Below are 230119 nucleotides of genomic sequence, written 5' to 3'. Positions count from 1 at the left end.
CCTCGTGTACGCGGTGATCATCGGCTTCCTCGTCGCCGGCGCCCTCGCCCTGCGCGCCGTCGCCAAGCAGGCCCGCCTCGCCGAGGTCGACTTCAAGGCCGACATGCCCGGCGAGCACAGCGAGGAAGAGCACGCGCTGCTCGCCGAGCACATCGTCGCGTACCGGATCGACGGGCCGCTGTTCTTCGCCGCGGCCCACCGCTTCCTCCTCGAACTCGCCGAGGTCGCCGACGTCCGCGTGGTCATCCTGCGCATGTCGCGCGTCACCACGATCGACGCCACCGGCGCCCTCGTCCTCAAGGACGCCGTCGAGAAGCTCAACCGGCGCGGCATCGTCGTCATGACCTCCGGCATACGGCCCGCCCAGCGCAACGCCCTCGACTCCGTCGGGGCGCTCGACCTGCTGCGGCTCGACGGGCGCGAGTTCGCCACCACCCCCGAGGCCATCGCCGGCGCCCGCAGCCACCTCCAGGGACAGGGCATCCTGCCCGTCCTGCCGTCCGCGTCCGTGCCCCCGGACCGGGCCCCGCAGGAGGCCGCCCGATGACCCGGCCGACCACCCGCCGCATGGCCGAGGTCTCCGGCGCCGAGGCCCTCTGGCTGCTGGAGGGCTCCGCGCACGGGCGGCTGGCCTTCGTCCAGCGCGAACAGGCCGTCGTACGCCCCGCCGTGCACGTCCTCGCCTACGGGCGGCTCGTCGTCCGCGCCCCCGTGCAGGCCGAGCTGCTGAACGCGCGTCCCGTGCTGACCTACCAGGCCGACGAGATCCGGCTGCCCGCCGGCAGCGGCTGGAGCGTCACCGTCACCGGCCCCGCCGAGCCGGTCGACCCCGTCGAGGCCGCGCACCATCTGCGCACCCTGCCCGGCTGGGCGTACGGGCCCCACGACACGCTGCTGCGGATCACCCCGCAGACCGTGACCGGCCACCGGCTCGGCTCCGCGACGGCGGCCCCGTGACCGGCTCCGCGAGCGGCCGCGGGCCGGCGGCGGGTCCCGCCGCCGCCCCGATGACCCGGCGGCATGTGCTGACCGTGCCGACGCAGCCCGCGGCGGTACGGGTGGTGCGCGAGACGGCGGAGATGACCTTCGCCGAGTGGGGCATCGACGCCGGGCATCCGGCCGTCGGGCCCGCGCTGCTGATCCTCAGCGAGCTCGTCACCAACAGCGTCCGGCACGCCGCCGCCTCCTCGCCCAGCCTCACCGTCACCTTCGCCGCCGACGCGGACGCGCTCGCCTTCGCCGTGCACGACCGGCACCCCCACCACCCCGGGGTGCTCGCCGCGGCGGCCGGCGGCAGCGGCGGGCTCGCCGTCATCGCCGAGGTCATGACCGCGTCCGGCGGCACCTGCGTGGTCCGCCGGGACGCCGACGGCGGCGGCAAGAGCGTGTGGATCACCCTCCCCCTGCGGCCCGCCACGGCCGCCAGGGCAACAAGCGCGACAGACACGGCAAAAGCAACGAAGGCAACACGATGACCATCGAATGGCGCTACACCGTCCAGCCCCACCTGGGCATCCTGTCCCTCGCCGGCTACCTCGGGGCCGACGCGGTCGGCCGCTTCTCCGGTGCCGTCGGCTGGGCCCTGGCCCGCGGCACGGGTCCGGTCGTCCTCGACCTCACCGCGCTGCGCGGCTGGTCCGCCGGCGGACAGCTCGCCGTGGCCGAGGCCGCCCGGCGGCTCGCGGCCGAGGGCCGCAGCCTCGAACTCGCCGCGATCCCGGCCGACGGCTCCCTCGTCCCCGGTGCCGAGGGCCCCGAGATCACCGTCCACAGCGACCTCGACGCCGCCCTCGCCGCCCACCAGGGCGACGGCGCCGACCTGCGCGAGTGGCGCAGCGACGAGTGGCCCGGCGGCCCCGCGGGCCGCTGACCGGCACGGGCCGGACCAGGCAAAACCAGGCATGACCACCGGGCCGGCGCGAAGGCGCGAGGATGGCCCCATGACGAAGAGTTCTGGATGCACACGACACACACGATGGACACGGCACAGGCGCCTCGCCGTGGACGGGTGGTGGGCCGCGTGAGCGCGCCGCTCTACCAACTGAAGGCGGAATTCTTCAAGACGCTCGGCCACCCCGTGCGCATCCGGCTCCTGGAGCTCCTGAGCCGGCGGGAGCACGCGGTCTCGGAGATGCTCGCCGAGGTCGGCGTCGAGCCCGCCCACCTCTCCCAGCAGCTCGCCGTCCTGCGCCGCTCGAACCTGGTCGTGGCGCGGCGCGAGGGCTCGGCGGTGTACTACACGCTCACCGACCCGCAGGTCGCCGAGCTCCTCACGGTCGCCCGCTCGATCCTCTCGGGCGTCCTCGCCGGCCAGGCGGAACTCCTCGCCGACCTCCGCGCGACCGGACCGGTCACCCCGCCGCCGCCCGCCTGAGGACGGCCCTGAGGACGGCCCCAGACCGGTGGTCGCCCCCGTCGCGGATGGACAGCCGCGTGTGACGGGGGCGGCCACCTCCCGTTGTCAGTGGCCGGGTTGTCAGTGGCGGGTGCGATGCTGGCCGGCGTGACGACACCCTGGAACCTCCTCGACCTCGACGGCGCCCTGCGATCCGCGTGGGCCGCCGACACCTCCTCGCCCGACTACCGGACCGAGTGGCGGCCGGACAACCCCGCCTGGGGCCACTGCGACATCACGGCCCTGATCGTGAACGACCTCTTCGGTGGCGACCTCGTGGTCGGCGAGGTGTATCTGGACGGCGAGCAGCACGGCTACCACTGGTGGAACCGCCTCCCCAACGGCACCGAACTCGACCTGACCCGCGAACAGTTCCTCCTGGGCGAACAGGTCGTCTCCCCTCGCGTCATAGAACGCCCGCCGGGCCCGCTGAAGCGCCGCTGGGAGGAGTACCTGCTGCTGCGCGAGCGGGTCGCGGCACGCCTCGGGGAGCTGCCCGAGCCGGTGTGAGGGGCGGCCCCGGCCGCGGTCGGCGCCCCGCGCGCCACACCCTCCCCGTACCCCCCTCCGCGCCGTCCACGACCCCTCCGACGCACCCGGCGCACCTGAAACGGGCACCTTCCGTACCCCCTCCGATCAACCTCGGGTGGAATAAAGCCACTTGGGGTTGTAGTTCGGCCAAGGTGGGCAGGTTTGGGGCGCAGGGCCAGGGGAATGGTCCGGCGTCAGTGGTTGTGGCGGCGGAGGCCGGGGCCGGGGAGGGGAAGTGGGGCGCATGGCGTTACGCGCTGCCCTCGGCATGCCCGGCGGCCGCCGGGAGTACGTCGCGAGGGCGGTCCGCACAGCGAAACGGGCCGAAGAACGAAGGAGGTTGGTCCCCATGACAGTGCGTGCCGTCGAGGTCCCCGAACTGTGGATGCCCCACCCGCTGCGGGTCAATCCGTATCTGGCGGGTCTGCGCGCGGAGACCGAGACCTGGGCGCGCGAGATGGGCATGCTGCACGGTGAGGGGGGACGTGCGGCGCGGCACGGGGACGGAATATGGACCCGGTCGCAGTTCCACGCCATGACCGTGGACCAACTGACCGCCTGGTGCCTGCCCGACGCCTCACCGGCCGATCTGCGCCTGAACCACCGCTTCAACATCTGGGCGCTGGCCTGGGACGACTACTTCGCCCACGAGTTCAAACGCACGAGCGACCTGCCGGGCGCGCTCGCCTTCACGGCCCGCCTCCACGACTTCCTGCGCCCGGAGCCCGGCGCCCGCCTCCCGTATCCCGAGAACGCCGTCGAACGCGGGATAGCCGACCTGCAGCAGCAGTTCTTCCCGCCCCGGCTCGCGCACTGGCGGCGGGAGTTCAACCGGGCCCTCGCGAAGTACATCGACGCGGGCGTGACGGAACTCGCCAACAGCCTCGCCGGCCGGGTTCCCAGCCTCATCGAGTACGCCCCGTTCCGCCGCGAGAGCTTCGCCGCCCACACCGCGCCCTATTCCGTGGAACTGTCCACCCGCGCCCGCATACCCGAGGAGATACGCGACAGCGCCGCCGTCCGCGGCCTCCTCGACGCGTTCATGGACTACATGGGCCTGGCCAACGACCTCGCCTCCTACGAGCGGGAGGTCCACGAGGAGCACGACGTCAACAACCTCGTCGTCGTCATCGGCGAGTCCCTGGGACTGCCCCTCCATGACGCCGTGCCCGCCTCCGTGCACCTGGTGAACTCCCGGCTGCGCGACTTCGAGTACCTGCGCACGCACGAGATCCCGCTGCTCGTACGGCAGTCGGGGCTCACGCCCGACGCGCGCGCCGAGCTCGACGCCTGGCTGCGCGGCGCCTGCGGCTTCCTCTCCGGACTGCACGCCTGGTACACCGGAGCACCCCGCTACGTACCCGCCGACCACACGGTCCCGGAGCAGCGCCCGGGCGCCTGACACCGCGCGCCCGACACCGGGCGCCGGGAGACGCCGGAGGGGCGCCGGCGCACACCTCGTGCGCCGACACCCCTCCGTACACCTCGTGCCCGACGTGGCCTACGACCGCCGCAGCCGCCGGAGCAGCCGCGCCCACCACGACACCGGGGCCGCGGCCGGCCGCGCCCCGGACGGGGGCGCGGGCACCGGCGCGGTCTCCGGCCACAGGCCGGGCTCCGGCATCCCGCTGCTCTGCGAGGGCGGCGCCGGCAGCGGCGCCGGCATGTCCTGCCTCCGCGGCTGCCGCGGCGCGAACCGCACCGGAAGCGCCGTCAGATGCCGCGCCCAGGTCGAGGAGCGCCAGGACAGCTCCTCCTCCGGCACGGACAGCGCGATGTCCGGCAGCCGGGTCAGCAGGATGTCGATGCCCGTGTCGGCGATGATGCGGCCGATGTCCTGACCGGGGCACTCGTGGCTGCCCGCGCTGAACGCCAGATGCGCGCGGTTGTGGTGCACGGGCGTCGCCGGATCCGGCCGGATCGACTCGTCGACGTTCCCCGCGGCCAGGCCGAGCAGCAGCATGTCGCCCGCCCTGATCCGCTGCCCGCCGAGCGTGGTGTCGCCGTTGGCCCAGCGGCCCGGGCACACCATCAGCGGCGGCTCGTCCCACAGGACCTGCTCGACGGCCTCGGGCAGGGTCATCTGACCGCCGGCCAGCGAGCCGCGGAAGCGATGGTCGGTGACCACCATCCGCAGCACGTTCGACATCAGGTTGGCCGTCGTCTCGTACCCGGCGAGCAGGACCAGGCGCAGGTGGTGCTGCACCTCCTCGTCGGTGAGGCGGGCCGGATGGGCCATCAGCGCGGACGCGATGTCCTGCCCCGGCCGCGACCGCTTGGTGACGACCAGGTCCTCCAGGGCCTTGAGGACATAGGCGTTGCTGGCGAGGGAGGTCTCGGTCGCCTTGAACAGGTCACGCGCGGCGTGCACCAGCTCCGGGCTCGACTCCTCCGACATCCCGAGGAGGTGGATCAGGGTGAGCATCGGCAGATGCTCGGTGAACTGGTTGACCAGCTCCGCCTCGCCGCTCTCGCAGAACCCGTCGATCAGCTGGTGCGCGAAGCGGGTGATGTGGCGGCGCAGCCCGCGGTGGTCGAACTGGTCGAGGCCGGCCGTGAGCGCCCCGCGCAGCCGCTGGTGCTCCTCGCCGTCCGCGCACACGCAGTCCGGCCGCCAGCCGATCATGGGGACGAGCGGCGAGGTCGCGGGGTCGATCTCCCCGCTGCGCCAGCCGTGCCAGACCCGCGGGTCGCGCGAGTACTGGGTGGAGCGGGTGGCGACGTCGCGGTTCTCGGTGTAGCCGAGGACGAGCCAGGCGCGGACGTCGCCGTCGAGCAGCACGGGCGCCACCGGTCCGTGCGCGGCGCGCAGCTTCTCGTACAGACCCATGGGATCGGTGGCGGCGGTGGTGCCGTACAGCCGGGTCGTGCCGTCGGGGCCGGTCGCCGCCGTGTGGGCCGGGCAGCCCGGCGGCGGCAGGAGGTCGGTCTCCCGGCCGGCGTGTTCGGAGGGTGGGACGGTCATACGGGGGTCTCCTGGGCGGCGAGGGTGCACAGGTAGACCATCAGCGAGAGCAGCGCGTCACGGCAGGACGCCCGGTCGCGGGCGTCGCACGTGACGATGGGGACGGTGTCGCTGAGGGCCAGCGCAGTGCGCAGTTCGGGCAGGGGGTACTGCGGTGCCTCCGGGAAGGCGTTGACGGCCACGACGAAGGGGACGCGGCGGTCCTCGAGGCGGGTGATCACCTCGAAGCACACTTCGATCCGGCGGGTGTCGACGAGGACCACGGCACCGAGCGCGCCTTCGAAGATCCCGTTCCACAGGAACCAGAAGCGCTCCTGCCCCGGGGTCCCGAAGAGATAGAGGACCAGCTCCTCGTTGATGCTGATCCGGCCGAAGTCCAGGGCGACGGTCGTGGTGTTCTTCCCCGCGACGCCGGGATTGTGGTCGATCCCGACCCCCGCCTGGGTCATGTTCTCCTCGGTGGTCAGCGGCGGGATCTCGCTCACCGCCCCGACCATGGTGGTCTTGCCGACGCCGAAACCGCCGACGACCACCACCTTCACTCCGCGGGCGCCGTGCGGCAGCAGCACGTCCGTGCCGCGGGGGCCCGCCAGGGGGGCCTCAGAGCTTGCGTAGTCCATGGATCACCGCCTCCAGCAGGCCGCGTTCGGGATATGCCGCGACGGGCACGGGTGCGATGGCCTCCACCCGTTCGTCCTCGACGAGTTGGGACAGCAGTACCGTGACGACGCTGAACGGGAGGCTGAGATACGCCGACACCTCGGCCACCGACAGCGGGTACTGGCACATGGTGAGGATGGCGGCCGTCTCGGGCTGCATCGAGGGCTCGGGACTGGACCTCGACGCGATCAGGGTCACGAGGTTGAAGGCCTTCGCCGCGGACGCCTGGCCTCCGGTGATGACATAAAGGGGAACGGGTGTGCCTTCGTCCCACGAGGGATGGTTCTCTGATGTCACATCGCCTGCCGCACGTCATCACGGGGCGGACTCGTCATGTGCTGACCGATCCGCACCACCAGGGTCCGCATCCGGTCGCCGAGCAGCCCCGCGTCCACCTCCTCGTCGGCGAGCACCGCGAGATACGCCCCGGGGCCGGCCGCCATGAGGGAGAAGTAGCCGCCGTCGGCCTCGATCCCGACCATCCGCGTCGAGCCGTCACCGTGCGGGAACATCTGCGCGATGGCCTTGGCCAGGCTCTGGATGCCGGAACAGGCGGCCGCGATCGCGTCGGCGGTGTCGGGAGTGGTGTTCGCCTGGCCGATGCACAGGCCGTCCGAGGACAGGACGACCACGTGGCGCACGTACGGAACGCTGCCCACGAGCTCCGTGAGCATCCAGTCAATGTTGGGCAGTGGCTGCATGTTTACTCGACCTCATCTGACGGATCGCTGTGGGAACGGGAGGGGTCGGCGGACGGACGCTTCTCGCCGTTGAACGCCTCCCACATCAGGCCCGGCTGACGGGGCGTGCCGTTGCGCCGGGGGGCGGCAGGGGTCTCCGGGGGGGTGGGGCCCGTACGGACGACCGGGGTCGGGACGGGTGACACCCGGCGCCGCTGCGGGAGGCCGTTGACGGTCTTCCCGAGCTCGCCGGAGCCGTTCCCGTTGGCGCTCGCGTTCGCGTTCGCGGAGCCGTTCATGGCGCCGCCTGCGGAGTCCGCGGAGGCGGGGGCCGGGACGCGGGCCGGCGGGCCGGCGGGCGCGGCGGTGGGGGTGGGCAGGGTGACGGGGGCCGGAGCGGGTGCCGGTACGGGCGCGGGCGCGGGTACCGGGGCCGGTGCGGGCGGGATGACCGTGGGCGGCGGCGGGGGCGGCGGGTAGCTCGGCCCGCCGGAGCGCTTCCGGTGGGGCTCGGGGGTTCTCATGACAGGCTGCTGCACCGTGGTGATCAGGCGTCGGGGTACGAGGATGACGGCCCGCACGCCGCCGTACGCGGAGGTACGCAGGTCCACCTCGCAGCCGTGCTCGCGGGCCAGCCGGCTCACGACGGGCAGGCCGAGCTGGGTGACCTCGCCGAGGCCCGCCAGGAAGATGCCGGTCGCCGACTGCGTCATGACGCGGTCGATGCGCTGCCGGACCTCCTCGGTCAGGCCGACTCCGCGGTCCTCGATCTCGATCGCGATGCCGGAGGGCACCTCGCTCGCGGTGACCTCCACCGGGGTGTGCGGCGGGGAGAACGTGGTGGCGTTGTCGAGGAGTTCGGCGAGCAGGTGGATCAGCGGCTCGGCGCCGGGGCCGATCACGGCGACCTCGGTGACCGCCTGGAGCCGTACGCGCGGGTAGTCGACGATACGGGACATGGCGCCGCGCAGGACGTCGTAGAGCGGGATCGGCTTCGACCACTGACGGCCGGGCCGGGCGTCGCCGAGGACGGCGATGCTGGCCGCGAGGCGGCCGATCAGCGCGTTGCGGTGGTCGATGTCCTGCAGACCGCGGGAGACGACGATGTCCGTGCCGTGCAGGATCTGCATCGCGTGCAGGTCCTTGGCGAGCTGGTGGACGATCGCCTGGACGCGGCGGGCGACCGCGACGAGCGCGCGCTGCGAGGAGTCACGGGTGCTCTCCTCGGCCTCGACGGCCTCCAGGAGCGTCCGCAGGGCTCCTTTCAGCGCGTCGGTGAAGTCGTCGTCGAGATGGTCGCCGAGCGAGACGGACATCATGATGTCCGAGGCGCTCTCGCCCTTCTGCAGCCGGGCCACGGCCGCGGGCAGCAGCTCCTCGGCCATCCACCGGGTGGTGGAGCGCTGGTCGGCGAGCCGGCCGAGCAGCGCGGCCTCGCGCCGGGCGTAGTACTCCCGGGCCTCCGTGGCCGCCTGGTTGCGGCGGGCGGAGTCGGCCGTCCGCAGTCTGCGCATGGTCACGGCCGAGGTGACGACCGTCAGGGCCACCGCGGCGAGCCCGTACCAGGCGAGCGACGACCGTATCTGCGCGGGGGCGAAGACCAACCCCAAGGCGAGGACGCCGGCCAGGGCCCCGGGAGGAATGAGCCACACCGGTGCCGCCGTGCGCGGCCGGGCTCTGGAAGTCGAAGCTGCACGAACCATCAAAGGGTCCCTCAACAGACGGAAATGAGCGGACTGAGGTGCGGCGGCGGACCATGGGCATTTCGTTTCGCGACCGGGTTCCGACCACGTTTCGACCGTGCCCATTCCGCATGCGTGACGCTGCGTGAGCGCGCCGCAACACATGTAGGGAGCATAGTCAGTTCGCGATTGGCATGTGCCCCGGATGGAGGGGAAGCCTCCATCGATCGAATTGAGTCGGCAAAGTGAAAGATTCCGAAACGGAAAGCGTCACCAAATGATCAAAATCTGTCACGAGGGTGGCAGGGGTGTCCGCGGGCGGAGGGCGGGGTGTCGGCCGGCCGACTGCCCGGCGGCCGCCCCGGGCGCGGGAACGGCGCCGCCGCCGCTCCGGCGCGCGCAAGGGGGCGCACGGGAGCGACGGCGGGGCGTGCAGGAGTGAACGGGGACGGACCCCTGCCCGGAACCGATCCGGAACCGATCCGGGACAGGAGGGCCCAGCGCATCCGACTTCGCCCACAGAGGGAGGAATCGGCCGTCAACATCACCTGCCCGGTGTTCGACTGTGCGAGCCCCGAACCGTTCTCGAAGGAGACCGACATGCCAGATGTGCGACCCGATCCGCTGGACAGCATCATCAAGCGCTCACGCCCGCAACAGGGCGAACCACCGGAGGAGTTGAGCAACCCGCGCAACTATCTCGTCTTCGACCGTATCGGCGAGCCGCTCGACGACCCCGCCGGCGCGTTCACCGAGGGCCCCGACGGGCACATGGGCGTCAGCGATCCCCAGACCGTCCTCGGGATCACCGTCGGGGCCGTGGAGCCGGTGACTCCGGAGGCCGTCGAATCCGAGCTCGCCACCATGCGAGCGGCCGACGCCAAGGCGGGGCGCGACAGTTCGGCGTACATCCCGGACTGGACCGCCCTGTCCGGGACCCCTTCGCTGGGACCGCGGATCGAGCCGACGCGGATGGTGCGGCGCAACGGGAAGCGGGTGCGCCCGGAGTGCGTGATCGCTCCCGACAACCGGTCGCCGTACTACCCCAACGCGTATCCGTGGTCCCTGGTCGGCCGGATCTTCGTCTGGACCGACGCGAACAGCCCGGACTGGGCCTGGCGTGCCACGGCCTCGCTCCTCGGCACCCGCACCATCATGACCGCCAGCCACGTCGTGCCGTGGGGCTCGTCCAACTGGAAGGCCCTCTTCGTGCCGGCCTACTACGACGGAAGTTCGGTCTACGGCTCGTGGGCGGCGTCCTGGGTGACCAACGCCCAGGGCTACAGCAACCACGCACAGGGCGACGACATGGCCGTGATGCGCCTGGACGTTCCCCTCGGCAACAACTTCGGCTACTTCGGCTTCCGGACGTACAACAGCGCCTGGGAGGACCAGAGCGTCTGGACGCTGCCGGGCTATCCGGGGGACAAGGACTACGGCCAACGGCCCTGGCTGCACCTGAACTTCCCCATCATCGACGACGACAACGACGGAGCCGGCGTCGAGCTGGAGTACCGGGCCGACACCTACGACGGCCAGAGCGGGGCGCCGGTGTTCGCGTGGTTCAACGGATCACCCGACGTCGTCGGCACCCACTCCGGATGCGAGGACGAGTTCGGCGAGCCGGATCAGAACGTCGCCGCCGGCGGCAACGCGCTGACCAACCTGCTGCACTGGGCGCGCGGCACCTGGCCGTGACCCCGTCATGAGGGTGGCGCGGCGCGGGGGAGGCGGAGGCGTTTGAGGGCGAGGGCGTTGACGGCGACGATGATGCTGGAGCCGGACATCGAGAGCGCCGCGATCTCCGGGCGCAGGACCAGGCCCGTGGCGGGTTCGAAGACGCCTGCGGCGATGGGGAGGGCGATGGCGTTGTAGCCGATGGCCCAGCCGAGGTTCTGCCGCATCTTGTGCAGGGTGCCGCGGCCGATGCGCAGGGCGGTGGGGACGTCGAGGGGGTCGGAGCGCATCAGGACGAGGTCGGCGGTCTCGATGGCGACATCGGTTCCCGCGCCGATGGCGATACCGAGGTCGGCCTGGGCGAGGGCGGGGGCGTCGTTGACGCCGTCGCCGACCATGGCCACCTTCCGCCCGCCCGCCTGGAGCGCGGCGACCTGGGCGGCCTTGTCCCCGGGCAGGACCTCGGCGATGACGGTGTCGATGCCGAGCTGCCCGGCGATCCGCCGGGCGGTGGCCTCGTTGTCGCCGGTCAGCATGACGACCTCGACGCCGAGCTCGCGCAGTTCGGCCACCGCCGCCGTCGAGGTCTCCCGGGGCGCGTCGGCGATGCCGATCAGTGCCGCCGCCCGCCCGTCCACCGCGGCGACCACGACCGTGCGGCCCGTGGCGGCCAGTTCCTCGCGGCGGGCGGCGAGCGCGCCGAGGTCCACCCCCTCCCGCTTCGCCAGACGCACGTTGCCGACCGCCACCCGGTGGCCCTCGACCACGGCGGTCGCGCCCTCGCCCGGCACGTTCTCGAAGTGCCGGGCGTCCGAGGGTGCGACACCCCGCTCCCGCGCGTACCGGACGACCGCCTCGGCGAGCGGGTGCTCGGACTCGCTCTCGACCGCGGCGACCAGCCGCAGCGTCTCGCGCCGGTTGCGGTCCGGTGCGGCGATCACATCGGTGACCTCGGGCTCGCCCTTGGTGAGGGTCCCGGTCTTGTCCATCACCACCACCTGGATCCGCGCGGCGGTCTCCAGGGCGTCGGCGTTCTTGAACAGCACACCGCGGCGCGCGCCCAGACCCGTACCGACCATGATCGCGGTGGGGGTGGCGAGGCCCAGGGCGTCGGGGCAGGTGATGACGACGACGGTGATGGCGAAGAGCATCGCGGTGCTGAACGGCTCGTCGGTCGCGATCAGCCAGACGGCCAGGGTCAGCGCGCCGCCCAGAAGGGCGACGAGGACCAGCCAGAACGCGGCCCGGTCCGCGAGCCGCTGCCCGGGGGCCTTGGAGTTCTGCGCCTCCTGGACCAGCTTGACGATCTGGGCGAGCGCCGTGTCGGACCCGACCTTGGTGGCACGGACACGCAGGGTGCCGTTGGCGTTGAGGGTGGCACCGACGACGGCGGAGCCGGGGGACTTGTGGACCGGCAGGCTCTCCCCGGTGACGGTGGACTCGTCGACCTCGCTCTCGCCGTACTCGACCACCCCGTCCGCGGCGATCTTCGTCCCGGGGCGTACGAGCATCAGGTCCCCGACGGCGACCTCGGCGGTGGGCACCTCGACCGGTTCGCCCTCCCGCAGCACGACCGCCTTGGGCGGGGCCAGGTCGAGCAGCGTACGGATCGCGTCGTTGGCGCCGCCCCGGGCCCGCATCTCGAACCAGTGCCCGAGCAGGACGAAGGCGGCGAGGACGGTCGCCGCCTCGTAGAACACGTCCCCGCCGCCGGTGAGGGTGACGACCAGGGAGTACAGCCAGCCCGCGCCGACGGCGACGGCCACCAGGACCATCATGTCCAGGGTGCGGGCGCGCAGGGCCCGGACGGCCCCGATGAAGAAGATCGTGCAGGAGTAGAAGATCACGGGCAGGCTCAGGAGCAGGGCCCAGACGTCCTGCCGCAGGCCGAAGGGCACGGGCACGTCCAGACCGAACACGTCCTCGCCGATCGGGGACCAGATCACGATCGGGATCGAGAAGACCAGCGCCACGAGGAAGCGGTGGCGCATGTCGGCGACCATGGCCGCCATGGACATCTCGCCGTGGCCGCCGTGGCCGCCGTGTCCGCCGTGTCCGCCGTGTCCGCCGTGGCCCATCGCCTCGTGCGGGGCGCCCTTCGCCTCCGGGGCGGGCGCCGCCGGTGTCGCCGGCGCCGCGGCGTGGGTGCGGGCCTCCGGGGTGCGGGCCTCCGGGGTGTGGGCGTGGGCGTGCGCCGTGGCGGGGCGCGCCTGCGGGGCGCGGGCGGGCGGGTCCGGTTCGGCCATCGGATCGCACACATGGGACGGCACCGACTGCCCGGCGCAGTGGTAACCGCACTCGGTCACCCACCGGCGCAGCTCGGCCAGCGACGTGCGCCGCGGGTCGAAGACCACGGTCGCCGACTGGGCGACGGGATTCGCCTCGACCGTGAGGACCCCGGGGCGCCGGCCGAGGACCGCCTCGATCGTGGACTTCTGCGAGGCCCAGTTCAGCCCGCGCACATCGAGCACGGCGGTGCTGCGCTCCTTGGGAGCGGGCGGCGGTCGGCGAGCGGGATGGCCGTCCGGCGGATGCGTCACGGCGGTCCCTCCTCACGAGGACGGCGGACCCATGGGAGCCTCGCACCCGGGGCGGGCGCGACCCACAGCACCAGTGTCCCGCGCGTCGTACGCCCGCGCCGCCCGCCCACCGCCCGGCCCGCGCCGGTTCAGTCGGCGGCCTCGGCGTTCAGCTCCGCCCAGACCGTCTTGCCGTCCTCGCGGTAGCGCACGCCCCAGCTCTCCGCGAGCGACGCGCAGATGTACAGGCCACGGCCGCCCTCGTCCACCGACCTGGCGTGCCGCAGATGGGGAGCGGTGGGCGAGGCGTCGTCGACCTCGCAGATCAGGGACGTCTCCCCGCGGATCAGACGGAGGGTGATCGGGGAGGCGCCGTAGCGGACGGCGTTGGTGAGCAGTTCGCCGACGACGAGCTCGGCGGTGTACGGGTCGACGGCGAGGTCCCACTCCCGCAGCCGGGCCCGCATCTGCCGCCGGGCCGCGCCCACCGACAGGAGTTCGGCCGGCACCGGCCACTCGGCGAGCTCGTCGGCGGGCAGACGCCGGGTGCGGGCGACGAGGACCACCCGGTCCGGGGCGAGGAGCTGCCGCACCGCGTCGGCCATCCGCTGCGGCCCGTGATCCGGGTGCGCCAGGGCGGCCGCCAGGGCCGGCCGCGTCGGGCCGTCCTCGCCGCCGGACGCGGGGGAGGCGAGGCAGACCGTGCTGCCCTCCGGCAGGACGAGACCGGCGCTGGCGAACGGCGGCCCCTCCGCCCCCAGGAGCGGCCCCTCCGCCACCGGGGCGGTGTCCAGCGTGCCGTCCGGGCGGACGATCGCGAACAGCGACCGGCCGGCCCGGGCGACGTCGAAGCGTCCGCTGACGGGATCGTGGACGGCGAACGTGCAGTGCGCGGTGGGTCCTTCGGCGTGCCGCGCGCCCTGCGCGCCCTCCTGCTCACGGGCCAGCCGCAGGACCGTGGCATGCAGCCGGGCGAGCAGTTCGTGCGGGTCCAGGTCCAGGGTGGTCAGGCTGTGGACGGCGGTACGCAGCCGGCTCATGGCGGCGACCGCGCTCAGCCCCGGGTCCTCGACCTGTCCCACCACCAACGCCACCCGGGCGCCGGGCAGCGGCAGCGCGTCGAACCACGCTCCGGCGCCGCAGCCGCCCGCCTGGTACCGCTGGGCGATCTCGGCGGCCCGCTGGGTCCGCCGCTCCTGCCGCGTGGGCCAGCTCCGCAGCGCGATCATGACGGTGTGCTCGCGGGTGAAGCGCAGCGCGTTGTCGAGACTGATCGCGGCGCGCGTGGTGACGCTCTTGACCAGATCCAGGTCGCCGGGCGTGAACGGCTCGCCGTCGGGCCCGCGCTCGAAGACGACGAGCCCGAGCAGCCGGCCCCGTACGGACAGCGGCGCCGAGAGCCGCGCACCCGCGCCCGTACCGCCGTCGTCACCGCGGCCATGGCCCGTACGTACGGCTCCTGGACGGTCCGGTCCGGGAGGGGCGAGGACGACGGGGAAGGCGGGCAGCTCCGGGCCGAAGAGGCCGGGCAGCAGAACCGAGCCCGTCGGCGGCGACAGGGCATCGCCACGGACGCTGCCGGCCGCCGCGCAGCGCAGCAGCACCTCGCCGGCATGGGGCGACAGTTCGTCCTCCGTGCCCTTCAGGACGGCGTCCGTCAGCGCGACCACGGCCGTCTCCGCGAAGTCCGGCACCATGACGTCGACCAGCTCACGGGCCGTGCGCTCCACGTCCAGGGTGTGCCCGATCAGCTCCCGGGCCCGGTGCAGCAGGCGCAGACGGGTCTGGGCGCGCTCCCTCACGGTGACGTCCATCGTGGTGGCGACCAGGCCCAGAGTGTGACCCGTCCTGCTCCGCAGGCGGTAGACCGACACCGAGAAGACATGCTCGCGTTCCGGATCGGCGGACGGCCGGGTGCGCACCAGGATGTCGTGGACCGGCACCCCCGTGGCCAGGACCTCGCGGAGCATCTCCTCGTCGAGGTGTACGCCCAGGGACGCGTACGCCTCGACGGCCGGGAGCCCGACGATGCTCTTCTCGGCGGTGCCCCGCATGCCGTGGGCCACCGCGTTGACCCGAAGCACCCGCAGCTCCGGGTCCACGACGTGCAGCCCGATGTCCGACTGGGTGAACACGGCGTCGAGCACCGCCTCGTCCAGCCCCCGCAGGTCGGCGCCCTCGTCCTCCCCCTCCACCCGGGGATCGTCGTGCGTCGGCATCGCCACCTGCCTGTCTCGGCGTCCGGGTCCATGAGTGGTCAGCGGAGTGCCGGACCGGATGCGGCATGTCCCCTGGTCGGCGGACGTGTCCCACCGCCCCCGTACACCGTGGGAAACGCCGGGGCGGCTGCCAGCAGTCTGCGCGGGATCCCGGGCGGCCGCCCGGGCTGGCGTACGAACGGGTGACCCTTGCCCGGTACGGGGCAGGCACCAGACCGCACGGCCCGTCCGCCCCCGGTCCGCCGGGCGGGTCCCTAGGGCGTGCGGCGGGTGCCTCGGCCGGAGGTGCGGGCGCCGGTGCTGCCGGAGGCCGTCCGTCGGCCGGATCCGCGGCCGGCGCCGCCGGAGGCGGCACGGGGCGTCGTGCCGTCCCCGGCCCGGCGGTCCGACCGGCGCTCGGCGCTGCGGCCGCCCGAGCCCGCGGTACCGGCCTTGGGCCTGCCGACCCCGGCGCGGCGGGCCGAGTCGCGCTCGCCGTTCGACGAGGACCGGCCGGTGCCCTCCGCCCCGGAGCCGGTCCGGCGGTTCGCGTCGCCCCGGTTCCTCGTGCCGGGGGCGGTGCCCGTCGCCGCTCCGCCACCGCCGCCCCGGCGGCGCCGGCCGGAGCGCGCACCGCCGGCCGCCGCCGGCGGCGTCGGCTGGGCGACCTCGATGATGACGGGAACGCCGGAAGGCTCGCGCGCGCCGGTGAGGGTCGCCAGCTCCGCGTCGGTGGACCTGACGCGGGCCGTCCTGGGGCGGATGCCCGCGTGGGACATGAGCCGGGTGACGTCCCGCTTCTGGTCGGGCAGGACCAGCGTGACCACGCTGCCGGTGCCGCCGGCGCGGGCCGTCCGGCCGCCGCGGTGCAGGTAGTCCTTGTGGTCCATGGGCGGATCGACGTTCACGACCAGGTCGAGGTCGTCGATGTGGATGCCGCGGGCCGCGACGTTCGTCGCCACGAGCGCGGTGATGTGACCGCTCTTGAACTGGTCCAGGGTGCGGGTCCGCTGCGGCTGGCTGCGGCCGCCGTGCAGGGCCGCGGCACGGACACCGACGGAGAGCAGCCGCTTGGCGAGCCGGTCGGCGGACCTCTTGGTGTCGAGGAACAGGATGACCCGGCCGTCACGGGCCGCGATGCGCGTGGTGACGGCCTTCTTGTCGGTCTCGTCCAGGACGTGGAGCACGTGGTGCTCCATGGTGGCCACCGCTCCCGCGGACGGGTCCACGGAGTGCACAACGGGGTCGCTCAGGAACCGCTTCACCAGGCGGTCGATGTTGGCGTCCAGGGTGGCCGAGAAGAGCATGCGCTGCCCGTCCGGCCGCACCTGCTGGATCAGCTTGGTGACCTGCGGGAGGAAGCCCATGTCGGTCATCTGGTCGGCTTCGTCGAGCACCGTGACGCGTACGTCGTCGAGCACGCAGTCCCCGCGCTCCACGAGGTCGTTGAGCCGTCCGGGACTCGCCACGAGCACCTCGGCGCCGCGCCGCAGCGCGGCGGCCTGCCGGGTGAGGGACAGCCCGCCGACCACGGTGGTCAGCCGGAGGTTCACCGCCGTGGCGTAGGGCGTCAGCGCCTCCGTCACCTGCTGGGCGAGTTCACGCGTGGGGACGAGCACGAGGGCGAGCGGCGCCTTGGGCTCGGCCCGCAGGCCCGCGGTACGGGCGAGCAGCGCGAGACCGAACGCGAGGGTCTTGCCGGAGCCGGTGCGTCCGCGGCCCAGCACGTCACGGCCGGCCAGCGAGTTGGGCAGCGTGGCGGCCTGGATGGGGAAGGGGGTGGTGACACCCTGCGCGACGAGGGTCTTCAGGAGACCTGCGGGCATGTCCATACCGGCGAAGTCCTCGACGGCGGGAAGCGCGGGCGTCGTGGATTCCGGCAGCCGGAACTCCCTCGGTGACGCGGGGGCCGGGGACGGCGACGAGGCGCGCCGGTTCGACTTCTGGGGCCTACGGGACATGCGGTGGTCTGCCTTCCTGGCTACTGCACAGCACAAACCGGGGTCCGCACCCTGACGGTGCCGACCCCGGTGAGCGGATTCGCGTGTGGCGATCAGGCGGGAACGATGTTCTCCGCCTGCGGGCCCTTCTGGCCCTGCGTCACGTCGAAGGAGACCCGCTGGCCCTCCTGGAGCTCACGGAAGCCCTGGGTGGCGATGTTCGAGTAGTGGGCGAAGACGTCCGGGCCGCCACCGTCCTGCTCGATGAAGCCGAAGCCCTTCTCCGAGTTGAACCACTTCACGGTTCCCTGCGCCATGATCTTCTCCTTCTGTAGGCAGAGGCCCCATCCGGAGATGCCGGAAAACAAAATATGCGCCTGAAGGAGAAGTAGTCCCGTCAGACGCACACAGGTTCATGGGTACCGCAACTGCAACTAATTCACTGTAGCACGGGCCGGGCACCGGCGGGCGAAGGCCGAGCGAAGGCCGAGCGAAGGGCGAGGGAAGGGCGAGGGAAAGCCGACCGGGGCGGGCTCGGCGACGGGACGCACACGACACCGCCCGATGGGGCCGTTCGGCCCCTACTCCCCGTGCGGCGGAGCGGGTTGACTGCCTGTCAGGGGCTTCGGCCACCGAGGCTCCGTCATCCCGGGCCGAAGGCCCTCACCCCGCACGGGCGGCCGGTACGGTCGCGCCTGGCCGGCCAGACACCCAGCCGGGCGCCCGGCCGCCCGGGCGGGGAGACAAGGGCCGAACGGGGCGGTCCGGATCCCGGTCGGCCCTGGTGCGGGAGGCCGGGGAGTGCTTCCCTGGAAGGTGAGGAAGGGCCCGCCTGGACGCGGAGAAGCGGCCGGGAGCCGTGCACCGCGCGATCAGGATCCGCGAGAAGTGGATGGGCCCTCCCTCCCGTCGTGTCCCCGGCGCCGCGCCGCCCCGCTCCACCCCTCCCGTACCGGCCTCGCCGTGCCGGCCTCCCCGCACCACCTCGTCGTCCGCTCGGCCGCGCAGGGGCCGGGCAGACCCCGATCGGGACCGAACGGCCCCTCCTGGCCCGCCCCGCTCCCGTGCGAGCGTGAAAGCGTCCCCCCGGGGCACACGGCTGAGGAGGAGCCATGAAGAGCGACATCCCCGTCCGGCCGGAGCTCGGCAACATCGTCGTGGGCGTCGACGGATCGCCTTCGGCACGTACGGCCGCGCTCTGGGCCGCCGCCGAGGCGGACCGCCGGGGCCGCCCGCTGCACCTCGTCCACGCCGCCGACACCGACCGGCGCATCGTCTTCAGCGACGCGGAGACGATCCAGTCCGTACGGGAAGCGGGCCGCGAGCTGCTCGCCGACACCGCGCACGCCATCCGGGAACGCTTCCCCGACCTCACCGTCACCACCGAACTCGGCCGCCAGGAGCCGGTCGCCGGCCTGAAGTCCGCCGCCGGGCACCGCGGCACGATCGTCGTCGGCAACCGGGGCCTCGGCGGATTCTCCGCCCTCATGCTCGGCTCGGTCGGCCTGGGCGTGGCGGCCCGCGCCGACGTGCCCGTGATCGTCGTACGCGGGGAGAGCGAGCGCCCCGACACCGGTACCGTCACCGCGGCCGTGCACGGCCCCGCCGACCTCGGCTGGCTGCTGCTCGCCGCCGCGGAGGCCGACGCCCGCAAGGCGTCCCTGCGGCTGGTGAGCGTATGGAACCTCTTCAAGCACGTCGGCAGCGTCGCGACCATGCTGGACGACCTCGACGGGATCGCCCGGCAGCGCGTGCGCGAGACCAAGGAACTCGCCGACCGGATCCGGCAGGTCTACCCCGACCTGATCGTCGGCCACCACGTGGAGACCGGCACCAGCGTCCCCGGCATCCTGATCGAGGAGAGCACCCGCTCCGACCTGCTCGTGATGGGCCGCAGCCGGGGCCCGCTCGGCCGGAGCACGTCCCTGGGACGCGTCGCCCACGCCGTCATCCACCACGCCCACTGCCCCGTCGAGATCGTCCCGCCCGCCTTCGTGAGCCCCGACGAGCCCGAGAAGCCCGCCACGCCCGGCCGGCCCGAGGCGCCCGCCACCCCGTGAGCGCCGTCCCTTGAACGACGTGAGGGGGGTCCACCGGGGGAGACTGGGCGTATGGGCGAGCGGCACGCCATCGAGCTGAGCGGCCTGTCGAAGCGCTACGGACCGGTCGTCGGGATCGAGTCGCTGTCCCTGGCGGTCGACGCCGGAGAGGTCTTCGGCTTCCTCGGGCCCAACGGCGCCGGGAAGACGACGACACTGCGCTGCCTGGCCGGGCTGCTCAGGCCCACCGCGGGCAGCGCGCGGGTGCTCGGGCTCGACCCGGTCGCCGACCACGCCCGCCTGGCGCCGGAGCTCGGCTATCTCCCCGGTGAGCTGCGGCTCTATCCGGAGCTCACGGGCGCGCAGACCCTCGACCTGCTCGCCGCCCTCCAGCAGGCCCCTTCACCCCGCCGCGGCGAACTGTGCGCGCGGCTCGACCTCTCCGAGCGGGACCTGCGGCGGCCCGTCCTCGGCTACTCACGGGGCATGAAGCAGAAACTGGGGCTCGTCCAGGCCCTCCAGCACGATCCGCGGCTCGTGGTGCTCGACGAACCGACCGAGGGACTCGACCCGCTCGTCCAGGAGACCTTCTACGAGCTGATGGCCGAGGCACCGGCCGCCGGGCGCACGGTGCTGCTGTCCAGCCACGTCCTGCCCGAGGTGCAGCGGGCCTGCGGGCGGGTCGCCATCGTCCGCGAGGGCCGGCTCGTCACCGTCGAGCGGGTCTCCGCGCTGCGCGAGGCCCGGGCCCGCCGGATCCGGGTCACGCTCGCGCCCACGGCACCCGGCGGCGGCCCCCGGAGCCTCGGGGCCGCGGACCGCTGGCGGCCGCGCTGGCAGGGCGACCGGGCCGAACTCCTCGTACCGCCCGGCGACCTCACGGACACCCTGCGCGAACTGCTGCACTCGCTCCCCGTCACCGACATCACCGTGGAGGAGGCCGGGCTCGACGAGGCGTTCCTCGACCTCTACCGGGGCGGCGACCCGCCCCGTACGCACGGGGAAGAGGGGGAAGAGGGAGGAGACGGGGAGGGGGAGGAGCCGTGAACGCGCGGCTGCCACTGCTGTGGCTGGCCCTGCACCGCAGACGCCGGATGCTCACCGCCCTGCTCCTCGGCATGGTGGCCTTCGAGACGCTCATCATCGTGGTCACGAACACGATCCCGCCCGGGCAGCTGTTCTCGGCCGGAACCGGGGGACAGCCACCGTCGGCGTACCGGGCGTTCAGCGGCTCCAGCGGCGACGTGTCGATCGCCAGCTACCCCGGGCTGCTCGGCGCCGGACTCTCCCATCCCTTCTGGATCGCCCTCCAGCTGACCGTGATCGGCTCGCTCGCCGCGGCGGCCGTCGCCGCCGACGTCGAGGCCGGCACGATCGAACTCGTCATGGTCCGGCCGGTCACCCGCACCCGGCTGCTCACGGAGCGCGCCGCCGCCCTCCTCCTCGCCTCGGCCGCGCTCACCGCCGCCGCCACCCTGACGATCGCGGCCGGAGTGGCGCTGTCGCCGGAGATCCACGCGGACGTGGGCCTCGGCGGTGTCTTCGCCGCCGGGCTCATGGGCTACGGCTTCACCCTCAGCGTGACCGGACCGGCGCTCGCGGTGTCCGCCGCCGGACGCCGACGGGCCCAGGTCCTCGGCGCGGTCGTCGCGATCGGCGCGGTCGGGTTCGCCGTCAACTTCATCGCCCTCGCCTGGGAGCCCGCCGCGCCGCTGCGCTTCCTCAGCCCGTTCCACTACTACACGCCGGGCGACGCCCTCGCGCAGGGCGCCGTCCTCTGGGCGCGCCTGGCCGTCCTGGTGGGCGTGGGCGCGGCCGGTTTCCTCCTGGCCCATCTGCTGCTCCGCCGCCGCGACCTCGCGCCCTGACCCGAGGCCTCGCGCCCGGACCGGAGAGCGGCCGTCACCACAGCGGATCGTCGACGCCGCGCGCGGGGAGTGTCGTGAGGCGGGCGCCGTCCTCGTCGGGGACCGACAGACGGTCCACGACGGTCACGACGCCGTCCGTCCGTTCCGCGAGGTCCACGAGCAGCCGGGCGCGGCTGCGGCTCCGGATGCGCCCGTCGAGCGTCACCACCCCGTCCAGGACGTGCACGTCCACCGCGTCCTCGGGCATGGCCAGGGCATGCGTCACGATCTCGTCCTGGATGCGGCGCCGGATCTCCGGGTCGGGGCGGAGGAAGACCCGCAGCAGATCGCGACGGGTCACGATCCCCACGAGGCGCTCCTCCTCGTCGACGACGGGCAGGCGTTCCACGCCCCGGCGGACCATGAGCCGTGCCGCGTCGGCCGCCGGCTCCTCCGCGTGGACGGTGATGACCGGTGTGGTCATCAGATCGACGGCGGTCAGCTCGCGGCGGGCGAGCAGATCGCTCTCGGAGACGACTCCGACCACGTGGTCGTCCTCGTCGACGACGGGAAGCCCGGTGATGTCGTGCTCGGCGAGCTGCTTCGCCACCTCCCGGAACGACGTCGCGGGGACCGCGGAGACGACGTGGGCGGTCATCAGATCGGCGACCTTCAGATGCTTCATCGCCACGCCTCCTCGTTCGCGCGTCCGGACGGTGGAGGTCCGCCCGTACCCCCACCGTCCGCCGCGCGCCACCGGCCCGCGAGGGCCGAACGGTCCCCACCACCCGGACCGACAGGGCCCGCCCGGGCGGCGATCGGGACCGTGGTCAGGCCCCCTCGTCGCCCATCGGCAGCCAGAGCGTGAAGCAGGTCCGTCCGGGGCGGCTGGTGACCGTCGCCCGGCCGTGGTGGGCGCGGGTCACGGCGTCCACGATGGCGAGACCGAGGCCGGTCGAACCAGTCGCGCGGGAGCGGGAGGTGTCGCCCCGGGTGAAGCGGTGGAAGACACCGGGCAGCAGGTCGGCGGGGATGCCGGGGCCGTCGTCGGTGACGGTGAGGGTGATGCCCTCAGAGTCGTCAGAGGCGGCGCCGCCGGCCGTGAGCGCGACCGTGACACGGGTCCCGGCCGGGGTGTGGCGGCCGGCGTTCGCCAGCAGGTTGGTGAGGACCTGGTGGAGACGGTCGGCGTCGCCGGTGACCTCGACGGGCTCCTCCGGAAGGTCCAGCTCCCAGTGGTGGTCCGGGTGCCGGGCGGTGGCGTCGGCGACCGTGTCGAGGACGACACGGGTCAGGTCCACCGGGTCCCGGCGCAGGCTCCGGCCCGCGTCGAGGCGGGCGAGCAGCAGCAGTTCGTCCACCAGGAGGCTCATCCGGCGGGACTCGGCGTCGATGCGTTCGAGGGCGTGCCGTACGTCGCCGGGCAGGGTGTCGCCGTGGCTGCGCAGGGCGAGTTCGGCCCGGGCCCGTACGGTGGCCACGGGGGTGCGCAGTTCGTGCCCGGCGTCGGCGGCGAAGGTGCGCAGGCGTTCCTCGACGACATGGCGCCGGTCGAGCGCGTCGCCGACGTGCCCGAGCATCCGGTTGAACGCACCGGTCAGCCGCCCCACCTCGGACTCCGGCACGGCACTGGGCAGCGGGGCCGGCATGGCGACCTGGTCGGTGGCCAGCGGCAGCCGGGTGACCTCGTCGGCGGTGGCGGCCAGCCGTTCCAGGGGGCGCAGGGAGAGGCGGATCCAGACGGCGGCCGTCACCCCGGCCGCGGTGAGGACGAGCGCGAACACGACCGTCTCCACGGCCGCGAGCCGTTCCACCGTCTCCTCGACGGGATGCAGCGGCAGCCCCGTCACCAGCAGGTCGCCGTCGTCACCGGTCCAGGCGGCCACCCGGTACGTGCCGAGGGAGGCCAGGCGTACGGTGCGGGGCCGGGCGTCCGGGGACAGGGCGGCGAGCGCCCGCGCGTCGTCGGCCGTCAGCGGCACCGTGACGTCGCTGGTGCCGCGCACCACGGCGGCCTGCTCGACCCGGCCGTCGAGGAGCCGGGCGCCGAAGGTTCCGTCGGCCTGGCCCCGGGTGTCGCCCAGGTTGTCGGCGTCCGGCCGTTCCTCGTGCTCCAGGCTGACCGCGAACCGCCCGCCGCCCGCCGCGATCTGCTGGTCGAGCCGGCTGACGAGGAAGCTGCGCAGTGCGAACACGGTGACCAGGCCGACGGTGACGCAGGCGAGGGCGAGGAGGACGACAAGCCCGGCGGTGAGCCTGCCGCGCAGCGAGCGCGGCAGCCGGGGGCGTACGCGGGAGGGCCGGGGCCGGGGTGCCTCGGGGGTCATCGGCGCTCGGGGCGCAGCACGTAACCGGCCCCGCGCACCGTGTGGATGAGCGGGGAGCGGCCGGCGTCGATCTTCTTGCGTAGGTAGCTGATGTACAGCTCGACGACATGGGCGCGGCCGCCGAAGTCGTAACGCCAGACATGGTCGAGGATCTGCCGCTTGGACAGGACACGGCGGGGATTGTGCAGGAGGTAGCGCAGCAGCTCGAACTCGGTGGGGGAGAGGTCGACCGGCACGCCGCCCCGGGTGACCTCGCGGCCCTCCTCGTCCATCACGAGGTCGCCGAGGACCAGACGCGGACCGGCGCCCTGCCCGCCGTCGGCGAGCCCGGCACGGCGCAGCAGCCCCCGCAGCCGGACCAGGACCTCTTCGAGGCTGAAGGGCTTGGTGACGTAGTCGTCGGCGCCCGCGCTGATGCCGGCGATGCGGTCCTCGACGGCGTCGCGCGCGGTGAGGAACAGCACGCACACCTCGGGGCGGGCCGCGCGCAGCCGGGCCAGCACCTGCGGGCCGTCACGGTCCGGCAGCATCCAGTCGAGGACCACCGCGTCGGGCCCGAACTCCTCGGCGACGGCGCCCGCCTCGGCGGCCGTGGCCGCCGTGCGGACCTCCCAGCCCTCGGCGTGGAGGGCGGCGGCGAGCACCTCGGTGAGGTCGGTCTCGTCGTCGACGACGAGCACCCGGGGCCGGGTGCCGTCGGGGCGGCGCTGTACCGCCGTACGCATCGATGGGCTCGTGGTGCTCGGGTTCATGGTCCTTCCAGGATGCCGGACGACCCGGGCCGCCGATCGCCGGGCGTCCCTCTGAGTTTCCTCTGAACCGGTGCGCGGCGCCGACCCGCGCGCCGGGCGGCACGCCGCCGGGTCCGGGCCGGTCCGGCGGCGGTCCGGCGGCAGTCCGGCGGCCCCGCGCGGACCCCGTTCAGAGGATCTTCACAGGATCGCGGACCACAGTGAGTGAGGGCCTGTCCGGCCATGATCCGCCGGACACGCCCCAGGCCCGGCGACCGCCGGGCGCCACCGGACCCGGGACGAGGGAGCGCACGTGATCACGGAAGTCGCGCGGACCGAGCGGCGGGGCGCCCGCCGTCGCCGATCCGGCCGCACCGCCGGATCGGCCACCGCCGTGGCGGTCGCGCTCCAGGCGCTGATCGGGGCCGGGGCGGCGGCGGTGCTCGCCCTGTGGTGGGCCGACACCACCTCGGTCGTCGGTCCGGCCGGCTGGTTCACCGGCGCGGGCCGGATCACCGGCCTGCTCGCGGGGTACGCCTGCGCGGTTCTGGTCATCCTGATGGCGCGGGTGCCGTTCCTCGACCGCACGGTGGGCACCGACCGGCTGGCCCGCTGGCACGCCGCGGCCGGGCGCTACACCATCGCCCTGACCCTCGCCCACGCGGTCCTGATCATCGAGGGCTACGCCCTGACCGTCCGGACGGACCCGGTCAGCGAGGGCGTCCAGGTGATCATGCACTACCCGGACATGCTCAAGGCGACCGCCGCGCTGCTCCTCCTGCTCCTGACGGCGGTGGTGTCGGCGCGTGCGGCCCGGCGCCGGCTCAGCCACGAGACCTGGTACCACCTGCATCTGCTCACGTACGCCGCGGTCTTCCTCGGCTTCGGCCACCAGCTCGCGGCCGGCGCGAACCTCGACCGCCCGGCCGTCCAGGCCGCCTGGTACGCGCTGTACGTGGGTGCCGCCGCGCTGATCGTGTGGTTCCGGCTGCTCGTGCCGCTCCGCCTGTACCGGCGGCACCGGCTGACGGTCGCCGGAGTCCGGCCGGAGGGCCCGGGCGTCGTGTCGGTCCTGGTCACGGGCGAGCACCTGGACGAGCTCACCGTACGGCCCGGGCAGTTCCTCCGCTGGCGGTTCCTGGTCCCCGGGCTGTGGTGGACGGCGGCCCCGTACTCGGTGTCCGCCGTCGCCGACGGGACGAGTCTGCGCATCACGGTGAAGGCGGTCGGCGGCCACAGCGCGGCCGTCGCCGCGCTCCGCCCCGGCACCCGGGTGTGGGCCGAGGGGCCGTACGGCGCGCTCACCGCGGACCGGGCGGCGGGACGGCCCGCGCTGCTGCTCGCGGCCGGGGTGGGCATCACACCGATGCGGGTGCTGTTCGAGACGCTCCCGGAGGACCCCGTGCTGATCCATTGGGCCCGGCGGCCCGAGGATCTGGTGCTGCGGCACGAGCTCGACGCGATCGCGGCCCGGCGCGGCGCACGCGTGTACTACTCCGTGAGCGATCCGGCGGGCTACCGGCTCCCGCTCGACGCCCGGACCCTGCACGGCCTGGTTCCGGACCTCGCGCGCCGCGCCTGCTATCTGTGCGGGCCGCCCGGCTGGACGGCGGCGGCCGAGAAGGCGCTGCGCGAGGCGGGGGTGCCGGCCCGGCGCATCCACCACGAGTTCTTCACCTTCTGACGCCGCCGCGCCCGATGCCCGTACTCACTCCCCGTTCTCACTCACAGACGACCGACACCCCGAGGGGGCCCGTGATGCGCCGCATGCTGCTCTCCGTCGCCGCGACGGCGGCCGGAATCTGCGCGCTGCTCGCGCTCAAGCCGCACCAGCCCGCCGTCCCGTCCCTCTCCGCCGCCCCGACCGGACCCAGCTCGTCCGGCACCGGCAGCGGCAGCGGCACCGGCTCCGGCACCACGCCCCGGACGCCGGCCTCGGGGACGTACACCGGAGACACCATCGACACGCGGTACGGGCCCGTGCAGGTCCAGGTCACGCTCAGCGGCGGCCGGCTCACCGGCGTCACCGTGCTCCAGGTGCCGTCGGAGAACGGACGCGACCGCGAGATCGCCGGATACGCCGTACCCGTGCTCACCAGCGAGGCGCTCACCGCGCAGAGCGCCCGGATCGACACCGTGTCGGGGGCCACGTACACCAGCGAGGGCTATATGCGGTCCCTGCAGAGCGCTCTGGACCGGGCCGCCAGTGCCTGAGCCGTGGCGGCACGCCGAGCCGGTGATGGGCACCGTGGTGTCGTTCACCCTGCGGCACCCGCCGACACCCGCCCTGCGCGGAGCGCTGGCCGGGGCCGTGGCGCTGCTGCACGAGGCCGACCGGGTGTACTCGCCCTTCCTGCCCGACAGCGCGGTCAGCCGGATGCGGCGCGGCGAGCTGGGCCGCGCGGACGCCCCGCCGGAGGTGCGGCACGTCCTCGACCTGTGCGAGCGCGCGCACAGCCGTACCCGCGGCGCCTTCGACATCTGGGCGGACGGAAGGCCCGACCCGAGCGGGCTGGTGAAGGGCTGGGCCGCCGAGCGCGCCTGGCGCGTCCTGCGGGAGGCGGGCGCCGGAGACGTGTGCGTCAACGCCGGCGGAGACGTACGCGTCGGCGGCGCGCCCGGACCGGCGGGCCTCTGGCGCACCGGCATCGCCGACCCCCGGCGCCCGGGGCGGCTCCTCGCCGTCGTGGCGGGGCGCGACCACGCCATCGCCACCTCGGGTACGACGGAGCGCGGCGCCCACATCACCGACCCGCGCAGCAAGGCCCCCGCCACCGCCCTCCTGGCCGCGACCGTCACCGGCCCCGAACTGCTCTGGGCCGACGTGTACGCGACGGCGGCGATGGTCCTGGGCGCCACGGAGGCCCACCGCTGGATCACCGCCCACCCGGGCTACGCACTGCTCACCGTGACCCCCGACGGCGAGGCACGCGCCTCGCGGGACTTCCCCTTCGCGCCGCCGCCGTAGGCCCGTTCGTCTCGTATGTCCCGTTCGTCGGATCGGTGGGCGGCCGGTAGCGTGGTCGGACGGCGGGGCGAGACGCCCTGTCGGCGCAACCGAAGGACGGACGGACCCTCTCTGGTGCCTTCCCGCGATCCCGACGACGCCGAGCCGCCCGTGGTACGCGACCACGGCGGCGCGGACGCTGTGTCGCGGCGCCGGTGGCGCGGGCCGATCGGCACCTGGCCGGCCGTGGTCCTCGTGGTCGCCGTACTCGTCGCGGCCAATCTGCTGCTGCATCAGTGGACCGGCGCGCTGCGCCTGGTGGCGGCCGCCGCGGTCAGTGCCCTGCTGCTCGGCGTGCTCCGCTGGGCGGGCGGCACCCTGGCGGACGCCGGCCTGGGCCGCGGGACCCTGGCGCGCGGTGGCCGGTGGGCGCTGGCCCTCATGGGTCTGGTGGGGGTCGTCTATCTCGCCGGAGCGCTGCTTCCGGCCACCCGCTCGCTGTTCGAGGACCGGCGGTACGAGGGGATGGGCGGGTGGGACCTGGCGGCGCGGGTGCTCGTGGTGGTCCCGGTCGGCACCGTCCTGGTGGAGGAGATCGCCTTCCGCGGAGTGCTCTACGGGCTGGTGCGCCGGGAACGTGGGGAGGTCTGGGCGACGACGGTGTCGAGTCTGCTGTTCGGCCTGTGGCACGTACTGCCGTCGCTGCACCTGGCCACCGCGAAACCCGCGCTGACCTCGGTCTTCGGCGAGTCCACGGTCGGCTCCGTGCTGGCGATCGTGTCGGCCGTGCTCTTCACGGGGGCCGGGGGCGTGCTGTTCTGCGAACTGCGGCGCCGCAGCGGCAGTCTCCTCGCGCCCATGGGCCTGCACTGGGCGGTCAACGCGTTCGGATACGTCGCCGGGTTCCTGCTGCGGTGAGTCCGGGGCCCGGGGCAGTCAGTGCTCCGGCGGTTCGATGACCACGCGCAGCCGCTCCAGGTCCTGCGGAGTGAAGCCGGACGGCCGCATGACCGTGTTCCAGCCGTCGACGTACGCGGCCTTGTAGGTGTGACCGTGGCCGTCCGGGACGCCCGTGGAGAACGGCAGGTCGGCGGTGACCTGCCAGAAGGTCACGAAGGGGATCCAGACCATCGCGTCGAGCACGTCCCCGCCGGGCGCCTCGCCGATCCAGTCGGGCTCGGTGAGCGCCAGCTGCGGGCTCCACCAGACGATCGGGTCGGACGGGTGCATGAGGTAGAGCACCCGCGGGCCGTTCCACGGCGCGTCCTGGGGCGGGATCCCGGCGGTCGGCTCGTCGGTGAAGCGGACGGTGCGCCCGTCCTTGTAGACGGGCTCGATCTCCGGACTGCCCGGATCGCGGTCGTCACTGAACTCGCGGAACAGCGTGTTGAAGTTCGGCGGACCGGCGAACAGGGTGCCGGCGGTGCGGTTGCGCAGGTCGGCCTCGCCGCTGAAGGCCGTCTCGCCGCCGAACGACCCCAGGCTCTCGCCCGCCACGAACAGCCGCGGACGCTTGTCCTGGGGGAGCTTGGACCAGACGTCGTAGACCGCGTCGAAGAGATCGCGGCCGGCCGCGCGGGCCTTGGACTGGTCCACGAGGTACGACAGCCACGACGGCAGGTACGAGTACTGCATCGCCACGGTGGCGGAGTCGCCGTCGCCCAGGTACTCGAACGAGTCGACGGCGGCGGGATCGACCCAGCCGCTTCCCGTGGTCGTCATCACGAGCAGGTTCGCCCGCTCGAAGCCACCGGCCCGCTGGAGGTCCGCGACGGCCCGCTCCGCGCGCGACTCCGTGTCCTCGGCGGTCTCCAGACCGGCGTAGGCCCGGACCGGCTCCTGGGCCGGCCGGTGGGTGAACGCGCCGATCTGCTCGGCCGACGGACCGCTGCCGGTGAAGGCCCTGCCCTGGCGGCCCAGCGTGTCCCAGGGCACCAGCGAGCCCGGTCCGCCGGAGCGCAGCGCGGACGTGGGCTGGTGCACGCCTTCCGGCGTCTCCGTGTCGCGCACCGAGAACGCCGCGTTGGCCGCGCTCACGAAGCCGGAGAGCAGCACCCCGCTGACGACGGACCAGGCCAGGCCCGCCACCACGACCCAGCCGACCACGCGCGCCGCGCGCGGGCCGATCCAGCGGCGCAGGAGCCGGGCGGCCCCGTGGTACAGACGCCGCAGCCCCCTTCCCGTCAGCAGCAGCAGAAGGAAGACGAGCGCGGCCACGAACGGGCAGGCCACCGCCGCCAGGACGTTGTAGTCGGTGACCCCCATGAGCCGGCGGATCTCGTACTGCCAGTACTGGCCGAGCCCGAACGACACGCCGAACAGCACGATCGCGCCGACGACCAGGACCTGCCACGACCTGCGTGACGCGGTCCGTGCCTCCCGGTCGGCGAACGCGCGCCCCACGTAGGCCGCGGTGACGCCGAGCCCGTACCCGATGGCCGCGCTGATGCCGGCGATGAGCCCCTGGAGGACCCCGCCGCGTGGCAGCAGCGACGGGGTGAAGGAGAGACAGGCGAGCAGGAGCGCGCCCCAGCAGCCGGGGAGCGTGAGCCGGAGCGACCGACGGCGCCTCCCGGAATCCGGGGCCGGTGTGGCAGGGGCCGGCGTGTCCGGGGCCGGCTCGGCGCCGTCGGGCCCCGTGTCGGCCGGGACCGGCGGTTTCTCGCCGTCCGGCGGTGCGTTGTCCGGCGAGTCGTGCGCGTCAGGAGCCATGGCGTTCCTCCCGGGCCATGGTCCCAGGGGCCCGCCCGGGGTGCCACCCGGGCGGCCCGCACCGGAGGCGTCAGTGACGCGACGGGCCGGTGATCCCGGGGGCGTCGGCGAGGGCGGCGCGGGCCGCCTCCTCGGCCACGGCGCGGTCCTCCGGCACCAGGCCGATGCGGGTGCGCCGGTCGAGGAGGTCGGCGGTGTCGAGGGCGCCTTCGTGGCGCACGGCCCACAGCAGTTCGGCGCCGGTGACCGGATGGCCGGGCACGACGGGCTCGGCCAGCGCGGGGTCCGCGAGCCCGAGCGCGTGTACGGCGGCGGCCTCGGTGCCGTAACGGCGCAGGAGACGGGACGGGACGTCGAGCCCGGCGAGGACCTGCGGCCGGGCCGCGCCGACGAGCGGGACGGACGCGGTGCGGCACGGGCCGGCGGTCAGACCGCGGCCGGCCACGGCGGCGTCGACGGCGTCCTGGGCCATGCGGCGATAGGTGGTGAGCTTGCCGCCGACGACTGTGACGACGCCGTCGGGCGAGGTGAGCACGGCGTGCTTGCGCGAGATGTCGGCGGTGCGGCCGCCCGCGTCCCGGGTGTCGAGCAGGGGACGCAGTCCGGCGAAGGCCCCGACCACGTCGGAGCGCCGCAGGCCGGCGTCGAGCGCGGAACCGAGGACGTCGAGGAGGAAGCCGATGTCCGTCTCGGGGACGTCCGGGACGTCGGGGATGTCGCCGTCGACGGGCTCGTCGGTGAGGCCGACGTACACCCGCCCGTCGCCCTGGGGCAGGACCAGGACGAAGCGGTTGGTCTCGCCGGGGATCGGGATGTGCAGCCCGGCGGAGAGGCTGCCGAGGGCCTCGGAGCGCAGGACCAGATGGGTGCCGCGCGAGGGCCGGAGGCGTACGTCGTCGACCAGGCCGCCCGCCCACACCCCGGCCGCGTTGATCACGGCGCGGGCGCGGACGCGCAGCTCCTGGCCGGTGGTCTCGTCGCGCAGGAGCGCGCCGTCGCCGTGGAGTTCGAGGGCGCGGGTACGGGTGAGGACGCGGGCGCCGTGGGCCGCCGCGGTACGGGCGATCGCGGTCACCAGGCGCGCGTCGTCGGACAGCTGCCCGTCCCAGGACAGCAGCCCGCCGCGCAGCCCCGTGGCGCGCAGGGCCGGTGCGAGATGCCGGGTCTCGACGGCGGACAGGGTGCGCGGCCCGGGCAGCGTGCGGCGCGAGGTGCGGGCCGACACGCGCAGCAGGTCACCGGCGAGGAAGCCGGAGCGGGCCAGGGCGGCCTGGCCGCGGCTGACGAGGGGGGTCAGGGGGAGTACGAAGGGCTGGGCGCGCACCAGGTGGGGGGCGGTGCGCTCCATGAGGATGCCGCGTTCGACGGCGCTCTCGTGGGCGACGTCGAGCTGTCCGGACGCGAGGTAGCGCAGGCCGCCGTGGATGAGCTTGGAGCTCCAGCGGGAGGTGCCGAAGGCGAGGTCGTGGGCGTCGACCGCGACGACGTCGAGCCCGCGGGTGGCCGCGTCGAGCGCGACTCCGGCGCCGGTGGCGCCGAGTCCGACGACGAGGACGTCCACGACGCCGTCGGTGCCGTCGGCACCCTCGGCGAGCCGGTCCAGTTCGCGCCGGCGGCGCGCGGCGTCGAGCGAGGAGCCGGGCAGGGCGGTGCTGCTCGTCGGGTTCATGGGACTCATGGCGTGAGGGTCCTCTCAAGGAGGGTGCGCAGCTCTTCGAGGAAGGCGGCTTCGCTCAGTTGGGGATCGTTCTCGTCGGCCATGGTGCGCATCGAGAGCGTGAAGGACTGGACGACGAGCAGCAGGGACCGGGCCTGCAGGTCGGGGTGGACGCGGCGTACGGAACCGTCCTCGTGGCCTTCGTCCAGCGCTGTGACGAGCAGTCCGAGCAGGGCGTCCTGGCTGGCGCCCCGCCGGTCGAGGACGTACGGCAGCAGCAGTTCGGGGTCGACGTCGAGGATCTTCTGGAACAGCGGATGGGACCGGAACGCGGCGACTCCCGCCACCAGGCCCTCGACGATCCGGGCCCGTTCCGGCAGGTCGTCGTCGGAGGGCGGCATGGCACCGGCGGCGACGGCGATCCATTCACGGGTCATCAGGTCGCCGACGAGGGTCCGCACGTCGGGCCAGCGCCGGTACAGCGTCATCCGGGACACGCCGGCCCGCCGTGCGACGTCGGTGAGGGTGGTTCGCCGTACGCCGACGGCGAGCACGCAGTCCCGTGCCGCGTCGAGCACGGGATCTGCGTCCGCATGGTTGTGACGAATGGGCGTCATCTGTCACAGTGTAATGCCAGTACGGGCCGAGCGGCAGCGCACGTCCCCGAACAGACCGTGAACAGCAGCCTGAACAGCCGCTGGAACAGCACCGTGAGGACCTTCGAAGTGGACATGTTGTGGAGCGGCTGGGGCGACCCGGCCAAGGCGGCCCCGCTGCCCGAGTCGGTGACCGGCCTGCTGCGGGACCTGCTCGGCGTGACCCCGCGCGAGAGCGGCCCGGCGGACCTGGACGCGATCGAGGTCCCCGCCCCGGCGCTGACCGACGAGGCCCGTGCCGCCCTGCGCGCCGCCGTCGCCGCCGAGGACGCCCTGCGCGACGACGCCGAGAGCCGCATCCGGCACACCCGCGGCAAGTCCACTCCCGACCTGCTGCGCATCCGTGCCGGCGAGGTCGACGACATCCCCGCCGCCGTCCTGCTCCCCGCCGGGCACGACGAGGTCCTCGCCGTCCTGCGCGCCTGTGCCGCGCACGGCCTGTCCGCCGTCCCCTTCGGCGGAGGCACCTCCGTCGTCGGCGGCCTCAAGCCCGAGACCAAGCGCCCCTTCGTCGCGCTCGACCTGCGCCGGCTCGACCAGCTCCTCGCGGTCGACGAGGTCTCCCGCACGGCCACGCTCCAGCCCGGACTGCGCGGACCGCAGTGCGAGGCACTGCTCAACGCGCGGGGCTGGACGCTCGGACACTTCCCGCAGTCGTTCGAGTGGGCCTCCGTCGGCGGCTTCGCCGCCGCCCGCTCCAGCGGCCAGGCCTCCTCCGGATACGGCCGCTTCGACGAGATGGTCCTCGCCCTCACCGTCGCCACCCCCGAGGGCACCCTGGAGACCGGCCGCGCCCCGCGCTCGGCCGCGGGACCCGACCTGCGCCAGCTGATCCTCGGCTCCGAGGGCGCCCTCGGCGTGATCACCGCCGTGACCGTGCGCATCCGCCCCCTGCCGAGCAAGCGCGTCTACGAGGGCTGGCGCTTCGCCTCCTTCGAGGCCGGCGCCGCGGCCCTGCGCCGCCTCGCCCAGGACGGCCCCCGGCCCACCGTGCTCCGTCTGTCCGACGAGAGCGAGACCTTCGTCGGCCTCGCCCAGCCCGACGCCATCGGCAGCAGCGAACTCCCGCAGAACCCGGGCTGCATGGCCGTCGTCGGTTTCGAGGGCACCGAGGAGGAGACCGCGGTCCGCCGCGCCCTCGCCCGCGAGGTCCTCCTCGCCTGCGACGGCGAGTACCTCGGCGAGGAGCCCGGCGACCGCTGGGAGCACGGCCGCTACAACGCCCCCTACCTGCGCGACGCGCTGCTCGACGCCGGCGCCTTCGCCGAGACCCTGGAGACGGCGGCCTTCTGGTCCGCGATCCCCGGGCTGTACGCGGCGGTGCGCGACGCGCTGACCGCCGCCCTCACCGAGGCCGGCACGCCGCCGCTCGTCATGTGCCACATCTCGCACACGTACGAGAACGGCGCCTCGCTCTACTTCACCGTCGTCTCGGCGCAGGGCGAGGACCCGGTGGCGCACTGGGAGCCGGTGAAGCGGGCCGCCAACGACGCGATCCTGGCGGCCGGCGGCACCATCAGCCACCATCACGGTGTCGGCACCGACCACCGCGACTGGTACGCCCGCGAGATCGGCCCGCTCGGCATCCGTATGCTCCAGGCGGTCAAGGCCGAGGTCGACCCGTCCGGCGTCCTCAGCCCCGGTGTCCTCATCCCCGTCCGCTGACCCCCCGTCCGCTGGACCCGCCCGTGATCCCCGCTTCTGCCGACCCCTACTCCTGCCGTCCGGAGGCATGCTCCATGCGACAGTTCACCGCCGTCGTCAACCCCACCGCAGGGGGTTCCAGCGGCACGGCGGGCCTGCTCCCGCTCGCCCGGCTGCTGCGGGAGGCCGGCGCCGGGCTCGACACCGTCTACAGCCGCAGCCTGGCGCACGCCCAGGAGCTCGCCCTGGACGCCGGGGCGCGCGGGCACGTCGTGCTCGCCGTCGGCGGTGACGGCATGGCGGGCTGTGTCGGCGGCGCGCTCAGCGGCACGGACATCGTGTTCGGCCTGGTGCCGGCCGGGCGGGGCAACGACTTCGCCCGCGCCCTGGAGCTGCCCACCGATGCCCCGGCGCTCGCCCGGGTGCTTCTGGAAGGCACGCCCCGGGCCGTCGACACCATCGAGGTGGAGTCGGCCGTGCACGCGAAGACCTGCGTCCTGGGCAGCGTGTACGCGGGTGTCGACGCGGTCGCCAACCGCCACGCCAACGCCTCACGGCTGCTGCGCGGCGCGGCCTCGTACTACGCCGGCGGCTTCCGGGCGGTCGCCGCCTGGCGGCCCGCCGCGTACCGGCTCACGATCGACGGGGTACGGCACGAGCGCCGCGGCTACACGGTGGTCGCGGCGAACTCGGGCTTCTACGGCTTCGGGCGGAAGGTCGCGCCGGGCGCCCGGGTGGACGACGGGCTCCTGGACGTCGTGGTGATCAACGAAGCCCCGAAACGTCTCTTCTTCGCCATGATGAACGAGCTGAAGACGGGCGCACACCTGGCCCGCCCCCAGGTCGAGATCCTGCGCGGCAAGGAGATCCGCATCGAGGCCGACCGCCCGCTGCCGTACGGCGCGGACGGCGAGGTCGACGCGACCCTGCCGGTGACGCTCAGGGTGCGGCCCGCGGCCCTGAACGTCCTGGCATGAGGCGGCGTCCGGTCAGCCGAGGAGCCGGCGCTTCTGCTCCTCGAACTCGGCGTCCGTGAGCACCCCCTGGGCCTTGAGCTCACCCAGCTGCTTCAGTTGGTCGAGCTTGACGTCCATGCTGTCGGGCGGCGGGGCGGAGGCGTACTGCGGAGGGGGCGCCTGCTGAGGGGGCGGGGCGGCCTGGGGGGCCTGCGCCGCCCAGCGTCCCGCCTGCCGGCGGGACACCCGGTTGGACACGGCGGTCGCCGTACCGGCGACGACCGCGGTGCGGGCCACTCCACGAAGAAGACCTGGCATCACGAGGTCCTTTCTGTCATCAGGTGGTCAGGACTCCGACTCGGCGGCTTCGAGCGAGGCGAGGACGGCCTGTACGGGCAGCCTGCCGGAGGCCACCAGCTGGGCCCCGCCCCGCCGCAGCGCGGCGGCGAACGGCCCGGCCCACACGTTCTCGTAGATCAGCAGACCGGCGGCGTTGCCCGGCTCGATGGCGGCGGCGGCCTCCTCCAGGTCGTCCTGCCCCAGCAGGCCGGACCGGGCGCCTTCGAAGACGGCGAGGTCCAGGGTGCCGTCACCGTCCAGGTCGGCGATCTCCAGAGCGGTCACCGTGCCGTCCTCGTCCTTCCTGATGAACGACAGGTCGAGGATCCGGATGATGCCTCGGTCCACCAGGTCGACAAGGAGCGGGAAGCCCTCGCCCGTCATGCGGTTGCCGGGGAACTCCACCACCACGTAGTCGATCGGGCCCATCTCGAAGAATTCGTCGTCGCTCACGGCATCCCTCCGGGGTCGGGTACCCCCACGTCGCCCATTCCAGCACCGGACGCCGCGGGCTGCACCCGCTGAGGGCGTCACAGGCCGGCGAGGGCGTCACAGGCCGGCGAGGAGCCGCCCGGTGTATCCCAGCATCACGGTCCAGAACAGGCCCGTGTAGCCCCGCTCGCCGATCCGGGTGTTGAAGCGTCTGCCGAAGAACGTGCCGACGATCATCAGCGGCAGGCAGGCCAGGGCGACGAGATAGTCCTCGCCGGTCAGCAGCGCGGCATCCGTCCAGACGGCGGTCTTCGTGAGGTCGCCGACGAGCGAGGCCAGGGACAAGGCACCCACGAGGTGGAGGCGGTCGAGGTCGAGGCCGCGGACCGCGAGCCCCTTGAGCGGGCCGGACGTGCCGCTGAATCCGGACGTCGCACCCGCGGCGAAGGCGAGCACCGGGGAGCCGGCCCGCCGCCAGCGGGTGAGATCGAGCGTCTCCAGCGTGAACGCGACGGCGAACCCGACGATGACCGCGATGGTCACGGCCTCCTCGGGAGCGGAGACCAGCAGCTTGGCGCCCAGGAAGGCTCCCGCGGCGCCGAGCACGATCACGACGGCGGCCTTGCGGAAGGGGAGCGTCGCCCGGTACGCGTAGACCTTGACCAGGTTGTTGGCGCCCAGGAGGAGCGCCGCGAGGGCCACCCCGGACTTGGTGCCGAGCACGAGCGCCAGCGTCGGTACGAGGATCAGACTGCCCCCGAACCCCGCCGAGGCGGACAGCACGAAGGCGGCGGACACGGCCACCAGCACGACCGGAATGAGGAGCGGATCCATCGGAGCCCGCCTTACGGGAGCGTCTTGTCGCTGACGGGATCACGGGACGTTCGACAGATCGATGTGGAACATCCCGCGCCCGTGGGTCACGCACACGAGCGTCTCGTCCATCCAGAACAGGTCGTCGACCGAGCAGTTGGTCGGCCCCTCGTTGGTCGGCGACCAGTGCGCCCCGGCGTCATCGCTGGCGAACAGACCGACCTCGGTGCCGGCGTAGAGCAGGTCCGTCCGCCGCGGATGCACGGCCAGGGCCCGGACCGGGGCGGGCGGCAGAGCACCGCCGGCCAGGTCGGCCCAGGTCGTGCCGCCGTCCGTGGTCACCCACAGGTTGTCGGGCTCGTAACCGCCGAAGGTGACGTACACGGTGTCGGGGTCGGCCGGATGGACGGTGATGCCGGTGCAGTAGCGCCGGGGCGCCAGCGGGCTCGGTCCCGTCGCTCCGACCCGCTTCCAGGTCGGCGTCGGCGCGGTGCCGTTGGCCGTACGGAAGACCATGCCGTTCTCGTGGCCCACCCACACCGCGTCCGAGTCGCCGCGCGTCACCGCGATCGCGCTGATCATCGCGCCGGCGCCGGGCTTGATCGCCGCCCACTTCGGTCCGTCGACGGCGGTGTTCGGCTGCTTGGCGTTGTTCGTCCGCCACAGCGACACCCCGCCCGCCAGAATCCGGTTCTCGTCGTTGGGATCGAGCACGAACGGTGCGATGAACAGGGCGTCCTCGTTCTTCGCGTCCGTGATGCGGAACGGCACCGGCTTCCAGTCCCACTCGCGGCTCACGAAGTTGAAGAACTGGCCGCTGATGTAGCGGTCGCCCTGGGTGTCGTCGGTGGTGGCGCCGTCGGTGTTGCGGTGGATGTTCAGGAACACGTACTCGCCGTAGAACACGTCGGGGTCGGTCGGGTCGGAGGCGCACCAGCCGCCGTCACCGCCGAAGAACGGCCGCCAGTCCTGGGTGCCGAGGGCGGGGTCGAAGGCGATCGAGCCGTTGTCCTGCGCGCCGCCGATGATCTTCCCGCTGCCGCTGTGGCCCGCCCCGCTGTAGAACTGCGTCACACCGTAGTTGTTCACCAGCTCCGTCCAGCCGGCCACGAACGGCGGCTCCGGCTCGCTGCCGACGACCGACAGGTCGTCCGCCTTGAACACGCCACCGTCGTTGCCGAAGAACACCGTCCGGTTGGTGACCCCGTCGTAGCCGGGGTGCGAGACGATGGCGTGCTGGTCGGCGTGGGCCGAGGCGGGGTCCCACCAGGTGCTGATCTCGGCCAGGTGGTCGCCGCCGTCCGTGCTGCGGAACAGGTTGACGCCGCCGACGAGCACCAGGTCCGAGTCGGTCGGGTCCCCGGCCCAGACGGCGTTGTCGTACCAGCCCTGCCCGCCCAGATAGTCCGAGGGCAGGCCGTCCGGGGTCAGTGTCCCGCGCTTCTTGTAGGTCTTGCCGCCGTCCAGCGAGCGCCAGATCTGGCCGGAGGTCATCTGGACCGACGCGTAGACGATGTCCGGGTCCTTCTCCGCGTACGTCAGCTCGACCCGGCCGTTCCACGGACCGCCGGCCGCCAGGGCCCAGGTGACACCGCCGTCACGGCTGAACCAGGCCGCGCCGTCCCGCAGCGCCCCGGCGACCGCCTTCTTGCCGTCCTGAGGGTCGAACGCGACATGGCCGAGCGGGACGTCCAGGACCTGGGTCCACTGGGCCCGGGCGGCATCGGCGCTGCGGAACAGGCCGGTGGAGGTGGCCGCGAGGACGACCGCGCCGGACGGCGACACCGCGATCCGGCTGACGAACCGGAAGTCCGGCGTCCGGGTGGCCGGGAGCGGGGACCAGGTGGCCGCGTCGGTCGTACGGAAGATGCCGTTGCCCCGGATGGCGTCGAGGTTCTGGAACGCCTCACCGGTGCCGACGTACATCGTGGACGCGTCGGAGGGGTCCCTCGCGATGCAGCCGCACGCGAGGTTCGCCAGGAAGTCGTCGACGGGCTCCCACTGGGCGCCTCCGTCCTTGGTGTGCCACACCCCGCCGCCGGCGCTCACGGCCCAGATCCGGTCCGGGTCCGCCGGGTCGATCACGATGCCACGGGTCCGCCCGCCGACGTTCCCGGGGCCGAGCCACACCCAGTCGGCCAGATGCATACCGGCCGTCGGGGCCGGCCCGCCCCGTTCACGCCGCCCGTTCGGACCGGTCGGCACGCCGGCGGTCATCGCCGGGGCCGCGCGGCTCAGCATGGCCCCCGCCTGCTCGTAGGCCCGGCCCAGGCCGTGCGGCCGGACACTGCCGTCGTCGCTGCACTCCTGCTTGAGGCGGAAGAGCCCGCGGGCGGTGGGCAGGTCGGGGAAGTCGAGCCGGAGCAGGGCCCGCCGCACCACGGCTTCGGGCAGGGCCGCGAGCGACTCGTTCGTCGTCCCGCGGGCCCGGCAGAGCAACTGGACCTGCTCGACACTGATGTTCTTCGCCTGGGCGACTTCTTCGTCCGAGATGGCCATGACGGCACCTCTGTTCGGGAGGAGAGGGGGGCGGGGGAGCTACGGCGGGAGGCGGGGCGCCCGCTGCGGGGTCGTGCGGTCCAGTTCCACCTCCCACGCGCGCGTGCCGGTACGCGGATCCACGGCCCTCAGGACGACGGCCCCGGAGTCGGCGCGGCGGGCCAGCTCCAGGCGGAGGTCACCGACCACGCTCTGGTCGACCACGTCCGGAGGCTGCTGATACGGGGGATACGAGGGATGCGGGGGATGCGGGGGAGCCTCCGGTGGTACGGGGGGTGGTACATCTGCCTCGGCCGGTACCGGAAGCACCTCCACGCGGCCGGCGCGCGCCGGATCGACCCGGAGTGCCCCGTGCGCCTCGCGCCGGGACTCCTCCAGGACCCGCGCGCTCGGCGCGGCGCCCCCGCCGTACCACGACCGGGCGACCCAGCGGAGCACCACGGCATCGCCGACCGGCTCGGCGCTCAGGGCGAACTCCCGGGTGTCGTCGAGGGTGCAGCGCGCCCAGGACGGCAGAGCGACCGGCTCCGCCTCCCAGCGGTCCGCACCGCTCCCGGCATCGAGCACCACGACCACCAGCTCCGGCGCCGCACCGATCCGCAGCGCCACGACCGAACCGGCGTGCAGCGCACACGGCCGCATGCCGGGCCCGTGGCGCCACAGCAGCGCGCCGCTCTCCAGGTCCAGTGCCATCAGTGCGCCTTCGTGATCGTGTACGACGGCCTGCCGGCCGCGCTCGTCGACCACACCGCGCGGAATGCTCGCCATCCTGCCCCCAGACGGGACGTCGCGGAAACGGGGGGGCGCTTTCATCGTGCCTCCGGCCGGACGGGGCGGCAACCGGAACCGCCCTGCCCGTAAGGAAGTTGACGTATCCACCATCCGGCGGTGGCGTGGGCGTCGGCCGGACCGTCAGGGGAAGCTGACGACGGTCGAGGGGACGGTCGCGGTGCCCTCGGTGGGGGCGCCGACGTCGTTGATGACATGGTTGAACTGTCCGTTGCCGCCGAGCGAGACGGTCAGCAGGCCGTGGAACCGCACGCCGGGCTTCACCGGGGCCTTGAAGCCGTGGTCCTGACGGATCGTCGGGTCGACGTTGTAGTAGCAGTAGCTGCCGAGACCCCAGCCCTCGTGGGTGGTCACCGAGTCGTCGACGCGGTAGGCGGCGTAGCCCTGGGTGGTGCCGTTCTGGATGGCGGCCTGGTCGGGGGCGTCGTACGCCTTCTCGTTCTGGAAGAAGACGGTCCGGCCGCGGTCGCCGAACCACTCGACGTCGTACTTGTTGAAGTGCTCCACGAACAGACCGGTGGCCAGCACGTCGTCGCCGTTGACGCGGACGCCGTAGTCGGCGCGGTTGGTCTCCCAGCCGACGCCCTCGCCGTGGTCGGCGCGCCAGACCCAGGTGTGGTCCACGATCGTGTCGTCGTTGTTGACGATGATGCCGGCGGTGGCCTTGCCCGCGCCCGCGCCGCCGACCCGGACGTAGACGTCCTGGACGGTGGTGGGGTTGGCAGCGTGGTCGGCGGAGGCGTTCTGCGGGCCGACCTCCAGGAGGGACGGCGAGTTGACCGTGCCGGCGTCGAGCAGGAAGCCGGCCAGCCGGACGCCGTCGACGTCGGCGACGCGCATCGCGGTGACACCGTTGTCCGGGACGATCGTCGCCAGACCGAGGCCGAGGACGATCGTGCCCGCCCGGTTCACGTCGATCGTCCGGTCGACGTGGTAGACGCCGGGCGTGAACAGCAGGTGCAGGCCCTGGGCGAGCGCCTGGTTGATGGTGGCGGCCGTGGTGCCGGGCCTGACCACGTAGAACCGGCTCAGCGGGATCTTCTCGCCCTGCGGGGTGCCGTTCGCCCAGGTGGTGCCGCGGGCGTCGGTCCGCTTCGCGGGGGAGAAGACCTTGTACTGGTTGTCCTCCCAGATGAGGTACGGCTTCTCGCGGGAGACCGGCGTGGTGTCGAGGGTCGTGTACTTCGGCTCGGGGAAGGCCTGCGCGGGCGCGCCCTCGGTGCCGGAGAAGACCTGGTTCCAGACGGAGTTGGACCAGCCGCCGATCGAGCTGTCCCGGGTGTACCACTGCTGCTGCGAGTAGTTGCCGACCTGGCCGTCGATCTTCGAGTCGGCGATGTAGCCGCCGCTGGCCCAGCCGTAGCCGCTGGGCGCGAGGTTGAGCCCGCCCTTGACGTGCATGCGCCGGAAAGAGGAGGCCTGGGCGACGGCCCAGCGGTCGGTGCCGCTCACCGGGTTGAGGGCCAGGCCCTCGGCGCCGCGCCAGAAGTTCTGGGTGGCGTTGCCGTCGAACCAGCCGGCGTCGACCGTCACGTCGCCGTTGATGGTGGTGTCGTCGGGGCGGACACCGAGGCCGGCGATCTGGGTGTAGAAGCCGATCTGGGCGTTGAGGCCGTTGTACGTGCCCGGCTTGAACAGGAAGGCGTGCCGGCCGGTGCCGAACTGGGCCGACTCCTGCTGCCGGAAGACGTTGTCCAGCTGCGCCTGGATGTTCGGGGTGGACGGGTCGATGACATGGACGTTGGGCCCGAGGTCGCCGCCGCCCGGCAGGGGCGTGCCGCTGTCGCCGGCGGTCGTGCCGTACACCTGGAACTCCCAGAGCGAGTAGCCCCAGACGGTGCCCCGGGTCAGGCCGTTCATCCGGACGTAGCGGCCGGTGCCGGAGAGGGCCACGTCGTCGGTGCCGCCGTCGCCGCCGGTCACGGTGGTGACGGTCCGCCAGTCGGTGCCGTTCTCGGAGGCCTGGATCTGGTAGCTCTTGCCGTAGGCGGCCTCCCAGGTCAGGACGGCGCTGCTGAGCGTGGCGCTCTGGCCGAGGTCGACCTGGAACCACTGCGCATCGGTCCAGTCGCTCGCCCAGCGGGTGCCGGTGAGGTTCCCGTCGACGGCGGCGTTCGGTGCGAAGGGGCCTTCCGTGGACGAGGCGGTGGCCGTCTTCCCCTGGGAGAGCAGGGCGGGGGCGGCGGAGGCCGTCGTGGCGGGGACGACGGCGAGGAGGCCGCCGGCGAGCGCGGCAAGGAGGGCGCCGACGGTGGTCCGTCGGACTGCGGAGACGGGGCGTCGGAAGGCCGGCGGGGACCCGGGGGAAGACATGGCGGCTCCTGGGGATAGGTGGGGGAAACGTGGGAGGTCGGCAGGTCAGGCCTGCTGCGTCCGGTGGGCGCGGATGAGGTCCGCGTACCGCCGGCCGCTCGACTTCACCGTCCGGCGCTGGGTCGCGTAGTCGACGTGCACCAGGCCGAAGCGCTTGTCGTAGCCGTAGGCCCACTCGAAGTTGTCGAGCAGGGACCAGGCGTAGTAGCCGGCCAGTGGCGCGCCCTTGCGCAGGGCGCGGGCGCAGGCCGCGAGATGCTGTTCCAGGTAGCGGGTGCGGTCCGGGTCGTGCACCCGGCCGTCCGGGCCGACGGTGTCGGGGAAGGCGCAGCCGTTCTCCGTGACGTACAGCGTGCGCACGCCGTAGTCCTCGGTGAGGCGGAGCAGGAAGGCCTCCAGACCGCCGGCGTCGATCTGCCAGTCCATGCCGGTGCGCGGCACGTCGGGGAGCCGTACCGCGCGGGCGTACGGGACGGGGCCCGCCGGGTCGTCGGCGACGGTCTCCGGGAAGTAGTAGTTGAGGCCGTGCCAGTCGAGCGGGGCCGAGATCAGCTCCAGGTCGCCGGGCCGCTCGGGGAGCTCGACGCCGTACAGCTCGCGCATGTCGGTGGGGAAGCCGCGGCCGTACACCGGGTCCAGCCACCAGCGGTTGGTGTGCCCGTCGGCGCGGCGGGCGGCGGCGACGTCCTCGGGGCGGGTGGAGGCGGGGGCGATGGTGGAGTGGTTGGTGACCAGGCCGATCCGCGCGCCGGGGGCGGCGGCGCGGACGGCGGCGGTGGCGAGGCCGTGGCCGAGGAGCAGGTGGTAGGAGGCGCGGACGGCGGCCGTGAGGTCGGTCATGCCGGGGGCCATCCGGCCCTCCAGGTGTCCGATCCAGGCCGAGCAGAGCGGCTCGTTGAGGGTGGCCCACCGGGTGACCCGGTCGCCGAGGCGGGTGGCGACGACGGAGGCGTACTCGGCGAAGTGCTCGGCGGTGGCGCGCTCGGTCCAGCCGCCCCGGCTATCCGCGGTGCGGTCCTGGAGGGCCTGCGGCAGGTCCCAGTGGTAGAGCGTGACGTTGGGGGTGATGCCGGCGGAGAGGAGGGCGTCGACCAGCCGGTCGTAGAAGTCGAGTCCGGCGGTGTTGACCGGGCCGTCGCCGCCGGGCACGACGCGGGGCCAGGCGACGGACATCCGGTAGGCGTCGGTGCCGAGCTCCCTCATCAGGGCGATGTCCTCGGGCCAGCGGTGGTAGTGGTCGCAGGCCGTGTCGCCGTGGTCGTCGTTGTCGACGGCGCCCGGGGTGTGGCTGAAGGTGTCCCAGATGGAGGGGGTCCGGCCGTCCTCGGCGACGGCGCCCTCGATCTGGTAGGCGGAGGTGGCCGTGCCCCAGGTGAAGTCCGGAGGGAAGGCCCCCAGGTCGAGCGTGCGGTGGGCGGTGGATTCGGACACGGAGAACCTTTTCGTGACGGGCCGGAGTGCGGCGGAGGAGGCGACTCGTGCGGCGGGTGCGACTCGTGCGGCGGGTGCGGCGGGCCGGGTCGGGCGGGTCACTTGACCGCGCCCGCCGTCAGGCCGGCGACGAGATAGCGCTGCAGGAGGAGGAACCCGGCTACGACGGGCACGCTCACCACGAGGGAGGCGGCCATGACCTGGTTCCAGTAGACGTCGTTCTGGGTGGCGTAGCCCTGGAGGCCGACGGCCAGGGTGCGGGTGGTGTCGTTGGTCATGACGGAGGCGAAGAGGACCTCGCCCCAGGCGGTCATGAAGGCGTAGACGGCGACCGCGACGATGCCGGGGATCGCGGCGGGGACGATCACCCGGAACAGGGCGCCGACCGGGCCGCAGCCGTCGACCTCGGCGGCCTCGTCGAGCTCGCGCGGGATCGAGTCGAAGTACCCGGTGAGCATCCAGATCGAGAAGGGCAGCGAGAAGGTCAGATAGGTGAGGATCAGGCCCTCGCGCGAGCCGAAGAGCGCGATGCCGGTGGCGTTGCCGATGTTGACGTAGATGAGGAAGAGCGGCAGCAGGAAGAGGATGCCGGGGAACATCTGCGTCGACAGGACCGTGACGGCGAAGACCCGCTTGCCGTGGAAGTCGTAGCGGCTGATCGCGTACGCGGCGAAGACCGCCACGGCGACGGAGAGCGCGGTGGCCGCGCTCGCCACGGCCAGCGAGTTCATGAAGTAGTCGGCGAGCGGGACGGTGTTCCAGATGTCGACGTACGGGCGGAGGGTGAGTACGGAGGGGATCCACTGGAACTTCCCCGACACGTCCGCGAGGGGCTTCAGGGAGCTGGAGATCATCACGTACACCGGGAGCAGCACGAAACCGGTGAGCAGGGTGAGGAAGATACGCCGGGTCCAGAGGAAGGAACGCGGCGCGGCCATCGGGGAGCGGGGGGCGCGCTCAGACATCGGAGGTCTTCCTTCCCCTGGTGGTGAGCAGGAGGTAGACGCCTGTGACGAGGAGGAGGAAGAGCAGGAGCAGCACGGACATCGCCGATCCGGTGCCGAAGTTCCACGTCTGGAAGGACGACTGGTAGATGTGCAGGGAGATCAGGTCGGCCGCTTCCGGTGCCGCCTTGCCGAAGAGCACGAACGGCGTGTTGAAGTCGTTGAAGGTCCACAGGAAGAGGACGAGGACCAGGACCTGGTTGACCTGCCGCAGCGACGGCAGGGTGATGTGGCGGATCTGCTTCCACACGCCGGCGCCGTCGAGGGCGGCCGCCTCGTACATGTCCCGGGGGATGTTCTGCAGCCCGGCCATCACCGTGAGGAAGGCGAACGGCCAGCCCTTCCAGACGGAGACGGTGAGCAGGGCCCAGAAGCTGTTGTCGCCGATGAGCCAGAAGGCGGGGCCGTCGCCGATGCCGAGCTGGTCGTGCAGCAGGTGGTTGATCATCCCGTTGTCCCGCTGGAACATGAACGCCCAGGTGATGACGGCGGCGTAGACCGGCAGGGCGTACGGGACGAGGAAGAGGGTCCGCAGGATGCCGCGGCCGCGGAAGTTCTCCTGGAGGAAGACGGCGGCGGCGGTGCCGAGGAACCAGCACAGCGCGACGGACGCCAGGGTGAACAGGCACGTGGTGAAGAAGGACTTCAGGAGCGCCTGGCCGACCGGGGCGTCGAAGTCGACCGAGACGCTGTAGTTGCCGAGGCCGGCCCAGGGCGCGGCCGACCAGTCCCGGATGAAGAACTGGGTGAGCTCCTTGAAGCTCATGCCGATGCCCATGAGCATCGGGACGAGATGGACGAGGAGTTCGAGGACGAGTGCGGGGAGCAGCAGCAGGTACGGGAGGGCGATGCGGCGGCGCCCGGAGCGGCGCTGTGCGGGCGCCGCTCCGGGTCCGGCCTCGCGCACCGCACGCCCACTCCGCTGAGTGACGGCGGTCTGGGTCATGTGAGGTGCTGCCTACTTCTTCGGCATCTGCTGCTGGGCCTTGTCGAGCTTGGCCCTGACGGACTCGGTGGTGACGGCCCGGCCGGCGGCGGCGTCGGCGAAGAGCTCCTTCACGGCGGTGCCGACGACGGTCTCGAACTGGGACTCCTCCGGGACCTGCGGCAGGGCGGCGGCGCTCTTGGTGAGGGTGTCGCGGATGACCGCGAGCGAGGCCGTGTCGAAGGCGGGGTCGGCCTGGGCGGTCTTGACCGGCGGGACGGAGCCGTACGTCTTGTTGAGGAGGATCTGCTCCTCGTCACCGGTCATGAACTTCACGAACTTGAGGGCGCCGTCGAGGTTCCTGGTGTTCTTGAAGACGGAGATGTTGATGCCGGCGACCATGGAGTTGGTCTGGGCGCCCTGGCCGGGGGTGCCGGAGGGGACGGGGGCCGGGACGACGCCCCACTGGTCCTCGGACATGCCCTGGGCGGCGAAGGTCTGCTGGGGCGTCTGCCACAGGACCATGCCGGTGCGGTTCTTGGCGAAGTCGGAGAGGGACTGGTTCTGCGCGTACTCGGCGTTGCCGGGTGCGACGATCTTCGAGCCTGCCATCAGGTCGACGTACTGCTTGACCGCGGCGACGGCGCCCTCGGAGGTGAAGTCGGGCTTGCCGTCGGGGGTGAAGAAGTCGGCGCCGTGCTGCTTGCCGAGCACGAAGACCTGGTGGATGTTGTTGGACAGGTTGGCGCCCTCGACGCCGATGCCCCACGTGCCGTCCTTGCTGAGCTTCTTGCCCGCGGCCTCGACCTCGGCCCAGGTGGTCGGCGGCTTCGCTATGCCGGCGTCGGCGAACATCTTCTTGTTGTAGTAGAGCGCGTAGGCCATGGAGTAGAGCGGCACGGCGGCCGGGTCCTTGCCCGGGGCGCCGGTCGCGCCGAGCGCGGAGTCCACGAAGCGGTCCTTGCCGCCGATCGCTCCGAAGTTCTTCTCGTCCCAGGGCAGCAGGGCGCCGGTGGACTGCAGCGAGGAGCTCCAGGTGTTGCCGATGTTGAGGACGTCGGGGCCCTGGCCGGAGGTGGTGGCGGTGAGGATCCGGTTGAGCAGGTCGGACCAGGGGATGACCTCCAGCTTGACCTTGATGCCGGTCTGCTTCTCGAACTTGTCGAGCTCGGGCTGGAGGGTCTTCTTGTCGGCCTCCAGGTTGGGGCCCTGGTTCGTGGCCCAGTAGGTGAGCGTCTTCGGCTGCGAGTCGGAGCCCCCCGAGCCGTCGGTCGTGCCGCCGCCGCAGGCGGTGGCGGCGAAGGCGAGGGAGAGGGTGACGGCACCGGTGACGGCGGCTCTGATTGTGCGCATGGCTCCAGGGGGCCCTTTCAGGGACGACGGGAGGAACGACGGGAGGACCGAAAACGGTGGGCGGGCCCGGCCGCCTCCGTGGCATCGGCTTAATTTAGGATGTGAGTTAAGCCTCGCGTGAAGGTCGCGTCAAGGCTTGGAATCCGGGTATGTTGCACCGAAAGACTTCAGAGACGGGAACCCACGTGCACGCGACAAGTGGCCGTACGGTGCGTGACCTGCGGCGCGAGAACCGCACCGCCGTACTGCGAAGGCTGTACCTCGACGGACCGATGAGCCGCCTGATGCTCGGGCCCGCGATCGGGCTGAGCTCCGGATCCGTCAGCAACGTGGTCGCCGAGCTCGTCGCCGAGGGCCTGGTCGAGGAGGCCGGCAGCGTCGACTCGGCCGGCGGACGCCCCCAGACCCTGCTGCGGATCAGCCCCGGCAGCGGCTGCATGATCGGCGTCGACGTCGGCGAAACCCGGGTCAGGGTCGAGCTGTTCGACCTCACCCTCAACGAACTCGCCCGTACGGAGCGGGCGTTGCCCAGCTCGGGACCCCGGATCTCCCGCTACGACGTGGACCTGGTCATCCGTCATGTGCGCGACGGCATCGCCGAGGTCCTGCGGGCGGCGCGCGTCGCTCCCGACCGGCTCCTCGGCGTGGGCGTCGGCGTCCCCGGCATCATCGCCCACACCCCGGAGGACGGCGCCGTCGTCCACGGACAGACCGTCGGCTGGGACGCCGTCCCCTTCGAACACCTGCTGCGCCAGGCCGTCGACCTCCCCGACACCGTCCCCTACTGGATCGACAACGGCGCCAAGACCCTCGGCCAGGCCGAGATGTGGTTCGGCGCCGGCCGCGGCGCCCGCAGCGCGGTCACCGTCCTCTTCGGCTCCGGCGTCGGCGCCTGCGTCGTCACCGACCCGCTCGGACCCGCCCGCGCCCTCGAATGGGGCCACCTCACCGTCAGCGTCCGTGGGCGCCGCTGCCGCTGCGGCTCCCGCGGCTGCCTGGAGGCGTACGCGGGTGCCGAGGCCCTCCTCGAGCGCTGGGCCGAAGCGGGCGGCCGCCCGCCCGCCGGCGCCGACGAGGAGACCGCCCTCACCGCGATGCTGGCGGCCGCCTACCCGGCCGACGGCTCGGGCACCGCCCCCGACGCCACGGCCCTCGCCGTCCTGGAGGAGACCGCCGAGTACCTCGGCGCCGGCTTCTCGGACCTCGTCAACCTCTTCCAGCCCGAACGCATCCTGGTCGGCGGCTGGGCCGGCCTCCAGCTCGGCACCCGCTTCCTCGACACCGTCACCCGGTACGCCACCGAGTACTCGCTGCGCTATCCGGCGAGCCGCACCAGCGTGGCCCTGGGCACCCTGGGCCCCGAGGCGGTCACGGTCGGCGCGGCGCTCCTGCCGCTCTCGGACTTCTTCGCCCGCGGCGGCCGGCGCCCCGAGACCACCCCGAGCGTCCCGGCCCCGGCCTGGCGGACGGCGCTCGCGGACCGCGTCACGCCCTGAAACCTCAGGAGAGGTTGTCTCCGTGGGTGAGGGTCTCCCAGGCGACGAAGAGGTTGTTGCTGCCGGCCGGGCGGTTGCGCTTGGTCAGCGTCTCGGTGTTGGTCATGGCGAAGCCGAGGCGGTTGTGCATGGCGTTGTAGCCGACCTCGGTGACGGGGCCGAGCCCCAGGTGCAGGGTGCCGCCGCACAGCCAGCTCGGCGCGGCCGTGCCCAGCTCGTACCTGGACTGGAACCCGAGCGCCTGGCGCAGCCGCTCGCCGACGTCCGTGCCGTACAGGTCCTGGCCCTGGATCCGGCTGGTCTCGGCGACGTGGGAGATGGCGGAGATGCCGTAGCCGGTGTGCGTGAAGTCGCGGCAGGTCTCCTGGGTGAGGCCGGTGACGAAGGTCGACTGGCCCTGCCAGTACGCGACGATCTTGTCGCGTGTGTCGAGGTTCTGGCTCGGCACGGTCTTCGGCAGCTCACCGTCGGAGGCGAGATAGACATAGGCGGCGGCGCGGGTGCGGAACTTCGCCATCGCCTTGTCGTACGACGTCCTGTCCTCCAGGAAGACGGAGATACCGACGGCCGCCTCCATCATCGAGAGCTCCCAGTTCCCGTTGGAGTGGGAGCCGTTGATGATCTCGGGCAGGTAGACGTCGCGGAGCATCGTGCCGAACCGGCCGGAGTTCGGCCAGCCGCCCGTGTAGGTGTACTTGATGATCTCGGCGGCCTTGGGCCAGGAGGAGCCGGCCCAGCCGGTCTGGAGCGGGGCGTTGGAGTTGGTGTGGTCCGTGATGACGGCGGACCAGGCGTCCATCAGCTGGATGGACTTCTGCGCGTAGCGCGCGTCACGGGTGATGTACCAGGCGAGGGCGTTCGTGTACGCGGCTATCGCGTCCTCGCGCTCGTCGGTGCAGCCGTAGTTCGGGTTGGAGTACGAACCGCACTCCACGACCGCGCGGGGTTTCGGGGTGCGGTTCAGGTCGGCGTACTTGCTCGCCATCATCTGGTCGTACGCGCCCTTCCAGGGCTGGGCACCGGCCAGGACCTTGGCGCGGGCGAAGTCCAACTGGCCCTGGGAGACGGTGACTCCGGGGTGTGTGAAGACGGCGGGGGCCGCTTCGGCCCGGGGTGCGGACGGCCAGACGAGGGCGCCGGCGACGAGGGCGGCCGCTGCCGCGAGGAGTCCGGTTCTGCGCATGGGTGGGGGGCCTTCCGTTCGTGTATGTGAACGTCAAGCGCCTTGATGAACAGACGCGTTGAGCCGTGACCATAGGTCTGGACCACCCTTGCGTCAAGACGTGAAGGAAGTGCCGCGCGCGGGCGCCCTCGTCGCGTTTCCGTCTACCGGTCGGCAGCTACCAGGAGGACTTGGTCACTCCCGGCAGGAAGCCGGCGTGCGCCTGCTCGCGTGCCCGTACGCGGGAGAGCCCGAACGCGCGCAGGTAGCCGCGGGGGCGCCCGTCCACGCTGTCGCGGTTGCGTACGCGCGTCGCGCCGGCGTCGCGCGGCTGGCGCCGCAACTCCGCGAGGGCGGCCTCGCGTTCGGCCGCGGTGGACGACGGCCGGCGGATGGTCTCCTTGAGTTCGGCCCGACGGGCGGCGTACCGCTCGACGATCTCCTTGCGCCGCTCGTTCTTCGCGATCTTGCTTCGCTTCGCCATCAGACCTTCCCTCCCCGCGCGCGGATGTGCGCCACGGCGGCCTCGATGCCGATCGCGTCCACCGTCCTGATCGCCCTGGCGCTGAGCGTCAGGCGCACATGGCGCCCCTCGCTGGGCAGCCAGTAGCGCTTGCGCTGGATGTTCGGGTCGAAGCGGCGCGCGGTGCGCCGGTGGGAGTGGGAGATGTGGTTGCCGAATCCCGGCTGGGCTCCGGTCAGTTGGCAGTGGGCTGACATGAGTGCTGTCGCCTCTCTCGCTGGCTGGGGTGGTGTTCGCTTGCTTGCGGCGTTGTTGTTGGAAATGAAAACCGTTCCCATATACTAGCGGCATGGCACGCAACGAGATCCGCCCCGTCATCAGGCTCCGCTCCACGGCGGGCACCGGCTTCACCTATGTGACGCGCAAGAACCGGCGCAACGACCCCGACCGCCTGGTGCTCCGCAAGTACGACCCCGTGGCCGGGCGGCACGTCGACTTCCGCGAAGAGCGCTGACCGCTCCAGCCCCCCGATCCGCCAGCCCACCCCGACCCACCAGCGCACCCCGACCCACCCCGGCCATCGAAAGGTCCTGCCATGAAGCCCGGCATCCACCCCGCCTACGAGCCCGTCGTCTTCCGCGACTCCGCCTCCGGCACCGCCTTCCTCACCCGCTCCACCATGACGAGTGACAAGACCGTCGACTGGGAGGACGGCCACACCTACCCGGTCGTCGACGTGGAGATCTCCTCGGCGAGCCACCCCTTCTACACGGGCACGGCACGCGTTCTCGACACCGCCGGCCGCGTCGAGAAGTTCCAGCGCCGCTACGGGGCCCGATGATGGGCAGCGATCAGCAGATGCCCGTCGTGATCGTCGCCGGGCTGCACGCCGAGGCACGCAGGGAGGTCGTCGAGCATCTCCTGCGGACCGTTCCGGACAGCGTGGTGCTGCACCACGACCTCGCCGGAGCGGCGGCCCACGGCACCGTGCTCCGTACCGTCCGCGACGCCTCGGGCATCGTCTCCTCCGGCGAGACGCCCCTGGTCGGCGACTGCGCGTGCTGCGCGCTGCGCGAAGACCTCGTGCCGGAGCTGGAACGGCTGGCGGACAGCGGTCTGACCCGGCTCGCCGTGGTCGAACTGTGGGACTCGGTCGAGCCGAAGGCCATGGCGGAGGTCATCGTCGGACACGGTGGAGACCGGCTGGCCCTCACGAACGTGATCACGGCCGTGGATCCGGGACTCGTCCTGCCCTGCCTGGGCAACGGCGACGACCTCGCCGAGGCCGGCCTGGCCGCCGCCCCCACCGACCGGCGCACGGTCGGCGACACCTGGGCCCGCCAGCTCGAATACGCACCCGTCCTGGCCGTCGTCGGCAACGAGGCGGCCGACGACGAGGACCACGCCCTGCTGGCGCAGCTCCATCCCACGGCGCTACGCGTCCCCGCCGCCTCCCCCGACCTCGCCCGGGCCGCGTTCGCCGGCTTCGACGTCGAGGCCGCGGCGGCCGCCCAGCACCCCGCATGTGCGCTGCTGCCCCAGGACGCCGACGAGGCCGGCGTCGCCACCTTCGTCTGGCGTCGCCACCGCCCGTTCCACCCGGAGCGGCTCTACGAGGCACTTGAGGACCTGTGCTGCGCGGCGGCCCGCAGCCGCGGCCGGTTCTGGCTCGCCGACCGCCCCGACACACTGCTCGCCTGGTACGCCGCCGGGGGAGCGCTGTCCGTGGCGAGCGCCGGCCCGTGGCTCGCGTCCCTGCCCGAAGCCGCCTGGGAGATGGTGCCGCCTCTGCGCCGCGCGGCCGCCGCGCTCGACTGGCACCCCGAGCACGGCGACCGCTGCCAGCACCTCGTCTTCACCTCGCCCGGCCTCGACCGCGACGGTCTCGAACGCCTCCTGGACTCCTGCCTGTTGACGGACGCCGAATACCGGGCGGGGCGTGAGGCGTGGCAGCGCCTGCCCGCCGCCTTCGACACCCTCCTCGACGCCGCCTGACCCTCGTACGACCCCACCGAAACCGACCCCCGAAGGAGCCGCCCCATGGCCCCCGCCGTGATCAGGATGCCGCGGAGGTCCTCGACGCGGGGGCCGTGGGCGGAGCGCCCTGCTGGTAGAAGATGTCGATGTCCACCTCTTCGCCGCCGACGATCAGGGTGTCCCACGCCCCGCTCTCCCGAAGCGTGTGCAGGGTCGAGGAGTTGAGCGAATCCAGGTGGTCGCGGAGAGCCGCGTCGTCGGGCATGCCGGGGAGGCGTGAGGCCAGCCGCTCGCGGATCGACCGCAGCCGTTCCATGAGGGCGTCGATGTCCGCGTCCCTGTCGAGATCCTTCCCCTCGCCCTCCTCCACGCTCTGGGCGATCTTCTCCTTGATCGGGCGGCTGACGCCGTTCTCGTCGGTGGTGATCATCGTGTTCCAGGCGCGGCTCTTGTGCCGGTACTGGAGCATGGACATCGCCGCCTCGTGGCGAGCGAAGTCGGCGTCGCGGAACGGCCTGCCCGTCCAGGCGCCGTTGAGGGACCGGGCCAGCGAGATGGCGGAGCCCAGGCCGCTGTTGAGGCCCCGGCCCGGCCAGAAGTGGATGGCGTTGGCGGCGTCGCCGAGGAGGAAGCCGTACGTCCCCGGGGAGGCCGACGTGGCCGGGTGGAGCCGGGTGGTGAACCTGGGCCGCTGCACCATGTCGAGCCGGAAGGCGGTGACGGCGCTCAGGTCCCTCTCGGCGACGCTGAACAGCGCCAGCCCCTCGAGCACCCGCTTCCACAGAGCCGAACCCCTGACCATGGCGGGCAGGAAGAGCGTGCTGTGCGTCGAGCACTGGAAATCGCCGTGGTCGTCGCGCCCCATGACGCACGGGCGTGAGGCGATGCACTCCTCGAATACATGGAGGACGGGATCGATGCCGACCACTTCCGCGGCCTCGGCATCGGTGAGCCGCATGTTCAGGAATCCCTCGCCGCGAAGCGCGTTGAGGAGAAAGCGGTTCTGGGCCACGGTCAGCAGGACCGTCATGGGGTCCGACAGCGCCGACTTGACGCGCAGGCCCAGGACGACGTCCTGAATGTGCTGACCGTGCAGCGAGTAGATGGACTTGTCGGCGTTTCCGAACTTGTCGGCGAAATACTCCCGGGTGCGGGAGCGGCCGCCCTCGCAAATGGCGAGTACGTGATCCCTGGCGCCGGACTTCTGGTGCTCCTCCGGGTCGAAGACGGCTGGGACCAGCCGGATGCGGTCCGGCTTCTCGTTGGCCAGTTCGAGGAGCGTGTCCTCGATGTAGGCGATCCGGAGGTTCCTCGGGCTGCGGCCACGGATCGAGTCGGGGCCGACCGGCCACATCTCGGTGAACGCGTCGCCGCGGAACAGGCGTTCCTGCACCTCGTCCGGGAGGCTCAGGTACTGGCGGCTCTGCACCGTGACGACCTGCTGCCGGCGTACGTTGCCCTGGCTCTCGGTCTTCCAGACGACCTTCGGCCCGTCCTGCGTCCAGCGCCCGTCGTACACGGTGATGGCGACACGATGCCCCATGAGGTGTTCCAGGAGCAGCGCGAAACTGAGTCCGACGGGACCACCGCCGGACACCGTGACGTTCAGTACCGGCCCCGCAGCCAGCGTCGCCTGGGAGGAAGCGCCGAGCGGACGCAGCACGGAGAGGTCGAGGATCGTCTCCATCGCATCGGCGGCTTCGAACCGGAACGTCTCGGTTCCTATCTCGATGAGATCCCCGGGTTGCAGTTCGTGCGAGGTCACACGCACACCGTTGACTCGCGTCCCATTACTGCTGCCACTGTCGTACAACACGAATCCGTGCCCCTCACGGCGCACTTCGGCGTGAAAGCGCGAGACGTTCTCGCCGCCTATCACGATGCTGTTGTCGCCATTGCGACCCAGGGTTACCGGTGTGGTGCCGATCGCGAACTGCTGTCCAGCCAGAGGGCCTTGATGGCCGACAAGCCGAGGAGGCATGGGTCACCCAATTCCATTGGTCACGGATCCGATGACGAATTGCGAAGCCGGTAACCCGACGGCAGTACCCCGCATCACACACCGCGAGTGGCCCGGCACGCAGAGCAATCCTAATGCGGCCGCGAGGCCGATGAAAAGGCATACGGACTGACTGATCATCACACGGTGGCCATTCCGTGAAGATGTAACAGGGGAGGCCCGGCGGGGGCGGCTGAGCCGCGTGTGCGTCGTGTGACAGGAAGCGTCCCGCATGCCCTCAACCGCCCTCACCCGCCCCCTCCGTCAGCGGCAGTTCGCACCAGATGACCTTGCCCTCCGGTGTGTAGCGCGTGCCCCAGCGGAGGGCCAGTCGGGCCACCAGGAAGAGGCCGCGGCCGCCTTCGTCCGTGGTGGCGGCCCAGCGGAGGTGGGGGGCCGTGCTGCTGCCGTCGGACACCTCGCAGAAGAGGCTGGTGTCGCGGAGGAGGCGGACCCGGACCGGGGCGGTGCCGTAGCGGATCGCGTTGGTGATGAGCTCGCTCAGGATCAGCTCCGCGGTGAAGGCGATGTCGTCGAGGCCCCATTCGGACAGCCGCCGCGCGCAGGCGGAGCGGATCTGGGCGACGGCGGACGGGTCCATCGGGACGTCCCACTCCGCGACCTGGTCCGGCGCGAGCCGGCCGGTGCGGGCGACCAGCAGGGCCACGTCGTCCGACGGGTGCGGGGCCGGCAGCGCGCGGGCCGCGGCCCGGCAGGTCTCCTCCGGGCCGCGCCGGCCGTCGCCGGACAGCGCGGAACGGAGTCGCTCCAGACCGTGGTCGATGTCCCGCTCGCGGGTCTCGACCAGCCCGTCGGTGAACAGCACGAGATGCGCTCCTTCGTCGAGTTTGAGTTCGGTCGTCTCGAAGGGGTGGCCCTGGCCCCCCACGCCCAGCGGCGGTGCCAGCGCCGTCTCGGGGTACTCCACCGTGCCGTCGGGGCTGACCAGCGCCGGCCCGAGGTGTCCGGCGCGGGCCAGGGTGCAGATCCCGGAAGCCGGGTCGTACACCGCGTACGCGCAGGTCGAGCCGGTGATCTGGTAGCCGCCGCACTCCGCGTCGGTCTGCGCGACCAGCTCGTCGAGCCGGCCCAGCATCTCGTCCGGCGGGAGGTCGAGCGCCGAGAACGTGCGGATCGCGGTGCGCAGCCGGCCCATCGCGACTGCCGCGTGGATGCCGTGGCCGACCACGTCCCCGACCACCAGAGCGGTGCGGAAGCCGGGCAGGGGGATCACGTCGTACCAGTCGCCGCCCACTCCGGCGTGCGCCGGCAGGTAGCGGTGCGCCACCTCCAGGGCGGTCCGCCGGGGGACGACCTGCGGCAGCAGGCTGTGCTGCAGGGCCTCGGCCGTGCCGTGCTCGCGGGTGAAGCGGCGTGCGTTGTCGACCGACACCGCGGCGCGGGCGGCCAGCTCCTCGGCGAGCAGCAGGTCGTCGTGCCCGTACCGCTCGGCGTTCTCCGGTGACCTGCGGAACTCCACGAGGCCCAGCACGCCGCCGCGTACGCGCAGGGGCGCCACGATCGCCGAGCCCGACCCCTCGACCAGGACGGTGTCGCCGTCGTCGCCCGGGACCGCGTGGCCCTCGCCTGGGACCCCATGGTCATCGGCCGGGATCGCGTTGCCACGCTCGCCCGGGACCCCATGGTCCTCGGCCAGGACCCCGTAGTCCTCGACCAGGACCGCGTGGCCCCCGGCCAGGGCCCAGGCCCGCGGCGAGCCCGCCGCCGCCACGCCCGCGCCGCCCGCAACCGCCTCGGGCGCGCCACGCAGCGCCGCACGCCGCAGCACCCGGTCGGCCGGCTGCGGCTCCTCGCCACGCGTCACGGCCTCCAGCAGATCGACCGCGACCGTGTCCGCGAACCGGCCGAGCGCCACGTCGGCGAGCTCCTCGCAGGTCCGGGTCATGTCCAGGGTGCCGCCGATCCGCATCCCCGCCTCGTACAGCAACCACCGGCGCCGTCCCGCGGCCTCGACCCGCCCGGCCAGCTCGTGCAGCTCGGTCGAGTCGCGCAGCGTCACCACGCTGCCGGGCAGGCCGCCGAAGGGCGCGGTGGGCCTGATGTTCACGGCCAGCACGCGGTCGCCGGCCTGGTGGATGCCGTCGGTCATCTCCTGGCCGGAGGAGAGCAGCGCGGCCGTGGCGGGGTCGAGGTCCAGCTCGGCCGGCAGCCTCCGCTCGACGTCGGCCGGCAGGCCGAGCAGCCGCCGGGCCTCGTCGTTGGCGAACATCACGCGCCCGTCGCCGCCGACGATCACCACACCCTCCCGCACCGCGTGCAGGACGGCGTCGTGGTGCTCGTACATCCGGGCCAGCTCGGCGGGACCGAGACCGCGCGTCTGACGGCGGAGCCGCCGGCTCGCCAGCAGCGTCGCCACCACGGCCAGCACCACCGCGGCCGCCGCCCCGCCGAGCAGCACCGGCAGATCGGCGCCGACGACGGAGTCGACCGTGGCGACGGTGATGTTCACCGAGACGGCGCCCTTGGGCGTGCCGTCCGCGCCGAACACCGGCACGACCGTCGTGATCGAGCGGAACGCGGGCTCCCGCAGCTCGAAGGTGACCGTCCGCCCTTCCCGGAGCTGTGGCAGCACGTGCTCCGCCACGTACGGCGGCGGGGTGTAGGGCCGGCCCACATACCCGGGATACGGCGACGTGAGCTGGACGGAGTCGGTGGTGAAGACGACCACGGAGTCCACTCCGGTCGCCTTGCGCACCACCTCGGCCCGCGGCTGCAGCGCCGCCGACGGGTCCGCGCCGTCGAGGGCGGGGACGAGGCCCGGTGCGTGGGCGAAGGACTCGGCGACGCCGCGGGTCACCCGCCGTGCGTCGTTGACCGTGGTGGACCGGGCCTGGAGGACGAGGGCGGTCACTCCGGCGGCCACCAGCACCAGGACGATGACGAGCTCGACCACGAGTGTCCGGCCGGCCACGCTGCGCAGATCGAGCAGTGCCCGGAATCCGGAACTTTCACGGCCCCCCTGGCTGGTGTGGGCGCGGGACCGCACCCGAAGACGCTCGAACACGAGTCCACCGTGCCGGGGGCGGGCGACGAGGGGGACGGAGAAACTACGTATTCGACTACGTATCCTCTCATTATCGGGAACGGAGCGATGCGGAGAATCCCCAGGGAGCCGCCGGGACCCCGCGTCGCAGCCGTTCGACGACGAACGACCGGTCACCGTCGACCGGCCGGCCAGGAGGTGCGACCGGGTGAGCGCAGTGAGCGCAGTGAGCGGTCGGGGGAAGGCCGGAAACCTGCCGGCCGACGTCACCAGCTTCGTCGGCCGGCGGCGCGAGATCTCCGAGGCGCTGCGCCTGCTCTCCTCGTCCCGGCTGCTCACCCTCACCGGCCCCGGAGGCGTCGGCAAGACACGCCTGGCCCTCCGGGTCGCCGACCGCGCCCGCCGGAACCACCGCGACGGCGTCTGGCTGGTCGAGCTCGCGGACGTCACCGACCCGTCCTTCCTGGCCCACACCACCGCCGAGAGACTGGGCCTTCAGTCCGAGCCCTCCCGCGAGAGCGCCGACCTGGTGATCGACCACCTGGCGCCCCGCGAGGCGCTGCTGGTCCTCGACAACTGCGAGCACCTCGTCGACGAGTGCGCCGCCTTCGTCGCCGCCCTGCTGGCCGCCTGCCCCCGGCTCACCGTCCTGGCGACCAGCCGGCAGTCCCTCGGCGTCTACGGCGAGAGCACGCTCGTCGTGCCCCCACTGCCCGTACCCGACCCGGACCGGCAGCTCACCGCCGCGGAACTGTTCCAGTACGACTCGGTGACGCTCTTCGTCGAACGCGCCCGCGCCGTCCTGCCCGGCTTCGAGGTATCGGACGACACGTCTCCCGACGTGCTGGCCCGGCTCTGCCGCGATCTCGACGGGATACCGCTGGCGATCGAGCTGGCAGCCGTCTGGCTGCGCACCCTGTCCCTCGGCCGGCTGGAGGAACGGCTCTCCGAGCGGTACCGGCTGCTCACCACCGGCCCGCGCAGCGCGCCGACCCGCCAGCGGACACTGCGGGCCCTGATCGACTGGAGCCACGAGCTGTGCTCCCGGCCCGAGCAGCTGCTCTGGGCCCGGGCCTCGGTCTTCACCGGCGGCTTCGACCTCCCCGCCGTCGAGTACGTGGGCGACGGCGACGGCGTCTCGCCGGAGGAGCTTCCCGATCTGGTGCACTCCCTCGTCGACAAGTCGGTCCTGATCCGTGAGGAGCACCACGGCGAGGTCCGCTACCGGATGCTCGAGACCCTCCGCGAGTACGGACTCGAGCGGCTCGCGGCGGCAGGCGAGGAGACGGCCGTACGCCGCCGGCACCGCGACTGGTACGCCGGCCTCATCGAGCGCTTCGACGCGGAGTGGATCGGCCCCGGCCAGAAGGCCTGGCTCGACCGCCTGGAGCACGAGCACGCCAACCTCCGTGCCGCCCTCGCCCACTGCCTTGCCCGGCCCGGCGAGGCCGTCGTCGCCCTGCGCATGGCCACCGGCATCGACGAGTACTGGAGCATCCGCGGGCTCAACACCGAGGCCCGCTACTGGCTCGACCAGGCGCTCGCCGCCGCGCCCGAACCCGGCCGCGAGCGGATCTCGGCCCTCTGCCTGAACGCCTGGTACGCACTGCTGCAGAGCGACGCCGCCTCCGCCCAGCCGCTGCTCGACGAGGCGGAGGCGCTGATCGCACCGGCCGGCGGCCCTGGCCAGGCCGCGTTCGTCGCGCACGTACGGGGCATGGCGGCCCTCTTCGCCGGCGACCTGGACCGGGCGGCGGCGCTGCTTGACACGGCGCTGGCCGGCTTCCGCGCCGGACGGCCCCGCGGCGAGCTGTTCGCGCTGTCCATGCTGGGCCTCACCGAGGGCCTGCGCGGCGATCGCGCGCGGGGCCTCGGCCACATCGAGGAGGGCCTCGCCCTGGCACAGGAGCGCGGGGAGGAGTACTGGCGTTCCTGGGCCCTGTGGTCCCTCGCCTTCCTGGAACTCGACCACGACCTCGACCGCGCCGAGGCGGCGGCGAAGGAGGCCCTGGCGGTGCACGGGCGCATGGAGAGCCAGCTCGGCACGGCCTTCCTCGTCGACCTGCTCGGCTGGGTGAGCGCGCGGCAGGGCCGCGACGTGCGGGCCGCCACGCTCTTCGGCGCGGCGGCCGCGGTGTGGCATCCGATGGGCACCACCCTCGACGGATTCGCGCCCATGGCCGCCGTCCACGACGAGCACCTCGCCAAGGTCCGCGCGGCCCTCGGCGACGAGCGGTACGAGACCTCCTTCGCGCACGGCAACGCGATGACGGCGCGGCGGGTGGTCGAGTACGCCCTGGAGGACCGCGAGAAGCCGTCCCGCCGGGGGACGAAGGACGCCGACGACGGGACGGCCGCCCCTCTGACGCCGCGAGAGCGTCAGGTCGCGGCCCTGCTGACCGAGGGGCTCTCCAACAAGGAGATCGCCGCCCGCCTCGTCGTCTCCACCCGCACGGCCGAGACCCACGTCGACCACATCCTGAGCAAGCTCGGCTTCACCTCCCGCGCCCAGGCCGCCGCCTGGGCCACCGGCCAGGACCTCACCCTGCCCGCTGAGGACTGAGTGGTCGCGCGGATCTTCGCGTGGCGTCCCCGCCAATTGGGCTTTCAACAACTTCGTGGTGTAGAAAGCCCTGTTGATCAATCATGATCACGTCATAGAGCTCTCTCATTCGGGGGAATGGAAGAATGACCTCAACTCGTCGTGTTCTCAGCGCGATTGCGCTCCTCGCCGCTCTCGGCGGCATCGCCGCCTGCGGCCCGGAGGACTCCAACGCGGGCGGCGCGGCCGGAGGTTCCGGGGGCAGTGCCGCGCCGTCGGCCACGGCGTCCAGGACGTCGGACTCCGGTGGGGCCGGAAACGGTGAACCGACCGATGACGTCGACGGTGACGGAAAGGGCGGGGACTGCGGTACGCCGCCGACCCTGCCCGCAGGGCACATGAAGCTGAAGGTCCAGCTGATGCGTGACTCCGGCGGCTTCGAGGGCGCGGAGGCCAAGCCGCACTGCACGCCGAACGACTGGATCTACGGCGCCGAGAAGGGGGCCGAGACCAAGCACTACGTCCTGCCCCAGGGCGTCAAGGCGTATCTGGCGCTGGCCGCCGGCCCCGGCCAGTGGAAGCAGGTCGACCATGAGCAGTTGGCGCTGCACATCGACCGCTGCCTGGCCGAGGAGATCGGGGCTCCCACCGATGACTACCCCAAGGTGGAGGCACCGTACGGCTGCTTCGGCAACATCTATGAGGTCACGCTGAACGCCAAGGGCGAAGTGGAGACGATGAAGGAGATCTGGAGCGTCTGACGACGCCCTTCAGCCCGTCCGGAGTTCATGCTTGCGAACGAAGCCCCAGGTCTCCGACCTGGGGCTTCGTTCACGTCGTTCATCCCCTGGTCCGTGTTCGAGGGCCGGATCCGGATCACGGGCGAGGCGATGGCAGACCGCCGATGACATCACGGAGGACTTCGCCACGGACCACCCCCCAGCACGCTGCCCCGCGACGCGGGCGGGAAGCGGACCAGGACCTGACCCTGCGCGGGGAGCCGGTGCTCGGCCCTCGCGCGGCCGCTTTTCCTCCGCCTTGCCTCCATGGCGATCTCTTGCCGCAGTCTTGGCGGCGCTTTGAGAGGTGGCGTTCTCCCCGGCGCCTAGCGTTCGCGTCATGCTGTCATCGCCCTCACACCCCCCACGCCAGAGCAGGCCCCGGGTCCTGCCGTACCGCAAGCCCACCCGCGGCCGGGACTACTGGATCCTGGACGACGTCCTGCCGGACCCCGATGCCGTACGGGCCCGCGCACTCGAGCGGGACGACTGGGTGGAGGGCTACCCCCACAAGCCCGAGCCGTGGCCGGGGCTGCGCACGATGCCCGGTCTCGAACCGGCGGAGCTCGCACATGTCGAGAAGCTGGTGCGCAGGACCGTCGGGGCCGAGCGGATCTGGGCCCTGGATCCCGCCGGCGCCGGCACCTTCAACCACAACTGCGTCCAGGTCGTCGGCAAGGACGAGTGCGAACCGCGCCCGCACACCGACTCCCGGAACCTGTGCCGTTACGCGGCGGTCCTGTACCTCAGCCCGGACCTGCCCAAGGACTGCGGCACCAGCTTCTACCGCCAGAACCTGCCCGGCGGCGTCCTCGGCGGCAACCAGGTGCTCGCCCCGCACAACAACCTGGTCGACGCCCTCGGCACCCGCTTCGTACCGGCGGACTCCTTCACCGAGGACCTGCGCGTCCCGCCCCGCTACAACCGGCTGCTGCTGTACTCGGCCAACCTCATCCACACCGCGACGAGTTACACGGGCACCACCTTGGAGGACAAGCGGATGACGGCCGTCTTCTTCTGGATGACTTAGCCTCCGAATCCTCGGTGATACCCCTTCAGTTACGGGCGATCACCCCTGTAGCGTTCCCGCGCTCGGCCGCATTCAGCCGAATGCAGCAGAAGAGCCGACGAACCGAACCGGAGACGACGAAACATGCGTTGGTTTTCCGCAAGACGCAGAACGGCCACCGCCGTCTGCACCGTCCTGCTCCTCGCCGTGGCCTCACCCGTCGCCGCGCAGGGCAGCGGTGGGAACGCTACGGACGAACCCGTGTACGTCCAGAAGCGGTGGATGGCAGCCTTCAACGGAGCCCGGCTGTCGCCCACCGCCCAAGTGCTGCCCGGGGCCTACCGGGACGCCTGGGAGCACATCAAGAAGATGCCGGTGGACGAGAGCCCGTTCACCGAGGTCACCACCCAGCCGCTCAACGGCGACGCGCCCCACTACCGCGACCGCTCCGCCTCCAACTCGGGCGGCGGGTTCGGCCATTCATCGGGACGCATATCCGCCCTCGCCCTCGACCCGGACCGCCCCGGCGTGCTGTACGCCGGCGGCGCCAACGGCGGCGTGTTCCGGTCCACGGACGACGGGGCGCACTGGACGCCGATCGCCGACCACATGCCGGCCCTGTCCGTGGGCGCGCTCGCCACCGGCCCCGACGGGGCCCTGTGGCTGGCCACCGGCGAGGCGACCACCGCCGCCGACAACTTCCTCGGCAGCGGCGTCTACCGGCTCGCCGATCCGCTCCACGACTCCTTCGAGGAGAGCGACCGCGTCGGCGGCACCGAACTGGACTCGTCCTCCATCGGCAGGCTTCGCTTCGACACCGAGGCCGGGTACGTCTTCGCCTCCTCCTCCCACGGCGTGTTCCGGCGTGCCCTCGCCGCCCCGCGGTCCGCCGCCTGGGAGCGGATCCTCGCGCCCTGCGCGGGCGTCGGCGTCACGGGGATCAGCTGCGGTGCGAGCAGCTTCTTCGCGGACGTCGCCAACGACCTGGCGATCGAGCCGGGCACCGGCGGCAAGCGGCTGGTCGCGAACCTCGCCTGGCGCAGCGGCGCTTCGTACAACGGCTTCTACTACTCCGAGGACGCCGGTACGACCTGGCGGCGCGCCAACCCGGGCGGAGCGATCAACCCGGCCGAGATCGGCAACGCCTCCTTCGCCTACTCCGCCGACGGCAGCCGGCTGTACGTGGTGATGGAGTCGCCCGAACTCCTGAACAAGGCGACGGGCTCGGGCGCCTCCTCCTCGCTGGCCGGCGTGTACGTGTCGAAGAGCGGCGCGGTCGACGGCCCGTACAGCCAGATCGCCACCTCCTCGAAGCTGGCCACCAGCGGCTCCGCGATGAAGATCACGAAGATCGGCGCGGGCTATCAGCCGGGCACCCAGGCCTGGTACGACCAGGTGATCGGCGTCGATCCGGCCGACCCGGACCATGTGTACGTCGGTCTGGAGGAGGTCTTCGAGTCGCGCAACGGCGGCTCCGACTGGCAGGCCGTGGGCCGCTACTGGAACTTCGGTCTCGACTGCTTCAGCTACGACCCGGCGCTCGACACCTGCGACCAGGACGTCATCCACCCCGACCAGCACGCGATGATCTTCTCGAACTGGAAGGGCGGCACCCCGGAGATCTACGTCGGCAACGACGGCGGCGTCTTCGCGCGCCCCCTCGCCCAGAGCCCCGGCAAGGGCTGGCGCAACCTCAACAAGAGCGGGACGCTGCGCACCCTCCAGTACTACTCCGTGGGCGTCGGTGCGCTCCCCGGCGGACAGGGCGACGCCGTCTGGGGCGGCCTGCAGGACAACGGCGTCAGCCTCCAGGTGCCGCAGGGCGCCACGTACACGCACCAGGGAGACGTCCAGCGGCTCAACCCGACGGGCGAGATGAGCGAGCCGTTCGGCGGTGACGGCGGCGACCAGCTGGTGAACCCGGACAACGGGTGCGAGACGGTCGGCGAGTACACCAACCTCGCGATGCAGATCACCCGCAACTGCGGTTACACGGCGAGCGCCGACGGCTCCGAGGACGTCATCACCGACATCGCCCCCGGCGACCCGGGCGCCCGCTTCATCGCCCCGTTCGGCGCGGACGGTGCGGACAAGGGCTACTGGGTGGCCGGAGGCCAGTACATCTGGGGCAACACCAAGACCTGGCAGACCACTTCGGGCGCCGACTGGGACCGCCTGTACGACACGGGCGCGGGCCGCTCCACCACGGCGCTCGACAGCCGGAACAGGGTCGTCTGGGCGGCCTGGTGCGGCTCCTGCAACCCGGGCACGTCCTTCGGCCGAGGCATCGTCACCAACCAAGGCGGCACCTGGCACCAGGTGACCCTGCCCGCGGACTTCCCGAACCGCTACATCGCGGGCATCACCATCGACCCGGCCGACACCTCGGGCAGGACCGTGTACGCCGTCGTCAACGGCTTCTCGCGGCACTGGAACGAGGGACCCGGCGCCGGCTACGGCCACATCTGGCGCACCACCGACGGCGGTGCCACCTGGCAGGACGTCAGCGGCCCGGCCTCCGCGTCCGACTCCTTCCCGGACGCCCCGGCCAACCGGCTCCTGATCACCTCGAACGGCACCCTGGCCGTCGCCACCGACCTCGGTGTCTTCACGAGCACTCCGTCCACCCCGGGGCACTGGAAGCGCCTCGGCCTGACCGACCCGGCCGCCACCGGCAACCTCCCGACGGCAGCGGCCCTCTACCTGGCCCCGAGCCCGGACGGCAGCGAGCTGTACGTGGCCACCCACGGGCGCGGCATCTGGAAGACCGGGATGCCGTAACCCACCTCACCCGCACGCCCGTCGCCGCCCCGCGTTCCGTACGAGCGCGGGGCGGCGACGTGTGTGCGTTCATCCCGACGGCCGCGTGCCTGAGCGGGACCGACCCGTCGCGGATAGTGTCGGTTCGTGCGCTGACGAGCACTCTGTGTGACCGCTCACCTGCGGACCCCCGCGGCTTTCGCGAGCGCCCACGGGGCCGTCCCGCGCTTCTCACATCGATCCCAGCCGAGTTCACCCCGACCACAGGGGTGTCGTTCCTCTGGAGGAACCATGTCGCATCATGGCCATCGACCCGACGGCAGCCGGCGCGCGAAGGACCCGGGCAAGGCATCGGGCATGCCCGTACCGGGGGCTCCCGGCACGGGCGCCCGGCCCACGACGGGGAGGACGGGCGAGATGCCGGTCCCGGGTATGCAGACAGCGGCCGGGAGCCCCGCGGCCGGGCAGATGCCGACACCCGGCATGAGGTCGGTGTCGGCGACCGGCGCGTCCGGGGGGATGCCGATACCGGGGATGGACCTGCCGTCCACGTCCGCGTCCACGCCCGCCGGCGGCGCGATGCCCATGCCGGCCGTCGGCATGAGCGGCGGCATGAGCGGCGGCATGAGCGGTGGGTCGGAACCGACAGGACGTCCTCCGAGCAGCAGCCGGTCCCCGCACGGCGGCGACTCCGCCCCCTTCCCGAGCGGGGCCGACTCCCCGGTGTCTCGTTTCGGCGGGCCCGGCGGCACGCTGCCGAGCGGTCCGTCGTACGAGCCGGGCGTCGTCGAGGTGGAGTTCCGGGAGAGCGTCACCCCGGCCGTCACCCAACCTCCTGACGGCGCGCCCCCCGAGGTACGCAGCCTCTCGGAAGGGACACTCGGCGAGTTCAACCGCATCCTGGCGGACAACAACCTCGTCACAGCCGAATCGACCTTCCTGATCACCCCGCAGGAAGCGACCGAGCGCCAGGCGAGCGAAGCCTCGCGAGGCTTCGACACGCCCAACCTGGCGCGGTTCGTCACTCTGCACTTCGCCGATGAAGCGGACACGGTCGCGATCGCACAGCGCCTGGACGCGCTGCCCGAGGTGGAGCGGGCGGTCGCCGTCCCCCTCGCCGTGCCGCCGACCGTCATGGCGGAACGCCCCGGAGGAGCGACCACGCTCGCCCCGTCGGCTCCGTTGGCCGAACCGCTGGTCGGTACGGGCGGCACCGTGGTCGTGGACACCGCCACCGGCCTGGAGAGCCAGTGGTACATCTTCCGCTGTGGCGTGAACCAGGCGTGGGGTACGTCCACCGGCAGCGGAGTGGTGATCGCCGACGTCGACTGGGGCTGCCGGACCTCGCACAACGACCTCGCCGCGCACATCACCAAGACGCACAACGCCTTCGACGGCGGCGCCGACGTCACGGGCGGAGACGTCTCTCACGGGACGGCCGTCATGGGGCTGGCCGGTGCCGCGGTCAACCATGTCGGCATGGCGGGCGTCGCCTACGACTCCACGCTCTGGGCGGTGCGGGCGGATTCGGGGACGGGTCCGGCACTCGGCGGCAACGCCTGGGCCCGGGGCATCGACTGGGTGCGCACCACCGACAGCGGTGGCAGACGCAAGGTCGTGATCCTCGAAGTCCAGACCGGAGCGTACGGGAACTACGAGTACGTGCCGTCGGTCAACGCGGCCATCAGGTCGGCGATCGCCGCAGGCGTGGTCGTCTGCGTGGCGGCGGGCAACGGCGACCGCGACGCGGGCATCGGCGACGACGGCAAGCCGATCCCCGAGACGGGGTCGATCCTGGTCGGTGCCACGGCCTATGACGCGTCGGTCAACAAACGCGCGTGGTTCAGCAACTACGGCCCCCGGATCGTCGTGTGCGCACCCGGCGACGCCTCGCACGACGTGACCTGCGACAGCAGCGCCGACACGGCGTACCGCAACGCCTTCGGCGGCACCTCCGGCGCGACTCCGAAGGTCGCCGGTGCCGTCGCGCTGATGCTGTCCGCGAACCCCGGGCTCAGTCACGCCGAGGTGCGCCAGATGCTCAACGCGACGGGAACCGCTGTCACCCCGGACCCCGGCAAGGACATCGGTACCTTCCTCAACGCCGGTGCAGCGGTACGGGAGGCTTCCGAGCAGGCGGCCGGCCGGCTGGAGATCTTCGCCCGTGGCGGCGATCAGGCGCTCTGGCACATGTGGCAGACGGCGCCGAACAACGGCTGGTCGGGCTGGGAGTCCCTCGGCGGCTGGATCGATCTTCTCTCGACGGCGCGCAACGCCGACGGGCGGCTGGAGATCTTCGCCCGCGGGGCCGATCAGGCCGTGTGGCACATGTGGCAGACGGCGCCGAACAACGGCTGGTCGGGCTGGCAGTCGCTCGGCGGCTGGATCGACAACCTCAAGATCGGCCAGAACATCGACGGGCGTCTGGAGATCTTCGCCCGGGGTGCCGATGGAGCGGTGTGGCACAAGTGGCAGACCGCGCCGAACAACGGCTGGTCGGGCTGGGAGTCCCTCGGCGGCTGGATCGACGAGCTCGACATCGCCCGCAACGCCGACGGCCGGCTGGAGATCTTCGCCCGCGGGGCCGACCAGGCGCTCTGGCACAAGTGGCAGACCGCACCGGGTGGCGGCTGGTCGGGGTGGGAGTCCCTGGGCGGCTGGATCGACCGCCTTTCGACGGCGCGTAACGCCGACGGGCGGTTGGAGATCTTCGCCCGGGGTGCCGATGGGGCGGTGTGGCACATGTGGCAGACGGCGCCGAACAACGGCTGGTCGGGGTGGGAGTCCCTGGGCGGCTGGATCGATCTTCTCTCGACGGCGCGCAACGCCGACGGGCGGTTGGAGATCTTCGCCCGGGGTGCCGATGGGGCGGTGTGGCACATGTGGCAGACGGCGCCGAACAACGGCTGGTCGGGCTGGGAGTCGCTCGGCGGTTGGATCGACGAGCTCGACATCGACCGTAACGCCGACGGGCGGCTGGAGATCTTCGCCCGGGGTGCCGATGGAGCGGTGTGGCACAAGTGGCAGACCGCGCCGAACAACGGCTGGTCGGGCTGGGAGTCCGTCGGAGGCTGGATAGACCGTCTCGCCGTGGCTCAGAACGCGCCCTGAGCGACACCGCTGAGTGACCGGGGTGCCCGGTGGGGCAGTCTCCTCGCCAGGCACCCCGCCCTCTTTCCCGCCGGACGCGCCGACGAGCACCCTGGGCCGCGCAAACCTAGCGTGGACGGTGGGAACCGACGGCCGGAACCGACACGACGGAGGGACCACGGGCATGAACGCCGGTATGGAGAAGGCCAAGGGCAGGATCAAGGAGATCGCCGGAAAGATCACCGGCCACGAGCGCCTTGAGGCCGAGGGCAGGACGGACCAGGTGAGAGCCAAGATCCGTGAGAAGGCGACGAGTGTCCGTCGGCGGGCCGAAGGCATCAGGGACTCGTTCAAACACGACCGCTCCTAGCGCGGGCGCGGGCGTGGAGGGGGACCGCTTCCGCCGCCTGCCCGACGTATGACGGCACGGCGGCACGGCGGCACGACGGCCGGCCGAGGAACGGCCGGCGTCACCGCGTCGTGCTGCTCCACCCGGCCGTGCCGGAGTACGAGTCCAGCAGGTCCACCACGAAGATCAGGGTCGAGCCCGCCGGGATCGACGGCGAGGGCGACTGGTTTCCGTAGCCGAGACGCGGAGGAACGATGATCTCGCGCCGGCCGCCGACCTTCATGCCCCTCACCCCGCGGTCCCAGCCCTTGATGACCTTGCCACCTCCCAGGGCGAACTTGTACGGCTCGCCCCGGTCCCAGGAGGCATCGAACTCCTTCCCGGACTCGAAGGTCACCCCGACATAGTGAACCCTGACCACCATGCCCGGCTTCACCTCGGGCCCTTCCCCGACGACCAGGTCCCGGACGGTCAGCTCGGTGGGAGCATCACCCTCCGGAACGTCGACCTCGGGCTTCGTCGGTTCGCTCACTGCACCCTCATCACTCTCCGCCGGAAGCCCTCGCACGGGCCGGCCGGACACATGGACCTCAAAGCTACCGAAGATCCAGACGTCCTCCGTATGCTGGTGGTACGCGCGCCGCAGGGGCCACCGGGCGGGGAGCGACCCGATCGGCCGGGAAGAGGTGCATGCTGGGGCACCAGCAGTGGTGGAGTTCCTGTCTGGAGGCCGAAAAGGTGAACGGCGGCAAGGGGAGACGACGCCGGGCAGCCCGCGCCTCGGCCGGGAGGGGCGCCGCGTCGCACCGCTCGGCCGCTGCCCGCAGGCGGCTCGGACGGACCGGCGGCGAGGTCCCCCTCGACCGGCTCACCACGCGCGGCCGGCTCGCCTGGCTGAATTCCGCCGGCTCCAGGATCGGCACCAGCCTCGACCTGGAGCGCACCGCCCAGGAGCTGGCCGAGTTCACCGTGCCCGGCTTCGCCGACGGAGCCGCCGTCGACATCCTGGAGAGCGTCCTGCGGGGCGACGAGGGCTCACGGTGGACGGGAACGGGTGTTCCGCTCATGCGGGCCATCGCGCTGAGCACCGTCGAGGAGCTGTCCTCCCTGGAACCCACCCCGGTGGGCGAGACCTTCGTCCGCACCGAGGAGGCGCACGAGACGCTGCTCCACCGCTACTGCCTGCGCCAGGGCAGGCCGGTGCTGGTGAGCCGCATGCGCAACGACGACTTCACCAAGGTCGCGCCGACCGCGAGCGCCGCGGCGAAGATGCGTGCCGCCGGAGTGCACAGCTATCTCGCGGTGCCGCTGATCGCCCGCGGGCTGCTGCTCGGCAGCGTGGACTTCGTCCGCGGACCCGGAACACCGCCATTCTCCTCCACCGACCTCGCACTGGCGGAACAGCTGGCCTCCCAGGCCGCCGTCTCCATCGACAACGCCCGGCTGTACGGGCGCGAGCGCGAGCACGTCGTCTCGCTGCAACGTACGCTGCTCCCGCGCGCGACCCCGGTGACACCCGGGTTGCGCGTCCAGGCCGAGTACGCGCCCCCGAAGGGCCACCAGGGAGTGGGCGGGGACTGGTACGACGTCATGGCCCTGCCCGGCGGACGTACGGCCCTCATGGTGGGCGACGTCATGGGCCACGGGCTGCCCGCCGCCGCCACCATGGGCCGTCTGCGGGCGGTGGCCCGCACCCTCATGACCCTGGACATGTCCCCGGAGCGCGTCCTGGCCCGGCTGGACCTCGCCACGCGTGACCTGGAGGACGAGCAGGTCGCCACCTTCCTCTGCGCCGTGTTCGACCCGGCCGACTCCACCTACACGCTGGCCAACGCGGGGCACCTGCCACCGCTGCTCGTCGACGGACAGGGCTCCGTCGAGTTCGTGGACGTGCCGGTCGGCGCGCCGCTCGGCGCCGGAGTGATCCCGTACGACCGGATCCACGTGAAGGTCCCGGCGGGCGGCAGCCTGGTCATGTACACGGATGGTCTCATCAAGTCCCGGCACTGGGACGTGGACCACCAGCTGAACGGTCTGCGCTCGGCGGCGCGCGGCCTGCCCCCCGAGGCGCTCGAAAGCGGCGGTTTGTTCGACTGTGCTCCCGCTGACGCCATTCGTTTCGACGAGGCCGTGCTCCTCGTCGCGACGACGGCGACGACGACGGCGACGACGACGGTGACGAGGGCGACGGCCGCGACGGCCGCGACGGCCGCCTCGGACGGCGCGGCCGAGCTGTGCGAGTGGCGGTTGCCGAAGGAAGGGCGCGCGGCGTCCGTCGCCCGGGGCCTGGTCACGGACCAGCTCGCCGAGTGGGATCTGACGGAGCTCGCCGATGTCTTCGAACTCGTCGTGTCCGAACTCGTCGGCAACGCCCTGCGTTACGGCAACGGCCCTGGCAGGCTCCGCCTGCTGCGCGGCGAGCGCCTTGTGGTGGAGGTCTCGGACACCGGCCCCGACCTGCCCCAGATCCAGCACGCGGATCTCGGCGACGAGGGCGGCCGGGGCCTCCAGCTCATCAACATGCTGTGCCGCAGATGGGGTTCGAGTCGCACCGCGACCGGCAAAGTGGTCTGGGCGGAACACGACCTGCCCTCCTGAGGACTGGGCGGGCGCACGTCGACATGGCTGTGCCCGCCGGTGGAGGAAGCGGCGGGCACAGCCATGTCCGGAGCGGTGTCAGGCGCCTGCCCTGCGCTTGTTCCACACGTCGAAGCCGACCGCCGCGAGCAGCACGAGGCCCTTGATGACCTGCTGCCAGTCGGTGCCCACCCCGACCAGGTTCATGCCGTTGTTGAGCACACCGAGGACGAGGCCGCCGATGATGGCGCCCAGAATGGTGCCGACACCGCCGGTCATCGACGCCCCGCCGATGAACGCGGCGGCGATGGCCTCCAGTTCGAAGTTCACCCCGGCCTTCGGCGAGGCCGCGTTGAAGCGCGCCGCGAAGACGAGACCGGCGAGCGCCGCGAGCATCCCCATGTTGAGGAACACCGCGAACGTCACCTTCCGGTCCTTCACCCCGGACAGCTTCGCGGCGGGCAGGTTGCCCCCGATCGCGTACACGTGCCGCCCGATCACCGCGTTGCGCATCACGTATCCGAAGCCGACCAGCAGTACGGCCAGGATCAGGAGGACCACCGGGGCGCCCTTGTAGCTGGCGAGGAGCAGGGTCGTGACCAGGACGGCTGCGACGAGCGCCGTCACCTTCAGCGCGAACAGGCCCGTGGGGAGCGTCTCCAGGGCGAACTCCCGCTGCCGGCGGCGGTCCCGTATCTCCTGGAACACCACATAGGCGATCAGTCCCAGGCCGAGGAGCAGGGTCACGTTGTGGTAGTTGGTCCGCGGCCCCACCTCCGGCAGGAAGCCGTTGGCGATCTTCTGCAGTCCGTCCGGGAACGGACCGAGCGTCTGCCCCTTGAGGAAGATCTCCGTGAGCCCGCGGAACAGGAGCATGCCGGCGAGGGTCACGATGAACGAGGGTATGCCGACGTACGCGATGAAGAATCCCTGCAGGGCTCCGGCGACCGCTCCGAGGAGCAGGGTGAGGAGCACCGCGACGGGCCAGGAGACATGGTGCTGGACCATCAGCACCGCCCCGATGCCGCCGACCAGGGCCATCAGGGAGCCCACCGACAGGTCGATGTGTCCGGCGATGATGACGATCATCATGCCGATGGCCAGGATGAGGATGTAGCTGTTCTGCAGCACCAGGTTGGAGACATTGCGCGGCAGCAGCAGGTCGCCGCCCGTCCAGATCTGGAACAGCAGCACGATCAGGCCGAGCGCGAAGAGCATCCCGTACTGGCGCATGTTGCGCCGGACGCCGTCCAGGAGCACCCCGGCCAGCGGCGTGCCACGCGTCGTCGGGGCGCCGCCCGGGGGAGCCGGGGCGCTCTTGTCCATGCCGATGTCGGTGCTCATGCCTGGTGTCCTTCGCTGGGGGCGGTGCTCGCGGTTCGGGCGGTGCTCGCGGTGCCGGCCGCCGGTGTGGGGGAGTCCTGCGTCATGTGCCGCATCAGGACCTCCTGGGTGGCGTCCTCGCGGGAGACCTCGCCGGTCAGCCGTCCCGCGGCCATGGTGTAGACGCGGTCGCACATGCCGAGCAGTTCGGGCAGCTCGGAGGAGATGAAGAGGATCGCCTTGCCCTCGGCGGCGAGCCGGTCGATCACGGTGTAGATCTCGAACTTGGCTCCCACGTCGACTCCGCGCGTCGGCTCGTCGAGGACGAGCACGTCGGGACCGGCGAGGATCCACTTGCTGAGCACGACCTTCTGCTGGTTGCCGCCGGAGAGCCGGCCGACCGGTTCGAGGACGTTCGGCGCCTTGATGTTCATGGTCCGCCGGTACCGTTCGGCCACCCTGCGCTCCTCGTGCCCGTCGACGACCCCGCGGCGGGCGAGGGCGCCGAGCGACGCGAGCGAGATGTTCCGGCTCACCGAGTCCGCGAGGTTGAGCCCGTAGTGCTTGCGGTCCTCGGTGACGTACGCGATGCCGTGGGCGACCGCCTCGGGAACCGTGCGGGTCCGCACCTCGCGGCCGTCCCTGAGCACCGCGCCCCGCTCGTAGTGCCCGTAGGAACGGCCGAAGACGCTCATCGCGAGTTCGGTGCGGCCGGCCCCCATGAGTCCGGCGACGCCGACGATCTCCCCGCGGCGGACCCGGAGCGAGACGCCGTCGACGACCTTGCGGCCGCGGTCGAGCGGATGCCGTACGGTCCAGTCCCGGATCTCCAGGGCGGGCTCGGCGTCGGCCGGGCCCTCGTACGGCGTGCGGTCGGGGAACCGGCTGTCCAGGTCCCGGCCCACCATGCCGCGGATGATGCGCTCCTCGGTGGTGGCCGGGTCCCGGACGTCGAGGGTCTCGATGGAGCGCCCGTCGCGCAGGATGGTGACGGAGTCGGCGATCCGGGCGATCTCGTTGAGCTTGTGCGAGATGATGATCGACGTGATGCCCTGATCCTTCAGCTCCCGCATCAGCCGCAGCAGCTTCGCGCTGTCCTCGTCGTTGAGCGCCGCGGTGGGCTCGTCGAGGATCAGCAGACGTACGTTCTTCGCCAGCGCCTTGGCGATCTCCACGAGCTGCTGCTTGCCGACCCCGATGTCGGCGACCCGGGTCTCGGGGTGTTCGTCGAGACCGACCCGCCTGAGCAGTTCGGACGCCCGGCGCAGCGCCTCGTGCCAGTCGATGACGCCCCGTCGGGACGGCTCGTTGCCGAGGAAGATGTTCTCGGCGATCGACAGATACGGAACGAGCGCGAGCTCCTGGTGGATGATGACGATGCCGTGCTGCTCGCTGGCCCTGATGTCCTTGAAGCGGCAGGGTTCGCCGTCGAAGAGGATCTCGCCCTCGTACGTGCCGTGCGGGTGGACGCCGGACAGGACCTTCATGAGGGTCGACTTCCCGGCCCCGTTCTCCCCGCACAGGGCGTGCACCTCGCCCCGCTCCACGGACAGGGTCACCTCGGAGAGCGCCCTGACCCCGGGGAAGGTCTTGACGATGGACCGCATCTGGAGGATGGGCGGTGTCATCGCAGGGCCCCGGCGTCGATGTAGCCGGAGTCGACCAGGACCTTCTGGTAGTTGGACTTGTCGACGCTCACCGGGTCGAGCAGGAAGGCCGGGACCACCTTCTTGCCGTTGTCGTAGGTGCTGTCGTCGTTGATCTCGGGCTTCTTGCCGGCGAGGACGGCGCTCACCATGTCCGCGGCGACCTGTGCGAGCGCGCGCGTGTCCTTGTAGACGGTCTGCGTCTGCTGGCCCGCGATGATCGACTTCACGGAGGCGACCTCCGCGTCCTGGCCGGTGACGACCGGCAGCGGCTTGGCGGCGCTTCCGTAGTCGTCGGACTTCAGGGCGGACAGGATGCCGATGGAGATGCCGTCGTAGGGGGACAGTACGGCGTCGACCCGGGCCGTGGCGTACGAGGAGGTCAGCAGGTCGTCCATGCGCTTCTGCGCCGTCCCGCCGTCCCAGCGCAGCGTGGTGACCTGGTTGAGCTGGGTCTGCCCGGACCGTACGACCAGCTGCTTCTTGTCGAGGTAGGGCTTCAGCACCTTCATGGCGCCGTTGAAGAAGTACTTGGTGTTGTTGTCGTCGTTGGACCCGGCGAACAGCTCGATGTTGAGGGGGCCCTTCTTGGCGCCGCCCTTCAGACCCAGCTTGTCGACGATGTACGTGGCCTGGAGCTCGCCGACCTTCTCGTTGTCGAAGGAGGCGTAGTAGTCGACGTGCGGGGAGCCCAGGATGAGCCGGTCGTAGGAGATCACCGGGATGTGGGCGTCCGCCGCCTGCTGCAGGACGTTGGACAGGGCCTCGCCGTTGATGGCGGCCACGACCAGGGCATCGACGCCCTGGGTGATCATGTTCTCGATCTGGGCGACCTGCTGGTCGGGGTCGTCCTCTCCGTACTGAAGAGTCGTGGAGAAACCGGCCTTCTTCAGGCTCTCGGTCATGTTCCGGCCGTCGGCGATCCACCTCTCGGAGGACTTGGTGGGCATGGCGATGCCGATGGTGAGGTCCTTCTTGTCCTTCGACTCCTGGCTGCCCCCTTCGCTGTTCTGCCCGCAGCCGGTCAGGAGCAGGGCGCCGCTGGTGGTCACGGCCAGGAGGGCGGATACGGATCGGAACTTCTTCATGGGCGTTACCCATCCCGTCGTCGAGGGCGGCTCCGACCGGGGACGGGCTCGACGGCAGCGCGATTCCTCGCACCACCGGGACGGCGCCGTTCCGGCTGGGTGACCGGGGCGTCGGCGCCGCGGTCGAGCTAGATTGTTAGCGCTAACAACAGCGTGATACAAGAGGCGCTAAGGTTTTTCTCGAATCGATGCTCAGTCGTGGGCAGGGAGAGGGGAGGCGAACGTGGCGCATCCTGCGGAAGACGTCCGCCCGCCGACGATGGCCGACGTCGCACGCGAGGCGGGGGTCTCCCACCAGACCGTCTCCCGGGTGCTGAGCGGTCACCCCAACGTGCGCGCGGCCACCCGCGAACAGGTCACCCTGGCCATCGAGCGGCTCGGCTACCGCCGCAACTCCGCCGCGCGCGCCCTGGTGACACGCCGTACGAGGACGCTGGGCGTCATCGCCGTCAACACCGCCCTGTACGGCCCCGCCAGCACGCTGACCGGGCTGCAGGAGGCGGCACGGGAAGAGGGCTACCTCGTCTCGACCGTCAGTCTGCGCGCCGGCGAGGGGCAGGGGCTCAAGGACGCCGTCGACCACCTCGCAGCCTGGGGCGTGGAGGGTGTCGTCGCCATCACCCCGCAGCGCTCGCACGTGCAGGCGCTCGCCGAACTGGACCCGCCCTTCCCCGTGGTCACCGTCGAGGGCGGCCATCAGCTCGACCTGCCCGGCGTCTCCCTCGACCAGGAACTCGGGGCCCGCATGGTCACCGAGCACCTGCTGGCCGCCGGGCACGGCACCGTCTGGCACGTGGCGGGTCCCGACGACTGGCTGGAGAGCGAGGCCCGCACCGCGGGATGGCGCGCCGTCCTGGAGGAGAGCGGCATCCTGCCTCCGCGGGTACTGGCGGGGGACTGGAGCCCGCTGTCCGGGTACCGGGCCGGGCAGGAACTCGCGGGACTCGCCCTGGCCCGCCGCGGGGCGACGCCGGTCACCGCCGTCTTCGTCGCCAACGACCAGATGGCGCTCGGTGTCCTGCGGGCGCTGCGCGAGAGCGGGATCCGCACCCCCGCGCAGGTGGCCGTCGCCGGCTTCGACGACATCCCCGAGGCCGAGTTCTTCCCTCCGCCGCTGACGACGGTCCGCCAGGACTTCGCCGCCATCGGGCGCCGGAGCATCGGTCTCCTGGTGGACCACATCGAGGGGCGCGCCCGGAAGGCCGAACACCTTCTGGTGCAGCCGCAGCTCATCATGCGCGCGAGCACGCGCCCCTCGGGCGACGTCTGACCCTCCCGAAGTTCCTCGGAATTGCCGGGCGGCTCTTGTCTCCTCCGGATGTGAGCGTTAACAATCAGAGGGCTCCTCCGGGCTCCCGGGCGCTTTCGGGCCTCCGGTCCTCCGCGCTTCCGGGCCCCCAGGCCCCAGGCCCCCGGGCCCCGCGCCTCCAGTCCCCGGACCCCGCGCCCTCCAGCCCCCGGCCCCGCCCACGACGAGAGAGACCCCACTGTGACCGCACACGCCCTCCCCGGCTCCGCCGCCCGTCACCACCCCGAGGCCTGCACCATCGGAGTCGACTTCGGCACCCTCTCCGGGCGCGCCGTCGTGGTCAGGGTCCGGGACGGCGCCGAACTCGGGTCGGCGGTCCACGAGTACCGCCACGCGGTCATCGAGGACCGCCTTCCCTCCACGGGCGCGCCCCTGCCCCCCGACTGGGCCCTGCAACACCCCGAGGACTGGCGCGACGTCCTGCGTACCGCCGTTCCGGCGGCGGTCGCCGTCGCCGGGATCGACCCCGCCCGCGTCATCGGCATCGCCACCGACTTCACCGCCTGCACGGTCCTGCCGACGACCCCGGACGGCACCCCGCTCGCCCTGACGCCCGAGTGGGCCGCCCGCCCGCACGCCTGGCCCAAGCTGTGGAAGCACCACGCGGCCCAGGAGCAGGCCGATCGCATCAACGCCCTCGCGCACGCCCGCGGCGAGAAGTGGATCGCACGGTACGGCGGCAAGATCTCCTCCGAGTGGCAGTACGCGAAGGCCCTGCAGGTCCTGGAAGAGGACCCCGCCGTCTACGCCGCCTGCGCCCGCTGGATCGAGGCCGCCGACTGGATCGTCTGGCAGCTCACCGGCAGCGAGTCCCGCAACACCTGCACCGCCGGCTACAAGGGCATCCACCAGGACGGCGCCTACCCCTCGCCCGGCTTCCTGGCCGGGCTCCACCCGGACTTCGCCGACTTCCCCGCCACGCGCCTGGAACACCCGCTCTCCCCCCTGGGCTCCCGGGCCGGCGGGCTGAGCTCCCTGGCCGCTCGCTGGACCGGCCTCCCCGAGGGCATCGCCGTCGCCGTCGGCAACGTCGACGCCCACGTGGCCGCGCCCGCCGCGGGCGCCGTCGAGAACGGGCGGATGCTCGCCATCATGGGCACGTCCACCTGCCATGTCCTCAACGGCGCCGCCCTCGCCGAGATCCCCGGCATCTGCGGGGTCGTCGACGGCGGCATCGTCCAGGGCTCCTACGGCTACGAAGCCGGCCAGAGCGCGGTCGGTGACATCTTCGCCTGGTGGCTCAGGCAGGGCGTGCCGGACCACTATCGCGCCGAGGCGCAGGCCTCGGGCGAGGACCTCCACGAGCTCCTGACCCGCAAGGCCGCCGCCCAGCCGGTCGGCGCGCACGGCCTGGTCGCCCTGGACTGGATGAACGGCAACCGTTCCCCCCTGGTCGACCACCACCTCTCCGGAGTCGTCGCCGGCCTCACCCTCGACACCCGGCCCGAAGACGTCTACCGGGCCCTGCTCGAATCCACCGCCTACGGCACCCGGCTGATCGTCGAGGCCTTCGAGGACGGCGGGATCCCGGTCGAGGAGTTCATCGTCACCGGAGGCCTGAAGAAGAACGCGCTGCTCATGCAGATCCACGCCGACGTGCTCCGCCGCCCCGTCTCCCTCGGCGCCTCCGAACAAGGACCGGCGCTCGGCTCGGCCATCCACGCCGCCGTCGCCGCAGGCGCCCATCCGGACGTCCGCACCGCCGCCTCCGTCATGGGAAGTGTCCAGCGCCACGCGTACCTGCCCGACCCCGTACGGGCGGACGCCTACGACGCGCTGTTCGGCGAGTACCGCGCCCTGCACGAGCACTTCGGCACCGGTACGGACCTCCTCCTGCACCGCCTGCGACGGATCCGCAACACCGCACGCGTCGCCACCGCCGGCTGACGGGCCGCCTCCCCGGCTCTCCGGGTTCCGCCGGCCCCACCTCCCGACCCCAGCACCTCCGAGGAGCACACCCGACATGACGCCCGCCAAGACCGACCGCGAGATCTGGTTTCTCACCGGCAGCCAGGCCCTCTACGGCGACGAGACCCTGGCCCAGGTCGCCGACCAGTCCCGCGCCATCTGCGCCACCCTCGACGACCAGGCCCGGATGACCGTACGCCTGGTGTGGAAGCCGGTCCTCACCGACGCGGCCGCGATCCGCGCGGTCTGCCTGGAGGCCAACGCCGACGACCGCTGCATCGGCCTGATCGCCTGGATGCACACCTTCTCCCCGGCCAAGATGTGGATCGCCGGCCTCGACGCCCTGAGCAAGCCCCTGCTGCACCTGCACACCCAGGCCAACCGACGGCTGCCCTGGTCCACCATCGACATGGACTTCATGAACCTGAACCAGGCCGCCCACGGCGACCGCGAGTTCGGCTTCGTCCAGACCCGCCTCGGTGTCCCGCGCAAGACCGTGGCCGGCCATGTCTCCGCCCCCGAGGTCGTCGAACGCATCGCCGGATGGGCCCGCGCCGCCGTCGGCCGCGCGGAACTCACCACCCTGAAACTCGCCCGCTTCGGCGACAACATGCGCGACGTCGCCGTCACCGAGGGCGACAAGGTCGAGGCACAGCTGCGGTTCGGGGTCTCGGTCAACACCTACGGCGTCAACGACCTCGTCGCCGCGGTCGACGCCGCCGACCAGGACACCGTCACCGCCCTCGTCAAGGAGTACGAGGAGCGCTACGCCCTCGCGCCCGAGCTGCGGTCCGGCGGCGAGCGCCACGACTCCCTGCGGTACGCCGCCCGCATCGAGGCCGGCCTGCGCGGCTTCCTCACCGAAGGCGGCTTCCGCGCCTTCACCACCAACTTCGAGGACCTCGGCGGCCTGCGCCAGCTGCCCGGCCTCGCCGTGCAGCGCCTGATGGCGGACGGCTACGGCTTCGGCGGCGAGGGCGACTGGAAGACCGCCACCCTGCTGCGCACCCTGAAGACGATGGCCCACGGCCTGCCCGGCGGCACGTCCTTCATGGAGGACTACACCTACGACCTCACGCCCGGCCGGGAGCTGATCCTCGGCGCCCACATGCTGGAGGTGTGCCCCTCCCTCACATCGGCCACGCCCGCCTGCGAGATCCACCCGCTGAGCATCGGCGGCCGCGAGGACCCGGTCCGCCTCGTCTTCGACGCGGACCCCGGCCCGGCCGTCGTCGTCGGCCTCGCCGACATGGGCGACCGGTTCCGCCTCGTCGCCAACCACATCGACGTCGTCGCCCCGCCCGAGCCGCTGCCCAGGCTCCCCGTCGCCCGCGCCGTCTGGCGTCCCCGCCCGGACCTGCGCACCTCCACCGAGGCCTGGCTGACGGCCGGAGCACCGCACCACACCGTCCTGACCACGGCTCTCGGCGGCGAGGAGCTCGACGACCTCGCCGAGATGCTGCGCACCGAACTCGTCGTCATCGACGAGGACACCACCATCCGGCGCTTCACCCGCGAGCTGCGCTGGAACCAGGCGTACCACCGGCTGGCCCAGAGCCTGTGAACACCCCCGCCACCGCCCCCACGACGCCAGTCACCCCCGCCAGGACGGAGTCCCCCGTGAGCACGACCGTTTCCGAGGAGCTGCGCCGCGAGGTCCTTGAGGCCAACCTCCGCATCCCCCGAGCCGGGCTCGCCACCCTCACCTGGGGCAACGTGAGCGGTGTGGACCGACAAGCCGGCGTCTTCGTCATCAAGCCCTCGGGCGTGGCCTACGACGTGCTGAGCGAGGAGGACCTGGTCGTCGTCTCCCTGTCCGACGGAAGCGTCGTGGAAGGCCGGCTGCGCCCGTCCACCGACACGGAGACGCACCGGAGCCTCTACCTGGCCTTCCCCTCCATCGGAGGCGTGACCCACACGCACTCCACCCACGCCGTCGCCTTCGCCCAGGCCCGCCGCCCCATACCGGTGCTCGGGACGACCCACGCGGACACCTTCAACGGCCCCGTCCCGGTGACCGCGGCCCTCACCCCCCAGCAGTGCGCCACGGAGTACGAGTACCACACCGGCCAGGTCATCGTGGACCTGCTGGGCCGTGACGACAGCCGGGCCCGGGAGGTCCCCGGTGCCCTGGTCGCCCACCACGGCCCCTTCACCTGGGGTGCCGACGCCACCGCGTCCCTGGAGCACGCCATCATCTGTGAGGCGGTGGCCGAGATGGCCCTCCACACCATCGCCCTGGGCCCGGTCGAACCCCCGCAGCACCTTCTGGACCGTCACTTCACACGCAAGCACGGCCCCAACGCCTACTACGGCAACCCTTCTTCTGCCTGACCGGGTTCAGTTCGCCGGTGAGGGCGTCGGCCGGGCGCTCGGGATCTGGGTGGTCGCCTCGCGGGCCACGATCGGCCATTCGTCGTGGTAGAGCCGGAACGGGATGGCCTTTTCGAACAGCGGGGTACCGAGGATGGCGATGCGCGCGAGGATGGCTCCGTTCACGTCGAGCCCGCCGTAGAGTCCGGCCCTGCCGTGGACGGTCGGCGCGCCGCTGCTGGAGTCGATGCTGACGGTGCCTTCCACGTCCGCGCGCAGGTAGGGCTCGACGGTGGCCTTGACGCCCACCGCGTCGTAGAGGGCGACGGAGCCTTCGGCGGTCAGGCCGGTGCGGACCGAGGCGCGGCCGGTGAACGTGGCCTTGACCGGGGAGACCCTGGTGTCGACGGGCTCGGTGGCGGAGGTCCAGCCGCCGGCCTTGGTGTAGTCGGCGTGGACGCCCCAACTGCCGTCGAACTCCTGCGTGGTGTCGACCGAGACGGTGCCGTCGGCGTCGGCGACGGCGTAGACGGTGGTGTTCAGGACGATGACGACGGGGACCTCGCCGACCATCACCACGGGCGAAGCGGTGAGCGTGGCGATCGGGATCCTGACTCCCGTGGAGCCGGAGAGGCCGGCGGTGAGGCGCCAGTCGGCGTGTGCGCCGAGGTCGAAGCCCACCTTGGCCTGCTCCGGGGCGAGGATCCCGTGGGCCCCTCGGTAGGAGAACATGACGCTCGGTTCGAGCGCGACCGAGCCGGTGAGCGTGGCCTTCGTACCGCCGGGCAGCGGGACGGAGGTGTTCGCGTCCAGCTGCAGCACGGCGGAGGCGGATCCCTGGCCGCCGTCAGGGTTCGGGACGTAGGACGCCTTGAGGTCCTTGAGCTTCGGAGTGACCTGGATCTTTCGCGGATCCAGGGCGCTCTTGATGTCGGCCCAGGTCTGTCCGAGCAGCTCGGAAACGGTGGCCGGACGGGTGCTGACCTCAAGCTTCCCGTCGTTCGCCGGCTCGACACCGGTGATCGCGAGCAGGGCACCGTGGGGTGCTGCGGGCGACGGCGGGCTGTCGATCAGCCGGCCGGGTCGCACCGCGGCGACGGCCGCCGCCGTCGCGGAGGGGCTGGGCGCGCCCTTGCCGGTGTCGGAGAGCGCGAGAACGGCCTTGCCGGTCCGCCGGTCGTAGGCGTCGAGCCTCAGGCCGCGGGTGGCGGCCGCAACGGTGGGCCTTCCGGATGCCGACGCGGACGCGGGGGACACGATGACGGGCGCCTTCGCCGCACCGGGGTCGGCCGGTCGGGGCGACGGCGCCGAAGGCGAGGCGCTCGGCCGGTCTCCGGCCACGGTGGCCTTCGGGCTGTCGGCGGTCGCCGCGGGCAGGACCTCGTAGGCCGGGTCGGCCGCCGCGGCCGGGGCGTTCCCGACGGCGGCGTCGGCCGACGGGGCGGGCGCTGTCGAGCCGCAGGCGCTGAGCGTGACCGCCACGGACAGCGCGAGCGCGGATCCGTGGAGAGCGCGTATGAGGGTACGCGTGGACATGCGGAAGTTCCCCCTTGGTCATGGGTGGTCAGAAGTGCGTGCAGGCCTGCGTGCCGCATGCTACTGACTAGTAGTCAACGAGCGTCAATTCCACCTCAGAGGAACCTCAACCGGTCGAGGAGCCGTACCGCGCGCCACGCCCGCCAGTGGACCGCAAGGAGGTATGCCTAGGCCCGCCTGGAGGACCAGCGGTGGCAGGCCCCGATACGCGCTCATAGCTTCGCCACATGACCAAACGACAGATCGCCCTCCTGACCTGCACCGTGGCTCTCGCGGCCTCGGGGCTGGGCGCAGCCGCCCCACCGGCCCACGGCCGGACGGTCCACCTGGTGAAGCCGGGTGAATCGATCCAGAAGGCCGTGGACGCCGCGAAGCCGGGGGACACCATCGTCCTGTCTCCCGGTACCTACCGGGAGAGCGTCCACATCACCACCTCGGGCCTCACCCTCCGTGGCTCGACCGTCTTCCCCACGGTCATCGTGCCGGCGGCGACCCCCGGTACCGACACGTGCGCCCAGGCGGGCAACGGCATCTGTGTCACCGGCACCGAGACCCGTCCCGTCGAGAACGTGACCGTGCGCTCGCTGACCCTCCGGGGCTTCACCAAGAACGGCCTGTGGGCCAAGTGGACCGACCGCCTGGAGGTCCAGCGGGTCACCGCCGAGTCCAACGGCACCTGGGGCATCGCCCAGGAGCGGTCCGTACGCGGCGTGCTGCGCCACAACACCGCCCGGGACAACGGCGACGCCGGCCTGTTCCTGGCCAACACCGTCACCGAGGAGGGCGGAGCCACCGACACCCTCGGCACCGTCGTCAGCGGCAACCGCGTCTCCGGCAACCGGATCGGCATCACGGTGCGGCGCCTGCGGAACCTGACCGTCGACCACAACGAGGCGACCGGCAACTGCGCCGCGGTGTTCGTGGTGGGCGACGAGTCCAAGCCGCGCGCCGGGGCGATGACCCTGCGCCGGAACAACGTCCACGCGAACAACAAGTACTGCCCGAAGACCCCCCGTCTGCCCTTCCTGCAGGGCTCGGGAATCGTCCTCACCGGCGTCGAGGAGACGGTGGTGGAGAAGAACAGGGTCGTCGGCCACGTGGGCACCTCGCCGCTCTCGGGCGGCATCGTGCTGTTCAAGAGCTTCGTGGGCGCTCCGAACGAGCGGAACGCGATCCGCGGCAACGTGGTGACGGACAACAGCCCCGCCGATCTGGCCGACCGGGACACCGGTCAGGGAAACACCTTCACCCGCAACACCTGCACGCTCTCGGAACCCGCCGGAATGTGCTGACCCACCGCCTTCCCCGCCGCCACCCACGGCACGACAGCAAGGACAAGGCAGACAGATGACAACGGTTGATCCGGCTCCCGCTCCCGCCCCGCCCATGCGCCTGAGGGAGCTCGTCTTCGGGGCGGCGTGCGCCGCCGCCGTACGGGCGGCCGCCCGCCTGGGAGTGGCCGACGCCCTGGGCGACACGCCCATGACCGCGGAGGACCTCGCGGCGGTGGTGAAGACCCAGCCGCGGACACTGCGCAGGCTGCTGCGCGCGCTGTCCTGCCAAGGGGTCTTCACCGAGCACGCCGACGGCACCTTCGCCCACACGGAGATGTCCCGGCTGCTGCGCGAGGACGATCCGCACAGCCTGCGGTACATCGCGCTGTGGTGCACCGAGCCGTGGACCTGGGACGTCTGGCCCAAGCTCGACGAGGCGGTGCGCTCGGGACGGAACGTCTTCGAGGACGTGTACGACCGGGAGTTCTTCACGTACCTCAACGAGGACGCGCCCGAGTCCGCCTACGTCTTCAACCGGGCCATGACGACGTCGAGCAGGCAGTCGGCGCAGGACGTGGCGGACCTTCTCGACCTCGGGGACGTGTCCAGCGTCGCCGACATCGGAGGCGGACAGGGACACGTCCTGGCGAGTCTGCTGGAGAAGCACCCCTCCCTGAGCGGCGCGCTGCTCGACCTGCCCGGAGTGGTCGAGAACGCCGATCCGCGCCTGCGGGCCGGCGGCGCGCTGAGCTCCCGGGTCCGGGTCGTGGCCGGAGACTGCCGCGAGGACATCCCGATCCAGGCGGATGTGTACATCATCAAGAACATCCTGGAGTGGGACGACGACAGCACCCGCAGGGCGCTCGCCAACGTCCGCAGGGCGGCGCGCCCCGGCGCCCGGGTCGTCGTGATCGAGAACCTCGTGGACGACACGCCCTCGATGAGGTTCACGACGGCCATGGACCTGCTGCTGCTCCTCAACGTCGGCGGTGCGAAGCACACCCGGCAGAGCATGGTCGACCGGCTGACGGACGCGGGGCTCGTGATCGGCGAGATCCGCCCGGTCAACGCGTACCTCCACGCCTTCGAGTGCACCGTTCCCGTCTGAGTTCCTGTCCGAGTTCCCGTCCGACGGGGCCGAAGGAGGGAAACCAGACCCGAGGCCGCCCGCCCCGCGTCGTTCGCGGAGTGGGCGGCCTCGGGTTTCCCGCCGTGTGTGCCTCGGGGGGTCAGGAACCCGCGTCGCGCTCCCAGCGGTAGAAGCAGTGCGCCATGGCGTCCTTGGGACTGCGCCAGGTCTGCGGGTCGTACGCGCTGACGTACGCCGACAGCTTCTCGCTGGCGTCCCGGAACTCCGGGTGCCCGGAGAGCTTCGCGATGGCCGGCCCCGGGTCCTGGTCCGATTCGATGAGGTGCAGGTACACGTCGCCGAACTGGAACAGGCGACGCCGGGTGACGCCGACCAGGTGGGGGAGTTCCCCACGGTCGGAGGCGGCGAACACGTCGGCGATGGCCGGAGCCGAACCGGGCGCCATGCGGGCGACGATCAGGGCGTGGTGCATCGAGCGTCCTTCCAAGGAGTGGGCTGCGGGTGTGCGCGGTCAGCCGGGCAGGACCGGGGCGCTCCGGCGGTCGCGTGCGACCTGCTCGATGCGGTCCCGGATGAGGGCCATCTGCGTGCGGGAGTTGCGGTTGATGTTGTCGGTCATCCAGGCGTCGTCGACCGGGGCGTCGGGCTTCATCGCGAAGTCCTGCACCCAGCGCATGCGGACGCCGGCCGGCGTCTCCTCGTACTCCCACCGGATGTTCATGTGGTCGAACGGGCCGGTCTCGACACGGCGGGCGCGGACGGTCCGCCCGGGACGGTCGACGGTGCGCTCCGACACCCAGCTCCAGACCTTCCCGGACTCGTCCGGGTGCATGGTCAGGCGGAAGGTGGTGGAGTCGCCCTCGCGGGCGAGCACGTCGAGGGAGGCGTACTCGCTGAAGAGACCGGGCCAGTTCTCGATGTCGTTGGTGATGTCCCAGACGAGGTCGAGAGGGGCGTCGATGGTGATGCTGTTGTCGGTGTGACCGGACACGTCAGACCCCCGTCCTGAGCGTGTTGTTGACCAGGCCGAGGAACTCGGCGGGCGTCTTGGAACGCTCGGCGTCGGTGGGCAGCGACACGCTGTACCGGTTCTCCAGCTCGCCGACGATCCCGAGCAGGGCGAGCGAGTCGACGCCGAGGGTGGAGAACGGGGCGTCCGGCGCCTTCTCCAGCTCCCGGGCGTCGACGGTGACCCCGGCCGCCTGCTTCATCAGCGCGGCGAGTTCGTCGAAGGTCAGTGCGGTGGTGATCATCTGTGCTCTCCTTCCCGCCCGGTCCTACCGGGCGGAGTCGTCGCCGCGGCGCATGACCAGCGCCGCGTTGGATCCCATGAGTCCCCGGCTGAGGACGAGGGTCGTGCGCAGCTCGGCGGGGCGAGCGCGGGACATCACCAGATCGAGGTCGTGGCAGATGTCGAACACGTTGGGGGTGGGAGGGACCACGCCGTGCTCCATCGCGAAGACCGCGGCGGCGGTGTCCAGGACGGGCGCCCCGCAGTAGGCGCGGCCGATGCCCGTCTTGGGCGCCGTGACGGGAACGCGGGTGGCGTGCGCCCCGAGGGCGTCGGCGATCGCCAGCGCCTCGGCGCGGTCCGCCTCCGGTACGCCCAGGGCGTCGGCGAAGACGGCGTCGATCTCCTCGGGGGCGCACTCGGCCTCGTCGAGGGCGACACGGATGGCGCGGGCGAGTCCCTCCCGGGACTCCTCCCACCGGGAGGCGCCGGTGAACGTGGCGCCGTGGCCGGCCACGACGGCCCGGACGGCCGCGCCCCGGTCGCGGGCACGGGACTCGTCCTCCACGACGAGCATCGCGCCGCCCTCGGCGGGGACGAAGCCGCAGGCCGCCTCGGTGAAGGGCCGGTAGGCGCGGTCCGGGTCCTCGGCGGTGCTGAGCTCCGGGTATCCGAGCTGGCACACCATCGAGTACGGGGCGAGGGGCGCCTCCGCCGCTCCGACGACCATCGCGCCGGTCCCGCGCCGTACGGCCCGGGCCGCGTGGGCGAGACCGTCCAGACCTCCCGCCTCGTCGCTCGCGACCACACCGCACGGCCCCTTGAACCCGCTGCGGATGGAGATCTGGCCGGTGCTCGCGGCGTAGAACCAGGCGATGGACTGGTACGGGCCGACGAACTTGGAGCCCTGGGACCAGAGCTTCTGGAGCTCTCGCTGCCCGAACTCGCCGCCGCCGGAACCGGCCGCGGTGACGACGCCGATCGAGAAGGGCTCCTCCGTCCCGTCGTGGGCGAGGCCGGCGTCGTCGAGGGCGAGCTGTGCCGCCGCCATCGCGTAGTGGCTGAAACGGTCGGTCTGGACGAGGAAGCGCCCTTCGATCAGGGCGGAGGCGTCGAAGCCGCGGACCTGGCCGGCGACCTTGAGCGGCAGGTCCTCGCACCCCTCACGGGTGATCCGGTCCAGTACACCGACGCCTTCCCGGACGGACTTCCAGTAGGCGTCGGCGCGCTGTCCGTTGGGGGCGATCACACCGATGCCGGTGACGACCGCGCGCCGCGCGCGCTCAGTGCTCATCGTGTCCTCCCGCCCGGCCCCGTCAGGAGGACCGCGGACTGGAATCCGCCGAATCCGCTGCCCACGGAGAGCACGTTCCTGAGCTTCCGGGGGCGGGCGGTGCGGGGTACGTAGTCCAGGTCGCACTCGGGGTCGGGGGTCTCGTAGTTCGCCGTCGGAGGTACCACCTGGTGCTTCAGCGCGAGAACGCAGGCGACCACCTCTATCGCGCCGATCGCGCCCAGCGAGTGCCCCACCATGGATTTGATGGAGCTCATGGGCGTGTCGTAGGCGTGCGCCCCCAGGGACCGTTTCACGGCGGCGGTCTCGTGGCGGTCGTTCTGCCGGGTGCCCGAGCCGTGAGCGTTGACGTAGTCGATCCGTGTGGCGTCGAGCCGGGCCTGGTCGAGCGTCGAGTCGATCGCCCGGGACATCTCCAGGCCCTCGCTGGTGAGACCGGTCATGTGATAGGCGTTGCCGAAGGTGGCGTAGCCGCCGATCTCGCAGTAGATGTGCGCACCGCGGGCTCTGGCACGCTCGTACTCCTCCAGGACGAGGACGGCCGCGCCCTCGCCCATGACGAAGCCCTTGCGGTGGTTGTCGAAGGGCCTGGAGGCGTGCTCCGGGTCGTCGTTGTCGGGCGATGTGGCCTTGATGGCGTCGAAGCAGGCCATGGTGATGGGCGAGATCGGGGAGTCCGACGCGCCGGCGATGCAGACGTCCGCCCGGTCCTCCGCGATGGTGCGGAAGGCGTAGCCGACGGCGTCGAGGCCGGAGGTGCATCCGGTGGAGACCGTCTGCACCGGGCCGTGTGCTCCGAACTGTTCGGCCACGACGGAGGCGAGGGCGCTCGGTGAGAACGCCATGTGCAGCTTGGGGCCGGCGACGCGGTGGTCCACGTCCCACCGCCGGCCGCCCTCGCTGACCAGGACGTAGTCGTGTTCGAGCCGGGTGGTGCCGCCGACGGCGCTGCCCAGGGAGACGGCGACGCGCCAGGGGTCCTCGGCGTCGGTGTCGAGTGCGGCGTCGCGGACGGCCTCGCCCGCGGCGACGACGGCGAACTGGATGTACCGGTCGGCGTGGCGGATCAGGTCCGGGTCGAGGCCGTGGTCCGCCGGGTCGAAGTCGCACTCGGCGGCGATGCGGGAGCGCAGCCCGGCGGGGTCGAACAGGGTGATGCCGCGGGTCGCGGTACGGCCGGCGGCGAGGAGGTCCCAGAACGCCTTCGCTCCGGTGCCGCCAGGAGCGACCACACCTATGCCGGTGACGGCCACTCGCCGGGTCACTCGATGGCCCCGCTTCGCTCGGGCCCACCGTGCCCAGGGTCGTGCACGGTCAGGTGCGGGCCCGCGGCCGCGAGCTCGGTCTCGTCGGCGACCTCCGTGTCGACGTGGCCGAGGCTCGGCCGGGGGGCGAGCGGACCCAGGTGGAAGACCATACGGGCCTCCGCGTCGCTCACGTTGCGGAAGCGGTGCCGTACGTCGATCGGGATCAGGAGACCCTGATCGGTCGTGAGCGCGTGCGTCTCGCCGTCGAGGTCCACTTCCAGCGCGCCGGAGACGACGTACACGAACTCCTCGGAGTACGGGTGGTAGTGCTCGCCGATGCGCTCGCCCGGCTGGACGATGGCCAGGCCCATGAAGCCGCTGGTGGCACCGACGCTGGCCGGCGTGAGCACGGCCCGCAGGTCACCTCCCCGTCTGCGGTTGGGTTCCGTATCGCTCAGGTTCACGATGCGTGGACGCTGCTTGAGCATGGTTGATACCTCCAGATGTGGCAGTGACGAGCTCGGGAGCGACTGCGGCAGGAGCCGCGACCGGCCGTCAGGAAGCCGCCGAGCGGTCGGTGACCGGCAGCATGTCGGCGTGCGACAGAAGCCGGTTGATGTTGCGCTCCGTCTCCAGGGAGCCCTCGACGCCGATCGCGGCGCCGTCGAGCAGACGCCCCAGCTCCTCGGCCTTCCGGGCGCCCTTGAGCCCGAGGGAGGCGAGGGGGTCGACGTCGAGTTCGCCCGTGACGTCGATGAGGCGCACCACGATGTCGTCGCGCTGGAACACGGTGCTGGCGTGCACCGGGCTGTCCGGATCGCCCGCCGCGACCCGGTCCTGATCGGCGAGGAACCGGGCGAGCTCCATCCCGTGGCCCTCCTTGGCGGGGTAGTACAGCGCGTGCCGCCGCAGGTCGGCCGGTGCCGGCCGGTCGGACACCACGTGGTGGACGGCCGGGAGCGCGGCCCGGGTGAAGAACACCCGTGCCGACTCGGGGTCGGTCAGGTCCCGGTCCTGCTCCAGGTACGGGTTCATGGCCTCCTCGACCGCTCGTACCCCGGGCTGACGGGCGACGTGCCGCAGTGCCGCGCGGAGGTCGCCCTCCACCTCCACGGCACGTACGACACGGTTGCCGTGCATGAAGAGGGAGGTGCGGCGCAGCCGGGTGGTCTCGTCGACCTGGGCCTCGGGTGACTCGTATCCGGCCAGGAGCTCCGCCACCTTCGACTCGGCACCCGGCTTGACGGTGAAGGTGAGGGCGTGGTGTGCCACACCCTCGCCCACGCGGGCCTCCACCTGCGCGTCGGCCGATGCCGCGGTCCGCGAGGCCGGCCGGCCGGGGATGGTCTCCCGGAGGATGCTGTAGCGCATCGAGCGGGTGTCCCGGACACAGCTGTGCATCGGCTTGACGGTTTCGACGTGCTCCTCGCTGTTCACCCACGCGAGGAACGGCGGGGCGCTCTCCCACTCGCTGGTGATGAGCCACTGCGAGGGGTTCTCGATGGACTGGCAGAGCTGGTCACTGATGTGACCGGGAACGGAGGCGACCTGCTTGCGCATGAGCTCGTACGCGTCCAGGAACTGCTGCTGAGCGCCCTCGTACAGGTCGAGCAGGAGGATCACCCGCAGCCTGGAGCCGTCGAACACGGACTGCGAGATGCGTCCCGAGGGGGCCATCCGGCACACCTCTTCTCTTCTGAGTGGGGGGAGGGGGACGCCCCGCGTGACCGACACGCCGGGGTCGTCATGTGTCGATCCTTGACAGGAGCGCCGACAGTGCGCGAGCCCGCGAGGAGCGGACGAGTGAACCCCGTGTCATCTGGGTGCCTCCGGCACGCGGATCCGTCCCCGAAGGGCATGACATCTGCATCCCATCCCCGATTCGCGTCGCAGCTGACGCCGGAGACGAACAATGGACCGATTCGACACGGCCGGTGAAGCACCCGGTCTCCGCACGCCCGTACTCATCGTCGGCGGCTCGCTGGTGGGCCTGTCCACCTCGCTGTTCCTGGGGCGTCTCGGAGTGCCGCACACCCTGGTCGAGCGCCATGCGGGCACCTCGATGCACCCCCGTGGCCGTGGCAACAACGTGCGCACGATGGAGCTGTTCCGCGGAGCCGGGGTGGTGCGGCCCATCCAGGAGGCCGCGTCGGTCCTGGCGCACAACAACGGCATCCTGCAGACGCCGAGCCTGGTGGGAGACGTCGGCGAGTGGCTCTTCAAGGAGATCGACCCCGGCGGCGGGGTCGCCCGCTTCAGCCCCTCCGGGTGGTGTCTGTGCAGCCAGAACGATCTCGAACCGGTGCTGCTCAAGCACGCCGGGGAGCTGGGCGGAGATCTGCGGTTCGGGACGGAGCTGATGTCCTTCGAGCAGGACGCCGAAGGGGTGACCGCGCGGGTCAAGAACCGTGACACCGGTGAGCACACCACCATCCGGGCGGACTATCTCGTCGCGGCGGACGGCCCGCGCAGCCCGGTTCGCGAGCAGCTCGGCATCGGGCAGAGCGGTCCGGGGGACCTGTTCCACAACGTGAGCATCACCTTCGACTCCCGCGGCCTCGCGGACGTCGTCGGCGACCGGCGCTTCATCGTCTGCTACCTGACGAACCCGGAGGCCGACGGGGCCCTGCTGCCGGTCGACAACCGGGAGCACTGGGTGTTCCACGCCCCTTGGCATCCCGAACACGGCGAGACGCTCGAGGAGTTCACCGACGAGCGGTGCAGGGAGCACATCCGGCGCGCCGTGGGGGTGCCGGACCTCGATGTGGAGATCACGGGCAGAGCCCCCTGGCACGCGGCCGTGAGGATCGCCGAACGGTACGCGGAAGGCCGGGTGTTCCTCGTCGGCGACTCCGCCCACGAGATGCCGCCCACCGGGGCGTTCGGCTCCAACACCGGTATCCAGGACGCGCACAACCTCGCCTGGAAGCTCGCCGCCGTACTGGGCGGCTGGGCCGGCCCCGGCCTGCTCGCGTCCTACGACGCGGAGCGCCGGCCGGTCGCGGAGACGACCTGCGCCCGGGCCACGGCGCGCTCGGCCGATCACAGTCACCCCGGGTACGTCCCCGTCCCCGGATCCGGCAGCCCCCAGGGAAAGAAGAGCGGCATCCTCAACGAGGTGCTCGGCTACCGCTATCCGAAGGGTGCCGTCCTGGGCACCGACCCGACGCAGCCGGTCGTGTCCGACGGGCTGCGGTTGACGGGCGAACCCGGGAGCCGCGCACCTCACCTGTGGCTGAACCGCGCGGGTGCCCGGATCTCCACCCTCGACCTGTACGAGCGGTCCCTGGTGCTCCTGAGTTCCGCGGACGGCGCCGGCAGGTGGCACACCGCGGCGACACGCGTCGGGCAGCAGCTGTCGGTGCCGCTCGACACGTACCGGATCGGCGACGGGCCCGACGCGGAGCTCTCCCCGGCGAGCGACACGGAGTGGGCGGAAGCGCACGGCGTCACCACGGACGGTGCGGTGCTCGTCCGCCCCGACGGGTTCGTCGCGTGGCGGTCCGAAGGCGCGTCGGAGAATCCCGACGCGGCGTTGCGGCACGCCCTCACGGCCCTCCTGGGCCGGGGCTGACCGTTCTCCCGGCGCCGGGCATGGCAGGGATGTCCTTCCCAGGGTGCCCGGCCACCCCCTCGGCGCCCGCCGCTCGTGGTCGGGACGTCGACCTCTAGCCCGTTCGCGCGTGGACGGAACAATTTTTCCGAGCACCGTACGGGCCGCTCTGACCTGCGGTGTTGACCATCGGTAAGGACGATCAAGACCCCGACCGGGGGACATGGCGCGCGATCTTCCCGTTGCGGTGATAACCGGGCAGGGGTCTCCTCGTGCACGGAGCACAGCACAGGAGGCGCGCGCCACAGCGGGCCGGGAAAGCTCCGCCGAAAGAGAGAAGAAGCATGCGTCTTGCACGTACGGGTCCCCAGCTCGCCCTGGTCCTGGGCGCCCTCGTTCTGTCCGCGCCCTCCGCCGCCGCGGCCCCCTCCGGTGAGGTCCGGGTCAACCCGGGGACGGCGGCCCCCGGCACCACCGTCACCGTCACCACCACCGCCTGCGGCAAGGAGACGTACGGCAAGGGCGAGTCGGTGGCGGGCGGGAAGTTCCACCTCCTGCCGGGCGACCGGGCGGGCGTCCTGGTGGGTCGGTTCACGCTCCCGGCGGACGCCGTCTCGGGCGAGGACACCGTGACGCTGAAGTGCCCGCCGCGCATCAAACAGACCGTCACCTACCGGATCGCCGGCCGGCCGACCGGCGCCGTGGCAGCGGGCTTCGGCTGGGCCGCGGGCGCAAGCGCAAGCGCAGGCGCCGGCGAGACCGCGGACGCCGGCGCCGGCCCGTACGCCCTCGGTGCCCTGCTCCTCGGCGGCGCCGCCGCGGGCACCCTGATCATCAGGCGCCGCCGCGCCGTCGCCGCCCGTAACTCCGCCTGATCCCACACCTCCACACCCCCCCGGTCAGGGCCCCGGCTCCACGAGGAGACCCGGGGCCCTGCCATCCCCGGAGACACGGTCCACGGGAAGAACGGCGTCAGGCGGCGTGCCGGACGCTGTCGGCCACGGTCCGTCGTCAGAAGAAGCCGAGCTTCTTGGGCGATGACGACACCAGGAGGTTCTTGGTGTGCCGGTGGACGTGCTGGAGGCACTCTGCGTGCGGGTGCCACAGGACGCCGAGCAGGGCCGGATCGACGCCGACCTTGCCGGTCAAGGCAAGGACGGTCAGGCAGGGTCGGGAAGGGGGCGCTGGGCGACCTCGTGGGCCTCGTCCGGCGGGACACCCAGCATGCGCAGGACCATCTCGGCCAGGTTGATCGCGGCCTGGTCGCCGTCCAGGTCGGGGCGGGCGAATCTCAGCTCGACCAGGGACAGCAGGGTGCCGCCCAGTGCGGACAGCGCGACCGCCAGGTCCATGGTGGTGAAGCGGCCGGAGGCCATGCCGACCTCCAGGTCACGCACCGCCCGCCGGGACAGGCCGTTGTCCGAGTGGATGTGTCCCAGGCCGCGACGGCGCAGGACCTGCATCAGCTCCGGGTGGGAGTCGGCCATGCGGGCGCTGAGCCGGAAGCCCGCCGCGACGAGTTCCGCCGGGTCGTCGATTCCCGTCAGGCGGTCGTCGCTGTTCTGGCCGAACTCCTCCAGCGCGTCCACCACGGCCGTGTCGAACAGCTCGGCCTTCGACTCGAAGTGGTTGTAGAAGGAGCCGAAGCCGACGTCGGCGCGCTCCGCGATCGCCTGGATGCTGGCGCTGGTGTCCCCGGTCTCGGCGAGGATCTGCCGGGCGGCGAGGACCAGCGCGCGCCGGGTCTCGGCGCGGCGCCGCTTGAAGCGGTTGCTGGGCGGGGCTGACGTAGGCATGCGGAAAGTCTAGCCGCGGGGGCGATGACGACAGCAGCTCTGATGAATTCATCATTTCTTTCCGGAAACCTCTTGACGACGGAACTGTCAAACTTGATGATTTCATCATTACGGCGATGTTGCTCGGAGGGACCATGTCTGAAACCCGCATCCACGGGGCCGACGTCAAGACGGCCCACCAGGACCTGCACAGCGAGCAGGGCGCCCTGCGGGGGGAGCACCCCGGCCGCTCCCGAAATCCCGTGATCAAGGTGGCGGACCTGGCCTGGCTGGAGTTCGAGAAGCCGGACCTGGAGCGGGCCGAGGTCTTCGCCCGCGACTTCGGCTTCCAGGTCGCCGCGCGCACGGAGAGCGAGCTGTGGCTGCGCGGCACCTTCGCCGGCACGCCGTGCATGGTCATCCGGCGCGGTCGCACGTCCCGCTTCATCGGACCGGTCTTCAGAGCGGCGGATCGAGCCGACCTGGACCGCCTGGCGCGCGCCACCGGCTCCGACGTGCGGGAGGCCGACGTCCCGGGCGGCGGCAAGGTGGTCGATCTGCTCGACCCCTCGGGATGCCCCGTGCGCGTGGTGCACTGCGGCGAGCAGCTGCCGGCGCTGCCCGAGCAGAGCCCGCTGCTGCTCAACTTCGGCACCGATCACCGCCGTACGAACGCCATGCAGCGCCCGCCGCGCGAGCCGTCCCGGATCCAGAGGCTGGGGCATGTGGTGCTGGAGACGAGAGTGTTCAACCGGGCCCTGGACTGGTACCTGGACACGCTCGGGATGATCGTCTCCGACTTCATGTTCCTGGACGGGCAGCGCGACCGAGGCCCGGTCATGGCGTTCATCCGCTGCGACCTGGGCAGCGTGCCGGCCGATCACCACACGCTCGCCATGCATCTGGGCCCCGGGACGGGTTACGTCCACTCCGCCTACCAGGTCACCGACCTGGACTCGATCGCCGCCGGGGGAGAGTACCTCAAGGAGCGCGGCTACCAGCACAGTTGGGGTATCGGCCGGCACATCCAGGGCAGCCAGCTGTTCGACTACTGGCGCGACCCCGACCACTTCATGCTCGAACACTTCGCCGACGGCGACCTGTTCTCCTGTGACGTGGAGCCCGGGTGGGCGCCGATGTCGACCAGCGGTCTCGCCCAGTGGGGGCCGCCCGCCACGCGCGAGTTCCTCGGCGCGAGCCCCTCCCCGCAGCGTGTTCGCGACGTCATCGGCGCCCTGCGTGGTGACAACGAGATGGACCGAGCGCGGCTGCTCGGCCTGCTCAAGGCCGCGAAGTCCTGAACCCCCACCTCCTCACGAAGGCACTGACATGAGCACCAACGTCCTGCGCACCGCCGACGGCTGGTGGGTCGCCCTCCCCCGAGCTCTCGACTCCGGTCGAGCAGGGGGGACCCCGATCGACCGGGCCGTCCCTGTCGACACCAAGGCCGTCACCACCGCCGAGCTGATCTCCGACCGCGACGCCGTACGAGAGGCGGCTCGCTCCAGTGACGCGGGCGTACCCCTCGCCGACCTCACCGCCCTCTCGCCGGTCACCACCCCCTGCCGGGTGGTCGCCCAGATGGTCAACTACCGCAGCCATGCCCGTGATTCGGGCTTCACCGGTGACATTCCGCCCGCCTTCTTCCGCAAGGCGTCCGGCTCGGTCAGCGGGCCCGCCGACGCCGTCGTGCGGCCCTCCCACGTGACGTTCCTCGACTACGAGATCGAACTCGGGCTCGTCATGGGCGCCTCACTGCCCGTCGGCACGGTCGTCGAGGAGCGTGACCTGCCGTCGTACGTCGCCGGCCTGGTGATCACCAACGACGTCAGCGCGCGTGACGTCCAGCTGACCAGGACCCAGTTCTACGAGAGCAAGTCCTACCCCACCTTCACGCCGACCGGCCCCTACCTCACCCTGCTCGAACCGGACGACTTCGACCATCTCCCGGACCTGCGGCTGCGGTTGTCCGTCAACGGCGAGCTGCGTCAGGACCGCACCCTCGCCGACATGATCGTCCGCCCGGCGCGGGCACTGACACTGCTGGCCCGCTTCCAGACCCTCGACCCCGGTGACCTGCTGCTGACCGGCACGCCCGGCGGTACGGCGCTGAAGGCCCCGCCGAAGCCGGTGGAGAAGATCGGCGCGCTGCTGCCGCCCGCGGTGAAGTGGAAGGCGTTCTTCAAGTCCCAGGCGAAGAACCCGCACTATCTCCGCGCGGGTGACGTGATCACGGCGACGATCGCGACCGGAGACGGCCGGATCGACCTCGGCGAGCAGCGAACCCCCGTCACAGACACGACCCCGAAGTGAGCCGCACATGACCGTCCGACGCAACGGGGCCGACGTACCCGTGGTGATCATCGGCGCCGGGCCGGTGGGCGTGACCGCCGCCCTCCTCCTCGCCCGGCGCGGAGTCCGCACCGTCGTTCTGGAACGCCACCAGGTCATCTACCCGCTCCCGCGCGCGGTCGCCACCGACGACGAGGTCCGCAGGATCCTCCAGGCCGCCGGCGTGGAGCAGGAGTTCACCAAGATCGCCCGCCCGGCGAACGGGCTGCGGCTGCTCGACGCCCGGCACCGGGTGATGGCCGAGTTCCGCCGCACCGGGCACGGCCATCACGGCTACCCACAGACCAGCATGTTCGACCAGCCCGAGCTCGAACGGCTGCTGCGCGACGCCCTCGCCCTGCGCCCGGAGTGCGAACTGCTGAGCGGCAGGGAGGTCACCGGCGTCGGCCCGGACACCGCCGGCCCCGTGCGAGTGACCTACCGCGACGACGACGGTGAACACGAGCTGTGGGCCGAGGCGGTCCTCGGCTGTGACGGTGCCAACAGCCTCACCCGCGAGGCCGTCGGAGCCGTCTGGGAGGACCTGCGCTTCGAGGAGAGCTGGACGGTCGTCGACGTCCGCACGGATGCCGACGTCCGCTGCTGGGAGGGCGTCGACCAGGTGTGCGACGCCCACCGCCCGGCGACCTTCATGCGGGTCGGCGAGGACCGCTACCGCTGGGAGTTCCGCCTCCGGGACGGTGACGAGCCGGTGCGCGACATGGTCGCGCCCTGGCTGCCGCCCTCGTGCGGCGGGGATTTCGAAATCCTCCGCAAGGCGCAGTACACCTTCCGGGCGCGCGTGGCCGACCGGTGGCGCAGCGGGCGCGTCTTCCTGCTCGGTGACGCCGCCCACCTCACCCCTCCGTTCATCGGACAGGGCCTGTGCGCGGGCCTGCGCGACGCGTACAACCTCACCTGGAAGCTCGCCCGCGTCCTCCGACAGGGCGGTGACGAGCGGCTGATGGACACCTACGAGAGCGAACGCAAGCCGCACGCCCGGCGTGTCATCCGGCTCGCGGTCGCCATGGGCTGGGCCATGACCGGCGGGCAGGACGGCGCCGCCGCGCTGCGCCGCAGACTCCTGGCCGCCGCCTGCCGCATCCCAAGCCTGACCGCGCTGGCCGGCCGCGATCTCAGTCCGCCCCTGACTGCGGGGCCCCTCGTCCGGCGCCGCATGAGAAGGAGCCTGGCGGGCACCCACTGCCCGCAGCCGTGGGTCACCGCCGAGGGACGGCGCATGCGCCTCGACGAGGTGCTGGGCGACTCCTTCACCGTGCTCACCGCCGCCGAACCCTGGCCCTCGCTCAGCACCCTGGCCCACGGGCTCGGCGTCCGGGCGGTCCCGGTGACCGACCTCGGCGACGACGGCACGCTCGCCGCCTGGCTGCGCGCCGGCCGCGCGGACGCCGTCCTGCTGCGCCCCGACCGCGTCGTCATGGACGTCGTCCCGGCCGGGGGCGCGGACTTCACCGACACCGCCACATGGGCGTCGCTTCTGCACACCACGCACAGCCCCCTGCCACCCCGACGCACCGTCGAGAACAGCCTGCTGAGGAGCGCTCCATGACGACCGTGCCCGAGCCTTTCAGGACACCTGATCCGCAGGTCGTCGCCGACAGCCGCATCATGGAATTCGCCCGCCGCGTCGGCATGGCCGGCTCCGACTACGCCACCCTGCACCGTTGGTCGGTCACCGATCTGGAGGGCTTCTGGGGCGCGGTGTGGGAGTACTTCGACATCGACGCGGACACTCCCTACGAGCAGGTGCTGGCGGAGGAGCGGATGCCCGGCGCCCGCTGGTTCCCCGGCGCCACCCTCAACTACGCCCACCACGCTCTGCGCACCCTCACCGACGACAACGCGGCGATCATCGCCCTCGACGAGACCGGCTCCCGCTACGAGGTGACCGGAGGGCGGCTCCGCGCCCAGGTCGCCTCCGTCGCCGCCACCCTGCGCGACCTGGGCGTCGACACAGGGGACCGCGTGGTGGGTTACCTGCCCAACACCCCGCACGCGATCGTCGCGTTCCTCGCCGCCGCGAGCCTGGGCGCCGTGTGGTCGGTCTGCGGGCAGGACTACGCACCCAAGGCCGCCGCCGACCGCTTCGCCCAGTTGCGGCCCACCGTCCTGATCGGTGCCGACGGCTACCTCTTCAACGGCACCACCCACGACCGACGCGATGCCACCCGCGAACTCGCCGGTGCGCTACCGACGTTGAAGGCGACGCTCCTGGTGGACCACGTGGGCCTGCCGCAGCCGTCGCAGGCGTACCCGTCGCTGGTCGTCCCCTGGGACGACGCCGCCTCCCGCACCGAGGAACTCACCTGCACGCCGGTGCCGTTCGACCACCCCCTGTGGGTGGTGTTCTCCTCCGGCACCACCGGCCTGCCCAAGGGCATCGTCCACGGCCACGGCGGCGTCCTGCTGGAGCACCTGAAGACCCTCGGACTGCACTCCGACCTGGGTCCGGGCGACCGCCTGCTGTGGTACACCACCACCCACTGGATGATGTGGAACCTGGTCGCCTCCACGCTGCTCACCGGCGCCACCACGTGCACGTACGACGGCAGCCCGGCGCCCGTCGCCAGGCCCGACGTCCTGTGGGAGCTGGCCGCGCGCCACGGGGTGACCGTCTTCGGCACCAGTCCCCAGTACCTGCTGGGCATGGCCAAGTTCGGCATCGACCCGTCCGTCCACGACCTGTCGTCGATCCGCGTGGTCGGCTGCACCGGCTCCGCCGTGCCGGCCTCCGCCTACCCCTGGGTCCGCGACCATGTCGGCGACGGCGTGCTGCTGGCGTCGATCAGCGGCGGCACGGACGTCGTGTCCGGCTTCGCGGGCAGTGCGCCCAACACACCCGTGTGGGCGGGCGAGTTGTCCGCAGCGCACCTGGGCGTGGCGCTGGCCGCGTACGACACGGAGGGCCGCCCGGTCGTGGACCAGGTCGGCGAGCTGGTCGTCACCCGCCCGATGCCGTCCATGCCGCTGTACTTCTGGAACGACCCCGACGGCACCCGCTACCGTGACGCCTACTTCTGCTCCTACCCCGGCGTGTGGCGCCACGGCGACTGGATCACTCGCACCTCCCACGGCTCGGTGATCGTCCACGGCCGCTCCGACAGCACCTTGAACCGCAACGGCGTACGTCTGGGCAGCGCCGACATCCACGACGCGGTCGAACGCCTCCCTGAGATCGCGGAAGCCCTGGTCATCGGCGCCGAGGAACCCGACGGCGGCTACTGGATGCCCTTGTTCGTCGTCCTCGCCGCGGGGGCGACCCTGGACGACCCTCTCCGCGAGAAGATCGAGGAAGCGATCTGGACCGACGCCTCACCCCGCCATGTCCCCGACGAGATCCTGGAAGTGCCGGGTATCCCGCACACCCGCACCGGCAAAAAGCTCGAAGTCCCCGTCAAACGCCTCCTCCAGGGCGCCCCGGCCGAGCAGGTCGTCAACCCGGCCACCGTGGACGCCCCCGACCTGATCGACCACTACGCCCGGCTGGGTGCCGAACGCCGGGGACGGTCGACATGACAGCCGGGCAGATCACCCTCGCCGTCGTCCTGACCCTGGTCTTTCTGCCACTGGGAGCGGCGAAGATCGCCGCGGTGCCGTTCATGCGCCAGGCGGCCGCGCACCTCGGCATGTCGCCGGGCCTCTACCGCGTCGTCGGCGCCCTGGAAGTGGCCGGAGCCGGCGGGTTGGTACTCGGCCTGGCCTCCGCCGCAATCGGGGTGGCCGCCGCAATCGGGCTGGCACTGCTGATGGTCGCGCTAACCCTTGTATTCCGCACGGCAGTTGCAGCTGACGACGCCACACGGACGCCTGGGGAGCTGCGCCGACTGCGAAGCCGTGAGCCGCCCGGACGCCGTACCGTCGCGGACCCCGCCTCAGGCCTCCGAGGGCTGCGGCTCTGACGAAGCGCCGGACGCCGAGCGGTGGGGCGGCCCAGAGGATTCAGAGGACGGCGACGACCCCGCCGGCGTCGGCTTCCCGCAGCGCACGAGGGCGTCGGCCGCCCCGAGCACCGCGCGCCCACCCGTGGATCCCCGGTTGAGCGGTTGCGGACGGCGTACGAGTATGGAAGGAGACAGCCCATGCGGAACGGAATCGCGTGAAACGGCTGAGAAGTTGCTTCATCAACGATCTTTGCCCTCCCTTGTGTGCGGGGCAATCTCCATGAGTCGGATCAGTCTCCGGAGAGCGATATGACGATCAAGAACATGGAGTTCGCCTGCCCGAAATGCGGCGAGGTGTCGACGTACGCCGTGCAGACGAACGGCGAGGTGGCCGAACAATCGGGTCTGGCTTCGCACCAGAATCTGTGGAACCTGCGGAGGCCCGAGGTTCCCTATAAGAACAGTCCCAATCGCGACGCGTATGGCCCGCTGGTTCCGCAGGGCATCGTCGTCCATTACACCCAGGGCAAGTACGAGGGAGCCATCGGCCACTTCCAGAACGCCGCGTCCAAGGTCTCGGCGCACTTCATCGTCGCCAGGGACGGACGGCGCGTCCAGATGGTCCCGCTGCCCGACCCCGACACCGCCGGCCCCCGGGACGGGCGGTACACGGCCTGGCACTGCAAAGGAGGCAACACTCGCTACTTCGGCATCGAGCACGAGTTCGGGTACCCCGGAGCCACCTACCCCGCCGACTGGACCGAGGAGATGATGGACTCCTCGGCGGAGCTGTCGGCGTACCTGTGCGCCGTGTATGGCATCCCGATCGAGGTGCCGCTCGCCCCTGACGAGCGCGACTGGTTCACGGGCTTCGGCGGTCACTACAACGTGCCCGGCAACAACCACACCGACCCGGGGCCGTACTTCCCGTGGGAGTACTACATCAACCGCGTGGAGTACTACTCGAGCCGTCTGGCCGTAGCCCCGTCCGGCCCTGCCCTCGCGTCAGGGACCCCGCTCCAGGCGGTGCAGGGGTCCGGAGCGCCCGTCTACCAGACGCTGTGACCGCCGTACGAGGTGACGCACCATGATGGCCTCCACAGTGACCGCGCTCACCGCCTGTTCGGCCGCCCCCGGCCGCGTCGACCTGTTCGTCGGCGACGCCGACGGCGGCGTGTGGCACAGGACGCGCACGACGGACGCTGTCCGAGGCCAGTGGGGCACGTGGCAATCACTCGGCCGACCGTGGCCGTCGCCCGGGGCCCCGGAGCACGTCGGCTGGCTGGCCGCGATGCGTTCCGGCCCCGGCCGGATCGAGCTCCTCGCTCTGGACGGCGGTCGCGGGACGAAGCACAGGCTCTTCGCGGCGGCCCGTGACGGGAGCCTTGACACGCTTGGTGAAGATGCCGAGGCCGCGGCCGGTGCAGAGCCGGGCGGCGGAGCCGGTGACGTCGCCGGTGATGTCCTCGGTGACATGGCCGGCCACGGCTGGACCCCGTGGACGTCTCCCGACCCGCTCGCGGTGGGGCCCGCGGCTGCCGACCCGCTCCTTGCGCACGAGCAACTGACGCTTCTTCGTGAGCAGCTCTCCGAGGGGCGGCGTTCCGACGCCGCCCCTCGGCCCACCGGCTTCGTCGCAACGCAACGTGGCTACTTCGCCGTCGCCGGTAACAGCCTGTGGCACAGAACAGGGACGAAGCCTTCCCGATGGGTTGACCTCGGCGGTGACCTCGCCACCGACGACGGGACCGCCCCTCACCTCGCCGCCGTGTGGGACGAGGTCGGGACCACCCACGTGTTCGCCGTCTGGGCCGGTACGGCCCTGATGCACCGGCAGCTCGGCCGTACGTGGTCCGACTGGCAGCTCATCGACATCTGGGCGGACGTGCGGGGCTACCAGGCGCTGCGCCCCGACGACCTTGTCGCGCTGACCGTCCGCGGAAGCGGAGTGCGCGAACGGGTCCGCGCCGACGGGGTGGTGGAAGTCCTCGCCGCGCAGCCCGACGCCCGGCTCATCGTGGAGTTCCCTCCACAGCACATCGCCGAAACCGTCTCCAAGACGGACACGACCAGCCAGGCGCGGATCGCGGGACCGTCGCGACTGGCCTTCGCCATCGGCCAGGAGGTCGTGCCGCTCACGGTCGACGGCGTTCTGGCTGCCATGGGCAAACTGCCCCTGGTCGCGACGCTCGGGGCTGCGGGAACGGAAGGCACCCGCCTCGAACTGCCCTGGCGCCTGCTCCTGCAGCTGCCGACGGGCGCCCACTGCACGCACCGCGCCCTGCCCGCCGTCGGCCACGACGGCACCACCGAGCTGTGGCACAGCCGGATCACGCGCCCCGACGGGGCTGACGCGCTGCGGGTGCGGCCCGTCAAGGCACTCCCGGACGAGCCGGCTCTCGCCACCCCGCTCGGCCACTACACGGCGACGATCGCCGCCCTCGGGGTGCAGTCCGCCGATCCGCCCGTGACGGTCGACCGGCTCGTCCTCAGCGCCTTCGGCGCCTGGTTCGACGCCTCCGCCTCCTGGCCCACACTGGACTGGACCCACCAGACCGCGATGGGTCGCGACTACTACGTCCGCGTCCTCACCCGCGGCGCGCTCTTCCCCTTCGGACACCAGGCAGCCTTCGTCGAGGTCACCGAGCGCCGGTTCGACCGGCAGCCTCCGGCCGTGGCGGCGCTCCGCACCACACGCACCCTGATCGTCACCGAGCCGACGCGCCGTTACGGCATCGGCGACGGCGCCGGCAGGGCGCACGAGCGTGCCTTCCCCTTCCAAGAGGTGTCCGTCGAGCCCCGGCAGCTGACGGACCTGGACGCGGCGGCGTGGCTGCCCAGCAAGGCGTTCTGGCCCACGCAGTCGGGAGCGAGCGTCGAGTTCACCGTACGCGCGCGGGCGGACCGGGAGGTCGTCGAGTTCCGGCTGCCGATGCTGTTCGTCGACGACGCGGCCGTCGGCACCTCCCACGCCGACTCGCTCGACGCCGAGTACGCCCGCGGACCGCGCTCGGGTGTCCAGCGCGACACGGGACGCCCGACGCGCGAGATCGGCCGCAGGATCGCGCTCGCCATGAAGTCCGCAACCCAGCCGCTCGAAGGCGCGGTCCAGGAAGTACGGTCGATGTCCTTCGGTGGCGTCGGCGCCGCCCTCGCCGCGAACGGCGTCGGATTCCATCCCCGTGTCACCCGCATGGAGGTCGCGCTGCCGGCGGTGCGCCAGCTGATCGGGTCGTCGCCGACGGTGCCGGCCGAGTTCTCGAGGGCGTTCCTGACGGCCACGGGCGCCCAGCGGCCCGAGGTGCTGCTCGCCCTCCTGGAGCCGAAGGTCATCGACTTCGCCGCGGCCGGGGCGCGTACGGGCATGGTGGCCGCGCCGAACATGGCCGTCACCGAGATCTCCCGGCTGGCCGGACCGATCGCCGGCGGCCCCTTCCCGCCGAGACCGCAGGACATGTTCGCCGAGGGAGCCAAGCTCTTCGGCGTCATCTCGCTCCGCAGCATCGTGTCCGTCATCACCTCGCGTCCGCAGATCATGTGGTCCGACGTGGCCGGCGCGCCGTCGGCGAAGCTGACCTGGAACGAGAGCCTGACGACGGAGGTGGAGCCCTTCCATCCGAAGACGCCCACGTCCAAGGTCTTCCTGGAGGTCCTCTCCCGGGTCGTCGACGGACGGCCCCAGCTGCGCACGACCGGTGAGGTCACGGACTTCACGCTGGAGATTCCGACCCGCGCCTCCGCCCTCGTCGTCCTCACCTTCAAGAAGGTCCGCTTCACCGGCAACTCCGGAGAGAATCCCTCCCTCACCTTCGAACTCGCGGACGCACGGCTCGCCGGGAAGCTGAACTTCGTCAGGACCCTGGCGGAGAAGATCCCGCAGGCGGGGCGCGGCGGACCGCACGTCGAGGTCTCGGCGGTCCAGATCCGGGCCACGTACACGATCGCCGTGCCCATGCTCGGCATGGGCGTGTTCACCGTGCAGAACCTGGCCATCCGCATCGGCCTCACCCTCTCCCTCGAACAACGGCCCATCGAGATCGACTTCGCCTTCGCCACACGAGAGCGGCCGTTCCTCGTCACCGTCAGCGGCTTCGGAGGCGGCGGCTATCTGGAGCTCGGAGTGAGCGCCGGAGGGTCCGACGGGGGACTGCAGCGGTTCGTCGGCGGCATCGAGTTCGGCGCCAGTGTCGCCATGGACTTCGGCGTCGCGGCAGGCGAGGTCCACGTCTTCGGCGGCGTCGTCTTCGTCAAGAGGGGCAGCACGATCGAGATCACGGGCTACCTGCGGATCGGGGGCAGCGTCTCCGTCCTGGGCCTGATCCGGGTCTCCGTGGAGCTGACGCTCAGCCTCACCTACGACGTGGAGCGCAACGAACTGCACGGCTCCGCCCGGCTCGTGATCACTGTCGACCTCACCTTCTGGTCCACCTCCGTCACCCTCGAATGCCACAAGAGCTTCAAGGGCCCCAGCCTCGCCGCCGGCCCCCGGGACGCCCTGACGGCGTCCGTGGCACGGCAGGCCTCCGAGGACGCTGCGCTGCGGACCTCGACCGTCGAGGCGGCGCTCGGCCCACAGGGAACCTCGTTCCCGTGGCAGACGTACTGCCGGGCCTTCGCGAAGGAGTGATCCATGTCGGCCACCGGCCTGCGGCGACAGTTCGTCTGGACTCCGATCCCGGCCGGGCGCGTCGCCCCCGTCCCGGGACACTCCACCCCGATGGCGCTGCTGTCCGTCCTTCTCACCCCGCGGCTGATCGGGCCGCCGGGAGACCGGAAGCTGTCGGACTTCGGCATGCAGACCTGGCCCGAGCGGCTCGCCGCCCTCCGGTTCGACGTCTTCCGGGGAACACAGCCCGTCACCGCCCACCAGGTCCCGCACCTCACCATCGAGCAGAAAGAGGTCCGCTTCACCACCGCCCTCCAACTCTCCGCCTGGAAAACCCTGTTCACCGGCGACTCACCGGTGATCCCGTACCGGACGACCTCCTACGACGAGCGTGACGTCCGCGAGTTCCCGGCCGCCGAGGCCGCCGCCGAGGTCCGCCAGGCGTACACGGCCACGGCCCGTGTCCACCTCGAACACGACGGCGGGGTCCCCGAGACCGATCCCGAGCTGCGGGCGGCGCTGAGCCGCGTGAGCGCGATGTGGCAGGCGCGACTCGCACCGCTGGACGGCACGGCGGATCGCGACCCGTCCGCACCCCGGTCGGCGCTCGCCCAGGCGTACGCCTTCTACCAGCGGGACCCCGACGCGTTCACGGCGCTTCCGCCGCCGGCCGTCACCACCGTGCGCGAGTTCCACGAGACCGTCTCCCGCCTCGCCGACCACCCGCTGCTCCTCCGCGCGCTCGGACTGCTGATCGACCTGGCCGTGGAGCCCGCCCCGCTGACCGAGGCCGACGGTGCGAAGGAGCTGCGCGTCGTCCCGCACTGGCCGGATCCCGACAGCTCCGTGCCGCCCGGCTGGTCCCATGCCACCCAGGACGACCTGTCCCCGAAGACCGCCTACCTCCTGGACGGAAAGCGCTTCGTCACCGCGTCCCTGCCGGGACCGGCGGCCACCGAACTCAAGCGCGGCATGCTGCCCCTGGCCGGAACCGGCGTGGCGTCCCCCACCGGGGACACCGGCGGGCGCTACGAGGTGATGCCCTTCGACGTCGACGGCGCCGCCCTGCGCATGGTCGGCGTCGCCGAGTCGGACCGTGCCCGGACGGCCTCGCAGGACCGGGCCGACGTCGGCGCGCTGCCCGCCCTGCGATCGATGGGCTTCGCCCTCGTCGAGCGGGACCGCGTACAGGAACACAGCAGGCAGCTCAAGCGGGCCGCCCAGCGAGCCACGGCAGCCGGCCTCACCTCCCAGCCGGTGACGGCGGATTCACTGCTCGGCGGCTACCGGGTGGACGTCTTCGACGTGGCCAGGAACCGGTGGTACCCACTGTGCCGCAGGCGTGTCCGCTACAAGATCGGCGACGTGACGATCGGGCAGGACGCCTCCGGCGGCAGCGGCGCCGCCGGCCTCCTCGAGGAGGGATTCCTGCGCCCCGAAGCGTCGACGACCGGAGCCGGCGCCCAGGACGCCCTGTACCTCCACGAGATCGTGATGCGCTGGGACGGCTGGAGCCCGGTCGCGGAGCGACCCGAGCGGATCGTCGACACGGGGGACGAGATGCCGACGGCGGCCGCCCCGCCCCCCTTCGACGCGGTCGTCGAAACCGACCCGGGATCGCTGCCCCGCCTGCGGTTCGGCCGCGACTACCGCCTCCGCGTGCGGATCGCCGACCTCGCCGGGGGTGGACTGCGCCCCGACGAGACCGGGCCCGAAGAGGAACGGACGAACGTCTTCCGGCATCACCGCTTCGAGCCCCTCCCGCCTCCGGAACTCGTCCCCACCCGCGAACTGGCCGACGGCGAGACCCTGGACCTGATGGTCATCCGCAGCGACCGCGACACGACGGTGGAGGCGTATGCGGCTGCCCACGGCCACCGAGCCTTCGACCTCCGCCACCTCCTCGCCCCCACCTGCTCCCTCGAACTGGCCCTCCAGCACGAGCGCACCTTCGACGCAGCCCTCGGCCCCGACGTGCCGACCGCCAAGGTGAAGGAGTTGTTCGAGGTCGCCAAACGAGCCGACCGGTCCCTCTCCGACATCGCCGGCGCCGTCGTCGTGGGAGCGGAGACCGGCTCCACCGTCGCCGCCCCGTACGTCGTCCTCCCCGAGACGGGCGTCTCCCTGCCCTGGCTCCCCGACCCGGCCACCACACACCTCGCCCTGAACCCGCGCCGCAGGCCCGTCGACCCCGACTCCGGCAAGTACGGAACGGTCGTGGGCGACAAGAGAACCGGCCTGTGGCAGGGGACCTGGCCGGCGTACGGGCCGATCTCGCTCCGCCTCATCGGCGGCCCCGAAGGCTGCACCCTGACCCGCTCCCCGGACCAGCGCGCGTTCACCGTCGCGCTCGGTCCCGCCGAAGAGGTCACGTTCGACATCCCCTCCTGCCCCGGCACCCGTAGCGTCCAGCTGTTCGGCATCGTCACCTGGCTGGGGATCGACCCCACCGACCCCGCCGCGTTCAAGCCCATCGTCGAGGGCCGCAACCGCCTCGTCACGCCGCCGCGCACCGTCAGGCTCGTCCACGCCGTGCAGCGACCCCTGGCGATCCCGTCCGGCCTGCTCACCGCCCGCCGGACGACCGGAGACACCAGCGCCGTCCTGCGCACCGAAGGCCTGCGCATCCACATCGCCAGCACCGGCCGCCTGGACCTGCGCGCCGAGTGGACCGACCACGAGGACCTCCCGCCGAAGAAGCCGGCCGAGCGCCGCCAGACCGCGATCGTCGGCTCGTACGACGTCCAGCGCGCCCCCCAGCACGAGGCGTTCCCCACGATCCGCCAGGAGTTCGGCGACACCAGGCGCCGGCACGTCACATACCGCGCCACCGCCGTCTCCCGCTTCCAGGACTGCTTCCCCCGCGCCACCGCCGCCGACCCCCAGGCCTGCCTGAGCGAAGGCGTCCTGGAGGTCACGGACGTGCCGAGCTCCGCCCGGCCGCCCGCGCCCAAGGTCATCCACACCGTGCCGACGTTCCGCTGGACGCGTTCCCACGACGGCCAGAAGTCGGTCACCCGATGGCGGTACGGAGGCGGCCTACGGGTCCTGCTCGAACGGCCCTGGTACGTCACCGGGGATGACGAACGCCTCGCCGTCCTCACCTGGCCCGGCCCGTCCGCCCCCGCCGACGTGCTGCGGTACGTCAGCGTCGCGGGCCGCGACCCGATCTGGACCACCGGCGCCCCACCCCCCGTCCTCAGCCAGAGCGACGTCATCGCCCCGCGCGGCGATCGGGCGGACCTGCCGGAACTGGAACGCGCGCTCGACCTGATCGCGTACCCCGTCCGCTTCGACGAGGAGGCTGACCACTGGTACGCCGACATCGACCTGTCCCCCCTCGTCACCGCCTCCTACTTCCCCTTCGTCCGGCTGGCCCTGGCCCGCTACCAGGCCCACACCGTCGACGGTGTGCCCACCCTGTCCCCCTCTGTGCGGACGGAGCCCCTCCAGCTCCCGCCCCACCGCCGTCTCGTCGTCACCCGCACGACGGGACGGGCCACCGTGCTCGTCGATGGCCTCGGCCCGACCGGGCCCCGGTCGAACAGCGTCCGTACCGAACTCCAGGTCAAGTCCGACCCCGCCGCGGACGGTGGCGGCGCGGGCTGGAGCACCGTCTTCCGGACCTCCGGACCCCTGGGCCAGGCCCGCGACCTCGACCTCCCCGCCACCGGCGACCGCCCCCAGCGCATCGTCGTCCAGGAGTACGAGACGCATCCCCCCGCCACGAACGACACGGGATCCGCGGTGGAGGGCCCGGGGCGACTGGTCTACGCCGACATCGTCCCCCTAGGAGTGTGGTGACCATGGTCGACCCGGTTTTCCAGATGTTCCCCAAGGAGGGGCCGCTGCGCCTCCCGGTGGGATCGCCACCCAGCACCCCGGTCGCCTTCGAGGTGGGTGCCCAGCTGACGAGAGTCTTCCTCCGCGTCATCGCCCTGGGGCCGGACTGCGCGCCCCCCGGGGAACCGACGCCCCCGCACCTCGAACTACGCGTAGGAACAGGGAAGTTCGCGCCAGTGCCGCGCGAACCGGACACCGTGACGATCGAGGACGACCTCCTGACACCGGTCGCCGCGGCCTACTGGACCCCCGAGCCCCGGGACGTCTTCCTGGTCAAGGTGAAGATCATGAAGCCCTCCGATCTGCCCTGGCACCTCCGGATCACGAACAAGGCGCCGGTGGCGCTCGGCTTCGTCTGGGTCGTCTCGGACCTCGAGGAGGACACCCGTCAGCCACGTATCTCGATGGACCAGTTCCACGGCCGGCAAGCCCTCCCGGGGAAGCCCGTCGACGACATCGTGGTGAAAGTGGCCAACGTCGGTACGGGGGACCTGAACATCGACACCTCGGCGGGCACCGACCTGGGCGACGGCTTCGTCCTCGACGAGGTGACATCCCCCGTCCGGCCCAACGGCTGCGGGCACCTCACCATCAAGGTCCCTCGCCTCGCGGCCGTTCCCTTCGGCGCCGGGAGTCACTCCACAGACTTCACCCTGGCGGCCAACACCCGTGACGAAGAGGAGCGGATCCTCCATCTCAGCGTCTCCGAGAAGTTCAGCAAGGAGAAGGAGAAAGAGAAGGAGGGAAAGGAGAAGGAGAAGGACGGGAAGGACAAGGAGCACAAGGACACGCCGCAGGAGCTGATGATGGTCGGCGACCTCTTCCCCACGCCCCTTTCACCGCTCGTCGCCTGGGCCGGCGTCGGCTCCCCCCACGTGCACTTCATCCCGCCGGAGCTGCGCCCCGACGTGTCGACGAGCGCCCTCGTCCACGAGGACCCGGCGCCCTAGCGCGACGGCGGTCGTCATGTGGCTGGTGTTGTGCGACGCGCGGGACGAGGCGGCCCACTGGGCCGCCGCGGGGTTGCGCGAACGAGAGCTCGACCCGGTGGAGCTCGTGGACGCCGGGACGCTGGCCCGTACGGAGAGGTCCACGCACCGGATCGAGGAGGAGCGGGTCCGGAGGCAGGACCGCGCCGATCCGGACCGGACCGGCGGCGTCGACGCCGCCGGAGATGGGGCGCGCTTCGAACTCACCCTGCCCGACGGGCGCATCCTCGAGAGCGACGCCGTCCGCGGCGTGGTCAACCGACTCACCTTCGCACCCGTGCACCATCTCCACTTCGCCTCCCTGGCCGACACCGCCTACGCGATGGCGGAACGGGACGCGCTCGTCCTCAGCTGGCTCCAGTGCCTCGCCCCCGTGATGGTCAACCGCCCCAGCCCCCTCGGCCTGTCCGGCACCCTCCGCTCCGGCGCCGAGTGGACCGTGCTCGCCGCCGCGGCGGGACTGGCGGTGTCGCCGATGAGGCTGACCGACAACACCAGAGACGAACCCGCCATGGGCCGGCCGCCCACCCGTACTCTGGTCGTCCTCGGCGACGACGTCTACGGCCTCCACGGCGGCGAAGCGCTCGACGGGCTCTCCCCGGCCTGCGTCAGCCTCGCCCGCAGCGCGGGAGCCGACCTTCTGGGGGTCCACCTGGAGCCCGACGAGCACGCCCGGCACGGGGCGCGATTCGCGGGAGCGACGCTCCTTCCCGACCTGCGGATCGCGGGCGCCTCGATGCTGGACGGCCTCCACGCGTACCTGACCCGGCTGCCGGCGAGGCCCCGGTGATCATCGTCTGCGGCATCGCCAGCGAGCGGCCGATCGCCCTCGTCACCGACGCGCTGCGACGCCGGGGCCTGCCGTACGCCATGCTGCACCAGCGCCGCTTCACTGACACGCCGATCGACATCCGTGTCGACGGCACAGACGTGCGCGGACACCTGCGCTGCGATGGCCGGACCATCCCCTGCTCTGACGTCACCGGCATCTACACCCGGCTCATGGACTGGCGGCTGCTGCCGGAGACGCGCGGCGCGGGCGAGGAGACGCTGCGGCACTGCCAGGCGTGGCACGAGGCCCTCGGCACCTGGATCGAGATCGCGCCGGGACGCGTGATGAACCGCGCCTCCGCGACGGCGACCAACCGCTCCAAGCCCTACCAGGCCCAACTGATCCGCCGTGCCGGGTTCCGCGTCCCCGAGACCCTCGTCACCGACGACCCCGAGCTCGCCCTGGCCTTCCGGGACCGGCACGGCCGGGTCGTCTACAAGTCGATCAGCTCGGTTCGCTCGATCGTCCGGCTGCTCGACGACGAGGCCGCCGCCCGGCTCCCGCGGATCCGCTCGTGCCCCGTCCAGTTCCAGCGCTACGTCCCTGGCGTGAACATCCGCGTGCACGTCGTCGCGGGCGAGGTCTTCGCCACCCGCATCGAGACCGACCAAGTGGACTACCGCTACGCCGGCCGGTACGGCGGCCGCGTCGACCTCACGCCGTGGACCCCGTCCCGCGAACTGGCGCTGCGGTGCGCGGGCCTCGCCACCGGGCTGGGCCTCGCCCTCGCCGGCATCGACCTCGTCCTCACGGACGACGGCGAGTTCTTCTGCTTCGAGGTCAACCCCAGCCCCGCGTACAGCTTCTACGAGGATCACACGGCCCAGCCGATCTCCGACGCGATCGCCCGGGCTCTGCTCGGATGACGACGATGGCGATGACGTAGGAGTCGAGCTGCGCCGACGCCCGTGTGGGGGCAGGATGGGAAATACGGGGGCTGTGCGGCCGCGACATCGTCGCCCGCATCTGACGTCAAGAGGTTTCTCATGACCGGTGACGCGTACGAACCCCCCGCCTCCGAACGACCCGAATCCGAACCATCTGGGTATGAACCCGTGTCCGAACACCCTCAGCCCGGCCCTGCCATCCCGGTGGTGAGTCCGGAAGACGCGGCGAAGCTCCCTCGGGAGCTGCCGCCTCGCGGGCGGGACATCGAAAGGCGCGAACGCGCCAGGCTCGCCCGGCACCTCGGGAGGCGAGTTCCCGCACTTCCTCGGCACGCCGACGTTCCGCCCACGGAGGCCGCACCCGCCTCCAGGAGAGCCGACCAAGACGACTAGCCAGCGCGAATCGAGGTGGCGACGCATGCCATCCGTGAACCTGCACCGGAACATCGGGCTGAACGATGCCGCGACGGGCCCCATCACGGCGCTGGACGACGAACCGACCGCGGCGCGGTTTCTGGACCATGTCCTCGTGACGGGGAACGTCTACGCCAGCCGTTCGCAGGACGGCGGTTCCACCTGGACGCACGTCGATCCGTACACGACGTTCCCCTTCGCGGCCGCCAGCCTGTGCTGCGACCAGATGACGCTGCACGAGCGTTCGCGGAACCTGTGGATCTGGCTCCTGCAGTATCACGTGAACCCGCTCGACGGATCGAACATCTTCCGGCTGGCCGTCTCCACCGACGGGACACCCGCGCCGGGGTCGTGGTTCTTCTGGGATTTCAATCCCGGCCTCTTCGACCCGGAATGGGCCACGAACACCCAGTTCGACCGCCCCGACATGGCGACCACCGACAACCACCTCTACCTCACGTACAACGTCTTTCGGGCCGATTCGGCGGTTGCCGCGATCGTCTTCAAGATCTCGCTCTCCCATCTGGCGCAGCATCAACTGTCCTATGTCTTCTACCGGACCACCCCGCAAGACGTGTCCCTGTGCCTCACGCGCGGTGCGACCACGGACATGTACTTCATGTCGGAGGCCGTACAGAATCCGGTGCGGATCTTCCGGTGGCCGGACCCCGACGGCAGCGGAGTGGGCAAGGCCGTCGTCAGTACCCCTGGCGCCTGGACGGCAAGCACGGTGACGGGATCCTACGTGTCGAACTGTCCGAGCGGCACGAACTGGCTGAGGAAGCTGCACGGCAGGGCCACCGCCGGATGGGCCGCGCAGGGCCTGGCCGGCTTCCTCTGGCACGCCCTTCCCACGAGCGACCGCCCACACCCCTGGATCAAGGGCCTCGTGGTGGACGGGGTCACGGCGGCGGTCTTCGCGGAGCCGGACATCTGGCATCCGGACTGGGCCTGGGCCTACCCCGCGACCTGTCCCAACGCCGACGGGGTGATCGGAATCTCGCTGTTCTACGGCGGTGGCGGCGTGATCAACCCCCGTCATGCCGTGGGCTACATGGACGCGCCCAGCTGGGTGCTGCAGGGGACACGCGACAGCACTCATGGCCCGGACGGCGGCATCTGGGGTGACTACCTGAGCTGTACGACCAGCCATCCGGACGCCACGCGGTGGGTCGCCACGGGCTTCACGCTCCAGGGCGGCACGACGTTCGCCCACATCGAGCCCCAGTACGTCGAGTTCGGCGTCGGCCCCTGACGGGCCGTCGCTCCTGAGGACTGAAGGAGGCAACCATGGAAGCGGGAAGGGTCGAACGCAACCCGGAGGCGCCGCAGTCGGCGCCGCTGCCGCGAGCGGGCCGGGACATCGAACGCGAGGCCGCTGAGCGGCTCGACGAGATCCGGCAGTACTTCAAGGACCTGTACGCGCGACGCGACGTCGTCGCCCGCACCACCACCCCGTACGGAGAGGACCTCGACTGGGTCCCCGGTGAGGCCGATGCCGAGCCACCCGACCTGGAGTACCCGGAACCCGCCGGCACCACCGACCGCCCCGCGTCCCCCCAGCCCTTCGAGGCGGCCGCAGGCAGCGACCGGACGGGCCCTCCCGGCACGGTCCCCCTGGTGCGCAAGCAGCTGGACAGCATCACCGCCGCCGGCACGCTCCAGGACTACCTCGCCAAGGGGACACGGGCGAAGGTCGTGACACCGCCCGACGATCCCGGCCTCGCGCCCCCGGCCGTCGCCCGGCACAAGTACGCGCACGCCATCCAGCAGGTCACGAACTACGGGACGGAGGGCGTCATCAACACCTGGCGGCCCTACGTCGAGTGGTCGGACGAGTTCTCCCTCGGACAGGAGTGGGTGGTGCGGGGAAGTTTCGCGCAGGGCACGACCGACGGGCAGACCGTCGAAGTGGGCGCCCAGACCTACAAGGACCTCTACGGGGACTGGTATCCGCACCTGTTCATCTACTACACGACCAACAACTACACGGCCGGCGGCGCGAACATCGGCGGCTACAACACCGACGTGGCCGGCTGGCAGCAGGTGTCGACCACGGTCTACCCGACCATACGCCTCGCGGAGAGCGTGTACGGCGGGGCCCAGTATGAACTCGCCATCAAGGTCACGCTCTTCAACGGCAACTGGTGGATCCGGATAGGCAATGAATGGATGGGGTACTACCCCGCCGGCCTGTTCAACGCCGCGGGGCTGCGCAACCAGGCGCAGTCCATCGACTGGGGCGGTGAGATCGTCGACGAGGACAGCCACCCGGGGCCGACACGCACCTGGATGGGCAGCGGCCACTTCCCGTTCGAGGGCTGGAGCCGTGCGGCCTACATGCGCAACCTGGCCTACCAGTCCGACACCTCCGGAACGATGGTCGGCATGCAGGGCTACACCCACGAGACCAACCCGAACGCCTACAGGATCGCGGCCGACTTCTCCGGGACGACGACCTGGGGCTCGAACTGCTACTGGGGAGGCCCGGGTGGAGTCGAGTGACCTTCCTGCCGGGGACGACCGGCCCGAGGTGATCCCCTCCGAGGTCGATCCGGACATCGAGTGCGTCCGGGTCGACACGGCGGGCGGGGCGGCGGAGCCGCCGCCCTATCCGCCCGCGCAGGACGAGCAGCCCCCGCCGGGGCGGGGCGTGCGGCTCTGCCCCGAGGGGTACGTGCCCCGGCGCCGCCGCCGCGACTACACGCTGGACGGCAAACGGGTCGTCACCGACTCCCCGGCGACCCGCAACCCCGAGGAGCCGCCGGCTCACGGGGCGGCAGCGCCGCCGGAGTCCCCCTGAGACCCGGTGGGAATGGTCGAGTGAGACCCGGTGGGTACGATCGCGCTGCACGGACTGTGGCCGTCGTCGCCCTCGTACGAGACGACGATCCCAGCCCCGTCCGCCGGCAGGTCCGCCGTCCGCAGCGTCGCCATGCCCACCTCGTCCAGGAGGACCGTGCCGAGCACCCGGCCGTCCGTGCTGAAGGTGACGGGGCCGCGCGGCGGGCGACCGCCGGGGACCGTCGGCGTAACTCGTACGGTCAGCCTTGTGAGCTGCCCTGTGGCCAGGGCCGGCCGGGTGGTGAAGGAACGGGCGGTCGACGGATCGATGGCGAAGGTGCCGTCGCGGGCGATCCCGAAGGCGCTGCACAGGCCGTGCGCGGTCCGTGCGAGGTACCCGGTCGCAGGGGCGAGGACGGCCGTCAGTTCGCGGGGGGTCTGGGGCAGGGAGTCGAGGGCTGTGACACCGAGGAGGTCGCTGTCCGCCCGGACCGTCGACAGCACTGCCGGAAACCCGCCCACGACCAGCGTGTCCGTGGCGCGTCCCGACAGGAACGGGTCGCAGGACTCCTCGTAGTCGACGGTGCCGTCGGACCGGACGGTGTACGCGAGGTCGGCGGTCACCCCGGGACCCGCCTGGAGGAGGTACCCGGAGGCCGGAAGCAGCGTGAGACGGTGCGTCGACGCGCGGGGCAGGAAGCCCGTGGCGACGGCTGGCGCGCCGACGGGCAGCAGGCCGTGGGAGAGCGCGCGGCCGTCGATGGTGATCGTGTGCCCGTGGACCGTCAGGGTGTGCGCGGAGGCGTGGGCGAACCCGGTCGCTTCCGGGGCGAGCCGGACCCGGCCGTCCCGCGTGACGGAGAAGCCGAGGCCGCCGTCGGCGGTGCCGGCCGCGACCCGTAGCCGGTACCCGGAGGCGGGCAGCAGGTACAGCTCGTGGACCCGGTCCGGCGTCACGGGTTCCGCGCCCGGTAGGTCCGGGACGAGCGGATGGTCCAAGTCCCGGGCGTCGATGGTGACCGGCACGCCGCGTACGGTCAGCCGTCGGCCGCCGCGTCCGCCGAGGAATGCGTCGAGCTCCGGATCGAAGTCGAGTGTGCCGTCCTCGCGTACGTCGAAGGTGACGTCGGCCGTGACGGTCTCGCCGAGCCGCAGTCGGTACCCCGTGCGGGGCGGCAGCGAGACCTCCGGAGGCGGATCGGCCGCCCCGTCGAGGAACCGGGTCCCGGGCCGGGAGTCGTACGTGGAAGCCTCCGCGTCCCCGGCTCCGTCGCCGGACCCGGACCCGGACCCGGACCCGGCGACGGTGACCGCGACACGGGGAAACGTCAGCTGTGAGGTGTCGATGGTGATGGCCGGCATCGGCGCTCCCGATCTGTCGGTGGTGCGGGGGAGGAGGTCAGAACGGCGTCGTGCCAGTGATCTCCAGACGCGGTACGAGGTCGATCCGGGTCTCCTTCCGGGCCGACCGGGTGGGCTCCCCGGTGACGCGCGCCCAGCGGCGGATCCTTCCGTCCCAGCCGCAGGTGACGAGTTCGGACTCGTCCCGCGTGACCGCCAGGGACGGCACGCCCCAGGCGTGCGCCGCGACGGGGGCGCCGATGCGCTGTCCCGTGCGGTCCCAGCGGTGCAGGACACCGTGGGCGCTGCCCGCCGCGATCTCGCCGTCGCTGGTGAGCAGCAGCGACCACACGGACGAGTCGAGGACGAGCGGGGGTCCCACCGGCCGGCCGGAGCCGAGGTCCCAGCGGCGTACCGTGCCATCCCGGCCGCCGGAGGCGACGCTCCGCCCGTCGGGAGCGGTCGCGAGCGCTTGGACCGGGCCACTGTGGCCGAGGAGCGGCTCGCCGATCGGGGTGCCCGCCGAGCGGTTCCAGCGCCGTACGGTGCCGTCCTGCCCGGCCGTGACGACGACGTCCTCGTCGACGGTGAGCGCGACCGCCCGTACCGTTCCCGCGTGCCCCCTCAGGGGTTCGCCGATCGGGGAGCCGGCGGCCCGGTCCCAGCGGCGTACCGTGCCGTCCTGGGAGGCGGAGACGAGTTCCCGCCCGTCCCGGGTGACGGCGAGGTCCCGGACACGGCTCTGGTGGCCGGTGAGGGGCTCGCCCAGTGGGGTGCCGTTCACCCGGTCCCAGCGGCGCAGGACGCCCTCGCCGCCGCCGATGACGATCTCGTGGTCGTCGGGGGTGAGCAGCATCGCGTAGACGGTCCGTGTGTGCACCTGGACCGGGTCGGACAGCAGCCGTCCGAGCAACCGGTCCCACCGGTAGAGGTACCCGATCCAGTCCACACCGACGATCTCGGCGTCGTCCGAGGTGAGGTCCAGGACCATCAAGTCCCTGGGTGTGTTGATCTCGCTTGTCGCGCGGGTCGCGTCCCGCACGGCGGTGACGTCTCGCCGCAGGCGGTCGCCGCGTGGGCCGCGTCCGCGCCCCTCGTCCGGCATGCCGGTTCGGGCGTATGCGTTCATCCTGGCTTCCGTGTCCATCACGACCCCTTCGGCGGTACGGCCCCGTCGAACGCGAGGGCACTGGACGCCTCGCCCCGGCCGGCCCGGACGCGGCGGCCCACCCACTGGTACACACGCCCGTCCTCACCGCGGGCCACCACCGGCACGCGGCTGACGGTCACTCCCGCGCGCGGAACCTCCTCGTCGCGGAAGAACACCCGCTTCACCTCCGGTTCGAGGACCCGGCCGGCCGCCTTGACCTGCGGGAGCCGGGTGCCGTCCGCGCCGAAGCGGGGGATCTGCCCGCGCCGCAGGCAGACGGCCGCCGCGCCCTGCTCCAGCGGCACCGGCACCAGGGGGATCCAGTGCGGCGGGACCGGCGTCAGGAGGCGGTAGGCGAGCGCCGCCGGGTCGGCCGGCGGGACCTGCGGTTCGTCGTCCGGGGGTTCGTCGGCCCGGACCCGCGGTCTGCCCGTGGCGCTCTGTACGATCCGCTCGATCGCGAAGCCGAGGTTGGCCATCTCGTCGCGGGCGAACAGGACTTCCTCGACGGGGGCGCCTTCGAGGCGGGCCGAGGCGGTCGGCAGCAGCGGGAGGAGGGGCGGCGCCGGCGTGCCGGTCGCGGCGTCCGTCAGACGGAACACCGACCAGTGGGCGTCGTCGGCCGGCTCGATCACGGTGGTGTCCTCGAAGGTGTCGACGACCGTCAGCGAGGCGATCCGGTGCAGCGCGCTCGTGGCCAGCTCCACCGGGACGATCCAGTGGTCGTTCCCGTAGACGTTCGCGAACTCGACGACGAGGAGCCGGGCCAGGTCCGGCACGCCCGCCCCGATGGCGGGCAGGTTGACGGTGGTGTCCTCGAACTCCCACCAGCGTTCGGCCGGCATGCCCGGATACGTGACCCGGGTGGGCAGCACCCCCACCGGCGTACCGCCGGCGGGCGCGGGCAGCGCGGCACCGCCCGTGTCGAGGTCGAAGTGGTACGCGTCGGCGGCGCCGCCGGTGTACTCGGGTGCGGTCAGCGTGACCGTCCGGCCGCCGGGCGCGGCGGTGACCCCGAAGCGGTGCTCCAGCCGCTCCCGTGCCCAGCTCGACGTCACCGGCGGCCGGTATCGCTCCCCGAACCAGGCCAGCCAGAGTCCGGCCGCCTTGTCGAAGGCGGTCCGCTGGGAGCTGGTGAGCCCCGGCGGCCGCCAGCCGTCGGCCAGATGGCCGGCGAGCGCGGCCCCGTCGGGCGCCCGGCCCGTGAGGACCTCGCGCAGGGCACGCCCGGCCGGGTCGCGGCGCAGCGGATCCCGCTCCGGGTCGCTGCCGGGCCCGGGCAGCGGCGCCTTCGCGAGGACCGCCTCGTCGATGTCGTCCAGGACGCCGGGGGGCAGGTTCACGGTACGGAGAGTGGCGAGGAACCGCCCGCCGGCCTGGGCGGCGGCGCGCAGGGTGAGCTGGTGCGAGGCCTCGCCCGGCGCCGCCCCGGCCTCCGCCAGGAACTCCAGCGGCACACCCTTCGGCAGGGGCACCGCCGTGCCGTCGGCGGACGGACGGAAGGAGCCGAGCGGGGTGCTCTCGGTGCTGAGGGTGCACCAGACGGGCGAACCGCCGTCCTCGCCCGCGAACTCGGCGACCTGCCACTGCCGGGCCAGCAGGAACAGCGGGTCGGCGACCCGCGCCGCGAGCGCGTCGTCGAGCTGGCCGCCCGTACCGCTCGGCCTGACCGCCGGCTCGACGCGGTGGAACTGGCCGAAGTGCATGACATCGAACACCGTCAGGCCTCCTTGTCCGTGAGCAGCTTGACGAGCGATCCCAGTTCGGCCCGCTTCATGAGGTCCTTCATGTTCACGGAGGGTGCCGAGGGCAGCGCCGTGTCGGGCAGGTAGGCCGCGGGCAGGTAGCGCCCCAGCCAGCCCAGCGCTTCGAGGTCGACGAGCCGCAGCTTGGCGAGGTCGAGCGCCTCGCCGACGGTGGCGGCCAGCACGTCGGGCGTCCAGGCCGCCCCCACCACGGGCGGTACGGCGAGCAGGACGGCCTGCGGGGCGCGTGCCCCGGGCGCGTCGTAATGGAAGGTGGCGCCCGCCGTGTGCCGCTGAGCGGGGATCAGCTCCGACCACTCGTCGACCACGAGCACGGCCGCCGGGTGCGTCGCGAGCGGCTGGGCGGGCCCGTGCACCACCAGGCCCGTCGCCGGCTTCCTCTCGTCCTCGGGGGTCCTCCGCGCGCCGACCCAGCGATCGCCCTGCGCGAAGGGAACCTGTCCGATCCGCAGAGCCTGGCCGGCACCGGTCCCGGCGGTCTGGGTGTGCAGCAGCAGGTCCGCCAGGGCGCTGGTGCCAGGCCGGACCGCGCCCATCTGCTCCACCCAGTCGCCCGGGACGAGCCGGGCGTCGCCGCCCCGGTCGAGGCCGGATCCGAACGAGGCGTCCAGCGTGGCGGCGTCCGGGGCCTGGGCGAGGCCCACGGCGCGGAACCCGGGGCCGAACACCGCCTCCAGGACCGCGGCCGCGGCACCCGGGTCCTTCCGCTTCGCCTCCTCATCGGCCTGGTCGAGCCGCTCCTGCCCCTTGCGCAGGGCTCCGGCCAGCTGGTCCTCCAGCTCCGCGGCGGAGCCCGACGGCGGACCGGTCACCCCGTAGGCGGCGAGCGTCTCCAGGTCCTTGGCCGCGAGCGCCGTCCGCAGGTCGCTGCGCGCGGTGTCCGCCCGGTCCTTCAGCTCCTTGTCGGCGGCCGGTTGCGGGGGGTTGTGGGCCGCGGTCAGATCGGCTGCCGTGCCCGCCCTGCTGGAGGTGAGCACCGCGGCGACCGCCGCGCCCAGCGCCTCGACCTGGGCGATGCCCACGGTGGTACGAGCCCAGGCCGAGGCCCTGGCGGTGCGCAGGACCGGCACGGCGTCGTCGGGCACGTTCGGGGGCCGCTCGTCGGTCAGTTCGTGTTCGAGGACCGCTCGCAGTCTGCCCGCAGCGGCGAGCGCCACCACGTCCAGGGCGCAGTACCGGGCAAGTGGCCAGGCGTGTTCGGTGACGGTGGCCGTTCCGGCCCCGGGGTCCTGGCCAGGCCGCACCCAGGCGGCCCGTAGCCGGATCCGGCCCGTGGGCCCCAACTGGTGCCCGGCCCACGCGTCGAGTCGCGGTTCGCCCTTCGCGCGGGGCCGGGTGATCTGTTGTGCGCCGTCCCAGCCCGCCGCCCGGGCGGTCCCCTCCGGTACGACGACGAGGACCCGGTGGCCCACCGGGACGCCCCGCCGCGGGGTGTCGAGCACCTGCGGCCGGGGCGGCGGCTGCCCGCCCGCCGCGAGGGACTCCATAGTGGCGGCCGCCCGGTCGTGGTTGCCGTTGGCCAGTTGGTGGACGCTCTCGGCGAGGAGGAGGTCCGCCACCGCGTCGAGGTCGTCGCGCAGGGCCGCGAGGTGCCGCCGTACGACGGTCTGCTCCGCGGGGGACATCGGCGTGGTCCCCGCCTGCGTCTTGAGATAGTCGACGACCTGCTGTTCCGGCACCTCGGCGAGCCGCGCGCCGTCCGTCACGTCGTGGGGGCCGATGAACTCCTGCGCCCCCGCGCCCGGGTGCTGCGGGCTCTGCACCGACCACCTGGCACGCAGCGGCGCGATGAACCGGTCCAGCTCCTGGGGTGCGTCGGCGTTCTCGCGCTCGTCGTGCAGCCGCCGTTCGAGCCGGTAGCCGAGCAGCGCGCCCAGCGGCTGGCCCTGGGCCATCCCGTCGACGACGGTCATCGCCACGCGCATCCGGCGCGAGGACAGGTCGACGGCGAAGGCCCCGGGGTCGCTCGGGTGCGACAGGGCACCGCTGCGCAGGATGGCAGCGGTCGCCGCCTGCGGGATCGAGGGCGCGAGTACCCACCCCCGGCTGCGCCGGCCGGGATGCCGCGACAGGTTCTCCACCCATCCGTACGCGCCCAGCTGCATACCGGCCGGACGCCGCTGCCGCAGGGCGTGGAGCCGGGCGGTGGCGAGGGACGTGATCCACGCGTCGAGCCGGTGCGACACGAGGTCGAGGGACTCGCCGAGGAGCCGTTCGACCGGCCCGAACGCGTCCCCGCGCTTCTCCCACGCCCTCACCCGGCCGCCGAGGTACTGGAGGGCCGCGTCCATCTCCGCGAGCCGCACGCTCCACGGGCGTTCGGTGCCGAGGAGGGCGAGGACGCCCCGGCGGTTCACCGCCGCGTCCGAGATCTGCCCGGCCAGGGACAGGCGGGCGTCCACGATGGCCTGGAACACCGTCGGACCCCGGTCGGTCCCGGAGCCGCCGTCGGCCGGAGTGTCGCTCCCGGGAGCTGCGCCGACCCCTCCGGCCGGCAACTGCATGATCCTGCCCAGGGTGAAGGGCTTCGCCTTCAGCCCCGCGGAGCTGATCGTCTGCAGAGCCGTGTCGGGGTTGAGCAGCACCTCGGCGAAGCGCAGCCGGGGCCGGAACACCAACGGGTCCTTCGCCCCGGCGGCGGCGCGTCCGTACTCCAGGTTGGCGCTGTGCCGCAGCAGCGCCTCCAGGAGGGTGCGCGCCTCCTCCTTGCCGACCATCAGCCTGCGCACCTCGAAGCGTTCGACGACGCGGTCGAGGAAGTCCGTGAGCGCGGCCACCGGATCCTGGCCCTCGGGCAGGTGCGGTCGCGCGTACGGCAGCCAGAGCCGGGTGGCCCGGCCGTTGATCTGATGGGTGATACGCGGCCGGTAGCGGATGCCCAGTGCCTCGTTGAGGGCCCGGGACTGCAGGTCCTCGGGCGTGCTGTCCATGCACTGCTCCCCGCCGCCGAAGCTGATGCCGAGGATGCCGAGGCCGAGGTCCTTGAAGCAGGCGAGCATTCCGCCCTGGACCGACCGCACCGACACGGTGCCGGACACCGGCGCCATGCCGAGGGCCCGCAGTACGTCCCGTTCGGGCTTGGGCAGGGAGAGCGTCTCCCCGGGCTGGTCGGGTCCGCCGACACGGGGCAGCGTGCCGACGCCCACCTCCCAGAACGGACGCAGGACGCCCAGGACGCGGTGGAGCCCCGCGAGCCCGGACGGCTCGTGCTCCGGGGTGTCGGCCCGCCAGCGCGCGGTCGCGGTGACGGGCAGCAGTCCGTACGGCTGCCTGCCGACGCGCAGGACCGGCAGCGGGCCCCGGGCCCGTACGTTCTCGTAGTGGTGGCGGCGCAGCCACTCCCGGTCGACGTCGAGCTCCCCGCCTCCCTTGTCCTGCTCCATCAGCTCGTCGAGGAAGAAATCCCCGGTGGCGCTCCACAGAGCGAGTTGCAGGTTGCGTGCGTCCGCCTGTTCCGGCTCGTCGGCGCCGGGGAGCGCGGCGAGGGTGCCGGGCGGCAGGCCGAGGGCGGCAGCGGTGCGGACGCCGTTGTCCCACGCGTCGGCCGGGGCGGTCGGGACGGCGCCGAGCAGCCGGTCGACGTCCGGCGGCTCCGTTGGCGGGATCCCGGCGTTGGGAAGGTTGTTGGTGGGCGTGTCCTGCGGGACGAACGCCGTCTCGCCGTCCCCGTCCCGGCCGGACAGCAGGCCGGCGACGCGGGCCGCGGACGCCTCGGGGGCGAGCGAGGCCGACACGCCGAACACGACCACGCGGGTCAGCAGCGGCTCCCGTTCCGGCGCGTACCCGTTCTCGGGGAGCAGCTCCAGGGTGACGGCGAGCCCGTTCTCCTCCGCCGTGCTGTACTCCGTCAGCCAGCGCAGTGCCGGATCGAGGTGCGGTCCGCCCGGTGCGGGCTCGGCGTCCGGGTCGGGTCCGACGCGCACCACGTCGGGGACCGCGCGGCCGGACCGCTCGGCGACCAGGCGGTCGCCCTGGTAGGCCCGTACGACGAACATGTCCGGCAGCGTCGAGACGGTCGCCGCCCGGTTCCAGCCGCGGCCCCGGACAGGCACCTCGGGCCACTGCGGTTCCGGCACCGTCTCGGTGCCGGGCACGGGCAGCGGCGGGCGGGTGTCCGAGAGCGGCTTCAAGAGCCGGACCAGCCACCGGGCCCGCTGCGCGCCGACCGCCCCCGCCAACTGGCCCCAGGCGGCGAGCAACAGCCGCTCGCGGTCCTGGTCCCCGTTGTCGGCACGGCCCGCCCGCCACACGGTCCGCCAGTACCGCCGGGCCTGCTGGACCTCGCCGTCGGTGGGGTGCGGCTCGTGGGACTCGACGTGGATGTCGTCGGGGAAGATGCGCACGAGCAGGCGGTCGGGCCCGGGGCCGTCCAGGCGCAGTCGTGTCTCGAGCCGTACCGGCAGGAGCACCAGCGGCACCTCGGGGTCCACCTGGCGCAGCAGCGGGGCGAAACCCTCGTCGGTCCGGGCGCGCAGCTCCTCGTCGACGGCGCGGCGCGCGGTGTCGAGGCGGTCGAAGGCGGCCCTGCGTTCGGCTTCGGTGGCCCCGGCGCCGAGCAGGGCGCGGTGCTCCTCGGCCTCGGCCACCTCCTGGCGCAGTGCGCCGAGATCTCTCATCGGATGTTCTCTCCTCACGGGGCCAAGAGCCGTTCGGCGGGCAGGATGACCCTGACGGGCTGTTGGAAGCACTGGCGGGCCGTTCCGGCCGCGCTCCTGCCCCAGACCAGGCCGCCGTACGAGACGTTGGGCCGTAGGGTTCCCGGCGCGTGGGTCGCGGCCAGGTAGGCGTCCTTGGAGTCGAAGAGGTGACTCCATTTCAGCTCGTTCCAGTCGTCCGCCTCGCTGGGAGTGTTCGGCGGGGTGTACGGGCCGCCCCAGGCGCCGGCGGGCGGCGGGTCGGTGAGCGCGTCGGGTTCGGGATCGTCGAGCCCGAACCGGGGCTCGGTCGGCTGCTCCGCGATCACGAAGCACCAGGGCGAGGCCTTGAGTTCGGCCTCGGTGACGTCGAAGCCCACCATGGCGGTGTCGGGGTCCAGACCGCCGCGGAAGATCGGGTGCCGGGCGTGCGCCTCGTCGGGTTCCGTGCCGAGCAGCGGAGCCGCGTAGATGATCGCGCCAGGGTACCGGCGCAGTAGGGCGCTGCGCAGCAGCAGGACCACCCGGTCGGGAGGGGCCGTCAGATGCGCGCCCAGCGGGAGTTCGCGCTTCCAGGTGTGCAGCTCCGGCAGGTCCTTCCCGTACCCCCAGAACGAGGCGAAGTACGTGCCGCGCTGGTCGGTGGGGTACTCGCGCCAGCGCAGTTCGCGCGCGAACTCGTGGTTGAGGCCGGCCATGTAGGAGGCCACGAAGGGGGCGTTGGTGAGCGCGAGGACCGCCGAGTCGGCGGGGACGTGTTCGAGGCCGCCGAAGAGCCACTCGCTCGACTGCCGGTTCAGCGGCGGCCACATGGCGTCCTGGAAGGTGGGCGCCCACTGCACCGGCGCCTCCGGGTCGGTGCCCTCGGGCCGCTCGACCCGGGAGGCCACCACCGCGGGCACCGTCACCGACGGGTCCGTCAGGGCCACGATGCCGTTCTGCGAGTTCCCGACCGGGAAGGGGTCCCGGTGCGGGATCGGCGGGGCGTCCGACGGGCCGAGGACCCGGTCGTGCGCCGAGACGACCATGTCCTTGAGGTTGTCGGCACTGGCGGCGAGCACGGCGGGGGCGGGCAGCCGGTCCTGCTGACCGCCGAGCAGACCGCCGCCGGTGAAGACGTCCAGGGGCAGGGTGCCTGTGGCGTGCCAGCGGTCGACGAGCCCCTTGAGGGCGTCCGGCTCCCAGGGATCCTGCTGCGCGCCGGGGCCCTCGCCCACGACACGGAGCTCGCCGTAGCAGTCCGCCATCCACTCGCCGGTGAAGCTGTTGGCGGCGTCCCAGTCCCAGTCGCCCGGACAGGTGCCCCGGAACGTTCCGTGGTGGGTCTCGGAGCTCCAGGTCCCGGTGAAGACACCGTCGGACGAGGAGTTCCAGGGGTCCCAGGTGCCGGTGCACACCCCGCGCCACACGCCGCGCTCCCCGCCGGACTCCCAGGTGCCGGTGCAGAGGGCGAGCCAGGTGGGGTCCGTGCCGCCGGCGCCCGCGTAGTTGCTCCAGCTGCCGTGGAAGGCCCCCTTCCACGTGCCCGACCGGTCGGGGCCCACCTGCAGGGTCCCCGAACTGGTGCCCCGCCAGCCACCGGCCGGCTCGCCCTTGCCGCCGTCGATGGTGTTCCACGGCCCGGTCCAGGAGCCGGTGAACCGTCCCGGCGCCGTCCCGGTGTCCGCCGCCCCGGTGAACAGGTCGAGTCCGGCCGGGCCGGTCCGTTCGGTGGGGAAGACCAGATCGCCGTGCCGGTCGATCCTCGTCCTGGCCAGGAAGTCCTCCGGAGCCTCCACCTCGGGCAGCGCGCCGAGCCGGAAGGACCGGTTGAGTCCGCTGCCGGAGAGCGGTGTCGTGGCGGCCAGCTGTTCGGTGGTGACATCGCGCAGCAGGGAGCGCGCGGTCGCCTCCGCCGCCACCTGCCGCCAGGCGCCCGCCGCCCCGTCCTCGGGCGCGAACACCTTCCGTACGGCGGCGAGTCGCTCCGCGCCGACGACCGCCTCGGGCGCGACGGCGAAGGCCACCGTGCCGTCCGGATCGCGGCGGGCCACGGCGAGTCCGGTGGGGGAGGCGGCGACCGAGGTCAGCACCGTCGCGAACGGCGGCGGCTCCGGCGCGTCCGCCGCCCGCCCCGCGATCAGGCCCACCCGCCGGCTGAGGACACCCATGGGGCGCACCGTGCGGTGGAACACCGTGGTGGCCATGGCGTTCGGCAGCAGGCTCGCCCGGACCGACGACCACAGGGTGGTGTCCGCCGTCAGGGTGATCCGGCTCTGCAGGGGTGTCGCGAGGCGCAGCACCTCGTCGGCGGAGAGCGGCCTCACGTGCCGCAGGTGCAGGCGGCCGGCGACCAGCCGGGCGAACCGGGCCAGGTCGAGGAACCGGTTGGCCGCCTGTACGTCCACGAGCTGGCGCCACGCGGAGGCCATGAGGGCCTCCTGGTCGGCCTGCACGGCCCGGGCGCCCAGACCCGCCGCGACCCGCCACCGCGGGTCCAGGTTGAGGGTGTCGAGCCAGCCCGCCGAGGCCGGGTCGGCGCTCTTGCGCAGGGCGTGGAATCCTCCGTACAACGGGGGCAGGACGTCCGGGTCCTCGTCGCCGGTGCCGTCGGCGATCGGGACCAGCGCCTTCGCGAGCCGCTGCTGCCACTGCGCGCTCTGCGGGCCGGTGGGCCACGGGTCCCGGGGCAGGTTGCCGGGGGCGCGCAGGGCGCTCTCCACCTCCTGGACGACCGGCCCGGGGCCGGTCGCGAACAGGCCGGGGTGGCTGACGTCGAGCGGCCGGCGGCCGGCGTGCGGGGGAAGCGGGCGGGCCTGGAGCCGCGCCGCGAGGGTCTCGAAGTCCCCGGCCTCGCCGGTGGAGAACACCCAGGAGAAGTAGACGGGCAGTTCGCAGAGGGCGTCCGCGCTCGGGTCCCACGCGGGGGCCAGGCTCGCGCCGTCGGTGGGCTTGCCGAGTCCGGCGAGCTTGCCGGCCAGGAAGGAGGGGACCACGCAGGCGGTGTAGGTGGTGTGCGGTTCGAGCCGGCGGGGCGCCAGGAGCCGGGAGACCGACCGCCGCGGGTCGGTCTCGTGGCCGGGGAGTGTCTGGGCGTGCGCCCACAGATGCAGGGTGGCCGGATCGGGCAGCTCGCTGCCCCTGACCCGGAGGACGGGCAGCGGCACACCGGGTTCGCGCTGCGGCCCCTTCTTTTCCTCCCCGATGGGCACGCAGACGAGGGAGAGCCAGGGGCGCAGTTCGCCCGTCGCGCCGGCTCGCAGCGGGGTGAACAGCCAGGGAAGCTCGGTGCGTTCGAACTCCACCAGCGGGAACTTGGTCGGCTCCGCGTCCGGCGTGCCGGGAAGCGGGAAGACCCGCACGATCTCCTTGGGATCGATCGCCCGGACGTCCCCGGGGCCGTACAGCTGGAGCGCGGGCACCGGGACCGGCCGGCCGGGACGGCCGTTCACGGACGCGGTGGCCGAGAGCGCTCCCCGTACGGGGGTGGTACGGGACAGGTCGTCGTCGTCGGCGAGACAGGCGGCGGCGCCGGCCCGGTCCCAGGACGCGAAGGTGTACACGGTCATGGCCTCACCTCGTACGCGGGCACGACCTGGAGAAGCCCGGACCGGCCCGTGACGGTCCTCAGCTGGGCTGCGGCTTCGGTGAACGTGTTCTTGGACGAGAACCCGGTCTGCGCCTTCAGCGTGTCGAGGCTCGCGATCGCGTACACGCGCTCCTTCAGCACCGGCTTGCGCAGCGGCGTGGTGTAGCGGGCGCTCAGCTCGCGGACGAGGCTGCGGCCCACGGCGCCGTGGTCGAGGGCGGCCTGGAGGGCCGCGTCACTGATCAGCCAGGGAGGGGCGGGGGCGGTGCCGCCCAGCCACTTGGTCTCGTACTCGACCGGCACCGTCGTCCGGGTGGCGCCGCCCGAGGTGGGCGGCGGGGTCAGCTCGGCGCCGGAGCGGAACCGCTCGAACGCCGGCTGGGTGAGTTTCTGATCGTCCGTGAGATCGAAGAAGTCGGCCCGCGCGAAGTCCTCCGTGACCGGCTGCGCGGTCCCGGCCCCGGAGGGGAACGTGACGGCCACGTCGAACGTGGTGGGCCTGGGCAGCCTGCCGGGACCGAACCGGACCACCTCGATCCCCAGCGGCACCGTGCGCTGGCTGAACCGTACCCGCCCCAGCGGATGCAGCAGACGGCCGGCGGCCACGCCGTCCGCGCGCAGCGAGACCATCGTGCGCACGCCGTCCGGCAGGACCGGCTCCCAGCTGCGGGGATTGTCCAGGGCCTGTTCCAGGGCCCGGCAGACATCCGGCGGCGGCGGGGCGGCCGCCTGGCCGGTGCAGTTCCAGTGTTCGTCGAAGGGGAAGCTGACGTCGAAGAAGAGGAAGGACACGCTGGCGCGTCCGGCGACGTGCCAGCACGGAGTCGGACCGTCCACGTGGACGCGCAGCCCGACGGAGCATAGGGTCTCCCCGGCGAAGCGCAGCGCGAACGAGCCGCCGAGGTCGAGCATCACGCCGAAGCTCGGCTCCCAGCGCACCAGCGCGTCGAACGAGAGCCGCCCGGACACGCCCGTGCCGCTCGTCCCGATGACGGCGGACAGTTCCGCGCCCGCCTGGACGGTGCCGGGGGTGAGGGCGAAGTAGCCGGAGAAGACGATCTTCAGGAACGGGCTGTCCGCGATCGGGATGGTCAGGCGCTTCGGTGTCGGGAAGCCCGCGGGAGGGGTGTAGCGGGGGTGGAATCCACCGGCGCTGAGGATGAACGTCGCATCCTGGCCCGACTTGGCCCGCAGGGCGAGACCGCCCTCCACCGAGGAGGTGAGCAGCCGGGATCCGGCGAGGTTCGCGTTGATCTCGACCAGGCCGTTGGCGGCGTCGATGACACCCGCGACCGAGGCCCGTAGGTCGATCACCGGCGCCTGCGGCGCGGGCAGCGCGATCCGCAGCCGGCCGAGGATGCCGACCACTCCGCTGGGCAGTTCGAGCACCACGCCGACGTCGGCCGTGATGAACGAGACCGGACGGCCCCAGCCGACCCGGAACATCGGCCCGACGACCGTGCTCCCGGCCCGCGCGGGGAAGACCGCCCCCATCGTGGTCAGAATGCGCGGCGCCGCCGCGGCGGCGTCCGCGGGGAAGAGCAGGTCGTCCAGGTGACCGGACTGCACGGCCGCGGCCAGGCCCGCCCGGTCGAGCGCGCGGCCGACGCCGACCAGCCCGCCGACGGCGTTGAGCGTGAAGGCGAGGCCCAGTTCGATGGCCGGGGTGAACTCCGCGCTCAGCGCCACGAGCATGGACGGCGGGCGGGGCTGCAGGATGCCGAACGCCTTGACCTCGACGAGGCCCAGGCTGAGCGAGAGCGCGCCGCGGTACTGCCCGTCCTGTTCGCCGAGGAACCCGCCGCCCTTCGCCGGGCCGAGGGCCAGGGTGAGTCCGAGACCCTTCGGCGGCACCACCGACGGCGTGTACCCGCCGGACGTCGGACGGATGTCGAGGCCCGCCCCGTCGACCGCCGCGTCCGCGACGCCGAGCAGCGAGGCGCGGAAGGAGGTGGTGAGCTGGAGACCGCCGTCGCGTGAGGCCACGTACAGGGAGGGTGCGCGCAGCCCGGCGGGGGCCCGGTCCAGGGGCAGGGCGATGCCCTTGCCGTTTCCGCCGCCCTCGAGCCGCAGCCCGTTCTTGTCGAGGCGGACGCCCAGACTTCCCTTGAAGGAGAGACCGTCGGGGGCGAGGAGCCTCAGCAGCTCGTGGTCCGCGAGCGCGAGCTCCATGCCGTCGGCCCGGAACGCGAGGGTGGAGTCGTCGGGTACGGCGGTGGGCAGGGCGAGGACGAGGCTGATCCCGTCCCGTACGGCGAGCCCCGGCACGAGCGTGAGCGCGTCGCTCAGCCTGAACGTGAGGCTCAGCACCGGGGGCAGGGTGGTGCCGAGCGACTCCACCGCGGTGGGGCCGGCGCGCAGCACGTTCTCGATCACGAGCGACCAGTTCGACGCCGCCCGCGTCGCGCCTCGTACCGCGGTACGCAGCAGGTCGACGAGGACTGGCCACAGGTCCCCCGGCGCCGCCGAACTCGGCACTGCCAGCCGCGCGATCAGCGCCTCCGGGGTGAGCGCGTCGGAGGGCAGTCCGAGCGCCTGCGCCAGGCGCTTGGGGCGCTCGGTTTCGGGAAGCCCCGGGAGGGCCGGGAGCAGGGGGATGAGCCCGTCGCGGACGTCGGTCGCCAGCTGAGGCAGGGGGGCGGCCGCCATCAGCGGGCCCGAGGGGGGTGGGAGACGTTCATCGGATCGTCGCCGTTCTCCGCCCGGGGACGCGGAGAGGCTCCTGCCGGGCGGATGGGGGATCGGAACGTGTCCGACGCTAACCCCGGTCACGGCGCGGGGCGCGGTCGCGAACCACCTGGCAGAGCCGAAGCGGTGCCGATTTCACCGGGTTGGCAGGGGCGCGTACGGGAGGCGCGAAGCGGTCGGGGAGCCACGCGTCAGGGAGTCACGTAGCGGAACTCCGGACCGTAGTTCTTGCCGCTGCCGGGGAGCGGGCGCGCCATCAGCTGTTGTGCGGGGTCCTGCAGGACGGACATCTGCGCGATTGCCTCGAACAGCAGCCCCTCGGCCTCGCTCGCGTCGTCCCGCTGCCACGCATCCCGCAGCAGACGCAGCAGTTTGCTGTACGCCTGGTTGAACTCGTCGAGGAGCTGTGTCGTCCCGGCGTCCGGTGCGGTGGGCCCCGTCCGGGGCCAGCCCCCAGAGGGAACGATCCCCATCGGCAGGGCGTCCGGCATCGGGATCTCCGCTCCCGTGAACTCGAACTTCCCGGTGTCGGGATTCTTCCTGAGCCTGCGCTTGTGGAAGATCTCACGGAAGGCGTAATAGTGGGCCAGCTCGCCCGCCGCCCCGGGGTGCGGGTTCTCGGGCGAAGCGGAGGTGCCCTCGCCCTGTTCCTTGATCACACCGATGGCCTTCTCCACGGCGGCGAGCGTGGCGAGGGGCACGACGGGGTTCCCCGCGCCGTGACCGAAGTTCAGGGACAGCTGCCGGGCGCCGGTGATCCGCTCCGGGTGCGCACGGAACGCTTCCAGCAGCGCGCTGTAGAAGGCCCCGATCGACACGTGCGGTACCGCGTCCTTCGCGAGCGGCTGTTCCGGCTGCTCGATGAGGGAGTACATCTCCGCCGCGTCCGTCGTCAGCCCGCTGAGGAAGACCGTGAGTTCGGGCCGGACGCCTCCCGGCAAAGGCCCCGGGTACGTCGGCACCACCGACTCGTCGAGCACGGGAGTCCCGCCGAGTGTGGTGAGCAGGTTGCACGCCAGACCGAAGTGCGACATCTCGTCGAAGACGATCTCGCGCAGAGTGTCGAAGACGGAGCCGTCCCCCGTTGAGGTGTCGATCGACCACAGGCCGCACAGATACGGCGGGAGCGTGGCAAGTTCCAGCAGGACCGCCTGCTGCGCAGCGTCCCGCATCCAGTCGGCGTCACGCCGCTCGGTGGGCTGCTCCATCAGTTCGACGATGCGGTTGTTCCGGGCATACAGAAGCGCGTTCACCACCGGTCTCCTTCCGGCTTGTGCGGCATCTCAGGCTTGTGGAACATGCTCGTCCAGGCATGGACAGGTGAAGTGGGCGACGGCGCCGTGACGGCGCCGGCCGTGGGCTCCTTGCCACTGTTGCGGCGCAACGGCGCAACGGCGCACCGCGGGAAGCGAGTGCCAGGGCATCCTCCACTGGGTCGATCTTGTTGCCGAGGGCGCGGAGAAGGCGAAGAACTCGTCGCGCACCGCGGTGCGCATGATGGTCAGTCCTTCGTCCTGCGGGGATCGGCCCCCTGGTCACCAGGCTCCCGGGCATCGGACTTCCGGCTGTCGGGCTCTCCGCTCTCGGATGTCCTGCCGGATTTCTCACCGGCTGACCGGAGAGTACGCAGCAGGTCCGCGACCGCCCTTTCCTTCTCCGCGTCCGACAGCCGAGGATCTGACCGGATCATGCCGATCCGTCCCTTGATGAAAGCCCGCTCGGCTGCGGGATCCCGGGGAGCCTCGCGGGACTCGCGGGCGAACTCCTCGCGTCGGTCGGCGGACGGCCCCGGAGGGCGCTCGTCGTCCGACGGAACACGGGGCGGAGGTCCGGACACGTCGGTTCCCTGGAGAGTCAGCTCTTGACGGAGAAGTTGTAGTTCGGGTCGAGGAACTGGACGTAGAAACCGACGTTGTCCGTGCGGATGTAGCTGTTGTACCAAGGCAGCAGGCCCCAGGGACCCCAGTTGCCGTTGACGTCCCGCGTGACGAGGGATATGGCAAGTCCGCCCAGCGGGATGGTGCCCGCGTACGCGGTCTGGAAAGTCTCGACAATCGGCCCCCACGACCCGTTGTAGTCGGCCGCTGTCTGCTGGGCCAGCGTCGCCGCGTAGTCGAACTGGTAGACCAGATCCTGATTTCCCGTGCTGGCGTTCCACAGCTGCACCTCGTTGCGCCACGTTCCGGAGGCCACCTCGACCGTGGTGTTCGTGACCCCCATGACTTGGAAGATCTCGCCGTGTGAGGCGACGGTCCTGAGGTAGGGGCCCAGGGACGACAGCGGTATGTCGAGCTGCCAAGGCGTGGCGGGCCTGGCCCAGTCGTACACCTTGAAGCGCGGGGGTGTCTGCGCGTAGTACGAGACGAACGCCTCGACTCCGAGGACCGCACGGTTCATGGCCGTGACGTACAGGTAGTCGTCGACGTTGCCCCCGGGTGCACTGGGGCAGATGATGTCCCAGCCCAGTGCGGTGCCCGTAGCGAAAGCCCGCTTGAAAACCTCGTTGTAGTAGACGCCGTAGCCCACTCCTCCCGGTACCGGCGTCCGCATGGCCTCGTAGCCGAGCTCGAGCCGCTCGGCCATGGCGGTCACCACGCGCTCGCGGTCGGCGAGTTCCACGTCCGGGTGGGTTCTCACCAGGTGGAGCTTGCTCATCAGGAACGCGTGTCGAGCGGCCTCCACGTTCTCGTCGGGGTACTCCTCGGTGAGGCGGGCGAACGCCTCGCGCGTGTCCACCGTTGCGCCGGGCATCTCCGGTCCGACGATGCGAGCCGGGGCGGAAGGGTCAAGTACGGTGCCGGTCATAGGGTCACCTGCTCTGCGGGGCATGAAGTGGCGGACGATGGATCGAGGGGCCGGTCTTCCGGCCACGGCGGGGAGACACGTTCGCCCCGATTCACGAAGGTAGGCGGCATGTGTCATCCCACCGTCATCGTCGTGCCGGCGCGCCGGCCCACCGCTGGCGATGAGGAACCGGCCCGTCTTCGACGGAGGAGGCCGCGGGAAGCATCCGCGTGAACAAGGGCGAGGGTGGCACACCGAGTTCCTCGCGCAGCAGGCGCCGGAACGCGTCGTAGTGCCGCACCGCTTCGTCGACATCGCCTGCCGCGAGCTGCGCGGCGACGACGGCGCGGTGCCCGCTCTCTCGCAGGGGTTCGCTCCGTACGCTCGTGAGGGCGGTCTCCAGGGCGAGCGCGTGCCTTCCCTCCTGGGTCAGGCGCTGGGCCAGTGCGTCAAGGGCGTGCAGGCGTAGCTGCCGCAGCCGTTCTCGTTCGAACAGCACCCAGTCGTCGTCCCAGTCGGGCAGCAGGTCGCCCTCGCCCAACAGGACCATCGGCATCGGAGCGACGCCCGGTGCTTCAAAGGACCGCACCACGTGCAGTGCCGCGTCGGCCAGGACGCGGGCGTCCACGGTGACGGAGTCGACGATGGAGATCGAGTTCCTGCTGCAGGCGACCAAGGGCCGGCCGTCGCGGGGGAGCTTGCACAGTGCGCTGCGCAGGCTGCCCCGGGCATGAGCCTCGGTCGCCTCCGGCCACAGCATCCCGGCCAGGGCCGTCCGACTGACGCACGCGCGCAGTCCGACGAGTGCCAGTAGGCGTTGAGCGTTCCCGCACAGGGGCACCGTCTCGGTGCCGTAGGCCAGCCGGAACCGGCCGAGCAGGCCGAGACAGATGGGAGAGAGCGATTCGGAACGGTACATCTTCCCTCTCCGAGGGTGTGGGCGACCACGTCGAGTCCGGACCGTCCGACTCCCATGGTAGGAAGCCGAAGCCTGGTCTGCTCGTCGTGCGTCCACCGGTCCTCATCGCCGTGGCGCGGAGACCATGCGTTCGAGCCCGGGGGACGGTTCGACACCGAGTTCCGTGCGCAACAGACTTCGGTAGGCCTGGAAGTGCCGGAGTGCCTCGAACAGATTGCCCTCGGCGAGGTGCGCCGAGACCACCGTCCGGTGCGGATTCTCGCGGAGCGGCTCGATACGGATGCTGGCCAGCGCGGCCTCCAGCGCGAGGGCGGTCATGCCCTGCCGGGCCAGCCTCACCGACAATGTGTCGAGCGCCCGCAAGCGCAGTCGGCGCAGCCACTCCCGTTCAAGTGGCACCCAGGCATCGTCCCAGTCGGGCAGCAGATCACCGCGGTCCAGAAGCGCCATCAGGACCGCATCGTCGTGGAGCGCTGCGGGGGCGTGGACGACATCGAGCGCGTCCGTGGCCAGGACGTGGGCGTCGACATGGACGTCGTCGGTGATCACGAGTGACTCCCGCGTACAGCGGATGAGCGCGTGACCGTCACGGGAGAGCTTCCACATCGCCGTGCGCAGGCTGCCTCGCGCGTGCGCGTCAGTCGCTTCCGGCCACAGCGTCGCAGCGACGACCCTACGGCCGACGCACCGTCGGAGGCCGACGAATGCCAGAACACGCTGGGCGTTCCCACAGAGCGGGACGGGCTCGCCGTCCACCGTCAGCCGGAATTGACCGAGGAGCCGGAGGCTGAACTGCCGGGAAGGAGAAGCGGTGGAGGGATTCATCTGTCGTCCCTTGTGAGGATGCACCGAGACCGGATTCCCGAGACCGGAGTCGCGGTTCTCCGCCGCCTCTCCCCATCCTAAGGCGGAGAGAGGCCGTCGGCCCGGGGCCGGAACCGCCAGCCATGCAGAGCGAGGTATGAGGGAGGACAATGGAGACGGGGTGGGGGGCGCGATGGAGGCGATGCTTCGGCACGCCAGGTGCAGGGACTGCCACCGCTTCACGCTCCCGGGAGTCTGGGAGACACCGGCCGCGGTGGTCCTCCTCGCCGCCACCTCGTTCTGGATCACGGGACTGCGCCGCGACGCGTACGACCGCGCCCGCGCGGCAAGCACGGTGGGCTGGTGATGCTGCTGCTCTTCGGGATGGCTTCCTCGCGATCGGCGGAGAGTGGTTCGCCATGTGGCAGTCGTCCGACTGGAGCGGTCTGGGCGCTGCGGACCACAACGTCGCGCTGGCCGCCTTCACACTCCTCGTGATGCACCTGCCCGGCGTTCGCCGACCAGGTGCCGAACGGACCTGACGCGCCTTGCGTCACACACACGGGGGCCGCGGTCTGCCTGCCCGTCACCGGCGGGCCGCCCGCGGTCGAGGTACGGCAGCGGAGGCCGAGGTGCGGAGGCGGGCGTGCTCGCGGGCCCGGACCAGACCGGGTTTCAGGGGTGTCGTGTCCAGCGGGTACAGCCGGTAGACGGGCGCCGTCGTGGTCGTGCGGACGAAGCGGCCGCCGAGGGCAAGCACCTGTCCGTCGAGCGGCTGCCCGGACAGGTGCGCGCCGACCACCGCGACGTGCGGGGGCGGGGAGGTGAGCAGGGCGGCGACACGGGCGAGCGGGTCGTCGGTGAAGGCCGGACCGATCAGTATGACGCCGAACGGCCGTCCGGCCGGCCGGGACGGCGACCGCCGCGAGGCCGAACAGGTTCGTGCAGTTGGTGAACCGGCCGAGCCGGGCGTTCGCGCGCGGCCGGTCGCACGACGGCGGCCGGAGCACTCCGGACCACTCCCGTTCCCATCCGGCTTGCGCGAACGTCAGCCGCACGGATCGCCAGATCACCGTGCTGTCGGCGAGGTCGTTCGGATCGACGCCGCCGCCGAATCCGGACACCCCCCCGGTGCCGGATGGGCGTTACGTGATGGCGTGACCTTCGAGGTGCTGCCGCCCCTATCGCAATGGCGGTCCGGCCAGCCACCCAACCAATGCGCACCTGGTCCCCGATGTGACGGGCGTGACCTGGTGGTGTACGAAGGCAGGGAGCACGACGATGCTGCCCTGCGCCCTCGGCATGGGCTGCGGCGTGCCGAACACCTCGAAGTCACCGCCCTCGTAGTCGCGACCATCGCTGAGTTGGATGCTGACGGTCAACTTCCGTTTGGACAGCGGCCGTTCGAGGCCATAGTCGTTGTGCCAGTGGAAGTGCCCGTGGCCCCCGACGTACTCGAGGAACTGCGGGGGTTTGACGATATCGGAGACGTCCAGCTCGAAGTAGCGGCGGTTCAGTGCCTCGCCCGCGTCCCAGATGAGTTGATAGATGTCCTCGAACAGCGCCGAACGCGGAAGCAGACGCGAATGGCCAACGCGGTGATCGGGCAGAGACTTCTGGCCGACGACTTCAGGGGCGACGGTATCGAGAGACCTGCACCGCTCGGCGAGCTCCGCACACACCGCGGGGGCGAGCCCGGGCACGATCGTGGCCCACTGCCCGGGCTGGCCGATGACGCGGGCGTTGGTATCCATCATCTTGCTGCCTCGCCTGCCAACGGTCGGAGCATCATGTGGTCGAAGGGTCTGTCGGCGGGGATGTTCAGTGCGCCGGTCTCCTTCACGGCGCGCACGAAACCCGCGATGAGCGAATCGGTTTCGGTGGCCGCGTACTTCTGCAGGAACCTACGCACCTGTGAGGGCTCGTCGAGCGCGGCCAGGGCCCCGAGTACTACCCGGTGGTCGGGCTCGGTGATGCGGTGCAACATCGTCACGGCGCCCACATGGCGCAGCTCGGCAACCACGGCGTCGCCAAACGGCCCCGCCACCCCCGGCCACCGAGCGTCCGACCACCCGAGCGCGGCAGGCACCAGTGCCGAGGCCGCCGCGTTACGACTGAGTTCGCGTACCACCAGGAACGCCGTGTGCACGTCGCAACGGGCGATCAGAGTCTCCACCGTCTGGCCGAGCCCGGTGGCCCCGGAACGGATCAGCATTCTGACCAACTGCACCGTGCGCGTGCGAAGGGGATCGTTCTTGCTGGGGTCCAGAGCGATGGCGGGCGGAAAGTAGGCGTACTCCGGGAGGGGGGCGGAATGTCCGCAGGTGCGAGCCACCAGGGTCACGCTTGGGCAACCAAGATGCACGACGGAGTGGATCAATGCGGTGCCTTCGTGAATTTCGTGCACGGCTCCGACGTCGAGCAACTGCGCATCGGTGGCGACGACTCGGCCGATCATGAACTGGTCGTCGACCCGGTGTGTTTCGGCGAATTCGAAGCAGGTGTGGACGCTCTGACCGTCCAGGACGGCGAACGCACCGGAGAAGCCGTGCGCGTGCACGTCGGTGCTGCTCTGGACCCAGTACAGTGCATCGAGCTGAAACTCGCCGTCGTGGTAGAGCGTGACGGGCGGTTGCCCGAAGGTCTCGTCGAGCCGCGGCTGAAAGGGGAGCTCGGCGCCGTCGAGTACCCAGTGCAGGACGTCGTCGCCCGTGACGGGCTCGCGGGTGAGGCCATCCGAGAGGGCTCGGGCGGCAATGGACGGAAACGATTCGTGGGTGTTGTCGGCCCGTCGCCAACGCTGCCGGAGCTCGGCAGCCGTGTAGGCCACGAAGCTGTCGACCCGACCGCGTGTCACCGTCTCGCTGCCCGTCACGATGCTGCAACCTCCTCGCGATCAACCAATGGATGTGAAGGCAACCTCGCCCGGAAATCCACAATCCGGGTTCGGCGAAGAAACCGCATCGTCCGGGTCAGCTGGGCGGCGGTGAATTCGTCGTTCCGGTCGCGCCGAAGCCGCTCGTGGATTTCGTGACCCGTCGCCACGCCGTCGATCACCGCCAGCACGGACAGGGCCCTCGCAGGGACCTGCTGGAGCCTGCTGCCCCACGGTGTGACCACCTTGAAGTCGACGGCCGACGCCCGGCTCTTGACAGAGGCCGTCGGCCCTGGCGGGAACGAATAGTCAACGGTGTAACCATCGGCGGCGATGACGGGCACCAGTCCCAGAATGGAGTCGAAGTCGGCCGCCGGCTCGACGAGCACGCCTTCGATCACCGCGAAGTCCAGCCCCAGTTCGAGCATCGTCCACAACGCGTCGGACGGCGTCTCGACGATGGGCTGCCCGGAACCGTTCAGTGACGTATTCAAGATCATCGGCACGCCGGTGTGCTCGTGGAAGCGCCGGATCAGCGCGTGGAAGCGTGGCTGGAACTCTTCGTGAACGGATTGCACGCGCGCGCTGTCGTCGATGTGCGCGACAGCGGGCACCCGGGATCCGCAGCCCGGCCGGAAAGTGAACGTGCGCAGCATGAACGGGCTGTCGCACCGTGCCTCGTCGACGTCGAACCAGGTGTGGACGTGTTCGGCCAGCACCGATGGAGCGAACGGGCGGAACGCCTCTCGCTGCTTGACGTCGCGGTTCAGCCTCACCTTGTGCTCCGCACGGCGAGGGTCCGCCACGATGCTGCGCTGCCCCAGCGCGCGTGGGCCGAGTTCACTCCTGCCGTCGAACCACGCTCCGAGCTGTCCGCGCTCCAACCGGTCGGCAGCGACGTCGGCAATGTCGGTCACATCCCGGGCAGGGCGCACGGCGACAAGCGGGACCGATCGGATGGCTTCGTGCACCTCGCTCGGGCCGTAGCGGTGCCCGAATCCCTCCCTCACCAGCCTGGCCGGGCGGTGCCGGCGGTGACGCCAGAGTCCGTAGAACGCGGCGCCGACGGCAGGTCCGCTGTCCTCGGCGAAGGGCGCGACGAAGACGTCGGAGAAGCCGGACTCGTGCATCAGGCGTTCGTTCACCAGACAGTTCAGCGCCACGCCGCCGGAGTAGCACAGGTACGCCGAGGTGGACGCCGCGCGCAACCGGCTCACCAACGCCAGGATCGCCTCCTCAAGGGCAGACTGAACCGAGGCGGCGAGGTCTGCGTACTCGCGCTGGCGCAGAGGCCATCGATCGGAGTGTCGAAACCGCTCCGGCACCGCAGTGGCGAACGTCGCCAGGCCGTCGGTCACGGACACGAATTCGTGCGGCTGGAACGACGGCGTACCGAACGGAGCCAGCCCCATGACCTTGCCTGCGTCCATTGGGTTGCCGAAGATCTGCTGAGCGACGGCGGAGTACATGCCGCCGATACTGCCGAAGCCGGGCATTCCCTCGCCGGTGCGGTCCAGCCACTTGCCTTCCGGGACGAGCTGTTTGGCGATGGGGCGGACGGTCGTTCCCGACGCCTCATACGCCGAGATGATCTCCCAGCCGAAGGGTGCGCCGATGACGGCGCGGCGCTCCTCTTCGCTGAGATCTTGCTCGGGTGACCCCATTCCATCCACGACGAGGATGGCGGCATCCGAGAAGCCCGACACGGCGTAGGCGCTGATGGCGTGGCCGAGGTGGTGCGAAATCCTCAGGGTGGGAATCCCGTGAAAGCTTTGGCGCAGTTGCTGATTCAGGCTCACGTCCTGCTCTGCGTGACCTGCCTCCCCCTGCACACACAGCACGATGGTGTCCAATTGCCCTGGCCCGATCCCGGCATGGCGAAGGCAGTACTCGGTGGCCAGGCTGATGCGGGCGCCGTAGGTGCGGTCGCGCTTGATGCCTGAGAGCCGTTCCTCTTGGACGGCGGCGACAATCTCGGTTCCGTGCAACAGGCACGCACCGCCATTGTGCGCGGCGCTGAGTCCGAGAATCCACGGCGTTTCAGTGTTTCTCAAGTGTTCTCCCGCCCTATCATCGAAAATCGGAGGCGACCCGGCGCACGTGCCAAGCCTAGGCACGACGGGTGGCGTCTTCGTCAAATTGGCCGGTAGAAGGCCGCCGCGTTAACCCATCCGAATGAAGCCCGCACGCCAAACGGCGGCACCTCGAGCAGTTCAGCACGGGGATTGCGGCTTCCGGTCCCCACGAATGGAGGAGGAATGCAGAAACAGCTGCCGCTCCTGAACGTCACGAACGCATCCGGGTGCGGGTCATGCACGTCCAAAGCCCGCCCACCAGACAGCTCCGCACTCGCGTTGCAAGAAGAAATGCGCACCCTCGTACAGCGAGCAGCCGACCAGCAGGCTGAACATGTCACGCTGCGCGCAGCGCCGACCGACTCGGGACTCACGGAGCTCACGCTCGCGCTCGACGAACCCGTGCCATTGGTCAACGAACTGCACCACGAGCCGGTGAACGGCTCCCACGTCTGGGTCGGCGTCCAGGAGGCGGCGCTGGCCGTGGCGGACGACGCACAGCACCGGCTCATCGTCAGACTCGTGGCCGGCGAGTCGCCGCTCAGCATCGCGAACGACGTCGGATGGAGCGACGCTTCGAACGTCGTGTCTCTCCTGGCGACCTCCGGGCTCATTCGCGGGTTGACGGGCTACCGTGACCGCACACCCGTAGGTGTCAGGGTGTTCGCCCGCCTCCACCTCACGCAGGCCTGTCAGCTCGAATGCGCACACTGCTATGCGGATTCGAGCCCGCACATCGATCGCGCGAACGAGCTCCCGACGGCGCGGTGGCGCAGGTTCATCGACGACTTCGCCGCGCTCGGGGGCCAGCAGGTGCTGTTCACCGGCGGTGAGGCACTGATGCACCGCGGCTGCCTCGAGCTCATGGCGGCCGCCAAGGAGCACGGCATGAAGGTGACCCTGTTCAGCAACGGCCTGCTGATTCCCAAGCTGGCCGAGCAAATTCATCCGCTGGCCGACTTGGTGCAGATCAGCATCGATGGACCCGACGCCGAGTCACACGATGCCATCCGTGGCCGCAACTCCTTCAAGCACGCAATCGCTGCGGTTGACAGGTTGGTCGAACTGGGCACTCCGACGCGCATCGGAATGACGATCGTGCCCGCCATGTGGCCCAACTGGGTGCAGAAATTCCCTCAGCTACGAGATCGCTTCACGGGGGCGCCGAACGTCGTCTTCAAGTTCACCTACGGCATCATGCCGCATGGCCGCGGCAGCCAGATTGACCCCGCCGGGCCGGCGTCGCGAGAGGAAGTGAGCAAACTCCTCGCAGCGGTCAACGGTGCCGCTCCCGAGATCACGCGCTATATGGCCACGTGCGGATACGCTGACCAGATGGTGATCGGACCCGATGGGTCGGTCTACCCATGCCACCTGCTGGACGGGAAGGTCTGCCATATCGACGACATGCCCGTGCGCAATATTGTTGACCTGGTGGCGGGACTGGCAACACAGATCGACGTCGACCATGTCGAGGGCTGCAAGACGTGCGAGATTCGGTATCTTTGCGGTGGGACGTGCCGCGTGCGTGACAGCAAGAACACCGGATCTCGCCTGATCACCACGTGCACGCCCGAGGACAAGCGTCGTATCTACGTGAAGATGGCTGGCTATTTCGCTCAACCCGTGCGGTAGCGGCCGAGAAAGGGAAAACGATGCCCGACGAATCCAAGGTGCCTGAGTCTCTGGAAACGGAGTGCGAGGACACGCTTCGCGTCCCGGAGGCGAACATCCACCTGTCCAGCAAGGGGTTGCGGATCGTGCTCGACGAGGACCAACTCGCGGGCCTCGGTGAAATGTTGGATCAGAACGCGGAATGTTCGCCCGGGTGCATCAGCATGCCCGGTGGGCCCCGCTGCTGACTCCCAGGTGAGGCTCGGGGTGCTCTGTCAGACCACCGAGAGACAGAGCCCCGGCAAGCCGGGGGCATTCCCATGCCCGCCATCGGCGAGCGGCTTGCCACGGCCGCCGAGCAGCTCTCATACAGGGGCGACGCCGCGCGACGCATGCTCACCCGACTGACGGACCTCGTCGTGGAGGTCGAAGAGTTGGCCGCATCCCGACAGCCGGTCGCCGTCCGCGCGCAGGAGCACCACCGGCCCGTCGCGTTGGTGAGGACACCGACGACTCCGGTGCCCCCGACGCCGTCGGTGGCCTGCCACCCTTGGGCGGGCAAGGTGGTGTCGACGATCGACGCGGTACGGAACTCCAGTGTGGGGCTGAGCAGGTCCACTGCTTTTCCAGCGGCATGTCGCGTGGGGCGACCGCGTCAGTCGGGGTGAGGCGCCTGACGGTCAAAAGCCCAGGTCAGGCGCCCCTTTTCGTGCCGCTAGAAGAAGCCGAGCTTCTTCGGCGAGTAGCTCACCAGCAGATTCTTCGTCTGCTGGTAGTGCTCCAGCATCATCTTGTGGGTCTCGCGGCCCACCCCCGACTGCTTGTAGCCGCCGAACGCCGCGTGTGCCGGGTACGCGTGGTAGCAGTTCGTCCAGACGCGGCCCGCCTGGATGGCGCGGCCGGCGCGGTAGGCGGTGGTGGCGTCGCGGGTCCAGACGCCGGCGCCGAGGCCGTAGAGGGTGTCGTTGGCGGTGTGGACGGCGTCGTCGAGGTCGGTGAAGGAGGTGACGGCGACGACGGGGCCGAAGATCTCCTCCTGGAAGACGCGCATGCGGTTGTCGCCCTCGAAGATGGTGGGCTGGACGTAGAAGCCGCCCTCCAGGTCGCCGCCGTGCTCGACGCGCTGACCGCCCGTCAGGATCTTGGCGCCCTCCTGCTGGCCGATCTCCAGGTAGGAGAGGATTTTGGCGAGCTGGTCGGCGGAGGCCTGGGCGCCGATCATGGTGTCGGTGTCCAGGGGGTGGCCGGGGACGATGGCCTCCGTGCGGGCGATCGCCGCCTGCAGGAAGTCGTGGTAGTGGCCGCGCTGGACGAGCGCGCGGGACGGACAGGTGCAGACCTCGCCCTGGTTGAGGGCGAACATGGTGAAACCTTCGAGGGCCTTGTCCAGGAAGTCGTCGTCCGCCGCCGACACGTCGTCGAAGAAGATGTTCGGCGACTTGCCGCCCAGCTCCAGGGTGACCGGCTTCAGGTTCTGCGCCGCGTACCCCATGATCAGCCGGCCCGTGGTCGTCTCGCCCGTGAAGGCGATCTTCGCGACCCGCGGGGAGGACGCGAGCGGCTTGCCGGCCTCCTCGCCGAAGCCGTTGACGATGTTGATCACGCCCGGCGGCAGCAGATCGGCCACCAGGCTCATCCAGAAGTGGATGGAGGCCGGGGTCTGTTCGGCCGGCTTGAGGACGATCGCGTTGCCCGCCGCGAGCGCCGGCGCCAGCTTCCACACCGCCATCAGGATGGGGAAGTTCCACGGGATGATCTGCGCGACCACACCCAGCGGCTCGTGGAAGTGGTACGCCACGGTGTCCTCGTCGAGCTGGCTCAGCGCGCCCTCCTGGGCGCGCAGCGCCCCCGCGAAGTAGCGGAAGTGGTCGATGGCGAGAGGGATGTCGGCGGCCAGGGTCTCGCGGACCGGCTTGCCGTTCTCCCAGCTCTCCGCGACCGCGAGCGCCTCCAGGTTCTGCTCCATCCGGTCGGCGATCCGCAGCAGCACCTGCGCCCGCTCGGCCGGCGCCGTACGGCCCCAGGCCGGGGCCGCCGCGTGCGCCGCGTCGAGGGCGCGCTCCACGTCCTCGGCGGTGCCGCGCGCCACCTCCGTGAACGGCTTGCCGTCGACCGGGCTCGGGTTCTCGAAGTAACGGCCGCCCGCCGGGGCCACGTACGCCCCGCCGATCCAGTGGTCGTAACGGCTCGCGTACGACATCAGCGAACCCTCGGTGCCGGGTGCGGCGTAACGGGTCATGGGCAGGACCTCCCTCGGACCGCGCCGGCCGCCCTCGGCCGGCGTTCACGGCCGATGGTGCGCGCCCCGACGTTGCAACCCCGTTGCACCCGCCGACAGTTCCTCGTCCAGGGCGGCAAGCCGGGCCCGTACCGCCGGTTCCTGGGCCGCCGGTACGGCCGAGGCGAGCGCCCGCCACACCGTCACGTCGTCCTCGCCCCACGTGCTGTACGCCCAGTCCGCGAGCAGCCCCGGATCGCCCCGGTCCACGAGAGCCGCCCGCAGCCGCCCCGCGAGCCGTTCCCGCAGCCGTACGACTCCGGGCGCGCGCGAGGCGGGAAGCAGCGGGCCCGCGTAGTCGCCGAGCGCCGTCGCCACCGCGCCCGAGGCGAGCCGCCGGTCCACCGCCGCGAAGTCCGCGTCCACCGCCCGGGTCAGCCGGTACGGGCGGGAGGCGAGCAGCTCCGGACCGAGCAGCCCGCGCAGCCGCGACAGCTCCGCGCGCAGCGTGACCGGGGTGACCGACTCGTCCTCGTACAGCAGCGTCAGCAGCTCGTCGCCGCCCACGCCCTCCGGCCGGTGCGCGAGGATCACCAGGATCTCGCTGTGCCGGCGGCTCAGCCGCAGCCGCCGGCCCGGCAGCTGCAGCAGCGCCTCGTCCCTGCCGAGCGCCGCCAGACGCGGCCGGCCGGCCGCGGCCGGGGCGGGGGAGACAAGGGCGAGCTGCGACTCGGCGGCCCGCGCCACCGCCTGCACGAACGCCAGACTGTGCGGATGCGCGAGCCCGTCGCCGCCCGTGATGTCCACCGCCCCGAGCAGCCGCCCGCTGTACGGGTCGTGCACCGGCGCCGCCGCGCACGTCCAGCCCTGCACCGGGCGCTGGAAGTGCTCCGCCGCGCACACCTGCACCGGCCGGTCCACGGCGATCGCGGTGCCCGGGGCGTTCGTCCCCGCCGCCGTCTCCGACCAGCGGGCCCCGGCCACGAAGTTCATCGCACGCGCCTTCCGCAGCGTCCCCGGGTGCCCCTCCACCCACAGCAGCCGCCCGGCCGCGTCGCACACCGCGAGCAGATGCTCCCCGTCCCGCGCGTACGCCCCCATCAGCTCCCGCACCACCGGCATCGCGGCCGCCAGCGGATGCCCGTCACGCAGCCCCGCCAGCTCCTCCTCGTCCAGCTCGATCCGGGCCGCCCCGTCCGGGCTCACCCGCGCCCGCGCGGACCGCCGCCAGGAATCGGCGACGAGCGGCCGTACGGGCGGCGGGGGCGGCGACGTGGCCGGTGGCGCGGCCGGCGGTGCCGCGGCCACCGGCGCGGCCGGCCGAGGGTCCCAGGGCCGGCCCCCGTCCGCGAAGGCCCCGTCCGTGAACGCCTCGTGCGCCCGCCGTACCGCACCCGCCCGCGCATCGTTCAACTCGGCCTCCCCATCGAGGTCGTCCGTCCCGTACCAGTCCCGTACCAGTCCCGTGCCGGTCCCTGACAGTCCTGTGCCCGTCATCGTGCTGCGCCCACGGCCCGCCCACAAGGCGCCGGACACCGTCCCGGCGGCATCCCGACGGCGACCCCCGGCCGCCCCGGCCGGTTCCGCCCCCGGAACGGCCCGGCGCGACCGTCACGTAAAGTGGGGCCCGGGCCGTGACTGGCGCTTGAGGTGGATCACCACCGGGGAGCGGTCCGGCGGACGCGCGCACCCCGCGCCTCCGCGTCGCAGCCGTGCGCCTGGGCGATCAACCGGTCAACGACGACGCTCAGGAGTGGCCATGTCCACCAGCACCGCCCGCCTCATGGACGGCACCGCGCTCGCCCGCCGCACGGTCGAGGAGACCGCGGCCCGCAGCGCCGAGATCACCCGCCGCACCGGCACCACCCCCTGCCTCGCCACCGTCCTCGTCGGCGCGGACCCCGCCTCCGTCACGTACGTGAAGATGAAGCAGAACCGCTGCGCGAAGGCCGGAATCCGCTCCCAGCACGTCGAACTGCCCGCCGAGACCACCACCGAGGAGCTCGTCGCCGCGATCACCGCGCTCTCCGAGGACCCCGCGGTGCACGGCATCCTGCTCCAGCACCCGGTCGGTCCGCACATCGACGAGCGCGCCGCCTTCGAGGCCATCGCCCCGGAGAAGGACGTCGACGGCGTCACCATGGCCTCCTTCGCCGCCATGGGCTTCGGCCTGCCCGGCTTCGTCTCCTGCACCCCCGGCGGCATCATGCGGCTGCTCGACGCGTACGACGTCGAGCTCAGCGGCAAGCGGGCCGTGGTCGTCGGCCGCAGCGCGATCCTCGGCAAGCCGGCCGGCCTGCTGCTCCTCGGGCGGGACGCCACCGTCACGTACTGCCACTCCCGCACCGCGGACCTCTCCGCCGCCGTCCGCGAGGCCGACATCCTGGTCGCCGCCGTCGGCAAGCCGGAGTTCATCAAGGGCGAGGACATCAAGCCCGGCGCCGTCGTCATCGACGCCGGTTACAACGAGGGCAACGTCGGCGACGTGGACTTCGCCGGCGCCGCCGAGCGCGCCTCCCTCATCACCCCCGTCCCCGGCGGCGTCGGCCCGATGACCATCGCCGTCCTCCTCGCCCAGACCGTCGACGCGGCCGAGCGCCAGCTCGGCCTCGCCCGCTAGGCCGGGACACACCCATGGGACGGCGGCGGGTGCGGCGAGCGGCGGAGCGCGGGACGGACCCGGTACGAGCCGAGCACGTACGAGCAGATCGCGCAGGCGCGCATCCCGTACGCCCGCATCCCGTACGCCCGGATCTCGCACGCGCGCATCCCGTACGCCCGCATCTCGCACGAGCGGATCTCGCACGAGCCGCGGGATTGTCACGGTTCTGTACGAGCGCCGCCCAACTCACCGGTATCGCTCGCCACATGGGCGGACACGGGTGACCCTGGATCCCATGCTCCACCCGCCGACGGAACCCCCGTCCCGCGACGCCCGGCCACCGCGACGGCCGGGCGTCGTCGTCCTGCCGGTCGCCGCGCTCGCGGCGGTCCTGGCGCTGTCCATCGCCGTCACCGCGCGCGGCGGCACGGCCGACGACGACCCGCACGCCACCGCGGCCACCCCCGCGGCGGACTCCTCCGCGGGCCGCGATCCGGACGGCGCGTCCGCCACTCCGTCCGGTACGGCCTCCGGCGCGTCGGGCGAGGGGCCCGCCGCACAGGGTGAGGCCCCCGCGCCGCTGCCCGCCCGCACCACCCGGCCCACCACCACGCCCGGCGCGAACCGTGCCCGCCCGGCCCGTCCGTCCGCGAACGGCTCGCCCACCGCCGCCGCGACCGCCCGCGCCACCGCCGAGCCCCGGCCGCGCCAGACCGCGGCCCGCCGCACCCCGGCCGTCCCCGCGCCCCGCCCGTACGACGCCCTGCGCGTCGGCGACTGCTTCGACATCGACCGCGACGCGCCCGGCACCGTCGTCCGCCTCGCCTGCGACACGCCGCACGACGCCGAACTCGTCGCCCGGCTCCAGCTCACCGGGAAGTACGCCGACGACGACGCCGTACGGGACGCGGCCGCCGCCCTGTGCCGCGCCCCGCTCCGCCTCAAGGCCGCCGCCCAGCCCCTCGGCACCCGCTGGACCACCTTCGTCCAGTACCCGTACCGCACCAGCTACCTCCTCGGCGACACCACCGTCGCGTGCAGCCTCGCCGCCCCCTCGGACACGGGCGGGAAGCTGACGGTGCCGCTGCGGTGAGGACGGGGCGGGGGAGGGGAGACCCCCGTACGGGACGAGGCGGTCGGCCCGCCCCCGACCCGCCCGACCGGCACTAGCCGACCTGCGCCCCGCCCTCCGTGCCGCCCTCCGTGCCACCTTCCGCGCCGCCCTCCGCACCCGCGAGCGCCGCCGCCGGGTCCGTGTCCGGCGGGCCCGCCGGGGACCAGGTGCCGTTCCGTTCGCGGTACGGCCACCAGCGGGCGTCCTCGCCCAGGCGCAGCTGCAGCCCGGTGCCGTCCACGGTCCAGCAGGCCGGGGCGGAGGAACGCAGCGCGGGGCGTTCGTCGGCGTCCCAGGCCTCGGCGAGGCGGGTCTCGGCGCGCCGCAGGGCCTCCGGGCCCGGGGCCCATTCCTGCGCCAGGACCGCGAGGGCGGCCCGTCCGCCGGTCCGCCAGGCCCGTACCGCCAGGTCGAGCTCGGCACGGTTGCGGCCCGAGCCGGCCGCGAGGCGGGTCAGGTGCCAGGACACGGGGGAGCCGGCCGCGAGGCGGACCGCGTCCTGAGCGGGCGTCAGCGGGGGTTCGTCGAACGCGGCGGCGCCCGTGAGGAGGCGGTGGGCGCGGGCGGCCGCGTCCGCCGCGAGGAACTCCAGGGCCGTCGGGTCGACCCCCGGCTCGGGATCGGTCTCCGTGTCCAGCGACGGCGGCTCGCCCGGTGCCGCCGAAGGCACCGGCGGGGCGGGCAGCGGCGGCAGAATGCCACCCGCCGCGAACGCCTCCTCCGCCGACACACCCGGCGCACCGGAGACACCCGACACGCCGGGCGCATCCGATGCACCGGCCGCGCCCGACGCACTCGACCCGCCCGGCCGGCCCGCCGGGCCCCCGCCGGGACCGCCTGCCGCGCCCGCCGCCCCCTCCGGGCCCGCGAGCCGCGCCGCACTCCGCTCCTGCAGCGCCTCGATCACGGCCCGCTCCCCGCGCCCCCGCATGAGCAGCAGCACGAACGGGTCCTCGTCGAGCAGCCGCGCCACCTGGTGGCAGAGGGCCACCGTGTGCGGGCAGTGGTCCCAGGCCTCGCAGCCGCACTCCGGCTCCAGGTCGCCGATGCCCGGCAGCAGATCGATCCCGGCCGCCGCAGCGTCCTCGACCAGATGCGGCGGCATCTCGCGGTCGAGCAGCGCCGCGATGTGCCCGGCGCTGTCCACGGCCAGGTCGACCAGCGTGTCCCACTCCGCCTCGGACAGCTCCTGGAACAGCACGTCGCTGCGGTACGCCGTGCCGTCCGGGTCCCGCACCATCGCCGTGATCCGGCCGGGACGCACCGACACCGCTCCGACCGCCCCGGCCCGCGCGTGCCGCCGGCCCTGCTTCAGCTGCTTGTTGTCCAGCGTCGTGTCCTCGAGCGCCTTCAGCCACGCCCGGCCCCACCAGGTACGGGCGAACGCCCCGCCCTGTACCGGCGGCAGCGCCGCGAACGTCCGCTCCTCGCCGTCCCGCCCCGCGTTCCCGCGCATGTGCCCCTTCCCGTGAGCGTCCGCCCTGCCGTCCGTCCTGCCGCCTGCCCGGCCGCCTGCCCAGCCGTCCGTCCTGCCGGCCGTCCTGCCGTCCGTCCTGGTGTTCCGTGTCCCGTCCCCGTGGGTGTTCATCGGGCGTCCTCCTCCTCGCCGCGCAGCCGCACCAGTTCGGCCAGCTCGGCGTCGGTCAGCTCGGTGAGCGCCGCCTCGCCCGCCCCGCCGAGGACGGCGTCGGCAAGCGCCCGCTTGCGTTCCAGCATCGCCGCGATCCGGTCCTCCACCGTGCCCTCGGCGACGAGCCGGTGCACCTGCACCGGCCGGGTCTGCCCGATCCGGTAGGCGCGGTCGGTCGCCTGCGCCTCCACCGCCGGGTTCCACCAGCGGTCGTAGTGCACGACATGTTCCGCCCGGGTCAGGTTGAGACCGGTGCCCGCCGCCTTCAGGGACAGCAGGAAGACCGGCACCTCGCCGGCCTGGAAGCGGGCGACCATCGCCTCGCGCTCGGCGACCGGTGTGCCGCCGTGCAGGAACTGGGCCGGCACGCCGCGCGCCGCCAGATGCTCCTCCAGAAGCCGCGCCATCGACACGTACTGCGTGAACACGAGCACGCCCGCCCGCTCCGCCAGGATCGTGTCGAGCAGTTCGTCGAGCAGCTCCAGCTTGCCCGAACGCCCCTCGATCCGCGGCCGGTCCTCCTTCAGGTACTGCGCCGGGTGGTTGCAGATCTGCTTCAGCCCGGTGAGCAGTTTCACCACGAGCCCGCGCCGCTCCATCCCGTCCGCCTCGGCGATCGCCTCCAGCGTCTCGCGCACCACCGCCTCGTACAGACCGGCCTGCTCCGTGGTGAGTGCCACGGCGTGGTCGGTCTCCGTCTTCGGTGGCAGTTCGGGCGCGATGCCCGGGTCGGACTTGCGCCGTCGCAGCAGGAACGGGCGTACGAGCGCGGCGAGTCGGGCCGCCGCGGCGGGATCGCCGCCGCCCTCGACGGCGGAGGCGTACCGCGTACGGAACGCGCCGAGCCCGCCGAGCAGTCCCGGCGTCGTCCAGTCGAGGATGGCCCACAGCTCGGAGAGATTGTTCTCGACCGGCGTGCCGGAGAGTGCCACCCGCGCCTTCGAACCGATGGTGCGCAGTGCCCGCGCGGTCGCCGAGTAGGGGTTCTTGACGTGCTGCGCCTCGTCCGCGACGACCAGGCCCCAGGGCTGTCCGGCGAGCCGGGCGGTGTCGAGGCGCATCGTGCCGTACGTGGTGAGGACGAAGCCGTCGTCGGCGAGTCCGTCCAGGGCGCGGGTCGTGCCGTGGAAGCGCCGGACCGGTGTGCCGGGCGCGAACCTCTCGATCTCGCGCTGCCAGTTGCCCATGAGCGAGGTCGGACAGACCACCAGGGTCGGGCCCGCCGTGGCCGGGTCGGTCTGCCGGTGCAGATGGAGCGCGATCAGGGTGATCGTCTTGCCCAGGCCCATGTCGTCGGCGAGACAGCCGCCGAGCCCGAGCGAGGTCATCCGGTCGAGCCAGCGCAGTCCGCGCAGTTGGTAGTCGCGCAGCGTCGCCGCGAGCGCGGCTGGCTGGGCGAGTTCCCGTTCGCTGCCCTCGTCTCCGCCCCCGTCTTCGCCCCCGTCGCCACCCTCGGGGTCGGCGAGCCGCGCCCGCAGCCGTTCGAGTGCACCGGTTGCCCGGACTTCGACCCGGCGTCCGTCGACCTCGGTGCTTCCGGTGAGTACGGCGCCGAGCGCGTCGACCGGGGTCAGCTTCCGGTCCTGGTGCGCCCGGGCGTTCCGCAGCTCCTCGGGGTCGACCAGGACCCACTGGTCGCGCAGCCGCACGAGCGGCCGGCCGGCCTCGGCGAGCAGATCGAACTCGGCGCGCGTGAGTGCGCGGTCGCCGATCGCGTAACGCCAGTTGAAGGCGAACAGGTTGTCGGCGGAGAGGAACGAGGTCAGCGCGTCGCTGGCCCTGCCATGGCTGTCCCGGCCTTCGCTGTCCCTGACGTGGCCGTGGCCGTGACCGTGGCCGTGACCGGCGCCGTCCTCGGGCCCGTCGGGCGGGCCGATCACGGCGGTCGCGGTGAGCCGGTGGGCGAGTTCGCGCGGCCAGTGCACCCGTACGCCGGTGGCGGCCAGGGCGCGGGCGGCCGGGCCGAGGAGTTCGGCGATCTCCTCGTCGGCGAGCTCGACGGCGTCCGGGACGGCGGCCGTGAGCAGCGGGGAGAGCGCGGGCCAGGCGCGGGCCGCCCGGCGCAGCGCGAGCAGCGCGTCCATCCGGGCGCGCGGCCCGAACGCGGCGCCGCCCGCGCCGCCCACGCCTGTCGGAGCGGTGCCCGCCCAGACGTCGGCCGCGTCCGCGACGAGGGCCGGGTCGGCCACCGCGTGCATCTGCAGCACGACGCGGAACGACGGCGCCGCATCGGCTGTGTCGGGCGCCCCGGACGTCACCAGTTCGACGCGCAGCGAGAGTTGTACGCCGGCGTCGTGCCCGGCGGCCACGTCCGCCACCCAGGCGCACTGCTCCGGCAGCGGTACGGGCGCATGGCGCTCGTCGGCGGCGAAGGCGGGGCCGCCGGCGAGCAGCGGAGCGGCCGGAGTACGCGGCAGGACGTCGGCGACGGCGTCGGCGAACGCGCGCAGCAGCTCCTCGGGTTCGGGAAGCAGCAGTTCCGCGTCAGGGCCGTGGGCGGGGAGAGGTACGGCGTGGGCCGAGGGCGGCATGGAGGCGGCGAGGTCGCGCAGCGCGGCCACCTCCTCGGCGCCCAGGGGGCCGACCCGCCAGGCGTCCAGGTCACCGGCGGTGAGTCCGGGCAGGAGCAGGCCCCGGGCCACCAGGTCGAGCGAGAACAGCGAGGCCGCGCCCCAGAACGCCGCCGACGGCGAGGCGTCCGCGGCGAACCGCGCGCGGGCGAGGACCGGCAGCGCCTCCCGTACGGGGAGGAGGCGCGCGGGCACGGTCAGAGGCTGCACTTCGCCGTCGACCACATCGACCACATCGACGACGGTCGGCTCGGTGGAAGTGCCGGTTCCGGGGCCGGCCGGCGGTCCGTCGGGGGACCAGAAGGCGATGCGGCCGGCGCGCGGTGGCTCGGCGGGCAGGAACAGGGCGGAGCAGCGGGCGAGTTGATCTGTGGGGGTGTGCGGGATCGAGGACGACAGCGACTGCGACGGAGACTGCGACAACGCATTCCTCAAATTTGACTACTGATGTCGAGCGCCCGAGAATACTCCACCGAATCCACTCCACGCGCACTCTTTCGTTGTGACGCCCGTCACCTTGTTCCGTCTGGTGGGGAAGACCCCACCCCCGCCCCCGGGGCCGCCCCCGAACCGGTCCGGGTGGTGACGCCATGGTGCCGGACGATCACCGGTCCGTACGTTCTCGGTAGCCGGCGCGGCCCGCGCGACGGCCCTTCCACGGACCTCGACGGACCCCGGAGACCGCCATGCCCCAGGCCACCGCGACCCTCGCCGCGCCCACCCCGCCGCACCCCGCCCGTACCGGAACGGCCCCTGCCCGAACGGCCCCTGCCCGAACGGCCCGTACCCGAACAGGCCGCTCCCAGGACAGCCGCGGCAGCGAGTTCGCCCCGCTCCTGCGCACCGTCAAGGAGCAGGGCCTGCTCGACCGCCGCCCCGGCTGGTACGCCCGCGACATGGCGGTCAACCTCCTCGGCCTCGCCGCGGTCGTCACCGGCCTCGTCCTCCTCGGCCCCTCCTGGTGGGCGCTGCTCCTCGCCCCGCCGCTCGCCCTGCTCTCCGCCCGCGCCGCGTTCCTCGGCCACGACGCCGGCCACGCCCAGGTCACCGGCCACCGCCGGCTCGGCCGCGCCGTCCAGCTCGTGCACGCCAACCTGCTGCTCGGCATGAGCCGCGAATGGTGGAACGACAAGCACAACCGCCACCACGCCCACCCCAACCACCTCGACAAGGACCCGGACGTCGCCGCCGACATCCTCGTCTTCGCCGCCCACCAGACCACCGGCCGCACCGGTCTGCGCCGCTGGCTCACCCGCCACCAGGCCTGGCTGTTCTTCCCGCTGACGACCCTGGAGGGCATCGCGCTCAAGGTGTACGGCGTCCAGGCCCTGCTCTCCCGCAGCGGCCCCTGCCGCACCCGGCGCGAACGCCTCGTCGAGGGCGCCCTGCTCCTGGCCCACCTCGCCGGCTACACGGCCCTGCTGCTCACCCTGCTCAGCCCGCTCCAGGCCCTCGCCTTCGCCCTGCTCCACCAGATGCTGCTCGGCGTCCACCTCGGCCTGGCCTTCGCCCCCAACCACAAGGGCATGGAGATGCCCGACGCCCACCCGGACAGCGACTCCTGGGGCCATCTGCGCCGCCAGGTCCTGACCTCCCGGAACATCCGCGGCGGCCGTCTCACCGACTGGTTCCTCGGCGGGCTCAACTACCAGATCGAGCACCACCTCTTCCCCAGCATGCCGCGCCCTCATCTGCGCCTCGCCCAGCCCGCGGTGCGTGCCCACTGCCGCGAACTGGGCATCCCGTACACCGAGACGGGCTTCGTCGACTCCTAACGTCAGGCCCTCGGGCACCTGCACGAGGTGGGCGCCCCGCTGCGCGCGGAGGGCGCCGCGTAGGGTCGGGGCGCGCGACACCACCACAGAGAAGGGGAGCTCTGTCCGATGAGCCGAGGCACCGTCACGACGGTCAGCAGCAATGGCGTCTACTCGTTCACCAAGCCCAACCGGGAGAGCATCACGCTCCTCGCCGGCCTGGGCGTGGAGGGTGACGTGCACGCCGGCGTCACCGTCAAGCACCGCTCGCGGGTGGCCAAGGACCCGACCGTGCCCAACCTCCGCCAGGTCCACCTGATCCACGCGGAGCTCTTCGACGAGGTGGCGGGCGCCGGCTTCGAGGTCGCCCCCGGCGACCTCGGCGAGAACGTCACCACCCGCGGCATCGACCTGCTCGGCCTGCCCACCGGCACCCGCCTCCACCTCGGTACCGAGGCGGTCGTCGAGGTCACCGGCCTGCGCAACCCCTGCGCCCAGATCGACAACTTCCGGCACGGACTGCTCAAGCAGGTCCTCGGCCGTGACGAGGAGGGCCGGATCGTCCGCAGGGCGGGCATCATGTCGGTCGTCCTGACGGGCGGGGAGGTGCGCCCGGGCGACGCGATCCGTGTCGTACTGCCGCCGGAGCCGCACGTTCCGCTGGAGCAGGTCTGACCCGGCCGGCCCCCGCGGGCCGTGGGCGGGACGCCTGTCCGGCCCACGGCCTCCCGGTCCGGGCGCCGTCAGCTCGGGCGTATCGCCATCGCGTCGAGGGACCGCAGCAGATCGGGCAGTCTGGGGCCGGGCGTCACGGGGAGCACCCGGTGCGGCTCGTCGTCGAGGAGCACGAAGGCCATGTCGTCGGTGCGCGCCACCAGTGACCAGCCGGGGCCGTCGGCCCGCAGCATCCGGGCCTCGCCGTCGGCGAAGCTGGACCGCACCCGCCCGACCGGGGGCGCCTGCTCGACGTACTCGCCGAGTTCCTCGAGGACGCGCCGCACGCCGGTGTACGGACCGGCGTCGGCGCCCTGACGGTCGTCTGCGCCCTCCGGGTCGTCGGTGCCTTTCAGGCCGTCGGCGCCCTCCGGGTTGTCGTCGTGCCGCTCCTCCCCCTCGCCGGCGGCCGCTTCGGCGGGGCTCTCGTCTCCGATCCTGGCGCGCCACTCGGCCCACTGCAGGGCCACCATGTCGGCGCCGAGCCGCCGCTGGGCGGGACCCCACCGGCTTCCGTCCGGCGGGGTGAGCGGCGCCGGTGCGCCGTCCTCGGGGGCCGGGTCGTGGGGCGCGGGCAGGTCCGGCGCGGCGGTGGCCACGGCGAGCGGCCAGCCAGGCAGCGCCGACACCACCGAGCGGTCGTCGGGGGAGAGGTCGTACGCCATGCCGCAGTCCCAGGACGCGATGGCGACCGCGACCAGCGACACGTCGTCCACGACCACGGTCCACCGCGCACCGGCGCCGTCCTGCCCGAAGACCAGGCCGTACCCCTCCGCATACGCTTCGAGGCCCAGCGCCGCGCAGGCCGCCGGGTAGTCGTCGCCGAGGACACTGGGGAATCGCGCGGGTGTGAGCAGCGCGGCCGTCAGGATGTACAGCGCGTCCTCGTCGTCCCCGGCCGCGGAGTCCGCTCCCGTCCCCGCGCCGGTCACGGCCCCGGCACTGCTCCCGGCCCCGGCACTGCTCCCGGCCCCGGTTCCGACGACGTCCTCCGTGACGGCGTCCGCGACGGCGCCCTGCGCACCGGTCACGGCGGATTCCGTTTCGGCCACGTCAGCCTCCCCATCTGGTCGTCGGCGCACCCTAACCAGTGAGTAACCCGCCCGTCGAGAGCCCGGGAGGGTCCGGGAAGCCCCGGAAGCCACCGGTGGGGACCAGGCGCGCCCGACTGGCACGCCCGACTGGCACGCCCGACCGGCTCGCCCCGACCGGCTCGCCCCGACCGGCGGGCCGTCGGCGGCGCCGTCACTCCGTACGCCGTACGGCGAGCGCCAGATAGCGGTCGTCCTCGTCCGTGTAAGCGATCAGCTCCCAGCCCGAGCGGGCGAGCAGCGGGCGGAGGCGGGGCTCGGCCCGCAGATCGTCGTCGCTGATCTGCCGGCCGTGCCGGGCGGCGAGGGCCGCGCGGCCGATCGGGTGGAACAGCGCGAGCCGCCCGCCCGGCCGCACCACCCGGGCCAGTTCGCGCAGGTCCCGCTCCGGGTCGGCGAGATGGGAGATCAGCCCCGCGCCGAACACGGCGTCGAGTGCGCCGTCGCGCAGCGGCAGCCGGGCGACGTCCGCGAGCGTCAGCGCACCCGCCGTGTCCCGGCCCGCCTTCACCGCCTCGGCGAGCATCTCGGGTGTCAGGTCGGCGCCGACGACCGTGCCGGTGGGGCCGACCGCCGCGCGCAGCGGGGGCAGCGCGCGGCCGGTGCCGCAGCCGGCGTCGAGCACCGCGTCGCCGGGGCGCAGCCCGAGGTCCGCGACGGCGGCGGCGTAGGCCGGCCCGTCGTCGGGGAACTTCGTGTCCCAGCGCGCGGCGCGCGCGCCGAAGAACTCCCGTACCTGTGTGGGGTCATCGCTCATGTGACCCATGATCCCCCAGCCCCCGGTCACTCCCGGGGGTGGTTTGCGTGGACGCGACGCCTTGGATGTCCCCCGAGGGAGTGAGCGATCTGTGCGCATGTTCGAGGTAGTGGCGATCGTTCAGAAACATCTCTCTGTCATATTCCGTCAGCTTTCGAAATGCGCCCCCTGTGCGCCCCTGGGGGCGCACTAGCGTCCCGGGGCCATGGGACACCTGGACCACGCCACCTACGGCTGGCTGACACCTGCGCTGTCGTACGCGATGGCCTGCATCGGCGCCGCCCTCGGACTGCGCTGCACCGTACGCGCGCTCGACACGACCGGCCGCTCGCGCCGCAACTGGCTGCTCACCGCCGCCTCCGCGATCGGCACCGGCATCTGGACGATGCACTTCGTCGCGATGCTCGGCTTCGGCGTCACCGGCACCGACATACGCTACGACGTCCCCCTCACCCTGCTCAGCCTGCTCATCGCGATGGGCGTCGTGGGCGGGGGCGTCTTCGCCGTCGGATACGGGCGCGACCGGGTCCGATCGCTCCTGATCGGCGGACTGACCACGGGCGTCGGCGTGGCGAGCATGCACTACATGGGCATGGCCGCGCTCAACCTGCACGGCACCGTGCGCTACGACCCGCTGCTCGTCGCCCTCTCCGTCGGCATCGCCGTGGTCGCCGCCACCGCCGCCCTCTGGGCCGCTCTCCACGTCCACGCCCCGGCGGCCGTGGCCCTCGCGTCCCTCGTCATGGGCGCCGCCGTCAGCAGCATGCACTACACCGGCATGTTCGCCGTCGACGTCGAGGTCACCCCCTCCGCCGCACCCCTCCCCGGTGCAGGCGTCATGCAGTTCATCTTCCCGCTCGCCGTCGGCCTGGGCTCCTACCTCTTCATCACCTCGGCGTTCGTCGCCCTCTCGCCCACCGCGGGCGAACGCGCCGCGTACGCCTCCGCCGGGCGCCTGACCGAACCCGACGGACGCGCCGTCGACGTCGCACCCCCCGGCTTCCGCCCCGAGCCGGAGCCCCGGCTCCGCGCCCACGCCGCCACCCGCGCCCCCGCCCACCCCTCCGGCCCCGTGCACAGCCCGGCCAAGCCTCACGACGCCGCCGCGCCCTGACACGACGCCAGGGCGCCACGCCAGGACCACCCTGCCTGGACGCCACGCCAGGGCGGGCCGACCCGGGTTCTCGTACGGCTCCCTCGCCACGCTCCTGTACGGCACCGGGTGCGCCGCCCGCCCTCCCCGGTCGCCCCCGACTCCGGCCCCGCCCCCCCGACGTACCGGCCGGCCGCCCGTCCCCACGGCCCGCCCCGACCACCCGACAGGCCCACCGGCGCCGTACCAGCCCCGTAAGCCCTGAGCACCAGCGGACCCCGCCCGCTCCACCGGGTCCGTGAACGAAGGAACGAGGAGGCCATGCGAACTCCCCGCAGGACCCCGGACCCCGGGGCCCCCGCCAAGCCGCCCACGCCGGGCCGCGGCCGCCGCGCCCACGCCGGGCCGCCCGCCGACGAGACGGTGCCGGTGGCGCCGCCGGTGCCGGGCGGGCGCGCGGACACCGCCTCCGCCGGTCCCGACGGCACCGGTCCCGACCCCACCGGTTGGGACGGCACGGCCACCCGCACGGAACCCGCCCCGACGGTCACGCCGTCCCTCTCGGCATCCGTGCCGCCGCCCGTGTCGTCGTCCGTGGCGGGGTCCGTGGCGGAGTCCGGGACGGCCGCGTACGGTGCGGCGGGGCCGGGGCCGGGGTCAAGGCCCGGCCCGGCCTCCGCACGCGCCGGCGGCCGCGCCTCCGCCTCCGCCGGACCGCGCCGGCACACCCGCGGCCTGCGCCCCCGTACCGTCCGCGCGAAGATCGTGTCGCTGCTCATGGTCCCGGTCGTCTCCCTGCTCGCCCTCTGGGGATTCGCCACGGTCTCCACCGCCCAGGACATCGCCCGCCTCCGCCACCTGCAGTCCGTCGACACCGACGTCCGGCAGCCCGTCACCCTCGCGATCGCCGCCCTCCAGGACGAACGCCGCGCCGCCGTGCGCCAGGCCGCCGCCCCCGGCACCGCCCGAGCCGCCGAACTCGAGGACCGTGCCCGGGCCACCACGGCCGCCGTCGCCCGCCTCCGCCTCGACGCCCGCCACACCGTCGGCGACAACGGCAGCCTCCCCACCGACGTCGCCGCCCGGGTCGCCTCCTTCGTCGGCCAGGCCGAGGCCCTCCGCACCCTCCGCGCCGAGACCGCCGCGGGCCGCGCCGACCCCGACCGCCTCTACGACACCTACACCGCCGCCATCACCGAAGGCCTCGGCGTCGGCGGCGCCCTCGCCGCCGGCGACGACACCGGGACCGGCGCCGAGGCCCGCGTCCTCCTCGAACTGGCCCGCGCCTCCGAACAGCTCGCCCGCGAGGACGCCCTGCTCGGCGCCGCCCACCTCACCGGCTCGCTCGACACCGACCGTTTCCGCGCCTTCGGCGGCGCCGTCGAGGCCCGCCGCACCCTGACCGAATCCGCCACCGCCGACCTGCCCGCCGCCCAGCGCGCCGCCTGGCGCAACCTGACCGCCCAGCCGGCCTACCGCCGGCTCACCGCGGCCGAGGACCGGGTCCGTGCCGCCGCCCCCGGCCGCCGCGCCGCCCAGGCCGTCACCTCCACGGACTGGGACGCCGCCCACGCCCTCGTACACCAGGGCACGGCCGGCATCGAGCAGGACGCGCAAGCGGCCGCCGCCGCCCGCCACGACCCGTTCGGCGGTGGCGCGTTCAGCGCCGGCGGCGCCGCCGTGCTCCTCGGCCTGGCCGCCGTCGCCGTCTCCCTCGTCATCTCCGTACGCATCGGCCGCGGCCTCGTCGTCGAACTCACCAGCCTCCGCAACGGCGCTCTGGAGATCGCCCGCCGCAAACTTCCCGCCGCCATGCACCGGCTGCGCGCCGGCGAGGAGATCGACGTACAGACCGAAGCCCCGCCGGGCCCCGCACCTCAGGACGAGATCGGCCAGGTCCGAGAAGCCCTCACCACCGTCCACCGCGCGGCCCTCTCCGCGGCCGTCGAACGCGCCGAACTCGCCAGCGGAATCTCCGGCGTCTTCGTCAACCTCGCCCGCCGCAGCCAGATCCTGGTGCACCGCCAGCTCAACCTGCTCGACACCATGGAGCGGCGCGCCGACGACCCGAACGAACTCGGCGACCTCTTCCGGCTCGACCACCTCACCACCCGCATGCGCCGCCACGCCGAGAGCCTGATCATCCTCTCCGGCGCCGCCCCCGGCCGCGCCTGGCGGCTTCCCGTCCCGCTCACCGACGTCGTCCGCGCCGCCGTCTCCGAAATCGAGGACTACGCGCGCGTGGAGATGAGCAGGCTCCCCGAGACCGACGTCCTCGGCGGCGCCGTCGCCGACCTCACCCACCTGCTCGCGGAACTCATCGAGAACGCCGCCCAGTTCTCCCCGCCCCACACCAAGGTCCGGATCAGCGGCGAACCCGTGGGCAACGGCTACGCCCTGGAGATCGAGGACCGCGGACTCGGCATGGGCAAGGACACCCTCGCCGAGGCCAACACCCGGATCGCCCGGTCCGAGGCCCTCGACCTCTTCGACAGCGACCGGCTCGGCCTGTTCGTGGTGAGCCGCCTCTCGTCGCGGCACGACATCAAGGTGCACCTGCGCACGTCCCCGTACGGCGGCACCACGGCCGTCGTCCTGCTCCCCACCGACCTGCTGCAGCGCACCCCGCCGCAGGAGACGCCTTCCGCTGCCGGTGCCGGCACCGGGTCGCTGGCCGTGCCCGGACCCCGTTCGCCGCTCAAGAAGGCGCAGACGCAGGGGCAGGGGCAGGGGCAGGGACAGGGACAGAGGTACGGGCGGGGGCCGGGGGAGGGGCGTCCGTACGCGGCACCCGCCCCGGCGCACGAGGGCCGCCGCGCCACCGGCGAGCCGGTCACGCCCGCCGAACACGCCGCACACGCCGAGCAGTCCGCGCCCGAACGGCCCCCGGCCGCCGTCACCGCCCTGCGCCAGCGAGGCCGGAACCTCGCCCCGGCCTCGCCCCGTACCCCCGCCCGGTCCGTACCACCGCTCCCGCCCGCTTCGCCCGCCACGGCCGGCGCCGACGGCGGGGGCACCTCAGGAGGTGCCCCCGGCACGCCGGGCGAGGAACCGGGCGCCGACCTGCCCCGGCGCGTACGGCAGGCCAGCCTCGTACCGCAACTCCGCAAGGCACCCGCCGCCGCCCCGCACACCCCGATCGGCGGGCCCGGCCCGGCCGGTGACGGCGCGGGTGAGCGGACACCGGACGCGGTCCGGGACCGCATGACCGCCTACCGCGACGGCTGGCGCCGCGGCGGCGGCCCCGACCCCGGCACACCTCTTCCCCCCGTCCGGCGCACGCTCGGCACGGGCCACGGACCGCATCCCGCGGACCGGGCCGCCGACCAGCCCGCCGACCAGCCCGCCGACCGCCCCGCATCCCGCGAACCCGGCACCGAAGGCCGCGAAAGCCGCGAAAGCCGCGAAGGCCATGAAGGCCACGAAGGAGACGACGCATGATCGACCACGAGAGGATCTCCCACCACCGCTCCGGCGAACTCGACTGGCTCCTCGACGACCTCGTCACGCGCGTCCGCGAGGTCCGGCACACCGTGGTGCTGTCCAGCGACGGCCTCGCCGTCGGCGCCTCCAGCGGGCTCAGCCGCGAGGACGCCGAACACCTGGCCGCCATCGCGTCCGGCTTCCACAGCCTCGCCAAGGGCGCCGGACGGCAGTTCCACACCGGCGGGGTGCGCCAGACCATGGTCGAGATGGACGGCGGCTTCCTCTTCGTCGCGGCCGCGGGCGACGGCTCCTGTCTCGCCGTCCTCAGCGGGATACACGCCGACATCGGCCTCATCGCGTACGAGATGGCCCGGCTGGTCAAACGCGTCGGCGAGCACCTGCACACCCCGCCCCGGCTCACGGTCACCCCGCCGGCCGCGGGCTGACCGGAGCCGCGGAGAACCCATGAACACAGAGACCTCATGAACGAGGACAGCACCGGCGGCGGCCGGCCCGCACCGGGAAGCCGGTGGTACGACGCCGACGCCGGACCGCTCGTGCGGCCGTACGCCATGACCGGCGGGCGGACCAGGCCCGGACCGAGCAACGTACGGTTCGACCTCATCGCCCTGGTCGTCGTCGACGACGACCCGCCCGGCGGGGCCGAGGAAGCCCTCCTCGGCCCCGAACACCGCGCCCTGCTCGCCCAGTGCCGGGCCGAGACCCAGTCGGTCGCCGAACTCGCCGCCGACGCCGACCTCCCCGTCGGGGTGGTCCGGGTCCTCCTCGGCGACCTCCTCGAAGCGGGCTTCGTGAAGGTCAGCAGACCCGTCCCGCCCGCACAACTGCCCGACGAACGGATCCTGAGGGAAGTCATCGATGGCCTACGAGCGCTCTGAGAGCACCCCTTCGACGGGCGGCACCCACACCGGCACCCACACCGGCACCGGCACCCGCACCGACACGGACACCACGGCCCTCGCCCTCAAGATCCTGGTCGCCGGCGGCTTCGGGGTCGGCAAGACCACCCTCGTCGGTGCCGTGAGCGAGATCCGCCCGCTGCGCACCGAGGAACGCCTCAGCCGCGCGGGGGAGTCGGTGGACGACACCGGCGGCGTCGCCCGGAAGACCACCACCACCGTGGCCATGGACTTCGGCCGCATCACCATCCGCGCCGGCCTCTCCCTCTACCTCTTCGGCACGCCGGGCCAGGACCGCTTCTGGTTCCTCTGGGACGACCTGTCCCAGGGCGCGCTGGGGGCCGTCGTCCTCGCCGACACACGCCGCCTGGAGGACTGCTTCCCCGCCGTCGACTACTTCGAGCACCGCCGCATCCCCTTCGTCGTCGCCGTCAACTGCTTCGCGGGCGCCCGCACCTACGGTGCGCACGATGTCTCCCGCGCCCTCGACCTGGACCGAGGCACCCCGGTCGTGCTCTGCGACGCCCGGGACCGCGACTCGGGCAAGGAGGTGCTGATCCGGGTCGTCGAACACGCGGGCCGCATGCACACCGCCCGGCTGCTCGAATCGGTGGGTTCGGGGACGGCTCCGGGTGCGGTGTCCGGCTCGGGATCACAGGGCTCGACGGGTTCGGAGGGCTGAGCGGCGGCCGGGCGAGAGGATCCGGCGGCGCGCGGATCGTGACGGATGCTTGCCCTGTCCACGACAGTGCGTAAGGCTGACCGGAAGACGGTCGGCCGCTACCCGGCCGGCCGCGGACACGCGACCACCCGGGCCGCGGGGACCACGGGACCGCGGGGCGACGGGGACGCACCACTCAGGGGGAGGACCACGCATGGCGTTGGACAGAGGACTCGACTGGCTGCTGGACGACCTGACCCGACGGGTCGCTTCGATACGGCACGCCCTCGTGCTGTCGAACGACGGCCTGGTGACGGGGGCGAGCAGCGGACTGGAGCGCGAGGACGCCGAGCACCTGGCCGCGGTCTCCTCGGGCCTGCACAGCCTGGCGCGCGGCTCCGGCCGCCACTTCGACGCGGGCCGGGCCCGGCAGACGATGGTCGAGTTCGACGAGGCCCTGCTGTTCGTGACGGCGGCGGGCGAGGGCAGCTGCCTGTGCGTGCTGAGCGCGGCCGAGGCCGACGTCGGTCAGGTCGCCTACGAGATGACGCTGCTCGTCAACCGGGTCGGTGAGCACCTGGGCGTGGCCGCGCGGCAGCCGGGCGGCGTGGGCGAGTTCTAGGGTCTGTCAGGCGGCGGCAGCCGCCGCCCGGGGTTATCCACAGGGCAGGCGGACTGTCGTCACTGTGCGTTACGGTCATCACCGAAAGTGTTCGAGTGTCACCACACACGGGGGAGGACCGATCGCATGACCACGTATGAGACGACAGGCCTGGCGGGGGCGACGGGGACGGAAGGGACGGCGGAGCCGGACCGGACCGGCGCGATGCCGTCGGGCGGAGCAGGCGGCGAGGTGCCTGCGGGTGCCGTCGCCGTGGGGCGCGCCGCGGCGGAACTGGAGCTGCGGCGCGACGAGTTCCGGCTCGCCGTCGACCTCGGACTCGTCCGTACGGTGCCGGGCCCGGCGCCCGGCACCCCGGACGCACCCATGGGCACCGCCCGGCGGCGCGTGCCACGGGGCGAGATCGAACGGCTCCGGGCCGCACCCGACTTCCCGGACGGACTGCGCGAACGAGTCCGCGCCGTCGGTACGAGAGAGGGCGCCGAACTCCTCTCGGTCACCCGGGACCGATTCGCCCGCCTCGCCAGGACCGGGCACTTCAGCCCGGTGCGCTTCTACATCAACCGCTACCGGGCCGTCGTCTGGCTCTATCCGGCCGCCGAACTCACCGAGTTCGCCCTCAACCACCCGCGGCTGCTCGCCGGCCGGCTGCCCCCGGACGTGCGGACCCAGGCCGACGACGGCGGTCTCGACTGGCGCCCCCGGAACTGGCGGGCCCGGCGCCTCGGCATGCTGCTCCAGGCGAGCGACGACCCATGGGCACGGGCGGCCGCCATCGCCTCCCTCCTCGATCCGTCCCATGTGACCGAGGTCGTCGACGACCCCTATGAACGGGCCCACCTGGACCGGCTGAGGCCGCCGCCACCGGTCTGGCGGCCGAGCACGCCGACGGCCCGGGACATCGCCGACCGGCTGATGGCCGCCGACGACCCCGACGAGATCCTCTGGCATCGGATGAGCCTCGCGCTCGCCCTGGACGAGGCCCGCGCCGACCGCGAGGCCCCGCGCCCGGGCGCCTGGCCGACCGTCCGGATGCCGGCCGCGCCGCATCCGCCGGACCCGGCGCCGGCAGCCACATCCGGGCTCGGGTCCGAGCGCGAACCCGAGCGACCGCCGGTGCCTGCGCCGGTCGCGGCGCCGCAGGCCCGGCATGTCGACCGGTGGCCCCCACGCCCGGCGGCGGTCACCCGCCCGCCCGGCAGACGCGGCCGGCGGAGCCTGCTCGACCGGCTGCGCCGACGGAAGGAGACGGCGCCCGGCCCGGGAACGTGACGAGGGTGCTCGAAGCGCTGGCCGGGGTGCGGGGCGGTGGGGGCGCGGGCACGATGGGGTGCATGCTCCTTGCCCGAGTCGCCGAGGTGTCGGGGCAGGTCGCCGCCACGTCGGCGCGGTCGCGGAAGACCGGGCTGCTCGCCGAACTGTTCGCGGAGGCCGAGCCGGAGGAGAGCCCGCTCGTCATCGCCTATCTCTCCGGGCGCCTCCCCCAGGGGCGGATCGGAGTCGGCTGGAGCGTGCTCAAGGACGTCCTGCCACCGGCCGTGCCACCCGCCGAAGAGCCGGCACTCACCCTGGCCGGCACCGACGCCACGATGAGCGCACTGGCCGCCGTCGCCGGAGCCGGGGCGCGGGCACGGCGCCTCGGTCTGGTCCGGGACCTGCTGGCGGCCGCGACGCTGCCGGAACAGGAGTTCCTGCTCCGGCTGCTCTCCGGCGAGGTCCGGCAGGGCGCGCTCGACGCGGTCGCCCTCGAAGGCGTCGCCCGGGCCGCCGAGGTGCCGCCGGCGGAACTCCGGCGCGCGGTCATGCTCGAAGGCTCGCTGCCCCGGGTCGCCCGGGCGGTGCTCGCCGAGGGGCCGGCCGCACTCGACTCCTTTACCCTGCGGGTCGGCAGCCCCGTGCAGCCGATGCTCGCCCACACCGCGGGCAGCGTCACGGAGGCCGTGGCCGCCCTGGGGCCCTGCGCGGTGGAGGAGAAGCTCGACGGCATCCGCATTCAGGTGCACCGCCTCGGCGACGAGGTCCGGGTCTGCACCCGGTCCCTGGACGACATCACCGACCGGCTTCCCGAGGTCGTGGCCACCATGCGGGAGGTGGCGGGCGACCGGCTGGTCCTGGACGGGGAGGTGATCGCACTCGACCCCGCGACCGGGCGGCCGCTGCCCTTCCAGGACATCGCCTCCCGCGTCGGCTCCCGGACCGACGTGGCCACCGCCCGGACCGCACTGCCCCTCACACCCGTGTTCTTCGACGTCCTCGCGGCGGACGGCGAAGTCCTGATCGACCGCCCCGGACAGGAACGGCACGCCGTCCTGGCCCGGCTGCTCCCGGAAGACCTGCGGGTGCGCCGGACGGTGGTCGACGACCCGGCGGACGCGTCCGCTGTCGACGCGGCCGAGCACTTCTTCCGGGACGCCCTCGCCCGCGGCCACGAGGGCGTCCTGGTGAAGGCCCTCGACGCGCCGTACACCGCCGGCCGCCGGGGCCGCACCTGGCTGAAGGTGAAACCCGTCCACACCCTCGACCTGGTGATCCTCGCCGCCGAACGGGGCCACGGCCGCCGCACCGGCCTCCTGTCCAACCTCCACCTCGGCGCCCGCACGGCGGACGGCACCTTCGTCATGCTGGGCAAGACCTTCAAGGGCCTCACCGACGACATGCTCCGCTGGCAGACCGCCCGCCTCACCGAACTCGCCGTCTCCGACGACGGCTACACCGTCCACGTCCGTCCCGAACTCGTCGTGGAGATCGCCTACGACGGCCTCCAGCGCTCCCCCCGCTACCCGGCCGGCATCACCCTCCGCTTCGCCCGCGTCATCCGCCACCGCCCGGACAAACCACCCACGGAGGCGGACACGATCGAAACGCTCCTGGCAACCGCCTGACCACCGGCAGCGGAGACCGACAAGAGGGGGAGGGGAGGGGGAGGGGAGGGGAGGGGAGGGGAGGGGAGGGGCCCCTCAGGTGGGCGGGTCGGCGGTGTGGCGGTGGCGGACCCAGAGGGGGAGGGCGAACCAGCAGAGGAGGTACCAGGTGAGAAGGCCGGCGACGAGCCAGGGGACGAAGTCGGCGCCGGTGGCGACGTGGAGGACGAGGAGGAGGGCGGCGCCCAGGGTGGCGAGGAGGAGGACCAGGCCGACGAAGGTGAGGCGGGAGGCCCAGGTGACCGCGCGCGGTTTGAGGCGGCGGCCGGCGACCATGCGGTGGAAGGAGACCGGGCCGATGAGGGCGCCGGTGGCGGCGGCGCTCAGGGAGACCGTGACGATGTAGATCGTGCGGTCGCCGTCCGACAGTTCGGGAAAGCGCGGGGTGAAGACGACCGTGAGGAGGAAACCGAAGAGGATCTGTACGCCCGTCTGGGCGACCCTGATCTCCTGCATCAGTTCGGTCCAGCGCCGGTCGGCGCGCTCCTCGGGCGTCTCGTGGCGGCCCAGGAACAGGCCGTTCCCGTTCGCCCCCTCGGGCCGCTCGGGCCGCTCGGGCCCCTGGCTCGTACCGGACACACCGCCTCCCGAAGATGTTCTCCTCCCACCATCCCACTGCGCGGCCCTCGCGGGCGGCCCCGCCGCGAGGGATGCTGGAATCGGGCATACGAGGAGATGAGCGCCGTGTACGACTTGCACATCGACACCGATGTCACCGTTCAGCTGAGCGACTGCCGCCGGCAGGACGCCCAGGCCGTCTTCGACGTCCTCGATCACACCTACCAGCTCGAGGACATGGCGGCACCGGGCCCGCAGGCGGCGACCTCACCCGCCACCACCGTCTGGATGGCCACCTTCGACACGGCCGGCGGCCGCCACGAGGAGTCCGCGCCCGCCCCGCTTGCCGGCATGGTCGGCGTGCTGCTCACCGGCGGGTACCACGCCGTCGACGAGGTCGAGAAGGTGCTGGCCCGCTCGTTCGACGTCCAGTCCCTCCAGTCCGTCTCCGGTGACCAGGAGACCGAGGCCCGCCTCCTCCTCGCGTCCCGCTGACGGGCGAGGAGACGACCCCGCCACGCACCACCACACCTCCCCACCCACCACTCTCATCCCCGGCCGACCCCGGGCGTCGCGGACGGGCGCCGCCCGGGGCCGTCATGTGCGCGTCATGCATCCCCCCTGTCTGACCCCGCCTTCCTTCCCGGCTATACACTGTGTGTAGAGTTCAGGGCGAGCTGTAGGGCCCCCGCCGTGACCAGGCGAGGGCCCTCGTTGTGGAACGAACTCTCTCGGGGAAAGCGGGTTGCACATGTTCAGGATCAAGCCGGGCCGCCGTCGGGGAACGGCCCTCGCCCTGCTCGCCGTGGCGACACTCGTCGTCTCCCTCACCGGATGCTCGGCCGGCACGGTCACACCCGGCGAGGCACGCGGCAAGCCGGGTGCGGGCGGTACGGACGGCACGGATGGCAAGGGCGGAGCGGCGGCGGCCGGCGCCGTCGACTGCGCCAAGGCCAAGTGCATCGCGCTCACCTTCGACGCGGGCCCGGGTGAGGACACCCCGCACCTGCTCGACATCCTCAAGGAGAAGAAGGTCCCAGCCACCTTCTTCCTCCTCGGCAAGAACCATGTGGCGCGCTATCCCCAGGTCGTCAAGCGGATAGCCGACGAGGGCCACGAGGTCGGCAACCACACCTGGACCCACCGCATCCTCACCGACCTCGACGCCGCGGAGGTCCGCGACGAGCTGTCCCGCACCCAGGACGCGATCGCGAAGATCACGGGCCGCAAGCCCACCCTGATGCGCCCGCCGCAGGGCCGCACCGACGACACCGTCTCCGAGGTGACCCGCGAACTCGGCCTCTCCCAGGTCCTGTGGAGCGTCACCGCCAAGGACTACGCCACCGAGGACACCGCCCTCATACGTCGGCGTGTCCTCGACCAGGCCCACGGCGACGGCATCATCCTGCTGCACGACATATACGGCGGCACCGTCCCGGCCGTGCCCGGCATCATCGACGAGCTCAAGCGCCGCGGCTACACCTTCGTCACCGTGCCGCAGCTCATCGCCCCCGGAAAGCCCGAACCCGGGACGGTCTACCGCCCCGAGAAGGACGACTGACCGAACCGGCCAAACGGGGTGAGCGGGCTCACACCCGGCACCCGGCACAAGGCGGAACAAAGGGTGAACGTTGACCGTTCACCCTTATGTGACACCGAAGGGGCCCGGTCCCCTGGTCCCCCCTCAGCGGCGACCGCCCTTCGCCCCGTCACCGGCACACGGCCCCGGTTGGAACCCCCCGTCCGACCGGGGCTTCGTCGTTCCCACGCGCCCCCGGCGCCCCGCCCGCACCCGCCGTCGACCGCCGCGGTCGGCGCCGAACGCCGAACGCCGAACGCCGAAGCCCGGCGCCCCTGCGGGCACCGGGCTTCGGCCGATGGCCAGGCCGATGGACGGGCCGGTCGTCAGGCCGTCGGTCAGGCGTCGGCGCCGAGCCACAGGTCGGGGCCGAAGACCTCGTAGTGCACGTCCGCCGGGGCGACACCGGCGGTCAGCAGGTCGCCGCGCACCGCGCGCATGAAGGGGAGCGGCCCGCACAGGTACGCGGTCACGCCCTCCGGCAGGTCGAGCGAGGTGACGTCGGCGCGGCCGGCCTTGGCGTCCGCGTCGCCCTGCTCCTCGTACCAGAGGTGCAGCGTGCCCTGCGGCAGCGCGTCGACCAGGCGGCGCAGCTCCTCGCGGTGCGCGTGGTCGGCGGGGGAGCGGTCGGCGTGGACCACGGTGACCGGACGGGTCGAACCGGTCGTGACGAGGTGGTCGAGCATGGCCAGCATGGGGGTGGAGCCGATGCCCGCGGAGGCGAGCAGCAGCGGCGCGTCGCCCTCGGGGAGCACCAGGTCGCCGAACGGCTCGGAGACGGTGACCTGGTCGCCGACGTTGCCGTTGGCGTGCAGCCAGGAGGACACCTCGCCGGCCGGGTCGCCGTCGACGCGCTTGACGGTGATGCGCCACTCGGGGCGGCCCGGGGCGGTGGACAGGCTGTACTGGCGGATCTGCCGGGCGCCGTCGGGCAGCGGGACCTGGACGCTCACGTACTGGCCGGGCCGGAAGGCGGGGGCCGGCCGGCCGTCGGGGTGGCGCAGCGTGAAGGAGACGGTGTCGGCGGTCTCCTCGTGCCGGCCGGCGATCTCCATCGTGTGCCAGACGTCGCCCTCCGCGACGCCGCGCTCGCGGTAGAGGCCGGCCTCCAGGGTGATGAGGGCGTTGGCCATCAGCCAGTAGACCTCGTCCCAGGCCTGGGCGACCTCCGGCGTGATCGCGTCGCCGAGGACGGCGACGATCGCGGCGAAGAGGTTCTCGTGGACGATCTTGTACTGCTCGGAGGTGACGCCGAGGGCGGCGTGCTTGTGGGCGATCCGCGACAGCATCACGTCGGGGCGGGTGTCGGGGTGCTCGAGCAGGGCGCCGGCGAAGGCGGCTATGGAGCCCGCCAGGGCCTTGCGCTGGTCGCCGGTGGCCTGGTTCCCGCGGTTGAACAGGTCACGGAGCAGCTCGGGGTGGGCGGTGAACATGCCCGCGTAGAAGCGCTCGGTGATCTGGTCGAGGGCCCCGCCGACGGCGGGAAGGGTGGCACGGACGACCGGTACGGACTGCTCGGACAGCATGACGGCTCCAAAGTGGTAGATGATCTGCGTATTTAATTGGCTGAGAAACCCGCCCCGAGGGGCGGGGGCGGGTGGCTCAGAAGGAGGGTCAGAAGGAGGGTCAGTCGCCCGGGGGACGGGTCGACAGACCGAGGAGTACCGGTCCGGTCGGAGACTCGACCAGATCGGCGACGGTCAGCGGATCGAGCGTGCGGTAGAACGCCTCCTGCGCCTCACGCAGCACCCCGCGCAGCCGGCAGGCCGCCCGCAGCGGGCACGGCGGATCGCCCTCGCAGGCGACGACCTCGTCGTCCCCCTCCAGGGCGCGGGTCAGCCAGCCCATCGAGGACCGGCGCCCGAGCTCGGTGAGTGCGAGCCCGCCACCGCGGCCCCGGCGCGCCTCGACCACGCCGAGATGCTGGAGCCGGGTGACCACCTTCGCCATGTGCGCGTACGGCACGGCCATGGAGTCCGCCACCTCCCGGGTGGTGGGAGACTCGTCCTGACCGAGGACCGCCAGACGCATCACGGCACGAAGCGCCAGGTCGGTGAATTTCGTCAACCGCACGACTCGACGGTATCAAAGGCGTATTTGAGAGTCGTATTTAGGGTGGGGTGATGCGCGTCGCACTTCGCCTTGGTCTCGTCATCGTTCGCGCGAGGGGCGCCGGTGCGTCCGGCGCCACACCCACCATCCGCCGACGCCCACCGAGCCGGTGAACAGCACGATGGCGAACAGCGGCCACTGGCCGCCCCCGATCCGGGCGTCCGAGGAGGCCACCACCAGCACGCCCACGACCGGTACGAGCAGCGACAGGGCGGCCCGCCCGAGCGCGAGGAGCATCGCCGGATCGAGCCGTGCGCTGCGGCGCGGGATCGGCGCCCCCGCGTAGAAGACCGACGCCCGGTCGAGCAGTCGGAGGGTGGAGCGCCGGTAGGTGAACGCCAGATACGGCAGCCACACCAGCGGCGCGACCATACCCACCAGGAACACCGTCCCCGTCAGCGTCCACTGCGCCAGCCGGGTGAACAGCCCGGCGCCGTTCTCGGTCGGCGCCAGGACGCCGAGGACCCGCGCCATCCGCAGGGTCAGATCCCACAGCGCGGCGATCCGCCCCGGCCGCGCCCGCTTCCCGGTCCCGTCGTCGGGGGCGGGAGCGGGGGCACGGTCGGCGGCCAGCGCCGCCCGGGCCGTGTCCGTGTCCGCGTACACCCCCTGGAGTACGAGGAGTTCCGCGGCCCGCTCGGGATCCGCCGGGTCCCGGCCCGCGAGCGCCGCGAGTTCGAGCACCGTGCGCGCCTGGGAGAGCAGGGCCGCGCAGAACGCGAACGGCACGAAGACCAGGAACGGTCCTCCCACGAACATGCCCTCGGCCGCCGCGGTCCGGGTGCCGCGCGTCACGAGCAGGGCGGGCAGTTCGTCCGGCCCGTCGTCCGGCCGCCGGGCACGCAGCCGCCGCACCGCCCGGTCCGCTCCCGGACCGAGGTGGCGCGGCGCGAACGCGGCGAGCAGCTCGGGCAGCCTCCCCGGCTCGGCCACCGCCTCTCGCAGCAGCGACCGGGACAGCCGGGCCGGTGTGTCCTCCTCCTCGCCCTCCGGGCGGCTCAGGACAGGACCTTGGCCTTGGCCTTCTCGAACTCCTCGGGCGTGATGGCCCCCTTGTCCCGCAGCTCGGCGAGCCGGGCCAGTTCGTCCACGCTGCTGCCCCGTCCGGCGGCCGGCGCCGTGCCCGCGGTCTTGCGGATGTAGTCCTGGAAGGCCGCCTCGGACTCCCTGGCCTGCTTGACGTCCCGCTGGGTCATGCTCTTGCCGCGCGCGATGACGTACACGAGGACGCCGAGGAACGGCAGCAGGATGCAGAAGATGATCCAGCCCGCCTTGCCCCAGCCGCCCATCTCGTCGTCGCGGAAGATGTCCGCGAAGATCTTGAACAGCAGGAACAGCCACATGATCCAGAGGAAGAACCAGAGCATGGTCAAGAAGAGGTCGAGCAGAGGGTAGTCGTCCATGCCGATACTCCGTTTCCCGTCGGGGCCGGGAAGGCCTCGCGTCAGCTGCGAGTCTCGTCGAACCACCGCGGCCCCGCATGTCGTGACCGGCGACGGTGCCGCCGCCGAGGCCGGGAGGAGCTGAGCCGGACGCTCCCGAGCCGGACGCTCCCGAACCGCCGCCTCAGGCCGTGCGGGCGCGCAGCGCGGCGAGCGCCTTGTCCGCGTGTACGGACATCCGCAGCTCGCTGCGCACCACTTCGAGCACCCTGCGGTCCTGGTCGATGACGAAGGTGACCCGCTTCGTCGGTGCGAGCGTGAAGCCGCGCGTCACCCCGAACCGGTCCCGGATCTCGCCCGACGCGTCGGAGAGCAGCGGGTAGCCGAGCGAGTGCCGGTCGGCGAACTCCTGCTGGCGCGCCACCTCGTCCGAGCTGATGCCGACCGGCCGCGCCCCGACCGCGTGGAACTCGCCCGCGAGGTCGCGGAAGTGGCAGGCCTCGGCCGTGCAGCCGGGCGTGAGCGCCGCCGGGTAGAAGAAGAGGACGACGGGGCCGTCCGCCAGCAGCCCGGAGAGGGAACGGGGCTGCCCCGTTTCATCCGGAAGGGTGAAGTCCTCGACGATGTCACCGACGTTCATGGCAGCGGACGTTACCTCACGGTAGGGGCACCCGTCACCGTCGGCCGAGCTCCGCGCTCGCCCAGGACCGCGAGGGTCCGCTCGCCCCAGCGCATGTTCTCCTCCTCGAAGGCCATGCCGCGCAGCAGGGTCAGATACGGGCCGACCCGGTCGGCCTCGCGGAGGTAGGTCTCCTCGTCCCGCCCGTCCAGCATCCGCTCGCGCATCCGCTCGTACCGCGCGAGCTTCCCCCGCGCGCCCTCCATCCGCTCCCGTACGTGGTCGCGCACCGCCGCCATGTCCCCCGCGTCGCACGCCTGCACCTGGACCAAGAGCTCGTCGCGGACCGCCGTCGGCTTCGGCTGGTGGGCCGTGTACGCGAGGAGGTCGGCCAGACCCGTGTCCGTGAGGGTGAACATGCGCTTGTTGGGGCGCCGTTCCTGCTGTACGACCCGCGCCGCGATCAGCCCCGCCTCGGACAGCCGGTCGAGCTCCCGGTACAGCTGTTGCGGCGTGGCCGCCCAGAAGTTGGCCACGGACACGTCGAAGAGCTTGGCCAGGTCGTACCCCGACGCCTCGCCCTCCAGGAGAGCCGCCAGGACCGCGTGCTTGAGAGACATCCGGACAAACTAGCAGTCCGCCGCGTGCTTCCCCTCATGCCTGCTCGCCCGAGAAAGCCCTGGTGAGGGGCGGGGTCCAGGCGGCGTGACGGAGGATCGCGCGGACCGCCGCGCCCGAGGGCGCGAGCCGCAGGAGCGCGTTGCGCAACGGCACCGCCAGCGGGTGGCTGAGCTGCTGCCCCATCCGCCCGGCCCGCCGCGCCGCCGCGGCCACGGCCGTCGTACGCGGCCGGCGCGCGGCGTCGTAACGGGCGAGCGCGGCCGCCACGTCCACCACCCCGCCGGCCCCGGTGGCCCCGTCGAGCTCGGCCGCGAGGACCACCGCGTCCTCCAGGGCCTGACAGGCGCCCTGCCCCAGGTTCGGGGTCATCGCGTGCGCGGCGTCGCCAAGCAGCACCACCCGGCCGGCCGTGAAGGACGGCAGCGGAGTGGCCAGTTCGACGATGTCGTGGTGGAGGACCGCCTCGGGACGGGTCGCGGCGAGCAGCTCCGGCACCGGCGCGTGCCAGCCGGCGAAGCGCCGGCGCAGCGCCGCGAGCGGATCGGCGGGGCGCACCCCGGCGGGCGCGTTGAGCACCGCGTGCCACTCGGCCCGCCCGTCGGCGAGCGCGATGTGCCCGAACTCGGCCCCCCGTCCCCAGGTGATCTCGAAGTCGGTACGGAGCTCCACCGGCCGGTCCGTGATGGCCCGCAGCACGGTGGAGCCGCTGTAGACCGGGCCGGGATGAGCGGGGAACAGACCGGCACGGATGCGGCTGCCGACACCGTCGGCGGCGACCACCAGATCCGCCTCCAGAACCTCGGCCGGGGGCCCGTCCCCGTCCCCGTCCCTGTCCCTGTACCCGTCCCCGGCTCCCTCGGACGCGCCGTCCGCGCGCAGCTCCACCCGGGCCCGGCCGCCCGGGACCGTGGCCACGCCCGTCACCGTCACGCCGGTGCGCGGTGTCACGGGCTCCAGGGCCTCGCGCAGCAGCCGGTGCAGGGCGGCGCGCGGGATGCCCACGATGGGGGAGCCCAGGGCGCGTTCGAGGGCGGCGCCGTCCATCCGGGCGAGCCACGAGCCGTCCGGGGTGCGGGTGCCACCGGTGTAGTGGCCGCGCCCGGCAGCCCGTACGGCCGCGCCGGCGCCGAGCGCGTCGAGGGCGCGGATGCCGTTGGCGTGGAGCGAGATGCCCGCACCCGCGTCGGCGAGGACCGGTGAGCGGTCGAGCACCGTCACCTCCCAGCCGATCCGGCGGAGTCCCACGGCGGCGGCCAGACCGCCGATCCCGGCGCCGACGACGACGGCAGTGCGTCCGGTGCGTCCCGCGCGTCCGGTGCATTCTGCGTGTCCGGCGTGTCCGGCGTGTCCGGCGCGTTCTGCGTGTCCGGCGTGTTCGGCGTTTCCCATGGTCCTGCCCCTGTCCCCTCCGCGCCCGCGCGGTGCCGCCGGCCGGCCCCGCCGCTCGGGCTTCTACATCTGTAGAAGAGTAGCCCCTGCTCTCTACAGGTGTAGAAAGAGGGGGTGACATCGGAGAACCAGGCCCCCGCTCCCACCCGCCGCAGCCCCGCTTCCCCCGCCCGCCGCACCCTGCTCGCCGACGCCGCGCTCGGTGTCCTCGCCGACGCCGGGATGCGCGGCCTCACCCACCGGGCGGTCGACGCCGCCGCAGGCCTGCCCGCGGGCACCACCTCCGCGTACTTCCGCACCCGCTCCGCGCTGCTCACCGCGCTCGTGCGGCGGCTCGTCGAGCTCGACCAGGCCGAACTCGTCACGGCCGCCGAGCACGCCCCCGTACTCCGGACGGCCGACGACCTCGTCCACGGTCTCGCCGCGCTCGTCGCCGCCCGGACGAGCGGCGAAGGGCGGCGCCGGTCCCTCGCCCGCTACGCCTGTGTCCTGGAGAGCGTGCGCGACCCCGAACTGCGGGACATCCTGGTGCCGAGGGAGAACCCGGGGCGCGACGCGGTACGGGCCTTCCTCACCGCCCGGGGCGTGGCGGACCCCGAGGCGCGCACCCTGACCCTGCTCGCCTGCGTCGACGGCCTCGTCCTCGACCGGGTGGTCGCCGGAGCGGACGCGGCGAGCGGCGGGACCGGGGCGATCGAGGGACTCGTGGCCGCGGCCCTCAGGCCGTGACCGCGCGGGCGGCCCGCCCGCTCGCCGATCCGATGTCAGCAATGGAGCAGCCCCGATGGACAGCAGACACAGCGGCGACCGCGGAGACAACGCGGCGTTCGTCTACACGACGTACATCCGCACCACGCCCGACGAGCTGTGGAAGGCGCTCACCGAGCCCGGTCTGACCCGCCGCTACTGGGGCGTGGCCTTCGAGACCGACTGGGCCGTCGGCTCACCCATGGTCTGGGACGAGGGCGGGCGCACCACCTCCGACCCCGACCAGGTGGTCCTCATCGCCGAGCCGGGCCGGATGCTCTCGTACACCTGGCACACCTTCACCCCCGAATGGGCGCAGGCCGTCGGGATCGGCGAGGAGGTGTACGCCCGGCTCCTCGACGAAGGGCGTTCCCGGGTCACGTACACCATCGATCCGGCCGGGGACATGGTGAAACTGACCGTCGTCCACGACGACCTGGTGCCCGGCGGCACGATCCGCGGCCTGGTCGGGGAGGGCTGGCCCGCGCTGATCTCCAGCCTGAAGTCGCTCCTGGAGACGGGCGAGGAGCTTCCCGAGGTCCCGCGCTGAGCCCTCCGTGCCGGTGATCTCCGTGCCGGTGATCTCCGGGCCGAAGACGCCCGCGCCGAAGGCTCCCTCGCCGAAGACCCCCGCGTCGGGATACGGCCTCCGCCCGCCCGGCGCCCCGCCGCCCCTCGTTGGTCCTTTCGAGTCGTCTCGTACGCCTCTCCCGCGCCACGCCCGGTCGGTTGATCATCTTTTCCGCCCTTCGTTCGTTTTGATGGCAGCCGTCAGAGCGGGCCGGCAGCGGTGCGAAGGGACGGGTGTCCGACGTGGTGTCACGCCGAGGCGTCAGAGGATGGAGCGCGCTGTCCGTGGGCGTCGGTCTCGGCGCGGTGCTCGCGCTCAACGCGGCCCAGCCGGCGGCCGCCGGCCGGACCACCGCCCCCGTCGGCACCGCCATGCTCTCGGTCGGCAGCTGCCCGGCCACCGGCGCGCTGTGCACCGCGCGCCGCCGCACCCTCGCCCTCGACGGCCGGAGCCCCACCCTCGACGCCGGTGTGACCGGCCCCCTCGACCTCGCCCTGCGCACCGCCGGACGGTTCGCGGACGTCACCGTCACCGACCACAAGGGCCGCCGGGTCGCCGGCGCGGTGACCCCCGACGGCGCTCGCTGGACCAGCGTCGCGCCGCTCGCCGCCGACGGCCGCTACACCGCACGCCTGGTCGTCGAACGCGGCGACGGCGGACCGCCGGTCACCCAGCGCGCCCGGCTCGCGCTGCGCACCGCGGCGGCGCCCCGGGGCGAGCGGCTCACCGCCACGTTCGGGCCGGGCAGCCGCACGTACGGGGTCGGCCAGCCGCTCACCGCCGAGCTCAGCCACCCCGTCCCCGCCACCGACCCGGAGGGCCGCCGCGCCGTCGAACGCGCCCTCCTCGTCAGCTCCGTCCCCCGCGTCGGGGGCGCCTGGCACTGGGTCGGACCCACCACCCTCCACTACCGGCCGCCCGTCTACTGGCCCGCCCACGCCACCGTCCGCGTCCGCAGCGCCCTCGACAAGGTGCATGTCACCGGCGGGCTCTACGGCGGGCCCTCGGCTCCGCTGACCCTCACCACCGGAGACCGGATCGAGGCCGTCACCGACGTCGCCGCGCACACCCTCACCGTGCTGCGCGACGGCGAGGCCGTCCGCACCGTCCCGGTCACCACCGGCAAGGCCGGCTACCGCACCCGCGGCGGCGTCAAGGTCGTCCTCGGCAAGGAGGCGACGGTCCGCATGCGCGGCGACTCCATCGGCATCGCCCGCGGCAGCGGCGACTTCTTCGACCTGAAGGTGCAGTGGGCCACCCGGGTGACCTGGAGCGGCGAGTATCTGCACGCCGCGCCCTGGTCGCTCGACGCGCAGGGCAGCGAGGACGTCAGCCACGGCTGCACCGGCATGAGCACCGAGGACGCCGCCTGGCTCTACGCCACCCTCCGCGAGGGGGACCTGGTGCGGGTCGTGCACGGTCACGGCGAGGAGATGACCCCGTTCGACAACGGTTACGGCGACTGGAACCTGAGCTGGGCGGAATGGCGGCGCGGCAGCGCCTTCGGCACCGAGGATGCGGGGCCGGGTACCGGGACCGGGCCCGCCGAGGGTCCGCTGACACCCGCACTCTGACGGCGGGGTGCGCATGCACTGGTGCGCTCCACGTGTATGCGCTGCACGGGGTGCGCTACGCCCGGGGCGCGGGAGTCTTCGCCTGCTCCTCCCCCTCGGGGGCGTCCATGAGGTCCACCGGCGTCGCCGGGGCCGGTTCGCCGAGCCGCAGCCGGGGCCGGCGCTGGAGACCCGCGCCGACCAGGATGCCGAGAGCGATCGCCGCGACCGTCACGATGGTGTCGACCAGACTGGCGAGACCGCTGCCGGTGGCGCCCTCGACGATGATCTCGGAGACGCTGGTCAGCCCGACCGCGCCCGGCACGAGCAGCCAGAAGCAGGGCAGGAAGACCACTTGGTCCGGGGTGTGCGCCCGGCGCTCGATCCAGGTCGCCATCGGCGGAAGCAGTACCCCGGCCGCGAACGCGCCGAAGGTCGTCCCGGCGAACTCCGAGGCGGCGGACTGCACCAGACGTTCCGTGAGCAGCGCGGCCAGCAGCCAGCCGGTGACCCGCGGCGGGGCCGAGTGGTACAGCAGGAAGCCGAAACCGAGCAGCAGCACCCCGACCCACGGCGCCCAGGCGCCCAGCGCCTCCGACGGTGGCGCACCCACCGGCCGCGGGCGCAGCAACTGGGTGCCGACCAGGATCCCGAGGGCCAGAAGCAGCAGCACGTTCACCGCCCCGGCAAGCCGCGCGATGCCCGACAGGGCGGCGCCGGTGGCGAGTTCGATCGCGCCGAGGGTGAGCGCGGCGCCGGGCAGGAAGGCGATGAGCGGCGGGATGTAGAGAACGGTCGGCTGTTCGTGCAGGACCGGCCCCGCCCAGCGCAGCGACACCGCCGTGACCAGGACGGCCGCGACCACCGGAAGCGCGGAGCGCGCGGCCGGCAGCCGGTCCCCGAACAGGCGCAGCAGACCGACGGCCGCGCCGAGGACCGTGTATCCCAGGACGGCAGCCACGGTCGCGTGCCGCATGACGCCGAGGCCCACCGTGAGCAGGACATAGCCGAAGACCGTCGCCGCCGGGCTGAACCGCTCCGGCCGCGACCGCCCGGCGGCGAGGGCCGCCCGTACCTCCTCGAACGGCAGCTCCTCCGCCCGCAGCCGCTCGACGAGCGACTGCAGTGCCTCCACCTGGTCCAGACGCAGGTCCGGCCCCTCGACGGGCGAGAAGTCGAGCTCGCCGCCGCGTCCGTCGGGGCCGCCGCCGACCCGTACGAAGAGACCGGTGGGTACGACGAAACAGCGGGCCCGCATGCCGTAGCGGGCGGCGACGTCGTGCAGGATCCGCTCGACCTCGACGGTCCGCTCCCCGGCGCGCAGCAGCTCCGAGCCCAGCTCGCACAGCAGCGCCGCGAGATCCCGCAGCCGTTCCCGCCCGGCGTCCTCCGCCTCGGGCAGGGTCACCGTGTCCGCGGTGCGCCGCCGCCAGGGGCGCAGCCGGCTGCCGAGCGAGGCCGCCCGGCGGACGAGCGCCCGCACATCGAACGAGGACAATTGCCGCATCCCGGAAAGGTAACAGCGCGCCACCCCGCAGGGTGCCGCCTGACGGGGCGCCGGTCAGTCGTTGACGGCGGTGAGCAGCACCACCGCGTCGTCCAGGGCGGCGAGCCCGTTCCGCTCCTTGGGGAGCATCTGGAGCTGGCCCGCCTTCAGCTCCTCCGAACGGCCCGCCTCCGTCAGCCGCACCCGGCCCCGCAGCACCTGGATACTCGCGGCCGGCGGCGCGTTGTGCTCGTCCAGGACCGTGCCCGCGACCAGCGCGATCACGCTCTGCCGGAGCACTCCGTCGTGCATCACCAGATGCGCGCTGCGGCCGTGCGCCGCCGCTCGCGCCTTGGTCAGGTGCTCGTCGGCGAGCGCGGCGAGGTCGAAGGGCACGGGATCCTGCATCGTCTCTCCCTGCGGGGTGCGCGGACGGTACCTCCCAGCCTTGCGCCAACCGCGCGCGGCGCAAGTCGGCGGCCGGACACCCCTCGGGCCTGTCCGGACGATCAGGGTCGGACAGGCGCTAGCCGAGGACCGCCGGCGGCGGGCTCCAGCGCTGCGAGCGCGAGACCGCCGACGACACGCCGTAGTCCTTCCTCAGATGCTCCGGGACGGCGTAGTGCATCACCCGGCCCCGGGTGAGCGAGGACAGTTCGAACACCGTGGTGAGATGCCCGAGCCGGTCGAGCAACCACGCACCGAGCGGCGAGCGGTCCTCGACCGTCTCCAGGACGCCGAGCAGGTGCGGCACCGCCTTCACCACCGTGTCCCACGAGCTGCGGGGGACCTCCAGCCAGTCGGCGCAGGTGTCACCGACGAGATGGCGGATGAGCGCGGACACGATCGGGTCGAAGAAGGTGCCGGGGACGACCTCCTCGTACAGGTCGATCAGCTGGCGGGTGAGCAGCGCGCCGTCGGCCGAGGGCGCCATGTGCCGGATCATGTAGAGGTCGAGGAAACGGCGGGCCTCGTCGAGGTTCTCGGGCACCGCCTCCTGGTCGACGCCGAGCATGGCGCCGACCACCCGCCAGGCGTAGCAGTACGCCTCCGCGCCCTCGGTGGACATATGGATGCCGAGGCGGTGCAGGCTGTCCAGGACCAGCATGGAGAAGAACATCTGCCCGCCGATCATGTCCTCCTGACAGATCGGCACGCCCAGTGCCTCGCCGTCCCAGCGGCCCTCCCGCTTCAGGTGGTGGCGGATGGACGCGTGAAGGAGCCGTACCTTCTGCGCGGCGGGGACGAAGCGGCTGCCCGCCTCGAAGGCGTCCGGCCGCATCAGATACAGCGTGAACTGGCCGGTTTCCGCCATCCGCTTCGCCGGGTACTTCAGGCCGTGCGTGGTCGCGAGCAGTTTCGCCACATGCGGGACGAGATAGCACGCGGGCATCGCGGCGAACGACAGCGCCGTGGTGATGTGCACGTCGTTGTCGGCGAAGAAGAGCCGGGCCTTCTCCATCTCGCCCCAGTCGACCCAGTCCGGCGCGGCACTCGTGGCCTGCAGATACTCGCGGGCCACCTCCGGCAGCCCGTCCGGCAGCGGGGCGCCGGCCGTGGAGACGTACCGCATCAGGGTGTTGAACTTTCCGACCTCCCCGCGCTCGAAGAGGGTGGCGACCGTGGCGTCGGCGAGCTCGTCGCCGGCCAGACGCAGGGCGTCCATCGAGGCCTCGGTGGGGATCATGCGGGACTCCTTCGGAGCAGAGCGGTCAGGAAAGGCGGGCCGAGGCCGAATGGGCCAGTGAGGTGAGCGCGGCGACGGTGGCGGGCGGCGCGTCGAGTCCGTCGAGCGCACCGAGGGCCTCCTCGACCCGCGCCGCGATCATGGCCTCCACGCGCTCCGGCGCCCGCAGCCCGCGCATCAGGGCGCGCACCTCGTCCAGACCGCCCCGGCCCTCGCCGGCGTCCTCGCCACGGTCCTCGCCGCCGCCCTCGTCGTCGTTCTCCTCGTCGAGCAGCGCGGCCAGCCGCCCGCGCTGGACGCGGTCCGCGAGCCGCCAGGTCTCGGCGAGCAGCGCGGTGGGGCGCCGGCCCCGCAGGTCGTCGGCGTTGGCCTTGCCCGTACGCGCCGGGTCGCCGAACAGCCCGAGCAGGTCGTCCCGCAGCTGGAACGCCTCCCCGAGCGGCAGCCCGTACGCCGAGTAGCCCTCGCTCAGACGCGGCGCGGCCCCCGCGAGGGTGCCGCCGATCAGCAGCGGGTGCTCCACCGTGTACTTGGCGGTCTTGTAGCGCACCACCTTGAGCGATTCCGCAGTGTCCGGCACCGCGCCCGTGCGCAGGATCTCCAGGCACTCGCCCGCGACCAGCTCCCGCGCGAGCGCCGCCCACAGCGGGCGGGCCCGGGAGAGATACGCGGCGGGCAGCCCGCTGGTCACGAACAGCTGCCCGGCCAGTGACATCAGCAGGTCCCCGACGAGCATCGCCAGGGACCGGGCGGCGGCCCCCGCCCGCGGATGGTGCGGTACGGCGTCCCGCAGCGCCCTGTGCGTGGTGGGCCGGCCGTGGCGCAGCGCACTGGCGTCGATCAGGTCGTCGTGCACCACGGCCGCGGCGTGCACCAGCTCCATGGACGCCGCCGCCCGCAGCAGCGCGTCGCTGTCCGGCTGTCCGCCGCCCCGCCAGCCCCAGTAACAGAACGCCGCCCGCAGCCGCTTGCCGTGCGCGACCGCCGCCTCCAGCTGCGCGGCCACCGGCCCGAGCGACGGGTCGACCTCCACCAGGAGGTCGGCCTCGTCGGCCACGAAACGGTGCAGGATCTCGTCGATCCGGGCCCGGAAGACGCCCGGCTCCCAGGGCTCAGCCGTCATCGCCCGCCCGCTCCGGACCGCCGCCGGCCGCCGTCGCGGCCTCCGTCCGCCGCCGGCTCAGGACGTGCTGGGCGAGCACCTCCAGATGCGCCGGCGGCACCGTCGCGTACCGGTCCAGGGCAAGGCGCCCGCGGGCCCGCAGGTCCTGCTCGGCGTCCTCGACGAGCTGCGTCGTGTCGGAGCGCCGCAGCAGCCCCCGTACCGTCCCGAGGGCCGAGCCCAGGGTGCTCACCGCCAGGTCCGCGAGCCCCGCCACCAGCAGCACCGCCTGCTCGTCCCTGCTCTCCCGTGTCACACCGTTCCCCGCTCTCCGCGCTCCGCCGTGGTCGGGCACCAGGGTGCGGGCGTGCGGGGCCGCGGGTGCGGGGAACTCACCAACGGGTGAAACGGATCAGGCCACGTCGAGGCGGACGGACTGACGGACGGGTCAGGCCACGTCAGGGGAGCCGGGGACCAGCGCGCCCGTCAGATGCGCGTACGCCACCCGCGCGTGCAGCCGCACCCCCGTCACCAGGGTGTCGTCGTCCGCGTAGAAGTGCGGGTTGTGGTTGGTGACCAGCCCCCGGCCGCCGGGGACCGGCACCGGCCGGCCCGCCTCGTCGAGCGTGGCGTCCTGGACGCCGAGCGTGACGTAGAGGCCGCCGAAGCGGTTCACGAACTCCGACACGTCGTCGTACCCGAGGGTGGCCCCGGTCTCCACCACCCGCTCCTCGCCGACCACCTGACGGAGCGTCGGCAGCGCCGCCGCCACCCACGCGGCGGTGTTGTGCACCGGCGGCACCGGCTGCAGGAAGTCCACGGCGGCCGTCGCCCCGTACGCCGCCGCCGTGTGCTCGGCGAGCGTGGCGAGGCGCCGCTGCACCTCGGCCATGTCCGACTCCACCGCGCAGCGCACCGTGCCCCACAGGGTGACCGTCTGGCCGATGATGTTGAACCGGCCCACGTCCTCCACATGCCCGATCGTCACGGTCACCGGGTCGAAGGCCGAGACCTGACGGTAGATCTGGCCGATTCCGGTGAGGATGCCGCCCGCCGCCGGCATCGGGTCGATGCCCTGCCAGGGCGTGGAGCCGTGCACCTGGTGGCCGGTGACGACGATCCGTACCAGCGTCGACGCCGCGTACTGGTTGCCGACCCGGTAGCCCACGTACCCCTTCGGATACGGGATGACGTGCATGCCGAAGACCATGCTCGGCACCGGATCGGCGAACGCGCCCGCCGCCAGCATGGCCCGCGCCCCTCCGTCCTCGGTGACCGGCGGACCCTCTTCGGCCGGCTGGAAGACGAACAGGACGGTCCCGGGCAGCCGCTCGCGCGCCCCGGCGAGCACCGTCGCCGCGCCCATCAGCATCGCGGTGTGACAGTCGTGCCCGCAGGCGTGCGACACCGGGAACGGGCCGCCCGGATAGTCCGGGTCGACCGTCTCCGACGCGAAGTCGGCCCCGCACAGGTCACGCACCGGAAGGGCGTCGATGTCCGCGCGCAGGGCGACGGTGCGCGCACCCGGAAGCCCGCCGCGCAGCACCCCCACGACCCCGTGGCCCGCGATCCCGGTGCGCACCTCGTCGAGCCCGAGCGCGCGCAGATGGTCGGCGACCAGCGCCGCCGTCTTCTCCTCGCGGTTGGGTAGTTCGGGGTTACGGTGCAGATGCCGCCGCCAGGCGACGACCTGCCCGGCCTCCTCCCGGGCCGCCCGGTCGAGCGCGGCGCGGTTCTCGTCGTGCGTCGGTTCCGTCGTCGGTTCCGTGCTCACCAGGGCCTCCGTCGGGCGCGGTTCGGGGGATGGACGTCCCGCTCGTGCCCAGCCTGGCACGCCACGGCCGCCCTCGGGGTGAGGACGGCCGTCCGGTGCACCAGGTCAGGCGCCCGGGAACACCGGTGCCGCGCGCTCGATGATCGCCGCGGTGTCCACCCCCTGCGGCAGGGTGCCGAAGGCGATGCCCCAGTCGCCGTCGAGGCGGGAGGCGCAGAAGGCGTCGGCGATCGCCGGGTGCCCGTGGCGGACGAGCAGCGAGCCCTGGAGGACCAGGGCGAGGTGCTCGACCAGCCGGCGGGCCCGGAACTGCAGGGCCGTCGGATCGCCGAGGCCGGCCAGGTCCTTGCGGAGCCGGGCGATCGCCGCGTCCAGGCGCCGGTTGGCGCCGGCCGCGCGGTCCACCTCGGCGAAGAAGGCCTCCACGGCGGCCGGCTGCTTCGCCATCGCGCGCAGAACGTCGAGCGCGGCCACGTTGCCGGAGCCCTCCCAGATGGAGGGCAGCGGCGCCTCGCGGTAGAGCCGGGGCAGGTCCGATTCCTCCGCGTACCCGTTGCCGCCCAGGCATTCCAGCGCCTCGGCCGCGTGCGAGGGGGCCCGCTTGCACACCCAGTACTTGGTGACGGCGAGGCCGAGCCGGCGCAGCTGGTCCTCCTCGGCGTCACCGGCGGCGGCCCGGTCCACCGCGCCCGCGAGCCGCAGCGCGGCGACCGTCGCGGCCTCGGCCTCGACCGCCAGGTCGGCGAGCACATTGGTCATCAGCGGCTGCTCGACGAGCCGGGCGCCGAACGCGCTGCGGTGGGTGGCGTGGTGCACCGCCTGCACCAGACCGAGCCGCATCCCGGACGCCGAACTGATCGCGCAGTCGAGCCGGGTCATGTTCACCATCTGGATGATGGTGGCGACCCCGCGGCCCTCCTCGCCGACGAGCCGCCCGAGGGCGCCCTCGTACTCGATCTCGCTGGAGGCGTTGGACCGGTTGCCCAGCTTCTCCTTCAGCCGCTGCAGCCGGATCGCGTTGCGCGAGCCGTCCGGAAGCACCCGCGGCACCAGGAAGCAGGACAGCCCGCCGGGCGCCTGGGCGAGGGTGAGGAAGACGTCCGACATCGGCGCGGAGGTGAACCACTTGTGCCCGGTCAGCGCGTACATCCCCGGCTCACCCGTGGGCACCGCGCGGGTCGTGTTGGCGCGCACGTCCGAGCCGCCCTGCTTCTCGGTCATCGACATCCCGGCGATGATGCCGCGCTTCTCCGTCGGCACCCGCAGCCCGAAGTCGTACGTCCCGGAGGTCAGCAGCGGCTCGTAGACGGCGGCCAGTTCCGGCTCGGCGCGCAGCGCGGGCACGGCGGCGTACGTCATCGAGATCGGACACAGGTGCCCGGCGTCGGCCTGGCCCCAGACGAACACCTTCGCGGCGCGCGCCACATGCGCGCCCGGCCGCTCGTCGGCCCACGGCGCCGCGTGCAGCCCGTGGCGTACGGCCGTCGTCATCAGCTCGTGCCAGTACGGGTGGAACTCGACCTCGTCGATCCGGTGTCCGTAGCGGTCATGGGTGCGCAGGACGGGGGAGTGGCGCTCGGCGAGCCGCCCCCACTCCTGGGCCCGCGCGTCACCGGCGAGCCTGCCGAGTTCGCGCAGCTCGTCCTCGGCCCAGCCCGCGCCCTCGCGGCGCAGCGACTCCAGGAGCGCCGGGTCGCCGGCGACGTCGTAACCGGTGAGCGGCGGAACTTGGTTGGTGACCTCATGCGTGGTCGGCATCGGGAACTCCCAGGGCTCGCAGGGTGAAGGTGACCAGTGCGGGGACGGTGCCGGGCTCGGGGGCCCCGCCCGTCAGGGGGCCGATCAGCGCCTCCGCGCCCGCGCCGACGAGCGCGGAGGCGGTCAGGGCCGCGTCCTGGGGCGGCAGTTCGCCGCTTCGGACGCCGGCCGTGATCCGTTCGGCGAAGACATCGCGGAAGGCGCGCCGGAAGACCAGCCGTTCGGTGTCGACGGCCGGGTCGACCGGCTCGGCGAGCAGCGCGTAGGCGAGGCGCGGCGCCTTCAGGGCGCGGCGCGCGAAGGTCTCGATGACCGCCACGACCCGGTCGGCGGCCGTACGGTGCGAGGCGAGGGCCGCGGCCTCGGTCACCGCGGCCACCTCGCGCTCCACGACCGTCCGGAACAGCTCGACGGAGAGCTCGGCCTTGCTGGGGAAGTGGCGGTACACGCTTCCGGTGGCGATGCCCGCCCGCGCGGCGACGGCGGCGACGGTGCAGCCGGCGTAGCCGTGCTCGGCGAGCAGACCGAGGCCCGCCTCGACGACGGCGGTGCGCTGTGCGTCGAGACGGGCCTGGACCGCGGGCGTGCGTCGGTAGACCATGGAAGAAGTGAAGCAGTGATTCACACCTTCAGCAAGGCTTCGCGCGCACCCTCGCGGGGGGCGTGGACCGGGGAGGAGACAGGCCCGGCCCGGCCTGTATCACGGTCAGCCGGTGAAGATCTCCGTGAGCGACCACAGGGCCAGACCGGCCATGCAGACGCCGCCGATCCGCTGCACCGTCTTGAGCGGGACCTTCTTGGCGATGAACCGGCCCGCGACCAGGGCGAGCGCCGAGACCGACATCAGGGCGGCGGCGGAGCCGATGGCGGTCGACCAGGTGCCGTTGGTGGCGGCGAGGTTGGCGGTGGTGATCTGGGTCAGGTCGCCCCACTCGCTGATGAACACGGCCATGAAGGCGGTCGAGTAGACCGGCCAGAAGCCGGTGACCGTCCTGCCGCCGGCCTCGTCCTCGTTGTCGTCGTCCCCGCCGCCGCGCAGCAGCATGAAGGCGCCGAAGCCGAACATGAGGGCCGAGACCAGCTTGACGGTCCAGTGGGGCAGGAGGCCGATGAGGCTGCCGGCGCCGACGGCGATGGCGACGTGCACGACGAACGCCGTCGAGGTGCCGAACCACACGTACAGCGGACGCATGCGCGTGCCCATCGCGAGCGACGCGAACATCGTCTTGTCGGGGAGCTCGGCGAGGAAGATCAGCCCGAAGGCGGTGACGATCGCCAAGGGGTCGAGATGCATAACCGGGGAGGCTCTCTGCTCGGACCGGGCCCGGGACCGACACGCTGCCTCGACGGGCGACGGGAGGACCACTCGGCCCGGCATGACGAACCACGTCCACGGGACGCGGACGCGGCGTACTGCCTGGCCGAAGGTCTCGCCCGTCCGCGCTGTCCGCGCGGACCCGGTCACCGGGAACCCGGGGGTTCCAGTGTGTCGACGACCGGTTCGCAGGGCTACTCCCCTTCGCTGCGGTCCAGTGTAACGGACGCGATCTCCGGTCTCCGTAGACGCTGTCTACGAAGATCGGTGAAGGTAGTAGACAGTGTCTACGGGTGTCGGATAGACAATCCTTCATGCCCGCAGACGCACCACACCGCCCCGAAGCCGAAGCCGAAGCCGAAGCCGAAGCCGATGTCGATGTCGATGTCGACATCGACGCCGAAACCGCCGAGGAGTCGCTGCGCGACCGGCTCGTCCGCACCGGCGTCGCGCTCGTCGACGCCGAGGGCGCCCAGGCCCTTACCCTCCGGGAGATCGCCCGGCGCGCCGGGGTCTCCCACGGCGCGCCCCGCCGCCACTTCCCGACCCACCTCGACCTGCTGTCCGCCATCGCCCGCGAGGGCTTCCGTGAACTGGGGGAGCGGGTGGCGGCCGCGGACGACCCGGCGGGCGCTCCGCGCGCCCGCGTCGCGGCCCTCGCCCGCTGCTACCTCGACTTCGCGCAGACGCGCGGCGGGATGTACGAGCTGATGTTCCGGCACGACCTCCTGGAGAGCGGCCGGCTCGGCCTGCGCGACACCAGCCTCCCGCTCTTCACCCACTTCGCCGGCCTGGTCGCCGCCGCCCGCCCGGACACCGCAGACTCCGACGCCGACTCCGGTTTTGACCCCGTCACCGCCACCGGTGCCCTGTGGGCCAACCTCCACGGCCTCGCCCAGCTCTGGCGCTGGGGCAGCCTGCGCCTCGCCACCGGCGCGGACGACATGGCGCCGCTGCTCGCCGCCACGCTCGACGCCCACCTCGGTCCGGCGGCAGGTCCGGCGGCAGGTCCGTCGGCCGGACCGTCCGCCGGACCGGCCGGGGGCCCGCGATGAGCCGACACCGCCGCCCCGTCGCCCTCGCCTGCAGCGTCGTCGGCGCCGCCGTCGTCGCCCTCGACGGCACGGTGCTGACGATCGCCCAGCCCGTGCTCCAGCGCGACCTCGGCACCGGCACCGGACAGGTGCAGTGGACCAGCACCGGCTATCTGGTCGCCGTCGCGAGCCTGCTGGTCTTCGCCGGCCGGCTCGGCGACCGCTACGGGCACCGCCGCCTCTTCGTCCTCGGCTGCCTCGGCTTCGCCGCCACCTCCGCCGGTATCGCCGCCGCGCCCGGGATCGGATGGGTGATCGGCCTGCGCGTGCTCCAGGGCGTGGCCGGCGCGCTGCTCCAGCCCGCGACCCTCGGCATGCTGCGCGCCGCCTATCCGCCGGACCGGCTCGGCATGCCCGTCGCCGTGCGCACCAGCGCCATCGGCCTCGCCGCCGCGGCCGGGCCGCTGGTCGGCGGCGCGCTCGTCGACTCGTACGGCTGGCGCGCGGTGTTCCTCATCGGCGTCGCACCGACCCTCGGCGTCGCGCTCCTGGGCCTCGCCGTCCCGTACGAGGCGGCCGGGCCGTGTCCTCCGGATCGTGGCCCGGGCCGCGTCCCCTCGCACGGCGCCCCAGCTGATCCCCACAGGCCCGGAGCGGCCGGCGAGACCGCATGCCGCGTCGCTCCGGCAGCCTCGCGCGCCAAGCGCACCGGCGCCGCGCGGCGGACCGAGCCCGCGGGACACTCCCTGGCTTCGCCGGTGGTACCCCGGCCCGGGAGAGGCTCTGGAGCAGCCGCGGCGGCCCGTCCGGCCGACCGCACCGACCAGGGCCGCCCCCGTCACGCCCCCACCGGCCTCCAGGCCCTCGACCTCCCCGGCGCCACGCTGCTCGGCCTCGCCCTCGCCGCCCTCGTCCAGGGGCTCGTCCACGGGCCCGCCGCCGGCGCCCTGCCCGCGCTCGCCGTCGCCGTGGTGGCCGGGACCGCCTTCGTCCGGCACGAGCGGCGCTCCCCGCGGCCCCTCGTGCCGCCGGGGATGCTGCGGCCCGGGCCGGTCGCCGCCGGGCTCGGGGCGCTGCTCGCGGCGTCGGCCGCGCTGTCCGGCACGCTGTTCACCGCCACGTACCTCTTCCAGGACACCCTCGGACTCGGTCCGCTGCCGACCGCGCTGCGCATGGTGCCGGTCGCCCTCCTCATGATCGTCGGCGCGCCGGTCAGCGCCGTCCTCGCCAAGCGGTACGGCGCCCGGCGCACGGCCGCCGGAGGGGCCGGGCTGCTCGCCGCCGGGGTGCTGCTGCTCGCCCGGCCCGAGGTCACCGGCTCCGCGCTCGCCACCGGCGGCTGCGCGGCGCTGATCGGCGCCGGCTTCGGGGCGGTGATGGTGACGGCCACCTCCGTGGTCGTGCACCGGGCCGCCGAGGAGCACGCCGGAGTGGCCGGCGGGCTCCAGCAGACCGCGATGAACACCGGGCCCGTCCTCGGCGTCGCCCTCGCCACCGTGCTCCTGCCGGCCGGCGCCGCCCTGCCCGCCCTCGCCGCGGCCGCCGCGCTCGCGGTCCCGGCCGCCCTCGCCCTGCCGGGACCCGGCCCGGCCGCCGAAGAGGCCACCGGACATGCCACCGGACACGCCAGCGGGACCGCCGCACCAGGCCCCGCCGCCGCCCCGAACGTACGATCATGAGATGCCCCTCGGTGGTCACCGCGTTCCCGGCACGACGGGGACGCGCACCCAGTTCAACCTCGGCCTCGGGCTGCCCTTCCTGGCCCTCGCCCTGGTGGTCATCGCCGACCTCGTCGGCGCCGAGACCCAGCACTTCGACCGTCTGCTCGTGATCGGGCCGGCACTCGCCGCCATCACCTGGAACGTGCGCGGCACCCTCGCCGTGGGCGTCCTCGCCATGGTGCTCCGGCTGGTCCTGGCCGTTGCCCAGGGCGACCCGGCAAGCGACATCATCTCCGCCGAACTCGTCTTGGCCGCCGTCATCGCCGCGTCCGTCTGGGTGAGCGAGGTCCGCACCCGCTACGAGCGCGACCTGAGCGAGGTGACGGCCGTCGCCGAGGTCGTCCAGCGGGTGCTGCTGCGCCCGCTGGCCCCTCGCCTCGGCCGGGTCGAGATGCATCTGCTGTACGTCTCCGCCGCCGCCAAAGCCCGGATCGGCGGCGACTTCTACGAGGCCGTACAGGTCCCCGGTGGCGTCCGGGTCATGCTCGGCGACGTCCAGGGCAAGGGCCTCGGCGCCGTCGAGACCGCCTCCGTGCTGCTCGGCTCCTACCGGGCCGCCGTGGCCGACGCGCCCGACCTGGCGGCGCTCGCCGACCGCCTCGAAGAGGGCCTGCGGCAGTACGGGGCCTGGGACCCCGACTCCGACGCGGCCGAACGCTTCGCGACCGTCCTGCTCCTCGAACTGCCCGACGACGAGGACGTCGTCCGCCTGCTCAGCTGCGGACACCCCGCCCCGCTGCTCCAGCACGACGGCCGGGTCCGGCCGGTCGCCTTCACCGCCCCGTCCCTGCCGGTCAACCTCGCGGGCCTGTACGCCTCACGGCATGTCGTCGAGGAGGCCCCCTTCGGGCCCGGCGACCGGCTGCTGCTGTTCACCGACGGCGTCAGCGAGACCCGCGACCGGGCCGGCGACTTCTACCCCCTGCGCGAGCGGCTCGGTGCCTGGGCCGCCGAACCCGCCGACCGCGTGCTGCCGCTGCTCCACCACGACCTCGCCGACTACGGCGCGGCCGGCCTCGACGACGACGTGGCCGCGCTGCTCCTCGTACGCCCGCCGGCACCGGCTGCCCTCCCCGAACCGGCCACCCCTGAAGCGGCGCGCTGACGGGCGGGCGGGACCACCGATCGTGCACCGGCCGACGGCCGTCACGCCGACGCTTCCTTCGCCGTCCGCCACGGGCCGTGGTGCACGTACCGCCGGACGGGACGGGAGGAACGGGTGCACGTGCCCGACCGGAACGCCTTCGGCCCGTTCCTCGGCGAAGCCGTCACGGAGGCTGATGCCACCGGCGTCGCCGCATGCGGCCTGCGGGCCACCGACGGGCCGCTCGATCCCGGCGCCGCCCGGCTCACCACCGGGATCGAACTTCTCGCCCGACGGGCGTCGGCGCATGATCGGCGCGCCCGAGGGCCCCCCGCGGTGCTCGTGCTGCCGCTGGGCCGAGCGGCGCGGCCGTACGGAGGGGGCGGCCCGGGCGAACGGCCCGGGACCCTCGCCCGCGGCCTCGCCACCGACCTCACCCGCGGTGGTCCACGCCGGAGACGCCAGGACCAGGCCGTCCGCCGTGCAGAGGCGGCCGGGCGTGCGCACCGTCCGGGCGATGATCGGGGCGAGGGCACCCGCCAGGATGGAGGCGAGCTGGGATCGCCCGGCCCCCTGCGCGGGAGGCGCCGTGCCGGGCACGGCCGCCGCCGTGGCGCGAGCGGTGCCTGCCCGGTACCGCCGGGCCCCGCGCGGGAGGCGCGTACCCCCGCCGTCAGACCCGGTACGGCGTGTTCGCCTCGGCCCAGTCCGCGAGGGCCCGGGCGCACTCGGCGACCGATTCGCGCCAGCTGCGGCCCGCGCCCTCGCCCGCCTCGTCGCTCACGTGCTTGACCATCCGCAGCGGCACCCCGGCGAGCGCGGCGGCCGACGCGAGGGCGTAGCCCTCCATGTCCACCAGGGCGGCCCGCGCCGCGAGCCGCTCGCGCGTCGCCTCGTCCGCGATGAACGCGTCGCCGGTCGCGAGCACCACCTCACCGCCGGCGGGCAGGGTGATCGGCGCGCCGTACGTCTCGCCGGTGAGGGTCGCGAGCAGCGCCCCGTCGAAGTCGTGCTGGACGACGGTGCCGACGACATGGGTGCCGGTCCAGCCGGGACGCAGCGCGCCCGCCGTGCCGAGGTTGACGATTTCGGAGGGGCGGGTGCCGCGCCCGAGGACGGAGGCGAGCGCCGTCGCCGCGTTGACCTTGCCCATGCCGGTCAGCAGCACCGGCAGGTCGGTGTCCAGGTGCTGTGCCTCCTCCTTGACCGCGAGGACGAGCAGGGGACGGCCGGCGGTGATCTCACCCATGAGTTCCATGCGGGCCACGCTACCCGGTGCCGCGCCACCGGCCCTGATCGGAGCAGGTCAGGGCCGGTGCGAGGCCGAGGCCGGGGCCGGGTCAGGGCCGGGTCGGGGGCGGTCGGCGCGGTGCGGGCGGTCAGACCGGGAGCAGTCGCCCGATGAGCTCGGCGAGCTGGGCGGCGTTGCGGCAGGGGCGCATCTCGACGAGCTCCGCGTAGGCGTGCGCCACGGAGTCGCCGGTGAACCACAGCGCGGGCTGCTCGGGGTTGAGCCAGTACACCCGGCGGGCCCGGTCCGCGATGAGCTTCAGGGCGGGGAGGTTCGGGTCGCTCCGGTTGGTGCGGGCGTCGCCGAGCACGAACACCACGCTGCGGGGGCCGAGGACGTCCACGTACCGCTCGGCGAACTCGCCGAGGGCCGTCCCGTAGTCGCTCTGTCCGTGCCAGCCGGTGAGCGTCGCCTCGGCCAGGATCCGCTCGCCGAGGCCCGCCGGATCGGCCCGGCCGCGGGCCACCAGGTCGGTCACCTCGTCGAGCCGGTTGACGAACGCGAACACCCGCACGCGGCTGAACTGGTCGTGCAGCGCCTGGACGAGCAGCATCGTGAAGTGGGCGAATCCGGCCACCGAGCCGGACACGTCGCACAGCAGCACCAGCTCGGGACGCCCCGGGCGCCGACGGCGCAGCACGGGCCGCACCGGCACGCCGCCCGTGGACAGCGAGCGCCGCAGGGTGCGCCGCAGATCGATCTCGCCGCGCGCCGCCCGCCGCCGGCGGGCCGCGAGCCGGGTGGCCAGCCTGCGGGCCAGCGGCCGTACCGTACGCCGCAGCTCGTCCAGCTGGTCCCGGCCCGCCAGCAGGAAGTCGACCCGGTCCGGGGTCGCCTCGACCGCCCGCCGGGCCACCCGGTCGCGGCCCTGCCGCAGGGCCACCCGGCGGCGCGCCTCGGTCCGTACCCGCTCGCGGAACTCCTCGATACGCCGCCGGATCTCGTCGTCGGTCAGCCGGTCGGCGAACTCCGGCTCGGCGGCCCCGGCGTCCCGGAGCATCGCCCGCACCCGGGCGAGCAGTGTCTCGGGGCGCAGCCGGGACAGCGTCCGGTACGAGGACCAGCCGTCCGAGCCGGGTGTGGCGCCGAAGCCGCCGAGCGCCCCGACCGCGTCCCCGGCCAGCAGGTTCAGCGCCGCGTCGTCGCCCGCGGCGAGCGCGGCGGCGAGCCGGTCGCGCAGCGCGGCCACGTCGGGAGCGGACGGCGGAGCGCCCGGCTCCCGGGCGTCGTGGGCGTCCCGGGCGTTCTGGGCGTCCCGGGTGTCCTCCTCCCGTCCGTCGACGAGCGGGAAGTACAGGTCGAAGACCCGGTCGAACACCCGCCGCTGTCCGGCCCCGTGCAGCAGCGTCGCGGCGAGGGCCTCCCGCATCCGCTCGCGGTCCTCGAAGCCGACCGCGGCGAGCGCGAGCCCGGCGTCGACGGTCTCGCCCGTGCCGATGCCGAAGCCGTGCGCCCGCAGCGCCCGTACGAGGCCGGTGACCCGGTCCCCGGGGGCGGCGGGCTCGGGGCGGGCTTCCGGGCGCGCGCTCACATCGCGTCCAGGTCGAGCTTCGCCGCCGCCTTCCGGATGTCCTCCTGGTGCTTGAGGATCACGCCCAGGCTGTCGCGTACGACGTCCTCGCCGAGGGTGTCCGCGCCGAGCGCGAGCAGGGTGCGGGCCCAGTCGACGGTCTCCGCCACGGACGGCGCCTTCCGCAGGTCCATGGCGCGCAGCGCGCCGACCACCCGCACCAGCGAGGCGGTCAGGGCCGCGTCGATGCCGGGCACCTTGGCGCGTACGATCCGGCGCTCCAGCTCCTCCTCCGGGAAGTCGATGTGCAGGAAGAGACAGCGGCGGCGCAGCGCCTCGGAGAGCTCGCGACTGGCGTTGGAGGTCAGCACGACGAAGGGCCGGCGGGTGGCGGTGATGGTGCCGAGCTCGGGCACGGTCACCTGGAAGTCGCTGAGGACCTCCAGGAGCAGCCCCTCGATCTCGACATCGGCCTTGTCGGTCTCGTCGACGAGCAGGACGGTCGGCTCGTCGGAGCGGATGGCGGTGAGCAGCGGCCGGGCGAGCAGGAACTCCTCGCCGAAGATGTCCGTACGGGCGTCGTCCCAGCTCTCGTCGCGGCCCGCGGTGATGCGCAGCAGCTGCTTGGCGTGGTTCCACTCGTACAGCGCGCGGGCCTCGTCCACGCCCTCGTAGCACTGCAGCCGGACGAGCCGCGCCCCGGCGACGGCCGCCACCGCCTTCGCCAGCTCCGTCTTGCCCACCCCGGCGGGCCCCTCGACCAGGAGCGGCTTGCCGAGGCGGTCGGCGAGGAAGACCGCGGTCGCGACGGCGGGCGAGGCCAGATAGCCCGTCGCGGCGAGCCGTTCGGCGACGTCGTCGACGGAATCGAAGTACCCGGTCGTCGTCATTGCTGTTTCCCCCCGGAGTGCCCATGGGTTACCCGCCAGTAGATCCACCCTAGCGGCCGGTGTGCCGCCGGTCACCTGCTCGCGCGGGGTGGGCGGGGCGCTGATGGAATGGGGGGAGGCGAACGGGTGTGGAGGCGTGGTGTCCGGACGAAGTGGGGAGCGGTCCCTGCCGGAGGGGGAGTACGAGGCCGTCCTCGTCCGCCTCGACGCCCTGGAGCACGCCGCCGCCGAGATAGGCACCCGGCTCGACGAACGGACCGTCTGCACCGAACTCGCCGACTTCCTGGTGCGCCGGGTGGCCGATGCCGCCGCCGTCGACCTCCGCCCCGATCCCGCGGACGGCGGCCCGCCCGCGCCCGGGCCCGCCGCCACCGCCGGGAAGACCGCCCTCCTCGACCATGCCGGGACCGAAGGAGCCGAGGGGGCCGAGGAGGCCGAAGGGACCGACGGAGCCGCGGTGCTCGCGCTGCCGCTGCCCGCGCCCGGCGGGGCCGACCTGGGCCGGGTCCGGGTGGCCCGGACCTCCGGCGGGTTCACCGCGCACGAGACCGCCGTGGTCGCCCACGCCGCCCGGCTCGCCGCCGTGCACCTGGGCCACGCGCGCCGGCTCGCCGCCACCGAGGCCACCGCGCTGCACCTCCAGCGCGCCCTGGTCGCCGAACCCGGCCGCCCGCACCCCAATCTGGAGATCGCCGGCCGCTATCTGCCCGCCGGCCCCCGCACCCTGGTCGGCGGCGACTGGTTCGAGACGGTACGGCTCCACTTCGGGCGCAGCCTCCTTGTCGTCGGCGACGTCATGGGCCACGGCCTCGACGCCGCCGTGGACATGAACGCCTACCGCGGCGCCCTGCGCGAGGTCGCCGCCACCGATCTGCCGCCGCACCGGGTGCTGCGCCAGCTGGACGCCGTGGTCGCCGAGGACGAGGGGCGGCGGCCGGCCACCTGTCTGCTGATCCAGGTCGACCCGGCGCGCTCCACCGCCACCTTCGCCAGCGCGGGCCACCTCCCACCGGTCGTCTTCGCCGCCGACGGCTCCGCCGAACTCGTCGACCTGCCCGTCGGCCCGCCGCTCGGCACCGGACTCGGCGGCTACGAACCCGCCGTCCGCACCCTCGCCCCCGCCGACACCCTGCTGCTGTTCACCGACGGCCTGGTCGAACGGCGCGGCGAGGACATCGATGTCTCCCTCGCCCGGCTCGCCGCACTGCGCCTGCCGCCGGGCTCGGGGCCCGAGGCGGTGGTCGGCGAGGTGCTGCGCCGGCTCGACGCGCACACCGCCGAGGACGACGTCGCCGTACTCGCCGCGCGCTGCCGCGAACGCCCCACGAGTTGAGGCGAGTCGACCGGTTTCACACCCTGGCCGAATTGTTTCCGTAGGACGCTTGTGCCGTCCCGTCCGGCGCGGCACGCTCCTCGTATGAACACAGCCAGGCACGCCAGTGAACGCCTGATGAGCTGGCCCTCGCTGATCGCCGACCGCGCGCCGTGCGGCGCCGAGCTCGGACTGCGCACAGCCACCCAGGAGATCGTGCACTTCCACGGGGAGCACGAGGCCGACGTCCATCTCACCCGCGCCATGATCGCCCGGCTCCGGCCGGCCCTTCTCGGCTCCAGTGCGCTGCGACTCCGGGCCGGTTCGGGGTGGGTGACGGTCCGTCTGGACGCCGGTTCGGACATCGATCTGCTCGCCACCCTGGTGAGCGCCGCCCTCCAGGCCACCGGCGCGCCGTACCCGGCCGGCGACCCGGCGCCCGACCACTGCACCCGTACCGGCCGCCCCTTCGTCTGCACCTGACCTCTGCACCCGCCCCCGCGATCCCGCGCAGGCCGGGTTCCGCGGCTCAGCCCACCGGGAACAGCATGCAGGTGCTGGTCGCGTGGGCGAGCAGCCGGTCCCGGTCGTCGTAGAGACCCGCCTCGGCCAGGGCCGTCCGTCGGCCCTGGCTGATCACCGTGCCGACCGCCCGCACCTTGCCGGTCTCCAGGGTGATCGGGCGCAGGAAGCGCGTCGACAGGTCGAGCGAGGTGTACGCCGTGCCCCGGGGGAGCGTGGTGTGCACCGCGCAGCCCGCGGCCGAGTCGAGCAGCGTCGCGCAGATCCCGCCGTGCACGCTCCCGATCGGGTTGTAGTGCTCCTCGCCCGGCTCGAACGAGAACACGGCCCGGCCGTGTTCGGCCTCCTCCAGGGCGAAGCCGAGCAGCGCGCCGACCGGCGGGCCCGGCAGCCGCCCGGCGATCATCTCGTGGAGGAAGTCCAGGCCGGCCATCGTGCCGGCCGCCTCGGCGGTGGCCGCCGCGTCCTGCCAGTGCACCGTACGTGTGCGCTCCATCGCCGATTCCCTCCGCCGGGGCCGTGTGCCCGCGTTCCTCACTTCTGGCTTCGAAGATCGAAGCTAGATGGCGGATCTGCTGACTGTCAATGGAGAAGCCAGCTGGCTAGAGTGTGACGATGGAGTGGCTGGAGATCGACACCGAGAACTGCACGGTCCGCCGCGCGCTCGACCTGGTCGGCGAGAAGTGGTCCCTGCTCATCCTGCGCGACGCCTTCAACGGCGTGCGTCGCTACGACGACTTCCGCCGCCATCTCGGCCTGTCCGAGGCCGTCCTGGCCGACCGGCTCCGCAAACTCGTCGCCGGCGGCATCCTGCGCGTCGAGCCCTACCGCGAACCCGGCGCCCGCACCCGCTCCCAGTACCGCCTCACCCCCCGCGGCCGCGATCTCTGGCCCGTACTCCTGGCGCTCAAGCAGTGGGGCGACACCCACGCGGCCGGCCCCGACGGCAGCCCCCTCGACATCCGGCACACCGACTGCGGCGCACCCGTCCGCGTCGAGGTCGTCTGCACGGGCGAGGACCACGCACCGCTCACCCCCTTCGACGTGACCGTCCGCCCCGGCCCCGCCGCCCGCCCCGTGGGGCCTGCGCGGGCCCGCTGAACCGGGCCGGCCCGCTCGGGCCCGCTCGGCCCCCTGCACCCGTTCGGCCGCATCCCGGGCGGGTTCGGCCGGTCGGCGGGGTACTCGACGAGGCATGCCCCCCACTTCCGGTGCTCCCCACGACGGCGCCCCCGCCGAGCACGGCCACTGGTTCCACCGGCTCCACGAGCGGCTCCTCGCCTCACCGGTCGGACTCGTCTGGAACCGCGGCCGCGAGATGGAACTCATGCACCGTTCCATGGGGTTCGCCGCGCTGAGCCTGCTCACCCTCGTCCCCCTCCTCATCGTGGTCGCCGCCGCCGACCTCGCCAGCGGCCAGGGCTTCGCCCGCTGGCTCATCCAGGGGCTCGGCGTCTCCGAGGTCTCCCAGGAGGAGGTCGAGCAGCTCTTCGGACAGCCCGGACAGGCCCTCCAGCGCACCACCGCCTTCGGTCTCGCCGCCCTCGCCGCCTTCGGCGTCACCTTCGGGTCCGCCGTCCAGACCGGCTACGAACGCGTCTGGACCCTCCCCACCGCCCGCTGGCACACCATGTGGCGACATGTCGTCTGGCTCGCCGTCCTCGTCGCCGCGCTGCTGCTCTTCGTCGGCAACCCGGCCCCCGAGAGCTCCCCGGCCGCCCTCACCGTCCTCGTGGCCATCGGCGACGTCGCCGGCAGCTTCCTCTTCTTCTGGTGGTCGCAGCGCTTCCTGCTCTGCGGCCGCATCCGCTGGCGCGCCCTCGTCCCCGGCGCCGTGCTCACCTCCCTCGGCCTGCTCGGGCTGCGCATCTTCTCCCAGCTGGTGTTCTCCCCGCTCATCGCCTCCAACGCCGTCACCTACGGCCAGTTCGGCACGGTCCTCGTCCTCCAGTCCTGGCTCGTGGGGGTCGGCTTCGTCGTGTACGGAGGCGCCCTCGTCGGACGCCTGGTGCACGAACGGCGGGTCGCGCGCCGCCTCCGCCGCCGGCCTCCGGAACCGGAATGATCACACGATCAGGTGACGAGCGCGTGCGGGGCCCGACGAGGGCCGTCCGGCCGCTTGGATGGGTGGTGATCCCTGTCGACCTCGACGTGAGAGAGCCGCCCATGACGCACACCTGGCTGCCGCCCGCCGAGTACATCGCGACGCTGCCGAGAGCGACGGCGTACGCCTGCCTCTACTTCACCGACACGCACGGACGCCCGTTCCAGCTGCGGGCCGTCCAGGCGGCCGAGCTGTGGCAGTGGCCCGGCGGCAACATGGACCCGGGGGAGACCCCGTGGGAGACGGCGCTGCGGGAGTGCCGCGAGGAGACGGGCCTGGTGTTCACGGGTGAACCCCGGCTGCTCGGCGCCCACTTCACCTCCGCCCGTGACGTGGACTGGCCCGCCAACCACATCGGCTTCATCTTCGACGGCGGTGAGCTGACCGACGAGCAGATCGCGGGCGTGGTCCTGGATCCGTCGGAGCACAGCGAGTACCGGGTCCGCACGCTCGACGCGTGGGAGCGGGAGATGACCCCGCGGAACTTCCGGCGGCTCGCCGCGATCGACCGGGCCCGGCGGGCGGGCGGCACGATCTATCTGGAGGCCGCGGACGGGTCCTGAGGGCCTGAGGAGAGGGGCGGCGGCCGGGGCCCGGGAGCCGGGCCGGCCGCCGCCCGTGACGACGGCGGGCGCTCAGCGGTGGCAGACGGGCGCCGGGTGGGCGACGTCGAGGACGAAGCGCTCGGGGGAGTGCAGGACGAAGGTCTTGTAGACGGGCTTGGTGTGGAAGGCGGCTCCGATGGTGACCACGCCCTCGAAGTCGCCGGTGAGGGCGACGCCCTTGAGCGCGGGGAGGGAGAGCTTCACGAGCCGGGGGCCGCGGTAGACGGACTGTCCGGACTCGTTGTGGGCGGCGGCGGGCGAGAGCCTGATCTCCAGGAAGAACTTTCCGGGGAGCGGCACGCGCTGGCCCGAGCCGTCGTAGTGCAGCGCCTTGACGGGTGTCACCTGGACCGGGGGCAGCTTGCCCCGGACGTCGACGACGAGCCGGTCGAAGGTCGGGTGGACGCCCCAGCGCACGTTCACGACCTGGGCCGTTGCCGGCGGGGCCGTGGAGCGGGGCGGGGCGGTCGTGGCGCCCGCGGGGATCGTGGCGCCGATCCCGGCGGCGAGAAGAATGCCCGCGGCACCGGCCGCGAGGCTCTGACGGTGAAGCATGGTGTCCCCCGGATTCCTCGTGTGACGGGGACAGTGGTGTCACTGGGAAAGACATCCGCCTGGAATGTGTGGTTCCGCCCGAGTTGCGGTTTTTCCTCCGTTCTGAAGTATGCGCGCTGCCGGGCGCGTACGGAAACGGTGCGCTCGCTCCCGTAACCTCGGCGGCCCCAGGCAGTTGACCAGGGCATGAAGAAGCGCAGCATGCTCGCCATCGCCTCCCTCGCCGCAGGCGTTGTCACCGCCCTCGTCACCCCGCCGCCGAACGCCTCCGCCCTGGCGCCCGGCGACGCGACGGCAGGCGTCACCGGCCTCCTTCAGGAGGACCAGGGCGTCGGCACCCTCGTGGACGACACCGTCGAGGGCGCGGGCGGCGGCCTTGAGGCCCCCGGCGTGCCGCAGGCCCCGCAGGCGGGCGGCCTCGTCTGACCTCCGGACTCCCCGGACGCTCCCGTGCCCCGCGGCGCCCTTCCGAGAGCCCCGCGGGGCACGCTCGTGCGTGCGGGCGGTCCGCCGTCCTCGGGCCCCCGCCACCCAGGAGGAGGTGGCCCGTGCGCGCGCAGTGGCCGAGGAATGACAGGATGTCCCCATGAGCAACAACGTTTACTTCGACATCACCATCAACGACGAGCCGGCCGGCCGGATCGTCTTCCAGCTCTTCGACGAGGTCGTCCCGAAGACGGCCCGCAACTTCCGCGAGCTGGCCACCGGCGAGCACGGCTTCGGCTACGCCGGCTCCCCGTTCCACCGCGTCATCCCCAACTTCATGCTCCAGGGCGGTGACTTCACCAACGAGAACGGCACCGGCGGCAAGAGCATCTACGGCGAGAAGTTCGCCGACGAGAACTTCACGCTCAAGCACGACCGCCCGTTCCTGCTGTCGATGGCGAACGCGGGCCGCAACACCAACGGCTCCCAGTTCTTCATCACCACGATCGTCACCGACTGGCTGGACGGCAAGCACGTCGTCTTCGGCGAGGTCGTCGAGGGCCAGGACCTCGTCAAGAAGATCGAGTCCCTGGGCTCTGGCTCCGGTGCCACCAAGGCCAAGATCCGCGTCGCCAAGTCCGGCGTCGTCGAGGACACCAAGGCCTGAGCCGTACGGCCCGCACCCGACCGTACGGCCCGAGCCGTGCGTCGACCACCGCCCCCGCGCCGAAGCCGGCCGGGGGCGGTCGCACATCCCACCGCCCCCGCGCCGGCTTCCCGGCACGCCCCCGACCGGGGCCCGGGCGACTCAGCCGTCGCCCTCGCCGTAACGGCGCTCGAACTTCGCGATCCGCCCCTCGCTGTCCACGGTCCTCGCCTTGCCCGTGTAGAACGGGTGGCTCTCCGACGAGATCTCCACGTCCACCACCGGATACGTCTGGCCGTCGTCCCACTCGATGGTCTGCTCGCTGCTCGCCGTGGACCGGGTCAGAAACGCGAACCCGGCCGAGCGGTCCCGGAACACCACGGGCCGGTACTCGGGCTGCTTGTCCTGCTGCACATCTCCTCCTCGGGCGGCCCCTCGGCCACCGTCGCCGCTCTTCCCCCCCCCGTGCGCCCAGCCTCCCCGCGCACCGCCCCCACGACCAGCGCCGCACGGCCGGGCGGGTGATATCCACAGGCCGCACCGCGGGGCGCCGCGACGGGCTACTGTGAATTCACGCGGGCCACCGGCCGGTGGCCGTGCCGTGAGAGCAAGGGGGATCTCATGACCGCATTTCTCGTCCTGTTCGGCGTCCTGGCGGCCTGCGCCGCGCTGCTGATCGTGGTCCTGCTGCGCCGCGGCAGCGGAGTCACCGAGAACGCCGACGGGCTGATCCTGGAGCAGGCCCGCAGGGAGCAGGCCCACGACGATCGGTCCAACTTCTCGACCATGGCCGTGCATTCGAGCCTGCCGACCATGACCGACCACCACCACCGGCGTCCCTGACCGCCGTCGCCGCCACCGACGACGACGCCGACCGCCCGTCAGCTCACCCGGCCCCTGGGCGCCGTGGCCCAGCGCGCCGCGAGCAGCAGGGCGATGTCGTCGGGGCGGTCGGTGGCCTGGCGGGCCTCGCGGATCAGGCGGTCGGCGGTGTCCGCGAGGGCGGTCGGGCCGGTGGCCGCGAAGGTGTGGCGCAGGCGCTCCACGCCCTCGTCGATGTCCGTGCCGGGCCGTTCCACCAGACCGTCCGTGAACAGGGCGAGGATGTCGCCCGGCGCGAGCCGCAGCCGGGTCACCGGGTAGGTGGCGTCGCTGTCGACCCCGAGGACCACCCCGCCCGCCAGCTCCACCACCTCCGTGCTGCCGTCCGCCCGGCGCAGCAGCGGCTGCGGATGCCCGGCCCGGGCCGCCTGCAGCTCGCCGGTGGCCGGGTCGAGAACCATGTAGCAGCAGCTCGCGAACTGCCCCGGGTCCAGGTCGATGAGGAGTCGGTTGGTGCCCCGCACCACTTCCTGCGGCGGATGCCCGCTCAGCGCGAACGCCCGCACCGCGCTGCGCAGCTGACCCATCGTGGCCGCCGCGGCCACCCCGTGCCCCTGCACGTCGCCGATGACCAGGGCCAGCCGCCCCGGCCCCGTCTCCACCACGTCGTACCAGTCGCCGCCCACGTCCATGCCCTGGGTGCCGGGCAGATACCGGCCCACCGTGTCCACGCCCTCGTGCACCGGCAGCCGGTGCGGAAGCAGCGCGTCCTGCAGCCCCCGGGCCAGCGCGGACTCGGAGTCGTACCGCCGAGCCCGCTCCAGGGCCTGGGCGATCAGGCCGGCGAGCGCGGTGAGGACCGTCCGCTCCTCGGTGGTGAAACCGCGCGGCCGGTCGAAGCCGAGGATGCAGGAGCCCACCGGCCGGCCCGAGGCGATCAGCGGCAGAAAGGCCCGCGCACCCGTGTGCGCGTCGAGCGGCAGTTCCGGGTAGGCCGTGCCGAGCTGGTCCATCGACTCGTAGAACAGCGGCCGGCCCGTCGTCAGTGTCTCCACCCCGGGCAGCCGCGCGTCGAGGGCCACCCCGTCGAAGGGCTCCAGGAACCCGGGCGGGAAGCCGGTCTCCCACGCCAGGTACAGATGCCGGTCGCTCAGCAGATAGATCGCCAGCTGCCGCCCGCCGAAGGCCGGAAGGAGCTCCTCGGTCACCACCGCCGACACCTGGCGGGCCGTCACCGCCTCCGACAGCGCGATGGCCAGCGCCACCGGCCGGTACAGGGCCGCCGCCCGCCCCTCCGGCGAGGCGAGACCCGTGTCGTCCGCCGTGGCCGGGCGCGGTGGCAGATCGGCCGCCGCCGGATCGTTCTCCGGTACGAGGACCAGGGTGACCCCGTCCCGGCCCGGATACAGGGACACCCGCAGCCACTCGCCGTGATCCGGGTGCGCCACGAAGTGGATCGGCCGGTCCGAGAGCAGCGACCCGCGCAACTGCTCCTCGTGGTACGGCTGCCCGAACCACGGCACCGCGTCCCACAGCTGCCGCCCGGCCAGCGCACCGCGCGCCTGACCGAGCAGCGCCTCGGTGCGCTCGTTGACGTAGGTGATCCGGCCGAGCCGGTCGATCGCCAGGATCGCCCGCGGCAGCCGGTCGGTGGCGTCCGAGCCGACGAGCCCGGTGCCGAGGTCGACCAGGGAGCCGGTCAGCACATGGCCCGCCCGGCCGTCGGTGAGCGGCCGGGCGGTCACTTCGAGCAGATGGAGCCCGCCGTCGGGCCCCTTCAGCCGGAGCCGGCGCGCGGCCGGACTGCCCGAACCCGCGGCCTGCCGGGCCAGCGCCCCCAAGGCATAGGCGTCCTCGGGCACCAGGCGGTCGGTCAGTGACGCCACCGTCCACGGCAGCGGGGCGTCCTCGCCCAGGATCTCCCGCAGTCCGGCGTCCGCCCTGACCGCACCCGAGTCCAGGTCCCAGTCGAAATAGCCGATCCGCACCGGCGGCGCGGTCCGGGACGGCAGCTGTACGGACACGGGTTCGCCCGGCCAGTCGACCCGGGTCCCGTGGGCGGCGAGCCCGGACAGCGTCGTCCCCAGCCGGCGCGCCTCCTGGAGCATCCGGCCGCGGTCGCGCGCGTCCACCGGCACCCCGGGCGTCGGCGCGCGCACCACCACGAGCACCCCGAACCGCTCCCGGCCGCTGATGATCGGCGTGTACAGGGAGGCGAACGGGAACGGCAGACTCGCCACCAGCTGGGGGAACAGCCGCATGGCCTCCTCGACGTCACCCAGATGGACCGGCTGCCCCGAGCGGTGCGCCTCGGCCACCGGGAACGGGCGGTTGGCGTGCATCCGCCACCACGGGCGGAACAGCGGCCCCGGGAGTCCCGCGAGCACCGCGAGGCGCAGCAGCCCGGGCGTGCCCGAGCGCAGGTACACCGCACCCGCATAGCCCCCGGCCGCCTCGACGGCCCGCAGCACCGACTCCGCCAGCACCACCGTCAGGGCGTCCGCAGCCCACCCGGCGGCCAGCGGTTCCGGGCGCGGTGGCCCGGACCCGTCCGACGGGGCGGTGCCTGCCGCGCCGTACGAGGTCACACAGCAAGGATGCTCCCGCCCGGAAGGCGGCCGCATCCGGAGTCCCCGCGCTCTGTGCCCACGGTGCTCCGTGCCACCGCAGTCCCTCCCACCGCCGTCCCTGCCACGGCCGTCCCTGCCACCGCGCCCGACGAGCCCGGCCGACCCGATCGGGGATATTCGGCCGCCTGCCGCGCGGGCGCGGCCCCCGGCGGGGAGACTGGTCCCGAGCGCCCGGCCCGCCGATCGTCGGCCCGGCCGGCACCCGGCACGGAGAGGCGGTGCGCACGGCATGGTCCTGGCCCTGACGGCGGCGGTCGCCGCCGCCCTGCTCGTCGGCCGGCTCGCCCTGCGCGAGCGCGCCGCCCCCGGCAGCGCCCGCCGCACCCTCGCCTTCACCCGCGACCCCCGCGCCCTCGCCGCGGGTCTGCTCGCCGCCCTGCTGCTCGCCGGGCCGGCCTGGCGCGCGGGCGGCGCCGGTGCGCTGGCCTGGGCGGGGCTGGCCGGGGTGCTGGTCGCCGGGCTGACCTCGGCCGCCGGGAACGGCGAGGGCTCACGGGATCAGGAGCAGTAGCCGAAGAGGCGACCCGGTACCGGGGACCCGGGACCTGGGACCCGTGATCGCGACGGTGATTTTCGGCCGCAAGTTACCGGCCGGTTTCTCGTGACTTCCCAAGGACGCGCCAGTAGAACATGTTCCCATTCACTCGCAGAGTGAGGAACATCACGTGACTGACAGATCCTATTCGGCCTCGGCTTCCAGTGGTCTGACCCGTCGTCGGTTCGTCACTGGAACCGGTTCCCTTCTGGGTGGCCTGGCGCTCGCCGGGCACACCACGTCCGTGAGCGCCGCGACCCCCGCGGAGGTCACCGCCGCCCTCGCGCCCATCCCCTCCGGCGCCCGTGTCCCCGTCCTCGTCATCGGCTCCGGGTACGGCGGCTCCGTCGCCGCGCTCCGGCTCGCCCAGGCCGGCGTCGACGTCCACCTGATCGAGATGGGTCTGGCCTGGGACACCCCCGGGTCCGACGGAAAGATCTTCGCCAACACCACCAGGCCCGACTACCGGTCCTTCTGGCTGCGCACCCGCACCAAGCAGCCCCTCAGCCAGTTCCTCGGCTACCCGCTCGACAAGGACGTGCCCCGCTACACCGGCATCCTCGACGCCGAGGACTTCGCCGGGATCACCGTCTACCAGGGCCGAGGCCTGGGCGGCGGCTCGCTCGTCAACGGCGGCATGGCCGTCACCCCGCGCCGCGAGGTCTTCCCGGCCCTGCTGCCCACCGTCGACCCCGCCGAGATGTACGCCACCTACTACCCGCGCGCCAACGCCGGACTCGGCGTCACCGACGTCGACCAGACCTGGTGGGAGAGCGCCGACTGCTACCAGTACGCGCGCGTCGGCCGCAAGCACGCCCAGCGCTCCGGCTTCCCCTTCGTCTTCGTGCCCAACGTCTACGACTGGGACTACATGAAGCAGGAGGCCGCCGGGGCCGTGCCGAAGTCCGCCCTCGACGGCGAGGTCATCTACGGCAACAACCACGGCAAGAAGAGCCTGCAGAAGACCTATCTCGCCCGCGCCGCCGCCACCGGGCGGGTCGCCGTCTCACCGCTCCACAAGGTCACCACGGTCACCCCGGCGTCCGACGGCGGCTACACCGTCACCATCGAACGCATCGACACCACCGGCACCACCGTCGAGACCAAGACCGTCACCGCCGACCGCGTCTTCTTCGCCGCCGGCAGCGTCGGCACCAGCAAGCTGCTCACCCGCCTGAGGGCCACCGGGGCGCTGCCCGCCCTCAACGACCGGGTCGGCAAGAACTGGGGCGACAACGGCAACGTCATGTGCGGCCGGGCCAACCACATGTGGGACCCCACCGGCAAGCTCCAGTCCGCCATGCCCACCGCGGGCATCGACAACTGGGACGCCGGCGGCGCCTTCGCCGAGGTCGCCCCGCTGCCCACCGGCATCGAGACCTACGCCTCCTTCTACCTCTCCATCACCCGCACCCCGCACCGCGCCGAGTTCAGCTGGAACGCCGCCGCCGGGCGGGTCGACCTGAGCTGGGACCGGGCCTGGAAGCAGACCTCGATCGACGCGGCCAGGACCATCTTCGACAAGATCAACGCCAAGGAGGGGACCATCTACCGCACGGACCTCTTCGGCGCCTACAAGATCTGGGGCGACCATCTCACGTACCACCCGCTCGGCGGCGCCGTCCTCGGCGAGGCCACCGACAACTACGGCCGGCTGCACGGCTACGACGGCCTGTACGTCATCGACGGAGCCCTCATCCCCGGCAGCACCAGCGTCAACCCGTTCGTCACGATCACGGCGCTCGCCGAACGCAACATCGAGAAGATCATCGCCACCGACCTGTGAGGGGCGGGACACGGCGAGGGGGCCGGCCGGGAAAGCCCGGCCGGCCCCCTCGCCGTACGGTCTCAGTGGGTCGGCAGCACGCACACGGTGTCGAGCCCGAGCACCCGGTTGAGCCGGCCGAACGCCAGCCACGAACCCAGGCTCATCGTCAGCTCCACGATCTCCACCTGGCTGTACGCGGCCCCCATCCGCGCCCAGAACTCCTCGTCCAGTCCGTGGTGGTCAAGGGCGTACCGCTCCGCGTACTCCGCCGCGAGCCGCGTCCGCTCGTCGAAGGCGTCCGTCGTGCGCCACGCGAGCACCGCGTCCGCGAAGGACTCCTCGACCTTCTCCCCGTCCCGGTCCGTCCGCCAGTCCAGACAGAACCGGCAGCCGTTGATCTGCGCGATCCGCAGCCGCGCCGCCTCGAACTCACGCAGCCCGAGCGTCGTGTGCGCGTACACGGACAGCGAGAAGTTCGCCGCCGCCATTCCGATCCCGGGCACCATGTCGCCCCACACGTACCCGATCGGCTCCTGCCCCTCGGGAATGTCGATGATCACCGCGTTCTCCTTCCGAGCTTCCCCACCGCCGGGCGCAACGGCACGTCCAGCGCGTCGTACAGCCCCGGTTCCGCCTCCACCAGCCAGTCGATGGAGCCGACGAGCCGCCCCACCGCCGTCGCGTTCCCGCCTGCCGAACGGTTCTCGCCCTCGTCCGAGGCCTCCACCGTCACCTCGATCCGCGGCCGGCCCTCCACGATCACCCGGTGCGCCCCCGAACCGTCCGGCGGCACCGGCCAGTCCGGCGCGCAGTCCGGATGGATCCGGGTCACATGCTCGATCACCAGAAGCGGCTCGCCGCCGACGATCCCCTGCACCTCGAAGTGCACCGCGCCCTGCGTGCCGGCCGCGAACTCGCCCATGGTCCGGGTCCGTACGGGCGCCTCAAGCGGGCGCCGCTCCAGCGTCTCGCGGATCTCGTCGAGCTCCACCCCGAGCGCCCGTGCCATCAGCCGCAGCTGCCCGCCCCACACCATCGTCGGCACCGAGGGCAGCAGCATCGGCGGCTCGTAGTCCATCGGCTGCCCCATGCCGACCAGGAAACGGACCGACTCCTCCTGCTCGTACGTCGAGTAGTCGAAGATCTCCTGGCAGCGGATCGCCTCCACCGTGCTGCCCAGGCCGCTCACCAGGAGCGGCAGCACGTCGTTGCCCCAGCCCGGGTCGACGCCCGAGGCGAACAGCGAACCGCCGCCCTCCTTCACCGCCGCCAGGACCGGGTCCCGGAACTCGGGCGGCGCGCTGCGGTGGTCGTAGAGCGGGTACAGCGAGGGCGTCACGACGACGGCGCCCGCGCGGACCGCCCGGGTGACATCGGCGAGCGCCTCGTCCGGGCGCAGGTCCCCGGACGCCGCGTACACCACGGCGCCCGGGGCCTCGGCGAGCACGGCGTCGACGTCGTCCCGGGCGGCCACCCCCAGCGCGCGCCCGAGCCCGGCGAGCTCGCCCGCGTCGCGACCGACCTTGGCGGGGTTCGCGACGAGAACGGCCGAGAGCGCGAGCGCCGGATGGGCGTCGACGGCCCGGATGGCCGCGCGCCCGACATTTCCGGTTCCCCATACCACGGTCGGAATCATGCGCGGAGGGTAGCGCCGGGGGTGCGAGGTTCCCAGGGGTGCGACGAGGCGGATCTGACGGTACGTCAGTACGGTGCCGGCCCGGGTGGCCCGGTCATCGGGCACCCCCCACGCAGGTGGCGTACGCGCGCGGGTCCTCCGCCGCGAGCCGGCGCAGCGCGGCCGCCGCCTGCTCGGCCGGTGGCGTGCTCTCGTCGGGCAGGCGCCAGACGAAGTGGATCCAGGAACCGCCCTTCACGTCCGTGCCCTCGAAAGTGCCGGGCTGGTACAGGAACCCCACCTCGGCCGTGTCCGGAGTGTCGGTCGGGGACTCGGCGTACGTGAGGCGGCAGTCCCAGCGGCCCAGGAGCTCCGGAGAGGCCCGCAGCCCCTCCCGGATCAGTCGCGCGATGGTCCGGGCCGGCCAGGACCAGCGGGTCTCCGTGCCCGCCCGGGCGACCTCCGCGTCGTACGCGACGGTGTCGAAGCGGTGTGCGGGGAGTACGGGCGCGGGCTCGCCGCCCGGCAGCCGCTCCGGGTGCCGCCAGTCCCGCCACACCACCTCGTCACCCTCGCGCACGATGGTCACCCACAGCGCGCCGCAGCAGCCCTCCGAGCACCAGGCCTCGGCGAGTTGCACCTCCCGGGGCTCCTCCGTCGCCCGCAGCCGCTCATCGCCGAAGAAGTACTCCGGCCAGTTGCCCGCGCCGCGCCCGAACACCGCGGGCACCAGCGGCTCGCCGTCGAGCAGGAAGCGGGTCTCCAGCGGGTCGCCGTCGTCAGGGTCGCGCGAGAGCACCTCGATCCGCAGCCGGCTGTCCGGCGGCGGGTCCTGGAACACCCGGTCCCGGGTGTACCGAAGCCACTCCGCCCGGCGCCGTACCGCCGGGGACGCGTCGGCGTCCGGCCCGGCGAACGCGCCCTCCCACCCGGGGGAGTGGAGCAGCGCACCGAGTGCGTCGAGCAGCTGGTCGACCTGCCCGTCCCGCCACGGCAGCAGCCGAGTCGGACCGCTGTGCAGGTCCACGGCGAGCGAGAGCAGGACGGCGGCGTGGTCGACGCCCGGCGAGAGCGTGGGGGCACGCCGTACCACGAGCTCACAGACCTCGACCGCCTCGCGGTACGAGCGGACTTCGGCCTCGTAGTCGCGCGGGCTCGCCATCCGTACGAGCAGCCGGGCCGCGCGGGCGACCAGCCGTGGGTCCAGCGGCTCGCGGCGCAGCAGCCCGGCGAGTCCGGTCGCTTCGGCGATCCGACGGGAGGGCGAGGGACCGACGGCGCGCAGGTCGGGCGGCAGCCCGATCAGCAGCGCCCGCGCGTCACGCGTCCCGCCGGAGAGCAACGCGTCCACGAAAGGGCGCAGGTCGGTCTCACGCACCCGGAGGTCCAGCCAGCGCAGTGCGGCGGTGCGCGGGTCCAGCGGTTCGAGGGCTTCGAGCGCGAGCCCGAGCAGTCCGTCCAGGTGGGTCAGCGCCCGCAGCACCGGTATGTCCTCGGGCTCGCCCAGCCGCCCGAGCAGAGCCAGCCCGACGCTTACAGGCCTGCTCTGGGTGCCGGTGCATACCAGGCGGCGGGCCAGTGCGCGGGCTGCCGCCGGATCATCCAGCGGCATGGACAGGACCGCACCGGCCACCGGGCCCGTGTGGACGGGGAGTTCGGCGAGACGGCGGTGGATCTCCTCGGCCGCCCCGGGGGTGTCGGGTCCGGCGAGCAGCGGTCCGAGGGCCGCCCGGACGGCGGCGAAGCCCTTCTTGCCGCGCAGTCGGGGGCCGTCCGGCAGTGGTGGCTCGTCGGGCAGCGGGAAACCCTGGCGGCGGGTGACCGCGCCGGAAGCGGGGCCCTCTCGGGGACCGGCTTCGATCAGGCTCAGGGCGTAGGCGTACAGCGAGGGCCGGTCGGTGAGCGCCGCGCGCTCGTCCTGGGCGCTCACCGGCTGGTGGGGTGCTCGATTCTCTTGATCATGCCCCGAGGATGCCGTATCCCCGGGGCCGTCGTCCAGGGGGTTACGCGTCCCCCGCCGGCGCCTCCTCGGCGAGCCGCAGCGCCACGAACGGCACGGTGTCGCCGGGCAGGAGGTAGCGCTCGGTCTCCACGAACCCGCGCGCCAGCGCGAACGCCAGCCCCTCCTCATTGGTCGCGAGGACCACGGTCTCCACGCCCGCGTCGCTCAGCGTCCGGGCGTGGGCGAGGCCCCGCTCGTACAGCGCCGTGCCGAAGCCGCGCCGCCGGTGGGCGGGCAGGATCCGGGAGATGACCGTGGCCGCCGGGGTCTCGTCGTCGGGCGGCCGGACGGTGGAGCAGCCGACGGCCACGCCGCCCAGATAGGCGACGTCCAGCCGGTTGCGGCCCGCGCGCTCGCGCACCTCGGCGTCCGACAGCGGCGCCGTCGGAATGATCGTGTTGTGGATCAGCCGCCAGTCCGTGAGGAGGGTGGGCGCCGCCACCGGGTCGGCGGGGTCGATGCTCTCGATGCGCAGCTCGTGCGGTTCGCTCATCCGGGCAGGAAATCCCGCCGCCGTACGGGGAGTCAACCGCAATCCGGCCGCGCCCGGACGGGTGAGGGGCACCGGCACCGCGACAGGCCCGCCGCCCACCGGGTACGGATCCCGGCATTGCCCCGAGCCCCGGAGGAGCCCTCCTCATGCCCATCCGCAAGGGCACCACCGCCACGGTGCCGGCCACCCGCCTCCTGTCCGCGGCCCTGGCGCTGACCGGCGTCCTCACCGGCGTCCTGACCGGCTGCACCGCCGAACCCCCGCGGCCCGCACCGCCCGCCCCGGCGCCCGCCGCCTCCCGACCGGCCGCCCCGGCACAGCCGGACGCCGCGAACCGGGCGCCCGCGCGGATCCCCGGCATCGGCCCGCAGACCCACGGCCGGATCCCCGACGGCACCACCCAGGTCCTCGTGGTGACCGGCGACGGCCCCGACGGCACCGTGGCCACCGCCGTGCTCCACCAGCGGGACCCGGCCGGCCGCTGGCACCGCACCGCCGGGCCGTGGACCGGCCACAACGCCCTGCGCGGCTGGACCGACGAACACACGGCGGGCGACCTGCGCTCGCCCATCGGCGTCTACCGGATCGGTGACGCGGGCGGTCTGCTGCCCGACCCGGGCGCACGCATCCCGTACGACCAGGACGAGGAGTTCACCGTCTCGGGCACCGGATTCCTCGGCGAGCCGCTCGACGGCTCCTTCGACTACGTCGTCGCCATCGACTACAACCGGATCCCCGGCACCACCCCGCTCGACAAGGAACGCCCGCTCGGCCCGGAGGCCGGCGGCGGGGTGTGGATCCACGTCGACCACGGCGGCCCCACCCAGGCCTGTGTCTCGTTGCCCCGGGAGAACATGGCGGAGCTGCTGCGCGCCCTCGACCCGGCCCGCGAGCCGGTCGTCGTCATGGGGCCGGGTGCGGTGATCGCCCGATAGCCCGGTAGCCCGCCGATGCGACGCCGCGCCGGTCGCCGTAAAGCCTTGGCGATACGTCCGTTCTGCCGCATGGTGTCCTCTGCGTCCGCAGTGGCACCGTCGGGGGACGGTGGCCGGACGGGACCGTCCAGGGGGACACATGGGCACATCGCACGCGGAGCCGGCCGCGAGACGCGGCCGGGGAGTGCTGGAAGGGGCGTTCGCGCTCCTGGAGGCGTTACGGCGGCACGGCGACGACCCGGCCGGCGTCACCGAACTCGCGCAGGCCTGCGGGGTCCCGAAAGGCACCGCGCACCGGCTGCTCGACCAGCTCGTGGCCGTCGGCGCGGTCGAGCGTCGCGACCGGCGCTACCGGGTCGGCTCGCAGCTCTACCGGCTCGGCCTCGCCTGGGAGCCGCACCCGGGACTGCGGGCCGCCGCGCGGTTGCCGCTGCACCGGCTGCGGGCGGTCACCGGCGCCAGCGTGCTGCTCGTGGTGATGCGGGAGGACCAGGCGCTGACGGTCGCCTCGGTGCCGGGCGACCTGGAGCCGGTGCTGCCGGTGCGCGACGGGGTCGCGTTCCGGCTCGACACGGCGGCGGGCCGGGCTCTGTGCGGACCGCGGCGTACGGGGCCGGTGTTCGACCGGGAGGACATCATGCCCGGTGTCTGCTGCACGGCCGTGCCCGTACGGTCCTCGGAGGGCCGGACCGTCGCCGCGGTCGCCGGGATGGTCCGGGCCGGACAGCGCCTCGAACCGCTGGCCGAAGCCGTCGCCGCGGCCGGCGCCGCGCTCGCCAGAGGGCTCGACCGGGACCTGTGCGGGGCTCCGTTCCGTCCAACGGAACGCGCGTAGAACGGGCCCGGGCCGACCCGGCAGAGTGAGGGACGTGCCGAGGGGAACGGCACGAACCGAACCGAACCGAACCGACACAACGACACGACACGACACGACATGACATGACGTGACGTCACCGGACACCCGGAGCCGACGTCACGGAGGGGGAGATCCACATGCGCAGCAACCGCATCGCCCGCACGGCCGCCGTCGCGCTCCTCGGGCTGGGCAGCCTCGGCGTCTTCGCCGGCACCGCCCAGGCGGAACCGATCGACTACGTGCAGATCGAGCTGATCGAACTCACCTGCCACCAGCAGAGCGAGGGAGACCACGACGAGGCGTACCTGAAGATCACCGACGCCAACGGGAACCAGGTCAAGGTGTGGCCCGGCAACGGCGTCTCGTACCAGACCATGGGCCCCGGCTACGTCCGCTCCCTGACCGACGGCAACGGCAACGCCGCCCTGATCCTCGGCCGTGAGCAGGCCCGCACGCTCACCCTGTGGGACAAGGACACCTTCGGCGGCGACGACAAGCTGGGTTCCGCGCTCGTCACCGGCAGCGAGGCCGGCGCCGAGGTCCAGTACCGCTCCCTGGAGGGCTCCGGCGGCGTCTACACGATCGCCTACCGCGTGGTCGACATCTGATCCGGATCCGATCCGGCCGGGCCGCCCTTGGCCCGCCGGTGGGCCGCGACCCGCTCGCGGGTGGCGCAGCGCCGTGAGCAGTAGCGACGGCGTTCCCGGCCACTGCCCTGCGGGACGAACACGTTCTCGCAGGCGGCCGACGCGCACACCCCGCCCGGGGCGCGGCCCCGCATCCACAGCAGCACCGCGAGCGCCAGACACGAGGACGCCAGGAACCACTCCGCCCACGGGGCGTCGTCGTCCCGGTCCACATGCGGATGCCAGGCGCTCGCGCCGCCGTGCGCGGTCAGCCGCAGTGGACCGGTCCGCTCGGCGAGGAGCGCGTTGAGCTTCCGCGCCGCCGCGTCGACGCCGTCCGCGGCGAACACCGGGCGCAGCGCGGCCGCCGCCGCTCGCAGGTCCGGCAGGTCGGCCTCCACCAGACCGAGCGGCTCGCTCTCGCCGTGTGCGCGCAGCACATCGGCGACCTGCACGAGCGTGCAGGAGTCATGGCTCAGCACATTGACGAGTTCGGCGGCGCGCCGGGAGTTGGCGAGCACCGAGTGCTCGTGCGGGGCAGCAGCGGCATGCATCCGGCGAATGTAACGCATGTAACGCATATTGTGGAGTTCTGCGTTACCTGCGTAGCGTCGTTCCGGTGCGAAGCGACCAGCCGATCCACAGGACGCGGCGTCTGCTCGCCGGGGCGGCCGCGGCGCGCACCGGCGACGAGATGTCCGGCCCCGCCCTGCTGCTCCTCGGATACGCGGGGGCAGGGGCGGGCGCGGGAGCGGGAACCGGGTCGGTGGCCGCGGCGTCCGCGCTGCTCGCCGGGATCACGGCCGCCGCCGCGCTCGGCGGACCGGTGCTCGGTGCGCTCCTGGACCGCGCCGCCCGCCCCGGCCGGCTGCTCGGCGCCTGTCTCGCCCTCTACGCGACGGGTCTGGTCGCCGTACTCCTGAGCCTCGGCGCCGTCCCGTTCCCGCTCACCCTGCTCCTCGCGCTCGCCACCGGCACCCTCGCGCCCGCCCTGGCCGGCGGCTGGACCGCCCGGCTGGCCACGGCCGCGCCGCCCGAGTGCCTGCACCGGATCCAGGCCCTCGACGCCATGACGTACAGCGCCGCGAGCCTGCTCGGCCCGGCCCTCGCCGGGCTCCTCGGCCGCCTGGCCGGCGCGACGGGCGCCGTGGTGGCCGCCGCCGCGCTGATCCTGCTCGCCGTGCCCGCGGCCCGCGGTCCGGCCCACCACCGGCACGTGCCCGCCCGACCCGTGACCGTACGGGTGGTGGCCCACGACCTGGCACACGGCTTCGCCGCCCTGGTCCGCTCGATGCCGCTGGCCAGGGCGACGGCCGGCTCGACGCTCTCCTGCCTCGGCCAGGGGGTCTTCGTCGCCTGCGTGCCGCTGCTCGGCGCGCGGGTCCTGGGCGCGCCCGGCGACGGCGCGCTGCTGCTCGGCGGCACCGCGCTCGCCGCCCTCGGCACGGGCGCCGTGCTCGCCCGGCTGCGCCGTCCGCCCCGGCCCGACACGGTGCTGTGGGTCGCGCCGCTCGTCCTCGCCGTGGCCTTCGCGGGCGCCTGCGGGGCCGTGCGCGCGGACGACCCGGCTCCGCTGGTCGCCGCGGCCCTCCTGGCCGGGGTGGCCGAAGGGCCGCAGCTCACCGCCCTGTTCGCGGTGCGGCACCGCGAGGCGCCGGAGGGGCTGCGGGCGCAGGTGTTCACGACCGGAGCCAGCGTCAAGATCACCGCGTTCGCCCTGGGCGCGGCCCTGGCCGGGCCGCTCCTGGCGCACTCCCTCACCGGCGCGCTGCTCACGGCGGCGGGCGTGCAGCTGCTCGCCGCCACGTCGTACGCCGTGCTGACCCGCTTCGTACCGACCCGCGTCGGCCTCAGGAAGAGGCGGCCCGCAGCGAGGCGGTGTGCTCGCGGACCTGTTCGGGGGTGAGATAGGCGTCGGTGTACTCGAAGTCCCGCAGCGTGCCGGCCTTCGAGGCGAGGAAGCCGGTGCGGACGTAGTCGTCACCCGCCACCGCGTTGAGCAGCCAGTTGGTCATCACCCGGGTCTTGGCCACATTGGTGCGCAGCGCCGTCCAGTGGTAGCCGCGGGCCACCGCCTGGGCCGGCATGCCGTGCATCTCGATGCCCAGCGGCTTGGACACCCCGTCGAGCCCGCCGAGGTCCACCACCAGGCCGAGGTCCTTGTGCACATAGGGCCGGGTCGGCTCGCCGCGCAGCGTCGCGACCAGGTTGTCCGCGAGCAGCTTGCCCTGGCGCATGGCGTGCTGGGCGGTCGGCGGGCAGATCGCGCCCTCCTCGCTCTTGGTCAGGTCCGGCACGGCCGCCGCGTCGCCCAGCGCGTACACCCCGGGAAGCCCCGGCACCACCATGTCCGCGCCGACCACCAGCCGGCCGCGCAGCGTCTCGGCGCCCAGGGTGCCGATGAGCGGGCTGGCGGCGACCCCGGCCGTCCAGATGAGGGTGCGGCTGGGCAGCACCCGGCCGTCGGTGAGGGTCACGTTCTCGTCGTCCACGGAGGCCACCGACACCCCGAGGGAGACCTCGATCCCGCGCCTGCGCAGGATCTCCATGGCCGCCCCGCCCAGCTTGGGCCCGAGTTCGGGCATCAGGGTGGGCGCGATGTCGACCAGATGCCACCGGATGAGCTTCGGGTCGAGCCGCGGATAGCGCTTGACGGCGTTGTGGGTGAGCAGCTGCAGACAGGCGGCCGTCTCGGTGCCCGCGTACCCGCCGCCGACCACCACGAACTGCAGCCGCGCGGCCCGCTCGGCCTCGTCCTGGCTGGCGTCCGCCAGGTCGAGCTGGGCGATCACATGGTCCCGGATGTACACGGCCTCGGCGAGCGTCTTCATGCCCCGCGCGTGGTCCGCGAGCCCGGGGATGTCGAAGGAGCGGGTGACACTGCCCGGCGCGAGCACCAGGTGGTCGTACGGCTCGATCTCCGTCTCGCCGCTGAGGGTGCGCACCACACAGACCCTGGCCTCGGTGTCGATGCCGATCGCGCCGCCGGGGATGATCCGGGTGCGGTGCTTCTCACTGCGCCGCAGCGACAGGGCGACCGACTGCGGGGAGAGCACCCCGGACGCGACCTGCGGCAGCAGCGGCAGATAGAGCTGGTACGAGAAGGGCGAGAGCAGCGAGATCGCCGCCTCCCGCGGGGTCAGCCGCCGTTCCAGGCGCCGTACGCACCCGACCCCGGCGAAACCGGCGCCCACCACGAGGATTCTCGGTCGAGACACGGTGAAGTCCGCCTTTCCACGCCTTGTCCTGCGCCTTGCCGTGTGTGCGGGGCCGTCGGCGGCCCCGTCGGCCTGGCTGACCTCACCTATCATCCGGAAAGCAGGCATATCCGGCAAAAGGGTGGTGGCGTTCAGGGGACCCGCCGCCCCGGCGCTGAACGGCGCGCCGGAACGGCGGGAGCGGCGGGAGGCGCGCGCGCTCAGCTGCCGGTGATGCTGGGCGCGCCCGTCTCGATGTGGCCGGTGTAGCGGCGCGACCAGGTGCCGTCGATGTCGGCGAGGACCGTGAAGTCGTACCAGCCGTTCGTGTAGGCCACCGCGTTGAAGTAGTCCTCGCGCGAGGAGTTCGCGGGCACGGTGTACGTCCACGGGCCGTCCGAGCGGTACGCGTCGGAACGGATGGTGAAGGTGACCGCGGTGGACGCGTTGTTGGTCATCCTGAACCAGATCGCCGTCTTCCCGGTGCCGGACTCCGTCGCGTAGCGCGCGGCGACCTCGATGTCCTTGCCCGCCTTGGAGGCGTCGCCGATGAAGCGGCGCAGGAAGCGGTTCGGGCCCATCATCGAGATGTCGTACTTCCCGGAGCCGAAGCCGAGCCCGATGTTGAAATAGTCGGACGAGGTCGTGCCCGGGTCGACCGTGTACTGCCAGGCGGCGGTGTCCCGGTACTGGTGCGGGTGGATCGAGAAGTGCGCGGAGCGGCGCGCCTCGGTGCCCTGGTTGGTCATCGAGAACCAGGCGAGGATCTTGCCTGCCGCCCCGAACTCGAAGCGGTCGAGATTGCCGTTGACCTGGTACGGCAGGGTGCGCGCCGGCCGCGTGCCCGGCTCCTGCGGCGGCAGGGCGTTGTCCTGCGGCGCCGGGTTGGGCAGCGGGCCGCAGGTGGACTGGCCGATGACCTTCGCCGTCGGCGGCAGGTCCGCCGGGACCCCGTACACCGGGTGCGCGAAGTCGAACACACCGGTCAGGTCGCCGGTCACCCTGCGGCGCCAGGCGCTGATGTTCGGGCAGGTGGCCGGGGTGCCGAGGGCCGCCGTCCAGACCTCCATGAAGCGCAGCACCGAGGTGTGGTCGAAGACCTCGGAGCTCACCCAGCCGCCCCGGGTCCACGGGGACATGACGATCATGGGGACCCGGAAGCCGAGGCCGATCGGCACCCCGTCGATGTACTCGCCCGCCGTGCCGGGCGGCGCGACCGGCGGCGGCACATGGTCGAACAAGCCGTCGTTCTCGTCGTAGTTGAGGAACAGGACGGTGGAGTCGAAGACCTCGGGGTTCGCGGCGAGCGCCTGGTAGACCAGGTTGACGAAGTGGGCGCCGTCGCCGGGCGGGGCGTACGGGTGCTCCGAGAAGGCCTCGCTGGCCACCACCCACGACACCTGCGGCAGCGTGCCGGCGACCACGTCGGCGCGGATCGCGGCGGCGATGTCGTCCGGCGTCGAGCCGGTCACCTTCGGCACCGAGCCCATGCCGCGGTCGTACAGCGGGTCGCCGGGCTTGGCGTCGGTGAACCGCTTGAAGTACGCGAGGCCGTTGTCGCCGAAGTTGTCCTGGGCGTTCTGGTAGACCTTCCAGCTCATCCCGGCCCGCTGGAGGGCCTCGGCGTACGTCTCCCAGGTCAGCCCGGACTCGTCGCCGCCGTCCTTGCTGGAGGCGTCGACCTTGCCGCTCCACAGGAAGGTGCGGTTGGGACCGGTCGCGCTGAGGGTCGAGCAGAAGTAGGCGTCGCAGACGGTGTAGTTGTCGGCGAGCGCGTAGTGGAAGGGTATGTCGCCGCGATCCAGGTGCCCGAGCGTGCGGGTGTTGCCGACGCCCATGACCCAGTTGTCCAGGCGGCCCTTGTTCCAGGCGGCGTGCTGCGAGGTCCAGCTGTGCGGCAGATCGCCGTTGCACTGCGCGAGCGTCTCGCCGTCCACACCGCCGGCCGGGGGAGTGGCGCTCAGCTTCCACGGGTACTGCCGGCCGCCCCAGTCGGGCTGGTTGAACATGCCCCAGCCGCCTGGGATGTTGCCCGCGGCCCGGTCGCCGAAGCCCCGTACACCGCGCAGCCGGCCGAAGTAGTGGTCGAAGCTCCGGTTCTCCTGCATCAGGATCACCACGTGCTTGACGTCCGTGATGCCACCGGTGGCCGCCTGCGCGGCCGCCGACACCGGCTGCGCCGACACCGCCTCCGCAGGCGCCGCGCCGGCCGGCGCCCCCGCCCCGGCGACCAGCCCGGCCCCGAGCCCCGCCCCGATCCCTACGAACCCTCTGCGGCTGATGGGTTTCATACCCCGCCTCGCCCGCCTCTCGTGTCCCGCGGTGCCCCGGTGGCACGCGAGGACAGGATGGGGGAACCGGACCCAAAGGTATACGGCCGTGCGGTAATCGATCGGTTAACTTCCCGAGGACGGTGAGGTGGTGGGGTGAGAGCGACACGGATTTGGTTTTATGTCGAACCAATAAGTGGGTGGCTCAGGATGGTCCGGCCGGGTCGCAGTGCCTCGGAACCGCCGCGGGCCCGTTCCGGTGAGAAAATGGGGTGACACGCCACCACCAGGATCCGGACCACGGAGGTGGATCATGGGCGAGGCACGCGATGTCATGGACCGTCTCACCGAGGCGGTGACACACTCGGACCTCAGGACGCTCGGCACCCTCTACGCCGAGGACGCCGTCGCTCTCACCCCCGACGAGGGCGAGATCAAGGGCCGCGACGCGATCGTGGCGTACTGGCGCACGATGACCGAGGCGATCCCGGCGGCGACCTTCACGCCCCGGAACAAGTACGAGATCGGCGACACCGCGATCGACGAGGGGATCTTCAGCGGCGCCAACACGGGGCCGATCCAGCTGCCCACCGGGGAGACGCTCCCGGCGACGGGCAAGACCGTCACCCTGCGCGGCACCGACCTCGCGACCGTCAAGGACGGCAGGATCACGGACTACCGGCTCTACTTCGACCAGATGGAGTTCCTGGACCAGCTCGGACTGCTGCCGCAGCCCTGAGAGCGAGGTGCCTTCGAGGCGGACCCCCGGACCCAGGGCGGACCCGGCGCGGACCCGGGGCGGACCCCGGCAGGGCCCGCCCCTCCCGGGCGCCGGGCATGTGGTCCACAATCGTCGGCATGAGCGACGAGACCGCCGACACCAGCACCGAGCCCGGCCCCGGCACCCCCGATCCCTACCTCTGGCTGGAGGAGGTCGAGGGTGAGCGCGCCCTCGCCTGGGTGAAGGAGCGCAACGCCGAGACGGCGGCGGAGCTCGCCGGGGGAGAGGGCTTCGACGGCCTCGTCGCCGAACTGCGCGAGGTGCTCGACGCGCCGGACCGCATCCCGTACACCCGGCGGCGCGGCCCGTACCTCTACAACTTCTGGCAGAGTGCCGAGCACACCCGCGGCATCTGGCGGCGCACCACCCTCGACGAGTACCGCTCCGACGCGCCCGCGTGGGACGTGCTGCTCGACCTCGACGCGCTCGCCGCCGCCGAGGGCGAGGACTGGACCTGGGCGGGCGCGCAGGTGCTGCGGCCCGCGTACCGCCGCGCCCTGGTGAGCCTCGCGCGTGGCGGTGGCGACGCCGTGGTCGTGCGCGAGTACGACCTGGCGGAACGGGCCTTCGTCACCGACGGGTTCACCCTGCCCGAGGCCAAGACCGACATCGGCTGGATCGACGAGGACCATGTCTTCGTCGGCACCGACGAGGGCCCCGGCTCCCTCACCGCCTCCGGCTATCCGCGCACCGTCCGGCGCTGGCGCCGCGGCACCCCGCTGGCGGCGGCCGAACTCGTCCACGAGGGGCGGGAGTCCGACCTCGCCGTCTCCGCCTGGCACGACCCCACCGAGGGCTTCGAGCGCGACTTCGTCGTCCGCTACCGGGACTTCTGGCACCACGAGACCCATCTGCTCACCCCGGACGGCGAGCTGCGCCGCCTCGACGTCCCCGACGACGCCGACAGCTCCGTGCACCGCGAGTGGCTCCTCGTCACCCCCAAGGCGACCTGGCTCGGGCAGCCCGCGGGCACGCTCCTCGCCTTCCGCTTCGAGGCCTTCCTCGCCGGGGACCGCACGCCCGAGGTGCTGTTCACGCCCGACGACCGTACGTCCCTGGCCGGCCACTCCTGGACCCGCAACCATCTCGTCGTCGAGACCCTCCAGGACGTCGCCAGCCGGATGTACGTCCTGACCCCGCCGGCCGACTCTGCTCCGGGCGGCGGCTGGAAGCGCCAGGAGCTCGCCGACATCCCGCCGCTCGCCTCCGCCGCCCTCACCGACACCGACCCGGACACCGGAGACGAGTACTTCCTGTCCATCACCGGCCACCTCGTGCCGCCCGCCCTCCACCGCGGCGAGATCGGCGGCCCGGGCGAGCGGATCAAGCAGGCCCCCGAGCGCTTCGACGCGACCGGCCTCGAAGCCCGCCAGTACTTCGCCGTCTCCGCCGACGGCACCCGCGTCCCGTACACCGTCGTCGGCCCCCGCGACCAGAGCGGCCCCCGGCCCACCCTCCTCAACGGGTACGGCGGCTTCGAGGTCTCCCTCACCCCCGCCTACGACACGATGCGCGGCCGCGCCTGGCTCGCCCGCGGCGGTACGTTCGTGGTGGCCGGCATCCGCGGCGGCGGAGAGTACGGCCCCCGCTGGCACCGCAGCGCCCTCAAGGCCGACCGGCCCCGCGCCTACGAGGACTTCGAAGCCGTCGCCCGCGACCTGGTCGCCCGGGGCATCACCACCCCCGACCGGCTCGGCATCACCGGCGGCAGCAACGGCGGCCTGCTCATGGGCGCCATGCTGGTCCGCAGCCCCGAGCTGTTCGGCGCGATCGTCGCGCACGTGCCGCTGCTCGACATGCTCCGCTTCCACACCCTGCTCGCCGGCGCCAGCTGGATCGCCGAGTACGGCGACCCCGACGACCCGGCCGACCGGCCGCACCTGGCCGCGCTCTCGCCGTACCACCAGCTGGAGGCCGGCCGGCCCTACCCACCGGTGCTGCTCACCACCTCGACCCGCGACGACCGGGTCCACCCCGGCCACGCCCGCAAGGCCGCCGCGCGGCTGCGTGAGCTCGGCCACCGGGTGCTGCTCCACGAGACCCTGGCCGGCGGCCACGCGGGGGCCACCGACCACGAACAGACCGCCTGGAACAGCGCCCTGGAGCACACCTTCCTGTGGCGGACGCTGGCGCCCTGACGCGGCTCGGGCGCACGCAGAAGGGCGCCTGTCCGGTATACGGAAAGTCCGCATACCAGGCAGGCGCCCCGGGTGGTCAGTCCCTCGCCGTTCAGGCTCACGCTGTTCAGTTCCTATGGTGCGCTGGAATACCGTCTGCGGCCGAGCGTCGCCATGACGGGCGCTGCGGCCCGCCGGACCCGTGTCCTCCCCGTACAGGTCCCCGGCACGCGTCCGTTCCCGTCCGCCGCCTACTGCATCGGGTTCATCGGGTGCGGGTGCGGGTGCGGGTTCATCGGATGCATCCCGTTCATGGGCGCCATCGGAGCCATGGGAGCCTGAGGCATCGGCGCGCCACCGTTCGGGCCGTGACCGACCGGCGGCATCTGGATCACACGGCTGAGGTCGCGCAGCACCTCCTCGGCGACCCGGCGAACATCACCGGGCACGTCCCCCTGCTCTCTTATGAGCTCGGCGTAGATGGGGGCGGTCGTGTCCGCGTAAGTCATTGCGCTCGCTTCCTCGGCGTTCTGCGACGTCTCTCGGGCCCAGCGAGTCTACGGGGCCCGGACCCCCGCCAAGGGCCCGGTCCCGGATCCCGCTCCCTCCCGTGGACGGCCGGAATCAGAGGCATTCCCACCGAATTCCTCCCGGACTCCGGCGGGATCGCGGGTCCCACCGGCCCCGGCCGGCCGACACCGCCGCCCGCCCGCCGCGCCGGATGTGTTCTATCCCTCGCCGGCCGATCCCGGGATGCGGAGCCGTGCGGCCCGGCCCGGCCGATCCGGGCCGCACGGCGTCCTAAATCGCTGGTGGCGACGGATCGGCGGACATGACAATGGGCCTCCACCGAAGGGGAGGGAACCCATGAGCCAGGCGTACCTGACTCTCGACGCGCTGCTGCCACCGGACGAACTGGCGGCCGCCGTCGAAGCCGGGCATGTGACCCGCAAGCGGCACCCCCAGCTGCCGCTGTCGATCTACACGTACACGCGGGTCTGCCAGTACGAGGGCGTCTGGAACCGGGTCACCGTCCGCTGCCGCGGCCTCGTCGCCGACGACCGCACCGGCCGGGTCGTCGCCCTGCCGCTGCCCAAGTTCTTCAACGTCTCCGAGCACACCGCCGGCCGCTCCTACGCGCCCGCGCTGCCCGACGAGCCGTTCGAGGTGTACGACAAGGTCGACGGCAGCCTCGGCGTCGTCTTCCACTACGACGGCCACTGGCGGGTCGCCTCCAAGGGCTCCTTCGCCAGCGCCCAGGCCACCTGGGCGCAGCGCCGCCTGGACGCCGCCGACACCTCGGCGCTCGTGCCCGGCACGACGTACCTCATGGAGATCCTCTACCCGGAGAACCGGATCGTCGTGGACTACGGCGGCCGCCGCGACCTGGTGCTGCTCGCCGCGTACGGCGCCGACGGCACCGAGACGCCGCTCGCCGAGGCCGCCCGCGTCTGGCAGGGCATCGGATCGGTCGTCACCGTGCACCCGCCGATGGCGCTCGACGCCCTGCTGAAGCTGACCGCGACGAGCACCCTGCCCGACGGCACCGCCGCCACCGGCACCGACGCCGAGGGCTTCGTGCTGCGCTTCGCGTCCGGCGTCCGCGCCAAGGCGAAGATCGCCGAGTACGTACGGCTCCACAAGGTCGTCACCGGCGTCACCGAGCGCGACATCTGGCGCAGCCACGGCATCCAGCGCTTCGCCGGCACCTCCGCCAAGGTTCTGGCGAACGGCCTCGGCCTGTCCATGGCCGAGCTCGGCGGCATCCGCGCCGACGGCGGACGCCCGCTCGACGCGCTCCTGGAGCAGGTGCCCGACGAGTTCGACGCCTGGGTGCGGTCCGTCGTCGAGCGCCTGGAGACCGGGTTCGCCGCCCGCGAGCAGGCCGTCGACGAGGCGTACGCGTCCCTGGCGCACCTCACCGGCGACCGTGCCGCCTTCGCCCGCGCCGTCCGCGCGCTGCCCGCCGCCGAGGGCGTGGCACAGCTGCGCTCCGCGATGTTCCTGCGCCTCGACGGGCGCCGCACCGACCTGCTGAACTGGCGCGCGGTGCGACCCGAGAACGCCGACCCCTTCACCACCGACGAGGAGAACTGACCGTGCCCGTGGTCCATGTGATGACCGGACTGCCGGCCTCCGGCAAGACGACCGCCGCCCGCGCCCTGCAGGAGCGGTCCGAGGGCCGGATACGCCGGGTCAACCTCGACGACCTGCGCGGGATGCTCGACCTGCCCGGCGGTACGACGGGCGGCGACCGCCGTTCGCGCGCCCACGAGCAGACCGTGCTCGGCATCCAGGACGCCGCGATCCGCGCCGCCGTCGACGACGGCTTCGACGTCGTCGTCGACAACACCCACCTCACCCCGCACATCCCGCGGCGCCTCAAGGCGGCCCTCACCGGCCGCGACGCCACCTTCGTCGTGCACGACTTCACCGACGTGCCCGTCGAGGAGTGCGTGCGCCGCGACGCCGCACGCGAGCGGCCGGTCGGCGAGGAGATCATCCGGATCCTCGCCGACAAGCACGCCAAGGCCCGCCGCGGCGGCTGGCGGCTCACCGACGCCTGGCTCAACGAGCGCCCCGGTGTCACCCCGTACGTCCCCGACCCCGCGCTGCCCACCGCCGTCCTGTGCGACATCGACGGCACCCTCGCACTGCGCGGCGACCGCGGCCCGTACGACTTCACCCGCTGCGGCCTCGACCTGCTCAACCCGCCCGTGCGCGACGCGCTGCGCGCCTTCCGCGCCGCGCACCGGGACCGGATCGTGCTGCTCTCCGGGCGCAGCGAGGACCACCGGGAGCTCACCGAGGCCTGGCTCGCACGCCACGAGGTGCCGTACGACGAACTGTGGATGCGCGGCTCCGACGACGGGCGCTCCGACGACCTCGTCAAGGCCGAGCTCTTCGACGCCCACGTCCGGCCGCGCTACGCGGTCCGGGTGTCGCTCGACGACCGCGACCGGGTGGTCGCCGTCTGGCGCCGGATGGGCCTGCCGACCTGGCAGGTCAACTACGGCAACTTCTGAGCCGTCCGTGGCGCCCCCGGCCGCCGGGCCGGGCGAGGTCGTCCTAGGGTGGTCGGTGGCCCACCGGCTCGCGACCACCCGACCGAGGAGTTGTATTCGCGCATGATCCGCCGCACCGACGAGGTCGAAGACCTCATGCACCGCTTCCCGCACATCCCGAAGGAGGCGGTGATCAAGGAGGACCTGCTGCGCGGCGGCATCGCGTTCGACGACTCGGCCCTCACCGACTCCGGCGACGAGGCGTCGGGTGAGGTCAAGCCGAAGTCGTACTTCATCTTCTCCTTCGACCACCGCACCCTGCCCGAGCTCGGCCAGGCCGCCCTGCGCCGCCCGCCGGAGGAGATCGTGCTCACCGGCGGCCCGTACGAGCTGCGCCGCACGGTCGTGTCGGTACGGGTCAACCCCGCCTCGCCCTACCGGGTCGCCGCGGGCGAGGACGGGCTGCTCGGCCTCTACCTCGACGGGCGCCGGATCGCCGACGTCGGCCTGCCGCCGATGCCGGAGTACTACCGGCACACCCTCTCCAGCGGGAAGTCGGTGATGGAGGTCGCCCCCACCATCCAGTGGGGCTACCTCATCTATCTGACGGTCTTCCGGGTCTGCCAGTACTTCGGCGCCAAGGAGGAGTGCCAGTACTGCGACATCAACCACAACTGGCGCCAGCACAAGGCCGCCGGCCGCCCCTACACGGGCGTGAAGGACGTCGAGGAGGTCCTTGAGGCGCTCGCCATCATCGACAAGTACGACACGACCGGCTCCTCCACCGCGTACACCCTCACCGGCGGCGCCGTCACCTCCCGTGTCGGCGGCAAGGACGAGGCCGACTTCTACGGCCAGTACGCCCAGGCCATCGAGGAGCGCTTCCCCGGCCGCTGGATCGGCAAGGTCGTCGCCCAGGCGCTGCCCAAGGCCGATGTGCAGCGCTTCAAGGACTACGGCATCCAGATCTACCACCCCAACTACGAGGTGTGGGACAAGCGCCTGTTCGAGCTGTACTGCCCCGGCAAGGAGCGCTACGTCGGCCGCGACGAGTGGCACCGCCGGATCCTCGACTCGGCGGAGGTCTTCGGCCCCCGCAACGTCATCCCCAACTTCGTGGCGGGCGTGGAGATGGCCGAGCCCTTCGGCTTCACCACGGTCGACGAGGCCATCGCCTCCACCACGGAGGGCCTGGAGTACTTCATGTCGCGCGGCATCACGCCCCGCTTCACCACCTGGTGCCCCGAGCCCACCACCCCGCTCGGCAAGGCGAACCCGGCCGGCGCGCCGCTCGAGTACCACATCCGTCTGCTCGACGCCTACCGCGCCACGATGGAGGCCAACGGCCTGAGCTCGCCCCCCGGTTACGGCCCGGCCGGCCCCGGCCGGGCGGTCTTCTCGGTCAGCTCCTTCATGGACAGCCTCCCCGCCGAGGACTGAGCGGGCGGAGCGTCGCCGGAGGTGACGTGGGCGGTGTCATGCACAGGCTTTAGCATGACCGCCCATGGGAACGAGTGACGACGACAGACCGCTGGTGGACGGGCGGTTCCGCCTGATCGGCCGGCTGGGCAGCGGCGGCATGGGGACGGTGTGGCGGGCGCGGGACGTGGCCCTCGACCGGGAGGTCGCCCTCAAGGAGGTCCGGCCGCCCGACCCGGCGGTCGAGGCGGCCAGTCCGGGCTTCACCGCACAGCTGCGCGAGCGGGCTCTGCGGGAGGCCCGCGCGCTGGCCCGGCTGTCCCACCCGCACGTCGTGACGATCCATCACATCGTGGAGCCGGGCGACGGCGCGCACCCGTGGATCGTGATGGAGCTCGTCCCCGGCCGCTCGCTCGCCGACCGGCTCGCCGAGGGCCCGCTGGCGCCCGCCGAGGCCGTCACCCTCGGCCGCCAGGTCCTCTCCGCGCTGCGCGCCGCCCACGCCGCCGGCATCCAGCACCGCGACGTGAAACCCGCCAACGTGCTGCTCCGAGCGGACGGCAGCGCCGTCCTCACGGACTTCGGCATCGCCGCCTTCAGCGAGACCACCTCGCGGCTCACCTCCACCGGCGACGTCATCGGCTCGGCCGAGTTCATCGCCCCGGAGCGGCTGCGCGGCGAGGAGGGGAACCCGGCCTCCGACCTGTGGTCCCTCGGCATGCTTCTGTACGTGGCGGCCGAGGGCCACCACCCGCTGCGCCGCGCCACCAGCCTGGCCACCGTCGTGGCCGTGCTCGACGACCCGATCCCCGCGCCGGTACGGTCCGGGCCGCTGGCCCCGGTCCTGGCCAAGGTCCTGGTGCGCGACCCGGCGGCCCGGCCGGACGGGGCACTCCTGGACCGCCTGCTCGCGGAGGCCGAGGGGCAGCGGGTGACCGGCGGTGCGCCGGATGCCGCCGCGCCGTCCGTCGCACCCGCACCCGCACCCGCACCCGCGCCCTCGTCCCCGGCCCCGGCTCCCGTCCCCGCTCCGGCTCCGGCGCCGGTCGGCTTCGGTGCGCCGCTCGCCTACCCCGCCTACGGCGGCCCCGCCCCGGCGCCCGCGCAGGGTGCCACACCGTGGGCCGCGCCCACCGCCCCGGCCACCCCGCCCCGTACCGCTCCCGCCCGCCGGATTTGGCTGATCGCCGGCGCCGCGGCCCTGACGGCCGCCGTCGTGGTGGGTGCGGTGAACCTGATCCCGGACGGTGACGACGGCACCGGCTCGAACTCCGGCGCGAAGGGCGGACCGACACCGTCGACGGCGGCCCGCACGCCGGGCGGAAGCACGACGGGGACACCCGCCGGCACCCCGACCAGCACCCCCACCGGCTCCGCCGCCCCCGCGCCCAAGGGCAGCCTGCTCACCCCGGCCAACGTCCGGGCGGTGCTCAAGGCGTTCCACGATGCGACCGGCACCACCACCATGAAGGAGTTCAACGTCTACGAGGAGCACGCCTCCGCGGAGATTCCGACCCGGCCTGGGGCGAAGACGTACGACAACTACTCCTACCGCGACGGCGTCGTCACGAGGACCGGCCCCGGCGGGACCATCGACGGCGCGGACGAGCAGCCCTTCGACGTCGCCACGATGTCCTGGGACACGCTGCCCGCGCTGATCGCCCGGGGCGAGCGCGACCTCAACGTCGAGAACCCCTCGCAGCGCTATGTGATCGTCGACCGTTGGACCTTCAACGACGACCGGCCCTCGATGCGCTTCTACCTCCTCAACGAGTACCACGCGACCGGCTATCTGGTGGCCGATCAGAAGGGAAAGGTCGTGGACACCTACGCGGCGGACTGAGCCGGGCCCGTCCGCGGTGGATCATGGACGGGCGCGGAGCCGCCGGGCCGCGCTCCCCATCGCGGAAGGAGCCTGACGAGGATGCGTACGCTGCTCGTGGACGCGGCCCGCACGCTGGTCCCGCCGAAGGGGGACCGGCACGGCCCGCTGCCCCCGCTCCTGCTCGCCCTCACCGTGCTGACCGGCCTGGTGGACGCGGTCAGCTACCTGGGCCTCGGGCATGTCTTCGTCGCCAACATGACCGGGAACGTGGTGTTCCTCGGCTTCGCCCTCGCCGGCGCCCAGGGGCACTCCGTGCTCGCCTCCGGCGTCTCGCTCGCCGCCTTCGTCACCGGGGCGGCGGCCGGCGGCCGCTTCGGCGGACGCCTGGCCGCCCACCGCGGGCGCCTGGTGGCCGGGGCGATGGGCGTGCAGGCCCTGCTCTTCGCCGCGGCGCTCGTGGTGTCCGTGGTGGCCGGCAGCCTGGAGGGGAGGCCTGCCCGCTTCCTGGTCATCGTGCCGCTCGCCCTCGCCATGGGACTGCAGAACGCGGTCGCCCGCAGGCTCGGCGTCCCGGACGTGACCACCACCGTGGTGAACCAGACCCTGACCGGTCTGGTGGCGGACACCGCCGACGTGGGCGGCGCGGCCCATCGCCGCGGCCGCCGCGTCCTGTCGGTGCTCGCCCTGGGCGTCGGCGGTCTGACGGGCGGTCTGCTCCTGTTCGGCGCCGGTATGCCGCTGGTCCTCGGCGTCGGCCTCGGCCTGCTCGCGACGGCCGCCGCCGTGCTGTGGCGGCTCTCGACCCCGGACGCGGTGTGGGCCACGGCGCCCTAGCGAGAGTGCCTAGCGGCGGACGGGGGTGTCCCGTACCGGGTGCTTGCTGAGGATGGAGACCCGGTTGAAGGCGTTGATGGTGATCGCCACCCAGATCACCGCCGACAGCTCGTCCTCGGTCAGCACCGCGCGCGCCTCGGCGTAGGCGCGGTCCTGGGCGAGGGCGTCCGCCGGGTGGGTGGTGGCCTCCGCGAGGGCGAGGGCGGCGCGTTCGCGAGGGCTGAAGAGCTCGGTGTCGCGCCAGGCGGCGAGGACGCCGATCCGGCGGGCGGTCTCGCCGGCGCGCAGGGCGGCGCGGGTGTGCACGTCGAGGCAGTACGCGCAGCCGTTGAGCTGCGACACACGGAGGTTGACCAGCTCGACGAGGCCGCGGTCGAGGCCCGCGTCGGCGGCGGTCGCCCGGACGGCCTCGGCGGTCTTCACCAGGGCCTGGTACGCGGCCGGACTCTGCTTGTCGACGTAGACCCGCCGGGCCGGCACGGCCGGTCCGGTCGCCACGGGCCGTCCGTCCACCCTCTGCTCGCTCACCGTCTGCTCCTTCACCGCTGTCGATGTCGCTGTCATGGTTGCCGTGGTTGCCGCTTGTCCTCGACGCCATTATCGTCCATGATTGTTGAAAAGGAAACTATCTTGGTCGGCGAGGCCGATGAGAGGGGTCGGGGATGAGTGTCGACGAGGTCGAGGTCCTTACCGCCCGGGACGTCCCGCTGGGCGGCCCGCGTGCCGTGACCGTACGGCGCACGCTGCCCCAGCGGGCCCGTACTCTCATCGGCGCGTGGTGCTTCGCCGACCACTACGGCCCGGACCGGGTCGCCGAGTCCGGCGGCATGGACGTCGCCCCGCACCCGCACACCGGACTGCAGACCGTGAGCTGGCTCTTCACCGGCGAGATCGAGCACCGCGACAGCCTCGGCACCCACGCGTACGTCCGCCCGGGCGAGATCAACCTCATGACCGGCGGCCACGGCATCAGCCACTCCGAGGTCTCCACCCCCGACACCGCGGTCCTGCACGGCGTCCAGCTCTGGCTCGCCCTCCCCGACGCCCACCGCCACACCCCGCGCGACTTCCAGCACCACGCCCCGAAGTCCGTCCGCGTCGACGGCGCCGACCTCAAGGTCTTCCTCGGCACCCTGGCCGGCGAGACCTCCCCGGTCCGCACCTTCACCCCGCTGCTCGGCGCCGAGCTCCTCCTCGACCCCGGAGCCACCGTCACCCTTGACGTCGACCCCGCCTTCGAGCACGGTCTCCTCGTCGACGAGGGCGACGTCCGTCTCGCCGGCACCGTCCTCCAGCCCGCCGAACTCGGCTACACCGCCCCCGGCCGCACCACCCTCACCCTCGTCAACGAGTCCGCGCACCGTGCCCGCGCCGTCCTCCTGGGCGGCACGCCCTTCGGCGAGGAGATCGTCATGTGGTGGAACTTCATCGCCCGCACCGACGCCGAGATCCGTCAGGCGCGAGAGGACTGGACGGCGGCGGCCGACCGCTTCGGCGAGGTGCACGGCTACCCGGGCGACCGCCTCCCGGCCCCGGAACTCCCGAACACCACGCTCAAGCCGCGGAAGAACCCGAGCTGAAGCGTCACGCGTCCCCGCCCGGCCGATCAGCACCCCTCCGAACGTCCGAATCCTCCGCGAAGGAAGGCCCGTCATGACCGAGTCCGCCACCACCCCCGTCGTGCGCCGCAACGACGACCGGCACCGTTACGAGATCCTCGTCGGCGAACAGCGCGCCGGGCTCACCGCCTACCGCGACCGGGACGAGCAGCGCGTGTTCTTCCACACCGAGGTCGACGAGGCCTACGCCGGCCAGGGCCTCGCGTCCCTCCTCGTCGAGCAGGCGCTGACCGATGTGCGCGCCGCCGGGAAGCGGATCGTGCCGGTCTGCCCGTACGTCGCCAAGTTCCTGAAGAAGCACGACGAGTTCGCCGACATCACCGACCCGGTCACCCCCGAGGTCCTGGAGTGGCTGGACGCCCAACTGGCCCGCCGCTGAGCGGAGTCGGCCCGGATCGCCGCGCCTTGCAGTAAATGACTGCAAGATCTTGCGCGGCGGTCCGGGCCGCTGTTTGACTGCCGGGCATGAGCAGCGACGCCACCCCGGCCCCCGGTCCCCTCGTGACCGACTCCGAGTCCGACTCCGGTTCCGATTCCGACCGTGACCGTGACCGCGATTCCAGCATCGACGTCCTCGTGCTCGGCGGCGCAGGCGTCGACACCATCGTGTACGTGCCCGAGCTGCCCCTCCCGCTCGCCGACAGCCACATGATCGGTACCGGGATCGTCACCCGCGCCGGCCAGACCGGGGACTTCGTCGCGCTCGGACTGCACCGGCTCGGACTGCGCACCCACCACCTCGACCTGCTCGGCGCCGACCCCGAGGGCGACCTGGTCCGGGCCTTCCACCACGAGCAGGGCATCCCCCTCACCGCCGTGCCCCAGCCCACCGGCACCAAGAGGGCCGTCAACCTCGTCGGCCCCGACGGCCGCCGCCTCTCCCTCTACGACGCCACCCGCGGCCGCGACGCCGACCGGCTCCCGCCGGAGACCGTACGGGCGCTCGCCGCCCGCGCCCGCCACGCCCACGTCTCCATCACCCAGCCCTGCGCCCACGCCCTGCCGGACCTGCGCGCCGCGGGCGTCACGATCTCCACCGACCTGCACGACTGGGACGGCCGCGGGGCCTACCAGGAGCCGTTCGCGCTCGCCGCCGACCTGGTGTTCCTGTCCGCCACGGCCCTCGACGACCCCGAACGCACCCTCCGCGACATCCTCGCCCGCGGCCGCGCCTCGGTGGCGGTCGCCACCGACGGGGCCGCCGGCGCGTATCTCCTCACCGGGGCCGACGAGCCGCTCGTGCACGTCCCCGCCGTGGCCCCGGCCGCGCCCGTCGTCGACAGCAACGGCGCCGGTGACGCCTTCGCCGCCGGGTTCCTGCACGCCTGGCTGTCCGGCGCCCCCGCCCGTACCTGCGCCCTCCACGGCAGCATCGCCGGCGCCCACGCCTGCACCGTCCCCTCCACCCGCGCCGAGGCCATCGGACGGGAGGCGCTGCTCGCCGAGGCGGCCCGGCTCGGCGCCGACGGCTCCGCCGCCGGTGGTCCGGGGCACGGGGCGCGGCATGTCAGGATCGAGGGATGACAGAGAAGATCATCGCGGCGTGCGACGGCGCGTCCAAGGGCAACCCCGGGCCCGCCGCCTGGGCCTGGGTCATCGGGACCGAGGACGGCGGGATCGCCCACTGGGAGGCCGGACCGCTCGGCACGGCCACCAACAACGTGGCCGAACTCACCGCGCTGCTACGCCTGTTGGAGCGCCTCGATCCCGCCGTGCCCGCCGAGGTGCGGATGGACTCGCAGTACGCGATGAAGGCCGTCACCACCTGGCTGCCCGGCTGGCGGCGCAAGGGCTGGAAGACCTCGGCCGGCACCCCCGTCGCCAACAAGGACCTCGTCGTCCGCATCGACGAACTGCTCACCGACCGGCGCGTGGAGTTCGTCTACACCCCCGCCCACCAGGTCGACGGCGACCCGCTGAACGACGCCGCCGACCGCGCCGCGAGCCACACCGCCCGCAGCCAGCAGTCCGCGGGCTCGGACGCGGGTTCGCCGCTGCCCCCGCCGGAGCCCGCCTCCGCCCGCCCGGCCGCCGCGAAGCGGCCCCGCACGGCCACCGGCGCCCCGGGTTCCGCACGCGCCGGTACGCGCTCCGGTGCACGTTCCGGATCCTCCGCGCCGAGCCTCAAGGCGCGCTTCCCCGGACGGTGCCGGTGCGGCCGGTCGTACGCCAAGGGCGAGACCATCACCAAGAACCCCGACGGCTGGGGCCACCCGGCCTGTGCCGAGGCCACCGCCTAGGGTCTGACCAGGCATTTCGAGGGCCTCGGCGGCCGCTGCGCTCGGCGGCCGCCGAGGCCCTTTCCGCTGCCCTCCCAGGGCGCGGGACCGGGCCGGCGCAGGCCCCCGAACCGGTCCCCTGAGCCGAACGAGGGATGGGGTAAACCGGACATTCACTCAGCTGTGCGCGCAGGTTCGTGTGGGGTTCTGTTCTCAAGGCCTTCGGGGCTGCATACTGTTCCTCCCGCCACCGATGGCGAACCGTTTCACTTGCCCTTTTCCCCTTGGGCAGGGCGGTCGGCACCGGGCCGGGAACCCCTCCCTTTCATCGTCGCCGCGATCCGGCGTGCGATGACCCCTGCCCGTGAAAGACCCGAGGACCCGTGCCAGTACCTGTAGTCCTTTCCGGGCGCTCCGTGCGCCTGGAGCCGCTGGCCATGCGCCACGCCGAGGGCATCGCCTGGGCGGGCGCACTGGACCGTGCGGCCTATGCCTACACCTCCGTGCCCCACGGCCTTGATGCCTCCTGCGACTACATCGCCCGCGCGCTCGCCGAACAGGCGGCGGGCCGGGCCCTGCCGTTCGCCCTGGTCGACCCGCATACCGGCCGGGTCATCGGGTCGACCCGCTTCCTGGAACTCGACTACTGGCGCGGCCCGGTGATCTGGCCGCCGGTCACCGGGGTGCCCAGCGGCGACCCGCTGACCTCCGTGCCCGACGCCGCCGAGATCGGCAACACCTGGATCGCGGGCGAGGCCCGTGGCACCGGCGTCAACACCGAGGCCAAGTACCTCATGCTGCGGCACGCCTTCGAGAGCTGGGGCCTGCGCCGGATCTCCATGCGCGCCGACGCCCGCAACACCCGCTCGCGCGTCGCGATCGAACGGCTCGGCGCCACGTGCGAAGGCGTCCGCCGGGCGCATTCGCGCGGTCTGGACGGCGTGGTCCGCGACACCGCCTTCTACTCGATCCTCGACGAGGAGTGGCCGGCCGTCCGCGGCATCATCGAACTCCGCCTCTCCGGCCTCCACCGCCCGACGTCGGGCTTCCCGGGCCAGTCCCTGGAACCCGGCGGCGCGGGCGAGCTGCTCCCCGCGTAGGACGAGCCGAGCGGGGCCGGGGTCCGGGCCTGCGGGCCCTGCGGGCTTCGCGTGGTAAGCCCGAGGGCCAGGGGTCGCGCACGTGCTTTTCACCCGCGGTACGCCCGGCTCGTGCTCCTGTGGTCCTTTCGAGGAGGCGGCCGG

General features: G+C 72.8%; 195 protein-coding genes, 3 pseudogenes and 1 riboswitch (1 of these 199 cut by a window edge). Of the genes and pseudogenes, 100 read left to right on the top strand and 98 right to left on the bottom strand.

What is annotated here, in order from left to right; translation table 11 throughout:
* From AB0C73_RS14855 to AB0C73_RS14825, 7 genes and pseudogenes are all read left to right on the top strand, one after another.
* Positions 1–547, top strand: partial view of a SulP family inorganic anion transporter gene (locus AB0C73_RS14855; RefSeq protein WP_362529374.1) — the end only. It extends 1121 nt beyond the left edge of the window; 547 of the gene's 1668 nt are visible here — the last part of the coding sequence; its start codon lies off the left edge, out of view; it ends in the stop codon at positions 545–547.
* A complete protein-coding gene (locus AB0C73_RS14850) occupies positions 544–957 on the top strand; it encodes a pyridoxamine 5'-phosphate oxidase family protein (protein ID WP_362529180.1) in 414 nt (137 codons plus the stop codon). The genes AB0C73_RS14855 and AB0C73_RS14850 overlap by 4 nt, the downstream gene beginning before the upstream one ends.
* Positions 958–1007: 50 nt before the next feature.
* Positions 1008–1475 carry an ATP-binding protein gene (locus AB0C73_RS14845; RefSeq protein ID WP_362529372.1) on the top strand — a complete coding sequence of 156 codons (468 nt, stop codon included), beginning with the start codon at positions 1008–1010 and terminating at the stop codon, positions 1473–1475.
* Positions 1472–1870: an anti-sigma factor antagonist gene (locus tag AB0C73_RS14840; protein WP_362529177.1), complete on the top strand. Its 399-nt coding sequence runs from the start codon at positions 1472–1474 to the stop codon at positions 1868–1870. Before AB0C73_RS14845 ends, AB0C73_RS14840 begins: the two co-directional genes overlap by 4 nt.
* Positions 1871–2020: 150 nt before the next feature.
* Positions 2021–2374, top strand: coding sequence for a metalloregulator ArsR/SmtB family transcription factor (locus AB0C73_RS14835; RefSeq protein ID WP_362529175.1), 354 nt, complete (start codon positions 2021–2023; stop codon positions 2372–2374).
* A 135-nt stretch (positions 2375–2509) separates the two neighbouring features.
* Positions 2510–2905 (top strand): annotated as a pseudogene (locus tag AB0C73_RS14830) (hypothetical protein); the annotation flags it as partial.
* A 370-nt stretch (positions 2906–3275) separates the two neighbouring features.
* Positions 3276–4328: a hypothetical protein gene (locus AB0C73_RS14825; RefSeq protein WP_362529173.1), complete on the top strand. Its 1053-nt coding sequence runs from the start codon at positions 3276–3278 to the stop codon at positions 4326–4328.
* 99 nt (positions 4329–4427) lie between these two features.
* Here the strand turns inward: AB0C73_RS14825 and AB0C73_RS14820 are convergent, their stop codons facing one another.
* Genes AB0C73_RS14820 through AB0C73_RS14800 form a run of 5 tightly spaced genes read right to left on the bottom strand, consistent with a single transcriptional unit; the run spans position 4428 to position 8883 of the window.
* Positions 4428–5891: a cytochrome P450 gene (locus tag AB0C73_RS14820; RefSeq protein ID WP_362529170.1), complete on the bottom strand. Its 1464-nt coding sequence runs from the start codon at positions 5889–5891 to the stop codon at positions 4428–4430.
* Complete coding sequence (locus AB0C73_RS14815; protein WP_362529168.1) at positions 5888–6511, bottom strand: ATP/GTP-binding protein; 624 nt, start codon at positions 6509–6511, stop codon at positions 5888–5890. The genes AB0C73_RS14820 and AB0C73_RS14815 overlap by 4 nt, the downstream gene beginning before the upstream one ends.
* Positions 6492–6848, bottom strand: a complete 357-nt coding sequence (locus tag AB0C73_RS14810; RefSeq protein WP_362529165.1) for a DUF742 domain-containing protein — start codon at positions 6846–6848, stop codon at positions 6492–6494. Before AB0C73_RS14810 ends, AB0C73_RS14815 begins: the two co-directional genes overlap by 20 nt.
* Entirely contained in the window at positions 6845–7225 is a 381-nt protein-coding gene (locus AB0C73_RS14805; RefSeq protein WP_265863515.1) for a roadblock/LC7 domain-containing protein, read from the bottom strand. Before AB0C73_RS14805 ends, AB0C73_RS14810 begins: the two co-directional genes overlap by 4 nt.
* 29 nt (positions 7226–7254) lie before the next feature.
* Entirely contained in the window at positions 7255–8883 is a 1629-nt protein-coding gene (locus AB0C73_RS14800) for a sensor histidine kinase (RefSeq protein ID WP_362529163.1), read from the bottom strand.
* A gap of 630 nt (positions 8884–9513) precedes the next feature.
* On the opposite strand from AB0C73_RS14800, the gene AB0C73_RS14795 reads away from it, so the two are divergent.
* Positions 9514–10611, top strand: a complete 1098-nt coding sequence (locus AB0C73_RS14795) for a trypsin-like serine protease (RefSeq protein ID WP_362529160.1) — start codon at positions 9514–9516, stop codon at positions 10609–10611.
* Between the two features lie 5 nt (positions 10612–10616).
* Here the strand turns inward: AB0C73_RS14795 and AB0C73_RS14790 are convergent, their stop codons facing one another.
* From AB0C73_RS14790 to AB0C73_RS14775, 4 genes are all read right to left on the bottom strand, one after another.
* Entirely contained in the window at positions 10617–13130 is a 2514-nt protein-coding gene (locus AB0C73_RS14790) for a heavy metal translocating P-type ATPase (RefSeq protein ID WP_362529158.1), read from the bottom strand.
* 128 nt (positions 13131–13258) lie between these two features.
* Positions 13259–15328, bottom strand: coding sequence for a SpoIIE family protein phosphatase (locus AB0C73_RS14785; protein ID WP_362529156.1), 2070 nt, complete (start codon positions 15326–15328; stop codon positions 13259–13261).
* A 254-nt stretch (positions 15329–15582) separates the two neighbouring features.
* Positions 15583–17268 (bottom strand): DEAD/DEAH box helicase, encoded by a 1686-nt coding sequence (locus AB0C73_RS14780; RefSeq protein WP_362529153.1) that lies wholly within the window; start codon positions 17266–17268, stop codon positions 15583–15585.
* A 92-nt stretch (positions 17269–17360) separates the two neighbouring features.
* A complete protein-coding gene (locus tag AB0C73_RS14775; protein WP_007502648.1) occupies positions 17361–17564 on the bottom strand; it encodes a cold-shock protein in 204 nt (67 codons plus the stop codon).
* A gap of 795 nt (positions 17565–18359) precedes the next feature.
* Here AB0C73_RS14775 and AB0C73_RS14770 point away from each other — a divergent pair.
* From AB0C73_RS14770 to AB0C73_RS14760, 3 genes are read left to right on the top strand one after another with little or no spacing between them, the layout of a single operon-like run.
* Positions 18360–19307, top strand: a complete 948-nt coding sequence (locus tag AB0C73_RS14770) for a universal stress protein (protein WP_362529150.1) — start codon at positions 18360–18362, stop codon at positions 19305–19307.
* Positions 19308–19358: 51 nt separating this feature from the next.
* Positions 19359–20333 carry an ABC transporter ATP-binding protein gene (locus tag AB0C73_RS14765; protein WP_362529147.1) on the top strand — a complete coding sequence of 325 codons (975 nt, stop codon included), beginning with the start codon at positions 19359–19361 and terminating at the stop codon, positions 20331–20333.
* The gene (locus AB0C73_RS14760) at positions 20330–21154 is read left to right on the top strand and encodes an ABC transporter permease subunit (protein WP_362529145.1); all 825 of its coding nucleotides are present in this window, start codon (positions 20330–20332) and stop codon (positions 21152–21154) included. The genes AB0C73_RS14765 and AB0C73_RS14760 overlap by 4 nt, the downstream gene beginning before the upstream one ends.
* Before the next feature lie 34 nt (positions 21155–21188).
* On the opposite strand, the gene AB0C73_RS14755 is transcribed toward AB0C73_RS14760, so the two are convergent.
* The 3 genes from AB0C73_RS14755 to AB0C73_RS14745 form a co-directional block, all read right to left on the bottom strand.
* Positions 21189–21818, bottom strand: a complete 630-nt coding sequence (locus tag AB0C73_RS14755; protein WP_362529143.1) for a CBS domain-containing protein — start codon at positions 21816–21818, stop codon at positions 21189–21191.
* A gap of 145 nt (positions 21819–21963) precedes the next feature.
* Complete coding sequence (locus tag AB0C73_RS14750; RefSeq protein ID WP_362529141.1) at positions 21964–23460, bottom strand: HAMP domain-containing sensor histidine kinase; 1497 nt, start codon at positions 23458–23460, stop codon at positions 21964–21966.
* A complete protein-coding gene (locus tag AB0C73_RS14745; RefSeq protein ID WP_362529138.1) occupies positions 23457–24185 on the bottom strand; it encodes a response regulator transcription factor in 729 nt (242 codons plus the stop codon). The genes AB0C73_RS14750 and AB0C73_RS14745 overlap by 4 nt, the downstream gene beginning before the upstream one ends.
* Before the next feature lie 319 nt (positions 24186–24504).
* On the opposite strand from AB0C73_RS14745, the gene AB0C73_RS14740 reads away from it, so the two are divergent.
* From AB0C73_RS14740 to AB0C73_RS14725, 4 genes are all read left to right on the top strand, one after another.
* On the top strand, positions 24505–25875 hold the full coding sequence (locus AB0C73_RS14740) for a ferredoxin reductase family protein (protein ID WP_362529135.1): 1371 nt from the start codon (positions 24505–24507) through the stop codon (positions 25873–25875).
* 74 nt (positions 25876–25949) lie between these two features.
* The gene (locus tag AB0C73_RS14735; RefSeq protein WP_362529133.1) at positions 25950–26405 is read left to right on the top strand and encodes an FMN-binding protein; all 456 of its coding nucleotides are present in this window, start codon (positions 25950–25952) and stop codon (positions 26403–26405) included.
* Positions 26398–27159, top strand: coding sequence for an FAD:protein FMN transferase (locus AB0C73_RS14730; RefSeq protein WP_362529130.1), 762 nt, complete (start codon positions 26398–26400; stop codon positions 27157–27159). Before AB0C73_RS14735 ends, AB0C73_RS14730 begins: the two co-directional genes overlap by 8 nt.
* Before the next feature lie 114 nt (positions 27160–27273).
* Entirely contained in the window at positions 27274–28056 is a 783-nt protein-coding gene (locus tag AB0C73_RS14725) for a CPBP family intramembrane glutamic endopeptidase (protein WP_362529127.1), read from the top strand.
* Positions 28057–28074: 18 nt separating this feature from the next.
* On the opposite strand, the gene AB0C73_RS14720 is transcribed toward AB0C73_RS14725, so the two are convergent.
* From AB0C73_RS14720 to AB0C73_RS14710, 3 genes are all read right to left on the bottom strand, one after another.
* Complete coding sequence (locus AB0C73_RS14720; RefSeq protein ID WP_362529125.1) at positions 28075–29850, bottom strand: alpha/beta hydrolase; 1776 nt, start codon at positions 29848–29850, stop codon at positions 28075–28077.
* Positions 29851–29920: 70 nt separating this feature from the next.
* Positions 29921–31519, bottom strand: coding sequence for a glycerol-3-phosphate dehydrogenase/oxidase (locus AB0C73_RS14715; protein WP_362529370.1), 1599 nt, complete (start codon positions 31517–31519; stop codon positions 29921–29923).
* Positions 31520–31524: 5 nt separating this feature from the next.
* Positions 31525–32124 carry a TetR/AcrR family transcriptional regulator gene (locus AB0C73_RS14710; protein ID WP_362529122.1) on the bottom strand — a complete coding sequence of 200 codons (600 nt, stop codon included), beginning with the start codon at positions 32122–32124 and terminating at the stop codon, positions 31525–31527.
* 108 nt (positions 32125–32232) lie between these two features.
* Between AB0C73_RS14710 and AB0C73_RS14705 the strand changes: the two genes are divergently transcribed.
* Entirely contained in the window at positions 32233–33828 is a 1596-nt protein-coding gene (locus AB0C73_RS14705) for an FAD-binding oxidoreductase (protein ID WP_362529367.1), read from the top strand.
* Between the two features lie 74 nt (positions 33829–33902).
* Complete coding sequence (locus AB0C73_RS14700) at positions 33903–34784, top strand: diacylglycerol kinase family protein (protein WP_362529120.1); 882 nt, start codon at positions 33903–33905, stop codon at positions 34782–34784.
* Between the two features lie 12 nt (positions 34785–34796).
* Here AB0C73_RS14700 and AB0C73_RS14695 read toward each other — a convergent pair whose 3' ends face one another.
* The 10 genes from AB0C73_RS14695 to AB0C73_RS14650 all read right to left on the bottom strand — a co-directional run bounded on the left by AB0C73_RS14695 (position 34797) and on the right by AB0C73_RS14650 (position 46661).
* Entirely contained in the window at positions 34797–35081 is a 285-nt protein-coding gene (locus AB0C73_RS14695) for an SHOCT domain-containing protein (RefSeq protein ID WP_362529117.1), read from the bottom strand.
* 27 nt (positions 35082–35108) lie between these two features.
* Complete coding sequence (locus AB0C73_RS14690) at positions 35109–35531, bottom strand: DUF6325 family protein (protein WP_362529366.1); 423 nt, start codon at positions 35529–35531, stop codon at positions 35109–35111.
* A 120-nt stretch (positions 35532–35651) separates the two neighbouring features.
* Entirely contained in the window at positions 35652–36368 is a 717-nt protein-coding gene (locus AB0C73_RS14685) for a sulfite exporter TauE/SafE family protein (protein ID WP_362529114.1), read from the bottom strand.
* A gap of 39 nt (positions 36369–36407) precedes the next feature.
* Positions 36408–38846, bottom strand: a complete 2439-nt coding sequence (locus tag AB0C73_RS14680) for a hypothetical protein (protein ID WP_362529112.1) — start codon at positions 38844–38846, stop codon at positions 36408–36410.
* A 39-nt stretch (positions 38847–38885) separates the two neighbouring features.
* Entirely contained in the window at positions 38886–39614 is a 729-nt protein-coding gene (locus tag AB0C73_RS14675) for a hypothetical protein (RefSeq protein WP_362529110.1), read from the bottom strand.
* 144 nt (positions 39615–39758) lie between these two features.
* Positions 39759–41948, bottom strand: a complete 2190-nt coding sequence (locus tag AB0C73_RS14670; RefSeq protein ID WP_362529108.1) for a discoidin domain-containing protein — start codon at positions 41946–41948, stop codon at positions 39759–39761.
* 45 nt (positions 41949–41993) lie between these two features.
* On the bottom strand, positions 41994–43379 hold the full coding sequence (locus AB0C73_RS14665; protein ID WP_362529105.1) for a GH1 family beta-glucosidase: 1386 nt from the start codon (positions 43377–43379) through the stop codon (positions 41994–41996).
* A gap of 98 nt (positions 43380–43477) precedes the next feature.
* Positions 43478–44317 (bottom strand): carbohydrate ABC transporter permease, encoded by an 840-nt coding sequence (locus AB0C73_RS14660; RefSeq protein ID WP_362529363.1) that lies wholly within the window; start codon positions 44315–44317, stop codon positions 43478–43480.
* A 19-nt stretch (positions 44318–44336) separates the two neighbouring features.
* Entirely contained in the window at positions 44337–45329 is a 993-nt protein-coding gene (locus tag AB0C73_RS14655) for a sugar ABC transporter permease (RefSeq protein ID WP_362529102.1), read from the bottom strand.
* Between the two features lie 12 nt (positions 45330–45341).
* Positions 45342–46661 carry a sugar ABC transporter substrate-binding protein gene (locus AB0C73_RS14650; protein WP_362529099.1) on the bottom strand — a complete coding sequence of 440 codons (1320 nt, stop codon included), beginning with the start codon at positions 46659–46661 and terminating at the stop codon, positions 45342–45344.
* Positions 46662–46846: 185 nt separating this feature from the next.
* Here AB0C73_RS14650 and AB0C73_RS14645 point away from each other — a divergent pair, with 185 nt between their 5' ends.
* Entirely contained in the window at positions 46847–48157 is a 1311-nt protein-coding gene (locus AB0C73_RS14645) for an ROK family transcriptional regulator (RefSeq protein WP_362529097.1), read from the top strand.
* A gap of 4 nt (positions 48158–48161) precedes the next feature.
* Here AB0C73_RS14645 and AB0C73_RS14640 read toward each other — a convergent pair whose 3' ends face one another.
* The 3 genes from AB0C73_RS14640 to rpmB form a co-directional block, all read right to left on the bottom strand.
* Positions 48162–49340 (bottom strand): alginate lyase family protein, encoded by a 1179-nt coding sequence (locus AB0C73_RS14640; RefSeq protein WP_362529094.1) that lies wholly within the window; start codon positions 49338–49340, stop codon positions 48162–48164.
* A 157-nt stretch (positions 49341–49497) separates the two neighbouring features.
* A complete protein-coding gene (gene rpsN / locus AB0C73_RS14635) occupies positions 49498–49803 on the bottom strand; it encodes a 30S ribosomal protein S14 (RefSeq protein ID WP_362529091.1) in 306 nt (101 codons plus the stop codon).
* Positions 49803–50039: a 50S ribosomal protein L28 gene (gene rpmB, locus AB0C73_RS14630; RefSeq protein WP_362529089.1), complete on the bottom strand. Its 237-nt coding sequence runs from the start codon at positions 50037–50039 to the stop codon at positions 49803–49805. Before rpmB ends, rpsN begins: the two co-directional genes overlap by 1 nt.
* A gap of 92 nt (positions 50040–50131) precedes the next feature.
* Here rpmB and rpmG point away from each other — a divergent pair, with 92 nt between their 5' ends.
* From rpmG to AB0C73_RS14615, 3 genes are all read left to right on the top strand, one after another.
* The gene (gene rpmG / locus AB0C73_RS14625; protein ID WP_362529086.1) at positions 50132–50296 is read left to right on the top strand and encodes a 50S ribosomal protein L33; all 165 of its coding nucleotides are present in this window, start codon (positions 50132–50134) and stop codon (positions 50294–50296) included.
* Between the two features lie 81 nt (positions 50297–50377).
* Positions 50378–50623, top strand: a complete 246-nt coding sequence (locus tag AB0C73_RS14620) for a type B 50S ribosomal protein L31 (protein WP_362529083.1) — start codon at positions 50378–50380, stop codon at positions 50621–50623.
* Positions 50623–51777 (top strand): GTP-binding protein, encoded by a 1155-nt coding sequence (locus tag AB0C73_RS14615; RefSeq protein WP_362529361.1) that lies wholly within the window; start codon positions 50623–50625, stop codon positions 51775–51777. The genes AB0C73_RS14620 and AB0C73_RS14615 overlap by 1 nt, the downstream gene beginning before the upstream one ends.
* A 61-nt stretch (positions 51778–51838) precedes the next feature.
* Here AB0C73_RS14615 and AB0C73_RS14610 read toward each other — a convergent pair whose 3' ends face one another.
* Complete coding sequence (locus AB0C73_RS14610) at positions 51839–53740, bottom strand: FHA domain-containing protein (protein ID WP_362529080.1); 1902 nt, start codon at positions 53738–53740, stop codon at positions 51839–51841.
* 256 nt (positions 53741–53996) lie between these two features.
* Entirely contained in the window at positions 53997–56783 is a 2787-nt protein-coding gene (locus tag AB0C73_RS14605) for a SpoIIE family protein phosphatase (protein ID WP_362529078.1), read from the bottom strand.
* A gap of 187 nt (positions 56784–56970) precedes the next feature.
* On the opposite strand from AB0C73_RS14605, the gene AB0C73_RS14600 reads away from it, so the two are divergent.
* The 6 genes from AB0C73_RS14600 (at position 56971) to AB0C73_RS14575 (ending at position 67312) form a co-directional block, all read left to right on the top strand.
* Entirely contained in the window at positions 56971–59325 is a 2355-nt protein-coding gene (locus AB0C73_RS14600) for a LuxR C-terminal-related transcriptional regulator (protein WP_362529075.1), read from the top strand.
* A 125-nt stretch (positions 59326–59450) separates the two neighbouring features.
* Complete coding sequence (locus AB0C73_RS14595) at positions 59451–60065, top strand: hypothetical protein (protein ID WP_362529073.1); 615 nt, start codon at positions 59451–59453, stop codon at positions 60063–60065.
* Positions 60066–60423: 358 nt separating this feature from the next.
* Positions 60424–61113, top strand: a complete 690-nt coding sequence (locus AB0C73_RS14590) for a DUF6445 family protein (RefSeq protein WP_362529070.1) — start codon at positions 60424–60426, stop codon at positions 61111–61113.
* A 261-nt stretch (positions 61114–61374) separates the two neighbouring features.
* Positions 61375–63873 carry a glycosyl hydrolase gene (locus tag AB0C73_RS14585; RefSeq protein ID WP_362529067.1) on the top strand — a complete coding sequence of 833 codons (2499 nt, stop codon included), beginning with the start codon at positions 61375–61377 and terminating at the stop codon, positions 63871–63873.
* A 513-nt stretch (positions 63874–64386) separates the two neighbouring features.
* Positions 64387–66963 (top strand): S8 family serine peptidase, encoded by a 2577-nt coding sequence (locus tag AB0C73_RS14580; RefSeq protein ID WP_362529064.1) that lies wholly within the window; start codon positions 64387–64389, stop codon positions 66961–66963.
* A 163-nt stretch (positions 66964–67126) separates the two neighbouring features.
* The gene (locus tag AB0C73_RS14575) at positions 67127–67312 is read left to right on the top strand and encodes a CsbD family protein (RefSeq protein WP_362529061.1); all 186 of its coding nucleotides are present in this window, start codon (positions 67127–67129) and stop codon (positions 67310–67312) included.
* Between the two features lie 100 nt (positions 67313–67412).
* On the opposite strand, the gene AB0C73_RS14570 is transcribed toward AB0C73_RS14575, so the two are convergent.
* Positions 67413–67823 (bottom strand): FKBP-type peptidyl-prolyl cis-trans isomerase, encoded by a 411-nt coding sequence (locus tag AB0C73_RS14570; RefSeq protein WP_362529059.1) that lies wholly within the window; start codon positions 67821–67823, stop codon positions 67413–67415.
* A gap of 158 nt (positions 67824–67981) precedes the next feature.
* On the opposite strand from AB0C73_RS14570, the gene AB0C73_RS14565 reads away from it, so the two are divergent.
* Positions 67982–69889, top strand: a complete 1908-nt coding sequence (locus AB0C73_RS14565) for a SpoIIE family protein phosphatase (protein WP_362529056.1) — start codon at positions 67982–67984, stop codon at positions 69887–69889.
* A 78-nt stretch (positions 69890–69967) separates the two neighbouring features.
* Here AB0C73_RS14565 and mmsB read toward each other — a convergent pair whose 3' ends face one another.
* From mmsB to chvE, 3 genes are read right to left on the bottom strand one after another with little or no spacing between them, the layout of a single operon-like run.
* Positions 69968–71212 carry a multiple monosaccharide ABC transporter permease gene (gene mmsB, locus AB0C73_RS14560; RefSeq protein ID WP_362529054.1) on the bottom strand — a complete coding sequence of 415 codons (1245 nt, stop codon included), beginning with the start codon at positions 71210–71212 and terminating at the stop codon, positions 69968–69970.
* Entirely contained in the window at positions 71209–72819 is a 1611-nt protein-coding gene (gene mmsA / locus AB0C73_RS14555; protein WP_362529051.1) for a multiple monosaccharide ABC transporter ATP-binding protein, read from the bottom strand. The genes mmsB and mmsA overlap by 4 nt, the downstream gene beginning before the upstream one ends.
* Entirely contained in the window at positions 72816–73925 is a 1110-nt protein-coding gene (gene chvE, locus AB0C73_RS14550; protein WP_362529048.1) for a multiple monosaccharide ABC transporter substrate-binding protein, read from the bottom strand. Before chvE ends, mmsA begins: the two co-directional genes overlap by 4 nt.
* Before the next feature lie 223 nt (positions 73926–74148).
* Here chvE and AB0C73_RS14545 point away from each other — a divergent pair, with 223 nt between their 5' ends.
* The 4 genes from AB0C73_RS14545 to araD all read left to right on the top strand — a co-directional run bounded on the left by AB0C73_RS14545 (position 74149) and on the right by araD (position 79476).
* Positions 74149–75195, top strand: coding sequence for a LacI family DNA-binding transcriptional regulator (locus AB0C73_RS14545; RefSeq protein WP_362529046.1), 1047 nt, complete (start codon positions 74149–74151; stop codon positions 75193–75195).
* A 219-nt stretch (positions 75196–75414) separates the two neighbouring features.
* Positions 75415–77121 carry a ribulokinase gene (araB, locus tag AB0C73_RS14540; protein WP_362529043.1) on the top strand — a complete coding sequence of 569 codons (1707 nt, stop codon included), beginning with the start codon at positions 75415–75417 and terminating at the stop codon, positions 77119–77121.
* A gap of 76 nt (positions 77122–77197) precedes the next feature.
* Positions 77198–78706, top strand: a complete 1509-nt coding sequence (araA, locus tag AB0C73_RS14535) for an L-arabinose isomerase (RefSeq protein ID WP_362529041.1) — start codon at positions 77198–77200, stop codon at positions 78704–78706.
* A 56-nt stretch (positions 78707–78762) separates the two neighbouring features.
* Positions 78763–79476, top strand: coding sequence for an L-ribulose-5-phosphate 4-epimerase AraD (araD, locus tag AB0C73_RS14530; protein WP_362529039.1), 714 nt, complete (start codon positions 78763–78765; stop codon positions 79474–79476).
* A gap of 6 nt (positions 79477–79482) precedes the next feature.
* Here the strand turns inward: araD and AB0C73_RS14525 are convergent, their stop codons facing one another.
* A complete protein-coding gene (locus AB0C73_RS14525) occupies positions 79483–80991 on the bottom strand; it encodes a hypothetical protein (RefSeq protein ID WP_362529038.1) in 1509 nt (502 codons plus the stop codon).
* A 227-nt stretch (positions 80992–81218) separates the two neighbouring features.
* Here AB0C73_RS14525 and AB0C73_RS14520 point away from each other — a divergent pair, with 227 nt between their 5' ends.
* Together AB0C73_RS14520 and AB0C73_RS14515 are read left to right on the top strand one after the other, a co-directional pair.
* A complete protein-coding gene (locus tag AB0C73_RS14520; RefSeq protein WP_362529034.1) occupies positions 81219–82283 on the top strand; it encodes a right-handed parallel beta-helix repeat-containing protein in 1065 nt (354 codons plus the stop codon).
* A gap of 55 nt (positions 82284–82338) precedes the next feature.
* The gene (locus AB0C73_RS14515; protein ID WP_362529032.1) at positions 82339–83373 is read left to right on the top strand and encodes a methyltransferase; all 1035 of its coding nucleotides are present in this window, start codon (positions 82339–82341) and stop codon (positions 83371–83373) included.
* 121 nt (positions 83374–83494) lie between these two features.
* Here AB0C73_RS14515 and AB0C73_RS14510 read toward each other — a convergent pair whose 3' ends face one another.
* The 7 genes from AB0C73_RS14510 to AB0C73_RS14480 form a co-directional block, all read right to left on the bottom strand.
* Entirely contained in the window at positions 83495–83827 is a 333-nt protein-coding gene (locus tag AB0C73_RS14510; RefSeq protein WP_362529030.1) for a TcmI family type II polyketide cyclase, read from the bottom strand.
* Between the two features lie 39 nt (positions 83828–83866).
* The gene (locus AB0C73_RS14505) at positions 83867–84346 is read right to left on the bottom strand and encodes an SRPBCC family protein (RefSeq protein WP_362529027.1); all 480 of its coding nucleotides are present in this window, start codon (positions 84344–84346) and stop codon (positions 83867–83869) included.
* A 1-nt stretch (position 84347) separates the two neighbouring features.
* Entirely contained in the window at positions 84348–84608 is a 261-nt protein-coding gene (locus AB0C73_RS14500; RefSeq protein WP_362529025.1) for an acyl carrier protein, read from the bottom strand.
* A 24-nt stretch (positions 84609–84632) separates the two neighbouring features.
* Entirely contained in the window at positions 84633–85880 is a 1248-nt protein-coding gene (locus AB0C73_RS14495) for a ketosynthase chain-length factor (protein ID WP_362529022.1), read from the bottom strand.
* Positions 85877–87145 (bottom strand): beta-ketoacyl-[acyl-carrier-protein] synthase family protein, encoded by a 1269-nt coding sequence (locus tag AB0C73_RS14490; RefSeq protein WP_362529019.1) that lies wholly within the window; start codon positions 87143–87145, stop codon positions 85877–85879. The genes AB0C73_RS14495 and AB0C73_RS14490 overlap by 4 nt, the downstream gene beginning before the upstream one ends.
* Positions 87142–87615, bottom strand: coding sequence for a cupin domain-containing protein (locus AB0C73_RS14485; protein WP_362529017.1), 474 nt, complete (start codon positions 87613–87615; stop codon positions 87142–87144). The genes AB0C73_RS14490 and AB0C73_RS14485 overlap by 4 nt, the downstream gene beginning before the upstream one ends.
* Positions 87616–87682: 67 nt before the next feature.
* Positions 87683–88804, bottom strand: coding sequence for a SchA/CurD-like domain-containing protein (locus AB0C73_RS14480; protein ID WP_362529014.1), 1122 nt, complete (start codon positions 88802–88804; stop codon positions 87683–87685).
* A 235-nt stretch (positions 88805–89039) separates the two neighbouring features.
* Here AB0C73_RS14480 and AB0C73_RS14475 point away from each other — a divergent pair, with 235 nt between their 5' ends.
* Both AB0C73_RS14475 and AB0C73_RS14470 read left to right on the top strand, forming a co-directional pair.
* The gene (locus tag AB0C73_RS14475) at positions 89040–90701 is read left to right on the top strand and encodes an FAD-dependent monooxygenase (RefSeq protein ID WP_362529011.1); all 1662 of its coding nucleotides are present in this window, start codon (positions 89040–89042) and stop codon (positions 90699–90701) included.
* Between the two features lie 323 nt (positions 90702–91024).
* Positions 91025–91555 carry a sortase gene (locus AB0C73_RS14470; protein ID WP_362529009.1) on the top strand — a complete coding sequence of 177 codons (531 nt, stop codon included), beginning with the start codon at positions 91025–91027 and terminating at the stop codon, positions 91553–91555.
* A 136-nt stretch (positions 91556–91691) separates the two neighbouring features.
* Here AB0C73_RS14470 and AB0C73_RS14465 read toward each other — a convergent pair whose 3' ends face one another.
* Both AB0C73_RS14465 and AB0C73_RS14460 read right to left on the bottom strand, forming a co-directional pair.
* Positions 91692–91829, bottom strand: coding sequence for a hypothetical protein (locus tag AB0C73_RS14465; protein WP_362529006.1), 138 nt, complete (start codon positions 91827–91829; stop codon positions 91692–91694).
* 11 nt (positions 91830–91840) lie between these two features.
* On the bottom strand, positions 91841–92476 hold the full coding sequence (locus AB0C73_RS14460) for a TetR family transcriptional regulator (protein ID WP_362529005.1): 636 nt from the start codon (positions 92474–92476) through the stop codon (positions 91841–91843).
* Between the two features lie 134 nt (positions 92477–92610).
* Between AB0C73_RS14460 and AB0C73_RS14455 the strand changes: the two genes are divergently transcribed.
* The 14 genes from AB0C73_RS14455 (at position 92611) to AB0C73_RS14390 (ending at position 113062) form a co-directional block, all read left to right on the top strand.
* Complete coding sequence (locus AB0C73_RS14455; RefSeq protein WP_362529002.1) at positions 92611–93756, top strand: VOC family protein; 1146 nt, start codon at positions 92611–92613, stop codon at positions 93754–93756.
* Positions 93757–93784: 28 nt separating this feature from the next.
* Positions 93785–94768 carry a fumarylacetoacetate hydrolase family protein gene (locus AB0C73_RS14450; protein WP_362528999.1) on the top strand — a complete coding sequence of 328 codons (984 nt, stop codon included), beginning with the start codon at positions 93785–93787 and terminating at the stop codon, positions 94766–94768.
* A gap of 7 nt (positions 94769–94775) precedes the next feature.
* Positions 94776–96356, top strand: coding sequence for a bifunctional 3-(3-hydroxy-phenyl)propionate/3-hydroxycinnamic acid hydroxylase (locus tag AB0C73_RS14445; RefSeq protein WP_362528996.1), 1581 nt, complete (start codon positions 94776–94778; stop codon positions 96354–96356).
* The gene (locus AB0C73_RS14440; RefSeq protein WP_362528993.1) at positions 96353–98323 is read left to right on the top strand and encodes an acetoacetate--CoA ligase; all 1971 of its coding nucleotides are present in this window, start codon (positions 96353–96355) and stop codon (positions 98321–98323) included. Before AB0C73_RS14445 ends, AB0C73_RS14440 begins: the two co-directional genes overlap by 4 nt.
* A complete protein-coding gene (locus AB0C73_RS14435) occupies positions 98320–98706 on the top strand; it encodes a DoxX family protein (RefSeq protein WP_362528990.1) in 387 nt (128 codons plus the stop codon). The genes AB0C73_RS14440 and AB0C73_RS14435 overlap by 4 nt, the downstream gene beginning before the upstream one ends.
* A 291-nt stretch (positions 98707–98997) precedes the next feature.
* Positions 98998–99753 (top strand): peptidoglycan recognition family protein, encoded by a 756-nt coding sequence (locus AB0C73_RS14430; RefSeq protein WP_362528987.1) that lies wholly within the window; start codon positions 98998–99000, stop codon positions 99751–99753.
* A 22-nt stretch (positions 99754–99775) separates the two neighbouring features.
* Entirely contained in the window at positions 99776–103315 is a 3540-nt protein-coding gene (locus AB0C73_RS14425; protein WP_362528985.1) for a hypothetical protein, read from the top strand.
* A 3-nt stretch (positions 103316–103318) separates the two neighbouring features.
* A complete protein-coding gene (locus AB0C73_RS14420; RefSeq protein WP_362528982.1) occupies positions 103319–107098 on the top strand; it encodes a hypothetical protein in 3780 nt (1259 codons plus the stop codon).
* Between the two features lie 2 nt (positions 107099–107100).
* Positions 107101–108087 (top strand): hypothetical protein, encoded by a 987-nt coding sequence (locus AB0C73_RS14415; protein WP_362528980.1) that lies wholly within the window; start codon positions 107101–107103, stop codon positions 108085–108087.
* 16 nt (positions 108088–108103) lie between these two features.
* Positions 108104–108916, top strand: a complete 813-nt coding sequence (locus AB0C73_RS14410; protein ID WP_362528977.1) for a hypothetical protein — start codon at positions 108104–108106, stop codon at positions 108914–108916.
* Positions 108913–109824 carry an ATP-grasp domain-containing protein gene (locus tag AB0C73_RS14405; protein ID WP_362528976.1) on the top strand — a complete coding sequence of 304 codons (912 nt, stop codon included), beginning with the start codon at positions 108913–108915 and terminating at the stop codon, positions 109822–109824. The genes AB0C73_RS14410 and AB0C73_RS14405 overlap by 4 nt, the downstream gene beginning before the upstream one ends.
* A gap of 439 nt (positions 109825–110263) precedes the next feature.
* Entirely contained in the window at positions 110264–111514 is a 1251-nt protein-coding gene (locus tag AB0C73_RS14400) for a hypothetical protein (protein ID WP_362528973.1), read from the top strand.
* Between the two features lie 35 nt (positions 111515–111549).
* Positions 111550–112764, top strand: coding sequence for a neprosin family prolyl endopeptidase (locus AB0C73_RS14395; RefSeq protein WP_362528971.1), 1215 nt, complete (start codon positions 111550–111552; stop codon positions 112762–112764).
* Positions 112751–113062, top strand: coding sequence for a hypothetical protein (locus AB0C73_RS14390; RefSeq protein ID WP_362528968.1), 312 nt, complete (start codon positions 112751–112753; stop codon positions 113060–113062). Before AB0C73_RS14395 ends, AB0C73_RS14390 begins: the two co-directional genes overlap by 14 nt.
* Here the strand turns inward: AB0C73_RS14390 and AB0C73_RS14385 are convergent.
* From AB0C73_RS14385 to AB0C73_RS14340, 10 genes are all read right to left on the bottom strand, one after another.
* Positions 113029–114405: an Ig-like domain-containing protein gene (locus AB0C73_RS14385; protein WP_362528966.1), complete on the bottom strand. Its 1377-nt coding sequence runs from the start codon at positions 114403–114405 to the stop codon at positions 113029–113031. The two genes, AB0C73_RS14390 and AB0C73_RS14385, sit on opposite strands and share 34 nt — an antisense overlap.
* 37 nt (positions 114406–114442) lie before the next feature.
* Positions 114443–115513, bottom strand: coding sequence for a WD40 repeat domain-containing protein (locus tag AB0C73_RS14380; protein ID WP_362528965.1), 1071 nt, complete (start codon positions 115511–115513; stop codon positions 114443–114445).
* A gap of 17 nt (positions 115514–115530) precedes the next feature.
* Positions 115531–117252, bottom strand: a complete 1722-nt coding sequence (locus AB0C73_RS14375; RefSeq protein WP_362528962.1) for a hypothetical protein — start codon at positions 117250–117252, stop codon at positions 115531–115533.
* A 2-nt stretch (positions 117253–117254) separates the two neighbouring features.
* Positions 117255–121916: a hypothetical protein gene (locus AB0C73_RS14370; protein ID WP_362528960.1), complete on the bottom strand. Its 4662-nt coding sequence runs from the start codon at positions 121914–121916 to the stop codon at positions 117255–117257.
* Positions 121917–121930: 14 nt separating this feature from the next.
* The gene (locus AB0C73_RS14365; RefSeq protein WP_362528959.1) at positions 121931–125482 is read right to left on the bottom strand and encodes a hypothetical protein; all 3552 of its coding nucleotides are present in this window, start codon (positions 125480–125482) and stop codon (positions 121931–121933) included.
* Positions 125479–128151 (bottom strand): DUF6603 domain-containing protein, encoded by a 2673-nt coding sequence (locus AB0C73_RS14360; RefSeq protein ID WP_362528956.1) that lies wholly within the window; start codon positions 128149–128151, stop codon positions 125479–125481. The genes AB0C73_RS14365 and AB0C73_RS14360 overlap by 4 nt, the downstream gene beginning before the upstream one ends.
* A gap of 230 nt (positions 128152–128381) precedes the next feature.
* The gene (locus AB0C73_RS14355; RefSeq protein ID WP_362528954.1) at positions 128382–129443 is read right to left on the bottom strand and encodes a ferritin-like protein; all 1062 of its coding nucleotides are present in this window, start codon (positions 129441–129443) and stop codon (positions 128382–128384) included.
* A 601-nt stretch (positions 129444–130044) separates the two neighbouring features.
* Positions 130045–130995 (bottom strand): hypothetical protein, encoded by a 951-nt coding sequence (locus tag AB0C73_RS14350; protein WP_362528952.1) that lies wholly within the window; start codon positions 130993–130995, stop codon positions 130045–130047.
* Between the two features lie 124 nt (positions 130996–131119).
* Positions 131120–131893 (bottom strand): BTAD domain-containing putative transcriptional regulator, encoded by a 774-nt coding sequence (locus tag AB0C73_RS14345; RefSeq protein WP_362528949.1) that lies wholly within the window; start codon positions 131891–131893, stop codon positions 131120–131122.
* A 102-nt stretch (positions 131894–131995) separates the two neighbouring features.
* The gene (locus AB0C73_RS14340) at positions 131996–132442 is read right to left on the bottom strand and encodes a bacterial transcriptional activator domain-containing protein (protein ID WP_362528946.1); all 447 of its coding nucleotides are present in this window, start codon (positions 132440–132442) and stop codon (positions 131996–131998) included.
* A 448-nt stretch (positions 132443–132890) separates the two neighbouring features.
* On the opposite strand from AB0C73_RS14340, the gene AB0C73_RS14335 reads away from it, so the two are divergent.
* The gene (locus AB0C73_RS14335; protein WP_362528944.1) at positions 132891–133064 is read left to right on the top strand and encodes a hypothetical protein; all 174 of its coding nucleotides are present in this window, start codon (positions 132891–132893) and stop codon (positions 133062–133064) included.
* A gap of 52 nt (positions 133065–133116) precedes the next feature.
* Complete coding sequence (locus AB0C73_RS14330; protein WP_362528942.1) at positions 133117–133239, top strand: hypothetical protein; 123 nt, start codon at positions 133117–133119, stop codon at positions 133237–133239.
* 119 nt (positions 133240–133358) lie between these two features.
* Here AB0C73_RS14330 and AB0C73_RS14325 read toward each other — a convergent pair.
* The 4 genes and pseudogenes from AB0C73_RS14325 to AB0C73_RS14310 all read right to left on the bottom strand — a co-directional run.
* Positions 133359–133674, bottom strand: a pseudogene (locus AB0C73_RS14325) (allophanate hydrolase); the annotation flags it as partial.
* Positions 133675–133878: 204 nt separating this feature from the next.
* A complete protein-coding gene (locus tag AB0C73_RS14320; protein ID WP_362528940.1) occupies positions 133879–134454 on the bottom strand; it encodes a 2OG-Fe(II) oxygenase in 576 nt (191 codons plus the stop codon).
* Complete coding sequence (locus tag AB0C73_RS14315) at positions 134451–135572, bottom strand: hypothetical protein (RefSeq protein WP_362528938.1); 1122 nt, start codon at positions 135570–135572, stop codon at positions 134451–134453. Before AB0C73_RS14315 ends, AB0C73_RS14320 begins: the two co-directional genes overlap by 4 nt.
* The gene (locus AB0C73_RS14310) at positions 135569–137626 is read right to left on the bottom strand and encodes a carbamoyltransferase C-terminal domain-containing protein (protein WP_362528936.1); all 2058 of its coding nucleotides are present in this window, start codon (positions 137624–137626) and stop codon (positions 135569–135571) included. The genes AB0C73_RS14315 and AB0C73_RS14310 overlap by 4 nt, the downstream gene beginning before the upstream one ends.
* 204 nt (positions 137627–137830) lie before the next feature.
* On the opposite strand from AB0C73_RS14310, the gene AB0C73_RS14305 reads away from it, so the two are divergent.
* On the top strand, positions 137831–139282 hold the full coding sequence (locus AB0C73_RS14305; RefSeq protein ID WP_362528934.1) for a radical SAM protein: 1452 nt from the start codon (positions 137831–137833) through the stop codon (positions 139280–139282).
* Positions 139283–139302: 20 nt separating this feature from the next.
* Positions 139303–139509, top strand: a complete 207-nt coding sequence (locus AB0C73_RS14300; protein WP_362528932.1) for a hypothetical protein — start codon at positions 139303–139305, stop codon at positions 139507–139509.
* Positions 139510–139976: 467 nt separating this feature from the next.
* On the opposite strand, the gene AB0C73_RS14295 is transcribed toward AB0C73_RS14300, so the two are convergent.
* Both AB0C73_RS14295 and AB0C73_RS14290 read right to left on the bottom strand, forming a co-directional pair.
* Positions 139977–141500, bottom strand: a complete 1524-nt coding sequence (locus AB0C73_RS14295) for an aldehyde dehydrogenase family protein (protein ID WP_362528929.1) — start codon at positions 141498–141500, stop codon at positions 139977–139979.
* Between the two features lie 45 nt (positions 141501–141545).
* Positions 141546–142787, bottom strand: a complete 1242-nt coding sequence (locus AB0C73_RS14290) for a GAF domain-containing protein (protein ID WP_362529359.1) — start codon at positions 142785–142787, stop codon at positions 141546–141548.
* 316 nt (positions 142788–143103) lie between these two features.
* A riboswitch (ZMP/ZTP riboswitch) is annotated at positions 143104–143210 on the top strand.
* A gap of 28 nt (positions 143211–143238) precedes the next feature.
* Between AB0C73_RS14290 and AB0C73_RS14285 the strand changes: the two genes are divergently transcribed.
* Positions 143239–144099, top strand: a complete 861-nt coding sequence (locus AB0C73_RS14285) for a tetrahydrofolate dehydrogenase/cyclohydrolase catalytic domain-containing protein (RefSeq protein WP_362528928.1) — start codon at positions 143239–143241, stop codon at positions 144097–144099.
* Here the strand turns inward: AB0C73_RS14285 and AB0C73_RS14280 are convergent.
* The gene (locus AB0C73_RS14280) at positions 144096–144263 is read right to left on the bottom strand and encodes a hypothetical protein (RefSeq protein ID WP_362528925.1); all 168 of its coding nucleotides are present in this window, start codon (positions 144261–144263) and stop codon (positions 144096–144098) included. The two genes, AB0C73_RS14285 and AB0C73_RS14280, sit on opposite strands and share 4 nt — an antisense overlap.
* A 113-nt stretch (positions 144264–144376) precedes the next feature.
* On the opposite strand from AB0C73_RS14280, the gene AB0C73_RS14275 reads away from it, so the two are divergent.
* Positions 144377–145174 carry a hypothetical protein gene (locus AB0C73_RS14275; protein WP_362528923.1) on the top strand — a complete coding sequence of 266 codons (798 nt, stop codon included), beginning with the start codon at positions 144377–144379 and terminating at the stop codon, positions 145172–145174.
* Between the two features lie 73 nt (positions 145175–145247).
* Here the strand turns inward: AB0C73_RS14275 and AB0C73_RS14270 are convergent, their stop codons facing one another.
* Complete coding sequence (locus AB0C73_RS14270; protein ID WP_362528920.1) at positions 145248–146651, bottom strand: SWF or SNF family helicase; 1404 nt, start codon at positions 146649–146651, stop codon at positions 145248–145250.
* Positions 146652–146779: 128 nt separating this feature from the next.
* Positions 146780–149818: a DEAD/DEAH box helicase gene (locus tag AB0C73_RS14265; protein ID WP_362528918.1), complete on the bottom strand. Its 3039-nt coding sequence runs from the start codon at positions 149816–149818 to the stop codon at positions 146780–146782.
* A gap of 263 nt (positions 149819–150081) precedes the next feature.
* On the opposite strand from AB0C73_RS14265, the gene AB0C73_RS14260 reads away from it, so the two are divergent.
* On the top strand, positions 150082–151170 hold the full coding sequence (locus tag AB0C73_RS14260) for an acyl-CoA desaturase (RefSeq protein ID WP_362528916.1): 1089 nt from the start codon (positions 150082–150084) through the stop codon (positions 151168–151170).
* Between the two features lie 108 nt (positions 151171–151278).
* Positions 151279–151824 carry an MOSC domain-containing protein gene (locus AB0C73_RS14255; RefSeq protein WP_362528913.1) on the top strand — a complete coding sequence of 182 codons (546 nt, stop codon included), beginning with the start codon at positions 151279–151281 and terminating at the stop codon, positions 151822–151824.
* 68 nt (positions 151825–151892) lie between these two features.
* Here the strand turns inward: AB0C73_RS14255 and AB0C73_RS14250 are convergent, their stop codons facing one another.
* Positions 151893–152795, bottom strand: a complete 903-nt coding sequence (locus tag AB0C73_RS14250; protein ID WP_362529357.1) for a hypothetical protein — start codon at positions 152793–152795, stop codon at positions 151893–151895.
* 313 nt (positions 152796–153108) lie between these two features.
* Positions 153109–153711: a methyltransferase domain-containing protein gene (locus tag AB0C73_RS14245; protein WP_362528912.1), complete on the bottom strand. Its 603-nt coding sequence runs from the start codon at positions 153709–153711 to the stop codon at positions 153109–153111.
* Positions 153712–153916: 205 nt separating this feature from the next.
* Between AB0C73_RS14245 and AB0C73_RS14240 the strand changes: the two are divergent.
* The 8 genes and pseudogenes from AB0C73_RS14240 to AB0C73_RS14205 form a co-directional block, all read left to right on the top strand.
* A pseudogene (locus tag AB0C73_RS14240) lies at positions 153917–154666 on the top strand (MHYT domain-containing protein); the annotation flags it as partial.
* Positions 154667–155581: 915 nt separating this feature from the next.
* Entirely contained in the window at positions 155582–158245 is a 2664-nt protein-coding gene (locus AB0C73_RS14235; protein ID WP_362529354.1) for a nitrate- and nitrite sensing domain-containing protein, read from the top strand.
* A complete protein-coding gene (locus tag AB0C73_RS14230) occupies positions 158242–158676 on the top strand; it encodes a roadblock/LC7 domain-containing protein (protein WP_362528909.1) in 435 nt (144 codons plus the stop codon). The genes AB0C73_RS14235 and AB0C73_RS14230 overlap by 4 nt, the downstream gene beginning before the upstream one ends.
* A 36-nt stretch (positions 158677–158712) precedes the next feature.
* Positions 158713–159129: a DUF742 domain-containing protein gene (locus tag AB0C73_RS14225; RefSeq protein ID WP_362528907.1), complete on the top strand. Its 417-nt coding sequence runs from the start codon at positions 158713–158715 to the stop codon at positions 159127–159129.
* A complete protein-coding gene (locus AB0C73_RS14220) occupies positions 159110–159832 on the top strand; it encodes an ATP/GTP-binding protein (protein ID WP_362528905.1) in 723 nt (240 codons plus the stop codon). Before AB0C73_RS14225 ends, AB0C73_RS14220 begins: the two co-directional genes overlap by 20 nt.
* 193 nt (positions 159833–160025) lie before the next feature.
* Entirely contained in the window at positions 160026–160433 is a 408-nt protein-coding gene (locus AB0C73_RS14215; protein ID WP_362528902.1) for a roadblock/LC7 domain-containing protein, read from the top strand.
* A 126-nt stretch (positions 160434–160559) separates the two neighbouring features.
* The gene (locus AB0C73_RS14210) at positions 160560–161705 is read left to right on the top strand and encodes a DUF6397 family protein (RefSeq protein ID WP_362528900.1); all 1146 of its coding nucleotides are present in this window, start codon (positions 160560–160562) and stop codon (positions 161703–161705) included.
* A 62-nt stretch (positions 161706–161767) separates the two neighbouring features.
* Positions 161768–163315 (top strand): ATP-dependent DNA ligase, encoded by a 1548-nt coding sequence (locus AB0C73_RS14205; protein WP_362528897.1) that lies wholly within the window; start codon positions 161768–161770, stop codon positions 163313–163315.
* Positions 163316–163390: 75 nt separating this feature from the next.
* Here AB0C73_RS14205 and AB0C73_RS14200 read toward each other — a convergent pair whose 3' ends face one another.
* Entirely contained in the window at positions 163391–163870 is a 480-nt protein-coding gene (locus tag AB0C73_RS14200; RefSeq protein WP_362529353.1) for a DUF6328 family protein, read from the bottom strand.
* Positions 163871–164029: 159 nt separating this feature from the next.
* On the opposite strand from AB0C73_RS14200, the gene AB0C73_RS14195 reads away from it, so the two are divergent.
* Positions 164030–164407: a hypothetical protein gene (locus AB0C73_RS14195; RefSeq protein WP_362528894.1), complete on the top strand. Its 378-nt coding sequence runs from the start codon at positions 164030–164032 to the stop codon at positions 164405–164407.
* 256 nt (positions 164408–164663) lie between these two features.
* Positions 164664–165473 (top strand): polysaccharide deacetylase family protein, encoded by an 810-nt coding sequence (locus AB0C73_RS14190; RefSeq protein ID WP_362528892.1) that lies wholly within the window; start codon positions 164664–164666, stop codon positions 165471–165473.
* Positions 165474–165829: 356 nt separating this feature from the next.
* Here the strand turns inward: AB0C73_RS14190 and AB0C73_RS14185 are convergent, their stop codons facing one another.
* From AB0C73_RS14185 to AB0C73_RS14155, 7 genes are all read right to left on the bottom strand, one after another.
* Positions 165830–167017, bottom strand: a complete 1188-nt coding sequence (locus tag AB0C73_RS14185; protein WP_362528889.1) for a globin domain-containing protein — start codon at positions 167015–167017, stop codon at positions 165830–165832.
* 100 nt (positions 167018–167117) lie between these two features.
* The gene (locus AB0C73_RS14180) at positions 167118–167564 is read right to left on the bottom strand and encodes an Rrf2 family transcriptional regulator (protein ID WP_362528886.1); all 447 of its coding nucleotides are present in this window, start codon (positions 167562–167564) and stop codon (positions 167118–167120) included.
* Between the two features lie 78 nt (positions 167565–167642).
* Complete coding sequence (locus AB0C73_RS14175) at positions 167643–168536, bottom strand: hypothetical protein (RefSeq protein WP_362528884.1); 894 nt, start codon at positions 168534–168536, stop codon at positions 167643–167645.
* 65 nt (positions 168537–168601) lie between these two features.
* Positions 168602–169006 carry an SHOCT domain-containing protein gene (locus AB0C73_RS14170; protein WP_362528882.1) on the bottom strand — a complete coding sequence of 135 codons (405 nt, stop codon included), beginning with the start codon at positions 169004–169006 and terminating at the stop codon, positions 168602–168604.
* 163 nt (positions 169007–169169) lie between these two features.
* Complete coding sequence (locus AB0C73_RS14165) at positions 169170–169625, bottom strand: peroxiredoxin (RefSeq protein ID WP_362528879.1); 456 nt, start codon at positions 169623–169625, stop codon at positions 169170–169172.
* A gap of 11 nt (positions 169626–169636) precedes the next feature.
* Positions 169637–170224 carry a PadR family transcriptional regulator gene (locus AB0C73_RS14160; RefSeq protein ID WP_362528876.1) on the bottom strand — a complete coding sequence of 196 codons (588 nt, stop codon included), beginning with the start codon at positions 170222–170224 and terminating at the stop codon, positions 169637–169639.
* 34 nt (positions 170225–170258) lie between these two features.
* Positions 170259–171614 carry an FAD-dependent monooxygenase gene (locus AB0C73_RS14155; RefSeq protein WP_362528873.1) on the bottom strand — a complete coding sequence of 452 codons (1356 nt, stop codon included), beginning with the start codon at positions 171612–171614 and terminating at the stop codon, positions 170259–170261.
* A gap of 114 nt (positions 171615–171728) precedes the next feature.
* Here AB0C73_RS14155 and AB0C73_RS14150 point away from each other — a divergent pair, with 114 nt between their 5' ends.
* The 3 genes from AB0C73_RS14150 (at position 171729) to AB0C73_RS14140 (ending at position 174506) form a co-directional block, all read left to right on the top strand.
* Positions 171729–172343: a TetR family transcriptional regulator gene (locus AB0C73_RS14150; protein WP_362528872.1), complete on the top strand. Its 615-nt coding sequence runs from the start codon at positions 171729–171731 to the stop codon at positions 172341–172343.
* Positions 172344–172398: 55 nt separating this feature from the next.
* Positions 172399–172911, top strand: a complete 513-nt coding sequence (locus tag AB0C73_RS14145) for an SRPBCC family protein (RefSeq protein ID WP_362528869.1) — start codon at positions 172399–172401, stop codon at positions 172909–172911.
* 305 nt (positions 172912–173216) lie between these two features.
* Positions 173217–174506, top strand: a complete 1290-nt coding sequence (locus AB0C73_RS14140) for an Ig-like domain-containing protein (RefSeq protein ID WP_362528866.1) — start codon at positions 173217–173219, stop codon at positions 174504–174506.
* A gap of 55 nt (positions 174507–174561) precedes the next feature.
* On the opposite strand, the gene AB0C73_RS14135 is transcribed toward AB0C73_RS14140, so the two are convergent.
* The 9 genes from AB0C73_RS14135 to AB0C73_RS14095 form a co-directional block, all read right to left on the bottom strand.
* Entirely contained in the window at positions 174562–175992 is a 1431-nt protein-coding gene (locus AB0C73_RS14135) for a threonine/serine exporter family protein (protein WP_362528864.1), read from the bottom strand.
* Between the two features lie 54 nt (positions 175993–176046).
* Positions 176047–176379, bottom strand: a complete 333-nt coding sequence (locus AB0C73_RS14130; RefSeq protein ID WP_362528861.1) for a cupin — start codon at positions 176377–176379, stop codon at positions 176047–176049.
* 118 nt (positions 176380–176497) lie between these two features.
* The gene (locus AB0C73_RS14125) at positions 176498–177658 is read right to left on the bottom strand and encodes an oxygenase MpaB family protein (protein ID WP_362528859.1); all 1161 of its coding nucleotides are present in this window, start codon (positions 177656–177658) and stop codon (positions 176498–176500) included.
* A gap of 25 nt (positions 177659–177683) precedes the next feature.
* Positions 177684–178781 (bottom strand): polyprenyl synthetase family protein, encoded by a 1098-nt coding sequence (locus AB0C73_RS14120; RefSeq protein ID WP_362528857.1) that lies wholly within the window; start codon positions 178779–178781, stop codon positions 177684–177686.
* Positions 178771–179076 (bottom strand): polyprenyl synthetase, encoded by a 306-nt coding sequence (locus tag AB0C73_RS14115; RefSeq protein ID WP_362528854.1) that lies wholly within the window; start codon positions 179074–179076, stop codon positions 178771–178773. The genes AB0C73_RS14120 and AB0C73_RS14115 overlap by 11 nt, the downstream gene beginning before the upstream one ends.
* A gap of 132 nt (positions 179077–179208) precedes the next feature.
* A complete protein-coding gene (locus AB0C73_RS14110) occupies positions 179209–180534 on the bottom strand; it encodes an amidohydrolase (RefSeq protein WP_362528851.1) in 1326 nt (441 codons plus the stop codon).
* 105 nt (positions 180535–180639) lie between these two features.
* A complete protein-coding gene (locus tag AB0C73_RS14105) occupies positions 180640–182292 on the bottom strand; it encodes an acyl-CoA dehydrogenase family protein (protein ID WP_362528849.1) in 1653 nt (550 codons plus the stop codon).
* Positions 182276–182893 (bottom strand): TetR/AcrR family transcriptional regulator, encoded by a 618-nt coding sequence (locus AB0C73_RS14100; RefSeq protein ID WP_362528846.1) that lies wholly within the window; start codon positions 182891–182893, stop codon positions 182276–182278. The genes AB0C73_RS14105 and AB0C73_RS14100 overlap by 17 nt, the downstream gene beginning before the upstream one ends.
* Positions 182894–182998: 105 nt before the next feature.
* Positions 182999–183586 (bottom strand): TMEM165/GDT1 family protein, encoded by a 588-nt coding sequence (locus AB0C73_RS14095; RefSeq protein ID WP_362528844.1) that lies wholly within the window; start codon positions 183584–183586, stop codon positions 182999–183001.
* A 335-nt stretch (positions 183587–183921) separates the two neighbouring features.
* Here AB0C73_RS14095 and AB0C73_RS14090 point away from each other — a divergent pair, with 335 nt between their 5' ends.
* The 3 genes from AB0C73_RS14090 to AB0C73_RS14080 are packed head-to-tail and all read left to right on the top strand — an operon-like array spanning position 183922 to position 187467.
* On the top strand, positions 183922–184662 hold the full coding sequence (locus tag AB0C73_RS14090; RefSeq protein WP_362528841.1) for a TetR/AcrR family transcriptional regulator: 741 nt from the start codon (positions 183922–183924) through the stop codon (positions 184660–184662).
* Positions 184659–186320, top strand: coding sequence for an MFS transporter (locus tag AB0C73_RS14085; RefSeq protein ID WP_362528840.1), 1662 nt, complete (start codon positions 184659–184661; stop codon positions 186318–186320). The genes AB0C73_RS14090 and AB0C73_RS14085 overlap by 4 nt, the downstream gene beginning before the upstream one ends.
* 1 nt (position 186321) lies before the next feature.
* On the top strand, positions 186322–187467 hold the full coding sequence (locus tag AB0C73_RS14080) for a PP2C family protein-serine/threonine phosphatase (RefSeq protein WP_362528838.1): 1146 nt from the start codon (positions 186322–186324) through the stop codon (positions 187465–187467).
* A 652-nt stretch (positions 187468–188119) separates the two neighbouring features.
* Here the strand turns inward: AB0C73_RS14080 and AB0C73_RS14075 are convergent.
* From AB0C73_RS14075 to AB0C73_RS14065, 3 genes are all read right to left on the bottom strand, one after another.
* Positions 188120–188704: a nucleosidase gene (locus tag AB0C73_RS14075; protein ID WP_362528835.1), complete on the bottom strand. Its 585-nt coding sequence runs from the start codon at positions 188702–188704 to the stop codon at positions 188120–188122.
* Positions 188705–188825: 121 nt separating this feature from the next.
* Positions 188826–190268, bottom strand: coding sequence for a VWA domain-containing protein (locus tag AB0C73_RS14070; protein ID WP_362528832.1), 1443 nt, complete (start codon positions 190266–190268; stop codon positions 188826–188828).
* On the bottom strand, positions 190265–191137 hold the full coding sequence (locus AB0C73_RS14065; RefSeq protein ID WP_362528830.1) for a MoxR family ATPase: 873 nt from the start codon (positions 191135–191137) through the stop codon (positions 190265–190267). Before AB0C73_RS14065 ends, AB0C73_RS14070 begins: the two co-directional genes overlap by 4 nt.
* A 139-nt stretch (positions 191138–191276) precedes the next feature.
* Between AB0C73_RS14065 and AB0C73_RS14060 the strand changes: the two genes are divergently transcribed.
* Together AB0C73_RS14060 and AB0C73_RS14055 are read left to right on the top strand one after the other, a co-directional pair.
* Positions 191277–192470 carry a PP2C family protein-serine/threonine phosphatase gene (locus tag AB0C73_RS14060; protein ID WP_362528828.1) on the top strand — a complete coding sequence of 398 codons (1194 nt, stop codon included), beginning with the start codon at positions 191277–191279 and terminating at the stop codon, positions 192468–192470.
* Positions 192471–192554: 84 nt separating this feature from the next.
* Positions 192555–192932 (top strand): luciferase family protein, encoded by a 378-nt coding sequence (locus AB0C73_RS14055; protein ID WP_362528825.1) that lies wholly within the window; start codon positions 192555–192557, stop codon positions 192930–192932.
* 46 nt (positions 192933–192978) lie between these two features.
* On the opposite strand, the gene AB0C73_RS14050 is transcribed toward AB0C73_RS14055, so the two are convergent.
* Entirely contained in the window at positions 192979–193467 is a 489-nt protein-coding gene (locus tag AB0C73_RS14050) for a PaaI family thioesterase (protein WP_362528822.1), read from the bottom strand.
* Positions 193468–193586: 119 nt separating this feature from the next.
* On the opposite strand from AB0C73_RS14050, the gene AB0C73_RS14045 reads away from it, so the two are divergent.
* The 3 genes from AB0C73_RS14045 to AB0C73_RS14035 all read left to right on the top strand — a co-directional run bounded on the left by AB0C73_RS14045 (position 193587) and on the right by AB0C73_RS14035 (position 195638).
* Positions 193587–194072, top strand: coding sequence for a helix-turn-helix domain-containing protein (locus AB0C73_RS14045; RefSeq protein ID WP_362528820.1), 486 nt, complete (start codon positions 193587–193589; stop codon positions 194070–194072).
* 94 nt (positions 194073–194166) lie between these two features.
* A complete protein-coding gene (locus AB0C73_RS14040) occupies positions 194167–195036 on the top strand; it encodes a YhjD/YihY/BrkB family envelope integrity protein (protein ID WP_362528818.1) in 870 nt (289 codons plus the stop codon).
* Between the two features lie 101 nt (positions 195037–195137).
* Entirely contained in the window at positions 195138–195638 is a 501-nt protein-coding gene (locus tag AB0C73_RS14035; RefSeq protein ID WP_362528815.1) for an NUDIX hydrolase, read from the top strand.
* 72 nt (positions 195639–195710) lie between these two features.
* On the opposite strand, the gene AB0C73_RS14030 is transcribed toward AB0C73_RS14035, so the two are convergent.
* Positions 195711–196235, bottom strand: a complete 525-nt coding sequence (locus tag AB0C73_RS14030; protein WP_362528813.1) for a hypothetical protein — start codon at positions 196233–196235, stop codon at positions 195711–195713.
* Between the two features lie 186 nt (positions 196236–196421).
* On the opposite strand from AB0C73_RS14030, the gene AB0C73_RS14025 reads away from it, so the two are divergent.
* Positions 196422–196661, top strand: coding sequence for a hypothetical protein (locus AB0C73_RS14025; RefSeq protein ID WP_362528811.1), 240 nt, complete (start codon positions 196422–196424; stop codon positions 196659–196661).
* 160 nt (positions 196662–196821) lie between these two features.
* Positions 196822–197328 carry a peptidylprolyl isomerase gene (locus AB0C73_RS14020; RefSeq protein WP_362528809.1) on the top strand — a complete coding sequence of 169 codons (507 nt, stop codon included), beginning with the start codon at positions 196822–196824 and terminating at the stop codon, positions 197326–197328.
* A 141-nt stretch (positions 197329–197469) separates the two neighbouring features.
* Here the strand turns inward: AB0C73_RS14020 and AB0C73_RS14015 are convergent, their stop codons facing one another.
* Positions 197470–197721 (bottom strand): type B 50S ribosomal protein L31, encoded by a 252-nt coding sequence (locus AB0C73_RS14015; RefSeq protein ID WP_362528807.1) that lies wholly within the window; start codon positions 197719–197721, stop codon positions 197470–197472.
* Between the two features lie 207 nt (positions 197722–197928).
* Here AB0C73_RS14015 and AB0C73_RS14010 point away from each other — a divergent pair, with 207 nt between their 5' ends.
* Complete coding sequence (locus tag AB0C73_RS14010) at positions 197929–198150, top strand: hypothetical protein (RefSeq protein WP_362528805.1); 222 nt, start codon at positions 197929–197931, stop codon at positions 198148–198150.
* 38 nt (positions 198151–198188) lie between these two features.
* Here the strand turns inward: AB0C73_RS14010 and AB0C73_RS14005 are convergent, their stop codons facing one another.
* Positions 198189–200717, bottom strand: coding sequence for a SpoIIE family protein phosphatase (locus AB0C73_RS14005; protein ID WP_362528803.1), 2529 nt, complete (start codon positions 200715–200717; stop codon positions 198189–198191).
* Positions 200718–200988: 271 nt separating this feature from the next.
* Between AB0C73_RS14005 and AB0C73_RS14000 the strand changes: the two genes are divergently transcribed.
* Entirely contained in the window at positions 200989–201270 is a 282-nt protein-coding gene (locus AB0C73_RS14000) for a hypothetical protein (RefSeq protein WP_362528800.1), read from the top strand.
* Positions 201271–201424: 154 nt separating this feature from the next.
* The gene (locus tag AB0C73_RS13995; RefSeq protein ID WP_362528798.1) at positions 201425–203080 is read left to right on the top strand and encodes a GMC oxidoreductase; all 1656 of its coding nucleotides are present in this window, start codon (positions 201425–201427) and stop codon (positions 203078–203080) included.
* 62 nt (positions 203081–203142) lie between these two features.
* Here AB0C73_RS13995 and AB0C73_RS13990 read toward each other — a convergent pair whose 3' ends face one another.
* The 4 genes from AB0C73_RS13990 to AB0C73_RS13975 all read right to left on the bottom strand — a co-directional run bounded on the left by AB0C73_RS13990 (position 203143) and on the right by AB0C73_RS13975 (position 207172).
* Positions 203143–203622: a carboxymuconolactone decarboxylase family protein gene (locus AB0C73_RS13990; RefSeq protein ID WP_362528796.1), complete on the bottom strand. Its 480-nt coding sequence runs from the start codon at positions 203620–203622 to the stop codon at positions 203143–203145.
* A complete protein-coding gene (locus tag AB0C73_RS13985; protein ID WP_362528793.1) occupies positions 203619–204698 on the bottom strand; it encodes a dihydrodipicolinate reductase in 1080 nt (359 codons plus the stop codon). The genes AB0C73_RS13990 and AB0C73_RS13985 overlap by 4 nt, the downstream gene beginning before the upstream one ends.
* A gap of 94 nt (positions 204699–204792) precedes the next feature.
* A complete protein-coding gene (locus tag AB0C73_RS13980) occupies positions 204793–206607 on the bottom strand; it encodes a hypothetical protein (protein WP_362528790.1) in 1815 nt (604 codons plus the stop codon).
* Positions 206608–206680: 73 nt separating this feature from the next.
* On the bottom strand, positions 206681–207172 hold the full coding sequence (locus tag AB0C73_RS13975; RefSeq protein ID WP_362528787.1) for a GNAT family N-acetyltransferase: 492 nt from the start codon (positions 207170–207172) through the stop codon (positions 206681–206683).
* Between the two features lie 146 nt (positions 207173–207318).
* Between AB0C73_RS13975 and AB0C73_RS13970 the strand changes: the two genes are divergently transcribed.
* From AB0C73_RS13970 to AB0C73_RS13960, 3 genes are all read left to right on the top strand, one after another.
* A complete protein-coding gene (locus AB0C73_RS13970) occupies positions 207319–208107 on the top strand; it encodes a hypothetical protein (RefSeq protein WP_362528785.1) in 789 nt (262 codons plus the stop codon).
* Positions 208108–208246: 139 nt separating this feature from the next.
* Positions 208247–208942, top strand: coding sequence for a helix-turn-helix domain-containing protein (locus tag AB0C73_RS13965; protein WP_362528783.1), 696 nt, complete (start codon positions 208247–208249; stop codon positions 208940–208942).
* A 158-nt stretch (positions 208943–209100) separates the two neighbouring features.
* Positions 209101–209571 carry a hypothetical protein gene (locus AB0C73_RS13960; protein ID WP_362528780.1) on the top strand — a complete coding sequence of 157 codons (471 nt, stop codon included), beginning with the start codon at positions 209101–209103 and terminating at the stop codon, positions 209569–209571.
* Here AB0C73_RS13960 and AB0C73_RS13955 read toward each other — a convergent pair.
* Complete coding sequence (locus AB0C73_RS13955) at positions 209550–210143, bottom strand: CGNR zinc finger domain-containing protein (RefSeq protein WP_362528779.1); 594 nt, start codon at positions 210141–210143, stop codon at positions 209550–209552. The genes AB0C73_RS13960 and AB0C73_RS13955 overlap by 22 nt on opposite strands.
* Positions 210144–210208: 65 nt before the next feature.
* Here AB0C73_RS13955 and AB0C73_RS13950 point away from each other — a divergent pair, with 65 nt between their 5' ends.
* On the top strand, positions 210209–211495 hold the full coding sequence (locus tag AB0C73_RS13950; RefSeq protein WP_362528776.1) for an MFS transporter: 1287 nt from the start codon (positions 210209–210211) through the stop codon (positions 211493–211495).
* Here the strand turns inward: AB0C73_RS13950 and AB0C73_RS13945 are convergent.
* Positions 211440–212807 (bottom strand): NAD(P)/FAD-dependent oxidoreductase, encoded by a 1368-nt coding sequence (locus tag AB0C73_RS13945; protein WP_362528774.1) that lies wholly within the window; start codon positions 212805–212807, stop codon positions 211440–211442. The two genes, AB0C73_RS13950 and AB0C73_RS13945, sit on opposite strands and share 56 nt — an antisense overlap.
* Positions 212808–213007: 200 nt before the next feature.
* Positions 213008–215077, bottom strand: a complete 2070-nt coding sequence (locus AB0C73_RS13940; protein WP_362528773.1) for a phosphocholine-specific phospholipase C — start codon at positions 215075–215077, stop codon at positions 213008–213010.
* Between the two features lie 292 nt (positions 215078–215369).
* On the opposite strand from AB0C73_RS13940, the gene AB0C73_RS13935 reads away from it, so the two are divergent.
* Complete coding sequence (locus AB0C73_RS13935) at positions 215370–215795, top strand: nuclear transport factor 2 family protein (protein ID WP_362528771.1); 426 nt, start codon at positions 215370–215372, stop codon at positions 215793–215795.
* Positions 215796–215914: 119 nt separating this feature from the next.
* Entirely contained in the window at positions 215915–217975 is a 2061-nt protein-coding gene (locus tag AB0C73_RS13930; RefSeq protein WP_362528768.1) for a prolyl oligopeptidase family serine peptidase, read from the top strand.
* A 230-nt stretch (positions 217976–218205) separates the two neighbouring features.
* Here AB0C73_RS13930 and AB0C73_RS13925 read toward each other — a convergent pair whose 3' ends face one another.
* Positions 218206–218463, bottom strand: a complete 258-nt coding sequence (locus AB0C73_RS13925) for a hypothetical protein (RefSeq protein ID WP_362529388.1) — start codon at positions 218461–218463, stop codon at positions 218206–218208.
* A 358-nt stretch (positions 218464–218821) separates the two neighbouring features.
* On the opposite strand from AB0C73_RS13925, the gene AB0C73_RS13920 reads away from it, so the two are divergent.
* The 5 genes from AB0C73_RS13920 to AB0C73_RS13900 all read left to right on the top strand — a co-directional run bounded on the left by AB0C73_RS13920 (position 218822) and on the right by AB0C73_RS13900 (position 225037).
* The gene (locus tag AB0C73_RS13920) at positions 218822–220051 is read left to right on the top strand and encodes an RNA ligase (RefSeq protein WP_362528766.1); all 1230 of its coding nucleotides are present in this window, start codon (positions 218822–218824) and stop codon (positions 220049–220051) included.
* 2 nt (positions 220052–220053) lie between these two features.
* Positions 220054–220980 (top strand): AAA family ATPase, encoded by a 927-nt coding sequence (locus AB0C73_RS13915; protein WP_362528764.1) that lies wholly within the window; start codon positions 220054–220056, stop codon positions 220978–220980.
* Between the two features lie 102 nt (positions 220981–221082).
* Entirely contained in the window at positions 221083–222399 is a 1317-nt protein-coding gene (locus tag AB0C73_RS13910; protein ID WP_362528762.1) for a radical SAM protein, read from the top strand.
* 64 nt (positions 222400–222463) lie between these two features.
* A complete protein-coding gene (locus AB0C73_RS13905) occupies positions 222464–224221 on the top strand; it encodes a serine/threonine-protein kinase (protein ID WP_362528760.1) in 1758 nt (585 codons plus the stop codon).
* An 81-nt stretch (positions 224222–224302) separates the two neighbouring features.
* Entirely contained in the window at positions 224303–225037 is a 735-nt protein-coding gene (locus tag AB0C73_RS13900; protein ID WP_362528758.1) for a YoaK family protein, read from the top strand.
* 9 nt (positions 225038–225046) lie between these two features.
* On the opposite strand, the gene AB0C73_RS13895 is transcribed toward AB0C73_RS13900, so the two are convergent.
* Positions 225047–225565, bottom strand: coding sequence for a carboxymuconolactone decarboxylase family protein (locus tag AB0C73_RS13895; RefSeq protein WP_362528755.1), 519 nt, complete (start codon positions 225563–225565; stop codon positions 225047–225049).
* Between the two features lie 134 nt (positions 225566–225699).
* Here AB0C73_RS13895 and AB0C73_RS13890 point away from each other — a divergent pair, with 134 nt between their 5' ends.
* From AB0C73_RS13890 to AB0C73_RS13870, 5 genes are all read left to right on the top strand, one after another.
* Positions 225700–226617, top strand: coding sequence for a pirin family protein (locus AB0C73_RS13890; RefSeq protein ID WP_362528753.1), 918 nt, complete (start codon positions 225700–225702; stop codon positions 226615–226617).
* Positions 226618–226690: 73 nt separating this feature from the next.
* Positions 226691–227035, top strand: a complete 345-nt coding sequence (locus tag AB0C73_RS13885) for a GNAT family N-acetyltransferase (protein ID WP_362528750.1) — start codon at positions 226691–226693, stop codon at positions 227033–227035.
* A gap of 86 nt (positions 227036–227121) precedes the next feature.
* A complete protein-coding gene (locus tag AB0C73_RS13880) occupies positions 227122–228180 on the top strand; it encodes a PfkB family carbohydrate kinase (RefSeq protein WP_362528748.1) in 1059 nt (352 codons plus the stop codon).
* Complete coding sequence (locus tag AB0C73_RS13875) at positions 228177–228896, top strand: RNase H family protein (protein WP_362528746.1); 720 nt, start codon at positions 228177–228179, stop codon at positions 228894–228896. Before AB0C73_RS13880 ends, AB0C73_RS13875 begins: the two co-directional genes overlap by 4 nt.
* A 362-nt stretch (positions 228897–229258) precedes the next feature.
* Positions 229259–229975: a GNAT family protein gene (locus AB0C73_RS13870; RefSeq protein WP_362528743.1), complete on the top strand. Its 717-nt coding sequence runs from the start codon at positions 229259–229261 to the stop codon at positions 229973–229975.
* The last annotated feature ends 144 nt before the right edge of the window (positions 229976–230119 follow it).

Source organism: Streptomyces sp. NPDC048623 (assembly GCF_040650755.1).
Classification (GTDB): Bacteria; Actinomycetota; Actinomycetes; order Streptomycetales; family Streptomycetaceae; genus Streptomyces.
The sequence above is the reverse complement of the archived record's forward strand: the minus strand, read 5'-3'. Positions and strand labels throughout refer to the sequence as shown.

Coding starts and splice junctions, on each gene's coding strand:
- AB0C73_RS14850 (WP_362529180.1), top strand. CDS start 544: ATGACCCGGCCGACCACCCGCCGCATGGCCGAGGTCTCCGGCGCCGAG.
- AB0C73_RS14845 (WP_362529372.1), top strand. CDS start 1,008: ATGACCCGGCGGCATGTGCTGACCGTGCCGACGCAGCCCGCGGCGGTA.
- AB0C73_RS14840 (WP_362529177.1), top strand. CDS start 1,472: ATGACCATCGAATGGCGCTACACCGTCCAGCCCCACCTGGGCATCCTG.
- AB0C73_RS14825 (WP_362529173.1), top strand. CDS start 3,276: ATGACAGTGCGTGCCGTCGAGGTCCCCGAACTGTGGATGCCCCACCCG.
- AB0C73_RS14820 (WP_362529170.1), bottom strand. CDS start 5,891: ATGACCGTCCCACCCTCCGAACACGCCGGCCGGGAGACCGACCTCCTG.
- AB0C73_RS14815 (WP_362529168.1), bottom strand. CDS start 6,511: ATGGACTACGCAAGCTCTGAGGCCCCCCTGGCGGGCCCCCGCGGCACG.
- AB0C73_RS14805 (WP_265863515.1), bottom strand. CDS start 7,225: ATGCTCACGGAGCTCGTGGGCAGCGTTCCGTACGTGCGCCACGTGGTC.
- AB0C73_RS14795 (WP_362529160.1), top strand. CDS start 9,514: ATGCCAGATGTGCGACCCGATCCGCTGGACAGCATCATCAAGCGCTCA.
- AB0C73_RS14785 (WP_362529156.1), bottom strand. CDS start 15,328: ATGCCGACGCACGACGATCCCCGGGTGGAGGGGGAGGACGAGGGCGCC.
- AB0C73_RS14780 (WP_362529153.1), bottom strand. CDS start 17,268: ATGTCCCGTAGGCCCCAGAAGTCGAACCGGCGCGCCTCGTCGCCGTCC.
- AB0C73_RS14775 (WP_007502648.1), bottom strand. CDS start 17,564: ATGGCGCAGGGAACCGTGAAGTGGTTCAACTCGGAGAAGGGCTTCGGC.
- AB0C73_RS14770 (WP_362529150.1), top strand. CDS start 18,360: ATGAAGAGCGACATCCCCGTCCGGCCGGAGCTCGGCAACATCGTCGTG.
- AB0C73_RS14765 (WP_362529147.1), top strand. CDS start 19,359: ATGGGCGAGCGGCACGCCATCGAGCTGAGCGGCCTGTCGAAGCGCTAC.
- AB0C73_RS14755 (WP_362529143.1), bottom strand. CDS start 21,818: ATGAAGCATCTGAAGGTCGCCGATCTGATGACCGCCCACGTCGTCTCC.
- AB0C73_RS14750 (WP_362529141.1), bottom strand. CDS start 23,460: ATGACCCCCGAGGCACCCCGGCCCCGGCCCTCCCGCGTACGCCCCCGG.
- AB0C73_RS14745 (WP_362529138.1), bottom strand. CDS start 24,185: ATGCGTACGGCGGTACAGCGCCGCCCCGACGGCACCCGGCCCCGGGTG.
- AB0C73_RS14735 (WP_362529133.1), top strand. CDS start 25,950: ATGCGCCGCATGCTGCTCTCCGTCGCCGCGACGGCGGCCGGAATCTGC.
- AB0C73_RS14720 (WP_362529125.1), bottom strand. CDS start 29,850: ATGGCTCCTGACGCGCACGACTCGCCGGACAACGCACCGCCGGACGGC.
- AB0C73_RS14715 (WP_362529370.1), bottom strand. CDS start 31,519: ATGAACCCGACGAGCAGCACCGCCCTGCCCGGCTCCTCGCTCGACGCC.
- AB0C73_RS14710 (WP_362529122.1), bottom strand. CDS start 32,124: ATGACGCCCATTCGTCACAACCATGCGGACGCAGATCCCGTGCTCGAC.
- AB0C73_RS14700 (WP_362529120.1), top strand. CDS start 33,903: ATGCGACAGTTCACCGCCGTCGTCAACCCCACCGCAGGGGGTTCCAGC.
- AB0C73_RS14695 (WP_362529117.1), bottom strand. CDS start 35,081: ATGCCAGGTCTTCTTCGTGGAGTGGCCCGCACCGCGGTCGTCGCCGGT.
- AB0C73_RS14690 (WP_362529366.1), bottom strand. CDS start 35,531: ATGGGCCCGATCGACTACGTGGTGGTGGAGTTCCCCGGCAACCGCATG.
- AB0C73_RS14685 (WP_362529114.1), bottom strand. CDS start 36,368: ATGGATCCGCTCCTCATTCCGGTCGTGCTGGTGGCCGTGTCCGCCGCC.
- AB0C73_RS14680 (WP_362529112.1), bottom strand. CDS start 38,846: ATGGCCATCTCGGACGAAGAAGTCGCCCAGGCGAAGAACATCAGTGTC.
- AB0C73_RS14675 (WP_362529110.1), bottom strand. CDS start 39,614: ATGGCGAGCATTCCGCGCGGTGTGGTCGACGAGCGCGGCCGGCAGGCC.
- AB0C73_RS14670 (WP_362529108.1), bottom strand. CDS start 41,948: ATGTCTTCCCCCGGGTCCCCGCCGGCCTTCCGACGCCCCGTCTCCGCA.
- AB0C73_RS14660 (WP_362529363.1), bottom strand. CDS start 44,317: ATGGCCGCGCCGCGTTCCTTCCTCTGGACCCGGCGTATCTTCCTCACC.
- AB0C73_RS14655 (WP_362529102.1), bottom strand. CDS start 45,329: ATGACCCAGACCGCCGTCACTCAGCGGAGTGGGCGTGCGGTGCGCGAG.
- AB0C73_RS14650 (WP_362529099.1), bottom strand. CDS start 46,661: ATGCGCACAATCAGAGCCGCCGTCACCGGTGCCGTCACCCTCTCCCTC.
- AB0C73_RS14640 (WP_362529094.1), bottom strand. CDS start 49,340: ATGCGCAGAACCGGACTCCTCGCGGCAGCGGCCGCCCTCGTCGCCGGC.
- rpsN (WP_362529091.1), bottom strand. CDS start 49,803: ATGGCGAAGCGAAGCAAGATCGCGAAGAACGAGCGGCGCAAGGAGATC.
- rpmB (WP_362529089.1), bottom strand. CDS start 50,039: ATGTCAGCCCACTGCCAACTGACCGGAGCCCAGCCGGGATTCGGCAAC.
- rpmG (WP_362529086.1), top strand. CDS start 50,132: ATGGCACGCAACGAGATCCGCCCCGTCATCAGGCTCCGCTCCACGGCG.
- AB0C73_RS14620 (WP_362529083.1), top strand. CDS start 50,378: ATGAAGCCCGGCATCCACCCCGCCTACGAGCCCGTCGTCTTCCGCGAC.
- AB0C73_RS14615 (WP_362529361.1), top strand. CDS start 50,623: ATGGGCAGCGATCAGCAGATGCCCGTCGTGATCGTCGCCGGGCTGCAC.
- AB0C73_RS14610 (WP_362529080.1), bottom strand. CDS start 53,740: ATGCCTCCTCGGCTTGTCGGCCATCAAGGCCCTCTGGCTGGACAGCAG.
- AB0C73_RS14595 (WP_362529073.1), top strand. CDS start 59,451: ATGACCTCAACTCGTCGTGTTCTCAGCGCGATTGCGCTCCTCGCCGCT.
- AB0C73_RS14590 (WP_362529070.1), top strand. CDS start 60,424: ATGCTGTCATCGCCCTCACACCCCCCACGCCAGAGCAGGCCCCGGGTC.
- AB0C73_RS14585 (WP_362529067.1), top strand. CDS start 61,375: ATGGCAGCCTTCAACGGAGCCCGGCTGTCGCCCACCGCCCAAGTGCTG.
- AB0C73_RS14580 (WP_362529064.1), top strand. CDS start 64,387: ATGGACCTGCCGTCCACGTCCGCGTCCACGCCCGCCGGCGGCGCGATG.
- AB0C73_RS14575 (WP_362529061.1), top strand. CDS start 67,127: ATGAACGCCGGTATGGAGAAGGCCAAGGGCAGGATCAAGGAGATCGCC.
- AB0C73_RS14565 (WP_362529056.1), top strand. CDS start 67,982: ATGCTGGGGCACCAGCAGTGGTGGAGTTCCTGTCTGGAGGCCGAAAAG.
- mmsB (WP_362529054.1), bottom strand. CDS start 71,212: ATGAGCACCGACATCGGCATGGACAAGAGCGCCCCGGCTCCCCCGGGC.
- mmsA (WP_362529051.1), bottom strand. CDS start 72,819: ATGACACCGCCCATCCTCCAGATGCGGTCCATCGTCAAGACCTTCCCC.
- chvE (WP_362529048.1), bottom strand. CDS start 73,925: ATGAAGAAGTTCCGATCCGTATCCGCCCTCCTGGCCGTGACCACCAGC.
- araA (WP_362529041.1), top strand. CDS start 77,198: ATGACGCCCGCCAAGACCGACCGCGAGATCTGGTTTCTCACCGGCAGC.
- AB0C73_RS14525 (WP_362529038.1), bottom strand. CDS start 80,991: ATGTCCACGCGTACCCTCATACGCGCTCTCCACGGATCCGCGCTCGCG.
- AB0C73_RS14520 (WP_362529034.1), top strand. CDS start 81,219: ATGACCAAACGACAGATCGCCCTCCTGACCTGCACCGTGGCTCTCGCG.
- AB0C73_RS14515 (WP_362529032.1), top strand. CDS start 82,339: ATGACAACGGTTGATCCGGCTCCCGCTCCCGCCCCGCCCATGCGCCTG.
- AB0C73_RS14510 (WP_362529030.1), bottom strand. CDS start 83,827: ATGCACCACGCCCTGATCGTCGCCCGCATGGCGCCCGGTTCGGCTCCG.
- AB0C73_RS14500 (WP_362529025.1), bottom strand. CDS start 84,608: ATGATCACCACCGCACTGACCTTCGACGAACTCGCCGCGCTGATGAAG.
- AB0C73_RS14495 (WP_362529022.1), bottom strand. CDS start 85,880: ATGAGCACTGAGCGCGCGCGGCGCGCGGTCGTCACCGGCATCGGTGTG.
- AB0C73_RS14485 (WP_362529017.1), bottom strand. CDS start 87,615: ATGCTCAAGCAGCGTCCACGCATCGTGAACCTGAGCGATACGGAACCC.
- AB0C73_RS14480 (WP_362529014.1), bottom strand. CDS start 88,804: ATGGCCCCCTCGGGACGCATCTCGCAGTCCGTGTTCGACGGCTCCAGG.
- AB0C73_RS14475 (WP_362529011.1), top strand. CDS start 89,040: ATGGACCGATTCGACACGGCCGGTGAAGCACCCGGTCTCCGCACGCCC.
- AB0C73_RS14470 (WP_362529009.1), top strand. CDS start 91,025: ATGCGTCTTGCACGTACGGGTCCCCAGCTCGCCCTGGTCCTGGGCGCC.
- AB0C73_RS14460 (WP_362529005.1), bottom strand. CDS start 92,476: ATGCCTACGTCAGCCCCGCCCAGCAACCGCTTCAAGCGGCGCCGCGCC.
- AB0C73_RS14455 (WP_362529002.1), top strand. CDS start 92,611: ATGTCTGAAACCCGCATCCACGGGGCCGACGTCAAGACGGCCCACCAG.
- AB0C73_RS14450 (WP_362528999.1), top strand. CDS start 93,785: ATGAGCACCAACGTCCTGCGCACCGCCGACGGCTGGTGGGTCGCCCTC.
- AB0C73_RS14445 (WP_362528996.1), top strand. CDS start 94,776: ATGACCGTCCGACGCAACGGGGCCGACGTACCCGTGGTGATCATCGGC.
- AB0C73_RS14440 (WP_362528993.1), top strand. CDS start 96,353: ATGACGACCGTGCCCGAGCCTTTCAGGACACCTGATCCGCAGGTCGTC.
- AB0C73_RS14435 (WP_362528990.1), top strand. CDS start 98,320: ATGACAGCCGGGCAGATCACCCTCGCCGTCGTCCTGACCCTGGTCTTT.
- AB0C73_RS14430 (WP_362528987.1), top strand. CDS start 98,998: ATGACGATCAAGAACATGGAGTTCGCCTGCCCGAAATGCGGCGAGGTG.
- AB0C73_RS14425 (WP_362528985.1), top strand. CDS start 99,776: ATGATGGCCTCCACAGTGACCGCGCTCACCGCCTGTTCGGCCGCCCCC.
- AB0C73_RS14420 (WP_362528982.1), top strand. CDS start 103,319: ATGTCGGCCACCGGCCTGCGGCGACAGTTCGTCTGGACTCCGATCCCG.
- AB0C73_RS14415 (WP_362528980.1), top strand. CDS start 107,101: ATGGTCGACCCGGTTTTCCAGATGTTCCCCAAGGAGGGGCCGCTGCGC.
- AB0C73_RS14410 (WP_362528977.1), top strand. CDS start 108,104: ATGTGGCTGGTGTTGTGCGACGCGCGGGACGAGGCGGCCCACTGGGCC.
- AB0C73_RS14400 (WP_362528973.1), top strand. CDS start 110,264: ATGCCATCCGTGAACCTGCACCGGAACATCGGGCTGAACGATGCCGCG.
- AB0C73_RS14395 (WP_362528971.1), top strand. CDS start 111,550: ATGGAAGCGGGAAGGGTCGAACGCAACCCGGAGGCGCCGCAGTCGGCG.
- AB0C73_RS14385 (WP_362528966.1), bottom strand. CDS start 114,405: ATGCCGGCCATCACCATCGACACCTCACAGCTGACGTTTCCCCGTGTC.
- AB0C73_RS14380 (WP_362528965.1), bottom strand. CDS start 115,513: ATGAACGCATACGCCCGAACCGGCATGCCGGACGAGGGGCGCGGACGC.
- AB0C73_RS14370 (WP_362528960.1), bottom strand. CDS start 121,916: ATGAGAGATCTCGGCGCACTGCGCCAGGAGGTGGCCGAGGCCGAGGAG.
- AB0C73_RS14365 (WP_362528959.1), bottom strand. CDS start 125,482: ATGACCGTGTACACCTTCGCGTCCTGGGACCGGGCCGGCGCCGCCGCC.
- AB0C73_RS14360 (WP_362528956.1), bottom strand. CDS start 128,151: ATGGCGGCCGCCCCCCTGCCTCAGCTGGCGACCGACGTCCGCGACGGG.
- AB0C73_RS14350 (WP_362528952.1), bottom strand. CDS start 130,995: ATGACCGGCACCGTACTTGACCCTTCCGCCCCGGCTCGCATCGTCGGA.
- AB0C73_RS14345 (WP_362528949.1), bottom strand. CDS start 131,893: ATGTACCGTTCCGAATCGCTCTCTCCCATCTGTCTCGGCCTGCTCGGC.
- AB0C73_RS14335 (WP_362528944.1), top strand. CDS start 132,891: ATGGAGGCGATGCTTCGGCACGCCAGGTGCAGGGACTGCCACCGCTTC.
- AB0C73_RS14330 (WP_362528942.1), top strand. CDS start 133,117: ATGTGGCAGTCGTCCGACTGGAGCGGTCTGGGCGCTGCGGACCACAAC.
- AB0C73_RS14320 (WP_362528940.1), bottom strand. CDS start 134,454: ATGATGGATACCAACGCCCGCGTCATCGGCCAGCCCGGGCAGTGGGCC.
- AB0C73_RS14305 (WP_362528934.1), top strand. CDS start 137,831: ATGCAGAAACAGCTGCCGCTCCTGAACGTCACGAACGCATCCGGGTGC.
- AB0C73_RS14300 (WP_362528932.1), top strand. CDS start 139,303: ATGCCCGACGAATCCAAGGTGCCTGAGTCTCTGGAAACGGAGTGCGAG.
- AB0C73_RS14295 (WP_362528929.1), bottom strand. CDS start 141,500: ATGACCCGTTACGCCGCACCCGGCACCGAGGGTTCGCTGATGTCGTAC.
- AB0C73_RS14285 (WP_362528928.1), top strand. CDS start 143,239: ATGTCCACCAGCACCGCCCGCCTCATGGACGGCACCGCGCTCGCCCGC.
- AB0C73_RS14280 (WP_362528925.1), bottom strand. CDS start 144,263: ATGCGGGCGTACGGGATGCGCGCGTGCGAGATCCGGGCGTACGGGATG.
- AB0C73_RS14275 (WP_362528923.1), top strand. CDS start 144,377: ATGCTCCACCCGCCGACGGAACCCCCGTCCCGCGACGCCCGGCCACCG.
- AB0C73_RS14270 (WP_362528920.1), bottom strand. CDS start 146,651: ATGCGCGGGAACGCGGGGCGGGACGGCGAGGAGCGGACGTTCGCGGCG.
- AB0C73_RS14260 (WP_362528916.1), top strand. CDS start 150,082: ATGCCCCAGGCCACCGCGACCCTCGCCGCGCCCACCCCGCCGCACCCC.
- AB0C73_RS14255 (WP_362528913.1), top strand. CDS start 151,279: ATGAGCCGAGGCACCGTCACGACGGTCAGCAGCAATGGCGTCTACTCG.
- AB0C73_RS14245 (WP_362528912.1), bottom strand. CDS start 153,711: ATGAGCGATGACCCCACACAGGTACGGGAGTTCTTCGGCGCGCGCGCC.
- AB0C73_RS14235 (WP_362529354.1), top strand. CDS start 155,582: ATGGTCCCGGTCGTCTCCCTGCTCGCCCTCTGGGGATTCGCCACGGTC.
- AB0C73_RS14230 (WP_362528909.1), top strand. CDS start 158,242: ATGATCGACCACGAGAGGATCTCCCACCACCGCTCCGGCGAACTCGAC.
- AB0C73_RS14225 (WP_362528907.1), top strand. CDS start 158,713: ATGAACGAGGACAGCACCGGCGGCGGCCGGCCCGCACCGGGAAGCCGG.
- AB0C73_RS14220 (WP_362528905.1), top strand. CDS start 159,110: ATGGCCTACGAGCGCTCTGAGAGCACCCCTTCGACGGGCGGCACCCAC.
- AB0C73_RS14215 (WP_362528902.1), top strand. CDS start 160,026: ATGGCGTTGGACAGAGGACTCGACTGGCTGCTGGACGACCTGACCCGA.
- AB0C73_RS14210 (WP_362528900.1), top strand. CDS start 160,560: ATGACCACGTATGAGACGACAGGCCTGGCGGGGGCGACGGGGACGGAA.
- AB0C73_RS14205 (WP_362528897.1), top strand. CDS start 161,768: ATGCTCCTTGCCCGAGTCGCCGAGGTGTCGGGGCAGGTCGCCGCCACG.
- AB0C73_RS14195 (WP_362528894.1), top strand. CDS start 164,030: ATGAGCGCCGTGTACGACTTGCACATCGACACCGATGTCACCGTTCAG.
- AB0C73_RS14190 (WP_362528892.1), top strand. CDS start 164,664: ATGTTCAGGATCAAGCCGGGCCGCCGTCGGGGAACGGCCCTCGCCCTG.
- AB0C73_RS14185 (WP_362528889.1), bottom strand. CDS start 167,017: ATGCTGTCCGAGCAGTCCGTACCGGTCGTCCGTGCCACCCTTCCCGCC.
- AB0C73_RS14170 (WP_362528882.1), bottom strand. CDS start 169,006: ATGGACGACTACCCTCTGCTCGACCTCTTCTTGACCATGCTCTGGTTC.
- AB0C73_RS14165 (WP_362528879.1), bottom strand. CDS start 169,625: ATGAACGTCGGTGACATCGTCGAGGACTTCACCCTTCCGGATGAAACG.
- AB0C73_RS14160 (WP_362528876.1), bottom strand. CDS start 170,224: ATGTCTCTCAAGCACGCGGTCCTGGCGGCTCTCCTGGAGGGCGAGGCG.
- AB0C73_RS14155 (WP_362528873.1), bottom strand. CDS start 171,614: ATGGGAAACGCCGAACACGCCGGACACGCAGAACGCGCCGGACACGCC.
- AB0C73_RS14145 (WP_362528869.1), top strand. CDS start 172,399: ATGGACAGCAGACACAGCGGCGACCGCGGAGACAACGCGGCGTTCGTC.
- AB0C73_RS14135 (WP_362528864.1), bottom strand. CDS start 175,992: ATGCGGCAATTGTCCTCGTTCGATGTGCGGGCGCTCGTCCGCCGGGCG.
- AB0C73_RS14130 (WP_362528861.1), bottom strand. CDS start 176,379: ATGCAGGATCCCGTGCCCTTCGACCTCGCCGCGCTCGCCGACGAGCAC.
- AB0C73_RS14125 (WP_362528859.1), bottom strand. CDS start 177,658: ATGATCCCCACCGAGGCCTCGATGGACGCCCTGCGTCTGGCCGGCGAC.
- AB0C73_RS14120 (WP_362528857.1), bottom strand. CDS start 178,781: ATGACGGCTGAGCCCTGGGAGCCGGGCGTCTTCCGGGCCCGGATCGAC.
- AB0C73_RS14105 (WP_362528849.1), bottom strand. CDS start 182,292: ATGCCGACCACGCATGAGGTCACCAACCAAGTTCCGCCGCTCACCGGT.
- AB0C73_RS14100 (WP_362528846.1), bottom strand. CDS start 182,893: ATGGTCTACCGACGCACGCCCGCGGTCCAGGCCCGTCTCGACGCACAG.
- AB0C73_RS14095 (WP_362528844.1), bottom strand. CDS start 183,586: ATGCATCTCGACCCCTTGGCGATCGTCACCGCCTTCGGGCTGATCTTC.
- AB0C73_RS14090 (WP_362528841.1), top strand. CDS start 183,922: ATGCCCGCAGACGCACCACACCGCCCCGAAGCCGAAGCCGAAGCCGAA.
- AB0C73_RS14085 (WP_362528840.1), top strand. CDS start 184,659: ATGAGCCGACACCGCCGCCCCGTCGCCCTCGCCTGCAGCGTCGTCGGC.
- AB0C73_RS14080 (WP_362528838.1), top strand. CDS start 186,322: ATGCCCCTCGGTGGTCACCGCGTTCCCGGCACGACGGGGACGCGCACC.
- AB0C73_RS14075 (WP_362528835.1), bottom strand. CDS start 188,704: ATGGAACTCATGGGTGAGATCACCGCCGGCCGTCCCCTGCTCGTCCTC.
- AB0C73_RS14065 (WP_362528830.1), bottom strand. CDS start 191,137: ATGACGACGACCGGGTACTTCGATTCCGTCGACGACGTCGCCGAACGG.
- AB0C73_RS14055 (WP_362528825.1), top strand. CDS start 192,555: ATGAACACAGCCAGGCACGCCAGTGAACGCCTGATGAGCTGGCCCTCG.
- AB0C73_RS14050 (WP_362528822.1), bottom strand. CDS start 193,467: ATGGAGCGCACACGTACGGTGCACTGGCAGGACGCGGCGGCCACCGCC.
- AB0C73_RS14045 (WP_362528820.1), top strand. CDS start 193,587: ATGGAGTGGCTGGAGATCGACACCGAGAACTGCACGGTCCGCCGCGCG.
- AB0C73_RS14040 (WP_362528818.1), top strand. CDS start 194,167: ATGCCCCCCACTTCCGGTGCTCCCCACGACGGCGCCCCCGCCGAGCAC.
- AB0C73_RS14035 (WP_362528815.1), top strand. CDS start 195,138: ATGACGCACACCTGGCTGCCGCCCGCCGAGTACATCGCGACGCTGCCG.
- AB0C73_RS14030 (WP_362528813.1), bottom strand. CDS start 196,235: ATGCTTCACCGTCAGAGCCTCGCGGCCGGTGCCGCGGGCATTCTTCTC.
- AB0C73_RS14025 (WP_362528811.1), top strand. CDS start 196,422: ATGAAGAAGCGCAGCATGCTCGCCATCGCCTCCCTCGCCGCAGGCGTT.
- AB0C73_RS14020 (WP_362528809.1), top strand. CDS start 196,822: ATGAGCAACAACGTTTACTTCGACATCACCATCAACGACGAGCCGGCC.
- AB0C73_RS14010 (WP_362528805.1), top strand. CDS start 197,929: ATGACCGCATTTCTCGTCCTGTTCGGCGTCCTGGCGGCCTGCGCCGCG.
- AB0C73_RS14000 (WP_362528800.1), top strand. CDS start 200,989: ATGGTCCTGGCCCTGACGGCGGCGGTCGCCGCCGCCCTGCTCGTCGGC.
- AB0C73_RS13985 (WP_362528793.1), bottom strand. CDS start 204,698: ATGATTCCGACCGTGGTATGGGGAACCGGAAATGTCGGGCGCGCGGCC.
- AB0C73_RS13975 (WP_362528787.1), bottom strand. CDS start 207,172: ATGAGCGAACCGCACGAGCTGCGCATCGAGAGCATCGACCCCGCCGAC.
- AB0C73_RS13970 (WP_362528785.1), top strand. CDS start 207,319: ATGCCCATCCGCAAGGGCACCACCGCCACGGTGCCGGCCACCCGCCTC.
- AB0C73_RS13965 (WP_362528783.1), top strand. CDS start 208,247: ATGGGCACATCGCACGCGGAGCCGGCCGCGAGACGCGGCCGGGGAGTG.
- AB0C73_RS13960 (WP_362528780.1), top strand. CDS start 209,101: ATGCGCAGCAACCGCATCGCCCGCACGGCCGCCGTCGCGCTCCTCGGG.
- AB0C73_RS13955 (WP_362528779.1), bottom strand. CDS start 210,143: ATGCATGCCGCTGCTGCCCCGCACGAGCACTCGGTGCTCGCCAACTCC.
- AB0C73_RS13940 (WP_362528773.1), bottom strand. CDS start 215,077: ATGAAACCCATCAGCCGCAGAGGGTTCGTAGGGATCGGGGCGGGGCTC.
- AB0C73_RS13935 (WP_362528771.1), top strand. CDS start 215,370: ATGGGCGAGGCACGCGATGTCATGGACCGTCTCACCGAGGCGGTGACA.
- AB0C73_RS13930 (WP_362528768.1), top strand. CDS start 215,915: ATGAGCGACGAGACCGCCGACACCAGCACCGAGCCCGGCCCCGGCACC.
- AB0C73_RS13925 (WP_362529388.1), bottom strand. CDS start 218,463: ATGACTTACGCGGACACGACCGCCCCCATCTACGCCGAGCTCATAAGA.
- AB0C73_RS13920 (WP_362528766.1), top strand. CDS start 218,822: ATGAGCCAGGCGTACCTGACTCTCGACGCGCTGCTGCCACCGGACGAA.
- AB0C73_RS13910 (WP_362528762.1), top strand. CDS start 221,083: ATGATCCGCCGCACCGACGAGGTCGAAGACCTCATGCACCGCTTCCCG.
- AB0C73_RS13905 (WP_362528760.1), top strand. CDS start 222,464: ATGGGAACGAGTGACGACGACAGACCGCTGGTGGACGGGCGGTTCCGC.
- AB0C73_RS13900 (WP_362528758.1), top strand. CDS start 224,303: ATGCGTACGCTGCTCGTGGACGCGGCCCGCACGCTGGTCCCGCCGAAG.
- AB0C73_RS13890 (WP_362528753.1), top strand. CDS start 225,700: ATGAGTGTCGACGAGGTCGAGGTCCTTACCGCCCGGGACGTCCCGCTG.
- AB0C73_RS13885 (WP_362528750.1), top strand. CDS start 226,691: ATGACCGAGTCCGCCACCACCCCCGTCGTGCGCCGCAACGACGACCGG.
- AB0C73_RS13880 (WP_362528748.1), top strand. CDS start 227,122: ATGAGCAGCGACGCCACCCCGGCCCCCGGTCCCCTCGTGACCGACTCC.
- AB0C73_RS13875 (WP_362528746.1), top strand. CDS start 228,177: ATGACAGAGAAGATCATCGCGGCGTGCGACGGCGCGTCCAAGGGCAAC.